Below are 203,063 nucleotides of genomic sequence, written 5' to 3'. Positions count from 1 at the left end.
CATATTAATTTTCAAAACTGAATTAAAGTGAAAAAGTCGGCACATTATTTCAGATTTCTAACTGGATTAAAGTGAAATTAGATGTCTGGGATAATGTGCTAATTTACACCAATTGTAAAGCCATCCAAACCAGGTAGCATTACATCTAAAATAACTAAATGAACATTATGTAGGTGTTGTTGATAGTTGTTCCCTGAACTTAAACATATCAAGTTATACCCCTTTTTATTTAGAGCATTGTGTACAATTTCTTCTATTTCTGGATCATCCTCTATATAAAGTATGTTTATCACACCAAAAAACCTCCGTATTACTTTACTTATAACTAATAAAGCCAACAGTTTTTAAACAAATAAGATACAAAGAAAAATAATTATAATGTACATGTATTAACTTCAATGTGGGTATGGTTAGTATGAAGGATAAAGAGACACTAGAAGCTCTAGAATGTTTAACAGCATTGAAGAGCAATTCCTGAATTATTCTGTAAAAACAAATCATTTGATGCTCTGTAAAATTGTAGTTTCTAATATCGTTAGTCCAGTCAAACTCATTTTCTCTTGGTGAAATCATGAGATGAAAGTTATGTAGGATTGTTACTAATTGACCGTAAAATATAAAATAATTATGATAAATCAAATTTATATTTACCATGTACTTCCTGTCAACTATTTACTTGAAAAGTTTTGTTAAATCATTGTAAAGGTAGAGACTGTAATAATACTCCTTAATGAAGAAGATTCACCTCGTTTTTTCACCAGAAGTAAGAGATGGCAACTGCTCGTGAAAAAAATTAGCTATTTTTAGTTAAGTTGACAGTATTCACAAACAGTTGTATCCTAATTTAATAACTGAATATTCTTATCTAGAGAGGTGGAGGGACTGGCCCTGTGAATCCTCGGCAGCGGACTTTTTATAGTACTGTGCCAATTCCAGTAGCAATTTGCTTAAAGATAAGAAGAGAGAGCGTTACGGATGCCAAATCCTCTTCTTATTAAAGAAGAGGATTTTTTTATAATGGTGCTAATTGTCCGTTAAACCCTTACTGAGGGAAGGCTAACTTTATAGAAAAGAGGGGATATTGATGGAGAAAGCAGTAGCAAAGAAATTATACAAAGCAGATCATGTTGGTAGTTTTTTAAGAACAGAACCGATTAAAGAAGCAAGAAAAGCGTATGAAGAGGGGCAAATTGATAAAGCTGCTCTTAAAGCAACAGAGGATACGGAAATTGAGAAATTGGTTCAAAATCAGATTAAGGTCGGGCTTAAATCGATAACAGACGGTGAATTCAGACGTTCATGGTGGCATTTAGATTTTCTATCTGGATTGGATGGCGTAGAGCAATTCGAGACGGAATACATAAGCAATTTTAAAGGGGCGAAAACGAAGAATAAAGCTATTAAGATTGTTGGCAAGATTGATTTTCGCGGACATGAGATGATTGAACACTTTACGTTTTTACAAGAAACGGTTGAAAAATATGGTGATGGCAGTCAAATTGCTAAATTCTCCATTCCTAGTCCCAATATGCTATTTACTAGAATCCAGGGAGACGAATATTACAACGGTAACAATGAGCAGTTCTTTCAGGATACTGTAATAGCTTATCAAAAGGCGATTCAAGCATTTTATGATGCAGGCTGTCGTTATTTGCAATTGGATGATACATCATGGATTGACTTCGTTTCTGACGAGCGAATCGAAGCGGTTATAGAGAAGAATAATATGAGTGTGGATGACATTATCGAGAAGCGAGTGCAATGCTTGAATGATGCTATTTCTAAGAAGCCAAGCGATATGTTGATAACAATGCACATTTGCCGAGGTAACTTCCGATCTACTTATATTACAAGTGGAGGATACAATCATATTTCAGACGCAATATTTGCTAAATTAAAGGTAGATGGATTATTTTTAGAATATGATGATGATCGTTCAGGTGATTTCGAACCGTTAAAAAGCTTCACACGTGATGATCAAATCGTTGTATTAGGACTGCTTACCTCTAAATTCCCAGAGCTCGAGGATTCAGATAAAATAGAAGCCCGAATCAAAGAAGCAAGCCAGTATATTCCACTGGAAAACTTAGCATTGAGTCCTCAATGTGGCTTTGCAAGTACGGAAGAAGGAAACAAGTTAACAGAAGAAGAGCAATGGAATAAAATACGTCATTTAATTAAAATCGCAGAAAGTGTATGGGGGGATATTTCATAACATTCATTATAGAAAGAAATGCATCAAAGGCTTATCCAGGAGAGAGAAGAGGAGCTTGCATCATTTAGATGGATTACCAGATGGAACGGTTTTGTTTGTGAAAGTAGAAGTATAACATATATCCAAATACATTAAGATACGACCAACAGCACAAAGTACAAATAAAGAGCAGGATAAAACGTTTGAGAAGAATTTAAAAGCCTGTAAGAAACCCGCATGTAATCAGTAGTAGATTTCAAGCGGGTTTTGATCTGTTCTTTACAATTATTTCGTAATCTTTCCTGTCAACTGAATAAATTCCTCTGCATCCTGCGCCATCAATTGAATTCCAGCTGCCCAGAAAGCTTCTTTTGTAATATCCACACCTAGGTGTTTCTCAGCAAGCTCCTCTACCTTCATGGAGCCTGTATCCCGCAATAATGCTATATATTTCTCTTCAAAACCTTCAGGATTGTCTAAATAATTCGCATAGATACCTAAGCTGAAGAGGAAGCCAAAGGTGTATGGGAAGTTATAGAATGGCACACTATCAATAAAGAAGTGTAGTTTGCTACTCCAGAAGTGTGGATGGTAGCTTGCTAAGCTGTCACCATATGCTTCTTTCTGTGCCTCAACCATTAACTCATTTAATCGTTTCTCTGATACAATCCCCTTCGCACGTTCTTCATAAAAGGCATTTTCAAAAAGGAAGCGAGCATGAATGTTCATGAACATTGCTGTAGCATTTTCTAATTTCGTGTTTAATAATGCAATTTTTTCTTCCTCAGATGTTGCATTTGCTACTGTGGCATTGTTAATAATCGTTTCAGCAAACGTACTAGCTGTTTCAGCGACATTCATGGCATAGTCCTGATTTAGAGTTGGTAAATCTCTCATCACATGGCTATGGAATGCATGACCTAATTCATGTGTTAATGTACTTGTGTCAGATGCTGAACCAGTAAACGTCATAAAAATACGTGACTCTTTAAGCTCTGGCAGGCTCGTGCAATATCCGCCAGGTCGTTTGTTTGGACGATCTTCTGCTTCGACCCAACGATTTTCCAAAGCATGTTTGGCGAAGTCTGCAAGCTTTTCACCAAATGAAGCAAAGTTTTCTATCACAAAATCACATGCTTCATCATATGTAAAACGTGTTGGTTCTACATCACCTAATGCTATGGGTGCGTCCACATCTTGCCAGCCGAGCTTCTCCATCCCTAATAGGTTAGCCTTTTGCTTAAGAAAAGCAAGGAATGGCTCTTTATTATTCGCAACAGCAGACCACATCGCATTTAGCGAATCCTCGGTCATCCGGTTATATTCTAAAGGCTCTTCTAAGTGGTGTTGATATTGATGTTTCTTTTGTAAGGTAATTCGATAGCCATCTAAATGATTTAAAATATCGGCAAAGATAGGACCATTTTTAGCCCACGCAGCTTCCCAGTTTTCGAATAGTTGTTTCCGCACTTCAGGATCTGGATCTGTATACATTCTGTTCATTGCTTGACCTACAGATAGCTCGGTCGTTTTGCCTTCTTGATCCGTAAATGGAATCGTCATCACCGAAACAACGGTATCATATAAATCGCTCCATGCAGTAAGTCCATCTTTATTTAATTCGGCGATTAGCTCTTCTTCCTCTTTGGATAGCAGTCTTTTCCCTTCATCACGAATTTCATTTAAAACGAAAGCAACCTCATGTAAATCCTTATCCTCTAGTAGCTTATGCCAATCATCATTTGCCATGTCTACTATTTTTTTCGTAAAGGTATTAGCATACTTTTGCATGTCACTATAGAGCTCTATAATTTGCCCTTTGACAACATTTGCATGCTCATCATTCATATATGCATCATGCCACATTTGCACGAAGGTGGAAGCTTGACCTAATCCTTTTTCGATAGTCTCGCGTTTTTGTAAAAGTGTTTTGAAAGCTTCAACTGGTAGTGTCTGATTCCAATCCTTTAAGAGAGATTGGTATTCGTTCATTTGCTTTGTTATATCTGTTAATTTAGCTTGCAATTCCTTGGATTTGGTACCACCAGGAAAAATAGATTCAAGGTCCCAAGTATCTACATATTTCATTTATCAGCACTCTCCTTTTCTACTATTGTAAACCTAGCATATCTAATTGAAAACTGTTATGTCTTGTTTAGTAGGTTTCCGGTTGACCAATATTAGAGGATATGACAGCATATGTAACCCTACATAAGGATTTCTACAATATCTATCAAATAAATAAAGACAACTAGAAAAATATAAATATATCCTGATAAACCAATTTTAATCTCATTTGGATAAGATTTGATTTATCGATACAATGGAAAAGTCATTTAAAAACAAATTACTTTTCGAGGAGGCTTATTCTTAATGAATACACAAAGGAAGTACATAATGGGAAAGAAAGCGATAACGCTTGTTTTGATTAGTCTTATAGCTGTTGCATTAGTAGGCTGTGGAGCAGGTTCAGAAGACACGGAAGCTTCTAGCGAATCAAAAGAGGAAATTTCTGTTGCAGTGGTACAAGATTACCCACCTTTCGAATATAAAGTAGAGGAAGAATTGACAGGTTTTGATGTTGAACTAGTGGAAGCGATTGCAGAAAAAGTGGATTTAGCAGTTAACTGGGAAATCATGAAATTTGATGGTATCATTCCAGCTCTTCAAGCAAATCAAGTGGATGCAGCTGTATCGGCTATCGGAATAAGAGAAGACCGTTTAGAAGTGGTGGATTTCTCTGATCCCTATTTTGAATCGGGTTTATCCTTAATTACTTTACAAGATAGTGCGATCGAAAGTGAAGAAGACTTGGAAGGGAAAACCATTGTTGCTAAACAAGGAACATCCAGTTTGCAATTAGCCAATGAATTAGCAGAACAATATAATGGGGAAGTTACTAGACTTCAAGATGATGCAACGATGTATATCGAATTGGAGAATGGTAATGCGGATATAGTAATTAACGATTATCCTAGTGTGGCTTACAAAATTAATCAAGATGGCGAAGATTCTCAGCTTAGAATTGTTGGCGATAAGTATCCGAGCGAAGATTATGGAATTGCGATTTCTAGAGGAAGTGAAGGTCTGGTAGAAAAAATTAATACTGGACTTCAAGAGCTAAAGGAAAGTGGCGAATATGATGAAATTTATAGCAAATATTTTTCAGAAGAATAATTCAATCAGTCAGGGTTTCAGATACTTACTGGTAGTTAGCGTTTGATAAAGATCCAATTGTTGATCAAAGAAAAGGTATGGTCTAGTTGACATACCTTTTGAAAAAGAAAGAGGGATACTGGGCATGAAGGAAACGATCAATATTATTTTGGAAAGCTTACCTACTTTATTAAGAGGGATGGGAGTAACGTTAGAAATAACTGTTATATCATTAATTCTTGCACTTTTTATTGGACTGGTGCTTGGTGTATTTAGTATCACAAAGAGCAGAATTTTGCGGACGATTTCCACAGCTTTTGTCGATATTATTCGAGGAACACCATTACTCGTTCAAATTTTATTTATTTACTTTGGATTGCCGAGTGTAATCGATATTAGCTTAACAGCATTTGCTGCTGGTGTGATTGCGATAACTGTTAATGCTTCCGCTTATTTAGTAGAAATATTCCGTGCTGGAATTAATTCGATTGATAAAGGACAAATGGAAGCTGGAAGAACGATAGGTTTTTCCTATAGCCAAACCATGAGATTAATTATTTTACCTCAAGCTATACGGCGAATGATTCCTGCATTTGTCAACCAATTTATTGTCAGTATTAAAGATACGTCACTCCTTTCTGTAATAGGCTTAGCAGAGCTCACCTTATCTGGCCAATCTATTTATGCAGTTAATTTCCGCGCTTTCGAGATACTATTTGTTGTTGGAGTACTCTATTTTGTCATTATTTATTCATTAAGTATATTCTCGCGATGGCTTGAAAGGAGATTAGATGTAGCATGAAAAAAATAGAAGTACATAATTTGAAAAAAACATTTGGGAAATTAGAAGTTCTTAAAGATATTACGATAGACGTTGATCCACAAGAAGTAGTTTGTGTAATTGGCCCTTCTGGTTCAGGGAAAAGTACATTCTTACGCTGTATAAACCTATTAGAAGAACCGACTGATGGTAACATCGTTATCGAGGGTGATAATCTCACTGGGCCCAATACTAATATTAATGTGTTACGCCAGCGAATGGGAATGGTATTCCAACAATTTAATCTTTTCCCCCACATGACGGTAATGGAAAATGTTACGCTTGGACCTAAACGATTAAAAGGAAAGTCATCAACAGAAGCAGAACAATTAGGTACCCAGTTACTTAATAAGGTAGGTCTGATAGACAAGGCTGCTGTTTATCCGGACAATTTATCTGGTGGACAAAAACAAAGAGCAGCCATCGCTCGTGCTTTAGCTATGGAGCCAACCATTATGTTGTTTGATGAACCTACCTCAGCACTAGATCCAGAAATGGTTGGCGATGTACTCCAAGTGATGAAAGAATTAGCGGAAGAAGGAATGACGATGATTATCGTAACACATGAAATGGGCTTTGCTAAGGAAGTTGCTGATCGTGTCATCTTTATGGATGGTGGGTTTATCGTGGAACAAGGGACACCAGAACAAATATTTAACAATCCGCAAAATGAAAGAACCCAAGCATTTTTATCGAAAGTATTATAGTGTGTTTTATCTAGGAAAAGAGAGAATAAAAGGGGGCAGCTGTTGATAGCTTCTCCCACATGTCATTTCTTCGTTTTCTTGTTCTTGTGTGAATAGTATGTTGGTTTTTCTCACGATTTCTTAACGACTGAAATATTTACATTATTTATTGAGAAATGCGGGACTGTTCGTTCATCTTTGCTGTCTCTAATTTATTAAAAAGAAAATGTGAAACAGAAACAGTCATCCATGCCGGTAATGAAATGAAAAAGAAAGGGATAAGCCCAGGTACTGCCATGAATAGCATGTAGCAAAATAAGAGACTACAAACTATTAAAATCGTGAAATGAGGATAGGAGAATGTTAAAACAAAGCCAGTTTTCATATAAGAAATAAATGATAATTGATAATGAATATATAAAAACGGTAAATAGATAGAAATAATGAGTAAGATAAATACACATGCAATGATCAAATAATAAACATAGTGCTGGAAAGAAACAATCAAGTGATGTAATCCAATAACTATAAATGCTGTGATGAATAACCCACACCAGCCATAAAGATTTGACTTTAAGAACTCACGTTTAAAGGAGCAAATAAAGTCAGTCCAGATAGAATTCTCTTTCCCAATATTCCATTTTCTTACCGTACATAAAACAGCTATTGTAGCAGGAAATATTCCGAATAAGCCTAATCCTATTATTGTAAAACTCATCCAAAGTAAGTTTAAGTAAGCAAGTTTCATAATGAAATGACAACCATTTAAAAATCTTGAATAGACGATTGGAGAGCTATTCATATTCATACCTCTTTTCTAGTGGATTCATCTAGTCATTAGCTAATGATAGTTAGAATACCTGTCACAAGCCAAATAGATGAATATGTTTCTTTTTTAAATTTCTGATATTCCTTAATAAAGCTTATATCAGAGTTTTTTGGCGATAGATACTTTTACCTTTTTCTTCTAAATTGAAATTTAAATATATCATTTCTTAAATAATCTTCAGAGTAAAATACAGGTCTATTAAATTCATCATAATGGACTTGTTTCATCAATAACACTGTTGTATCTGGATGAATAAGCAGCCTCTGACAATTTCGATCTGTATGTAATGGTACACTAATTTCGGCATCGGAGCTCACTATGTTTAATTTACATTCCCTTTCAATAAAATGTAATAATGAACCTGAAAAGTGCTTTTCTTCAAACAAGTTTCCTACTATCTTTTTTGGCATTACATTCAGTGAAAACACAACATCTTCTCTATCTGCAGTTCTGACACGTTGATGCAAGATGACAGGGCTACCTTCTTCTATTCCTAAAAGCTCTCCCCACTTTTTTGTACAGGCTACTGTCTTAATTTTTTCGCGTTTTTCTCCCTCTTTTAAGGAAGCAGCCCTAATAATATCTGTAATGCTTGTTAATTTCTCTAAACTACTAGGAATCTTTGGAAGGGGAGTAGCTATATATGTACCTACCCCTCGTTTAATCGTTACTTTTCCTTCTTCTTCTAACAACTTCATCGCAGACCGAAACGTCTCTCTGCTGACTCCATATTTTTTGGCCATTATAACTTCTGATGGCAGTTTTTCTCCTATTTTTAAATCCCCTTGTTTTATTTGCGTTTCTATATGTTCTTTAATATGCAAATAACTAGGCTTTCTTTCCATGATCGTTTGAACACCTCTAGACAAGTTAGTTTTTTTCATTTTATCATAATATTTCGTATTAAGTGATAGTCATATAGAATACTTATTATGCTTCATCTATTAAAACCCTTTTATAACAATGTTTGTAGGGGTTTATAAAAGGAGTGTTAAATTTTCGATTAATTATATTTACAAGGAATTAATACTATATTAACAATTGTTTGGTAATATCGGAGGTGAAATATGTCTAGACATCGAATAGAAATGGAGGTGTATTTTTGCAGAGGATATCACGGTTAAAACAACAAAGCTATGTAAACAAAATAAAAACTATGTCAAAAACCGCAAAACTAAAGAAAAGGTTAAAGCAGGGAATCCCGCTATATCTCATGATGTTACCTGGCATACTGTTCTTCCTTCTTTTTAAGTATGCGCCAATGTTTGGTTTATTTGTAGCATTTATGGACTATGACCCTTTTGCAGGATTCACGGGAAGTGAATGGGTATGGTTTGCCCATTTTGAGAGACTGTTCCAAGAAAGAATATTTATGGATTTGTTATGGAATACGTTTGTACTAAGTATTTATGACTTGCTCTTTTATTTTCCGGCACCAATTATTTTAGCGCTGTTACTAAATGAAATACGAGTCAGGTGGTTTCGAACGTCGATTCAAACGATTTTATATACGCCTCATTTTATTTCATGGGTTGTTATCGTAGGTATTACAGCAATCTTATTTTCTACACAATCTGGAGTGATTAATAATTTATTGCATACTTACGGCTTTTCGCGTATCGAGCTGATGACGGATCCTGTTTTTTTTAGACCACTTTGGGTAATTCATAACATCTGGAATGGAATGGGATGGGATGCAATTGTTTACTTAGCTGCGATGGGATCGATAAACCCACAACTTTATGAGGCAGCGAGAATGGATGGTGCTACCCGTTTACAATTGATGAGGCATATTACAATCCCTTCTATCTCATATCTTATCATTGTGATGTTTATTTTGCGGCTTGGAGGTTTTTTAGATCTAAGCTTTACACACGTGTATTTACTACAAAACCCTTTAAACTTAGGGGTCTCAGACATTTTTGATACATATGTATACCGTGCAGGAGTACTAGGTGGGCAATATAGTTATACAACAGCAGTAGGATTATTTAAATCTGTTGTAGGTCTTGTCCTTGTCATTGTCGCCAATACACTAGCTAAGAAAATGGGCAAAGAAGGTGTGTATTAATGAAATCTTTGAAGCTTTCAGAAGACAAACTATTTGATATAGCCGTTTACACCATCATCAGTGTGATTACCTTAACTGTTTTACTGCCACTTATTTATGTATATATGAGTTCATTTGCACCTAGAAGTGAGTTTATTACAAGAAGTTTTTTTCTCTTCCCGAAGGAATTTACCTTAGATGCCTATAAGTATTTATTAAGCAGCAAGGAGTTTATCAACGCTTTTAGTAACTCTCTGATTATTACAATAGTAGGAACGTTCATTAATATGCTTTTTACTACATTAATGGCATACCCCCTTTCAAAAAAATGGCTGCCGGGTAGGTCTCAAATTAACTTCTTAGTTATGTTTACGATGCTTTTTAGTGGAGGTATGATTCCTCTTTTTCTTATTGTTGGACAACTTGGGTTAATGGATAGTTATGGAGCGTTATGGTTAACATCAGCTATCTCACCATTTTATCTTATTGTAATGAGAAGTCTTTTTTCAAACATACCTTCTGAATTAGAGGAGGCAGCGAAAATAGATGGCTGCGGTGAGTGGAAAATTTTCTTTAAAATCGCATTACCACTCGTGAAACCCGCTATGGCTACCTTTACCATTTTTTATTTAGTCGCACATTGGAATTCTTACTTTGATGCAATCTTATATATACAAGATCAGAGCAAAATGCCTCTCCAAGTTTTTTTGCGGAGACTATTAATTCTAGATGAGGATGTGTTAGCAGGAGAAATCAATGATATATTATTCAGTCCAGCTGTAGGTATGGCTGCAATTGTGATTACCATTACACCTTTAATCATTATTTTTCCTTTTTTTCAAAAGTATTTTAATAAAGGCTTTTTATTAGGCTCAGTAAAGGACTAAAAATTGCAGGAGGTAGATAAAATGAAATGTAAACTAGTGATGATGACGGTTTGTGCTTTTGTTCTTTTCCTTGTTGTAGGGTGTTCTCAAAACGAAGACGCGTTAGCGGAGGATCAGAGCAATAGTAATAGTAATAACAGTGATGTCGATCCTTATGATTTTAGTGAACACTTAACAATCTCGTTTTTAACTACTGGATCTCCTATTCAAGACGAAGATAATGCCATATTTGACTACATTGAGGAAAAATTTAATATTACGATGGAATGGGAGTACTATGATCGTGATAATTTCGGAGAATACTTTAATACATTAGTAGCAAGTGGTAATGTCCCTGATGTTTGGAGGTTTGGGTACAACGAGCCTAATGAATATCATGATTGGGCAGAGCGTGGAGTTTTGTATGATGTAAAACCACTATTGGATGATTATCCTGCGTTAAAATCTGATATTCCTACAGAAGCATGGGAAATGTTAAATCCAAGTGGTCATTATTACGGTGTCCCTGAGTATAGATTGCAAACACGAAATATGTTGGCCATACGCCAAGACTGGTTAGATAATTTAGGATTAGATGTGCCTGACACCATTGATGATTTTTATGAAGTTGCATACGCTTTTGCCCATGATGATCCAAATCAAACTGGACAAGATGATACGGTTGGTTTTTCTGCTATTGGATTATTCGATGATGTTAGTGGTACGGCGTGGAGAGGTGGTGCATTTGGATTAGCTCGAGACTGGATGGAAGTAGATGGCGAGCTGGTTCCATACCAAGCACAGACAGAGGAATTGGAAGAGTATATAGCATTTATGCGGAAAGCGTATGAAGAAGATGTGTTAGATAAAGATTTTATGTTGCACACCGATTGGAGGGACGCAAACGAGCTATTAAGTAACGGAGTAGCTGGAATAGAGTATGTGAACCCAAATAGTGTTGATAGAAAAGAGGCAGCAGATATTAAAGAACATAATCCAGAGGCCTCCTTAACGTATTTCCCACCTCCAGCTGGTCCAGATGGGGAAAGAACGACTCCTACCAGACCGAGTTATTTTAAAAAAGTAATTAATGCAGATATCAGTGAAGAAAAAGTACGACGGATTCTTGCCTTATTCGAATGGAATATAACAGAAGGATATGAAATCACACGCCATGGTTTAGAAGATATTCATTGGCAAGAAGCAGAAGATGGTACTATTGAGGTTTTAGATAAATGGGATGAAGATGAGCCTGCTTCAATAGGAACGAACATCCTTAGAGCTTGGAATCCGCTTCATCGAGCATATTGGTGGTTAGGTGACGAGTTTGCTACGAATCTAGAAAATTACTACGAGATGAATGAAACATACTTATGGGAAAGTGACAATCCGGGACTCGTATCGGAAACAAACTTACAAAGTGGAACTCAGCTTGACGCTGAGTTGGAACAAATCTTAACAGAAATCGTTGTTGGAAGGCGTGAACTCAGTGATGTCAAAACAGCTGTTGATCATTGGTTATCAAACGGTGGACAACAGATTATTGATGAAATGAATGAACAATATAAGGAATATCAACAGAATTAACATGTGAATAAGAGGGACAAGGCTTGGCCTTGTCCCTCAAGAAATACGGGAGAGGATGAATGAGATGAACATCGATTTTCATACGCATGGGAAATTAAGTAAGAAAATACCTTTTTCAATAGATAATTTTATGGAAGCAATGAAGGAAGCAAAAGAAGCTGGCTTAGATGCTGTCGCCCTAACAGAGCATTTTAACGCGATTGGCTTTCTTGATGTTTACAAAAGTTTAGATGCATACTTTTCGTATAAACACCATTTTTATGATGTAAATGGGGTTCGTGTTTTCCCTGGTATCGAGGTTGATGCGAGGGAGGGAGGTCATTTTCTTTTTATTGGAAGTAGAGAAAATATCCGTGACTTTTGGTATCAACTAGAACCATATCAATCAAAAGGGGATTTTTTACCTATAAAAGAAATCTTGGAACTTGCGGAACCTTATGCTTTTCTCAAGATAGGAGCACACCCTTTTCGGTCCTCCAATCCCTTGATCCAGCATGACCACGAGGTTTTTAAGCAACTAGATGCACTTGATCTCAATGGGAAAGATCTTTATAAAATGGGACGCAAAATGAAAGATAAACTATCGTTGTTTTCCTATGAAAAAGGTCTTCCTTTGTTAGCGGGAAGCGACACCCATCATTATTTGCAATATGGAAGTGTTGTTAATCGATTTTTTGAAGAGTGTAAGACGATTGAGGACCTTAAACAGGTTTTACAATTTGATAACTATGATATTCGCCTTTCTCCTCACTTAGAGGTAAAGGTAAAATCAGCAGCAGCAATAAAAAGAGTAATAAAATCACAGTTTGCAGAAAGTAGATTGTCATGAACACGCCAAATATACTAATGATCACGCTAGATCAATGGCGATTCGATTGGATTGGACACATAAATAAAGTTCCAGTCGAAACACCGATAATGGATTCATTGATAAAAAGAGGGACGTATTTTTCGCAAGTTGTTTGCAATGGCTCTACCTGTGTTCCTAGCAGAGCGGCGATTTATAGTGGAGTATACCCACATCGTCTAGGTGTTTTAACAAATGAAGATACGTACCCGTTGACTCAGCCAACATTCTTTCAAGAGCTACGTAAGAATGGTTATTATGTAGGTGGTTTTGGCAAACTAGAATTTCAAAAACCAGCAGCAGATTATGGAGAACATGGTGATTCACCTATAAATTATCACTTAGGATGCACTCATCCGTTTGAAGTGGAAGGTAAAATGACCTCTGCAAAAGAAAATGGTTTACGATGTATCGGCCCTTATCAGTATTACTTAGATAACATTGGAAAATTATCTGATCATATAAAGGAATATGAAGAGAGGAATAATAAACCAGTATGGTACACCAAATGTTCTCCGCATGACCCAGCCAATACATTAGATCAATTTATTTTTAATAAGGCTGAAGCATTTATAAAAAGTCGTTCTAAGGATCGACCTTGGTTTTGCGGTGTGAATTTTGTCAGTCCACATGACCCTTGGGATGCTACCGAAGAGTGGTTCAATGTTTATAAAGATCATTCTTTTCCGTGTTCTATTTCCTCTCCATTAAGTATGAAAAAGAAACCACTTTGGGTACAAAAGCTTCAAGAAACCTATAGTGAGGGACTAACTTCGGAGAATTTAGAACATGTAAAACGTCACTATGCAGGAATGATTAGTCATATGGATCACTTAATAGGAAAACTTGTGGACACGCTCGTTGAGTATCATTTTGACCAAAATACGATTATCATCATAACTTCAGATCATGGCGAAATGCTAGGCGATCATGGACTATTCCGTAAGCAAGTGATGTATGAGGGGTCTGTCCGAGTACCATTGGTCATTGTCGACCCTCGTCATGACCAAGTAGCTAAAGTGGAGGAACTTACAGAACTTGTTGACTTATTTCCAACCATTTTAGCCTTTGCAAATATAACCATTTCGCAAACAATCGATGGAAAGAGTTTAGTACCATTATTGACTAATAAAAATGCAAGTCATAAGGAAGAACAACTGTCTGTGTGGCAAAATACGGAAATGATACGAACGAAACAATATAAATATATACGAAACTTTAACGACCAAGATGAATTATACGATTTGGTCAGAGATCCAGAGGAAATCCATAACATTATAGACGATGAACCTCAGGTTATGAAACAAATGAAGAAAAAGCTGCTAAAGCTAAAAGAAAATAATAGACTACATCAATAAAATGAGACCATAAAAAACACCTTCGAAATGGTATATTCAAACAAATACTATCCGGAGGTGTTTTTGCATAAGCAAAAACGTTTATTACAGTGAAGTAAGATGGGCAGTTGTAAAAGCTGAAATAGCTATTACTACACTTAGTCGAGATAAAGTTACACCGAAATACCGTACAGCGTGTGATGCGAAAATGATATTTACAGTCTCGAATTAAATCGAAAGTAAATATTTAATTTCTAATTGAATATCCCATACAATCATAGAAATAAATCAAGCCCTGAAATTCCCCAATCATATAGGAATTTCAGAGTCTGATATGCCTATTCTGTTTTTGTCCGGGTGTTACGTGAAAATGTTGAAGAAACCCCTAATAATACAAAATTAATCTACATAACCGTCTAGAAATTTACTTGCCTCACTATTAAACTTCCACATTATCCCGAATTTATCGACTAACATTCCAAAACTTGCCGACCATGGCGTAGAAGATAGCGGCATGATCACAGTACCACCTTCTGAAAGCCCTTCAAAATATTGTTTATTCATTTCTGGATCAGCATCAATAATACTGATTAGGATGGTATTCCCATGTGTGATTTCGCCTGTCGTAGCTTGCATAAAAGGTGGAACATCAGAAATCATCAAAATATTCCCTGAAAACTCAATACGAGATTCCATAATCATGCTTTGTTCCTCTTCCTTTAATGGGGCATTTGGATCTTGGCCAAAATCACCAAATCTCACCATTTTTACACTAGTTACTGATAATGCCTTTTCATAAAAGGCCAACGCTTCTTCTGCTCTCCCATCAAATTGTAGATAAGTTATTGCTTTCATATTCTATTCCTCCTTTTTATATTTGTAGTATAATAGGTCATAGGCGACATATGTATGTCGTATATTGGAGGGGAATATGAAAAAAATTGAGCGACTTATCTCGATTGTGATGATTTTGTTACAAAAAGAAGTAGTTTCGGCATCAGAATTCAGCCGACTTTTTCATGTAACGAAACGAACGATTCAACGTGATATGGAAACATTAAATTATGCAAACATCCCCATTTATGCAGAATATGGTGCTGAAGGGGGATATGCGCTAATGGAAGAGTATAAATTCGATAAACGATTACTAAATCACAAGGATATTGAAAATATACTTATAGCTTTAGGTGGATTTGAGGGACTGATTACCAATCAAGAGATTCAAACGACTATTAAAAAAATTAAAGGAATGACCAGCGAAGATATTTCTCCAACACTTGATTTAACTTTCTATGATTGGCCGGGAAGAAGCCAAATCAACGAAGAAGTTTTATTTATCAGGCAAGCAATGGAGAACAATTGGTTATTAAAATTTGATTATGTGGATCAAATAGGAAACAAAACGTACAGACTCGTAGAACCCTATAAGGTACATTTAAGGGAGATGCATTGGTATCTTTTTGGTTATAGTTTAGAACGGAACGACTATCGAACATTTAAGTTGACGAGGATATTAAATATTAAAAAAGACGGTTTTTTTGTTCCAAGGACTGATCAGGAATTTCAACATGAAAAACAATACAAAGAACAAGAAAAATTAGTTAATGTAAATCTATCGATAGATGTTGCTGTAAGGGATCAATTTATTGAGAGATACGGAAAAAATTCCGTTAAAAAAGTGACCCCAAGAAAATACCATGCGACAATTGAATTACCAGAGAATCAATTTTCCTACCAATTTTTAGCTGGTTTCGGTAATAAAGTTAAAATTTTGAAGCCAAAAGGTTTTATCTCAAAATATTTAAACTTTCTAGAGGAAGCAGTGAAGCTCTACAAATAGAATTTTCAGTGTTAAGCAGAGGAGTTTAATATTAACTGTATAAGTAAGAAATGCGTACGGTTGCTTACTCCAGTAGTTTTTTAATTGGTAGAATAATAACTGAGACTGAGCCTCACTTTATATGCAATGAAGGACCACACATTTTAGCCATAGCTAATATGTGTGGTCCTATTATTACCCCGCTGAAGCATTCTTAGCTTAACCTATCTTTTGTTTTGTAAAAGTATCCCAAGCGATATGAAAATCTAACTAGTCTACCGGATAAAGTAATTTTTTCTTTATGATATATGTTTTTTGAGTACTTGCGTTAACTTCTCTTTCATTTCATCAGTTAAAACAAGGCAGCCGACCGACGAAAACTTTGTTTTGATCTTTAGCTCATATTTATCGTTAATTTCTTTGGAGTGACCATAATTTCGATGATTCACATCAATACGAACAAATTCAAATGACTGGATGTTTTTCCATGCAATGAATTTTCCGCCACTAATAATGCCGTCATTTCTTACAGAGAATTGACTGAACATATTATGGCTAGAGAATAATAGAACAAAGAGCAATGGAGCAAAGGCTAAGTTAAGCTGGTTTAAGACTCCTATAATGAATAAGGCAATTACGATTAATAGTGCAAAGGTAGACAAGATGATACCTAGTTTTTGCCCTGCATAAGTAGGGGGTTTTAATTTGGTTAGTTGGCGGCTTCTCATTTCACTCATGTCGTCTTCAGTTTTTGGCAAAATAGGTTGTCGATTCATTTTACTTAACAGATAAATGAATGTATACAAATGATAACCGATAATTACGATGATGAGTATGCTTATTGCTATTTTCATTTTCTATCACCACGCTTTTTTTCTACATACTGTTATACGATTGCAAGAAGGAAAACGTTTCATAAAAAAGCAAGCTAGCTCAATTTGTATAAAAATTCTTAAGAAAAGCTGGAAGAATTTTGTTAGTCATGTTAAAGTATAGAAAAATATCAAAGTAAAACGGTAGGAATTGTTGAGTTATAAAAGAATACTTTTCTGGTGAAAAGGAGTCTTTATCACTTCCTGTCCTTGTAGAAATAAATCAGTGAAATAACACTTCTAATTTATCGAATTTTTCAAAAATTCACAAGACAGTATAATCATATGCACATCCATTTATTTATAAAAAAGAGTAGACTTATTACATTACGGCTAAATGAGATAGAAAGATTGTATTCAAACAAAAATGTATACAATTATACAATTATTTTTAAACAATTTACTCAAGTGAGAATTAGTTTCTTTAAAAGCTTAGATGATGAAGAACATAAGAATTAATTTACTGGGGGAGGAGGACATGAGCATGGTGCAGAGTCGACGATTAACCAAAGATGTTGCTTATTCAGAAATCAAGCACAAAATTGTTTATGGCGAATTAAAACCGGATCAAATAGTGAGAGAAGAACAATTAGCAAGGACTTTGGAGATTAGTCGCACCCCACTCCGACAAGCAATTCAAATGTTAGAAATGGAAGAATTCCTTATTAGGCAACCAAATGGAAGGCTTAAAGTAGCTCCAGTAATGAAAGAGGAAGTAGAAGAAATTTTTATGATTCGTAGTATGTTAGAGGGGAAAATTGCGAAAAACGCTGCTATGAATGCAACAAAACGTGATATCGAAGTACTTACTAAAATACTCGCGAACTTACGGAACTCTTTTCGTTTAGGTCACAGTCAGGTCTTTGTGACCTACGGAAATGAATTCCACGATTATTTAGCAGAGATAAGTGGTCTAAAAACTACTGTCAACCTGTTAAGTATGGTGAAGGACCACGCAAACCGCTACTGTCGATTAATGTCGATGTATGGGAAATGGAATGAAAATGCAGATGAGGAGCATGATTTGATTTTACAATGTGTGAAAAACAAAGATGGTGATGCGGCTGAAAAGGCTATGAATGCACATATAATAAGTAGTCTAAGGGATGTTATTAAACGAATTGATGAAAAAGAGCGTCAGAATGAGCAGTGGAAGTAACTAAATGTAGCGTGTTTTCGCTACAGAAGGAAACAATGAAGGGAGTTTTCATACATGGATTTAACACTTCAAAAGATAGTAGAGGATCTAGAAAATCAATTAATAGCAGTCCGTCGTAATATGCATCAAGAACCAGAACTTTCCTATGAAGAATACCGAACGACAGCCAAGCTTCGTACCTGGCTAACAGAAGTCGGGATAAAGGTGCTAGATCTTCCACTGGAAACAGGATTAGTTGCTGAAATTGGAAGAAAAGAAGGACCAATTGTAGCTATTCGAGCAGATATAGATGCTTTACCGATTGAGGAACAAACAGGCTTACCTTTTGCATCAGAAGTTTCTGGCAAAATGCATGCATGTGGCCATGATTTTCATACTGCTACGATACTGGGTGCAGCCTACTTATTAAAAGCGAAAGAAGAAGAGCTTCCAGGAAAAGTCCGTGTACTTTTTCAACCGGCAGAAGAAACCGGACACGGTGCTGAATCGGTTCTCCAATCAGGAGGACTAGATGGCGTACAAGTCATTTTTGGTTTGCATAATCGGCCGGAGTTGCCTTTAGCTGCTATCGGGTCAAGACCTGGAGCTTTGACAGCCGGGGTAGATCGTTTTGAGATTGAAGTAAAAGGTGTCGGAGCTCATGCAGCTGCACCAGAAACTGGCGTGGATTCCATCGTCACTGCTGCTCAAATTACAATGGCTTTACAAACAATTGTTAGTCGTATGACAGGTGCAAAAGACCAAGTTGTGTTAAGTGTTACAAGGATTGAAGGTGGTAATACGTGGAATGTACTACCAGATACCGTTACCTTAGAAGGAACAGTACGTACTCATGATGAAAAGGTGAGAAAAATAATTCCTGAAAAAATGAAACAAACAATTGAAGGGATAGCTACTGCAATGGGGGCAACAGCAGAATTGAAATGGTACCCTGGTCCACCTGCAACAGTAAATCACACAGAATGGGTAGAGGTTATTAAAGATGTTGCCGAGCAACAAAGCTATACTTACTATCATCTAGAACCTCAATTTGGTGGGGAGGATTTTTCCTTATATTTACAACAAATACCTGGAGCATTTCTCAATATCGGAACAGGGAAGCCTTATGCATTGCACCATCCAAGTTTTGATGTTGACGAGAAAGCACTGCTGCCAGGTGCAAACTATTTTGTTGTTTTAGCAGAAGAAGCATTACGTAAATTAATAGAGAGATAATGATTGGGAGAGGGTGATGGGAAGATGAATATGATCGAGATGAAGAGCGTTTATAAAAGCTATAAGCGAAAAGATGTGATAACCGAAGCACTCAAAGGAATTAATCTACAAGTGCAAGCAGGTGATATCTTCGGTGTTATTGGTTATAGTGGTGCTGGTAAAAGTACACTAGTTCGTCTCGTCAATTATTTAGAGCGTCCTACCGATGGTCAAGTAATAGTTGATGGTCAGGTGCTTGCAGATTTATCTGATCGTCAATTACGCGTGATGAAAAAGCAAATCGGTATGGTTTTTCAACACTTTAATCTATTAGAATCAAAAACTATTTTTGATAATGTAGCCATTCCGCTTATTCTATCAAAAATGTCGAAGAAGGAAATAAAAGAGCGGGTAATAGAACTACTTGAGTTTGTTGGCTTGAGTGATAAAGCGAAAAGTTATCCGAAAGAGCTGTCAGGTGGTCAAAAGCAACGCGTAGGGATTGCCAGAGCTCTTGCATCAAATCCAAAAATTTTGCTTTGTGATGAGGCTACTTCCGCTCTAGACCCGCAAACCACACACTCGATTTTACAACTGCTAAAACGAGTGAATAAGGAGTACAATATCACGATTATGATCATTACCCACGAGATGTCAGTTATCCAGGAGGTATGTAATCGAGTCGCGGTAATGGAAGCTGGAGAAATTATTGAGCAAGGATCCGTATTAGATGTATTTGGTCAACCGAAGCATCCAACAACAAAAAATTTCGTCAAGACTGTCATTCATAATAGTATTCCAGAGAGTGTTAAGCGCACGTTGAAAAAAGCTGAAAATAGTCGAGTATTCAGAATGGAAGTACGAGGTGAATCAGCATCCGATCCGATTGTCTATCACCTCATGAAAGACTTTGATCTAAAAATAAACATTTTATTCGCCAATATGACCGAAATACAGGATACAACACTCGTTATTATGTATATGCAGTTTGAAGGGGAAGTAACGGAAGTGGAAAAGGCATTATCCTTTTTAAGAGAAAAAGGTGCTAGTATTGAGGAGGTCGTAGAATAATGTTTGAGACAGCTATAACTTTAGATCAATTTTTGCAGGCTGGCATTGATACGCTTTATATGGTTGGAATGTCACTATTAGTAGGATCACTCATTGGATTACCATTAGGAATTGCCCTAGTTGTGACCAGGCCGGGAGGCATTATAGAAAGTAAAATCATTTATTCTATTTTAAATCCGATTATTAATATCGTACGGTCGGTACCGTTTATCATTCTTTTAGTTGCAATTATTCCATTTACTCGTTTGATTATTGGAACTTCAATTGGTACTAACGCAGCAATTGTGCCACTGATCATTTATATAGCACCATTTATTGCTAGATTAGTAGAAAACTCTTTGCTTGAAGTAAATCCTGGTATTATTGAAGCTGCAGAATCAATGGGTGCTACCCCATTTCAAATTATTCGATATTTTTTATTACCAGAAGCATTTGGTTCACTTATTTTATCGATTACGACAGCAACAATTGGATTAATCGGTGCGACTGCAATGGCTGGTACGGTAGGAGGTGGCGGTGTTGGTGATTTAGCAATTGTTTATGGCTATCAGCGATTCGATACCTTTGCGATGATTTCAACCGTTATTATCCTTATCATCTTTGTTCAAGTTATCCAATCATCAGGTAATGTACTAGCACGTAAAGCAAGAAAAGAATAGGAAGGGAATGACCTCGTATTATGTCTTCTGTGAAAATGAACCGATTCGAACAGCATTTAAGCGGAAAATTAGCAGATCGGCCAATTGTTAGTGGTTGGCATCATTTTTTGGATAAGGAACAATCAGCAGCTGACTTAGCGGAAGCAACCATTAATTTTGCTCATCAATATGACTGGGATTGGATAAAAATTAACCCACGTGCGACTTATTTAGCAGAAGCTTTCGGTAACACGTATGATTTTCATGATTATCGCTGGGTATTCCCTAGACAACGTCATGCAGTCATTCAGAAGCCTGCAGACGTTTGGAGCATAGAGGAGGTTGATGTAACTGAGTCTGCTCCACTTCAAGAACAGCTTGAGGCGGTTCAGTTAATTAGAGAAGGATTGCCGGAAACACCGATCATCCAGACGGTTTTTTCACCATTAACGATATTGATGTTTTTAACAGGAAACTCCTCTTATATTAATCAAACAATGTATGGGAGTGAAGCCCCAGTTGATTTTAAGCAACTATTGGAAGCAGAACGTAGTGGTGTACATCGTGCACTTCATGTGATTGCTATCACAATAGCTAACTATGTAAAAGAACTGGAAAAAATCGGGATAGATGGCTTATTTTACGCAGTAACTGGTACTGCTCATCCAAAGCTATTTGATGAAGCAACTTTTAATGAATTTTCCCGACCTTATGATTCAATCGTTCTGCATGCTATGAAAAAAGGAAAACGAATTTTGCATACATGTGGTGCTTATGCACAACCCGAACGATTTGATGACTATCCGGTTGAAGGAATTAGTTGGGATACAGAAGCTGCAGGGAATCCAGGGCTAGACATTCCATTGAAAAAGACGAAGGTGGCAGGTGTCGATCATCACCTCTTTGAGGGAAACGATGATACACTCATTGAACAACAAGCCAAAAAAGCAATAGACATCATGGAAAATCAAGCCTTTTTATTAGTTCCAAACTGCGCGGTTTCTGTAAAAGCAACAGAAGCTTCGTTGAATACTTTGCGAAGAAGCGTGTGGTAGTTTTGAAGTTAGATAATATTTTATTAATACAAAAAGTGAGAAATGAGGGGACAGAAATGAAGAAAGTTTTCGTATTAGCAGTATTATTGATGGTTTCACTATTGGCAGCATGTGGAAATGACGAAGCAGACGGTGAAGATAAGAAAGATCTTGTGTTCGGCTTTGGTGTTGGAACATATGAAGAACAATTCCGTAATGGTGTCTTACCAATATTAGAAGAGCAAGGCTATAACGTAGAGATGGAAGTTTTCTCCCAAAACATGCAAGTAAACCCAGCGATGGCAGAGGGCGCAATTGACGCAAGTGTGTTTCAAAGTACTGCATACATGGAAGGAATAAATGAAGAATTAGGAATTGAGATGAGACGACTAACTTTTTCTCCTAGTGCACCACAGAGTTTACGTTCCGTGAGACATGATTCATTAGATGCCGTTCAAGACGGTTCAACAGTTGCACTACCGAATGATCCTGTTAACCAAGAACGTGCGGTAAGAATTTTAGAAGATCTCGGTTGGGTTACAGTAGAAGAGGATGCAGGGACTACGGATTTTAATTTGAATAGTGTATCACCAGCTGATTATGATATTCAATTTGAAGTACTCGACCCAGCGCAAATTCTAGTATCGCTCGAGGATGTTGATTTTGGTGTCGTCAATGGTAACTACATTGCAGATGCCGGTATGAAGATATCTGATGCATTACAAATTGAAGATACACCAGAGGAGCACCGTATTATTGTTTCGATATTAGAAGAAGATCTAGATACACAATGGGCACAGGATGTAAAAGCAGCATTTGAATCTCCAGAATTTGAAGCGTATATTAACTCTGAAGAAAAATATGATGGCTTTATCTTACCAGAAGCTTGGGAAAATAACTAAGATGAATGTAACAAGCGGGGGCTATGGATGCCTCTGCTTATTACATTTCGATAAACGGGTTGATTGCAGGTTAACATTAGTTTAGGAGGTTTATTCATGATACATTTTATTGGTGGCGGTCAAATGGTCGAAGCTATCATACGTGCAGTTTTGGCGAATGGGACGACAACCGCAGAGGAAATGACAGTGGCTGATATTTCTGAGGAACGAAACACATATTTAAGTGAAGCCTATCATGTAGAGGCTAGAAAGACACAGGAGTCCGCTTTAAAAAAGGCAGACATCATCGTAATTGGTGTACGACCACAAGACGATTTGGCATCTGTTGGAAGGTTAATCCGTGAACATAGTAACAAGCATGCTGTCATAGTTTCGATAGTGGCGGGAGTAACCATAGAGAAGCTAACTGGTTTTATCGGGGAGGAGCGGGCAATAGCACGAGTGATTCCCAATACATTAACAAATACAGGATTTGGTTATAGTGGTGTAGCCTTAAATTCGTTGGCTACTATTGAACAAGTGGATGTATTTTTAAAAGGCTTCGGAAAAGTCATGTATGTGGAGGAGAAATTAATTGATATATTTACTGGTTTCGGCGTTGCTGGACCAAATTATGTCTATTACTTTATTGAATCGTTAGCAGATGCAGGCGTTTTAGCAGGCTTGTCACGAGATCAAGCATGGCAAATTACTTTGGAGAATGTCGCAGGTGCGGTTGAAATGCTGAAGCAATCAGGTAAGCACCCTCGGCAACTGCTTGATATTAATAATTCTGCTGGCGGGGTAGGCATTCATGCCTTACATGAGTTAAACAGCTCAGATTTTGCTGCGGGTCTACAGCGTAGTGTAATCAAAGCGGTCAAGCGGACGACAGAGTTGGGTACAGAGTAACTAGTATAGGAGTGATTGGGTGACGGATATGAAATGGGATCATACAGTTCACTATGTGCAAGATCTAAAAGCAGCTATTGAAAAATTCCGTGAGCAAGGTTTGGTTGCGTTTATGGGTGGTTCCCATAAGCAATGGGGGACCTACAATGCGTTAAGCTATTTTGATCTTTGTTACATTGAATTTTTAGGAGTAGAGGATCGTGCAATAGCGGAGAATATCGAAGAGTCAAATGATGTGGTGAAAGATTCGGTGAAACTGTTACCGGAGCACGAAGTGTTGAGTCGTGTTGCGCTAAGGACAGATGATATGGAAGCAGTTGCAGAGCATTTATCAACGTTTGATTTGGAGATGTCACCGATAATGAATGGTAAACGATTAGATGCACAAGGGAATCTAATTGAATGGAAAATGATGACGATTGGCGGTGATTATCAAGGATTACCGTATCCGTTTGTGATCCAGTGGTTAGAAACAGATGAAATAAGAAGGGCAAAGATGATAGATTCTGGTGTCATTAGGAAGCATCCGGCCGGTAATGTAACCATTGAACAAGCTGTATTTCATGTAAGTGATCCGGTAGCAATTTCCAATCATTGGAAGGAATTGTTTGGTTTGGCGATAGTTCGTGAGGGTGTGAAAGTAGATGAAAGGAAGTTGATGGTTGGGAACCAAAATTTTGTTTTTAAGAAAGGTCCGGAAAACCGAATGCAACAACTCATCTTTAACACAGATGCAAAATCCCTAAAAGGAAAAACCATTAGAATAGGCTTAGGTGAATATCAATTTTAATCGAGTGGTAAGACGTGTCACTCGATTTTTTTCAAGTTAAAGGAGGAATGGAGATGGATTTTACGAATAAGGTAGTGTTAATTACCGGATCTGGTGCAGGAATTGGCAGAGAAACGGCTTTACAATTTGCCAGAAATGGTGCAAAAGTTGTCATTAACTCTAGGAGTAATCGAGGTGAAGAAACATTAAAGCTATTAAAGGGGAATGGCGCAGACGCAATATTTATACAAGCAGATGTTTCGAAGGTAGACGAGGTGAAGCGGATGGTGAAATCGGCGACGGATACCTATGGCCAAATCGATATACTCGTCAATAATGCTGCTGTTGTTTTACCAGGTACAATTGAAACGACAACAGAAGAGGATTTGTTGGAGACTCTATTAGTAAATGTACAGGGAACTTTTTTAGTTTCTAAATATGTCATCAAAGAAATGAAGAAACAAGGTGAAGGTGTTATTGTAAATATAGGATCCGTTGCAGCAGAAAAAGGGCATGAGAATCGGAGCGCCTATTCTGCTTCTAAAGGAGCCGTTTTAGCATTAACCAAGTCGATAGCAAAGGACTGTATAAATGATAACATCCGTGTTAATTGTGTTTCCCCTGGAACAACCATGACGGAGGGTGTCCAAGCTAAGATTGACAATGCCGCTGATCCCAAAGCAATGGAGGCGATGTACCTCGCAAGACAGCCTGTAAACCGATTAGCAAAAACCTCGGAGATTGCACATACTATTTTGTTCGCAGCTTGTGAAGAGGCAGCCTTCATGAATGGTAGTAATATTACTATTGATGGGGGACTATCTATTTAAGCCCCCTTTTTGCTGACAGCCTACTAAGGTTGACCTATTATCTTAAATAGACACAATATTTCGAATACCTCTATTTGCATGCATAATATTTTCCATTTGTCAATAATAGGCGTATGATAATATTTAGGGAGTCGAAATAAAATAAAAGAAGAAGGGGTACTATTTTAACTCAAGAGCAACTAGTGAAGCGTAATTTGTCAATCATGTGGTTTGCGAACTTTTTTATTGCCGCAAGTATGACGATGGTTATCCCATTTCTTTCTTTATATATTGGAACATTAGGCAATTATGCGGATAGTGATGTGCAAAAATGGTCAGGTTGGGTATTTGCCATTACCTTTCTAATTGCATTTATAGTATCACCAATATGGGGAAGATTTGGTGATAAACATGGTCGAAAAATATTTTTAGTTATAGCTGGTTTCGGTTTAGGGATCTCTGTATTACTGATGGGATTTGTGACAAATGTCACGCAACTCTTTATTCTGCGAATGTTTATGGGATTTTTCACTGGCTTTATCTCTATGTCCCAAGCATTTATTTCAACACAAACACCTAAACATATAGCTGGAAAAGTATTGGGAACATTACAAACAGGGAATGTAACAGGCAGCTTACTAGGCCCGTTGTTTGGCGGAGTATTAGGAGATACAATAGGCTATGCTGCCACTTTTCAACTAACATCCATTACATTGTTTATCGCAGCTTGCTTTGTGGTATTTGGTGTAAAAGAGGTCAAACTAGAGACACCGAGGACAGAGAGGGAAAGCTATTCCTCAATAGAAGTACTAAAACATATTATGTATAATCCTGTACTAATAGTGGTCATGATTGTATCGATGTTTGTCCAAGTTGCAAACTTCAGTATTCAACCAATTTTATCCTTGTATGTAGACGAAATACATGGGCCAAGCAGTATCGCATTCTTTTCCGGACTTGCTTTTTCTGCAGCAGGACTTGGGAATCTTTTTATGTCAAGAAATTGGGGTAAATTAGCGGATCGTATCGGTTATGAAAAAGTGTTAATTATCCTTCTGTTCTTGTCTGCTGTATTTTTCTTTCCGGGTGCATTAGTAGATAATATTTGGCAATTAATCTTTGTCCGCTTTTTACTAGGAATGGCGATTGGCGGTGTTATTCCGATAAGGACTGCGTATATTCGTCAAGTCACACCAATAAGTATACAAGGTGAAGTGTTAGGCTATAATACAAGCATTCGCTTTTTAGGCAATATAATAGGTCCTGTCATTGGTGGCTGGATTGCTGGATTCTATACGATAGCCACTGTCTTCTATTTTAGTAGTGGACTATTATTAGTTAGTGGATGTGTACTACTTTATACAGTTAGACATGAACCGAAGCATAGTATCAAACACCATCCGTTGCATTCGTGATAACGGCATAGGAAGCCAACAGAATCAGAATATTTTTCTTGGTAATACTATTAGTGGTACTATATTCATCTCAGTTCGAATGAACTCTGAACAATTATAAAGGGGTGAATCATCATGGAAACTAGAGCCGTGATTATTAATCAATATGGAAGTAAAGATGTATTAGAAGAAGGAACAGTTATGTTGCCAGAGCTCGGGGAGCACCAAGTATTAGTACGTGAAAAAGCAACATCCATTAACCCTATTGACTGGAAACTTCGTGAAGGGTACTTAAAGCAAATGTTTGATTGGGAATTTCCGATTATTCTTGGATGGGATGTTGCCGGAGTCATTGAAGCAGTTGGATCAGCCGTAACAGAATGGCAAGAAGGCGATGAAGTATTTGCTCGTCCGGAAACAACGCGCTTTGGCACTTATGCGGAATATACGATCGTTGATGATCATTTATTAGCAAAAAAACCAGCTAATATATCCTTTGAGGAGGCCGCAGCCGTACCATTAGCGGGAATGACAGCATACCAAGGGTTATTTGATCATGGTCATTTAAAAGAAGGCGAGAAAGTGTTAGTCCATGCTGGAGCTGGTGGAGTCGGAACATATGCGATTCAATTAGCCAAAGAGGCAGGGGCATATGTATATACCACTGCAAGCGAAAAGAACCATGAACTTCTTCGATCACTCGGTGCAGATGAGGTAATTGATTATCGTACGACTGATTTTAGAGATGTCGTACAGGATATGGATCTTGTACTAGATACGATGGGTGGAGAAGTGCAACTTAACAGTTTTGATGTACTGAAGGAAAACACGGGACGACTTATTTCCGTTTTAGAAGAGCCAGATCAGGAAAAGGCGAAAGCGAAGAATGTGGTTGCCAAAAGCATATGGCTTGAGCCAGAGGGCAAACAGCTTAGCAAAATAGCTGATCTCTTACAAGCGGACAAAGTCAAGAGCATTGTAGGGAGCACATTTCCGCTAACACAGCAAGGAGTTTATGATGCACATGCCTTAAGTGAAACGCATCATGCAGTAGGGAAGATTGTGATTAAGATAGATGAGTAAAAAGGCTTGCTATACTAGCCTCTTAAGCTTCCATCCCCTTCATAGGATGGAAGCTTTCTTACTTGTACTATATGAACCCAATTTATAGCGCTTTTTGGCTTGTCTAATCGATTGTAGATGTTTGCTTTTTCTTTTTTTCTCGTTTGCCTCTTTTTTCGATTTCCTGATGTGCTGTCTTATAAAAGGAAGCTAACATCAAATACATAATAATCGAGAATGGCAGTGCTGCAATGATTAACATATTTTGCAATCCTTGTGTACCACCAAAATAAACGATTATAGCTGCCATTGCTGACATTGCAAGTCCCCAAGTGATTTTAATAGAACTAGAAGGATTAATGGACCCATTTGCACTCAGCATTCCAAGCACAAAAGTAGCAGAGTCCGCAGAAGTAATGAAAAAGATAGCGATAACCACTATCGTGATAATGGACATTAACTCACCTAAAGGATAATGCTGTAGTACACCAAATGTTGTTGTTTCCAAGGAATAATTGGAGATTAAGTCGATCCCGTTTTGCTCAATGTTTAAAGCTGACACACCAAAAACAGCGAAAAAGATAAAGCACACTAATGCGGGTACGAATAGAACACCTAACATAAACTGTTTAATGGTACGTCCTCTAGAAATTCTCGCGATAAAGATACCAACAAATGGTGCCCATGAAATCCACCAAGCCCAATAGAAGATCGTCCAATTATCAATCCATGTACGACCTGCTTCGTTTAAAGGTGATATGCGGAAGCTCATATCAAAGAAGTTGGTAATATAACTGCCGATCGTAGATGTAAACATGTTTAAAATATATAAAGTTGGCCCTACGGCGAATAACAGAACTAGCAAAGTAAATCCAAGTATCATATTAATGTTACTTAAGTATTTAATACCTTTACCGATACCGGACCATGCCGATATGATAAATAGAACAGTAGCTATAGCTAATATCAGTAATTGCATACTGAATGTATCTGGTGTATGGAATAAATAAGATAACCCGCCATTAATTTGAGCAGACCCGAAGCCAAGTGTAGATGCGACACCTACTACTGTAGCAAAAATAGCTAGTATATCAATTAATTTACCGGCAATGCCTTGCATGCTTTGCTCCCCTAATATAGGTGTGAGTGTGGCACTAATCAAACCCGGTTGATCTTTACGAAACTTAAAGTATGCCAACGATAGTGCTACAACCCCATATACTGCCCAAGCATGAATCCCCCAATGGAAAAAAGAATACTGCAGCGACTCTTTTATAGCTTGGTTAGACGCTACTGCAGCCGATGGAGAACTTTTAAATGCGTGGGAAATTGGCTCTGCGGTAGTCCAGAATACTAATCCCATTCCCATTCCGGCGCTGAATAACATGGCAAACCATGAAGGTAAGCTATAATCAGGCGTATCCTTTTCCTTACCTAATTTAATTTTGCCAAAGCGCGAAAAGATAAGAAAGATACAGAAACCTAAAAATATCATGATAGAAATTAAGTAATACCATCCAAAAGCTTCTGAAATAAAGGTAGTGATACGTAAAGTAATAGCTTGCAGATGATCGGGATTAATCATGCCCCAAACGACAAGTGCTGCGCAAATAGAAATGGAAATCCAAAATACTGATCCTTTTTCTTTCACAATTTCACCTCAATTTCAAATTCTAAAACTATTACATTATCTCTAAAACGACAAAAAATAGCAAATTTCCCTTAGGTAATTAGGTAAAAAAAGCAAGTTGGTTGATTCTGAGAGTATGCTATTCGGTTAATAGATGGCATGTGTTATCATGAAAGTAAAAAATACTATAAATGATTGATTTTTACGATTCGATATTTTAAGATGGAAGAAAGTAAATGTGTGGAGGTATTCTAATCATGATGATGGCAGTGTTCTTGACAGTTATTCGATAATTATTAATTGAATAACAATGATACTTGAAAAAACCCCTTGATAGATGGGGTTAATTTGTCGTGTGATTTTTAAGTATCAGCAGTCAATGAACTTAATCATCATAATGCCGTTAAATATACTGTCAGCACTTATATGTAAAACAGTTTATGAAAAAGGTCTACAAGAAGTCGTGATGAACTTTAAGTTAGTTCATTCACGGCTTTTTTGTGTTCTTTAAACGGCGTTCAATAAATTGGAGGCGTTATGTATGACTCTTTATTTTGCGAGCGTATTGCCTGGATTAGAATCCGTTTTATCAAATGAAATCAACCACAAGGTGTGTGATGCTGAAATAATTCAAATAAATAGAGGGAAGGTTTTCTTTACTACAGCTGAGTCTGTCTCATCTTTAAGCTCTTTAAGGGGTGCAGATAACTTGTTTCAAGTAATGGATCAATTTCAAATTGGTCCACATAAAAAGCATTTATCTCAGGTAAGTGAGCGAATATCCCGGTTGGATTTGGATTTTATTGATCATACAGATTTATTTTGGGTAAATGCAAGCCGTAAAGGAAAACAAACCTATAGTCGTTTTGAAGTAGCTAAAAAAGCAATGGAGGGTATTAATATGCGTTACCCAGGTTGGGATAGGGGAACGTCTCAAAATCATCAGATAGAATTCAGACTCGACATTGAACATCAGTATGTGGTTTTTTCACTTCGGCTTACAGATGCTACGTTTCGTTTTCGCAATCAGACACGGCGGTTCTCCCGTGGCTCATTACTACCAACTGTGGCACATGCAATGGTGTGGTTATCCGATCCTAAATCGACAGATATATTTGTAGATCCATGTTGTGGTTCTGGTACCGTTTTGTTTGAACGAGCCACATACCCTGCAAAACAAATAGTTGGTGGAGATATATCTGACGTAGTCACAATGATTGCTAAAAGTAATCTGGATGATGCGAAGGTGGAAGTGAATGTTTGGGATGCACGTCAATTGCCTTTTTCTGATAGTGGGGTTGATAAAATTGTAACTAATCTTCCTTTTGGGAGACAAATATCACCTGACGAGGACTTAGCATTGTTCAACCACCATATGATGAATGAAATATGTAGAGTTTTGAAGCCAAACGGAAGAGCCGTTATCTTATCAGAAAGTGTCAATCAATTGTTGGGGGAAGCAAAACGATTAGGATTTTCTTGTCTAACATCTTATCCTTTGAGCTTGAAGGGTTTGCATCCTACATTGTTTGTGTTTGAAAAACAAGATGAATGTAGGAGGACGTAACAGAAAGATTCCGTTAAAGTTAAAAACTAGAGAATAAACGCAGAAAGGGAGTGGCTTAATCCCTTTCTGCGTTAATGAAATTTATAGAATAAATTTATAAATGAGATTGGAGTTTTTCAAAAGTCTGTTATTCTTTCCAAAGAATATACAGAAGGAAAAACATAACAATATCTAATCTAGCTTCAAATGCAAAATGGAGTAGTCCTAATTGGAGAGCAGGTACTTTCGTAAGAAAAAGAGCGGCAACCATAATAACTAATAATGGAATCGCTGCCTTTTTAACATAGTAATTAAAAGCAATCAGCACTCCACATACTAATTCCGTAATTCCGACAATTAATACTGCTGCTTCAGGGTATGGTATACCATAATCAGCAAAAGCACTGGTAAAATCTGCGACCACCAATTTCATAAGAGCAGAAGCTATAAAGACATAGCTGACTACATACCTGATGATTTGATAGGTTGAAATATTTCTTGGCATAAAAAGCCTCCTTAGCAGTTGATAGTCTATATATATGCAGTAAAGGAGACAGGCTATGCAAAATTAAGGCAATTTATCAGGATTCATAGTTAGATATATTTCAATAATAGTGCCCTTCCTAATATGAAAACTCATGATACTATGGAGTTCTCCATTCATATAAATCATAATAGATGGCTGACCGTTGACATTTTTAATGTCATGGTAATAAAAATCTTCTGGGACCTTTCTTGATATTCCATATAATAATGCCAATACATTGGAAAGCGATACGACTGGGCGAACAGCAGCATGGACTTTTCCTCCACCATCAGAGTATAGCGTAACATTTTCAGAGATAAGTTCTAATAAGGCATCCATATTTTGTGATTCAAATGCTTGAATAAAACGTGTAATGATAGATTTATTCTCCTCATAGTTTAAGCTTTCACCTTCTATGGTTGAGATCTTTTGCTTGGCACGGCTGCATATTTTTCTGCAGCTTTCTTCTTTCTTTTCAATGATTTTAGCAATCTCCGAGTAGGAGAAATCAAATATTTCTCTTAAAAGAAGGACTGCTCTTTCAGTTGGTGTCAAATGTTCCATCATTCTTAAATAGGCAATACTTAGTCCTTCTTTTTGTAGAACTATTTCAGAGGGATCGAAGTCATTTGTTTCTACTAGCAAAAGAGGCTCCGGATTCCACGGCCCCACATATTGTTCGCGTTTGTATCTAGCAGATTTTAGTAGATCTAGACAGCGGTTCGTCATCATTTTGCAAAGATAAGCTTTCTTATTATCGACGCCCTGTTCATTTATTTCAAACGCTTTTAAAAAAGTTTCTTGCATAACATCTTCTGCTTCTGATATCGAACCTAACAGCCGATACCCTAATGAAAATAACAAAGGTTTAAAATGTTGGTATTCTTCATTACTAATTTGCATCCTATCATCTCTTTTTCTGTTCATTTATTATCTCATTAGCCGCTTGTTGACCACTGGTGATTGCTCCTTCTGCCAAAATGGAATCTGGAGAAGCCCAGTCTCCTGCTATATATAATCCTGGAATCTCTTTTTTAGCATGTTGTAGTTTTTGTTCATCTCCTATTTTAGGTAGGCGTTGGTTTACCGTTATGTTGGGAAGAAAACGTTTTGTGATGACATATTGCTGCCAACCTGGCTGAAGTCTTTCTAGGAATTGCTCAAGTTCGTTTTTTACCTTCTTTCCATCTATATGCGTAGCAGGGGAGTGATATTTAAAAACATGCAGAATAGTACTATTTCCATTAGCAGAAAGTTGGGCGTAGTGAGAATGTACAGCATAATAGTAAGGATCAGTGATACCTAAAGCAAACAACCGTTTTGGATTGGGCAGTTCTGATAAGGCGACATCGAATGTTGCGCCCTTTATAGGCGTTATTTGAGCAAAGAAACTGTTTTGATTTTCACCTAACATTTGATTCAATTCATACGGACTAGTTGTACAAATGACATTTTTAGTGATTATTTCTTCGTTATTCGCTAGCTGCAAGGTAATATCATTTCGATGGGCGAATGATGCTATTTGTTTCACCACTGTCTGTGTTTGAAGCTGTATACCTGAGATGACTGCTTTATTGTGGAGTTGGTCGATGATCGTTTGCCATCCCCCATCTATATAAAGTACACCACTCATGATAGTCTTCAAATGAGACAGCATTATTTTGGCACTTACCACCTCAGGAGCATGACAATAAGTAGCAAGTCTTGCTAATAAATAAAGGAGCGACGCTACTTTTGGCGACAATTCGTTTTGTTTCACCCATTGTTGGAAGGTTTGGTCTGGTAACTTTTCCACATCCATCCTCATTACTTTCATTAAAATCAAGAGCCATTCCAGTCTTTGTTTCCAATTTAAATAGCTTGTTGCAAACAGCCCTGAAGGAGTAAGAGGAGCAGCATGTTTCATCGTGTTTTCCATTAAATCACCTGTTAACTGAGGTGATTTCCCACTTAGCTTTATACCTAATTCTTCGAGAAGAAGCTTCGCTTTTCCTTTTTTATTTAGGGCGTGAGGTCCAAGGTTGAAGTATTGTTGCTTCATCTTATCTGTTTTAGCTCTGCCACCAACATACTTCCCTTTTTCTACTATTAATATTGACAAATCGGTTTTGGCTAGATAATTAGCTGCCACATATCCAGCTAATCCTGCACCAATAATGACTACATCCCATTTTTGAGTCAAAAGAATTCCTCCTTTTTCGTTAATTCATAACTCAAGACGAGGAATGTAGGTTGGTTGTGACAGAGCTTTTCGGATAACGATCAAAAATATTGAGGATGAACAGACAGATCCATTTCTTAATTATAGAAATGGATCTGTCTTTAGTAATACTGTATGGTTTTAAATTGATTTAATCGCTTCTTCCACAGGTGTATCACCTGACACCACTTGAAATCTCTTGCCAATGGTGGAATCATTGTTCAAACTAGCAACAATTACCCTTGCAATGTCTTCTCGTGGCACTTCGCCTCTTTCGACTTTCTCGGCTAGTTGCACTTGGTTTTTGCCTGGATCATTGGTAAGTGCACCAGGGTGAATAATCGTATAATCTAGATCGGTGGAGGTCAGCCATTCATCCGCATAATGCTTGGCCACCACATATGGTGCAAAAGATTCTGGAGCAGATTGGATGGCTTCCCGACTTGTATCGAATGAACTGATCATCACATAACGTTTTACATTAGCTTGTTTAGCTGCCTCAATCGTTTTAACTGCGCCATCAAGGTCAATCATAAGGGTTTTGTCTTTACCAGTGTGTGGGCCAGACCCTGCTGTGAAGACAATTGCATCAACGTCTTCTGCCGCCTTAGCAATTACTTCAATTTCATCCTCCAAATCCACTATTGCAACTTCAGCACCTAGATCTTGGAAGTAACTAGCCTGTTCTTCTTTTCGAATCATCGCTTTTGCCTCTAAGTTATCATCTTCCTGAATGAATTTGATAAGATGTTTTCCTATCTGGCCATTCGCACCTACTACTAGTACTTTCATTTGCTTCACCCTTTCCAATTTTTATATGTTTTCATTTTAAAGGTTAAAGGAAGAAAAGTTAAATAATTGATTTCCAACATGCACCATAATAAGTCACTTCATTATTATTTCGCGTTTTGTTAGAATTAACCATGTTTGTTTTATTAAGTTTTGTGACACTATTCTTACTTTTTTTCCGATCCTAAATAGTTTATAATTATTAGATAATAGAAATACTTTAATAATTAAAATTGACTATAGATGGAAGACATTGTAAAAATCAGGCAGGAGATTTTATCAACGTGCTAATCGGCTGTAAGACCTCTATTATAAGCTTTAAGTATCACAAGGAAAAGTATAGGGATAACAGACGCTAACACTCGGATAAGTTTCACTATTCATCATGTAGATAGGGATCAGGAAAGGAAGGTTTTAATGAGCAACACACAGAAAAAATCAGATGTTATCTTAATTGGTGCCGGAGTAATGAGTGCGACTTTGGGATCAATTCTAAAAGAGCTAGCACCAAAATGGGATATTACAGTGTTTGAAAAACTCGATAAAGCCGGAGAAGAAAGCTCTAACGAATGGAATAACGCGGGTACTGGCCATGCCGCATTATGCGAGCTTAACTATACTTCCGAAAGACCTGATGGCTCAATCGATACGACTAAAGCGGTAAAAGTTAATGAACAGTTTCAGGTATCCAGACAGTTTTGGTCTTATCTAGTAAAAAGCAATTTGATTGAGAATCCACAAGACTTTATTATGCCAATTCCTCATATGAGTTTAGTGCAAGGGGAAAAGAATGTAACCTTTTTGCAAAAACGTTTTGAAGCGTTATCAAGCATTCCTCTGTTTAAGGATATGGAATATTCAGATGATCCAAAAACATTGAAGAAATGGATTCCGCTCGTCATGGAGGATCGTACAGTAAATGAGCCGATAGCAGCTACAAAAATAGACTCTGGAACAGATGTCAACTTCGGTGCTTTAACACGTAAGTTGTTCGACCATTTAGAGGAAAAAAACGTAGAAATCAATTACAAGCACATTGTGAAGGATATAAAACGCAAGAAAGACGGTTTATGGGAATTAAAAGTGCATGATATCAAGAATGGTAAAATAGAATATCACACTGCAAAGTTTGTTTTTATAGGTGGTGGAGGAGGAAGTCTACCTTTATTACAGAAAACGGGCATTCCTGAGTCTAAAAGAATTGGTGGCTTTCCTGTTAGCGGTCTATTTATGGTATGTAACAATCCTGAAATTGTGGAGAAGCATCATGGCAAAGTATACGGTAAAGCTAAAGTGGGGGCACCCCCTATGTCTGTACCACATCTTGATACAAGATTTATTGATAATAAAAAATCATTACTATTTGGACCGTTTGCGGGTTTCTCTCCGAAATTCCTTAAAACCGGTTCCAATTTTGATTTATTTGGTTCAGTCAAACCGAATAATGTGTTAACAATGTTAGCTGCTGGTGCCAAAGAGTTGGCATTAACCAAATATTTAATCCAACAAGTTTTGTCTTCGAAAGAAAAGCGAATGGAAGAATTACGTGAGTTTATTCCAAATGCTAAAAGCGAGGATTGGGATATCGTCGTAGCAGGTCAGCGTGTCCAAGTCATCAAGGATACTGAGGATGGTGGAAGAGGAACACTTCAATTCGGTACAGAAGTGGTTAGTGCTGCTGACGGCTCGATAGCAGCATTGCTTGGTGCTTCACCTGGTGCTTCTACTGCAGTACAAGTAATGCTAGAAGTATTGGAAAGATGTTTCCCACAACATATGAATGAATGGGAACCGAAAATAAAAGAAATGGTACCATCATATGGTGTGTCTCTAGCGGAAAATCCTCAGATGTTCGAGAGAATCCATACTGCAACAGAGCAAGCACTTGGACTAAATGCTAATACGCCTATCAAAAAGAAAAAATCAAAAAGTAGTTAATATTAAGCATGTGTATTTTCTTGTAGATGATAGTTAAGTACTTGAAGTTGATAGTAAATTTCAAAAAGTGGATAGTAAAACATAAAAGTAGAGAATAGAGAAAAGACTGATGATATGTCATCAGTCTTTTTACTTTACACTAGAGAAACTAGACTTGTCTTCTTTTACTAATGAGGAGGACAACTGCTCCAATCAGTAGAATAATAAATCCTGCCACCAAATAATGGAATGTGTTGGTAGCTGTGTCCGGTAATTCGTTTTCTGGCGCTGTTTTATCTGTACTATCATTCTTAGTTACTTCAGGTTCTTCCTCTTGGTTAGTATTTTCGTCTGTTGTATGTTCTACTTCGAACACGGCAAAAGTACTAAAGTGGTCTGTTTCTGCTGTCACAAGCCCATCCTTGTATTCTCCACCAATGGATTCCCATGTTTTAGTGTCCGGATTCCAGTAAAACACGTTGACGTCATCAGGGTTTTCGACTTTGTTTTTGTCGACGTTAAATGAAAGGATAACGGGTGAATCAAACTGATTGATTTCTTGGTCACCTTGAATAATGGTAAAGTCGTATACAACACTTAAAGCATTTTTTATCTCCTTCATTTTATGCATTACAATATCGACCGCTTGATTACCATTAGTAAATATCGATGCAGAGAATTGAATACTTACATTCTTCAGCTTAATGGTAATATTGACATTTTGCTGCTTTAATCTTTGTACTTGGTCGCTAGTAAATGACACAGTTACGGAAGCGTCATGTTCACTTAAGTCAATAATCAAATCGGCATTCTTTTCTATGTTGCTGATGGTTTCATCATCAATTGTTACTTGGTTATCTTTTACTTCTGGTTTTATGACCACTTGTTCTGGCTTTTCAGGTTTCTCTGGTCCTGACTCTTCAGGATCTCTAGGAACTTCTGGTTCCGGCTCTTGTGATTGGACAAGTGTTAGATTTCCCAAAACGGAGGTATCTTGGAACGCTGCCCCAGTAGTATCATTCCATGTTGCAACACTTTGACGTGCGCCGTCTCTAGCGTCATTAATTTGGACATCAAAACCGATCTCTGTGTTGTGTTTAGGAGTAATAGTTTTAAATGGTATCTTCACTTCTACTGTGTAACCATTGTCTGATACACGAGTGGCTGATTCAAATCCTTCGGCAATACTTTCAGGATTGAAGGAAGCCACGTTGTTAAAGTTTACCCGATATTGGCCATCATCATCTTGATAGAATGATGTCTTCTCATTGTTTTCATCTACAAAAACTTCAATAGAATCTTGCTCCCAGGCATTTTCATTTGAATCATCAAGCTCCGAATCACTAACTTGAATTAAAACATATAAGTTTTCTTCATCCCAGAGAGCTTTTGCTGTTCCGGTTGCGCCTTGCCATGCTGTTTGGTAGCGGTTTACCGGTAGCTCAGGTGCATCGCTCCAAACATCGTCTATCATCCCATCGATTGTAGGGGTACCGTACGAAGCGGTAGAATGATTGGCATCTCGTTCCTCAGGCTCGTGTTCTTCAAGGAATGTATCAGGGTCGATCACCGCATAGTATGCCGGCTTTGCTTGTAAATTTCTATCAAATAATAGTGGACTTTGTTCAGCTCTCCAGCTTGTCGCATCATTCAGACCCCAGAATGTTACACGAGAAATATGTTCAGCATGTTCTTTATATAGTTGGAATAATTGTGCATATAAATAGCCTTGAGCTATTGCCTGTTGCTCCGTCAGTTCATTGTTGCTACCAGCTGTGATGTCAAGCTCTGTGACCCCAACTTCAACACCAAGAGAGATGAATTTCTCTAACGATCGTCTCACATTTTCCGGATTGGTGTTCAAATTGTAATGTCCTTGCATACCAATACCGTCAATAAGGAGTTCACCGTTATTTTCTGCTGCATAGTCCTCATTAATTTCCTTAACCATCTGGTAAATGGCTTCTGCTTTAGGTTGATTATCATCATTGTAATCATTGTAATAAAGCTTGATATCCCAGCCATTTTCATCAATGACTTCTTTTGCTGCACGGAAGGATTGTTCTACATAATCCTCGCCAATAGCATGATACCAACCTGATTGACGTAAGGATGCTTTCCAATCAGATGGATTTGGCGGGTTATCTATCATTGCTTCATTGACAACATCCCAGGAAATAACGTTTGGTCCAAAGTGTTCCACAGTTGTTTGAACATGATTTCGCAGATTTTCAAGTGCTTCTTCACGACTTAATGGATCCCCGTTGTCATCTGAATGGAGCCATTCTTCTGACTGTTGGTGCCAAACAAGTACATGGCCATGAATTTGGAACCCGTTCTCCAAGGCTTGTTCGACAAGCTGGTCCTCAGCCGTAAAATCAAATTCTCTATCATCATTATATGCATAGCCCGGCTTCATCGCGTTTTCTGCCGTAACAAGGTTATGGTGCATTTTTAGGAGCTCTAATCTACTACCTTCAAATTCCGCAGTGGATACGGCATTTCCGATCAAGAAATAGTCTTGATAGACATCTTTGATCGGTATAAGGTCCTTCTCAATTTCTACTTCACCAGAATCAGTTGGCTCAAACGTAATATCATCAATATAGTAGGATGCTGTACTGTTATTGCTTTCTATATAAATTGTTAAGTATTCGCCCCCTACGCTACTGTACCGATACGTTCCTTCGAGCTGAACCCATCCGTCTTCCGTACTAACGTTTTTACTTTGCAGGTTGTTGTAATTAGCACTATCACCTTCGCCAACCTGAGTCGAAAGTTGAAGCTGTGAACTCTCAGGCGAGATCAGCTTAACCCATGCCGATATGTTATATTCTTGCCCTTGGTCTACAAACTGTTCTACTCTTAACGATGGTCCATGCCAATTTTGGCTTCGGTTTTCAACCTTTAAGGCATAGGAGCCTCCCTCAGTATGATTCGCTTCATCTGTTACAGTAAGTATTTCCGAATCACCTCTAGGTTCAAATCCTCCTGTTGATTGGTCTTCAAAGGTAATGGTGGTGAATTCTTGAGCTGGGGGTCTTTGTTCATTTGGTTCTTCATTGTCTCCTGTAGAGGACTCATTAGTAGTGATGAGGATTTCTCCGATATAAAAAGGAACTTCTTTTCCATGATCGTTTGATTGAATGCGGAAGGCTGAATCTATTTCTGCATCTACAGTATACTCTCCCGACAAAGTAAATGCTTGTCCTGCAATAAAATCAGTATTACTCAGTAAAGGATAATCTCCGGATGGAATTTGAAGATAAGCTTCTCCACCCTCAGGGATATTTACGGTATCATCAACATAGCCATTGACAGTAATCGTATATGTCTTTCCGTTTTCCATGTTGACGTCGCTAAAATTAATATCAACACCATCGTAATTTTCTGTTCTTGAATGAATGTATATAGCATTTCCATCCTCATTACCCTCAAAAACGACATCTGTAACAGCTTCGACTTGAGAGTTCCCTGCTTTATTAGCAATACCCAAACCAGTTTCAAACGTTTCGTGGTATACAGTTTCTGCCTCGGTCTCCACTTTCTCTTCAGTCGTTGCCGCTTCTGCAACCGTTGTAATCCAACCTGATGGAATAATCAAAATCGTTACGAGAAATAATGAAATAAATCTTTTAAGATTCCTGTTCATATTTTGAATTCCTCCATATTCTAAAATTTTATCAAAATAAAACGCTTACAAAATTGTGGTCAACCTCCTTTCCAACTAACATTGTAGCTCGTTAATGAAAAACCTTTAACCACAAAAGTTAAAGGTAATACTTTAAAAATTAAACATATTCATATATTAGTGACTTTCAAAGTTAGTTGGTGTGATTTTCCGATAAATATAGCGGAAAATTTGGCAATAATTATAATCTTATAGTTGTTCTCCATAAAACCTTTGGTATACTAATAGAAAAGTACCATTTAAAGGTAGTTTGTATCATCCAAAAGTACTAAGTGTGTGTGCAATATTGTGAGCAGAAAAAATAATGACAATTTAAGAAAAGGGGGACAAATGTTGGCTAGCGAAAAGATTTTAATAGTCGATGATGATGCGGATATGCGTAACATACTAGAACTATATTTGAAAGAAAACAGTTACCAAGTGTTGTCTGCTGAAGATGGGGTGGAAGCTTTAAAAATAATAAGACAGAATGCCCCTGATTTAATCATTTTAGACGTAGTGATGCCTAAATTAGACGGATATGAGCTTTGTCAGGAAATAAAGAAAATAATAGATATACCTATTATTTTCCTTAGCTCTAAACAAGATGATATGGATAAAATTTTGGGATTAGGTGTTGGCGGAGATGATTTCATAGAGAAAACGACCAGTTCACCGGTATTAATCGCAAAAATAAAGGCACATATACGCCGGTATCGGAAGCTATCCCATCTTGACAAACAAAATGTAACCATTGAAAAAAAGTCATATATAATCGAATACCCTGGATTAGTGATTAATCTTAACAGTGCGGTTGTCAGGTTAAATAACAAAGTATTGCACTTATCAGCAAAGGAGTTTCAAATTCTATGTTTGTTAGCGCAGAACCCTGAAAGAGTTTTTAGTGTAGAGAAAATATTTGAGTTAATCTGGGATGAAACCAGTTTAGGAGATTATCGAACTGTTATGGTACATATTAGTAATCTACGGAAAAAGTTAGAATCGAATACTAATCAAGTTAAATATATCGAGACGGTCCGCGGAATTGGATATAAATTTAATCTAATCGAAGAACACGATGACGTTAAATTGCCTTAATCGGACATCTGCTTTTCTCTTAAAAATTGTTTCACTTGCTGTAGAGTAAATCCTTTTTGTTTCGCAAAAGCAAGTAAGACCAACCATTCTTTATCTACTTCCTGTTTATGCTGGTGATTTTGTTTCTTTTCGTCTTGCATATGTATTCCCCCTTTTTTTACTCGTCATACAAAGTATAAGGAGTGAGTTTAAAAAAGAGCTAAATTCTGGTTAAAATTAACTTAAAATTTTAAGAATTAGGATGATAGATGATGAAAAAATTATCGAGTTATCAACTGCATGACACAATCGCTACTTCGAACTCATGGGTATTATATAAAACTGTTTCCAGCTTCCATAAGGAACAGGTTTTGATTAAGACTATTCATAATAACGTACATCCTCAATCAAAAGCTGAATTAATTCATGAGTATTATATGCTATCTGATTTAGAGCTTTATGGAGTTTTGAAACCTGTGGCCTTAGAAAAAAGTAAAGAACAACCTTATTTGCTGATGGAGTTTTTTGAAGGCCAATGCCTAACAAATTGGTTAAGAGGTAATCAAGTCTTTGATATCAGCACATTTCTAAAGATCGCAATTAAATTAACAACTATTCTTGGATCCGTGCATCAACACAATATTATTCATAAATCGATTCAACCAAATCATATTTTATATAACCCAAATGGCGAACAATTAAAATTAACTGGCTTTCATCAATCGACCATGCTCTCTAAAGAAATGCAGCAAGCTGACATAACACCATATCAGATCGAAGAAGTTAGTTATGTATCTCCTGAACAAACGGGTAGAATGAATCGACCAATTGATTACCGTTCCGATCTATATTCATTAGGTGTTTTGTTCTATCAAATAGCAACAGGTCGTCTTCCATTTCGAGCAAAGGACCCGGTTGAAGTGATTCATTCACATCTGGCCCAAACGGCAATTCATCCTCACCAAGTAAACCCTACAATACCTGAAATCATCTCTAATATCATTATGAAATTACTTGCTAAAGTGCCGGAACAGAGATATCAAAGTACGTACGGATTAAAAAAAGATTTAGAAAGATATTCTCATGCTTTTTATTCGGATAATCACCTAAAGTTATTTTCATTAGGAGAGCATGATGCAAGCCCCATGCTTGAAAAACCAAATAAACTTTATGGCAGAGACCGTGAACTGGAGGAGCTGATCAGCAAGTTCAAGCATGTACAGCATGGTGAGCCTGCGCTAGTACTTCTCCCAGGTCCGTCTGGAATAGGTAAGACGGCATTGGTTCATAAACTGCATCGACCATTATTAAACAAACAGGGATATTTTATTACTGGTAAGTTTGTTCAATATCAGAAGCATATTCCTTACGCACCGATTATTGAAGCTTTTCGGTCTTTAATAAGGCAAATCTTAACGGAGGATGCGGAAAGCATTCAAAGATGGAAAGATAAGCTGCATCATTCATTGGCTAATAATGCTTGGATAATCGCGAATTTTATTCCCGAAATTGAATGGTTAATCGGGAAGCAGGAAGAAGGAGCAGACCTACCACCACAAGGCGTTCATAACCGTTTTATGCTAGCGATCAGAAAATTTGTTGAGGTGTTCGCTTCTGAGAAAAATCCACTTGTATTGTTTATCGATGATTTACAGTGGTCGGATAGTGCAACGATTGATTTATTGAGGCATCTCCTAACAAATCCAGACAGAAGAAATTTACTGATTATCGGTGCTTATCGTGATAATGAAGTGTCGGTTGGCCATCCGTTTGAAGTATTTATCAATCAAATCAATCAAACAGAAGTACATGTGTCTACTATTCCTGTCCACCCTTTAGCAAAGGCCCATATCGAACAATGGTTAGAGGAAATTCTTTCTCTTGAAGCAATAGATGCGGAACCATTGGTTGAGTTAATTTATCGTATTACAAAAGGAAATCCTTTTTTTATCATTCAATTATTACAATTGTTCAATCAAGAAAAAATGATCCATTTTGATTTAAGGACAGCGACTTGGCAGGTTAACGTTACCACCTTGAAACAGATTCCAATGACAGATTCCATGATTGATTTTATTATGAAGCAGATCAATAAATTATCAGCTGAAACGAAAAAGCTATTACAGTCGGCTGCTTGTATAGGAAGTCAGTTTAATCTTAAATTATTGGCAACTATCGCTGGGGAAAGCTATGTAACAACGGCCAATCAACTATGGGCTGGATTAGAAGAAGGGATTATCCTCCCGATGGATGCTCGTTATAAATGGGTCTATCCAAATGAGAATGAACAGTTCTTAAACGAAAACCCTCCAAACTACCGGTTTTTACACGATAAAATTCAACAAGCATTTTATATGTCGATGTCTACAGAAGAGCGCGAACAAAGTCATTTAACGATCGCAGAAGAGTTAATTAGTCATTTGACAACTGATGAAATCGAGGAACACATTTTTTCCATTGTGAACCATTTAAATCTCTGTCAATCTCGGCTAACGGAAGATCAACAAGGTGATTTAACCAAATGGAACCGAATGGCGGGTGATCGAGCAAAGTCTGCAGCTGCATTTAAATCAGCATTAACTTTTTATCAGAATGCTTTTCGATTATTACCTCAGGATAAGTGGGTGAGCGATTATGAAGAGACGTATTCTGTTATGGTGGGATACGGTGAATCATTATACCTTAACCAATTTTTTGAGGAAGCAGAAGACATCTTTGAAGAAACATTAATAAAAGCCAAAACTCCACAAGAGAAGCTATATATTTACAATTTAAAAATAACATTATACATCCATATACACGAGGTGAAACAAGCGACCAATTCAGGGCTTGATGGTTTGCGCTTATTTGGTATTGAAATAAAAGATAACCCGAATAAAGCGCTAGTAGCAAAGGAATATTTGTTAACAAAGCTTGCTTTAGCAAACAAGCGTGAAGAAGATTTACTCAAGCTCCCTCCTGTAACAGATGAAGATCAAAAAATGATTATGCGAACACTAATCAATTCCAATGCACCGGCTTATCATTTCGATCAAAATTTAGCAACGATTTTGATGTTGCGAGCACTACGTTTAATCTTAAAATACGGGGATATGGATCTAGCTGCACTTGTTTACAACAATTATGCATTGACACTGAGTGCAGGTTTCGGTGATTACCAAGAAAGCTATCAATTTGGAAGGCTTGCGATTCAACATGTAGAAAATTCAGGAAATAATGCATTACAAGCACGTGTCTACTTCGTGTTTGGCTCATTTGTTAATCATTGGATAAAGCCTATACGCTATAGCTTAGAATATTTAGAGAAATCACAGCAGCTTTGTATCGAATCGGGTAATTTGCATTTAGCTGGTGCTACTGGTGCATTCATTGGCCTTACACAGTATCTAAAGGGAGGCAATTTAGAACAGGTTAAGGAAGGAATCGAAAGACAGTTAACATTTGCAAAGAAACATGAATATGCGATTTCCAATGATTATTTAAGTGAATTATCGGATTGGATTACTGTGCTTTCATCACCTGATAAACAGCCTAAATGGGAATTTTCCGATTTTACAGATGATAAGTCAGCGGCAATTATTCATAAAACCACGCGCTTACAAATGGCTTATTTATTCAATCATCGTTCTATTGCCTTGTCATTAATGCAGGAACTGGAGCCACTAGTAAATAACACGATGGTGTTAATCATTGCACCAGAATACTTTTTGTACCATTCATTATGGATTGTTAAATTAATCGAAGAAGGAGAGATAACGAGAAGAAGCGGTTGGAGCAAATTAAAGGCTAACTTAAAGAAACTAAAGAAGTGGGCAAAGCACTCTCCAACTAACTATTTGCACAAGTATTTATTAATTCGTGCGGAATATCAGAAACTTATCGGTGATGATAACCAGGCAACAGCTCACTATCATCAAGCAATAGAAAATGCTGAAGAAAATGGGTTCCTTCAAGACGTTGCAATTGCCAATCACTGTGCGGCAAATTTTTATCTGGCAAAGCAGTCCCCGAAAACCGCCAAATCCTATGTGACAGAAGCGTATAACGGTTTTATTAATTGGGGAGCTGTGCATATCGCAGAACAAATCAAGCAAACATATCCAGATTTGTTTCTTCAAATCAACACAAGCCCCGCAAATAACTATGATACGAAGGATAGTGTAGATACAAAGGCGATTTTTGATGCGGCTCGGGTCATTTCAAGTGAAGTAGTATTGAGTCAGCTAATTAGCCGATTAATGGATATTGTTTTAACTTACGCTGGAGCAGAGCATGTATCTTTCCTGCTACCTGAAGAGAACAAACTCGAATTAATGGCTTTTAACCATATGAATGGTGAGGTTGAAATATATCAGCAGCCACAGCCAATAGAGTGTCATGCTCGTGTATCGTCAGCGATTGTTCATTATGTATTAAGTAGCAGGGAAGCGGGTTGTATTAGATCATGCAGCAGAACAGGGGCCATTTATTGAGAATCATTATATTCAAGAAACCCAAGCAAAATCAGTTTTATGTCTCCCGATCGTCAATCAAGATAGGCTGGTGGCTGTTTTGTATATGGAAAACAATCACTCTACGCATGTTTTTACCCATGAACGATTAAATTTCTTAACATTTATTACATCACAAGCAGCAGTATCGATTGTGAATGCGTATCTTTATGCTGATTTGGAAGCAAAGGTGGATAAACGAACTGCATTATTAAATGAAACGAATCAACAATTAACGGAGGTCAATCAGCAGTTGAACAATTCTAAAGAGAAAATGAAGCATTTGCTATCAAATGTATCACATGATCTACAGTCACCAATTGCGGTAGTCCAAGGTTATGTCCGCGCAATATTAGATGGATTAGTCGATGACCCTGTAAAACAAACGGAATATTTACAAATTATCAATAATAGAATAGGCGGGTTGGATAAGCTTATAAAGGATCTATTTGACTTATCAAAACTGGAATCAGGAAACATGCATTTTTCAATGGAAGCTATTCCTGTCGATCAATTATATGAGCATTTCTGTAATATGTTTACATTAGAAATCCGACAGGCTGGTCTTGAGTTTAACGGGCGGATTGAGGCTGATGTTAGCGATCAGTATCCATTAGTAGAAGTTGATGTGATGAGATTGGAACAAGTCATGACGAATCTCGTATCCAATGCGATTAAACATACCGATATAGGTACAATTGAAATAGCTTTAACTATTTTGGATGCAAATGAAGTCATTTTTACTGTGAAAGATCAAGGAACTGGTATTTCCAAATCAGATATTCACTATGTATTTGACCGATATTATACCAAGAGTAGGGGTCAAGGGAATGGACTAGGCCTAGCTATTAGCGAAGAAATTATTCTTTGTCATAATGGTCGCTTATGGGTGGAAAGTAAGGAGCAGAAAGGGACGACTTTTTATTTTTCTTTACCAATTTTTTCTGATCAGATCTCCCCATCACTAGAGAAAGAAGAGACAAGATCCTCAGGTAATGTATAAATTCCTCCAACTGATGAGTATTTCTCAGCTTTTTGCAAAAAGTAATAGAGCTACTAGGGAGGAATGGAATATGTCGATACAAAACGGACATGAAATAGAACAACTATCTAACATTTCTTATGACTTAGAGGAAGCCACTCGTGACGCGAGAAATACAGCTGCTATCAACGTAGTGAAAGAACTGCAAAAACCGTTACGAGAAGTACAAGAACAAATCAAAGATGCTCGCGGAAAAGCAATCAATAGTACTAGGATCCCCCTTTCATTTTTGAAAACACCTGTTAAATTGAGTTGGTAAAGATCACTTTAATTTAAAATGTGGTCTTTTCCACTTGAAATTTCTTTACATAAACATTTCCGTTTACAAGTATACAATTTGTAAACATAAGGTGTACAATATCGTTTTCTTGTAAACAAAATTGTATACAAGTTGATATAAAGGTATGTATACGTAATCTGTAAACACAGTAAACGTTTTTGTTTACATGTTACGACTTATTTCACGGAGATTACAGTTATATATCTTTTCACTTCAACTCATTGATGCCAGCAATCATCTGCAATATCCTTTTTAGAAGAAGACATTTTTTAAAAAAAAGGATGATTTAAATGAGTCAATCAAGAATAGCAGCAGTTGATGTAGGGAATGATTCAGTGAAGGCAATATTTGGTGAGTTGGATCGTGAATTCAATATTCCCAATATTATTGCTAGAGATATCGAGGATCGCCCGGTCATTGGCATTGAAGAATTAGATCAAAAAGATCCTTTAGAAGGCATACATATACGCGTACACTCCCCTGCCCTACAAGAAAATAATGCGATTTATCGCGTGGGTCACTTAGCCTCAAAATCAAGTAACTCAACAGAGCTTGATCCAGGAAGCAGTAAAGCGCAGGAGGACCAAACGTTAATTATGCTTTTTGCTTCTATCGCATTAGATGCGGCTACCGGAAATAAAGGTTCCAGTAAAGTGCTGGATGCGAATTATATATTAGGAACGGGATTGCCTCTTCGTGAAGTAAAGGAAGGAAAAGATGCAGGTTACCGTTCAAAGCTACTCGGCTCCGTTCATCAGGTAGAGTTCTTGGTGACACCGAAATACCAAGGGATGAAAGTTAATATTAAATTTGATGAAGTAAAGGTATATCCTGAAGGCTTTGCAGCTTATATTAATCTAGTGATGGATCATGATCTGAAAATCATTAATAAAGATTTAATTGATAAACGAATTCTTATCCAAGATATTGGTGGTTTATCTACTGATATCGCTGTGATTAAGAATCGTACGGTTGATGATGACAAGGCACAAGGCTTTAATCTTGGCGTCTCAGAATCACTTGAAAATATTCGCGAGGAAATCTTTAGTAATCATGGAGTCGAGTTGGACAGCCGTCGTGATGTCGTAGAAATTATTACACGGAATAATGACCGTAATCACATCATGGTTAAAGGAAGTCGGACAAGCGTTCACGACATAACAGACCGAATTTTGTTGGAATTAGCGAAAAAGCAATATCGTTTATTAAGAAATGTTTGGCAGAAAAATTCCCAAACAGAAATCTGTTACTTCGTTGGCGGTGGTTCTAATGTGTTGAAAGAGTATATTAAAACACTAAACAATAACTTAGATGGCTACAATATCGAATTCTTCGAGGATGAGAAGGAAAGTATTTGGATGATGGCTAATGCTTATTATAAGCTTATTTCTGAATTCATAAAAAAAACGGAGAAGACAAAGGAAGAGAAAAAGCAGCCTGCGAAAAAGTCTTAAGGTGATGACATGAAGAAACCAACAAACCAAATTAAAAGAGGCCAAACGATTTCGTTTCGAATTCCTTCAGATACACCTGATTATCTCTTAAAGGAAATACAGCGGCTCAAGGAAACGGAACGACGGAATTTCTCGAGTAAAATGGCTGAATTGGTGTTAAAAGGGATAAATGAAACAAGCTCTAAAGAAAGAGAAACGATTACGATTCCTCTTCCAGGTAATCTAAATAAGGCTCAACGAAATTGGCTAAAGCATGAACATTCAGAAGCATTGTTAGGCAGTATTGTTTATCATCTATTAAATGATCCGGTTAGGGCTACCGCTTTATTAGCTTCACTTAACAGCAGTTCTACCGATATTGATGAAGCCCTTTATTTACAAGAAGAGGTACCAGAAGAAGTTAACAATGAAAAAGCTGAATTAGAGAAAGAAAATGAAATAGAACAGCGTCAGGAAACATTAGAGGATGATTTAGATTCCTTTAATTGGGAGGAAGCTGTAAAAGAGAATCGTCAAGAAGAAGAGCAAGAAAAAACAGAAGAAGCGGATCTTGATGATTTGCTTGGAGACTTTTTAAGTAAAATGAATAAATAATTGCATCCTATACAAATAAGAGCCCTCTTTAGTCAATATCTAAAGGGGCTCTTTTAAATAGATTATCAGCCTGGATCAACTGCTTTTTGTTAAGATGTTCGTTCGTCTAAGGTAATTTTAACTTCAGAAAGTTTCTTGTCATTAAGATTGTAGAAATTAATATTAACCATGGCTAGTATCAAGACTACTGCAGGTATTACAGCGGTTCCAATTAAAATACCAGTTAAAGACTGTGAGGATTGAGCCTGGTTCGCAACATAACCGAATTGTGACAATACAAGGCCGGGAATCGCTCCACCTTAAGGCCATTCCACATTTGAAAAAGAAACCGATAACAGAATAAATTAAACCGCTTAATCGTTTGCCAGTCAAATACTCTCCATACTCAATTACTTCTGGCACTAAAGCCCACATAAATGCCCCAGCTGTTAATAATCCAATAGCTGTGAAGACACGAGAAACAAGAATTAACCAAATCATACTAGCCGGAATTACTAAAAGCGATAGTGTTCCTACAATAGAAAGTATCAGAGAGATATTAAGCAATGCTTTCTTTCCGATTTTTTTATTAACATATGGGATAAATGGAATACAGAAGAAAGCAGGTAAAGACCCTAATAATGTGTAAAGACCTACTAAATCTTCTCTTCCTAAATTATAGGTTACGAAATATACACCAATTGAGTTACTGATAGAGTTCACACCAAATATGAGCACGAAGAAAATTGCTAGTACAACAAGCGGACGGTTTTGTTTAAATTGCTCAAATAAATCACTTACTTTAATCTTTGACTTATTATTAACAGGTGTAACACGTTCTTTCGTCATAAAAAAGCAAAATAGTAATAAAGCGGCTCCAACAATGCCAATAATACCCATTGTAAGTTGCCAGCTTCTTGAAGGGCTTGCAAATTCACCAAAATAAGTGGATAGGAAAGGTATGAAATAAGAAACGATCATACCACCTAAATTAGCAAAGATCATTCGTATTGATGTTAAGCTAACGATTTCAGAATTGTTATTAGTTAAAGCAGGTGTTAAAGCCGCGTAAGGGATATTAACAAATGTATATACGATTGATAACCCAATATATGTTACATAGGCATAGATCAATTTTCCACCTTCCGAAAAGTCAGGTGTTGTAAAACAGAGAATCGCTAAACCAGCAAACGGAATTGCCCAAAACAAGAGATATGGTCTAAAACGTCCAAATTTGGTATTTGTCTTATCAACTAATGTTCCGACTAATGGATCACTAACCGCATCAATTAATCGGACTACCAGAAACATGGTGGCAGCAGCTCCTGGCGAAATGCCGTAAATATTCGTGTAGAAAAACAGCAAGTAGATCGAAGTAGTTTGATAGATCAAATTACTTGCTAAGTCGCCAGAGGCATATCCAATTTTCTCACCCCAGCCAAGCTTGTTAGATGTCTGTGAATTTTTCATGTATGTCAACTCCTAAGGTAGTTTTATGCATTTTTGGCGCAGCTATAAAAAAGGGCTTTCAACATAATCGCTAATTTTATTACAACAGCCTCATAAGCTGTTTTATGGAAAAAGTGTAAAACGCATACAACTTAGTTTATTCAACGAACTAACTAAATTGACTATTTAAAAATAACATAGATACCTAAAACATGCAATCTAGTTGATGAGCGTTAAATTGTCTAAGCTATCATATTATTTCAAGGTTTGGCGCTTGTTAGTAAGGTGAAGTGAAAATTTTGTGAACAGATTGGTGGTAGTAATTTTATAATCAAGAGAAAAGATGGAAGATATGGACTTGCCATGATCATTGCTAAGACAGTGGTCATCTTTTCCTCATAAAAAGTTTATATGCTAGACGAAGGGCAAATCTAGGGAGTCTTTTTATTGCAATTAGGATAAAAAGAAGATGAAAAACCAAAAGACTATCCAGTTAGGATAGTCTTTCATAACTGATTAATATTCATTTGATAGTTGATATCTTTTCCTAGTACCTAGTCCTTTTCTTAAAATATATTGATGGAAGAAGTATTCACCTAGTGCCAAGATGGCAGCTGAGATGATAGCTGCTACTGCGAGAGTTCCAATTGAAAGATCTGACAGCCCCATTCCGAGTAGCCAGATTACCACAAAAGCCATGCCAAGATCCGCCATTGTGGCAGTAGCATTTGATGTTCTAGGCAGGATAGTAAGGTCTCCGAGCCAATAGGAAAGAACACCAAGAATGACCGTAATTAACAACACATTTCCAAATGAGAATCCATATCCCAAACCTAATATGAAGTAAAGGACTAGGATTGTCATCAAACCTTTAATTGCCAATGCTTTGCCATGTTCCATGATGTATCTCCTCCTTTGATGTTTTTAGATTTTGCCAATTCATTCTTCCAAGGCAATAGCAATTGGTGCTTAGTAAGCCTATTCCCATCATTTTCAAAATAAAACGTCTATCTGTGAAAAGACATCATCATAGAGTTAGCTTTTACTATTCATATGCTTGATAAGCAGACAACATCCAAACATATTTTTCATAGTTCTTTTGTAAAGAAATTAACATATCTGCTGTCGGTTCATCGTTATATTCATTTGCTAGCGCTAATCCGTCATGACGGATTTCATTAATAATTTGTTTGTAATCCTCCATTAATTGACGGATTATTTCTGTTTCTTTATCGTCCGCACTTGCTTCTACTAAAGTTGTTTCTTCCAAATATTTAGACATTACTGCCAACGGTTTTCCATCAATAGCTAAAATGCGTTCCGCTACTTCATCCAAGTCCTCTGCAATCTGGTTGTACATCTCTTCAAACGTTTGATGTAGCTGAAAAAAGTGTCTACCTTGAACAAACCAGTGATAGCGATGTAGTTTGACATACAACACAAAATGATTAGAAAGTAACTGATTTAAAAAATTAATGAGCTTTTGATGATCCATTTACACACCCCACCTTTAATTATTGTGCGATTACTTCTCTTATTTTCTACGAGGTGCACTAGATTTATACCTTTGTTACATATTCTTTTAGGGATAGCCGAAATTGGTAAATCATTACATTGCAGGTAATAAGAAATATGTTGTTAGAACTATTGCATATTTATACACAGAAATGATATATTATAACTTACCTTAAAAAATAGTAATAACGAAGAAAATTGGAGAGAACATCATGAACGCTGAACAAAATAAATTTACAGCAAGTCAATATATGAAATTTTGGTTACCATCTTTAGTTGGGGTATTATTATTCCTTGTCCCAGTTTCAGTAGGTGACAAAGTTACAATTGGATTAGGTGTATTAGCGGATGGCTTACAAGCTCTCTTAGCTGACTATATCCCACTGATTGTAACATTAATATTATGTATTTCCGTAATTGGTAGTTTACTAGCGAAATGGACCAACCTGCAGATAGTGAAAGACAATTCTTTTCTAGATAGTTTATTTAATATTCCTACCTTGTGGGTTGTTTTACGGTTTATCGGTGCACTATTTGCGCTTATGACATTATTAGAAATAGGTCCAGAATTTATCTGGTCAATGGCAACAGGTGGAACGATGTTGCATGACTTAATCCCGGTATTAATGGTATGGTTCTTCTTTGCCTCTCTTTTTATGCCGCTTTTGTTACAATTTGGTTTAATGGATTTTATCGGTACCGTTGTTCGTAAAATCATGTACCCGCTATTTAAGCTTCCGGGTCGTTCATCGATTGATGCCTTAGCATCATGGATGGGGAGTGGAACGGTAGGAGTACTATTAACGACACAACAATATGAATCTGGCTATTATACGAAAAGAGAGGCGGCAGTTGTTGCAACAAACTTTTCGATAGCATCGATTGCGTTTAGTCTGGTCATTGCTAGATTTTTAAGTATTGATCACATGTTTGTCCCATTTTATTTGACGGTGATCGTTGCAGGAATCGTTGCCGCTATTATTGTACCGCGAATTCCGCCATTATCATTAAAGAAAGATACCTATTATGAAGCAACAGGTAAACAAATAAATGAAGTAGTACCTGAAGGTGTTTCTAGCTTTAAATGGGGTGTACAAAAAGCGGTAGAAAAAGCAGAGCAAGTGAAAAGCTATCGTGGTGTTGTGAAGAGTGGTGTACTCAATGTACTTGATATTTGGTTTGCGTTAATTCCATTAGTAATGGCGCTCGGAACCATTGCCCTTATAATTGCCGAAAAGACACCTATTTTTAATTATTTATCTTATCCATTTATTCCGTTCCTGCAATTATTACAAATACCAGAGGCAGAGGCAGCAGCTCCAGCAATGATTGTTGGTTTTGCCGATATGTTCTTGCCTGCTGTAATCGGCAGTGGTATTGAGTCTGAGCTTACTCGTTTTGTGATTGGGGTTATGTCACTGGCACAGTTAATTTACATGTCGGAAATTGGGGTTCTGTTATTGAAATCCAAAATTCCTATCTCGTTTTTCCAGTTATTTATTATCTTTTTACAAAGAACGATTATTACATTGCCAGTTGCAGCATTAATCGCACACCTTTTATTCTAATAAATAATCGGTCATAATATAATGAAGAAGCATTGGTGCTTACCAATGCTTCTTCTACTTACAAGCTAGGAAAACTCGGTCACTCATAAGCTCGATGAAAGCCCGAAAAAGAAAAGGTTATTTTTTGCTCAGGAAGGAGATTGGTCACCATGAATATCAAAGATTTCTATTCAGAAAACATAAAGAATGCATTAAAAAACGACCCGCCAGGTGAATGGATGCCCAATATACCGGATAATTGTATTCGACTTAGTTCAGGGTTTCCGGCACCTGATCTAGTACCTGTTGAACAGATAAAAAAAGCGGTTGTTCAATCACTTAACGAGGAACAGGACCTGCCATTGCATTATCTTGGTACATCAAAAATGGATACATTAAGGCAGCAAATTCAAGCAAGAATGTCCGTGCGAGGCATGCCTGTTAAGGATGAAGAGCTTCTGATTACAGCTGGTGCATGTCAGGCGATTGATTTGATTGCGCGCATTTTTGTAGATGAACAAACAGTCGTGGCAGTAGAATCGCCAACATATATGGAAGCACTGGAGATATTCCAAAATTATACGAATCAATTTATTAGTATCCCAATGGATCAAGAGGGATTACAGACAGAAGAACTAGAGAAAATATTGGTCGATAGAGAAAAGCAGGGCCTTTCATTACCAAAGCTATTATATACGATCCCGACTTTTCATAATCCCACAGGTACTACTTTAACGAAAGAGCGCCGAAAACATATGATAGAGTTAGCAACCAAGTATAATTTTCTCATATTAGAGGATGATGCTTATGGTGAATTATATTTTGAAGAGCCACCGTTAACACTAAAAGCAATGGATAGGGAAGACCGTGTTCTCTATGTTGGTTCTTTATCCAAGGTGGTAGCCCCTGGCTTACGTATTGGCTGGGTAGCTGCGACAAAGGAAATGATTACGTCATTATATTGGTTTAAGAAGGATTTGGATCATCCTTTTGCTCAAGCGATTATGGCTACATATTTAGAAAATAATCATCTTGACAGCAGACTTAACATGCTAAGAAACGCCTATCAAGAGAGGTGTACGGCATTACTTTCTGCTTTAGAAAACTACATGCCGAAGACAGTCTCTTGGTATGTGCCTAATGGTGGTTATTTTGTATGGGTAAAGGTGGCTGGATTGGATACCTCGACATTATTACAGCAAGCTCTTGATCAAGGGGTGTCCTTTTTGCCAGGCAAATACTTTTTCCTTCATCAAGAGAAGGGGAAGGAATGGTTTCGGCTTTCTTTTAGTTTTCATGACAAGCGTGAAATGGAGAAAGGTGTAGAGATGTTAGGTCGAGTTATTACAGCGAATAACAATGAAAAAAGGTGATCAAATGAAAGAAGTATATATTAAAGACACTCTAGCTGTGAGTGTCAGTCATGTATTACCGGCCGATACCAATAATCATGGTACACTTTTTGGTGGGAAATTAATGAGTTACATTGATGGGATTGCAGCGATCTCTGCGATGAGACATGCAAGGGGCCTTGTTGTTACTGCTTCCACAGATTCTGTTGATTTTTTAGCGCCGATCCGTACAGGTGAATCGGTTTGTTTAGAGTCTTTCGTTACTTGGACAGGTACGAGTTCAATGGAGATATTTGTTAAAGTATTGGCTGAAAACCTTATTACAGGGGAGCGTACAATCGCTGCAACTGCTTTTCTGACGTTTGTTGCAGTGAATGAACAAGGTAAGCCAGTTCCTGTTCCAAAAGTAATTCCGGAGACAGAGGAAGAGAAATATCTACACAAAACGGCAAAAGAACGAGTTGAAGCAAGAAAAAAACGGAGAAAAGCTAGCAAAGAGTTAGCAAATGTGATCAATTGGGAATAGGAATAGCTTAAAAAACCGAGATGTAAATGTGCATCTCGGTTTTTATATTAATCGTCCGTAAATTCCCCTAAGAGAAGTCTCACCTTTATCACGGTGCTAAACGTCTGTATACCCCAACATTATAAGCTCCAACAGCCACCAACACCCTGAAATATTCACTTTGATAAAATGATACTGTGATATAATATGCGTAAAAGGAGGGATTAGATGAAAGAGATATTGCTGAAATATATCAATCAATTTACTTCTTTGAGTGAGGAAGAACAAAAAAGAATTATTGATGACCTCTTGACGCAGAAATACACAAAAGGAACGATTCTTCTTAGGCAAGGTGAGGTTCCAACAAGGTGTTATTTTGTATTGAAAGGTTGTGTTAGGCAATATGCCCTCGATGAAGAGGGAAATGAAGTAACCACCAACTTTTTTACAGAAGAACAAGCCATTGTACCAAGGGTAAATAGAGCATCAGTATTTACATATACTTGTATGGAGGATACTGAATTAGTCATTGGAGATTACGAGCAAGAGACGAATATGTATGATCGGTATACACAATTGGAATCGATGACACGTAAGATGACAGAAGACAATTTAAATCAGCTTCAAAATGACTTTGCCGGATTTATTTCTTCTACTCCAGAAGAGCGATTTAAATCCCTATTGCAAGAAAGACCAGACTTAATCCACCGAGTTCCTCAACATCAATTAGCCAGTTATTTAGGTATTACCCCAGAATCCTTAAGTAGAATTAAAAAGAGAATAGTAGCTAAATAAAGTATATTCCACTTCCATCATGTTAGTTATCGATCATTGACTTAAGTCAATGAAATAAAACAAAAACAATAGTATAAAAGGATTAACACATTTTTTGCTAAACTAAATAACTGAATGATGGAGGTTAGATATGAAGATAATCACTTACAAAAAATACGGTTCTCCAGATGTTCTGACATTACAAGAGGTGAACAAACCGACACCAAAAGAAAATCAAGTTTTAGTAAGGATACATGCGGTATCTGTCAACTATGGTAATTTAGTAATTCTAACAGGAAAGCCATATTTATCTCGATTGGCATTCGGGTTATTCCGGCCAAAATATACGATACCTGGTGGCGATATTGCGGGTGAAGTAGAAGCAATTGGTAAGAATGTTAAGCAGTTTCAGCCTGGTGATCAAGTATTTGGCGATTTGTCTAGTGCCGGTTGGGGTGGGTTTGCAGAATATGTGGCTACTTCCGAGAATGCTTTAGCGCCAATGCCAGAGAATCTATTATTTACAGAAGCAGCTGCAGTACCGATGGCGGCAGTTACTGCCTTACAAGGGCTCAGAGATAAAGGCAACATACAGCCTGGCCAGAGGGTCTTAGTGTATGGTGCGTCTGGTGGTGTAGGAACGTTCGCAGTACAAATAGCAAAATACTTTGAGACTGAGGTGACGGCCGTATGTAGTACAAGAAATGTCGATATGGTAAGGGCGATTGGCGCAGATCATGTAATCGACTATAAAAAGGAAGATTTCATGAAGAAAGCGGATAGGTATGATTTAATAGTAGCAATTAACGGTTATCAGACTATTTTTGATTATAAGCGAGCATTGAATCGAAATGGAACCTATGTAATGATAGGAGGCAGCAGCGCACAACTGATACAAGTCATGCTGCTTGGACCATGGCTGTCTATAGGGAACAAGAAAATGACCTCTCTCCTACAAAAACCAAGTCAAAAAGATTTAATTTTTTTGAAGAAATTGCTAGTGCAAGGGAAAATAAAGCCTATTATAGATCGTCAGTATCCGCTTCAGCAAGCTGCTGAAGCATTCAGGAATTTGGGACATACCCAAGGAAAAATAGTTATACAGGTTGTAGGAGATTGATGGAAACGTATTACTGTTCTTTTTTATGATGAGAAGTTTTCGTTTCATAAGCGAACTTCGAAGTGTTTAAAGCATGCTTAACAGGAAATATAATATACATGAAGTGTGAGTAATATTTCATTAAGAAATTTGAAATGTATATAGGAGGCTAGTTTGATGCGTATTATTATTCGCCTAGAAATCGAAAAAGCTAAGACAAATATCGGTGAAATTGCTACACTTATTCATGAAAATAATGCAGACCTTGTTGCCATTGATGTACAAAAAGAAACACCTGAGGAAACAGTTAGAGATATTACAGTAAATGTGAAGGATGAAGCAACACAATTTAACGTGATTAAGGCTTTGAAAGAAAGTGATGGCGTACTTGTAAAGCATATTTCTGATCGAACATTCCTCGTGCACTTAGGCGGGAAAATTGATATTAAACCGAAATTAGATTTAAAAAACAGAGAGCAGCTATCTCATGTATATACGCCCGAGGTAGCAAGGGTGTGTCACGCAATCAATGATAACCCCCTTTTAGCTTATAACCTAACAATTAAAAGCAATTCAGTGGCAATTGTATCAGATGCAACTGCCGTACTAGGATTAGGGCAAATTAGTCCAGAAGCAGCTATGCCTGTAATGGAAGGAAAGGCAATGCTTTTTAAACGATTTGCTGATATTAATGCCTATCCAATTTGCCTGGACACGACCGATCCGGACGAGATTATTCGAACTATTAAAGTGATCAGCCCGGGTTTTGGCGGAATTCACCTCGAAGATATCGGATCTCCTCAATGCTTTAAAATCGAAGAGACACTAAAACGAGAGTTAGATATCCCTGTTTTTCATGATGATCAGCACGGAACAGCTATTGTTGTGCTAGCTGGTATTTTGAATGCATTAAAGCTTACAAACAAAAGACTGAAGGATTGCAAAATTGTTGTCTGTGGTGTCGGTGCAGCAGGGATTGCCATCACAAAAATGCTATTGGCTGCCGGTGCTGAAAATATTATTGGCGTGGATAAAGACGGCAGTATTACCCGAGACCAAAACTATGAGAATAAGATGTGGGAGTGGTACGCAGACCATACCAATCCGAATAAAGTAACTGGTTCGCTTTCAGAGGTAATGAATGATGCAGATATTTTTATTGGCGTTTCCAGAGCAAATGTTTTAAAGGAAGAGGATTTAATGAAAATGGCTAAGGATTCGATTGTTTTTGCTTTAGCAAATCCTACTCCAGAAATTTCACCGGACATTGCCCGCAGACATGTCCGAGTAATGGCAACTGGAAGGTCCGATTATCCAAACCAAGTTAACAATCTTCTCTGTTTTCCTGGTATTTTTAGAGGTGCATTGGATGCAAGAGCATCTACTATAAACAACCAGATGAAAGTAGCTGCAGCAGAGGCGATTGCAGAAACGATCGAAACGGATGAATTAAGTGAGGATTACATCATTCCTGGTGTGTTTAATGAAAAGGTCGTAGAACGTGTAAGGGAAGCAGTTGTTCAAGCAGCTGTTGGTAGCGGTGTATCAAGGAAAATATAATTTTAGCGGGAGAAACTACTTATCAGCTTGAAGCGATAAGTAGTTTTTTTATATTTATTAATTCGTATAAATTTGTCGACGATATATTTCATTCAATTTAGAAGATAAATAGTATTATCGGCGAACACCTCCACTACTACAAGGTTTCACTAAACTTTTTGACATCATGAAATCTTTTCTTTACAAAACTTAAACTGTTATTAATATTTACTTCATGTTACCAAGTTATCTTGTCAGTGTATGATAAAAATCACCCAAGGAGGAATGGAAAATGAACAAAAAGTGGACAAAGGTCACGACAAGTTTATGGGTATTGGTACTAATCGGTATGATCTCTGTATTAGCTGCTTGTGGGAATGATGCAAATGCTTCTGGTGACGTTGACGAAAACGGTTGGCCGAAAAAGATTAGCTATGGCGTGCTGCCAGGAGAAGAAGAAGAAATGACACGTGCACATGATATTTTTGTGGAAGATATGTCAGAAGCATTAGGAATAGAAGTGGAATTGTTTCAAGGCGAAGATTATAACGCTGTGATCGAGGCAATGCGTTCGGAGAAATTAGACTTAGCGAGCTTTGGACCATTTTCTTATATTATCGCCCAGGAAAGAAGTGATGCGATTCCTTTTGCGGTACGTGCTACAAGTGAAGAAGAAGCTACTTATAACAGTTGGATTGTCGTACCAGACGAATCAGAAGTACAAAGTCTGGAAGAGTTAGAAGGAAAAAGCATACTGTTCGCTGATCCTGCGTCTACTTCTGGCCACTTATTTCCGAGAGGGATTTTTATTGAAGAATTAGGGATAAACAATGATGAGGTGGAAAGCTATTTCTCTAGTGTATCTTTCTCAGGAAGTCATGATAATTCCATCCTTGCGATTGCTGCAGGGGATGCGGATGCTGCCGGAGTTTGCTCGAATTGTGTAGAGCGTGCTGTTGAAGGTGGAATGGTTTCTGAATCAGATTTTCGAATTATTGCTGAATCTGAACCGATTCCTTCAAGCCCACTTAGCTACAGAGCGGATTTACCTGAAAGTTTAGTAGAAGCCATACTAGAATTTGTTTACAACTATGACAATGAGGAATTTTTTGATAAGGCTGGAGATCCAGATTCACGCTATATCCCTGTTGATGAAAGTGATTATGATATTATTCGCAATACAGCAGAAGCGTTAAATATGAGCCCGGAAGAATTGCTAAATCAATAGAAGGAAGGAGAACCACAATGGAACCAATTTTAAAAATTGAACATGTAACAAAGGTATATCCTGATGGCACGGTTGCACTAAGTAATGTCAGTTTTGATGTATATCCTGGTGAATTCGTTGTAGTAATTGGATCAAGTGGTGCAGGAAAGAGTACATTGCTTCGTTGTATCAATCGTCTGGTTGAACTTTCTGAAGGAGATATCATTTTTAAAGGAAATAAAGTCAACAAGTCAAAGTCGAAGCAAGTAAAGCAGATTCGAAGAGAGATTGGCATGGTGTTTCAAAACTTTAATTTGATTGATCGATTAAGCGTACTTAATAATGTCTTACATGGACGTCTGGGATATACCGGCACACTTAAAGGATCACTCGGCATCTTTCATAAGAAAGATATCGCAGAGGCAGAGGCGATTTTAGAAAGGGTGGGGCTAAAACAACAAAAATATAAGCGAGCTGACGAGTTAAGTGGTGGACAGATGCAACGTGTTGGTATTTCGCGCGCGTTGGCCCAAAAACCTCGACTTATTCTGGCAGATGAACCAATTGCAAGTCTTGATCCTGCTTCTTCTGAAAATGTAATGAATCATTTCTATAATATTTGCCAGGAAGATCAGCTAACAGCAATTGTTAATTTACATCAAGTCGATGTAGCTCTAAAATATGCCACCAGAATTATCGGCATGCAGCACGGTCAGATTATTTTTGACGGACCACCTTCACAACTGTCGGACAAAGTGATTGATGAGATTTATAATACGAAAAAGCCATCATTGGTAAATGCCCAATAAGGAAAGGTGATCGTGAGTGGAGGAAATAAAAGATGTAAGAAGAACGAAGCGTCTTCAAACAATACTAATTCTCATTTTTGTTTGTGGATTAACAGTATGGTCAGCGTTTGGTACGAACTTTTCCTTTTATGAAGTTTTTTCTGGAATCGGGTTAATTAGTAACTTTGTGTTTCTCGATTTGTTACCGCCTGATATAACAGCTTCTAATAGTTTACTAGCAGCTATTTTGGAAACTTTGTATATGGGATTTGTTGGAATGGTGGTAGGAGCGGCTATTTCACTTGTCTTGTCATTTCTTGCTGCAAGTACGACCACCCCTCATCTTGTTATCCAGGTAGGAGTAAGAGCGTTTACTTCGATTATCCGTAATATTCCCGGTTTAATTTGGGCGTTAATTTTAGTGGCATCTTATGGTATTGGTGTGACGGTAGGGACTTTATCATTAATTCTTGGTTCCGTCGGATTTTTAACAAGAGTGTTTGCCGATACTTTAGAGGAAATTGATACAGGGAAAATTGAAGCACTTCATGCAACGGGTTCTAATTACTTTCAAATACTAGCCCAAGGGGTCTTCCCACAATTTTTCCCGGGTTTTGTAGCGTGGTCACTCTATAACTTAGAGTTAAATATCCGTGCTTCGACCATTATTGGTATGGTTGGTGGCGGTGGTATCGGCTTCGCTATTCAGAAAGGAATCAAGCTTTTTCAATATAAAGAAGTTAGCATGGCGATTATCTTAGTGCTGATTCTTATTCTTTCTACAGAATTTTTAACAAGCAAGATAAGGGAGCGGATTATATGAGCCAACAAATGGAAAAGGAGAAGTACAATATTTATCCGCTTGTGTCGGATGAGAAAGAAGATCCTACAAAGCCCAAAGGTGACAGATTTTTAAAAGCCATTGTCTTGTGTGGCGTATTACTATTTGCGATCAGCCTTTATCAGCTGGATATCGATTATAGCAATTTGTGGGCTGGTACCCTGGAGTTTTTTACAATGATTGGTGAAATGTTCCCGCCTGATTTTAGTGAATGGCGATATGTTATACCAGCTGCAATTGAATCATTACAAGTCGCTATTTTGGGAACGATAATTGCCGTTGTTATTTCTTTAGTGCTAGCTTTTCTAGCTGCTGAAAATCTAACTACCAATAAATTTCTTCCAAGGGCAGTAAAAGGTTTTGCAACATTGATGCGAGTCATTCCAACTATTATTTGGGCGCTAATTTTTATTGTGGCAGTAGGACTTGGACCATTGCCAGGTGTTCTGGCTATTGCAGTTCATAGTCTGGGCATGTTAATTAAAGTTTTTGCTCAATCAGTTGAGGAAATGGATGATGGTAAAATTGAAGCCTTAAAGGCATCGGGGGCCAACTGGTTTCAAATCGTCGCCCAAGGGGTCATTCCTACTGTATTTACTGCACTGTTATCATGGACAATTTTACGTTTAGAGATTGACATTGGCGAATCTACTATTCTTGGTTTAGTAGGTGCTGGAGGTATCGGTTGGGAATTAACACGTGCGATGCGAACCTATGATTTTAACAGTGCTTTGTTTATTACCATTCTGATATTTGTCATGATTTTTTCCGTTGAGATGATTAGCAACCGGCTGAAGCTTAAAGTATAAAAGGACTAAGGAGAGAAGAGGGTGTCTAAGTCTATAAGCCCCGATCAAAGAAGGTTAACAAAGAGTCCTGCTATTCACGACACTGCAAGAGTATATTTGGGGATTGGACAGATATTAGCCCTAATTCCATCATAATAGAATCACAGATAGGTGATTATAGTTATACGGCTGGCAATGTTCAAATTATTTATGCAACGATTGGAAAATTTTGTTCGATCGCTTCACACGTTTGGATAAACCTTGGTAATCACCCTATTTGGTGGGTGACGCAACACCATGCTACCTATCGAAAGCTACGTTACGGGTTCTCTAACAGGGATGATCATGAATTTTTTGATTGGCGTCGCAGCCATCCAGTTCAGATCGGACATGATGTTTGGATTGGTCATAATGCTGTTATCATGCCTGGTGTAACAATCGGTAATGGTGCAGTTATTGGAGCAGGAGCTATTGTTACGAAGGATGTAGCCCCTTATACGATAATTTGCTGGAGTACCGGCAAAGCGGATAAAGGACCGATTCTCAGTTGAAGAAGCTACCCAATTACAAGAAATCGCATGGTGGGATTGGCCGAGAGAAGTATTAGAAGAAAGGTTTCAAGATTTAAATAACATGAAACTTTTCTTATCTAAATACGGAGTGAGGGGACAGGCGGGAGGTAATGATAAATGTCGATAGATATCGAATACCGAATACTGGATGATCTGATGCAGAAAATTATTGCTAAAAAGCTTAAGGTTGGGGAAAAGCTTCCTTCAGAAAATGAGTTAGCTGATCAATACCGTGTTCCAAGGACTACTGTTCGTCGGACATTGGCCCAGTTGGAGGAACGAGGTTTTATTTATGCCCAGCGAGGTGTTGGCAGGTATGTGAAAAATGAGTCATTTCAAGTGGAGTTAAACCTAAATGGAAGAACCAGTTTTACGGATAAAATGAAACAGTCAGGTCACCAGCTTATTACAAAAAACCTAGGCTGTGAACGAATTGCGTTTGAAGAACAAATTTATAAACGTTTAGCAGCATACCCTGAAGATAGCGTCTATAAAATTAGCAGATTACGCTTTATTCAGGAGGAACCGATCGCAATACATACGTCTTATGTCAATCAAAGGGTGTGCCCAGATATTCAACAGGATGGTTCGACTATTCAATCGATGTTTTCCTATTACAGACAACTTGGGTACATCGATCTTATAAATCGCAATAGCTTGCTGAGTGTTACTTTTCCAACTCTTTCGGAGCAACAATTACTCTCATGTAAAAGTATGGAGCCGTTGATTATGATCGAGAGTAATTGTATAGATGCCTCTTCTAACAAGATATTAGAGCATACAAAGGTTCTATATAGTAGTAATAAATTTAAATACAATATTAGCAGAGATTCTTGATCATTTAGCTGTTTACAAAATCTTAATAATTATAGTAAAGACAGTAACTTGGCAACAAGATATGCTGAAGGTGTAAGGAGGTTTTAGGTAAATGAAGAGAAAACAGCGAACGGAAATATTGATCCAAGAAGGCGGGACACTTGCAAGGAAATTGGCAGAGATAGTTATACAAAACTATGAATACCGCGAAATTGAGGCACCTCACTATGGTTTAACTATGATTAAAATGAGGGAAACGGCAAAAAAATCTTTATTCTATCTTGGTGAAGCCTTAGTAACCGAAGCAAAGGCAGAGGTAAATCAATCAATTGGAATAGGAATTGTTATCGGAATGAAAGAGGAGCTTGCCAAGCATTTGGCGATTATTGATGCAGCCTATCGAGCGGAGTTACCTGAGACGGCTGCGTGGCAAGAGAAATTGGAAGCGGCAGCTGAAAAAATCTATCAACAAAAAGTGAAAGAACAAGCCGAATTTTTAAAAACACAAGTTAATTTTGAAACGATGGAAGTTTAATATACGTTGCCTGAGGTGATAGGAATGGTTATTGATCAAATTCATGATCTGCAGCAAGTTTATCGTAAGGTTCTGCACAGTATGTCCAGGCCGGGAAACATTTCACAGTTGAATAGTATTACAGAACAAATGGAAGAAGAGTTTCCGTGTAATGATGCCTTCTTATTATGTGCATTAACCTTATTAGATGCAGAAGTGACATTTCATGTGGTAGCAAGTAAAAAGAAAAAAACAAGGTTAACAGAAATTATTTCGTCTTATACGATGTCAAGAACAGCACCGATTGAAAAGGCAGATTTTATTTTATTGCTGCAGGATGCGTCAGATTACCAAATGGAGCAAGCTTTAATAGAATGTAAGACTGGTAATCTTCTTGATCCACAGCAATCAGCAACATGGATTATTGAAAGTGCCCTTTTGTCTAATAGTGCTGGTCTTTCATTAAGCGGTCCAGGAATAAATGGTTTCCTGCAATTACAACCAGGTCTCAATCGGGAGTTTTGGCAAAGAAGGAATGAAAAGGTAAAGGAATATCCGTTAGGCATTGATTTAATATTGACTGATTTCTCAAGCCAGATTGCATGTATACCAAGAACAACAACTGTAACGATAACGGAGGTGGTCTAATGGGATATATTGCAGTAAAAGGCGGGACAGAAGCAATTCAAGCATCTCTGGATAGATTGAAATATGATCGTTTAAAAGGAGAAGAAGTGGTTGAAATCAAAACCATTTTAGCAACGATGCGTCCATTAGTGGATCAGATTATGTCTGAAGCAAGCTTGTATGCCCCTTTTTTTGCAGCTCTTGCTATTAAGCAAGCTGGAGGAAGCATGGAAGAAGCAGTTTTTTTATTGCGTGCCCACCGCTCCACTCTGCCGCGTCATTACTACAGTGAAACGGTTGATACTGAGGATATGTTTGTCGAAAGAAGGGTTTCTGCCAGCTTTAAGGATATTCCGGGAGGACAACTGCTAGGTTCTACGAACGATTATACACACCGGCTGCTGGATTTTAATTTAGTAAAAGAAAGCAAAGAAGAGAATCAAGACTGGCTGCTAAAATTTCGTGAGCAAATGAACCATGATTATTCGGATAAGGAGCTTCAATTTTTTCCGAAGGTTGTTGATTATCTTCGGGCGGAAGGGTTATTTGAGACATATCCGTTGGATGATACTCCCCCTAAGGATATTACGAAGGAAAGCATTCAATTTCCGACTGGAAGAAGTGAAAGGCTGCAAGTTTTAACAAGGGGGCAGACTGGTGCTGTTACCTCCTTAGGTTATGCATCTTTACGCGGTTATGGACAGGTGCACCCAACAATCGGCGAAGTAAGAGTTGGTACGGTTCCGATTCACGTCAAACATCCATATGAGGAAGAGAGTGAGCAGGATGAATTATTTTATATCGGAGACGTGAAATTAACAGAAGTGGAGTCTTTTGTACCGGTTACCGTAAAGAAACATAATCAAAAAGAAGTATTGGAATTTGAGATCGGCTATGGTATCAGCTTCGGTCAAAATGAAACAAAAGCAATCGCAATGAGTATACTGGATCAATGCTTAGAAAGTCCGCATGGTGAATTTCCGACTCATGATGAAGAGTTTGTGTTGTTACATATCGATTCGGTTGAGTCAACTGGCTTTATTTCTCACTTGAAGCTGCCGCATTACGTTACGTTCCAGTCAAAATTAGATAGTGCACGACAAGTGAAGAAAGGAGAAACAACGAATGATAACTAAAACGCATTTTGCCTTTTTTGATGAAGGATCTAAGAAGGAAATAAGAAGAGCAACATTAAAAGCAGTGGCAATTCCAGGTTACCAGGTTCCCTTCGCATCAAGAGAAATGCCGATAGCAAGAGGATGGGGGACGGGTGGTTTACAACTGACTCTTTCTCTGATCGGCCAAAGTGATGTGTTAAAAGTGATAGACCAAGGTGCAGATGAATCTGTCAATGCTGTAAGTATCAAAAAGTTGGTACGGCATACGACAGGTGTTTCAGTAACAGAAGATGCAGCAGAAGCAAATATTATTCAATCTCGGCACCGAATTCCTGAAAAGGAATTAAGAGAAGATCAAATTCTCGTATTACAAGTACCGAATCCAGAGCCTCTTCGGAAAGTGGAAGCAAGGGAATACATGACGAAAAGAATGCACGCGGAGGATGATTATAGTGGTGCATGGTTGATTCTATTTGAACAAATTATGAAATATGGCAGAATATCTACCGGAGCAGCCTACCCAGTTTATGTAAATGATCGATATGTGATGACTCCTAGTCCGATTCCGAGATTTGATAATCCGAAAATGCATCAATCCAAAGCATTAATTTTACTAGGTGCTGGCAGGGAAAAGAAAATTTTTGCTGTTCCTCCTTATACAAACGTTGAATCACTAGCATTTGATGACTATCCTTTTGCTGTTGAATCGTTTGAAGGAAAGGCATGTAAGCTATGTGGATCAACAGATGTATTTCTTGATGAAATTATTGATCCAGATACAGGAGAGAGAAGCTATCAATGTAATGATACTAGCTATTGTATTGAACAATTGAATAGCAAAGAGAAGGTAGGGGTGGAGAACAGTTATGTATGAAAAGCCTATATTACAAGTGAAAAATTTACAAAAAAAATTTGGTGAAGGTTGTCCTCACTGCCTTGATAAGGAAAGCACTTATCTTGAAAAAAATTACTGTACTGTTTGTGGTACCGTACATGCAGTGAGGGATGTTTCCTTTGACTTGTATCCTGGTGAAGTACTTGGAATCGTGGGAGAGAGTGGAAGTGGTAAGTCAACCATGCTCCAAGGGCTTTATTTTGACAGTGATATGACCTCCGGAGAAGTGTATATTAATCAACCAGAATTAGCAGGTCAAAATGTTTTAAATCTTTCCTCCCAGCAGAAAAGATATATTCGTAATTATATTTATGGCATGGTATATCAAAATCCGGTGCATGGACTGAAAATGAAATTCTCTTCCGTTGGTAATATTGCTGAAAAAATGATTGCAGCCGGCGATCGCAATGTCAATAATATCGAAAAACGCAGTAAGGAGTTACTGGAAAATGTTCATATTCCACTAAGAAGAATGAAAGAAGAACCACAAAAATTTTCTGGCGGAATGCAACAGCGCGTTCAGATTGCCAAGGCCCTTTCAAACAACCCTCCTGTTTTGTTTTTAGATGAAGTCACAACAGGTTTGGATTTATCTGTTCAAGCGAGTGTATTGGATTTAATTAAGCAAATCCAGCGTGAACTGCATATAAGTATGGTTGTTGTTTCTCACGACCTTGCAGTGATACGTATGCTAGCCGATCGTTCTATTGTGATGTTAAATGGGGAAATTATTGAAAATGGTCTAACCGATCAAATATTGGAAGATCCACAACATGAGTATACGCAGCAGCTTGTTTATTCGTTATTATAGGAGGCCGATAACATTGTACATTATTCATAATGGAAAGGTAATAACGGAGAATGCCGTAGTAGAAAATCATGCCGTAGTGGTAAAAGGTGATGTCATTCATTCGATCATTCCTGAAGCTGAAGTAAGCAATTATCAAGATGCTAAATTTATTGATGCTAATGGGGGTTATATATCGCCTGGCTTTATTGATATCCATTCAGATTATATTGAGACGATAGTATCTCCCAGGCCTTCAAGTGTAATGGATTTTCACCTCAGTTTAAGGGAAGCAGAGAAGATTTTAATCAGTCATGGCATCACCACGATGTTTCATTCACTTTCATTTTATCGTAAAGAAAAAATTACCCATAAACATATTCGGCATCCTGACAACATGCAGCAAATGATCGATACTATCCACCAGGCACAAAATCAATTGCATATGATTCGTCATAGATTACATGCCCGTTTTGAGTTAGATAATATAAAAGGCATTGATCAACTGGTGGATAATATTCATGATGGTAAAGTTCACTTGCTATCCTTTATGGATCATACACCTGGCCAAGGGCAATATCGTAATTTAGAAATTTACCGAGAGAATATCAAGGTCCATCGCAATCTTTCTGATGAAGAGGTAAGTGTATTAATTGCTGAAAGAACAAGTACCGAACTGGTCACGATGGAAAAAATAACAGAGGTAGCAGCGTTAGCCCAGGCTAAAGGAATTGCGATTGCCTCCCATGATGATGACAATGTCAAAAAGCTGGAGCTAGTAAAATCGTACGGAACGACGATAAGTGAATTCCCAATCACACTTGAAGTAGCTCGAGAAGCGAAGCAACACGACCTTCAAACCATTGTAGGTGCACCAAATGTTTTATTAGGTGGTTCTCATTCCGGTAATCTATCTGCCACAGAAGCGATTGAGTATGGCTATGCAGATATTTTGTGCAGTGATTATTATCCTGCTGCATTACTACATGCCATTTTCCAATTACATGATAAAGGTGCGGATTTACACAAGATGTTTATGATGGTGACATTGAATCCGGCCAAGGCTGTCACCATGGACGACGAGATTGGCTCTATTAAGCCAGGAAAAAAAGCAGACTTGCTCGTTATCAAACGTATGGAGGATGGCTATCCAATGCTTACTAGCACAATGGTAAATGGAGAATTAATGACAACGATGAATTATCGTATGAGTTAGAAGGAGGTTTTAGCATGACAATATTAGAAGTTAATGGATTTGGCAAAGCGTTTACCATTCATCATTTAAATAAAACCATTCCTGCCGTCGACCATATCCAATTTTCGATTAATACTGGCGAATTTATTGGGGTCATCGGAAAGAGCGGCAGTGGCAAGTCTACCATTTTAAAAAGTATTTTCAGAACTTACCTGCCGGATGAAGGGAAGATTATATACCATTCAAAACAGTTTGGAAAAATTGATCTAGCTCAGGCAACAGAGCGAGAAATGATTTTCTTACGTAAGAATGAGATTGGTTATGTATCGCAGTTTTTAAATGTTATGCCAAGAACGACCTGTCGGGAGCTTGTGCAAAACGCGCTGTTGGAAATGGGTGAAACAAGAGGAACTGCTCGTAAAGAAGCTGAAAAAGCATTAACCCATTTCGAAATGGACCCAACATTATGGGATAGCTATCCGAGTACGTTTTCCGGTGGTGAAAAATTACGATTGAATATTGCGATGGCTACTGTTAAAAAACCACGGTTGTTACTGCTTGATGAGCCGACGGCAAGCTTGGATCATCAATCCAAAATTAAGGTGCGCGAAATGATTGAAAAGCTAAAGCAACAAGGTACAACATTAGTAGGTATCTTTCATGATATTGAATTTATGGAAGGTCTGTGTGATAAGGTCTTTGATATGGAAATCAATAAAATGTCGGTAGCGTCAGAAGGTGTACTGCATGAAGGCTGATTTACATGTACATAGTCATTATTCAGATGGCTCAGATTCTGTGGAAGAATTGATGAAAGAAGCTTTAAAAGCTAATGTCACGCATTTGAGTATTGTAGATCATGATACTATTGCAGGGTGGCCGGAAATAGAAAAGCTATCTATGTTATATGGGATTAACGTTATTCCGGGGATTGAGATCTCTGCTTATGACTTTAAACGTGATAGAAAAGTTCACGTTTTAGGCTATCATTATCGTGTGGATGCACCGCATATTAAGGAACTATGTGATCCGTTATTAAAACGAAGACATGAGAATTCACTATGGCAAATCGAACAAATTCGTTCATTAGGTTATCGTTTAGATCATGATGAAATTGCTAAGACGGCTAAACCGTCCCACACGATCTATAAGCAGCATATTATGCGCCATATCACAAATGAGCCGTACACGTCAGAGGATTACCGGCTAGTCTATCGCTCATTATTTAAAGGGGAAGGTATAGCAAGTAAAGATATAGAGTACGTCGATGTCTTTGATGCAGTTGAAGCAATTGTTTTAGATGGCGGCGTTGCAGTGGTGGCACACCCAGGACAGCTAAATTCGTATGATCTCATCCCTGAGTTATTCGAAATAGGTCTAGGAGGGATTGAATTAGAGCACCCTGATCACAAGAAAACAGATCATCAAAGGGTAAAAGAACTTGCTGATCGATATAAGCTGCTAAAAACAGGAGGAACAGATTATCACGGATACTTTGGAATAAAAATAGGAATAGGCGATTTAGCAAGTCCGGACATACCCATTGGGGGACGTTTTGCTAGATTATCATAGTTAGGCTTCTGCGTGTTACGAATAGAAGAAGTAGATAATCAACAAATCTTCCAGGAACAAGCAAGGATTTGTCAGTAAAAACAAAGATAAACAACAAATCTAAGCATTCTTGCTAAAGATTTGTTGTTTATAGCATATTATTTAAAAGCTTCCGGAATCATGGTAAATCCATCAATCACTGTTTCTTCTTCTACTTCAATCATTAAATAACGTCTGCCGTCTAACGTCACCTGTCTAACATGACGTAAATCTTCAGGACTGACGGCAATGTTAGCTACTTTCGTATTAATCTTAATGGATTTAGAGGTATATTTCGGGACAATATTACGTGCCTTTAATTCATAGCTCGTATCATCGATGACATTTTTAAATGCTGCTTCCATTTTTTCTGTATCGACATCTTCTACTCCACTAGACTTTAAAACTTGCTCTACATCTTTATAATCCAATGTTGGTGTTTCCTCTTCCTCATTATCTTCTGTCATCCGGTGAATTTCTTCGTAGACGTTTGCGAGTGTGGAGGAACTGATTTGGTGCCCGACTGCATCACGAACGACTTCTTCAAAGACGATTTTATCTTCTTTTGCTGTCATGGTTTCTTCTGCATTTAAGACATTTTCGACAAAGTATTCATCTGGTTCATTTGCTTTGCCTGCTGCATAAAGCACATGATTCACATCTGCAGCGTTATCGGTAAAGCATGGGAATAAAAAGCCTCCAATCGGTGCGTTTAAGTTAATCACCGGATCTACCACTACATTGTATTTAAATTGCTTTTCCACATAATCAAAATGTAATTCTTTCTTCGGATCTTGGGTTTTATTAATACTGCAAAGAATAAAAGAGTGGGAATAAACCGAATCTCGATCACTTTCCTCTGTTTCCTCATTATTCCGTTTCATTGGCTTTAAATATTCACCACGAATAAAGGTGACGACGATATCCATTTCGTACTGCCTGTCTATAAGCATCTTTTCGACTAATTGTAACATCTGGTTTTTCCAGTCTTCACTTTCCGCTGTTAATAGTCCTTTATGTAAAATCAACTGAGTTGGATTATCCACATCGGATTGAAATTTCAATTCAAAAAGCTTTTCATCGAGTTGACCGGTTAATACTTTTTTGAAATTGGTCATAAATAGCTCTTTTTCATCTTCGTCAAGCATATCAAAAACCTGACTTTGTTGATGGTAGATGTCACTTGATTCTTTCATAATATAAACATTAAAAATTTCGTGAATTTTCATTAAGTCATTATCTATTTTGAACTGTTTACGAATATTGGCGATGTCTTTTTTGTTCATTTCGTATCTCCCTTTTGCAACATTTCTTCTCCATAGATCACTATATCACGTTTTGATAAGACTATCTAATTGAATTACTAGAATTTCATTTTTTGAAAGTTTTGCAGAATTATTTAATATATTATTCGTTGTGAAACCGTTTTATAATTTGGAGTGCAGAGTTAATTAATATAATTTACAAAGGAGGAAGTTAATTGTTGAAAAAAGTGGGAATATGGTGGATCGCTTTGTTGCTCGTTATCAGTTCATTTCCGTTTGGCGGAATGGAGAGATTAGCAGCATCAGAGGAAAATTTAATAACAAATGGCGGTTTTGAAAGCGATTTATTTGAAGATGATTCTTGGTGGATCGACGAAATTGATTGGGATGTAGTTACACTCAATTCTAGCCATCCAGACGCATATTATGAAGGAAATTATTCATTTAATTATTGGATAGATGAGTCAGGAAGTGAGGAGCAATCGTTTACCATAACCCAATCTATTTCAAAGCTTCCGGCAGGCGATTATGTATTATCTGTTCAATCGATGGGAGGAGCGAATACGGAGGCGGGAAACGTAGCTATATTTGCTGGTGAACTTAGTTCAGAAGCTGCTGCAACTAGTGGCTGGGATAACTGGGAGCAGCTCACTTTAGAGTTTGAGCTCGAAGAAGATGTCACAGACTTTCAAATAGGCGCTACTATAGCAGGTGAACCATCAGCTTGGGGCTACTTGGATGACTTCCGATTAGTATCTATAGGAGAGAATGATCAAGAAGTTCCCGAACCTATAGAAGCAGAGATATTTGTGGAGAGAGTCGATGGTTTAGATGAAAATTTTATCAAAGGTGTTGATATATCAAGTATTATCGCTTTAGAGGATAGCGGGGTGACATTCTATAATGAAGCGGGAGAGGTACAGGATATTTTTACTACGTTGGCAGACGCAGGTGTTAATTATGTTCGCGTTCGTGTCTGGAATGACCCCTATGATGCGGAAGGAAATGGCTATGGTGGAGGAAATAATGATGTAGACAAAGCGGTGGAGATTGGTAAAAGGGCTACAGAAAATGGTATGAAACTGTTAGTAAACTTCCATTATTCTGATTTCTGGGCAGACCCAGCTAAACAGCAAGCGCCAAAAGCGTGGGAAGGCTTTGGCATAGAAGAGAAAAAAACAGCACTCTATAATTATACAAAAGATAGTCTGCAAGAAATGATCGATGCTGGTGTAGATATAGGCATGGTCCAAATCGGGAATGAAACAAATAGTGCCATGGCTGGAGAAGCGAATTGGACAAATATCTCTCAATTATTTAATGAAGGAAGTAAGGCAGTACGTGAGATTGATCCTGAAATTTTAGTAGCGTTGCATTTCACTAATCCAGAAACAGCTGGAAGGTATGACAATCTTGCATCCACCCTCGAGGATAATAAAGTAGATTATGATGTTTTTGCTAGCTCATATTATCCATTTTGGCACGGAACATTAGAAAATCTAACAGCTGAGTTAACAAATATTGCTGAAAACTATGGTAAGCAGGTTATGGTCGCAGAAACTTCCTATACCTATACATGGGAAGACGGCGATGGTCACGGTAATACTGCTCCACAAGATAGCGGACAAACCCTTAACTATCCGATATCTGTACAAGGACAAGCTACGGCAGTACGAGATGTTTTTGAAGCGGTAGCAAATGTCGGCGAAGCAGGAATTGGTGTATTTTATTGGGAGCCGGCATGGATTCCGGTAGGTGATCCCGATAATATTGATTGGGAGCACAATATGGAGCTGTGGGAAACATATGGTTCAGGCTGGGCAACAAGCTATGCAGCCGAATATGATCCGGAAGATGCTGGTGAATGGTATGGGGGAAGTGCAGTAGATAATCAAGCTTTGTTTGACTTCTATGGACATCCATTGCCGTCGTTAAATATATTTAACTATGTAGACACTGGTGCAGTAGCGCCACTACAGATTGATCAAGTAAAGGATGTATCGATAACAGTAGCTCTAGGGGGAGAAATGAGCCTGCCTGACACTGTAACAGCTATTTATAATGATGGAAGGGAAGAATCTGTACCTGTTACGTGGAATCAGGAACAAATCGATCAAGCTGTTGCAAGCGGTGAAGGTTCTTATATCATCGAGGGTGAAACAGATGGTGGATATACGGTAAGAGCTAATCTTACCATTGAAACGGAAAACTTTGTCTCCAATCCGAGCTTTGAGGAAAGTGACATTAGTATGTGGGAGATCCGTTTTCCAGAAGGCGTAGAGCCACACGCATCTATTAAGGAAAATCGCTCCAACTCACGAACAGGTGATTACTCTCTCGACTTCTATTCAGATAATTCCGTAGATTTTGAAGTAACACAAACAATTACTGAGCTAGAGCCTGGTTATTATCATTTATCGGCGTTTATCCAAGGAGGAGATGCTGATGAATCTGAGATGCAGCTATTTGCGAGAACATCCGATGAACAATATCAAGCTGAAATGTATGTAGAGGGTTGGGCAAACTGGGTTCAATCAGAAATTGATCAAATTCTAGTCAAAGACGGTTCGATCACCATCGGAGCTAGTATTAAAGCGAATGCGGGTGCATGGGGGACATTGGATGATTTTTATCTGAAACGAGTTGGTGATTATCAGGAGCTACAACCAACACCAGAGCCAAATCCGGAACCACAACCAACACCAGAATCAAGTCCGACACCGGTACCGGAAGACCCAGTTCCTGAGCCGATCCCTGATGAGCAATTAGATCCAGCTCAGGAGTTGGTTAATGGAGATAGTCAGAGTGAAGATCATAATACCGATACGATTGGTGGAGAATTACCAAACACAGCAACAAATATGGCAAATTGGATGTTAGCTGGTATTGCTTTTATTTTGATCGGCATTTGTACCATTATCTTCATACGAAAAAGAAGTTCATCTTAATAAAGCTACCCTTTGGTCAAGATTGGCTAAAGGGTTTTTTGTGTTACAAGAAAGAAGCTATTTTAACTTTACGAGCTATTTTGTGTACCGACTAAAGGCTATCTTTTAGAAGATAGCTTGTTTTATTGTAAGAAAATATAACAAAATAAACATAAGATTATTGCTTATATGAAAAGGATTATTGCAATGAATACGATTCTTTTTGTAGTAAACGCCTAAATAACAAGGATGATTTATATATATTAACCAATGACACCGATCATTATTTAACTTAAGATAATCGTAATAAACTAACTTCATGTGTTAGTTTTTATAACGTGAAAAGCAATGTGAAAGAAATCTGAATTAGGTTTCTTGTCAAAAGATATGACAAATCAAATTTAGGTTTATTCATCTTAAAAAACAGGAGTTGTTAATATGCAGACGGATCGCTATCACGGAGAAGTTTTTGAAAATAGATTTTTTGCGAGACTTACAACAGAGGAAGTGAAACAACTGCCAAAAGAGGATGCTTTAATCGTTTTGCCTATCGGAGCAGTGGAACAGCACGGCCCGCACATGCCAATCTATACTGATACATTAATCGCGGAAGGGGTTTTAGCAGAGGCGTTTCAGCATTTTACAGAATCGGATAATATTTGGGTGCTTCCACCACTTCCCTATGGAAAAAGTACCGAACATTTAGGAATGGCGGGAACAATTACTCTTTCTGCAACAACATTACAATCAGTTGTGATGGATATTGCCAAAAGTGTAGAAAGTAGTGGCTTTAAGAGATTGGTGTTATTTAACTCTCATGGTGGTAATCATGATTTGCTAAATATGATTTCCAGGGAAATAAGGATTGAAACAGGTATGATGGTATTCAGATTAAATTCCTCTGATGGCAATCTGTTAACGGATTTAATCCCGGAAAAAGAACGGGTTTTCGGTATCCATGGAGGTGATGTGGAGACGTCCATGGTGTTAGATATGAAAGAAAATTGGGTTAAAACAGAGCTAAGTCCGATTGATTTTGTTTCTTTGCCAGATGATAACCAATATTTGTATTTGAAAGGGAGCTGCTATTTTGCGTGGGTGATGAGCGATATCTCGGCTTCAGGAATGGCAGGAGATGCAACAAAAGCCAGTGTGGAGAAGGGAAAGATAATCAATCAGAAGGCTGGAAAATTTATTGCCGAAGCATTGAAGGAAATGAGCAGATTTAATATAGATGAATTACAAAAAGGAGGATAAAAATGTCAACAACAGTATTGAAGGAAATAGTAGAGCAGGATACACGCCAACTTGTTGTAAGAATGAAAGGTGTAAGTAAGGTTTTTCCAAATGGAAATGTGGCGGTAGACAATGTGAACATGGATATCGTAGACGGAGAATTTATTTCTTTTGTAGGACCGTCCGGATGCGGTAAATCGACGATCTTCAAAATGATTTCTGGATTAATAGAAAATACAACTGGCGAGATTGAGATCTTAGGCTCTCAGGTGCAATCTTCGCAACAAAAACGTACGGATGTTGGCTTTGTCTTTCAGGATGCTACTCTCTTACCTTGGAGGTCTGTTTTGGAGAATGTAATGTTGCCTTTAGAATTCCAAAAAATGTCAAAAGCAGAAAAGCGAGAAGAAGCAGCAAGGGCATTAGAATTAGTTGGACTGAAGGATTATGCTAAATCTTTGCCACGTCAATTATCAGGTGGTATGAAAATGCGTGTATCCATTGCACGAGCCTTAGTAGCCAAACCGAAACTGCTGCTAATGGACGAACCGTTTGGTGCTTTGGATGAAATCACACGTCAAAGCCTCCAGTCGGAATTACTGAGAATATGGGAATCACAAAAAATGACCGTCTTATTTATTACCCACAATGTATTTGAAGCAGTATACCTATCGACAAGAGTTGCGGTGATGACTCCTAGTCCGGGTAAAATTGCTTCAACTGTAGATGTTCCATTACCGTTTCCTCGGGATGATGAGATCAGAACGACACACCAGTTTAGTGATATTGTTGCCAATGTTTCACGCGATCTAAAATTTTAATGAGGTGATCAATGTGTGGAAAAAACGACTAATGGAATTAATAGGTGAAGAGAATGTGATCATAAAAGATACAACAATCGATCGATTATCCAAGGATTTTTACTGGTATTCTCCGATATTGTATGAAGAATTAAAAGATAAAGTTGCAGATTGTGCAGTGGCGCCGACCACAATCGAAGAATTAACCAAGATAATTCAATTTGCAGTGGACAATCGTGTGCCGTTAACGCCACGAGGTGCGGGAACGGGAAATTACGGTCAAGGGATCCCTCTAAACGGGGGAATTGTTATAGATTTAACCAAGCTGACCCAAATTGTACAAATAAATGAAAAAGATGTTCGTGTTCAGGCAGGGGTTAAGCTGGGATTATTAGAAAAGACACTGAGAAAGGAAGGGAAAGAACTTCGCATTTTCCCTAGTACCTTTATGAAATCGACAGTTGGTGGTTTTTTATGTGGTGGATCTGGTGGAATTGGTTCGATTCGGTGGGGGAATTTGTGGGATGGTAATGTACTTGAGGTGACGATTCTAACAATCGAGGATGAACCACAAATGTTAACCATTAAGGGTGAGGAAGTACTAGATTATATTCATAATTACGGTACTACAGGTATTTTAGTAGAAGCTGTCCTACCGATAGAATCGAAGACTGAATGGGCCCAATATATTATGTCATTTGAAGCCTTTAATGAGGCGGTTATGTTTAGTGATGAACTCTCACATGATGAATCCATTATTAAACGACTTGTTTCTGTTTGTGAATGGCCAATTCCTTCGCATTTTCAGCAGCTTAAATTTTTAGAACAAGACAAATCCATTGTGATGCTTGAAATAGCAGAGAATGCCGAGCGAGAAATGAACGTACTGGCTGAGAAATACGGTGGAAAGCAGTCATTTTTTATCCCGGCATCTAAATACCACAAAGGATTGAAAGTATCTGACTTTACATGGAACCATGCAACATTATGGGCACATAAACATGGTGAGAATATGACTTATTTACAAGCAAGGTTTCATACGAAAAGGGTTTTTGAGCAAATGAGGAAAATAAGAGAGAAATTCGGGTATGAAGTTCAATTTCATTTCGAATATATCAAAATCGAAGGTAAGGTCACCCCGACTTCATTACCAGTTATCATCTATCAATCAAAGGAAAGACTTTATGAAATAATAGATTTTTTTGAAGAGATTGGCGTAATGGTAAATAACCCTCATACGTATCTGCTTGGATTTGGAGGCTATAACTTGCGGATGGAAAAGATCAAATCCTTGAAAGAACAGAATGATCCATATGATCTGCTGAACAAAGGGAAAATTCCTACAAAAGAAACGATCAAACTAGCAAAGTGAGGAGGCGGAAAATGGAAAATATACAGACAGAAAAGCTGAAGGTTAAAAAGGAAGTGTCTAATCGTAAGAGCGTCAACATTAATTTTCTTCAAAATTGGGTTCCTCCAATCATAGCATTTGTCATTTTTATATTGGTTTGGCAATTCGGAACATTATTATTACAAATACCACCGTATATTTTGCCTAAGCCTACTGATGTTTTAACGGCAACCGTAGAAAATTGGGGGCGTCTATGGGACTCTGCTTCCACTACTATATTGGAGTCTGTTATTGGTTTTTTCTTTAGCGTTGTAATAGGTGTATCCGCTGCAATCATTATGGCAAGTTCGAAAATCCTGGAAAGGAGCTTATATCCATATGCCATCCTATTGCAGACGATCCCGATCGTTGCCATTGCGCCAATTATTGTTATCTGGTTTGGTTCTGGTATGAATGCCATTGTGATCATTGCCTTTACGATTGGATTTTTCCCGATGTTATCCAATACATTGATCGGCCTGAATGCGACAGACAGAGGGATGCTGGATTTGCTTAGTCTGTACCAAGCATCTAAATGGCAGATTATGTGGAAAATCAGAATCCCTGCTGCGTTACCATATATCATTGCCGGTTTAAAAATATCTTGTACCCTAGCGATTATTGGAGCGATAGTCGGTGAATATATAGCCGGAATTGGAGGGGGAGATGGGGGATTAGGCTATGCGATCACTGTGGCATCAACAACGATGGAAATTCCTTATTTATTTGCATGTGGTATAGCTGCCTCATTACTAGGGATTGTGTTTTTCTTATTAGTAAGTTTGTTGTCCAAGATGTTATTAGGGTCTTGGCATGAATCAGAAATGAAAAAAGACTAAAGATTATAAGGGGGAGTAAGGATGAGAAAGTCTATTTGGAATACGGGGATGTTACCACTAATTGCTGCGTTGATTCTGCTATTGCTTGCCGCTTGTAGAGGAGATAATAGTTCGGAGGCGGAAGCAGATACAGGTCCTGTTGACGAAGAAACTGACACGGAAGCAGCGGAAGGCGATGTTGACTTAGGGGAGGCTACCTTGGTAACCAACTGGTTTGCCCAGCCTGAGCATGGTGGGAATTATGCGGCATTAGCGGAAGGTTTTTATGAAGAAGCGGGAATAGATATGACGATTGAGCCAGGTGGCCCGCAGGTTTCTGCTACTCAGTTAGTAGCTTCGGGGAAAATGGATTTTGGTTATACCTCAGGTGAGGATATTCTAAACTCGCGTGATAAAGGGATTCCATTAGTAGCAATTGCTGCCATCTTCCAAGTAAGTCCTTATGTACTTATTTCCCATGCAGAGGCAGGAGTCGAGGATTTTGAAGATCTTAATGGTATGACAAGTATTACAGCACCTGGAGTTGGTTATTGGGAGTATATAAAGGAAGCCTTTGAGTTAAATGAAGTAAATGAGCTTTCCTATACTGGGCAATTAAGTACATTTATCGACAATCCAGAGGCTGTTACGCAAGGCTACATCACATCAGAACCGTATGTACTAGACGAGCAAGGTGTGGAAAATAGTTATTTGCGTATTCATGATTCGGGTTTCCAGCCGTATTCTAACGTTATTTTCACTACGGAAGAAATGATTGAAGAAAAACCAGAGCTAGTTGAAGCTTTTATGGAAGCAACGGTAAAGGGTTGGGAAGTATATCGTGAAGATCCGGCGAAATATCAGGATATCTTATTGGAATACAATCCTGATTTAACAGAAGGATTGATGGAGTTTGGTGCGACAGAACAAGAAGAATTAATCTTTAGTGGCGATGCCGAAGAGCATGGATTCGGCTATATGACAGAAGAACGGTGGACAACATTACAGGAACAAATGCTTGACCTTGGTATCATTTCTAATGATGAAGATCCGAATAATTACTTTACAACAGAATTTCTGCCATCGGAGGAATAAATATGGAGCAATCACTATCCTTATATAATGTGTACCTGCCGCTAAGATCTAAAGATCAACTGTACACAATAACGATACAAGATGGTAAATATCAATCAATTGAAGTGCAAGCTGCCAAGGTGGAACGAGATGTGATACCTTTTGAACAAGCAGAACAGGACTTGTCGAATTGTTCTCATATAGATCTTGAGGGAAGAATTGTTCTTCCCTCTTTTGTTGATATTCATACTCACCTTGATAAAGCTTATTCGTTGAAGGTAGTATCGAATCAATCTGGAACATTGTTGGAAGCGATCCGGAATTACAGTGAACGGGCGCGGATGTTTACAAAGGAGGAAATTAAGCAAAGAGCCCGGCGAGAGGCGCTCCAGTCCCTCTCCTTTGGTACAACACATATTCGTTCACATGTTAATTTTGAAATGGATACGAGTGTACAGTTAGCGATGGATAATCTCCAGGCAGTGATGGAAGTGAAAGAAGAGTTAAAAGATTTTATCGATATTCAAGTTGTGCCAATGTTTTCTAGGCTGGATGAGCGTACTGATCAGGAGCTTGCAATCATAAAAGAAGCGATCCAGTCGGGAGTTGACGGAATTGGCGGTGCCCCGCATTTAATGTCGAATCCTTCAGAAAACATGGACCTGGTGATGCGCTTGGCGATAGAACATGGGAAATTCGTCGATTTACATGTTGATGAAAATGATGATCCTGCTGTTTGTACGATAAAAGAACTTGTGAAGAAAACGGCACAATATAATCTTGGTGGGCAAGTCACTGCGGGTCACTTATGTTCATTAGCTGCCGTGGAACAAGATAAGGTGAATCACATTATAGAAGGAATGGCTAAAAATCAAATCAATGCTGTAACACTACCGGGCGCTAATATGTATTTGCAAGGAAGGCAAGATCGTGGGGTTGTTCGTAGAGGGGTTACTAGAATAAAAGAGTTAATAAATGGTGGTGTCTCCATTGCCACTGCTTCGGATAATGTCAATGATCCGTTTCATCCCTTTGGAAGAGGAGACATGGTACAGATTGGGTTATTGACTGCGTACACAGCGCACTTGGCCAGTGAGGAAGAATTATTACATGTTTTAAAAATGATGACAACAACCCCTGGATCGATCTATGGAATAGATAAGCACGATATCGAAGAAAGTGCTAGGGCTAATTTCGTTGTGATAGATTCGAAAGATATTTATGAATTATTTGCATCTATTGCACCGACAAGATACGTATACACAAAAAAGCGCTGGTTGAATGGTATAAAATCCCAAATGCTGATATCGGATAAGAAGCTTGCCGCTCTTTGGAAGGCGAACATAGAAGAAGTTCCACTCCGTGTTTGATGAGAGGTGAAATAGATGTATGAGATAGCGGTAAAAAATGTAAAATTGCTCGGTCAGAAAGAGTGCTACAATATAGGGATTGACAATGGCAAGTTCGCAATCGTTACCGATAAGGGGATAAAAGGGGAGACAGAATGGGATGGGAGAGGCAATTTCTTATTGCCACCGTTTGTAGAAACACATACTCATATGGATACGGTATTGACTGCTGGTTCCCCTCGTTATAATGAGTCTGGCACTCTCTTTGAAGCAATCGAGATTTGGCAATTAAGAAAAGAAGAATTAACCATTGATGATGTTGTGGAGCGTGCTTCAAAAGCGATAATGCAATTGATTTCGTATGGTGTCCTTTTTGTTAGAGCGGCAGTGGATGTTTCTGACCCAGAGCTTACCGCCTTACATGGTTTACTGAAAGTTAGAGAGAAATTTAAGAAAGAAATGGAACTGCAAATTATTGCCTTCCCGCAAAATGGATTAGTATCCTGTATAGAAAACCAAGAGAGGATGCGCGAGGCGGTCAAGTTAGGAGTGGATGCTATTAGTGCTGTCCCACATTTGGAGAATACAAGAGAGAAAGGGATTGCATCCTTGGCGTTTTGTTTTAGGCTAGCGAAAGAATATGATACGTTGATTCATATTTTTTGTGATGAAGTAGATGATGAGCATTCCAGATTCCTTGAGGTGGTAGCAGATTTTGCTATGGAGTATAGTTATCAAGGTAAGGTTGCTGTTAGCCATGCGAATGCGTTGAGCTATTACTCCGATGTGTACGCCAATAAGGTGATACAACATGTAAAACAGGCAGGTTTGACAGTGGTTGCTTGTCCATTAGTAAACAGTGTGATGCAAGGTAGATCTGACCCATATCCAAAGGGGAGAGGAATTACCAGAGTGAAGCAATTGTATGAAGCGGGAGTGAATGTTTGTATCGCTCACGATGATATTCGCACCCCTTTTTACCCTTTAGGAGTCGGGAATATACTTCAGGCTGCGCACTTTGGGCTCCATCTTGCTCATATGACAGGGCGCGGTGATTTTGAATCGGCTATTAGGATGATTACCGAGAATGGTGCTACCTGTTTGCGATTACGTGATCAGTATGGAATTGAAGTTGGCAAACCTGCGAATTTTATTGTGTTGCCGGTAGATAATGTGGGAGAAATGCTAAGTAAGCAGCCGAAACCTATTTACGTTGTGAAAAATGGCAATAAGGTAGCGACCACAGCACCTGTTCAAACACGTTATTTTTTTACAGGGTATGAAGAAAACGCCTGAAATTATATTTCAGGCGTTTAATAGTTGTCCATCTTAGTTACTCATTAGGCATGGCTACTAATCTTTGGTACATCTCCGACAAACTCCACTTCGTTATATTGGAAGAATGCATCCAATAACACTTCCTGATTATCCTGAAAGAGCTGATCAGCTACTGCTGCAGCCAGTTTTGGTATAGCGAAGCGTAAACCGGAAATAGCCGATGCTGAAAGACCGCAGCTGATTAGCGCGGCATAGTTAAAGGCGTATAAGCCGTGTAATAGTTTTTTCCCTTTTTGGGCTTTGCTCTGAAATGCAAAGCCGGGACTTAAATATGGATGTGCATCTAATACAGGATTAGCGATATGCTTAGGTGCTTGATAATAATCTCTCCATCTGAATATATAAGGCTCTACCATTTGGAGCTCTGGCCGTAATGCTGGATCGGTTTTAAGACCTGTGCTAACGATAATAAAATCAACTACGTATTCTCCCTTTTCTGTAATAATTTTCACTTTGTCTTCGAAAGGTTGAACTTCTCTCCAAGGCTCTCCAACGTGTAAATGGAATCCGGGCCAGGAACTTGCTCTGCTGAAAGTATCATTTGTCGGAGGTTGGTTATGGTGAAAGAAGTGTGCCATTACCTTATATTTATTTGCATCCGAAAAAGTATGGTAACGATCGATCATCCCGGAATACTCCATATGGCGGATGGGATTAATCCGAGGAATCTCCTTTCGCCTTATAAAGACGCTCACTTTTGCGCCCCCTTGGGCTAGTGCGTGATTCGCATTATCGAATGCAGATGCTCCGCCACCGAGGATGGCGATCTGTTTATTCTTTAATAGGGAGAAATCAATTTCTTCGGATGTGTGCGCATACTTGTTTGTTGGCAACTTATCTTTAATGAAAGACGGTACATGCCACTCTCCTCCTCCTTGAATTCCGGTTGCCAATATTACTTTGCGCGTAAGTAAGGGGTTTTCTGTCTTGGTGTCATTCTCCAGATGTAAACGGTAGATTTTCTCGTTCTCGATAGGCTCAATCAACTTTAATCGAGTATTGTTGTGGATGGGGAGTGAAAGTACTTCCCGAAACCAACGAAGATAATTCATCCAGTCTCCCTTTGGGATTTTATCTAATTCCTCCCAGCCTTTGTCGCCGAACTGCGCTTCCCACCAAGCACGAAAGGTCAACGATGGAATCCCGGTATCAATAGCAGTTAAATGTTTTGGTGTTCGTAGTGTCGACATTCGTGCATACGTATCCCAGGGTCCTTCCAGTCCTTCTGGATTTTCATCAATAATTAGGATATTGGTGATTTTTTCTCGAATTAGCCCTAAAGCAGCTCCTAACCCACTTTGTCCACCCCCGACAATAATAACGTCGTATACGTTCTTGCCGTCATAGCGTAGGGGTGGTACCCAACTTTTTTCCGGTATATTGAGATAAGTGAGTTCCTTTTTTACTCGTTTATTAAGATCTTCGATAGTCATTTTCTTCCCCCTTCAGAATAACTGTTAACTTATATGACATTTAATGTAATTTATTTCATCTTATCATGTATGATTAGGATAGAATATGTTTTGAATAACCAAAAAAGAGGGTGGTTATTAGTGAAGATATATAAGTGCATTACAAAAAAAGAAATCTGTTTGGTGAAAATAGATAATTGGAAAAGGGTTTTTAATAAATAATAACCAATGACATTCCTTTCATCATTTAATAGAATAACAATAAACATTACCTCATATGTTAGAAAAATTAACAAATAACTTCCGCGTACATGGAAGGAGGGGGAGTATGGATGATATTCATGAGATATTAACCTCCATTTCTAATCATTCAGTAGAAGGCTCTGTGCTTGCCACGATTGTAGATGTAAAAGGCTCAGCTTATAAAAAAGAAGGCGCGATGATGTTATTTAAACCGGATGGTTCACAAACGGGCATGTTAAGCGCCGGATGTCTAGAAGTGGATTTAGCAGAACGAATTGAACGTATGGGGATAGGCAAAAAACCAGAATTGCTTACGTATGATATGCGTGCAGATAATGATTTGTTGTGGGGACAGGGTTCTGGTTGTAACGGTGTCATTAAAGTGTTGGTGGAACCAGTGGATCGGATGCTGTTGCAACATTTACAAAGAGTCAAGGAAGCGTTGAATAGCGATCAAAAAGTGTTGGTATACAAGGAACTCCCCGTTGAAAATGGAACAATGAACTATTTATTTCAGACAGATAATGCGCAATTTGGAGAAGTGAATGAGCCTTCCACTATTAATCAAGTGATACGAAAGGCCATATCTTTTTCCTATATAAGAGGGACACAATATATGACCTCAACACAGCAATTTCTCTACCTCGATTGCTATCAGCCAAAACCACGATTAATCATCATTGGAGCGGGCGACGATGCCAAACCAATAGTCAGGCTAGCCTCACAAACAGGCTTCCGAGTTGAAGTTGCGGATTGGCGTGAAGAATTGTGCAACCAATTCAATTTCCCAGAAGCAGTAAAACATTATCTAGGTTTTCCTAATGAATTACAACATCAAATTCATTTTAAAGCATCGGACTATGTTATTTTACTGACACACAATTTCCAGCGTGATAAAGAACTATTAGCCTTCTTAAAAGAACAACCTTTAAGGTATTTAGGCGTATTAGGCTCTGCAAAGAGAACAAAAAGATTACTAGGTGGGCAAGAGCCTCCTAACCATTTATTTTCCCCGATTGGAATAAATATTGATGCTGAGGGAGCAAAGGAGATTGCGATCAGTGTAATAGCTGAACTAATTCAAGTAAAGAAAAAGTCCGTGACAAGTGGGGAGCCTGTCAGTGAAATCAGCTAAGGTAGCAGGGATAATCCTTGCTGCCGGAAACAGTCAAAGAATGGGGGAAAACAAATTACAGTTACCAATTGGTAATACCACGATAGGAAGTGCTTCATTAGCAACAGCATTGAATTCCAGGCTGGATAAAGTATTTGTCGTTGTACAAGAGCATGCGTCACTTCATTGGATCACGGAGGATGTAGAGCGACAAAAGACGAGATACCAGATCGTTCGAAGTAAGCAAGCGTGTAAAGGACAGTCTTATTCGATAAAGGCCGGAATACAGGAAGTTCAAAAATATTCATTCGATGGTGCAATGATGTTGCTAGCTGATCAACCATTCTTAAAACCAGCTATTATCGATAAAATCATTCATCTATTTAACAGTTCAAGTTTAGATAAATCATTTATTGCGGCTCGAAATGCAGATATTTTACATCCACCCATTTTATTCCGTTCCAGCCTATATCAACGACTGTTAACGATTCGAGGAGATAGAGGAGCTAAGTCGATCTTAAAGGATATTCAAAACGAGGGATATGTTATTGATTTTGATGATGGGAAAAGTTTTTATGATATTGATACGAAGGATGATTATCAATGGGCAAAGAGATGGCAGAAACAATTATAGGAAAGGAGCACATGCAGAAAGTATGGAAAGCAGAGAGTATACAAGAAGCGATCGATTTGAAAAAAAGGTTTCAGGATCAATCTACTTATATCGCGGGTGGGACGTTATTGCAATTACAAAGAGAGCAAGGTGCACAGCTTCCACCTAATCTTATCCGACTAGACCGGATACCAAAGCTGAGAGAAATAGAACAGGATGAAGATAGGTTGTATGTGGGTGCTTATGTTTCATTAACGGAATGCCAAACGAATCCAGCTATTCTTAGCATAGCACCTTTGCTTGCGGAATCAGTGAAGGAAGTCGCTTCTCCTGCAGTCAGAAACAGAGGTACTATTGGAGGAAATATTGCTTATGGGGTCGGTGATACGATACCGGCATTATTGGCACTGGATGCTGATATCTCTTGGATAAGTGGAAACCAGATGTATACAGCAAAGCTATGGGATTATTTACAGCATCAACCAGATCGAAATGCTATTATTACTACCATTCATCTTAAAAAGCAAATGAATAGTCAAAAGCAAATACAATATTACCGAAAAGTAGGTCGCAGGGAGTCATTTATTCCCTCCCTTGTTACGGTTGCTATTTGCTGCAGCTGGAATGAACAAAACAGGATTGATTTTATTCGACTTGCAGCAGCAGGGGGTACAAGTGCCCCTGTGAGATTGGAATCATGTGAAGCGTATCTATACAGTAACGAATTGTTGGAGGAAAACCTTGGTGAACTATTTGACATGATGATGACGGAATATCGACCAATCTCTGATCCTTTTGTAACGAGCCAGTATAAACAACAAGTTGCTGCGAATTTAATTGCATCTGTGTTAAGGAGATATATATGAACAAATAGGAGAGTGAGAGGTCATGTATCAAAATCGAAACCGAATCAGACCAGATGGTAAGGGGAAAGTTACAGGAGCTTTGAAATACTTGACCGATTTATCGTTTCCAGACATGTTGTATGGAAAGGTGTTAAGAAGTGAGTACCCACATGCAAGAGTAGTATCGATATCAACAGAAAGAGCAGAGCAATTGCCAGGTGTAAAAGCGGTTATTACTCACCGGGATGTCCCTGGTTTAAACCGATTCGGAATTGTTACGCCTGATCAACCAGTACTGTGTGAGGATGTTGTTCGTTATGTTGGAGATGCAGTAGCTGCCGTGGCTGCAGAATCAATGGAGATAGCTGACCAGGCACTTGATTTGATAGAGGTCGAGTATGAGCCTTTACCTGTTTTAGATTCCCCACAAAAATCCCTTGAGCAACATGCACCAAAGCTTCATCCAAGTGGTAATATCCTGCATAGAGCAAGCTTTCACTCTGGTAATATCGAGGAAGGGTTTGCTCAATGCCATACAATAATCAAAGAGACCTATCAATTGCCAAGACAAATGCATACCTATATGGAAACAGAGGGTGGCGTTATGGTACCTGAAGATCATGGTGGTGTTACCGTTTATGTAGGAACACAGCACGGTTACAAGGATCGTTTTCAATTGTCGCGGATTCTTGGTATTGCTGAGGAGAGGATTCGTATTATTTCAAGTCCGATGGGTGGTTCATTTGGTGGTAAAGACGAATTAAACATTCAGCCTTATGGTGTTTTATTAGCATTAAAATCAGGGTTACCGGTAAAAATTCATCAGTCGAGAAAAGAATCCGTCATATCTGGGTTAAAACGCCATCCGATGAAAATCACCATGAAAACAGGAACAGATCAGAAGGGGAAAATTATTGCACATAAGGTGGATATAGTAGCCGATACCGGTGCTTACGCTACGTTAGGACCAGCTATTCTCGATTTTGCAGTCGAGCATTCCGTAGGACCATATATGATCGAACATGTTGCAATTGATGGTATTTCGGTTTTTACCAATAACGGTGTTGCTGGCGAGTTTAGAGGATTTGGTGGTAACCAGGTAACCTTTGCATTAGAAGGACAGTTAGATCGGTTAGCAGCAAAGCTAAAGCTAGATCCAATCGAGCTAAGAAGAAGAAATATTCGAAAAACTAATGATCTCGGCCCTATGAAGCATAGAATAGCAGCTACGAATGGAGCATCACAGGTATTGAAGCACATTGAGCAGCATTATATAACGAAAAAGCAGAACGCTTCCTCTTGTAACGATATAGAAGATACAAAAATAAAAGGAATGGGTGTTGCTATATCTATGCATGGCGGTGGCTTAGGATATGGGCGATTAGATCCTGCCGGAGGCCAACTATCATTAACAGAGGATGGAAAAATCGAAATTGCTTTTGGTTTTGAAGAAGCGGGTCAGGGTATTTTGAATGTTATTGAAACAATAGTTACCGAGGAGTTAGGCATTTCGGACAGTGATGTAAAAGTCGTGATCGGTGATACAGAGAAGGTGCCCTCTTCTGGTTCCACTACTGCATCAAGAGGAACGAGCATGGTATGGCATGCCGTTAATCGTATGAAACACCATTTTAAACAGCAAATATTAACGTCTGCTTCTGCTATTCTGGGTCTTCCTGTAAAAGTCCTCCGTTTAGGTCCAGGCGGTGTTTATCAAATCAGCCAGGCTAGTAAAAAAGTAATCGATTTTCGTGAAATTGCTAGTAAATCATTAGACACACCGATTATAACTTCCACTCAATTCGATTTTCCGACTACTCCCGATCAGGTTGACGGCGGGCATTTTTTATATACGTTTTCAGCAGTGTTTGCCCAAGTAGAAATTGACCTTTTAACAGGAAAAGTGACCGTAATTGACTTGGATCAAACAATTGCAGCCGGACCTATTGTCAGTCTGAAAGGGTATATTGGCCAAATTGAAGGTGGCGGAGTAATGTCATTGGGCTACACCTTAATGGAGGAAGCACTGATGAAAGATGGCAGATATGTCACTGAAAACCTCGATGGTTATTTAATTCCGGGTATTCAGGATGTACCAACGATGCAGATTACACCAATTGAAGAACTGGCTAAAGGTGATAAATACGGTCCTCGTGGTGTCGGTGAAATCGGTACTGTAGCGGTTGCGCCTGCTATTACCAAAGCAATCCACGACGCAATCGGCTATATGCCTGCAAAGCTACCAATTTCTTCAGAAGAAATTCTTACAGCAATAATGGAGAGGAGGAAGAATCCATGGATGAAAGCAAAGCAACCACTGTGATAATAGAGGGCGAGGTAAAAGAGGAAATTAGCTTTACTATGAATGGTTCTTCCATTACTTTACAAGTAAGACCAACGGAGAGATTAGTAGATATTATCAGAAATAAATTGGATTACACAGGTACCAAAATTTCTTGTGGTATCGGAAGGTGTGGGGCGTGCTCAGTGATGATTGATGGAGCCTTAGCGAATTCCTGTTTAGTAATGGCTTATCAGGTGGATGGTTCCCTAATCACGACGATAGAAGGAGTGTTGGATAAAGGTGCACTTCATCCAATTCAACAGGCATTTTTAGAGGAAGGCGGTTTTCAATGTGGATACTGCACACCAGGAATGATCATCGCCACAAAAGCATTGCTAGATAACGAGCCAAACCCATCTGATGATCAAATCAAAACAGCATTGTCTGGTAATCTCTGTCGCTGTACAGGATATGGAGGGATTATCAGAGCAGTAAGAAAAGCAGCAGAAAGGATGCTATAAGTGCATCCTTTTTTTCATGAGGATCATGATAAATTATATCGACGGTATTATTACTACTCTGGCTACAAAAGTTTATGCCCCTGGGAAAGCGAAACGGTCAGCTACAGCGGTGGACTGGCACTAGCGACCTTTCAACATGACCACTCCAGCAAATAACATGCTTTGAATTAACCTTCTCCTATCTTACTTGTTTATGGAGTATCCGAAAATCCTGATGCTTCCCCTTTTTTTGGTGATTTTATGGTAAGATGAGTGTAAATTTATCCAGATAAATCATCATGCGTTATTTTTTCGTTTCCATTTATTAATTACAGCTAGGAGATTGTCATAAGAAAATATATTGGGGGGGGTTTTATGAAAAGGCCAAACAACAAATATATCATGTGGAGTTTATTGTTTTGTATCGTGCTTCCATTGTTTATTCCGAGTCAATTTGTGATGGACGATGGTTGGCGAGGAAACTATACGTTCGGCTTCCCATTTGAATATATAACTATTTACCAACATCAACCAAATAGTAGCTGGCTCTTCGATAATCTGTTTAATGGAAATAGCGGGATGCATATACATATTGGAGCATTACTGGTGAATATCGTGATATTCTATATGCTATTGTGGTTAGTACAATATATGATTGTCCGTGGCACGATGAGTAATGAAGAGAGGAGTTAGATATTAGATGAAAATAACGAAAAAAACATTTGCTAAATCGAGTTCATGGATTAAACGAAATGCCAGACCATTGGAGGCTGCAAGGTGGGAATACCTTTTCGAAGGTGCTTCATATGATCAGGTTATTCATTACTTATCCGCTTTTCAAAATGATGATGGTGGATTTGGTCATGGCATTGAACCAGATTTCTGGGCGCCAGCTTCTTCACCAATGGCAACATGGACGGCAGGTCAGATTTTAATAGAAATTGGAGCAGATGCCGAAGAAAAAATAGTGCAGTCGATGCTTACATATCTAACAGAAACCTGCAACGAAAGTACGGGAATGTGGGCTTCTGTTCTGCCCGAAAACAATCAATTTCCACACGCACCATGGTGGCATTGGAAAGAAGGGGTTCAGGATAACTGGATGTTCAATCCAAGTGCTGAATTAGCAGCCTTCCTCATTCATTGGTCACCTAAAAACAGTGAAGCTGCACTGTTAGGGTGGGCTGTGATCGAAAAAGCAATTGCTCATCTAATGGAAAGTGAGGAAATGGACAGTCACGAGCTTAATAATTTCCAACAATTATTAAAGATCCTTGCAAAACATGCTGATGCTGATTTACTAATTAATGTCTCCAGAAAAATCAATACACTAATCGAAAAGACTGTAGACAAGGATGTATTAGAATGGTCAACTGGATACAAGCCACTTCCGTTAGATTTGATTGATAGCCCACAGCATCCCCTTTATGAGAAAATGAGTGATTTAGTGGAGCTGAACCTGTACTTCTATCTAGAACAGCTGTCAGAGGAAGGTACTTGGGATATTTCATGGGAATGGGGGAGCTACCCGGAAGAATTTGCTGTTGCCAAAAGGTATTGGACAGGAATACTGTTAATTGATAGATATAAAATATTGAGGACATTTAGAATGTTATAGAATGCCGGTTTAAGAGATTCCAGGAACCTCATTAATCTGACTTGGAGAGGAGGATAATACAAATGAATATCACCATAGAACAACCAAAGGAGGAACATGCAGAAGCGATTGCTCACATCTGTTCTACCGGTTGGAAACAGACAGTAGAAGGAGAGCTAAGCAAGGAATATCAGACGAAGAATGTTGCATTTTGGTACAACCTTGAACGTGTGAAAAATGACATTAAACAAGGAAGTTATTCTTATGTAGCAATCTATCAGTCGAAAGTCATCGGGGTTATTGGTGGTGCCATAACCAAGCCTGGTACAGGAGAGGTATTCGTGCTTTATATTGATGAGAAATATCGATATAAAGGGGTTGGTAGACAACTGCTTGAGGCATTGACGCAACAACAAATCGAAAAAGGGGCAACAGAACAATGGGTCTCCGTACAAGAAGATAACGAACTAGGCATCCCTTTCTATGAAGCGAGGGGATTTACATATAGGGAGAAAAAAATTACAACTACGGAAACCGGCGAGAAGCAAGTGTCCATGAGGTACTTCAGAAAAGTAGATTAAAGGGGATAAAATACATGGAAATACGAAAGTTAGATGTAACAGATGCCGAAAATTATTATTTTTTAAGGTTAGAAGCATTACAAGAAAGTCCACAATCATTTGCGGCAAGTTATGAAGAAGAAAAAACAAATACGGTTGAAATATATAAGAGTAGATTGGCATCATCTCACAAAGCAGTAACACTAGGAGCGTTCATAGATTCTCAGCTTGTTGGAGTGGTCACGTTAGTTAAAGAGCAATTAGTAAAATTAAGCCATCGAGCAAATATTGTAGCAATGTATGTAAAGTCTGCATTTCGAGGCAATGCCATCGGAAAGAAACTAATTTCTACTTTAATCGAAGAAGCAAGAAAGATCGAAGGGATTGAGCAACTGTATTTGTCCGTTGTGACGAGTAATGAATCGGCTAAAAGACTATATGAATCAGTTGGGTTTGAAGTGTTTGGTACGGGGAAGAGAGCACTGAAAATAGACAATACTTATTATGATGAAGATCATATGATTCTTTTCTTATCTCGGTTTTAGTCGCCTATCTTGAGTAAAGTCTACTTTATCATCTGGAGTAAGACCTATGCTTTGATTAGAAATGACATGAATAGTCGTAAGAGTATTGGTGCTCGTGGCTCGCTTACTTATAGGATACGAAATAAAAATATTATTGGGAGTTAAATAACGTTGGTTAAATTAAAAAATATCAATATTGATTTTGATTGCAAAAAGGAAACTCCTTATTTTCAAGTTACGTCAGAACAAAGAATTAGATTTGGTATGGAAGACTTAAATATTACTTTACTCAGAAAAATTGTAGAAGACATATTTAGAGAGAATGAATGTCTCAGTGTTATATTTTTATCAGAGTATATTATGCATCATAAACGTTATTCTTCCAAATCAAAAATAGGTAAAATAATTAAAATTAAAAATTGGCACGAAATTGTTGTTATGAATGAAGCTATTGGCGAAGGTGAAGTGTACGCTATTATAAAGAATTTAAACTGTCATGATGTAATGAAGTACTGCTCAGCAATTTATAAAGGTCATCCGGAAGCGTATCTTTCTTTTTTTAATGATAAACTCTTGTTTTATATAAATGGGGATGTTATTGATATTATTTCACATGATGCTAAAAGGATAGCATATTTAAAACAATATTACGCTAAATTATACGATAAATATTATGAAGATGGTTCTTTTCGAAATTATTTTGATGCCTAAATCCACCAGTATCTGTTAGTCACAGACTGTTGGTGGATTTATTCATTATCAATTAATGATGTTCTCTCTATAGCTTTTAGTTAGCAGGGTTTAAATTTTCCGCTTCATTAAATACAAGATTGCCTCGATTATATGTTTTCGATACACTGCAAGGAAAACGATGCCCGATATAAAGACTTTGCTTATGTTTGGCATAATAATTATCTGCAGAAACCACTGTATCTTTGTCAAAAGAAATGATGGTGAAATCAGCATCATAACCAGTGGCAATTTTCCCTTTTCCCTCTAAGGAAAAACGCTTTGCTGGGTTTAACGCGGTCCAATCAGCTATCCTTTCCAATGAAATATGATTGCTCTTAGCAAGCTCAAGCATCGAAAGTAAGGTGAATTGGCCACCGCTAATCCCGCCCCAGGCACTAAAGAGATTATGAGTGCCAGGGTCCTTCAGTGAATAAGGTGCTGGTGAATGATCGGAGGCGATGATGTCGAACTGGTTATCCCGTAACAGTTGAATTAACTGTTGTCGTTCTTCTTCTAAACGTAATGGCGGTGCACATTTAGCAATAGCACCTTTCGTTTGTAAAGCTTGATGGGAATATAATAAATAATGTGGACAGGTTTCAACGCTAACATCGAGCCCTTTTTGTTTTGCTTCCATAATCTTTGCGACAGCCTCGGAACTGCTGATATGAACAAAATGTAAAGCACAGCCAGTAACTTCTGCATAAGAAAGTGCTTTTTGGACAGCCTCTACTTCGGCAACAATCGGTCGAGATGCTAAGTAATCATCAGCAGAAAGTTTTTGCTTGGCTATTCTATCACTCGTCAGAAAATCCGTTATCGTTTTACTTTCTGCATGTAATGCCAAAACTTTTCCTAAACGGGCTATTTCTTTCATTCCTTGAATAAGTGTTTCATCATCTGCTGCTTGGAACTCTTCATTTCCAGCATCAGAAATGAACGCTTTAAAGCCTATTACCCCTGCCGAAGCAAGGTCAGCCAGATTGTTTATATTACCGGGTACTAGCCCTCCCCATAGATAGTAGTCAATAATGGATTTCTCAGTAGCTATCTCATTTTTTTGCTGAAAGGCATGAAGGTCAATGGTGGAAGGTATCCCGTTTAATGGCATATCGAAATAGGACGTATAGCCACCAGCAGCTAACATATAAGAACCTGAGGTGAAGCCTTCCCACTCTGTGCGTCCCGGTTCATTGAAATGGACATGGATATCTATTGCTCCAGGAAATATATACTGACCTTGTGCATCTTCTACTTGTGTAGTTGGTAGCGTAATTTGATCATCTATCATAACAATTTTTCCAGATTTTACACCAATATCCTTTTGGCTCACGCCATCAGGGAATACAACTTTTCCATTTTTAACCACTAAATCTAAATGATGAATCATATCTATTCCTCGCTTTTTAACTAAATTAATCCTGTAGCTGATGATGGTTCATTTTTTGTGTAGGTCAAGATAGTAGATCCAGAGACTAGTATGGTCGCTCTCATCTCAACATCGATTTACATCCAGTGTTCAGTTGACTCTTGCTTTTTGGATGCTCTGTGTATTTTTTGTGTAAAATTCTAGTGCGGCAGTTGTTGCTTTCCCAACTTGGATATTTGCATGGTGATGCAGGAGAACCGCTTCTAATGCTCCGAGTACAAATAATATATTTTCTTTACGACAACTATAGCCCATCGTACCAATACGCCATATTTTTCCTTCCAATGGCCCAAATGATTTGGCTATCTCTATTCCGAATTGCTCTAATAGCATCGTCCTTACCGATTCAGGCTCAATCCCTGCAGGTACTTCAATACACGTAACAGTTGGCAGTTTGGCTGAGCGATCTCCATATAGTTGAAGCCCCATTGCTTCAATACCAGCTATTAATGCCTGTTCATGAAAAAGGTGCCGGTTAAATCGTTGCTCTAATCCTTCTTCAAGGATAATTCTTAACCCTTCACGTAGGGCGTATAACATCGAGGTTGCTTCGGTGTGGTGGTTTAAGCGACGTGGACTCCAATAATCCTGTAGCATACTGATATCAAAGTAGTTGCTTTTAATAAAAGAATGACTTCTGGCTAGCTCCTGTTCTTTATCTTCCTTGGTAGAAATCCCTAGCTCTACTTTTTTCCTTTGCTGAATAATTTCTTCCACTCTGTGGTTATAGGTAATTGGTGCCATTCCGGCTGGTATCGATAAACATTTTTGTGTCCCGCCGATGACCGCATCAATCATCCATTCATCCACCTTGATATTTACCCCTCCGATTGAAGCAACCGCATCTACAATCAACAGGGCATCGGCATCTCTTGCTGCTGGACCAATTTTGTCGAGAGGTTGCATGCAGCCCGTTGAGGTTTCGCCATGCACAACTGCGACGACTTTCGGTTTTACTTTATTTATTTCATCGATAATTTCCTGTTGATGAAATACCTCTCCCCAGTGACATTCGATCGTGTGCACATCTGCCCCATACCGTTCACAGATTTCTGTAAGTAAGTAGCCGAATCTTCCGAAAATCGGGACTAATACCTTGTCACCTTTTTCAATCACACTGCACAATAATGCTTCAATTCCAGATCTTGAAGTTCCATCAACAGGGAAAGCCCATTTATTGTTTGTTTGGAAAATATCACGCAGCATTTCCATCACTTCATTCATAATATGAGTAAAGGCTGGATCGAATTGCCCAACAATCGGATTACTCATGGCACGTAATACTCTTGGATCTACTTCAACAGGACCCGGAGTCATAATGGTCCGCATTGGTGTGTTTAAATCGGTATATTGCATCGTACTATCATCCTTTCTTAGGTATAGGCTAATTCATATAAGTAATCTACTAATACGCTGACGCCATTCTCTAAATCTTCTTTTTTGGTATATTCCTTGGGTGAATGGCTGATTCCTTTCTCACTTGGCACAAAAAGTAGAGCAGTTGGACAATGGTTACCAAATACTTGCGCATCATGGCCTGCTCCACTTACAAGTGAACGAAAGGAAATATGCTTATTGATTGCTGTTTTTTTGGATAGTAGTGTTAGTTTAGGATCCATTGCTACTGGTTTTACATGCATCCATGGATGGATGTCAACAGACATACCCAGCTCCTCTGAAACAGTGGAAAAGTATTGGCTGATATCTTCCCAATAATGATCTAACAATTCGTCGTCAAAGTGACGTATGTCCAGTGTGAAATCAACCTGGCCAGCAATAACATTTGGCACGTTTGGTTGGACATTTAATTTTCCTACTGTTACAACGAGATCTTTATCAAGACGTTTCGCTTTCTCTGTAAGATAATGAATGAATTGTGATGACAGACTTAATGCGTCTTTACGATAAGGCATTGGTGTTGTTCCTGCATGATTACTTTCTCCTGTAACTCGTACAGTGAATCTCCTCTGACCAACAATATAGTCAACGATCCCTATCGATGTATTACTGTAATCCAATACCACACCTTGCTCCACATGCATTTCAATAAAAGCGTTAATATCCTTTCTATATGGGGAACGATACTTAGCAGGATCAAAGCCTGTTTTTTTCATGGCCTCTGTTAAACGAATTCCATCTGAATCTTTTATCCCAGCAGCATCCTCAAGTGTGTATTTGCCAGTTATATTACCTGACCCCCAAAAAGTAAGCGGGAAACGACTGCCTTCCTCTTCACATAAAGATACTACCTCTATTGTTTTTTTGGGTCGACCATATAGTTGATACAAGATCTTTGTTGCTAAAAAACTGGCAATAATACCAAATACACCGTCATACTTCCCTCCGTCGATTACCGTATCGATATGAGAACCAGTAAGTATGGTTCGATCTTTATGTTTCGTTCCTTCTAATCTGCCAAATAAATTACCAACACTATCAAAATAAGCGGTGAACCCGTGTGCATTCATCATTTCTTTTAATGCCAATTGTGCTTCTAACCAGGCATTTGAATATAGTAAACGAGTAATTCCTCCAGTGTCGGATTGACCAAATGAAGCTAACCAGTTTACTAATGCTTCAACATCTTGTATTTGAAATGGCTCCGATTTTGTTTTAGTAATCAATCTCCCTACACCTCAATCCCTACGTAACTTTTTCTTGTTTAAGTTATACCTAAGTTTACCAACTGAATTCCAAGTGTTCATTAGCAATATTGTCATATTTGCTGACATCTGTTGTGCAAATCCACTAAATATTTGTAATAATGATTCCAAACTTAACAAATATAATCAGTCAAAATTAGAAGGGAAGGTCTTTACATGAGAGTATCTGAGTTAATAAATGTTCCGTCCTTAGAAGGATGTAAAATAATTGCCGGAGATGAAGGATTGGATCGTGAAGTGCAGTATGTTAACATGATGGATGCCCCAGATATTGCAAAGTTTCTGAAACCAAATGAGCTACTCGTGACAACTGCTTATCATATGAAGGATCAACCTGAATTATTAGGTCAATTAGTAAAGGAAATGCATGAACAGGGTTGTGCTGCATTAGGGATTAAGACAAAAAGATTTTTATCGGAAATTCCTCAACAAGTGCTCCAACTAGCCAAATCTTTTTCTTTTCCAATCATAGAAATTCCTGTTCACAGCTCTCTTGGCGATATCGTCAATCAAACCTTGAGTAAAATTTTGGATAAAAGGACAAGTGAACTAATATCAGCTATTGATATCCATCGGAAATTTTCCGATCACATGATGAGTGGTAAAGGGATGGAAAGTTTACTGAAAAATTTATCCCAAATGGTTCAGCATCCTGTTATTCTATTAGACCAATACTCAAAACCTGTAGCTTCTTCTATATATAACAGGCAAGCTGCGACGATTGTAGAAAACCTCTATGTAAGAGATATTGTGTCGTATTTTCCAGATACGAGTTTTTTTAGCTTCTCTACTATTCAGGATCGACAGACGTATTCTGTTTTTTCCGTTTATACTCATACCAAAAAAGCTGGATATCTTCTGATTCTTGGGGAAATTATACCAAGTGACCATGCGGCAACATTAACGATTGAACAGGCTACAAATGTTATTTCCTTTGAATTGGTTAAAGAGAATGCATTAACACAGTATTCCAGAAGAGTAAAAAATGAGTTTTTCTATAATTTTACGGAGGGATTATTTACCTCTGATGAGGAAGTGATAAATCGGGCAAAAGAGTTTTCCATTGACAATCATAAAAATTACATTTGTGCCACTGGTAAAGTGGAGCAGAAAAATAAATTGGTCGGTAGCTATACACAGAGTCAGCGGGAAATAGATGAAATTTATGAATATATGGAAGATGAATTAGTCAGCTTTTCTTTATCAACCCATTTATTTACGAGAGGTGATACTTGTATATTCTTATTTGAGAAAGTCCATTATGATGATGAAGTTCACACCTCTATCCTTTCGGCTTTAGAAATAATTCAAGAAAAAGTTCAATCACGATTTGACCGGGTGTTGTCATTTGGGATAGGAAACCTTGCTCGAAATTTCCTTCATGTTAGAAACAGTTTTAAAGAAGCAATGGACGCTTTAGAGTCTGGTCGGATGGCTGGTAAAGTAGGATTTATTCAAAACTATAAAACAAAAGATATTTTTGAGCTACTACGCATTATTCCAGTGGATGACTTAATGGAGTATTATCAAAATATATTAGAGCCATTACTCGCTATACAAGAAGGGGAAGATGATACACTGCTTCATACGATATTTGTTTATTTAGAAAGCCATTGTCAGATTTCAGAGACTGCTAAACGGCTGTTTGTACATCGAAATACAGTCGTCTACCGTTTAGAAAAATGCGAAGAAATTATGGGCTGGAGTCTGAATGATCCGGAAGTGACCATGCAAATAAGACTTGCGCTTCGAATCAAAAAAGTGTTAGGTCTTTAATTCTTCTCTTATTGCTCGATTATCAAAAACTGCTAAAATCAATGAATTATTTTGTCTATCTTGCATCATGACATGTTCAAGATTTCACTTTACAATAAACATATTGAATGTAGGAAGGGGACATGTAATGAAATTAGAAGAATTGAATGACGTTAGTAAGGAAGCATTTGTGGAGATTTTAGGATCGATTTTCGAACAATCCCCTTGGATAGCTAAGAAAGCAGTAGAGGACAGACCATATACTTCGATCCACGATTTGCATCAACGAATGGTTGAAATTGTACGTGATTCAACTAGAGAAGAAAAATTGGAATTAATTCGTTCACATCCTAACTTAGGAGAGCGTTTGAAAATGAGTGAGGATTCAATCAAAGAACAACAAGGAGCAGGTCTGCAAACTTTAAATGAAGAAGAATACCATAAGTTTCAAACACTTAATTATCAGTATAGTAAAAAATTCGCATTTCCTTTTATTATAGCGGTCAAAGGAAGAACAAAAGAAGAAATATTTGATTATATGCGTGATCGTATCTTAGAAGATCCGTCCACTGAATTTGAACAGGCACTGACGGAAATCTACCAAATTGCACGGCTTCGTTTGGAGGAAAAAATAATAATGTAGGGAGAGTATAGTGATGACAGGGTTGACCACACATGTTTTAGATTTAACACATGGTAAACCGGGCGGTAATATTAACATCGATCTATATCGAATCGTTAATGAAAGGAAGGAACATTTGAAATCAGTGGTGACCAATCAAGATGGGAGAGTCAATGAAGCAATACTCACCAGTGAGGAGTTAACAGCAGGTGAATATGAATTTCTTTTTCATATTGGCGAGTATTTTCGTGAGCAGGGTGTAGAACAACAAGAGCCTTCCTTTCTTGAAATGGTTCCTGTACGATTCGGCATACCAAATCCAAGTGCCCATTATCATGTACCATTACTTATTTCTCCATGGGGTTACCAAGTATATAGAGGAAGTTAAGAAGACTAAAGCAAACAAGTGCTTTAGTCTTTTGTTTTAGGATATATACTTCTCCTGTTTGTCATTTTGAAGGATAGTTAGTGCAAGCCAACCGCTGCGGCTGACCGTTTCGCTTTCCTAGGGGCATGCTCTTCAGCTAACTTTAGCAGGAGGAGTTCGCTCCTGCTAAAGTGGATCTTCAGATCATGCCTAATCCCTTAGGAGTCGAAACGGTCGGCCTCCGCTATCCCTTTTCTACAATGAATATCAGCAAAATAATAGATTGGTCTTATCACGATGCTGAACGATGCGCTTTAAGCTTCAAAAATTAACACAAGGAGGACTTTATCACCATTAGTGATTGCCAATGCCATATCTTTGCACTTTCATAAGGACCCAAGAAGCAAGGCCTGAACATAAATCAGCATGGGCAGCTGGAGCTGTTGTAATACTGTCTATTTATGTCCAAGTAGTGGCACATGTAGTGATAAGGACTGGGTGGGTTTTTGGCCAGTTTTTTATAAGGCCCTCTGTGTTTCTATGACGCAGTAACCGGGTAAAAAACTAGAAACAGTATTAGGAGGTATACTTCATGAAGGATACATTTAAAAAAGGGCTAATATTAGGTCTTGGATTAGCTTCTTCTAGTAAAGAACAAGCGGAAAAGATAATGGAGGAATTAATGACAAAGGGTAAGTTAACTCGTGAAGAATCAGACAGTTTGTTACAGGAATTAAAGAAAAAGGGAGAAGAAAGTCAACAACAAATAGATCAGCAATTCCAAGAAAGATTGAAAGAATGGTTGAAAGAAATGGATGTTGTAACAAAAGAGGATCTACGAGTTTTAGAACAAAGATTACTACTAGTAGAGAATCAATTACAGGATAAACAGGAATAATCGACTCCAATTATATAAAGGGGAGTTTATGATGTTTCGTAAACAAATGAGACACATTCGACGATATCGCCAGATTGCCGTCGCATTCTCAAGAAATGGGTTCGGTTATATAGTGAAAGAATTAGGACTTGATCAGCTTTTCTCCTTGCCACGAAGGTTTTTGGTAAAAAGAGTGGATCGAAAACAAAGCAAAACGACCGGCGAAAGAATTCGTAACTTTTTAGAAGAATTGGGACCTACTTTCATTAAAATGGGCCAACTTGCGAGTACACGGCCAGATCTCATTCCGGACGGCATTATAAAAGAATTAGAAAATCTCCAGGATCGTTTATCTCCAGTTCCATTTGCAGAAATAAAAAGGCTTATCGAGGGAGAATTAGGCGCCTCCATCACCGATTTATTTAAAGAGTTTAATGAACAACCAATCGGCGTTGCTTCTATTGGCCAGGTGCATCTTGCTGTGTTGCAATCAGGGGAGAAAGCAGCAGTAAAAGTGAAGCGTCCAAATATTGAGAAGACGATTCATACCGATTTGGAAATTCTTTATGAACTAGCAAAAAGAGCAGAGAATCGTACCAAATGGGGCGCTCATTACCAGGTAACTAATATTATCGATGAATTTTCTAAAGCAATTAAAGATGAATTGGATTTTATTAGTGAGGGAAGAAATGCTGAGTTAATAAGGCAGCAATTCCGAGATGATGCCAATATAGTTATACCGAAAATCTATTGGGAATATAGTACGGATAAAGTATTGGTGATGGAATATTTAGATGGTTGGAAGATTAATAATATTCAAGCATTAGAAGAGAATGGTTATGACCCTAAAAAGCTCGCAGATAGAATGGTACAGGCGGTATTTTTGCAAATATTTAAGGAGGGTTTCTTTCATGCGGATCCTCACAGTGGCAATATAGTAGTGTTATCTGGAGGTCGAATAGCCTTTCTGGATTTTGGGATGACAGGTCGCCTATCCCCTGAAATGAAAAAGCATCTCGCTTCACTGATTATGGCACTAGCTAAACAAAATACGGATGATATCGTTCAAGCGATTAAAAAGATGGGTGTTGTTCCTGAACAGGTTAATCTGCATGAATTAAAGGGTGACATTGATCAATTCACGATCAAATATTATGGTGTTCCCTTAAGTGAAATAAGTTTAGGAGAAGCGATTACCGATTTATTTTTGGTTGCTAATAAGCATAGTATTGAAATTCCTACCGATTTAACGATCATAGGGAAAACATTACTTACATTAGAAGGAGTAGTAGAACGTCTTGATCCGAAATTAAGCATAATGAATGCCGCAGAACCATTTGGAAGGGAATTGATGAAGGAGCGTTATCATCCTAAAAAAATAGCAGAGAGTCTCATTGATCAAATAAATGAATATCATGAGGTACTTCATGATATGCCGGAAATAGTCCAAGAATTGACGACAATGATAAAAAAACGCAAGCTGCCGATCCAGGTTTCAGTACCCGAAGCAAAGTCATTTTTCGTCAAATTGGATCGTGTTTCTAACCGATTAGCATTTAGTATTGTTCTATTAGCATTTAGCATCATTATGGTTGGTCTTATTATCGGTTCAGCTTTAGGAAGACAGACCTCAATGTTATGGAACATACCAGCAATTGAAATAGGCTTTGTGATCGCTGTGGCGATGTTTGCGTGGCTGATTTATTCAATATTTCGCTCTGGTCGGTTTTGATAGCAATGTGAAATCTTCTTGATAACCGTTTTTATTAAAATAGCGTTTTATCTTTTGTTTTCGCGGGAAGAGGTTTTGTGAAATGAATTCTCATCATTTCACAAGGAGGAATGAAAGTGAAGCATCCTAACAAAAAGAAAGAACAGTTAGAACAATTTACAAGAGACGACCGTGGGAAGAAGATGACGACAAATCAAGGTGTAAAGATTCATGAAGATGAGTTTTCACTAAAAGCAGGTGAGCGCGGCCCGACCCTAATGGAAGACTTTCACTTTAGGGAAAAGATGACGCATTTTGACCATGAACGAATACCTGAAAGAATCGTACATGCACGGGGTTTCGCTGCTCATGGAGAATTTCAAGTATATGAATCAATGAAGGAATTCACGAAGGCAGATTTTTTACAGGATCCGTCGAAGAAGACGCCCGTTTTTGTAAGGTTTTCCACTGTGGCTGGGAGTAAAGGCTCAGGGGAATTAGCACGCGATGCCCGTGGATTTGCTACGAAATTTTATACAGAAGAAGGAAACTATGATCTGGTAGGAAATAATATTCCTGTCTTTTTCATTCAGGATGCCATGAAATTTCCAGATTTAGTACATGCAGTGAAGCCTGAGCCACATAATGAAATGCCTCAGGCAGCTTCTGCTCATGATACTTTCTGGGATTTTGTTGCGAACAATCAGGAGTCTGCTCATATGATCATGTGGAAAATGTCAGATCGTGCGATTCCGAGAAGCTTTCGGATGATGGAGGGCTTCGGTGTTCACACGTTCCGTTTTGTCAATGCGGAAGGAAAATCCCATTTTGTTAAGTTTCACTGGAAACCAGTGTTAGGGACACATTCAGTAGTATGGGATGAAGCACAAAAAATAAATGGTAAAGATCCTGATTTTCATCGGCGAGACCTTTGGGAATCAATTGAAAATGGTGACTATCCTGAATATGAGTTAGGGGTGCAATTGATTCCGGAAGAAGATGAATTTAATTTTGACTTTGATATTTTAGATCCAACTAAGTTGTGGCCAGAAGAAGACGTACCTGTGAAAATCATTGGTAAAATGACATTGAATCAGAATGTTGATAATGTATTCGCTGAAACAGAGCAAGCAGCATTTCATCCTGGTCATGTTGTACCAGGAATAGATTTTACGAATGATCCCTTGTTACAGGGGCGCCTGTTTTCTTATACAGATACACAGCTAATTCGTTTAGGAGGCCCAAATTTTCATGAATTGCCTATCAACCGTCCAGTATGCCCATTCCATAATAACCAACGAGATGGTTATGGAAGACAAACAATTAATCGGGGACCAGTAAGCTACCATAAAAATTCACTGGCTCAGAATACTCCTGAGACTTCAACGGAAGCAGAAGGCGGCTATAAGCATTACCAAGAAAAAATAGATGGCAATAAAATCCGAGCTCGAAGTGAAAGCTTTAAGGATCATTTTTCACAAGCTACGTTATTTTGGAATAGTATGAGTGACGTGGAAAAGCAGCATATCATGAATGCGTTTAGCTTTGAATTGGGAAAAGTAGAAAGTGAATCTGTACGAAAACAGGTTGTTGAGATGTTTTCTAATGTAAGCACAGAATTGGCACAGAACGTTGCTGAAGCGATAGGTGTTGAATCTCCTAAGCCAAAAGAGATTAATGTAAAGAAATCTTCACCAGCACTTAGCCAGGAAAATACCGTTAAATCAGTGATGACAAGAAAAGTAGCGGTGATCGTTGGGAATGGTTTTGAAGAAACGGAACTGAAGGAAACCCTTGATAAACTGAGAAAACAGGGGATTAAAATAGAGTTTATTAGTGATCGGTTAGGCGTTGTAGAGGGGAAAAATGGCGAAACAATCGAAGCAGATCATAACTTTTTAACAACAGATTCCGTATTATTTGATGCTGTCTTAGCAGTTGGAGGTAACGAAGAAAACAAAGATTTCTATAAGAAAGCAATCTTATTTGTCCATGAAGCCTATTCCCACTTCAAGCCAATAGGAGCTCTCCAGTTCGGAGAAGATCTTCTAAATGTCGATGATATGAAAGACAGCCCAGGAGTTGTATTAAGTCAACATTCCTCTGACTTTACGAAGGAGTTTATCAATGCCTTAGCAGCACATAGACATTGGAATCGAGATGTTGTGTGAAAAATGAAAATGTACCCATTAAAAAATCCAAGGTAGAAAATCCTATCTTGGATTTTTTGCGGTAGTTTCACTGTCTAAAATGTTTCACTTAATGTATAATTTTTGTAAATGATTAGAAAGGATGCTGCGCCGGATGAAGATCAGTGAATTAGCACGACTGACTAACGTAAGCAGTAGGTCTATTCGACATTATGAAAAGAAAGGACTGCTCCGGGCATACCGACTGGAAAACAACTATCGAGAATTTGAAGAATCTGCCGTTTCACGAATCAAAGCAATCAAGCTATATCTGAAGCTCGGTTTAACGACCGATGAGATAGAAACGTTATTTAGGGAAGAAGTGGCAGTGCCAGATGAATACGAGTATTGTGAAGAAATGCTTTCGATATATAAAGAGAAACTGAATATGGTAAAGCACCAGGTCGAAGCATTGCGAGAGCTGGAGAGAAGACTCGAGAGGCAAATTGCCTTAACTATTGCCAATAAATAGTGTGGAGTTATTTTATCTCAGCCCAAAATAAAAGAGTGGCATCCATCAGCACTTTGGAGGATGGGTACCACTCTAACTACCAGGTTTATTTTAGCTATCCATTTGTTAGTGTCTATACTTTTGATGTAATTTTTTTGAAGAAGCTTATTTTTCCACTTCCATCACACGTTGAGCAAGCCATTTCCCCTTCACCAGCACAATGTTCACATTTGTGGATACCATAATCAATTCCTTCACCTGAACATGCTGAACAACGAATTAACCCTGCACCATTACAACTTTTACACCTCATACAGAATTCCTCCTTAAAATTATTTGGAGCAATAACTATTTAGGTAGTATTGTTACTGGCAGTGAAACGCTTTTCTTGTTAAGCTCCACTTTTAACATAAAAACTATCCATAAGCGCCGTTTGTAAGATTATAGCAATCTTACAAATTAATCTATATGAATATCTTAATTATTAAATACCACCGAATTTGCGTTTTAATCATAAAATAGAGCTATTTAGGCCTTTGTAATGAAATTGTAATATAAGAGAATAAAAAAACTGAAACACCGAATTTCAGTGTTTCAGCTCACTCTTTAGGAAGACGTCCAGGAACCGCCATTAATATGAATGGCTTGACCTGTCATATAAGACGCTTCATCGGAAGCAAGTATTACATATGGCCATGCATGTTCGGAAGGCTGGCCAGGTCTACCCATTAACCCGTCTTGTCCAAAGTTCTCTACTTGATCCTCATCGAAAGAAGCAGGAATAAGCGGTGTCCATACAGGTCCTGGTGCAACAGAGTTAGCTCTTATTCCTTTTTTAGCAAGGCTTTGGGCAATACTTCTTGTAAAGGCTGTAATAGCTCCTTTGGTAGCAGTGTAATCCATTAGTATCCCATTTCCTTTATAAGCATTAATAGAGGATGTATTAATGATACTATCCCCCTGGCTCATATGACGAACCGCTGCTTTTGTTAAATAGAATTGAGAAAAGAAGTTAACTCTGAATACTTCTTCAAATTGTTCATTAGAAATGTCTTCCACATTTTCTTGCACATATTGAATCGCTGCATTATTGACCAAAATATTCAGCTGACCGAAGGCTTGTACCGTTTCTTCTACTAATCTTTCACAATGCTTGGGTTCTTTGATGTCACCTGGTAAAAGGATACACTCTACACCCTCTTGTTCTACTAGCTTTTTTGTCTCTTGTGCATCCTCATGTTCATCTAAATAAGAAATAGCAACATTCGCACCTTCTTTTGCATAGGTAATCGATACTGCTCTGCCAATTCCACTGTCACCACCTGTAATTAAGGCAGCTTTACCTGTTAATTTGCCAGATCCTCTATAAGCTAAAGGTTGGTGCGGAAGAGGATCCATTTTATATTCCAAACCAGGCTGCTTTGTTTGTTTTTGTCTCGGTGTTGATCCTTTTTGCATATTAGTTAGTTCCATGTTTTACCTCCATCTCTATTTATATTTCTTTTAGTTCAGAAACATCGACTTCAAAGTGTCCTTCTGAATCCTTGGTATAGGTTACTAAAGCTTTTTGTGATTCGTCGTCTACTTCTTCGATATAGACATATTTACCGTTATAGACAACATCTTTCATCACAGGATCGTCTTTGATTTCTTTTGCTCTCATTATATTCATTTGATAATACCTCCTTTAAGATTCCATCACCTTTATTATCCGATAGCCTTTTGAATGGTAACCTAAACATATCATGCGAATTTGAAAAGAAATTGTAAAAGTTACTTCATTGTAACCTCAAAAAATAAACTATTTGAAAATAATGGGTGAATAGTCCTAATAAACTGTGTATAATAGAAATATCTGGGAGATGAAAAAGGTGGGTGAAGAATGGCGAGCACTAGACGGACAAGCTTAAATAATAGGCTATGGACAAAGAGAATCCTTTATATCTATTGGTTAATGGTGATAATTGCCTTTCTCGGTCAAATAGTGGGCTTGTTCATAACCATTTATTATTATCCTGATGACACCGGTGAATTTACTGTAAAGAAATTAATAATTCCTTCCTCTATTCAAACTGTCCTTTTATTGATTACACATTACTTCATTGATAAGAAAGAAATATACAGTTCCAAACTATTATCTATTAGTGGCACGATGGTAGCTGTCGTAACCGTTGTTTTCCATCCCCAGATACCTGGAGTGGAAATTCTCTTTTTATTAGCGATGGCTGTTATCTTAATATACTTTGATAAAAAGAAACTGCGTTTTAGTTTAATCATTAATGTAATCGCATTAACCTCGTTATATGCACTACCATCCATTAGAGAAGCAAGCACATTTTATGAATATTTTATCTATCATTTTATCCTTTTTGGAGGCTATATCGTATATCTTCTTATTATGGAAAGAGGAAATGAGGTATTTCAAATTCTGCAACGAGCAGCAGAGAAAGAAAAAGAACTAATCGTTAAAAGTGCTATTATGGAACGATTAACAAAAGTGGATGCATTAACAGAACTATATAATCATAAAACATTTCATGAATATTTGGATTTTTTGTATGAGCAAAGCATTTCACAGGGGATGCCTTTACAACTTGCATTAATCGATATCGACAATTTTAAAATGATTAATGATCTTTACGGTCATAGTAATGGTGATTTAGTTTTAAAAAGAGTTGCAAGGGCAATAGCAAGTCAGATGACGGAAGATGACATTGCTGCCCGTTATGGTGGAGAGGAGTTTGCCATCCTTCTTACTAATAAAAGTCTTAAAGAAGCATATCATATCATCGATAATCTCCGGTTGTATATAGCAAATCAATATCATGAAGAATTAGATAAGAATATAACAGTTAGCATTGGTTTAAAAGCATTAACAGAGGATATATCGAAGGAGAGCTTCTTTCAAAGAGCGGATGAATTATTATATAAGGCAAAACACAATGGTAAAAATCAAGTGTATGAAAAAGAAGAACCTGAATTAGTTATATGAACCTTGACGGAGGTAGCCAATAGTATTACCTAAACCATAAATGTGACCGAAGGAGACAAGGATCGAATCTGATACACCGTTTATCTTTTTTCATTTACAATAATAAAACACCCCAACGTGAGCCTCTTTCCATTGGGAGTGCTAATGTTGAATCGGGGGTGTCATTATATATTGGTCATCATAAAGGGAAAGGTGAATTTCGTTCAACATGTTGATGGAAGCAAAAAATACTTCTTTCGGGTTTGTAATACCCTTTTTTCTAAGCTCTTGTAACAGCCATTCTTCACTTAGGTTTCTGGCTTCCAAGGCTTTTGTATATACGCTACCTTCCATAATCACCGGGATGGAAAAGCTAGAGATAGGTTGTTTGATTTCTAAATCTTCTGGAGTAACAGTTCTTTTTTCAGGCTTTTTTAACACGGTTAACGTACCATTTGCTTCAATAATAGCTATTTCCACTTCACTGATATCAAAAACATCTTTATCCCTTAGCATTTGTAAAATATTGTCTATTGAGAAGCCAGTATCCTTGAGATTACTTTGAAGAATAGTACCATCATAGATGACAATAGTTGGCTCAAAGGTTATTAATCTGCCTACTCTTCTGTTTGCGATTTTAAGATAGGATACGCATTTTTGCAATAGGCCAATCATAATAACTGCGATAATAGTAGGAAAATGATTAATATTTGGATCTGCAATATCTGCCCCGACGACAGAAGCTAAAGTAATAATCACTAAGAAATCAAATACAGGTAGCTCTCCAATTGCTCTTTTTCCCATGAAGATAGTAACTAGCAGAAGCAAAGGAAGAATGGTAAGTACTCTACCGACAACAATCAGCAATTCGGACATATGCACACCTCAATATGCAAGATTTTATGTTAGGTTTTCCTCGATTGCCCGAAGCATACATGAAAGAAGGTTAGTTGTTATATAAAAATGATCAAAGGAATTTTATCCAATGATCATTTTTATATTATGCTTTTTTATTGGCGAATTCATTCATTGCTTCACTCATAAATTTGGCTAAGCCTTCTCCAAACTGATCAATGTTCTTGGTAAAGCGTCTATCTTCTACATACATCCTTCCTAACCCTTGAAATGCTTCAGGGGTATAGGTAGTGAAATGGTCGTTTAGAAAATCATACCATTTTTTTATCGCTTGTTGTGCTTTCTCTGAAGCAGGATCCATATCACGTATGGCTGCTAATTCCTTGTATATCAGATTCATTTGATCTTGCAGTGCCTGATTCATGTTCATTGCCTTTTGATTCGCTTCGTCTACTTTTGTATCCCCCCATCGCTTTCTTGCTTCTTCTTCATAAGGGTTGTTACTAAAGTCAAAGCCTTGAAATTTCTCCTTTTGACTCATGTGGTAAACTCCTTTCTCATTTTGAATCGTTTTTTCAATCGTTTCGAGCATCATACTTATTTTCCTTTGTTTAGAAAGCAGCATTTTTTGTTGCATCTCAAGTGCTTCCAATCGGTTATAATAAGTACTGGACATTATTTCTTTTATTTTCTTTAAAGGAAAATCTAATGCTCGGAAGAATAAAATCTGCTGAAGGGTTGTCAGGTCATCGTCCGTGTAGATACGGTAACCATTCTCCGCTGATTTTTTAGGTGACAAAAGCCCGATTTCATCATAATGATGTAACGTACGTACGCTAACACCAGTTAATCTAGCTACTTCTCTTACTTTCATGTAGTTCACCCTTTCGAATCAAGTTTAAGCTATCACGTAACGTGAGGGTCAAGGTGTTTTTGAAACCTTTTCTGTAAAATGTTCGTATAAAATGACTAAGAATAGAAATGAGGAGATAGGATATGAATCAATATGAACAACAAGCATATCAGGAAATGCTGGATTGGGAATTAAAAATTTTAAAGAAAAAGAGTACGTTCCAACAATTATCGAAAAAAGCACAAAACAAGATAAACAGTTATATACCGGAAAAGGCACATCAAATTATGACGGAAGCAATTAAGCATATGGTGCAAACAACATTAGTTGGCTCTGATTTTACCACAAAGAAGAACCAAGATATCGGAGAAATGCTAGAGGAGAAGGAACAATTACTTCAGAAAAAATTGGAAACTTATCGCAAGACCGCTACGATTGAAGGGGCAGGTACCGGAGCAGGCGGTATTTTTTTAGGGATGGCTGATTTTCCCTTGTTATTATCGATTAAAATGAAGTTTTTGTTTGAAGCTGCGACTATTTATGGATTTGATACTTCAAAATATGAAGAAAGATTATTTATTTTACATGTTTTTCAACTTGCCTTTTCTAATGATGATAAAAGAAGGGAAGTATATCATTTAATTAAGCATTGGGAAGAAGAGAAAGATCGATTGACAGATATGGATTGGCGTGTCTTCCAACAGGAATACCGTGATTATATTGATCTTATCAAACTGCTGCAAATGGTACCCGGTTTTGGAGCAATCGTCGGTGCTTACGCCAACTACAATCTGCTCGATCAGCTTGGGCAAACAGCCAAAAACTGCTACCGACTGCGTGTATTCGAACAGTAAATATAGTATTTTTTACCACTTTGACTCTATACAAGGAACCAATTCGAGGGACGGATTGGTTCATAACTGCTTCGTCTTTTTTGAAAGAAGTTTTTCCTCCTATTTATCACGGTGTTAACCTTCTGTAATATCCTCACTGATCATCGTCTCATTTTATTCGTTATATGACAGATTAAGCGTTTTACAATTTTTTTACGTGCATGTGTTTTTTGCTTATGGTATATTTTAAAAAATTATACTAATTTGCGAGGTAACGATATATGTCTTTTCCTATTACAGACCCTGTGATCATATTTGCCATTGCGATGGTGATTTTCTTTTTGTCACCTTTAATAATGGAAAAAATGCGTATCCCAGGAATTATAGGTCCAATATTGGCCGGTGTTCTTATTGGACCTAATGGATTAAACCTTTTAGCAAGAGATCAAACCATTGAATTGCTCGGTACAGTTGGTTTGTTGTTTATTATATTTATTGCTGGTTTAGAATTGGATATTGATGGTTTTAAAAAATACCGCAATCGTAGCTTAATATTTGGTTCCATGAGCTTTGGTATGCCACTTATTTTAGGTACTGTTATCAGTATAATGTTAGGTTATTCGGTAACCGCCGCTATTCTGATTGGTTCCATTATTGGCTCACACACGTTACTTGCATATCCAATCGCCAGTCGATTAGGTATTTCAAAAAATAAAGCCCTGACAACCGCTGTAGGTGGTACGTTACTGACAGATACTTTTGCCTTGTTAATATTAGCAATCGTTACAGGTGTTACAGCAGGTCAGCTAACGATTCAATTTTGGCTTCAATTACTCATATCCTTAGTTATCTTTGTTATATTGATGCTTAAAGTAGTGCCGGTTGTTTCACGGTGGTTTTTCCGTAACTATGGAACAGAAGGGATTACTAACTTTACATTTGTGATGGTTGTCTTGTTTGTAGCAGGTCTTTTAGCAATTGTTGCTGGTGTAGAACCAATTATCGGTGCTTTCCTTGCAGGACTTGCTTTAAATCGGTATGTACTGGAACACGGTACATTAATGAATCGGATTCGATTTTTGGGTAATGGCCTCTTTATTCCATTTTTCTTATTATCGGTAGGCATGTTAATGGATTTAAGTGTCCTGTTTAGTAATCCACAAGCATGGGTGGTAACAGCAGCAATCCTGGCTGCTGTTATTATCGGTAAAGCTGTACCGCCGCTTATTGTAAGCAAGATTTATAATTATTCTCGAACTGAACAGAGGCTGATGATTGGTTTAACTATCCCTCAGGCTGCTGCTACTCTCGCATCTACATTAGTTGGTTATGAGGTAGGCTTACTTGATCAGATTACAGTAAATGCTGTCATTATTATGATCTTAGTTACATGTATTGCCGGACCGTATTTAGTAGAGAAATATGCAAGAAGACAAGCGTTAAAAGAGGAGAAGATACCGGAAGCAAATACGAATACACCGGAGAGAATCCTGATTCCAATTGCAAATCCGAATACAATGGAAGCATTGATTGATCTTGCTAACTCGATTAAACACGCTAATACAAACGATCAGCCAATTTATCCATTAAGTGTTGTACAACAGGATATTAAAGGGGCGAAGGAGCAGGTAGCTCAAGCAGAACGAATGTTAGGGCATGCCCAATTGTATGCTGCTGGAGCAGAAATTCCAGTACGTATTTTGACCAAGGTGGATAAAGATATTATATATGGCATTTCGAGAGCTATTATCGAGGAGCGTATTAATACGGTTGTTATTGGTTGGAATGCTAATTTAAGCAGTCATCATTTTAAATTAGGTTCGGTGTTAGACAGGTTAATTGATGAGACCAATCAGGCAGTACTAGTCACCAAATTGGGGCATCCTTTAGAAACGACGAAGCGATTAGTTTTCATTGTGCCTTTTGGAGCTGATCATAAACCAGGCTTTCAAGATGCTGTAGAACGAATCAAAATATTAACGAGTCGTCTTAATGCTCATTTACACGTTGTTATTATTAAAGGTATGCAGGAGCATTATGAGAATTACTTTAAGAAAATTCGTCCCAATCCACCTACCAATTTCTATAGAGTAGAAGATTGGCAGGAATTAAGGGTTAATTATGTGAATAAACATGTGAAGAAAGATGATCTAGTTGTACTATTAAGTGCCAGAAAAGGTACAATTGGTTGGCATCCTGAGCTAGAAGAAGCACCAAAATACTTGGTAGAAATTGTGCCGGATAGCTTTATTATTTATTATCCGACGGAGGAAAAAGAGATCGACCTGAGAGGCTCAAAAGGATTGGACATTCCAAAGGAAGTACTTAGATCAGTCGATTATGATAGAGAGTAAGGCTAAATCTGGTATTTAATGAATTATATCAGTAATATGTAGATTAAGGGTCAGTTTGAAATGCTAGAGCTGACCCTTTCATTAATTCGTAATTTAATTAGAATCGTTACGATTTTGGTCTTGATAAAGTTGTTGTTGCCCAATTTTGACTAATTCTTGAACCATATTCCCGCCTATATGACCACCTATTTTTCCAGCATCTTTCGCTTTAATATTCCCGTTATACCCTTGCTGGAGTGATACTTGTTGTTCTGCTGCTACTTTGTATTTTGCTTTTTGAGGGTCATTTGTATGGGTGACTTTCGCTTTTAATTGATCCAATCCTTTTCTAGCTTCTGGTACAAGTATCTTATTTTTGTTTGCCATTTTATTTAAACCCTTCTCTTGGAATGTCTTCCCCATCATGACTCGTTAATTCATCTTTTTTATTAATACGATCGATTTTTCCATCAATCGTACCTTCCATATAATCATCGGAAACTTGTTCATGTGTGATCGCTAAACCTTTTTCTGTCTGATCTTGACTGTCATAACCCTGTACATCATGCATTTTCTCAGCTACTTTTTTACTGTCTTTAATTGATTGTTGATTCTTCTTTTTCATTTTTAGTACCTCCTTTTTTATTATGTTTTACCTTCCATTAAAATTTATGAGTATCGATTAGCAATGCTCAGAAATTGTTCAAAAGAAATTTAACCATAACACTTGCATTGGTTTTCAAAGTTGGTTATTATGTTATTGATTGATCACTAATAAAATGGATGGGGGTTCTCACCTGTACAATGGTCAGGTCGACATCAAAGCTTTGTAAGGAGTAGTTTCTTGAAGCCAGGTTAGAAGTATTCGCGGTCCTACGAAAGAAACATTAGAATTTATGATGTTTTTAGCTATGGGTATGTTAGGTAATATCGCTTATCTTATAGGCCTTTCTGAACTTTTTGGTAAGTAAACAAAATAATATAACTGAGTCAAATCAGTTATATTACTTTTAACAACAAATTGTTATTGATTTATCAATAACAATTAAAACAATCTGACTTGTGGTGTCCATCTGATGAGGTATTGTCGTTTTAGTTCATTTTTATTGTTAACGATTTACGTTTAACTCACGCGTATGTTTTTTATAACATGTAACAAGCTTAAACGAAATGGAGAGCAAAAATTATCGCTCTACTTTCCTCATTTTTAAGTAATTTTATTAGTGATCAATCAATAATAAAATTTTAGGAGAGTGAATGTGGTGGATAATATTGTTACAAATAAAGAGACCAGTCAACGCAGTTTACACCGCTGGTGGGCTTTGGTCATCCTTGCTTTGGCCCAATTTTTAATCATTTTGAATTCCTCGGTTGTGAATATTGCTTTACCTTCCATAGGGGATGAATTGCTGCTTAGTACCGATACATTAAGCTGGGTGTTAACGGCTTACGTTGTACCTTTTGGAGGCTTGCTTTTGCTAGGTGGACGTTTAGCTGATCGATTTGGGCATAGGCGCATATTCATGGTGGGGGTGATCGGTTTTATCCTAGCCTCAGCAGTAGCGGGCTTGTCGAATTCCATTGAATGGTTATTAATTTCACGCACAATACAAGGTGTGTCTGCTGCCTTTTTAGCTCCTTCTGCTCTAGCATTGGTTACGCTGCTTTTTACAGAATCAGAGGAGCGTGCCAAGGCGTTAGGTATTTGGGGAATCGTTGCAGGACTTGGAAGTGGAGTCGGTGTTTTTCTTGGTGGAGTCTTAATATCTTTATTCGGTTGGTCGGCTGTGTTTTTTATCAATGTTCCAGTGGGTATTCTTGTGATTGTTGCTATTCCTCTACTAGTCACCAAAGATTCGAAAGCTCAGAACATGAAAACAGACGTGGCAGGGGCTGTGACCGTGACAGCAGGTTTAGTAGCGATTGTTGCTGCGCTTCAAATAGCGAATCAAGTTGACTGGGTGATTACGTTCATCCTTATCCTTATAGGTATCACGTTACTTATCACTTTTATCTTTATTGAAAAACGGACGAAAGCGCCACTAGTGCCACTAAGTCTTTTTCGTAATGCTTCGGTAACAAAAGGAAACTTAGCTGTGCTACTGCTAGGAGGTGCATCCATCGGACTATTTTATGGGCTTTCTGTGTATATGCAAAGTGTGCTTGAATATGACGCGTTTACAACAGGACTTGCACAGCTCCCACTCGTTGTAGCCTTGATTGTTGGTGCTGGATTAGTTCCAGCTGTCATGAATCGAATGGGTACAGAAAAGACGTTGGTCCTATCACTTGTGGTGTTTGCGGTTGGTTTAATATGGCTTTCTTATGCTCCAAGCAACGCTTCATTTATCATCCATTTACTTGGTCCAACTATTGTCTTGGGAGCAGGTGCTGGAGGGGCGCAAGTATCCAGTATTGCGCTTGCTGTTAGTGGAGTACCTAAAAGGGAGGAAGGTCTTGCAGGTGGCCTAGTTAATTCAAGTCAGCAAATCGGTGGTGCCGTAGGTATTACTATTCTTGTCATACTCTCTGCCATTAGAACGGATTCACTTACTTCCACAGGGCACAGCATGGAGGATGCACTCACTGGGGGTTTCAGTTGGATATTCATTGGATCCGCCATTTTTGCAATAGCTAGTGCTCTATTGATTATTTTTGTTCAACGTAAAGACATAAATCACCAATAAACTCAAAACGGTTTGAAGCATAAATCATCGTGATTTTTTGGCAAATATAGTTATTGATTAATCACTAATGGAGGGATTTAACAATGAATACGGCAATTGTGTTGGGAGCTACTGGGGGGACAGGGCAGGTCATTGTATCAGAATTACTGTCAAGAGGGGTCAGGGTTATTGCTTTTGGACGTTCTGAGACGAGGTTAGAGGCCCTAATGGAAAAACACGACTATCATCAACGATTATCCTACAAATTGGGAGATGTATTTGATTACCAAACAATTGTAGACGCAGCAGAGGATGCAGAAGTAATATTCAAATGTGTTGGTGTTGCTTATCAAGAGATGGAAGATAAACTTCTTTTGCTTGGCGAAAGTGTGATGAAAGCCGCAAATATTCTAGGTAAAAAGATTGCTATTGTAGATGGAATCTATGTCTATGGACATCAAGTTACGAAGGGTGATGAAAGGCATCCAAAAAAACCGCATACGAAGAAGGGAAGGTTAAGAGTAGAATACGAGAATTTGATATTCAGTAACAAGTGGGAAAATACCAAAGCAATAATTTATAGACTTCCGGATTACTACGGTGCAACGTCTCAAAGTTCATACTTGCAGCCAACTTTAGAAGGAATGGCTGCACATAATGTATCCCTTTTTATTGGAAACTTGAAAACACCACGGGAATATGTCTATCTACCAGATGCAGCCAAAATGATCGTAAATATTGCTGAAAAAGATGATGCTTATGGAGAGAACTGGAATATACCTGGAGCGGGTTTGATTTCAGGTAAAGAAATTATACAGATAGCTCGTGAAGTAACTGGAAATAAAAAAATGGTCCTTCCTTTAACGAAAAATGTCATTCGCTTTATTGGGCTGTTTGATTCGTTTATGAGAGAACTAGTTGAGATTATGTACCTCACGAAGGAAGGGTTTGTGCTAAGTGGTGAAAAATATGAGAAACGCATTGGTCCCATACCAGCAACTCCTTTCAGGAAAGGCCTTGAAGAAACGTTACAACTGTTAATGTCAAAAGGAGATTGAAAAGTACCTAGAATGAGACATTGCCACATAAAAATACACTCTCACAAATATAAAATTGTGTATGAGTGTATTTTATGTGTATAGAGATGGTTGGTCTATCATCACTCTGTTTATCGCTTTAATTAATTAAAATAGGTATTTCTCCAAGCAGTTTCTTTAAGTTAATGGAATCCCACGGCATATGCTCGGTAATACCTAATCCAACTACATTTGTTTCTTCGGAAAGTTCTTTCATCAGATCAAGTAGTTGAGGCATTTGCATGGTTCCAGCTGCAGAAAAATCATAAGGTGCTTCAGGATTGGCAAATAATAATGAACGAAATGCCTTAGGATCAAGCACATCTAGGTCAAGGTGAATAGCTAGATGTTTCACTTCACTTTCCTTAATCCATTCTTTAATAGTTTCCGTACTGTGCATTAATTCTTTCGTTCCAGCAGTTTTAATACCTAGTCTCTTAATGATTTCTGTATCTTGTTGTGTGGGAGTATCTAATCCTGCGATAAAGACTTGTTCAGGTTTTAGAGGAATGTCTACATGTTTAGCGAACTCTTCATCTCCCTCTCCTAAGAGATTTCCAAGCGGTAATGTATGACCGTAATCATATCCAACAATTCTACCCAAATCACTGTGAGCATCAATCCAGATTAAACCTAGCTCCCCACCGTAGCGTTTGTTTAAATAAGCAAAAGGGGCCTGTTCGACTAAGCAGTCCCCACCAAACATGACGATGCGATCTGGCTTATGAGCGTCAATGATATGTTGAGCAGCCTCTAATTGTTCAAGTAATTGTTTTCTCCCATTCGTACCGTTCTCGTTTTCCAGCGGAGTGCCATCATAAGCTTTAACTGGTACGTGAATAAGGGGTTGATTATTTTCTGGGGCTAGCCAAGCAAGTAATTCGGCTCCAAAAGAGTAGTTAGGGTTGTTTCCCCCTTGCCATTGTGGCATTAACATACGGATTGTTTTTTTAGCCATTTTGATTCTCCTTTACTTTAAAGTAAGATTATTATAAACTGAGCACAAATAAAAAAGTAGTACGCACTTTATTGATAGGTACTACCTGAAAGGATAGTGTGAAAATGAGTATGGCTGAATATAAAGGGAAAGTTAAAAATATTACAGATACCCCTTTTGGTTATACTGTTTCAGTTATCGGTGGAAAATGGAAAATGGTTATTATTTTCCTTCTTGCAGAGAATCAACCCGTTCGCTTTAATGACTTAAAAAGACAAATAGGAGCTATTACTTATAAAACATTAAGTTCACAATTAAAAGAACTGGAAGCAGATGGTTTAGTGAAACGAAAAGAGTATCCCCAAATTCCTCCTAAAGTCGAGTACAGTCTCACGGCTAAGGCGGAAACATTATTACCCATTTTGGAAGAGATGTGTGAGTGGGGTGTAATAAACCAAAATAATTAGCTTGAAAGAGCGTAAATGGGGTCTTGAATCGAGTTAAAGTAAAAACAAAAAAAGCATGCTATCTTTGCAGATAACATGCTTTACTAATTATATGTTCCCTTCGAGAGCATCGGTCCGATTCCTATACAGATAATAAATGCCTAGAGCAAGGACGGATAAAATGATTCCTGATAGATACGGCATAAAAATCGCAACGCCATACAATATCCCACCAAGTGGAGGCCCGATAATTCGACCCAAAGAATCGAAGGATGATAACAGTCCGGTAACCTGTCCATAGCCGGAAGTTGCTTTTTTTGTTAATAAGGAAGATACACTAGGGCGAATCAAGCCATTTCCTAAACCGAAAACCGTTAGGAATATTGCTGCAGTAAGAAAATCCTGTACAAACAAAATAAGCGTAAAACCGATAGCAGAGCCTATAATACCAATTTGAATAACCTTTCCTTCTCCTAATTTTTTCGTCATTTGGCCAACTAATCCTCCCTGGACAATTGCTCCTGCCAAACCCATGATCATAAAGATATAGCCGAGTTCAACTGTTCCAAGCCCAGCCCGATCATAAGCAAAATAGGCAAACGTCGCTTCGAGTCCTGCCAAAGATACAGATACAAACCCCTGTAGAATAAAAAGATTGGCATTCGGTGATTTAATGGCTTCTAATAAGGAAGGCCGTTTTTTATCATGTACAGTCCCTTTTTCCGTTAACGATTCCTTTAAAACAAAGGTAACTAGCAAAAAGGTAACTAAGGAAGATATCCCTGATAAATAAAACGGAATCGCTAAATTACTAGAGGAAAAAACACCTCCGATAGCAGGTCCGAAAATAAAGCCAAGACCTACAGCTGCACCAATAATTCCCATTCCCTTTCCACGGTCTTCTTCACTAGTAATATCTGCTACATATGCAGTTACTGTCGGCATGTTGGCGGCAGATAGGAAACCACCAATAATTCGTGCAACGAATAACATCCATAATTGAGTGGCTAAGGCAAGCAGGAAAAAGGATAATGCTAAACCGGCAATTCCAATCATTAAGACTGGTTTCCGTCCGATTTTATCTGACATTTTTCCCCACATCGGAGCAAATAAAAATTGCATTACCGAGTAGGTTGCCATTAATAAGCCTAACTCAAATGGTGATGCGCCAAGCTCTTCTGCATAAAAAGGTAGAACTGGTATAATAATTCCGAACCCAACCATCACAAAGAACATGACGGCAAATAATATCCCTAATACTTTTTTTGAATTCAACAATCTCACTCCAAAAATGAAAGCCACCAATTCATGATGTGATGTATTAGTTACTCTTTCATGGTATATTTTTCATTCGTCATCAATAGCCTGGAAAATATAAATCTCCCTAACTACTCCATTGACTAGCTATCGTTAAAATGTCATCTGGCTTCTCTACGGTATAATCAGGCATTATATCCTGTTGAGATGCTTTTCGCTTTCGATGGTTCATCCAAACAGCTTTCCAGCCAGCTCTTTTGGCACCGATGACGTCATTTTCAAATGAATCACCAATATATATAGTGTCCTGTTTTTTTAATGGAAGATTACTCTCTATATGTTCAAAGACTTTGAGACTTGGTTTCGAGTGTCCAACATCTCCTGAGACAAAAATATGCTCAGCAGGAATCCAGTTGGTTAGCTGCAGTTGTTTCACTTTCATCATTTGGTGATCAAGCTTGCCATTGGTTAAAACTGCTAACTGCTTACCTTGCTCGGATAATTGGTTTAACAGACGCTTCATCGGCTCGAACAATTGAATTTTTTGCAGCTCTTGTAAATAGCTTTCCTGAAATTGCACGGCATCTTCGTAGCTCAGTGTAAATCCATATTCTTCACAAGCTTTTGTGATCCGATAGGTTTGTAATTCCAATGCTGTTATTTCACCGCTCATCTGCTTTTCAAACACTTCATCACTATATTTTCTACTTGCTTTATATAACGCTCCAATCTCAGACTCGGAGAAGGAGGCATCTAATTGTTGATAAACTGCATTACGAAAAGGCAGTAATTGATCATATAATGTGTCATCAACATCAAAAATAATTGTCTGCATGTTATCATTCCTCGTTTTTTCTCACTTAGCCATTTTATCACATTTTTCGCATGCAAACTGTTACGAAATTCTTACTTATTTTGAGACGGCAAATATTCGAAAGTAGAATAGGATAATAATCGTATCATTATTGGAAATTTACTAAAAATTTAATTGAAATATCATGCGAATATTGTTATAATTTTCACAAAATAAAAGGCTGCGTGTAACTGGCGAGGGTGCGGATTAACCGCAAGGGAGCACGTAGTTTCGATAGCCGCTCGCCTGGGCAAAGGTAAGGATTTATTCCTTACCTCTTTCTATTTAATTTTAATTAGGAGTGTGGTTAAAGATGAAACGAGTACACAATTTCTCAGCAGGACCATCTATGTTACCGTTAGAAGTTTTAGAAAAAGCACAAAGAGAATTGCCAAATTATAAAGACTCCGGCATGTCGGTGATGGAATTAAGTCACCGCTCAGGGCTTTTCACGGATATTATTACAGAAGCAGAAAGTCTTTTACGTGAATTGATGAATATCCCAGCTAATTACAAAGTACTTTTTGTCCAAGGTGGTGCTTCCCAACAGTTTGCAGCTGTTCCATTGAATTTAAAGAAAAACGGCAAAGCTGATTATATCAATACCGGTTCTTGGTCTAAAAAAGCAATGAAAGAAGCGAAGAAGTTTATAGAAGTTAACGAGATTGCCTCTTCTGAAGATAAGAACTTTACTTATATACCGAAAGTTGATACAAGCACCATGGATCCAGAAGCAGACTATGTCCATATTACTACTAATAATACAATTGAAGGTACGGCATTCCACGAGATTCCTGATACTGGTAATGTACCACTTGTTGCAGATATGTCTTCCAATATTTTATCTGAAGAAATAGATGTTTCAAAATTTGGGGTAATCTATGCCGGTGCCCAAAAAAATATCGGTCCTGCTGGTTTGACTGTTGTAATCGTTCGGGATGATTTAATCGGTAATGCTTCGGAACAGTGCCCGACAATGCTGGATTACCAAACACATAGTGAGAGTGGCTCTCTTTATAATACACCACCTACATTCGGGGTATATATAGCAAAGCTAGTTTTTGAATGGTTAAAAGATTTAGGTGGATTAAAAGAAATGCAAGCTCGTAATGAGAAGAAGGCAGCATTGCTGTATGATTATATTGCTCAATCTGATTTCTACCGTTCTCCAGTAAAAGAAGACAGTCGTTCTCTTATGAACATTCCTTTTGTCATTCCAGACCGTGACTTGGATGCTGAATTCGTGAAAGCAGCACAAGCAGAAGGATTGGAAACATTGAAAGGCCACCGTTCTGTTGGTGGAATGCGCGCTAGTATTTATAATGCAATGCCTGTGGAAGGTGTAGAAGATTTAGTTGCATTTATGGAGAAATTTGAACAAAACTATCAGTAAAATAAAGGAAGCAGTTCTTGTGACTGCTTCCTTTATATCTAGGTAAGCTCGAGCTCGGGGATCTTCCAGTATGAAAGTTCCTCTATACAACATCTTTTCACGATATCTTTCTATGTAAAAGCATGAAGATAAGTTGGCAATTGTGATAAGTTCTGCTATAATTCCTTTTTAGACTAATTAAGCAGTTCGTGACCATCCTGCTTTATCAAAACTAGGAGGGATTAACATGTCAGAGAATTATTATTTACCTAGGTCTGGCCCGATGCCACGACCAAATAGTGTAGAAGAGGCAAGAGAAGTATTAAAGCAAGAAGCATTTGACGCACCAAATGTGCAAAATATAACGTTTCGTGCATTAGAATTTACTGCCGTTTGTCCGAAAACAGGTCAACCAGATTTCGGGAAAGTAGAAATTTCCTATACACCACGTCATAAATGTATTGAATCAAAATCAATGAAATTTTATTTATGGTCTTTCCGTGATCACGGTGCTTTTTGTGAATCATTAGCTGCTCAAATAGCGGATGATATAATGTGGGCGATCGAACCTGCATCTGTTAATGTTACGGTATATCAGACAGCTCGTGGTGGAATTGAATTAACGACAGAAGCACATAGAGAATATACAGAATAAATATAAAGCATACTAAGATTAGTGGGTCAGATCATCGACAAATGATTTTGCCCACTATTTTTCTATTTAGAGTTATAATGAGAAGTGAAAGAAAGCTCGATCAAAGCCTCAAGGGTCATAGAATCCGTATGTAAAACCGAGCTTCTTCACTTTCATTTTGAATCAAGTTTAAGGCTGGGATGATAGAGTTTTTATCCAGCAAATTCCGAACCATAAATGGTGCAAATACCTGCGTAGGAAATATACTTCGCTTTACGAATCACCCTACGATAAATAACTGGTGACTAGAGCTTAGTCATTCGTTTCAATAGTAATTTTGTTATAGGGGCGTTAGCACTTTCGTTTTTTTATTTGCTTTCTTCCTTCGTCGGTCCCATTACACCTGGTACCTTTAATCCTGCTTGACGAAGCAGTACGGTCATTTGACCACGGTGGTGAGTTTGATGATCAATTAACGCACGTAACATAGCACCACGTGTCGATTTTTTACCGAAGCTTTCGATTTCTTCCGTTAACTGCTCATCTGTTAGCAACTTTGCTTCCTTTTCTACATCTTCTGCCAGTTGTTTATATGCTTGGACAATTGATTCTGTTTGATTAGGTACTTCACTTGGATTACCAGCTGCTTTCACATTTAAACCGATCATCCCACCAAAAAAAGCAGGAGACGTTGCTAAATGCCAACCAAGCCAACCAAGTGTGCTATGTCCTTCCACAATAGCTTGATCAAGCTTTTCATCTGTTAATGATTCAAGTACTTGGATAGTTCCTTGTGCGCTACTATTCCAATCTGCTATAAAGTCATCTACTTTACGATACACCGTTCATCAACTCCTATTTTATAGTACTTACCATTATAAAAATAACAAATTATCTCTCATATTTCATTCAATGACAATTAAGATTTCATTAAAAGATAAATAAAATAACTACCACCAATTAACGAAACGATTAAACCTACAGGTATTTCGGATGGTGCAAGGATATTTCGCCCTAACGTATCTGCTACAAGTAATAACAAAGCCCCTAATAATGCAGAAGTAATGAGCATATGCTGATGTCGTGCACCAACTAATTTCCTTGCAAGGTGAGGAATCACTAAACCGAGAAAAGCAATAGCTCCACCTACCGCTACACTTGCGCCTGCAAGTGCTACTGCAATAAATAGTAACAGCATCCTTTCTCTTTCTACATGCGTTCCAAGACCTTGTGCGGTATCATCACCAAGATGTAAAGCATCTAATGTTCCTGCCTTATAAAAGGTAATCGGCAGAAGAATGACTATCCATGGCAATAATGCTAACGTATAGCTCCAATCTGTACCGGCAATGTTACCTGAAAGCCAAATGGTTGCCTGGGTAAAATTATCAGGATCCATTTTTAACTGATAAACGATAATTAAAGCTGAAAAGGCAGCATTAATACCAATACCGACTAATATTAAGCGAATGGGAGAGACCCCATTTTTCCAAGAAATTAAATAGATTAATACAGCAGCAATCGTTGCTCCCGCAAGTGCAGCTAACGGGAGGATGAAAACCTGAGCAGTGGGGCTTCCTTGCGTTAAGTAGATATATAAAACTACCGCAAAACCAGCTCCACTATTAATTCCTAAAATACCAGGATCGGCTAAGTCATTATGGGTAACCCCTTGTAAAATCGCACCAGATATCGCCATGCCAGCTCCAATCAAGAGTGCAATCACCATCCGGGGCAAGCGGAAGTCAAATAAGATAAGCTGGCTTTGTTCACTTCCTTGTCCCATGATTGTTTTCCATACATCCAATGGAGCAATACGCATCGTCCCAGTGTTAAGTGAGATGAAAAGTGTCACAATAATCGCAAGAATAAGCCCAATCAATAGCAACCCTGTTTTTCTTTTTTGAGCTACCATTACAATCCTCTCCCTTCACGTCTGGCAAGATAGAGGAAAAAAGGAACCCCTACTAATGCAGTCATCGTACCTACTGGTGTCTCAAAGGGTGGATTCACCATCCGTGAAGCTGTATCAGCCAGTACAAGCAATAATGCACCTAAAACAGCACTTGCAGGAATGATCCATCGATAATTAACCCCTACAAGAAAACGAGTGATATGGGGGATTACCAGCCCGATAAATCCAATCGTTCCGCCCACTGCGACAGCCGCTCCTGTCAATAAGAGCACCACTAATGTTGCGCTAATTTTAATGAGAGCAGTTTGTTGCCCAAGCCCTTTTGCAACATCTTCGCCTAAGTTTAAAACGGTAATTGATTTCGATAGCAGAAGGGCGATGATAAGCCCGATAAGCACAATGGGTGCCAGTAATTGGACATGTACCCATTGGACACTAGCAACTCCGCCTGCATACCAGAAGCTCATATCCTTGGCGATATTAAAGTGAATCGCAATACCTGAAGAAAGTGCACTTAACATCGCTGTTACAGCGGTACCAGCTAATGCTAACTTGACTGGAGTAAGGCCACTTTTAGAAATAGACCCTACACCAAAAACAATACCAGCACCTAATCCGGCACCGGCAAAAGCCCAAATCATCATAGTAAAAGAGGAAACCTGAGGCGTGATCGCCATTGCCACGGCTATCATAAAGCTAGCACCAGCAGTCACTCCCATAATCGAGGGAGAAGCCAAGGCATTTCTGGTCATCCCTTGCATAATCGCACCGGAGACAGCAAGTGCAGCTCCGATCAGTGCCGCTGCTAAACCACGGGGAATACGTAAATTTCGGATAATTTGATGGGCAGTTTCATTCGGATCAAATTGGGTAAAACTATTCCAAACAGTTGGCAAATCGATTTCTGCCGCACCATATATAACGGACAATACTAAGGATAGCAGAAGGATAATAACACCGCCGATAATGATAAAAGAAGCAACAAGCGGCCTAGATTTTTGTTTGTTATTTCTAGATACTGACATTCTTTATATACTCCTTCATAAATTGAGGACTATTATCATTCTAGTATAAGGGAAAAGGGGGAATATTGGTAGTATAGTCGTATTGATTATTGAAAGAAAATACTTGTAATTGAAAATGAAAATTGTTATCATTTACTTTGATAAATAGTATTACATAGCCTAAAGGGGGAACTTATAAAGGTGAAAGCGTATAGAAAAGGTTGGTTAATATGCGTAACTGCCGCTTTTTTACTACTAGTAGCAGCTTGCGGTAATAATGAAGATACAGAATCTGTAGATGAAAACGAAGCAACCGAAAGTCAAAATGCTGATGATTCAACTACAGTAGATGAAGATACAAGAACTATAACAGATGCAATGGGGCATGAAGTAGAAGTTCCAGCAAATCCGGAACGAGTGATTGGTTCTTACCTAGAGGATTATTTAGTTGCATTAGGCATTACACCAGTTGCACAATGGTCGGTGCGCGATGGTGAGGATATCCAGGAATATTTGCAGGATGATTTAGACGGTATCCCAACCATTCCAAGTGATTTACCGTATGAAGCAGTGACGTCATTTGATCCAGACTTGTTACTAATAGATTCAGCAAGTATGGTAGAAGATAATAAATATGACCAGTATAACAAAATTGCACCAACCTTTGTTGTTGGAGCAGAAGATAATAATGATTGGCGAACAAAATTACAATTGATCGCTGAAGTCTTTGGTATGGAAGAGAAGGCAGAAGAAGTGTTAGCAGAGTATGAAACAAAAGCGGAAGATGCAAAAGAGCAAATTCAAGGAGCTATAGGTGACGAATCCGTTGCTGCTTTATGGCTATTTGCTGATACCTTTTACATTGTAAGTGAGAACTTGTCCAGTGGAGAGTTATTATATAACGAATTAGGCTTGACAGCTCCAAGCGTAGTATCTGAGATTTCAGAAACGACAACGGCGAACTGGTCAGAAATCTCTTTAGAAAAACTAGCAGAATTAGAAGCAGATCACATTATCTTAGTGAATAGTGATAATGGATCAAGTGTATTAGACGACCCTATCTGGCAAAACATTCCGGCCGTACAAAAAGATAATATTTATGAGTTTGATCAGGATTCTAGCTGGCTGTATGCAGGTCCAATCGCTAATAGTCAGATGATTGACGATGCACTGGAAAGTTTAGTTGAATAAGGAAAAAAGACGCTGACCATTAGGTTCCAGCGTCTTTTTAAAGTATGAAGAGGAAATTTGCTTGCGCCAGTTACTGTTTTCTGGATGATCAATTTCTCCAGTAATGCTCTAGTAAATGCTTCATAGAAAGTATTACTAGGGCTCTGCTCTCATTTCCAGAGAAGTAATTGTAACGGTAAAACAAAAAAGAAAGTGAGAATTCCCATAACTTTCATAAATAAGTCATTAATAGGTGGTGGTTGTTGATTGTTGTAGATTCGTAGATTGTAAATGTATGAGACCAATTGCAGCTCTTCTTACTTTTTCCCTTGCTTGTAATATGGAGGTGCTTTCTAAGTGTTGACCTGATGGATAAATATTAGTGGCATTTCGTAAACCGAACTTTAACATGATAGGGGATGCAACTCTGACAATCTCAGGTATTTCATAATAGCGAATAAAACCTCCCAAATTATCAGGAGATTCGACATACATGTCCAGCGTTAAATCAATAGATTGTCGGAATGCGGAAATTTTTGCTAAAGAAAGATCACCAGGTATGTTTAACGTAGTGGCTCCCATGTCTTGGAACACCTTCCCTGTTACAGGATTGGTCGGACTCATTAGAGCGGAAACTTTTACAACAAAATCCTCTGGTATTTCTCCAGATTTTTTGGCTTCGCCTATAAGGTGAAGCAATCCTTCATCCGCTACTAAAATACTGTTAATTCCAAGATCGATAGCACGAAAAATGTCCTCTAGTGCATAGCTTAGCTGATCGATACCAGCATGACGCCAGCCTAAGGTCGGACTGATATGCGCGCTAGCTCCCGTATCAAAGGCCATTCTAGGTCCAATAAACAGACATACCTCGATGTTTTGCTCCCGCCCCAAAGTCACCATTTCTATTATTTCTTGATTACTAAGTAACATAATGCCGCTACCTTGAGATACACGGTTAACATGGACGCCTTGTTTTTTTGCCTCGTCAATCACAGCCTTCATCGTTGCCACACCTTCAACCGAAGGGATTTCAATACGGAAGTTCCCCCCATCCTTAAATGTTTGGGAGGAATCTGGGAGCTCGTGGCAATCTGTTACAGGAAATTTTAACCTTTTTAAAAGTGTTTGTGATTTTTTCAGCATTCGCTCAACTCCTATTTATCGAGTTCTTTTTTTTAGATCATCCAATAAGTCTAGTATATGGGATTTCATCAAGTTTCTTGCTTGAGAAGGGTTTCTTTCTTTAATTGCCTGTGCAATGAGAATATGATAGTTTGCAGCCTTCTCATTTTGTGATTTAATCTTCATCGAATGGCGACGGCTATCATATAATAAATCGCTAATAAGGGTCATCATTTTCAGCAACACGTCATTTTTGGCAGCTTGTGCGATCAAATAATGGAATTCTATGTCCTCAGCTAGAAAATCTTCCCCAGCAAGCATCTTCTTTTGCATCACTCTGGCACATTGCAAAATTCTCTTTACTTCATCTTCACTGCCTCGATCTGCGACGATTGCTGCTAATTCTGGTTCTATAACAAGTCGAGCTTCTGTGAGTTGTTCGATGGAGGAATTCTCCAGTAAATCAAATGTTAGATTCGGATTTTCACTTAACTGAGTTGCTACAAAAGTCCCCCTTCCTTGCTCCACCCGTAAAATTCTTTGCTGGCTCAAAATCTTTATTGCTTCTCTGACAGAAGAAATACTGACATTTAATTGCTCTGATAATGCTTGCACCGTTGGGATTTTATCGCCTGCCTTCCATTTTCCCTCCCGGATATTTTTCTTAATTTCTTCATAAACGATTTCATAGATTAATTTTTTCTTTTTCATTATGTTAGTCGTCCTTTTAGTGATTGATTTTTTGTAAATATTTAGAATTTTCCTATTTACATTTTATAGCATTTATCATATGATTTCAATATATAATAAAATTCATCATATGAATTAAGAGGGGTGTTGCTTTTGTGAAAATTACAGACGTAAAAACGTACATTGCGGGTAATGGATGGAAAAATTGGGTGTTTGTTCAGGTTGAAACGGATGAAGGGATTCATGGTATTGGGGAAGCAACCTTGAACGCATTCGGAAAAACTGTCGAAGCAGCAGTACATGAATTAAAGCCATATGTGATGGGAAAAGATCCATTCGATGTGGAAAAGCACTCACTTAGCATGTTCCGAGATGTATTCTCAGATGGTGGCCAGATTCAAGGAGCTGCCTTATCTGGAATTGAGTTTGCTTGCTGGGATATCATCGGGAAAGCGTTAGGTCAACCTGTTTATAAATTGTTAGGTGGAAAATGTCATGAACAATTACGTGTTTATGCCAATGGCTGGTATACGAGTGGTGAAAGAACCCCAGAAAACTTTTATCAAATGGCTAAAAGAGTTGTAGAAAAAGGTTATACAGCACTAAAATTTGATCCTTTTGGTTCTGCCTGGAAGGTGGTAGATCGTCCGGATTTCTCCTTAGCGATTGAATTAATCGCTGCAGTAAGAGATGCTGTGGGAAAGGATGTAGATGTATTGATCGAGGGTCATAACCGTTTTAGTGTGCATACGGCAATTCGATTTGCAGAGGAAATGGCCCGATATGAACCCACATGGTTTGAAGCACCGGTACCACCACAAAGCGTCTCTTCGATGATTGAAGTTGCTAAGCGAAGTCCGGTTCCTATTGCCTGTGGTGAAGATTACTATTGTAAGGAGCAGTTTGCTGAATTGTTATCCTATAACCAGGTCCATATTATTCAATTAGAGCCACAATTTATGGGGTTAACTGCGGCTAAACAGGTGGCTGGAATGGTGAACGCTTTTAATGGAGTAATTGCTCCGCATAGTGCCCAAGGACCATTATGTTCCATCGTTTGTACTCATTTAAATACAGCAACACCGAATTTCTTTATTCATGAAATATTTGATGATTTTAATGAGCCTTGGACGAAGCAGGTACTTACAGATACATTAGAAATCAAAGACGGCTATATTGCGGTAAGTGAACGACCTGGCTGGGGAACAGACTTGAATCTAGAAGAAATTAAGAAGCATCCGTACCGAGGAGAAAATTTTTTGCCTTTATTTAGGGATGGATGGGAAAAGCGAGAGCCGGTTAAAAACTTTATGTAAAATTGGTTAGATAGTAATACATGACATTCAGGTATGTTGAATAGTGTGTATTCTATATAATGTAAGCGCAAACACAAAAGGGGTGATAATGTAATGGTAAAGAAAATTATGTTGTTAGTACTGTTGGGATTGATGTTTGCCTTTGTGGTAGCTTGTAATAATGATGATGTAGCTGATTCTGGAAGTGATGCAGAAGAGACAGAAATGAATGCAGATGCAGAGGCTTCAGAGATAATGGGAGGCGATGCAGAAAATGCTACTGAATTAACTTTTTGGACATTTCAGGAATTGCACTTAGACTTTTTCCGAGTTGCAGTAGAACGTTGGAATGAAGAGTTCCCTGATCGGGCTATATCATTAAAAGCAGAAGCATATCCATATGATAATATGCACAATAATTTGTTACTGGCATTACAATCAGGTACGGGTGCACCAGACATAGCAGATATTGAGCTGAATCGATTCCCTAATTTCATGCAAGGAGAACCACAATTATTACCAATGAACGATTATGTAGAGTCCGTGTTAGATCAATTTATAGAATCACGGTTTGATATTTATGCTAAAGATGAGAACTATTACGGAATCCCATTTCATGTAGGAGCAACAGTTGCTTATTATAACCAGGAAATTATGGATGAAGCAGGGGTAGATATCGACACGATTGAAACTTGGGATGATTACATGGAAGCTGGTCAACAGGTGGTAGAAAATACAGATGCAAAAATGATTACTTTTGAGACAGGTGATATTTGGTCATTTTGGCCACTAATTCGTCAACAAGGCTCTGACTATTTTGATGAAGATGGCAATATTATTATTAACAATGAGACAAATGTTAACACGCTACAGCTTATGTATGACATGATTTATGAGCAAGAAATTGCTGATATTACCCCAGGTGGAGAAGTACATGTGGAGGAATTCTATGGCTTTATGAATGATGGTGGTCAAGCATCATTGATAATGCCAATGTGGTATATGGGTCGCTTTACGGATTATATGCCTGATTTAGAAGGGAAAATGGTAATCCGTCCAATGCCAAAATGGTCTGAAGATGGTAACCGATCTGCGGGTGCAGGTGGAACGGGAACTGTAGTCACGAATCAAACAGAACATGCTGAATTGGCGCAAGATTTTTTAGCATATGCAAAATTATCTGAAGAAGGAAATATTGCCATTTGGGAAGTTTTAGGATTTGATCCGCCAATGTGGACGGTATGGGATAGTGAAGAAATACGAAAAGATAACAAATTCTATCAATATTTTGGAGAAGATATCTTTGATACGTTATTAGAGCTTCGAGATGAAATTGAATCAATAAACATTACCGAAAAGAATCCCGATATGCAGCAGGAGCTAACGACCAACACTTTTAACAGTGTATTACGTCAGCAATCGCAAACAGCACAAGAAGCACTCGATCAAGCTGCGGCTACATTAGGGGAATAGTTGAAACAGATGTAAGTTTTTATAGAAGACTTTGAGAGGCTGGGACAAAAGAATTGTGAAGAAGGAAAAATCCGGAGATTAATATCTATTCGCACTCCGCTCTTCGGTTAAATACTTCGCTTTCAGTGGGCACAGCTTCAGCTTGTGCTGATCCTACAGGAGTATTCGTATTTTACCTACGTTGAATCAGATTGTTCGGATTCTCATTCTTCCTATTTCGTTTTGTCTCAGTCTTTTATATGAGTAGATAGGCAAGCATAATCCCAATCGCACCAAACACAAAAGAATAGCTTAGATTGTAATAAGTAATATAATATGGACTTTGCTTCAGGCTCATCGATGTAATCGTAACAACAAGGCCATAGGTTCCGATTGGTACGGTGGACACCCCGCCAATTATTAAGCTTACAGCTAGACTTAACGGGCTTAAAATGTCGATCAACACAGGACTAATCCCACTTAAAATCCCCATTGTCGCAACCGGATGAACACCAAACATACTCAATACGACAAAAAGTAATTGGATAATAATTAGTATTAATATTGGATAATCAGATACAAATAAAAGCGGATCCTGCAACATCAACAGGACAGAAGATTCATTTAACATACTTGTAAAAAGAGCTAACGTTACAAACAACACGACGAAATTATCCATATTATTCATGCTGTTCTTCCAACGATACCAACCAATTGTCCAAAAACTTTTCCATCTACCAATAGCAAGTGCCCATAAACAAGCAAAAGGAAATACTAATAACGTAACAGTTAAGATAAATTCTAGGTCAAACAAATTACCGATACCGATTACTAATAAGAGAAATGAGCATAAGGCAACTACCAATTGAATGACCTTTGATCGATTTTGATTGTTTTGTTGGTGAGAATTGGAAAATTGAACGTCTGGATAAGGATATTTTTTAAAATATAATCGCCCCCACAAACTATCCAGTCCATACATGAGAGCGGTGATGAGTATCATCCATGGTAGTAATTCTGCATAGTTAACTCCGGTAATAAAAATCCCCATTGCCAGTAATACCTCTAAAGGACTCCAAGGTAGTGCTAGTGAATATCCTCTTAACGTTGCCATCATAATAATCTTATTAGCAACTTTCTTCTGAACCGGCTTTAAATTATCCACTAGAATATCTTGTGCAATCGTTGCAGAAGATACATTTAAAAATGCTGTTAGCGACATCATTGCTGTTGTGCTTCGTTGATATAACTGACCTAAATTCCGGACATTCCCTCTTAACAAATGCTGCATTAATTTATCAAATCGTCCCGCTTGAACGGCACTATTCATCCAAGGTAGGACGGCTAGCAATGTTAATAACGATAAGTTCCCAGCAAGTAAGGGGATCACTTCCCACACTGTTAGGGTAGTAGAGGAAAATAATAATACCCCTATAACAGAAAATCCTAAACCTAAGGTTTGAAACAATCGAGAAGCTCTACTAAAACTAATGGCAAGCATGATGATAGAAAACGCTCCTAATATATAGGATAGATAGGGGTTTGGGAAAAATACCGAAATAATATGTAAAAGAAAAATCAATGCGAAAAAGATGTACAGATTCTTCATGAGATGAACCTTCTTTCTTATCTACTGTCCTTATCATAACATATGATACAATAGATAAGCTGACTGCAATTGATTGTTTATGATCGTATATGATTGACAATGATTACTTGTGGTTGTAAAATAGATGTAAGCGATTAACATGCTAATGGGGAGAAGTGACTTATGCTGACGATTGAACGGCACCAAATTATTTTATCGTTATTAAGAGAAAAAGATGTCGTAACAGTGAAAGAAATGTGTGAAATTACCAATGCTTCAGAATCAACCATTCGTAGAGATTTAACAGAGTTAGAGAAACAGCAATATATTAAACGAGTTCATGGTGGCGCATCTTTATTAAAAAAGAAACGAGAGGAACCAACCCTTCTTGAGAAGTCGACGATCCATCAACAGGAAAAAAGCGTGATTGCGCAAAAAGCCGCTTCTTTTATTGAAGAGGGTGATTCGCTATATTTGGATGCTGGTTCATCAACAATCGAGTTAATTCCTTTTTTAACGAATAAATCAGTCATGGTTGTTACCAATGGGATCCCTCATGTGCAATTACTGATTGAATATGGGATCGAAGCCTATTGTATTTCTGGGAAGGCTAAGAAGGGGACTGCTGCTCTCGTAGGAACGAAAGCAGTCGAAGCAATCAAAGAATATCGTTTTGACAAATGCTTTCTTGGTATTAACGGTATCCATCCTGAACAAGGATTAACCACTCCGGATCCGGAAGAGGCAAGTGTAAAACAAACAGCATTGGCACAATCACAATCGAGATATGTATTAGCAGATCCATCGAAGTTTGGAGAAGTGTCATTCGCTAATGTAGCCGATTTAGCGAGTGTGCATATTATTACGACCGACGGTTTATCAGACGAACAACAAGAAGCTATTAGCAAGCAAACAACTTTGGAGGTGGTACCGTTATGATTTATACCATAACGTTAAATCCGGCAATTGATTATGTCGTTAGGCTAAAAGCTTTTCAACCCGGTAAAGTAAATCGAAGCGATTCCGATTATAAAGAAGCTGGAGGTAAAGGAATCAATGTCTCCCGTGTATTGAACCGGTTGGGGGTGCGATCAACAGCATTAGGCTTTGTAGGAGGCTTTACTGGGACCTTTATTACCGATTATTTGACGAAGATAAAGATTGACCATGATTTTGTTTCCTTAAAAGAGGATACGAGAATAAATATCAAGCTAAAAATAGATGGAGAAGAATCGGAAGTAAACGGCGCTTCGCCGACTATTGAGGAAGAAGCATATCAAGAATTTCTTCGAAAGCTTGAGCAATTAAAACAAGGTGACATCGTTATTTTGGCAGGAAGCTTGCCAAACTCATTGTCAACAAGTGTATACAAGGAAATTGTTGTGATGCTGAAACAAAAAGGTGTGATGACGATTTTAGACACGAGTGGGACACCTTTCGCAGAAGCGATTCATGCGAGTCCGGCGTTTATAAAACCAAATCATCATGAATTAGCGGAGCTGTTTCATACATCAGTAAAGGATGCTGAGGATGTTATACCATTAGCGACAAGACTTCATCAAGAACAGCAAATTGATCATGTACTAGTATCGATGGCAAAAGAAGGAGCTATTTATGTGGGTAAAGGTGGTGTGATGAAATTAACTGCACCACAAGGAACAGCAGTCCACTCAGTAGGGGCCGGAGATTCTGCTGTAGCTGGTTTTATCTACGGCTGGCAGTCATTCGAAAATGCCGAAGCAGCTGCGAAATATGCAGTTGCGGCAGGGAGCGCTACGGCATTTTCTAAAACATTATGTACGAAGGAAGAAGTGGCAGCATTACTACCACAAGTTAGCGTAACGTATATATAAACAGTACTTTAAGAAAGGATAGGAGCTATGAAAATAACAGAGCTATTAAAACGTGACATTATTGTGATAGATGCTAGTGCACAATCTAAAGAAGAAATAATAGAAGAAATGGCTACTAGATTAGCTGAGGGCAATTATCTTCATGATAAGGAGCAGTTTGTCCAAGCGATCTGGGATCGAGAAAAACAAAGCAGTACAGGTATCGGGGAGAATGTAGCCATTCCTCATGCTAAAACAAGTGCCGTATCTAAACCTGCTATTGCCTTTGCCAGATCTATAAGTGGACTAAATTATGATTCATTGGATGGTCAACCGGCACATTTATTCTTTATGATAGCTGCCAGTGAAGGGGCTAACAATGATCATTTACAAACACTATCAAGATTATCCACTTTACTAATAGATCAAGATTTCCGTGAACAATTAATGGAAGCAAAGGACGAAGCAGATATTTTACGAATAATTGATGCAAAAGAGCAAGAAAAAATAGGAAAGGCAGAGGAAGAAGCAGCAAATAACGAAACTTCTGGTCCGGAATTATTAGCTGTAACAGGATGTCCGACAGGTATCGCCCACACCTATATGGCAGCAGATGCTTTAAAGGATAAAGCAAAAGAATTAGGTGTCTCCATTAAAGTAGAAACAAACGGTTCTGATGGAGTAAAAAACCGTCTAACAGAGGAAGAAATTAAAAATGCTAAAGCCATTATTGTTGCAGCAGATACAAAGATAGAGTTGGATCGTTTTGCTGGTAAGCAAGTGCTACGTCGTGGGGTAACAGACGGTATTCGCAAGCCTGAAGAATTATTGAATACAGCATTGAGTGGCAATGCACCGGTTTATCAAAGTGATGGTAGCGGTGAGGGAGCCAGTTCAAGTGGTGAACGTACAGGGTTCTATAAACATTTAATGAACGGTGTATCCAATATGCTACCTTTCGTTGTCGGTGGTGGGGTATTGATTGCCATTTCTTTCTTCTTTGGTATTCATTCGGCTGATCCGGATCATGCAGATTATAATGCTTTTGCAGCAGCGATTAACACAATTGGTGGAGAGTATGCCTTTGGTTTAATGGTTGCGGTATTAGCAGGTTTTATTGGTATGAGTATTGCCGATAGACCAGGGTTTGCTCCAGCTATGATCGGTGGTTTGATGGCATATGCAGGTGACGCTGGTTTCCTTGGTGGTTTGATCGCAGGTTTCTTAGGTGGTTATGTCGCATTAGGTGTAAAGAAGCTCTTAGCAAATTTACCAAAAGCATTTGATGGGATTAAAACGATTTTATTTTATCCGGTTATTAACATTTTTGTTACCGGGATGATTATGTACGTGATCATTGAACCAATTGCAGCCATTATGTCTGGTTTACAATCATGGCTAGGTGGTTTAACAGGTACAAATGCATTACTATTAGGTTTGATTTTAGGTGGAATGATGGCTCTTGATATGGGTGGTCCAATTAACAAAACAGCTTTCACATTTGGTATCGCAATGATCGAAGCAGGAAACTTAGGACCACATGCGGCTGTTATGGCAGGTGGTATGGTGCCACCATTAGCATTGGCACTTGCAACAACCATCTTCCGTAATAAGTTCACACAAGCAGAGCGTGATGCAGGTAAGACAAACTATGCTTTAGGAGCATTCTTTATTACAGAAGGCGCAATTCCGTTTGCGGCATCAGATCCAGGAAGAGTAATTCCTTCTATGACTGTGGGAGCAGCAATTGCCGGTGGATTGGCACTATTCTTTGGAATTGGTTTACCAGCGCCACACGGTGGAATATTTGTTGTTCCGACGGTTGAAGGAAGCTGGCTAATGTATGTCGTCTCCATTCTTATTGGTACTATCGTTTCGGCATTAATGATTGGCTTGTGGAAGAAACCATTGGAGAAAAAAGAATAAAGAGGGTCAAAAGGCTATTTCGCTTGTTTGCGAAATAGCTTTTTCATATTTGTTTTCAGATTAGTTATGTCCCAGCGACTTTTACTAATCAATTATTCTGATAGAATCCATTTTATAAAAAGTATAAAATGGGAATTATATATTCATAGAAAACAGGCTTCTAGGCTTCTTAGCAAACGTAAGATTATCCCAGCAGTATTGGAATGATATCATCTAACCGATTGTCAATAGATTTTACACGCTTCTTTCTAATATATTACAAAAATATTAAAATATATGAAAACTAGTATTTTTTTCTATCTTATTTCATATATTATATTAATTCTATTTTTAGGAGGGAAGTATATGGCACAAAAAGAGGTTAAATTGATACCTTATACCATTCAGTCGATTGAGGATAGCAAAAATGAAACACCAGAGGGAGTTCAATTGATACAGGCCCCCTCTCTATGGGAGAGAAGTGATCAAGGTGAAGGCATTGTCGTTGCAGTAATAGACACTGGGATTGCAAGCGATCATTCAGACCTTAAGGATCGTATTATCGGTGGTAGAAATTTTACAACAGATTATAACGGAGACGTCGATAATTTTGAAGACAATAACGGTCATGGAACACATGTAGCTGGGACTATTGCAGCAAGCCTTGACGGCTACGGTGTTGTAGGAGTTGCCCCCAAAGCAAAGCTTTTAAGTGTAAAAGCATTAACGGGAACTGGATCAGGCAATTATGAATGGATCATCGATGCCATAAATTATGCTGTCGAATGGCGTGGTTCTCAAAATGAACGAGCTCGAGTGATTTGCATGTCACTAGGCGGCCCGAATGATGTACCTGAATTGCATAAAGCGATCCAATATGCAGTTAGTCAAGATGTATCTGTAGTAGTTGCTGCGGGTAATGATGGCGATGGTCAAGAGGATACGTTTGAGTATGCCTATCCTGGGGCGTATAATGAAGTCATATGTGTTGGTGCCGTTAATATGGACTTAGAGATTGCCCCATTTTCGAATTCCAATAATGAAGTAGATCTTGTCGCTCCAGGTGTAGATGTCATTTCGACGTATTTAGATAATAAATTCGCAAAACTGTCCGGAACCTCTATGGCTACCCCACATGTAGCTGGTGCCTTAGCCTTACTCATTAATTTAAGCGAAAAAGAGTTTGGTCGATCTCTAATTGAATCGGAGATTTATGCCCAGCTTATTAGAAGAACACTACCCCTTGATTACCGGAAAAGCACTGAAGGTAATGGCTTTCTCCTACTTAACTTAGTGGATCAATTAGATAGAAGATCATTACTCGAATATGAAAAGAAATGATCAACATTCATGATTACTAGAATTTAACTAAACATACTATTCTATTAACGAACAGGTAGGGTATTTCCCTCTTTCCTGTTCGTTTTCTTATATCAACCATCTTCATTAATCGTCCATGATCTGATCTGTATTTTTTTTAGGAGAATAGCCAAGATCATCTATAGTATTAGATAGATCCCACGGTTTATTAATATTATTAGACACGCCATAATACGTACCAAATTTAACTTTCGCTTCAATGGCAGCTGAAAAAAGCTTGACGAGATCATCTCTTGAAAGTAAGGTTCTCCATAATCGATCATGTTTCCTTAATGCATCAGTTTCATCTTCATCAGGTACAGAACCAATTCTAATATTAATGACAGATAAGTCAGTATGCAAAGTAAAAATAAAGCCAGCCTGTTCAGATGCAAGTTTCAATACACCATATAATCCTTTAGAATAAGGGTAATCTTTGGTTGTGATTTCACGGCCCAGTTTAGAATGCCCGTTGTCCTCATAGTAATCTGTAACATGATTACTACTGGCAAAGATGATCCTAGGTATTCTGTTTTTATTAGCAATTAACATTAAATAATAAGTTGCTTTGAAAAAGACATCTGTCATTTGGTCAAACATTTCTGCTTGTTCAATTGCATGAGTAGTACTTATTCGGAGTAAGTTTATGATTACATCTGTGTCTGCAGGAATTTTAGAAGCTAACTGTTGGAAATCCGTAGCATCTACATAGCGATGCGTCGCTGTATTATTTTGGATGTTTTTATCGAGAATGAGTACATCATAGTTATGCTGTAATCTTTTAAACAAGATGTCACCAACGGTTCCTGATCCCCCGATGATCGTGATTTTTTTCAACATAATCACGTCCTTCCATTTTACTTATTATTAGTCTAGCTCATTTATTTCGGAACATACATGAGCAAGTAAGCTATTTTGGATAAATTCTTTGGAATGGTAACTGCAATTGCTGGACGCTAATGCCGAGAAGCAACCCCATCTTGATTTACTAAAAAATCATAAAAAGCAATTACAGACAAAAAGCAATCAATCAGATTATAGATCGATGGAAAAGGAAGTGTTATGATGAATATACTTTAGCAAATACTATTTCTACAATAAATGTTAAGGGTGATGAATGATGAAGCTATCTGTTTTTTCTGTCATGACACCGGATCTCAATCCAGAAGAGTTGATCGATGAATTAAAACAATTAGGTTTTGACGGTGTAGAGTGGCGTTATAAGGAAATTCCCACAGAATTAACGAAGGACCCAATTAGTTTTTGGGGGAATAACAAATGTACCCTTACTCCAGATATTTCTGAAAAAGCAATCAAACAGTTAAAAACCAAAAGTGATGTGGATAATATCGAGGTAGTGAGTATCACGCCTTATTTAACATCGGGTGATTTAACAGAAACGGAACAAGTATTAAAGGTCGCCAAAGCTTTTGGTGCAAGCTTTATTCGACTTGGTGTTCCCCGATATAATCGATCAGAGAATTTCCATACCCTATTCGAAGATTGTAAGCGTTACCTTGTCGAGTGTGAAAAGCTGTGTAAGAACTATGGGATAAAGGGCCTTGTTGAAACACATCATCAAACAATAGCTGCAAGTGCAAGTGCAGCTTATCGGTTAGTGGAAGGATTGGACCCGGAAGCTATTGGTGTTCTATTTGACCCTGGTAATATGGTACATGAGGGTTATGAGAATCATCGAATGGGTATGGAGATGCTTGGTCCCTATTTAGCACATGTTCATGTAAAGAATGCAAAATGGATAAAAGATAATGCAAGTAATAGCAATCAGTGGAAGGTAGCTTGGGAACTGATAGACGAAGGTATTGTAGATTGGGACCAGGTGATCGACGATTTAAAGGCTGTTAATTATGAAGGATACATTGGCCTGGAAGATTTTAGTGCAAGAAAGGAAACAAAAGCAATTCTAAAATATAATATTGACTGGCTTAAAAACAGGTTATAGGAGGAAATGATGAAAATAGGATGTTGTGCCAGTATCGAACATATGAATTTGGTGGCTGCAGCAGGCTTTGATTTTCTTGAGTGTACAGTTGTATCTCTCGTCCCAGAAAATGATGCAGACTATGAAGTCATTCGTAAAAAGTATCAGGCTAGTGATTTACCAATAGAAGTGTGTAATGTTTTCTTGCCAGGGCATTTAAAAGTTACAGGTAACAATGTAAATGAAACAGCAATGGAAACGTATCTGTCAAAGGCTATCCCAAGAGTGAGAGAAGTTGGAGCAGATACAATTGTTTTTGGAAGTGGTGGTGCAAGATCATATCCAGCACATTTCTCCAAAATAAAAGCAGAAAAACAACTAGTACAATTTTTACATATAGCAGCCAAATATGCAGAAGAACAGGATATTACGATTGTCATTGAGCCATTAAACAGAAAAGAAAGTAACATTATCAATAATGTTCCGGAGGCAGTGGAGCTAGCAAAAAAAGTCAATCACCCGTCGATTCGCGTATTAGCAGATTTTTATCATATGGAAGAGGAACAAGAGCCTCTACAGCATATAGCGGATGCAGGTTCTTTATTAGGGCATATCCATGTAGCCGATTCCGATCGCCTAGCACCTGGAACAGGAAGATATCCTTATGAAGCGTTTGTGAATTATTTAAAGGAAGTAAATTATCGTAAACGGATATCGGTTGAATGTGATTGGATGAATTTTGAAGAAGAAGCGGTCAGAAGTTATCGATTTTTTAAAAAATATTTTAGGAGTGACAACGATGAATAAATCAATTGAAAATCTATATTTCTACTACAGAAATATAGATGTGGATTTTCGAAAAAGTGATTTTTTTGTTCACTCACATGATTATTTTGAAATTTATATGTTTCATAAAGGAGACTGTAAATATTTGATTAATGACCATGTCATTCAGTTGCATGAGAACGACATTATTGTAATGAATGGATCAGCATTACATGGCCCAACACCTAATGAGGGTAAGCCCTATGAAAGAACAGTCATTGAATTTTCACCAGAATGGATGCGGTCTATTATTCATCAGCTAAATGTCCCTGAAATATTAACGCCATTTGATCAACTGGGCAATATGTTATTGCGAGATATTGATGCGCAGAAATTTGAAGAAATTCAATCTTTATTACAAAAAATTTATATAAAACAATTAAATATGAAAAATTTAACCAATCGGTCGATTGAGAAAAGGATGCTGAATGGCGAAATTACGACATTATTAATTGAACTATTATTTATTATTTATAAGCTAAGCAAATCTAAACTAACGAGTATGCCGATAGGAAACTCGAACAAAATGAAACATGTCAACAAAATTATTAAATGGATCGACTATCATTATCAACAAAATTTAACACTAGACGAAATTTCGGAGCAATTGCATATTAGCAAGTATTATATGTCTCGGATATTTAAGGATGTTACCGGAATTACGGTGATGCAATATATGATGCAACGGAGGTTATTGCGTTCAAAGTATTTACTGGAGATGCATCCGGAAAAGTCGATCCTAGATATTGCATTAGAATCAGGATTCGAAAGTGCTTCTCATTTTAGTAGAAAGTTCCGTAAGCATTATCAAATTACACCATCTGAATATCGAAATCGAGAAGAAAAAGATAATCATACCTTCATCAATCATTTTTTCTAATAAGAGTAGAGGAACTTCCATTATGTGTTGCTATAGAGGATGCAGGTAATAAATAATCTACAAAATGAAAACGTTAACACGCAAACTCTTGTTTTAGAAGGAGGGGAAAGATGGTTAAAGGAAAGCTGCAAGTTAATGAGAATGTTGGAGAAAGTACGGTCACTATCAAGGACGATGTAGAAACGATTAAAAGTAAAAAAAGAAAAGCAGCCTTTACATGGTATCTATTTCTGTTACCAAGTTTTATCGGTATTTTACTATTTATGGTTTATCCGATTGTGGAATCATTCCGGTTAAGCTTTTTCAAATCCAACGGAACGATTGAAACATTTATTGGATTACAAAATTTTCAGTTGGTACTAACATCCAAAACCTTCTGGAATACCGTATGGAACACATTTTTTATCGGGTTCTTCCAAATTTTAATTACCATACCTCTAGGATTTATTTTTGCTTCATTAATCAATTCAGTCAAACGTGGACAAAATTTCTTCAAAGTCATTTATTTTTTACCAAATGTAACCTCAATCGTTGCAGCAGCTATGATCTTCCAATTTGTTTTACACCCGGAGATGGGAGTTACCAATTACGTGTTAAATGCGATTGGCTTACCTACTTCTACATGGTTTTCTGACCCGTCTACTGCCAAATGGGGTGTAATATTACTGGCAGTTTGGCATTGGATAGGTTTTGTCATTATTATTTGTTTAGCTAATTTACAAGCCATTTCCCCTGAAATGTATGAAGCAGCAAAAATTGATGGCGCAAGCAATTTTCAGCAATGGTTATTTATTACAATACCCAACATGTCTGGGACTTTTGCTTTTCTATTAATTACTGGTTGGATTGGAAGCTTGCAACGTTTCAATGAAGTATATGTGTTAGGCGGTCCTAACGGTAGTCCGGCCAGGTCGATTCAAACGATGGGTGCCTTTATTTATGAAAGAGGTTTTACAGGATTCGAATTTGGCATAGCCTCAGCAGCAACCTACATTATGTTTGTAATTATTTTAATATTCACTTTCATCAATCTGAAAGTTTCGAGAATGCAATTATAGGCTAAGAAAAAGGGGGGTTGGATATGAACCATACAACTAGTGAAAAGCTATTGAATATAGTAAAGTTTATCATCTTGCTTGTATGTGGTTTATTGCTGATGATGCCATTTATTTGGATGGTAAGTGTTGGTTTTGATCGAACGGCTAATATTACGATGCCTTTTCCACCTCGATTAATACCAGAAACGATATCGGGCTTTAACTATGGCATAGTTTTTGAGAATGGCAGACTGATTCAATCTTACATTAACTCTGGGATTGTAACGACTTGTTCCGTTTTTCTACAAGTATCTGCATCATTACTAGCAGGTTATGCCTTTTCAAAAGGTACCTTCAAATATAAACGGCTTCTGTTCCTTTTCGTTTTGTGTACGTTAATGATCCCGATGGAACCAAGGCTAATCCCATTATATACATTGTTTAATAGCTTTGGCTTATTGAATACATTCTGGCCATTGATTTTACCAACAGTTATAAATGGTATGCTTATTTTTCTCTGTAAGCAATTTTTTGATCAGCTACCCTCGACGCTACGAGAAGCAGCGCAAATCGATGGGGCTGGAGAGTTTCGAATATTCTTTACCGTTTATTTACCACTAGCAGGTCCTATTGCAGCTACAATGGTTATTCTTTCCTTTATTTGGAGCTGGAATGATTTCATGTGGCCGTTAGTTGTGTTAAACAATCAGGATCTCCACACTGTTCCATTATATCTCGCGAGCTTTTCTTTAGAGAATGGAACAAGTTTAGGTGGATTAACGATGGCTTTAGCTACTGTAAGCATATTACCTATTGTAGTCTTGTATCTTTTTTTACAAAGATACATTATACAAAGTATTGCCTTAAGTGGAGTGAAGGGAGAATGATAGTTGGTTTTCGGTAATTTAACACTATAAGGGGGTAAAAACATGAAGAGAGTCAAGGGCTTTTGGATGATGTTGTTGGTTTTGGTAGTGGCCGTTTTTACAGTAGGTTGTAGTTCGGATGATACAACAAGTGATGAAGAGGGTAGTGAGAATAGCTCGACAACAAATGATGATGTTGTTGAAGGTGACTGGGAAGGTCAGACAGTAAAAGTGCAGCTGATTGGAGATTTTGATATGGAGGACTCCACCGATCCTATTACAGGAGAACGTACGCAAGGGCTTCACGTTATTAAAGATGAATTTGAAAGTCTATACCCAGGTGCGACAGTCGAGTTTATCATCATGCCTTGGGAAGGTTATACAGAAAAGACGCAAGCAATGATTACTTCAGGGGAAGCAGATGTGTACCAAATGCCAGGTGTTGCAGACTTTGCAGCTCAAGGAGTATTGGAGCCATTAGAGCCATATATTGAAAATGATCCAGATTTTGATTTGGATACCTTTATTGATAACCAAGTAAATGGCTGGAAAGCATTAGGTCCTGATAGTAATGAGTTAGGGATTTTTGGTTTACCATTCTTGGGTGATGCACGTTTTATTGCTTATGATAAACAACTATTTGATGAGTGGGGAGTTGAATATTTATCTGATTACCCTACGATGGAAGAAATAGCAGAAAAAGCGCAACAAATGACAGGTGAAAATCCAGTTACAGGTGAACAAAACTATGGTATTTGGTTCCGTGGTGATTGGTCTTCTGCGTTTACGTTAATCAATCTTGCAGAAGGTCAAAATGGAAGCTGGGGCTCTGGATTTGCTTGGGATGAAATTGCGTTTACCTTTGATAGTGACGAAATGGTAGCTGGATTAGAGTGGTTATTGGAAATGCAAGAATATGCACCTGACGGCTTGGTAAGTAATCAGGGCAACGAAAAATGGCTGACACCAGCGAATGATATCGCAATTATGCTTAATCAAGGTCCTGGCGATACTGTCATGCCAGCATATGCGCAAGGACTGGGAGATCGGATTGGGATAGTTCAAGAGTTTAAAAATGATGAGGGGATCGGCGGAATGTTTGCAGGAAGTCCGATAACCATGGCAAAGGATAGTGAGAATAAAGACTTAGCTTGGGAATGGATGAAATTCGCAACAAGTGAAACAGTGCAGCAATATGTATTTGAAGAGGCAAATGGGATGCCAGCTATACAGGCTGCAGAAACCTGGGATAGTTATGCAGAGGTAGAAAACTTAATGGCTCCGACTATGGAAGCAATGAGTACACCATGGACGCCTAGATATCCTTGGGCTTCATCACAACCACGCTTTATATTAACATCGGAAGTAGAAGCAGCGCTAACAGGTGAAAGATCGGCCACAGAGGCAGTTGAAAAGGCACAAATGGAAAGTGAAGAATGGTTGGAAAACAGAAATTAATGGTATCTTGACGGAAAAGGAGGCCCCCCTCCTTTTTCGCATTTCTTTGAACAGTCTTGGAGAGAGCAACAGAAAGAAAAAATCATAAGAATTATCTACGAAAAGTTACTCTATGAGATTATCAATAACAATAAAATAAAGGATAAGGGAGGTAAAACATGTACCATGAGGGGATGTTATACAAAACAATGGTATGGTTGACGCGTCTTGCTTATTTAAATTTACTATGGTTATTTTTTAGTATCGTAGGTTTACTATTGTTTGGTTTTTTTCCGTCTGTAGTTGCTGCAATGGCTATTGAAAGAAAATGGATTCGTGGAAATCGAGATTTTCCTTTGTTCAGACAATTTTGGTCAGAGTTCAAAAATAATTTCATGCAGGCAAACGTAATTGGCTATTTTTTTATTTTGCTAATAATGTTAATATATGTAAATATAACACTCGTACAGTCGATGGATCATTGGCTTCAGTTAATACTTTTGTATTTGTTATTTGGTTTGGCTTTTTTAGTATCTATTATTTTCGTATATATTTTCCCAACAGTTGTCCATTACGACGCTACGTTCTTTGAATATATAACGTATGCATTTGTGGTAGCACTTGTATCTCCTTTACATACGATATTGATTTTGATAAATATAGGCGCTTTTTTCTTTATAGGTTATTACTTTCCAGGTGTTGTATTTGTGTTTACAGGAAGTGGATTAACATTTATAACGATGTGGTTTTCCTATCAATCTCTGAAAAAAGTCGAAAATAAAACTTCTCTATACATGGATGGTGAGTAATTAATGACTGATGAACGATTATATTGGTTAAAAACAATGACAAAGATTGCAGACCCTTTGCTTTTAGCATTAGATAAAGAACAACTCAAGCTGCAAATGCCTGTTGAACAACAAACAAATGGTAGCCGCGAAGCATATTCACATTTAGAAGCTTTTGCACGGTTAGTAAATGGAATGGCTCCATGGTTAGAATCGCATGCTGAAAATGAGTCAGAGGAGAAACTTAGAAAAGAATATGTACGACGAGTAAGAAAATGTATGGATCATGCAACAAACCCTGAATCAAGAGATTATATGAATTTTTCAAGTGGTGATCAACCTATTGTGGATACAGCTTTCTTAGCTCAAGCGATATTAAGGGCTCCTCATACTTTATGGTATGGCTTGGAAGCCAATGTGAAGCAGAATGTCATTCGTGCATTGAAGGCTACTAGAAGCAGAAAACCTTATTTCTCTAATTGGTTACTATTCTCCGCTATTATTGAGACAGCTCTATACAAGCTAGGCGAAGAAGACTGGGATCCAATGCGTATTGATTATGCTGTTAACCAGTTTGAACAATGGTATGTCGGAGATGGCTTATACAGCGATGGCAAGTCTTTTCATGCTGACTATTATAATAGTTATGTCATTCACCCAATGTTGTTGGACATTGTAGAAACAATCAGTCATAAATACAGTGACTGGTCGGATAAATTAGAGAATATCCGCAAAAGAGCTATTCAATATGCACGAATTCAAGAGCGGCTGATTTCTCCTGAGGGTACATTTCCACCGATTGGTCGATCTTTGGCATATCGATTCGGAGCTTTACATCATTTAGCTAATCAAGTATTACGACAAGAGCTACCCCCAGAGTTAACAAAAGGTCAAGTGAGAGCAGCATTAACAGCTGTTATAAAGAGGACTTTATCAGCTAAGAACGTTTTTGATAAAAGTGGCTGGTTAAAAATTGGCTTTACAGGACACCAGCGAGATATAGGGGAAGGCTATATTTCTACAGGGAGTCTATATTTATGTGCATTTATTTTTCTACCACTGGGATTGAAGGAAAGTGACCCTTTTTGGCAAGAAAATGAGCAGACATGGACTAGTAAAAAAGCTTGGTCTTCGGATAATTTCCCTTTATTTAAGTCATTAAATTAAATAATTAACTGTTTCATTTCCAAGTTTTTTCGACAAGGATTTTAGAGATCAGTGTTTCTCTATCCTGTTGAAAAAGCTTTATTTTTTGTAAGGGCTTTCTTTTGCAGGCTTTTTTCTGTATCATGAATTTATACATATAAATTCATGGGGGGATGTTGGTATGCCTAATCTAAATGGTTTTTTAAGATTATTTTACAATTTTGGTAATTGGTTAGCTAAAATGATGTATCTTCACGTACTGTGGCTTAGTTTTACTCTTCTTGGCCTTGGCATTTTTGGGGTAGTGCCAGCAACAATGGCAACGGTCTATATTATTCATAAATGGTTTGCAGAAGGTTATGACATACCTATAATGAAACATTTTTGGACCTTTTATAAAGCGAATTTTTTAAAAGCAAATGGCCTGGGCTTGCTTTGGGCCATTATAGGATTATTTCTCTACGCAGATTACTACATTTCTAAGCAATTTATTCAGTCCTTTTATTTCCACAGTTTTCTTATCATTTTAATTGTATTATTTATTGTCAGTTTATTTCATTTTCATACGATCTACACTCGATACGACTTGAAGTTTTTTCAATACTTTAAACAATCATTATTTATAGGTCTAGCTCGACCAGTTGAGTCGATAGCAATGTTGATAACACTAGTGCCAATGTATTACTTATATAATATACTTCCGATATTGCTAGTATTTATGGGGGCTTCTTTAAGTTTATACCCGATTGTATGGTTTTCTTATCGTGCTTGTCTTTTAGTAGAGGTGAAAAGAGAACGGATACAGAATGAAGCGTCTGTACATTATAATTAAGGTTTTTGCTTGTCTAGTACTTAGTGGAGGGGCTGTGTCATGCTTAAGTCTAAATTATTAATAAAATATATTATTTCTTATTTAGTTGTATTTTTGGTCCCTTTTATTGTCATGAGTTCAATTATATACTTAAACTCAGTTTCTAATTTAAAGGAAGAAATAGAACAATCAAATATCAGTAAATTAGAGCAGGTCGCAGCACTTACTAACGAAAGGGTGAGTGAGTTAGAAACAATTGCTAATCGCATATCGTATGATCCTAGATTAACGCCATATATGCTCAATCATGAATATTATGGATCAGAAGCTATCGATGAGTTGAAGAAATACAAGGCAAATAGTTCAATCATTGAAGAATTATTAATATATTACCATGGAAATAACCTTATTTATTCTTCAGAAGGTTCCTATACTGTCCCTGCTTTAATCAGAAAATATCAATTTTATAATTGGGATAATAATAACTTATTGAATAGTTTAGAAACAAATATCCCGATTAATACAGTTGTTGACCAATTATCGAATCATGATAGAAACAACCATTATATTACATATTTCTTTCCTCTAACATTAGGCAATAACAATAGCTATGGATCAGTTGTTTTTCTTATCAAAGATCGTACCATTAATGAATTAATAGCAAATACGATGAGTGACTTTAAAGGTAACGCCTATATACTATCTGATCAAAACCAAATTATTGCTTCCACGATAAAAGATAATAATATTAATAGTAGTTTTATAAAAAAAATTGAAAATAAAAGCTATGGAGAAGTAAATACTATTGAGTTAAACGGAAATAAGTATTCTCTTGCAATTGTAGAGTCTGAAATAACAGGCTGGAAATATATTATTATGATGGAAACACACCAGTTCTTTGAGCGATTGTCTAATACAATCATGATTATGGTCATATTATGTTTAAGTGTATTTATAGTGGGAAGTATTCTAGCCATTTTTCTAGCAAAAAAACAATATCAACCGATTAGATCTTTATTTGATTCCGTAAGCAATAACAGAAAATTAGAACTCAAAGGGATTAATGAACTGGACACGATAAAGAGAACCGTCACCTCTGTGTTTGAAGACCATGAAATGCTAAGTGAAACAATATTTAAACATCAAACATTTGCGAAGGATCAATTTTTAACGAAGATAATAAAAGGTGATTTTAATACGGAAGAAGAGATTAATAGTTATAATGAAACATTGTACCTTGACATCCACGGTGACTATTACTGTTCCATGATCATTTCATTGGAGAAGCAGCAGCTGTCTAAGGAAAAGATAACAGAACGTGAAACTATTTATGAATTATTTACTAATATTACATTGGAAGATGTTACAGCATATGGTATCGATTTGTTATATATGGATGGCATTGCTTTGGTGGTAAAGATTAATGGCGACCGATCAGTTGCCCAACGCAAACGTAATGAGTTTGTCAAACAATTAAAGCAAGACATCAAACAATTAACTGGTATTAAACCAATGATCGGAATAGGGACAGTTTATGACAAGACCACAATGATTAACCGGTCTTATATTGAAGCTTTAGTAGCATTAGAGCATAAATATTTTTATAGTCAGGGAAGCTGCATATATTTTGAAAATATTAAAGAAGAAAAAGAATTTTATGTAGGATATCCTAAAGAAGATCTATTAAAAATTGTTCAGAGTATAAAGCAAGGAGATAGTAAAGTTGCCAATGAGGCATTATTAGCTGTTTTTGAACATTTACAACAAGATGAATTATCTTTATCCTTTTTAAAAGCAATATGCTTTGATATTATCAATACGGTTATAAAGACAATTACAGAAATGGGCGTTAAACCATCTAAAAAAACATGTGAACAAATTTTTGATTTCCAGACTATAGAGCAATTGTTTGTGCATTTGAATGATCTTATTTCTCAAGCCTGTAAGGAAGTAAATGATAATAAGAAGAGCCATAATGAACAACTTAAGCATGATATTATTCAATATCTGCATAAGCATTTTGCCCTTTACGACCTGTCATTGGAAAAAATAGCTATAGAGTTTCGATTGTCTGCATCATATGTCAGTCGATTTATTAAAGAACAAACGGGCTATACATTTAAACAATATGTACAGTCTTTGCGTTTGGAAGAGGTAAAGAATCAATTATTAGAAACGGATAAACCCATTAAAGCAATTGTGCTGGATGTAGGTTATAAAGATGTAGCTAATTTTACTCGTAAATTTAAGAATGAAGTAGGCATGACGCCAGGCAAATATCGGCAAATTCATGCGGAAACCGCGAATGATAATTAAGTAAGGAATTGATCAAAAATAGCTAGTCAGATATGAATAATCTAAGGGTACAGCCTTAAAGAGAGGTTAATTGTTTATCATCTCCATTACAAACAATTAACCCTCTATGTCATTCATATCTATTAATTTAACCGACAAATCCTAATAATCGATTTTTCCTCCTTTCTTTCATGAGCATTTCTATGTAGAGGTATTAACTTAGGATAAGAAGAAAAAAATATACTTACTCATTCATCCAACAACAACAAGCCTTCGGTTTTTATATTTCGTTTACTACTTCTGCCTGTTGGTCGGAGTGTCAATTTTTACATATTGAACAAGTACTACATATTCATTAGGAAGAAAACCCTTTATTACCAAGGGTTTCTTTTTGTATATCTCCATAATGACAATTAAAAGCAAAAACTACATATTGATAACGCTTTCTTGTAACGCTTATTATGTAAGCAGTTACATATCGCCAAAATATAAAAGGGGGAAAGCGTACATGAGTTTAGGAACCACTATTACTGATAAATCAAAAGATGAAACTAACGTGACAAAAATAAAAAAAACGAAACTAAAAAAAATACTGCAAAATTGGCAACTATATCTTTTCATATTACCAGCATTGTTATACTTTATTATCTTTCATTACGTACCGATGTATGGTATTCAAATTGCTTTTAAAGATTATGTACCATCTTTGGGATTTTTAGGAAGCGAATGGGTAGGGTTAAAGCATTTCGAAAGGTTTTTTAATTCTTATTATTTTTGGGATCTTTTAAAAAATACATTAGGCATTAGTTTATATGAATTAGCTGTTGGTTTTCCTTTACCAATTATATTGGCGTTGTTATTAAACGAAGCTAAAGACGGGTTATATAAAAGAACCGTCCAAACAGTTACATATGCACCACACTTTATTTCCGTAGTGGTTATCTCAGGTATGATAATTGCTTTTCTTTCACCTACAACAGGTATTATTAACCATATTATTCAATTCTTTGGTTTCGAACCTATTAGTTTTATGTCCGATCCAAAATGGTTTAAAACCGTATATGTACTTTCAGGTGTATGGCAAAGTACTGGATGGGGGACCATTATTTATCTTGCTGCCTTATCAGGGGTAGACCCACAACAACATGAAGCAGCAATAGTGGATGGAGCATCGAGATTTCAAAGAATTCTCTATATAAATATTCCAACTTTAGTGCCAACTATGGTTATTCTATTAATTATGAATTTAGGAAATATCATGGCATTAGGCTTTGAGAAAATTTTGCTGTTACAAAACCCGTTAAATTTAGAATCATCTAATGTTATAGCAACTTTTGTGTATCAAGCTGGTTTATTAGATGCACAATATAGCTTTGCAGCAGCAGTAGGTTTGTTTAATGCTGTAATAAATGCCATCTTGTTAGTTACGGTTAACCAGATTGCTCGTAAAACAAGTGAAACAAGCTTATGGTAAAGGAGGTCTTGCACGATGATGGATTCTGCATTATATGAAACGAAAGCTGATAAAGTGTTTAAAATCTTTGTTTATTTTTGTTTAACCATTGCTCTAGTAGTGGTGCTTTACCCATTAATTTATATTGTGAGTGCCTCTATAAGTAATCCGACTTATGTGAATTCAGGAAAAATGTGGTTGCTCCCAAAAGACATTACATTAGAGGGGTATAGATTAATCTTAGGAAATAACTCGATTTGGCGGGGATACTTAATGACCATTGTGTATACAGGTTTGGGGACATTAATCAATCTCTTGGTTACAATTCCTGCCGCATATGCATTATCAAGGAAGGACTTCTATGGAAGGGGATTCTTTACAGCATTATTTGTATTAACTATGTTTTTTTCAGGAGGATTAATCCCTACATATCTACTAGTAAGAGATTTAGGATTAATCGATACGATTTGGGCGATGGTCTTACCTAACGCTGCAGCTGTTTGGAATATTGTTATTGCTAGGGTATATTTTCAATCTACTATACCGAAGGGACTAGAAGAGGCTGCCACGATTGACGGCGCATCTAATTTTAAATTGTTCTTTAAAATTATTCTACCTTTATCTGCTCCTATCATTGCTGTAATGGCACTGTTTTATGGAGTTGGACATTGGAACGGCTATTTTAACGCGTTGATTTATATTTCGGACCGGGATTTATTCCCGCTCCAATTAGTTCTAAGAGAAATCCTGGTTTTACAAGATATGTCTAGTAATAACACACCGATGACGGGAGATGCTGCCCAATTGATTCATAGTAATCAACAATTGGCTGCCATCATTAAGTATGGGGTAATGATAGTTTCATCACTTCCAGTAATTATTGTTTATCCATTTCTTCAAAAATATTTTGTTAAAGGAGTTATGATTGGATCACTTAAGGGCTAAAAGCAAATCCAGTGAACAGGATGATGAAGGAGGTGGTGTTGTAATTAACGTTATCCACTGGATTCTATTGATAATAAAAGAGAGGGGTTAAATAATGAAGAAAAAGTTATGGTATTTATTAATAAGTTTTATATGCTGTCTAGTTATTGTCGGCTGTAATAATGATGAAACTACTGGTGATAAAGGTGAGCAAGAAGATGATGAATCAGCTACTTCTGATGTAGAAGTAAATAAAGAAGGTTACCCAATAGTGGATGAAGAGATTACGTTGACATTAATGGCACCAGGTACAGGATTGGCAGAATGGGAGGATATGCCAACATTACAACAATACTCAGAAAAAACAAATATACATTTTAAATATGATACACCTCCATTAAGTGATTTTCAGACTAAGTTAAACTTAGCATTTGCAAGCGGTGACATCGCAGATATTATCTTCGGGGCTGGAACAGGAGACCTAACACCAGGGATGGAAGTGGATTATGGACAGCAAGGTGTTCTACTACCATTGGAAGATTTAATTGATGAATATGCACCAAACTTTAAAGCTTTAATGGAAGAAAATCCTGAGATCAAAAGGTCGATTACAACAACTGATGGGCATATTTATGCACTGCCTGCAATCAATCAGCACCCTACATCTGCCTGGCCAGCGGGGCCAATGTGGTTTAACGGAAAATGGTTGGATGCATTAGGTGTAGAAGAATTACCAAAAACGACAGAGGAACTATATGAGTTATTAGTACGTTTTAAAACAGAAGATCCTAATGGAAATGGTGAAGCAGATGAGATTCCGTTAACAGATGTACAAATGAATAGTACAAGAAGGTGGTTTTTGGCTGCATTTGGTATGAAAGAATGGGGTATTGAAGAGGTAAATGGCGAAGCGCGTTATGCACCTATGACAGAAAACTATAAAGAATACTTAACTTATATGAATAGACTATATGATGAAGAATTATTAGATCCAGAAACATTTTCACAAGCAGATGAGCAAAAGAAAGCAAAGGGTCAAGAAAACCGCTTAGGATTATTCCCGGATTGGTTCTCCTTCTTTACAACAGGTGAGACGGAGGAGGAAGCCATTAATAATCCGATGTTTCAGCCTTTAACAAGTGACATATCTCCGGAAATTGTTTTACCAGGTAATCCTGGTATTAGTAGAGGGGCATTTGCTATTTCGAAAAATAATGAACATCCTGAAGCTTCCATAAGATGGGTTGACTACTTATATTCACAAGAAGGTAGAGACTTCTTTGATCAAGGTCCTGAAGGTTACTTATGGGAAGAGGGAGAAGATGGTCAGAGAGTATTTTTAGATGTTCCGGAAGAGTTTGATAGTAGTGAAGATTATCGCGGCACCCTGACTCCAGCATACGGGATTACCACACCGATGCTAGTAGATTTAGTAGAAACTGCACCAAGATCAGATTTTGATTTGTTTATTGAAAGTGAAACACAAGAAAAAGTCGATCCATATGCTGAAACACCATATCCTCTAGTTTACTTAACAGAAGAAGAACAAGAGGCAATTAACACCATCGAGGTAGACTTAAAATCATATGTGGAGCAAATGGAAGCTAAGTTTATTACAGGGGTAGAGCCGCTTTCTAAATGGGATGATTATATTCAAACAATTGAAAATATGAATATCGACCAATATATTCAAATTCACCAAGATGCATATGATCGTTGGGCAGCGAATTAATAGAAATGAATAATCAGATATGGCTCGTTGAAAACACACGAGCCATTCTTACATATGGAATGGGCTTGAGGTGAAACTTGTATGCTTTTAACAATGGATAAACTAAAAGCGAGGATAAATGAAGTAGATAAATATCGATACCGAGAGGTTATCGAGCTTAAAGTAAAGTTTTATATTAAATCATATGAAATGAAAACCTTTTTAATGGAATTTGAGCGTTAATTTGGAGGTATAGCTGTGAGACAATCGGACAATAAGAAAACCGTTCATATTATTTCTCATACACATTGGGATCGTGAGTGGTATCTACCATACGAAAAACACCATTTCTTATTAGTAGAATTTATGGATCAATTAATAGATACATTAGATAATGAACCAAACTTTAAAAGCTTTCACTTGGATGGGCAAACTATTATGTTAGATGACTATTTGGCAGTGCGCCCGGAACAACGAGATAAACTTAAACAACTTATAGAGCAAAAGCGCATTTACGTCGGGCCCTGGTATATTTTACAGGATGAATTTCTAACAAGTAGTGAAGCTAATATTCGCAACTTGCAATACGGTATGAAGGATGCAAGAAAGTGGGGGAATGTATCGAAGATTGGATACTTCCCTGATTCATTCGGAAATATCGGGCAAGCACCGCAAATATTGGCACAGGCCGGGATAAAACATGCCGCTTTTGGTCGAGGAGTTAAACCCACTGGCTTTAACAATTCTGTCAGTGAAGCAGATGTGTATGAGTCTCCGTATTCCGAGATGAAATGGAAGTCTCCTGATGGTTCAGAGGTAGTCGGCATCCTGTTTGCTAATTGGTATTGTAATGGAAATGAAATTCCTACTGAAAGAAAGGCAGCAAAAAAATATTGGGATGGCCATTTAGAAGCGATGGAGAAATATGCATCCTCTAACCATTTATTAATGTTAAATGGATGTGATCATCAGCCAGTACAAACAGATCTATCTAAGGCTATTGAATTAGCAAAGGAGTTATATCCGGATGTAACATTTATTCATTCTAATTTTAATGAGTATCTGGAACAGCTGAACCCTCAGCAAAGTGAAGGTCATTTAAAAACTGTTGAAGGAGAATTACGAAGTCAACATACGGATGGATGGGGGACACTAGTCAATACAGCTTCCTCCAGGGTTTACTTAAAACAAATGAATCAAGAGGTGCAAACTTTATTAGAGAGTGAAGTAGAACCATTAGCCGCTTTTGCTTATGTAATGGGTGATAAGTATGAGCATGATGTATTGGAGTATGCTTGGAAAATGCTTATGAAAAACCATCCTCATGATAGTATTTGTGGTTGTAGTGTAGATGAAGTGCACAGGGAGATGGTTACTAGATTTGAGAAGAGTAAACATATGGCAGAAAGCTTGAAAAGAAAGCTATTAGCAAAACTGGCAAGACATATTAATACCACAGTATTTGAGAAGTATGGGGAAGACCCTATTCCATTTGCTATTTTTAATACAACAGGGCAAAGTCGAACAGGTGTGGTAACAGTAGAGTTGGATTTAAAGCGGGAATATTTCGCAGATGGTGTTCATCGTAAAAAATTAGAAGATTACCTGATAGATAATAGAGTTTTAATGGATGAGAAAGGTAATATCCTTGATTATCAAATAGAAGATTTAGGGGTTGTTTTTGATTATGATTTGCCAAAAAATCAATTCCGGCAACCTTATTTAGCAAGAAGAGTAAAAATAACGTTTGAAGCACACGACGTAGCACCTTTAAGTCATCAAGCCTTTGCTTTCGTAATAGGAGAGAAAGAAAGTAACGCTATAAATCGAATTGCTTCAGCGGAAAATGTACTCGAAAATGAGTATATGTATATCAAAATCAATATGGATGGTTCACTCCATATACGTAATAAAGCAACTGGTCAAGTTTTTGAGAATCTATTAGTTTACGAAGACACTGGAGATATCGGTAATGAGTATATGTATAAGCAACCCAATCAAGATCTCCCTATTACGACAACGGGATTACAGGCATCTATCAAGCTTGTAGAGAATACCTCTATCCGTGCTACCTATGAAATTATTCATGAATTAGAAATCCCTGAAAGTGCGGAGGATAAACTAGCGAAGGAACAGCAAGAGCTTGTATGGTTTTCCGGTCGTAAAGCAAAGCGAAGTAAAAAAATGATTCCATTTACAATCAAAACACATGTTACTTTAGAGCGATATGGTAAGGGAGTCGATGTTCATGTTTCCTTCCATAATGTAGCGAAAGATCACCGTTTCCGTGCTCTGTTTCCAACAGATATAGATAGTAAAGTACATTATGCGGATTCTATATTTGAAGTAGCTAAAAGAAATAACAAGCCATCAGATCAGTGGACGAATCCGGATCATTCCCAGCATCAGCAGGCGTTCGTTAGTATGCATGACTCAGCGAAAGGTATTACCATTGCTAATAAGGGATTAAATGAATATGAAGTACTAAGAGATGACAGAAATACCATTGCGATTACATTAGTTCGAGCAGTAGGTGAATTAGGAGACTGGGGTTATTTTCCGACTCCGGAGGCACAATGTTTAGGTGATCAATACGCTGCTTTTAAAATTTTTCCGCATGTTAACAAGGAGGGGCCTGCTGAAGTGTATCAGCAAGCTTATCAATACCGAATACCATGGTCGGATGTTCAGTTACCAAATCAGGATGGTTCCATCTCGACTAGTCATCCATATATTTCGGTAGATACCTCAAAGGAGACAGTTTTAACATCGCTCAAGGCTTCTTCCGTAACGGATGATCTGCATATGCGTTTTTTTAATATGATGAATCAAGATGGAACCGTTCAGGTTAAGAATAACAGCAAGGTAGAGCAGTTTTATCTAAGTAACATTCTAGAGGAACAAGAACAAGGTGAAATATTAGCGGATTCCAACGAATCTATCACCTTATCAGTAGCACCTTTTGAGATAGTAACAGTGGGATTAAAGGTAAAGGAGTGAATAGAAGTGACACAACAGCTAACACCATCTATCCAAGGGTTAATTAAAAAAGTGCAAGAATATTACCAAGTAGATCAAAAACTACAGACTATGTTTGAGGAATGTTTCGTTAATACGTATCAAACAACGATACGGCCTCAATCAGATGGGTCTACTTTCGTGATTACTGGAGATATACCAGCAATGTGGTTAAGAGACTCTGCAGCACAGGTTCGTCCCTACTTATTATTAGCAGATCAAGATCCAACGATAGCACAAATGATTCAAGGAGTTATTGAAAAGCAGGTGTCCTTTATCAATCATGATCCTTATGCCAATGCATTCAATGAGCACCCTAATGGTAACCGTTATCATCAAGACCGAACGAAGATGACAGATTGGATATGGGAACGGAAATATGAAATTGATTCACTTTGCTATCCTATCCAGCTCGCTTATTTGTATTGGAAAGGAACGGGTATTACTACACATTTTAATCAGCAATTTAAAGAAGCGATGGAGAAAATAATAGATGTTTGGACGACAGAACAGCATCATTCAGATCAATCAGCGTATCACTTCGTGCGTGATAACTGTCCACCACAAGATACATTATCTCACGATGGATATGGGGCACCAGTGGGATACACAGGAATGACATGGAGTGGCTTTCGTCCCAGTGATGATGCTTGCAAATATGGTTATTTAATACCCTCCAATATGTTTGCAGTTGTTTCCTTACAACAATTAGCCGAAATAGCTGTTGCTATTTTAGAGGATGAGTCATTAGCTAACAAAGCAAACAAATTAGCATTAGAAATCGAGCAAGGTATTCAACAATTTGGTATTGTGGAACACCCTGAATTTGGTTCTATTTATGCTTATGAAACAGATGGCTTGGGTAACTATGTATTAATGGACGATGCGAATGTTCCAAGTTTATTATCGATACCTTATATCGGGTACCGACCGTTTGATGATGAGATTTACCAAAATACAAGAAGGTTTATCTTAAGTGAGGAAAACCCCTATTATTTTAAAGGAAAAATAGCAAGTGGTATCGGTAGTCCACATACGCCAGATCGATACATTTGGCATATTGCACTAGCCATTCAAGGCTTAACCTCTATAGAAAGAGAGGAAAAAGAACGCTTAATCAAGGTATTCAAAGAAACAGATGCTGGACAAAATTTAATGCACGAGGGCTTTCATGTTGATGACCCGAAGCAATTTACTCGACCTTGGTTTTCTTGGGCTAATTCCATGTTTAGTGAATTTTTATTAAGTGAGGTCGGGCTTGTGGTAAAAGGTAGTCCATTATATGACTGGAAGAGTAAAGGAGGCTGAATAGAGTGGCAAACGATCAGCTAGTAGAAAATGGTGTTCACAATTACAGTTCAGAACAGAAATGGGTTAAACCAAATGATCCGATCTTATTGGAAAGATTAGAGTGGTTTAAAGACCAAAAGCTGGCCTTAATGATGCATTGGGGGCCATATTCTCAATTGGGACTAGTAGAATCATGGGCTTTAAGTGATGAAGATGGTGAATGGTCTAGAGATGATATCGATTGGGAAGAAGATATGGAAGAATTTAAAAGACAATATTTTAATTTAAATAAAACCTTTCATCCAATTAGGTTTCAGCCAGATAAATGGGCTAATCTTGCTCATAAAGCAGGATTTAAATATTTGATTTTTACGACCAAACATCATGATGGCTTCTCGATGTGGGATACCAAGGAAACAGATTACCGTATTACAGGAAAAGACTGTCCTTTTCACACGCATAAATATGCGGATATTTGCCGGAATGTATTTGATGCTTTCCGTGAGAAGGGAATCGCAATAGCAGCGTATTTTTCTAAAGCAGATTGGCATACACCATATTATTGGGCGCCAGGGATGGAAAGAAAAAATCATATGTGGAGAGGTCCATCTTATGATCCGGAGCAATATCCTTGGATGTGGGAGAAGTTTATATCATTTACTCACAATCAAATAATGGAATTAATGACGAAATACGGAAGAATAGATATCCTGTGGCTAGATGCAGGTTGGGTAGGAAAGCGGAATCAGGATATCAAGCTTGGTGAAGTCGTAGAAAAAGCCCGGCAACATCAGCCATGGCTGTTAACAGTAGATAGAACAGTAGGAGGGTTATATGAGAACTATATTACCCCAGAGCAAACAATTCCGGATCAACCGATCGATGTACCCTGGGAAAGTTGTATAACAATTGGAACTTCCTTTTCCTTTAAATATCAAGATGAATATAAAAGCTTAAGAGAAATCATTCATACACTTATTGAAATAGTAGCAAAGGGAGGGAATCTAGCTCTTAATGTTCCCCCTCAACCAGATGGTCGACTTCCAAGAAAAGCGTGCGAATTAATGGAAGGTATAGGTGAATGGATGGAATTGTACGGTGAATCAATCTATGGAACAAGGATGGTTGCTCCGTATTATAAAAACAATTTCGCTTTTACCACTAAGGATGATAACGTTTATTGCTTCCGTTTATATCAAAATAATGATCGTTCCTATCAAGATAAAGAAATAGTTATCCCTTATGTTGACAAAGTAGAACGAATTGACTTGCTCCATGTAAGTGATTCACTCGAATTCTATCAAGATAATGATGGATTAACGGTCAAAATGCCACCTATGGAAGAAAGAAACACACCAATTGCACATGTATTCAAGCTTTCATAAAAAATCTACTTCTCATAGGGCTAGGCATATAGAAGAGAGGAGGTTAACAGTTGATAGAGAGACGAGTCGATGATTTGCTAAAGCAAATGACTTTAAAGGAAAAAGTAGGACAGTTGAACCAAAAACTATATGGGTGGCAAGTATATCGAAAAAATGGAAACCAATATGAACTAACGGAGATCTTTAAAGAACATGTACAAAAGTTTCAAGGGATTGGTGCTTTATATGGTTTGTTTAGGGCTGATCCTTGGTCTGGTATAAACTTTGAAAATGGCATCCCTGTTGAGGACTCTTTGCATGTTGTAAAAATGGTACAGGACTATTTAAAAGAACATACTAGACTTGGGATCCCAGCTCTTTTTTCAGAAGAATGTCCCCATGGTCATCAAGCGTTAGATAGCACCGTCTTCCCTACTCATCTAGGGTCTGGTGCTACATGGAATCCTGATTTACAATCAAACGTCTCGGAATATATAGCATCAGAATTAAAGGAAAGAGGTGTCCATTTAGGATTAGTTTCTACACTGGATATTGCCAGAGATCCCAGGTGGGGAAGAACAGAGGAATGTTTCAGTGAAGATCCTTATTTAGCTGCCCGTATGACGGAAGCTGTCGTGAAAGGTATGCAAGGAGATAATAAAGAGTCTCCCAATATTATTGCTGTTTTAAAACATTTTGCTGCACAAGGTGCTGCTGTTGGTGGACATAATGCAGGTCCAGCACTAATAGGCGAAAGGGAGTTAAGAGAAATTTATTTGCCGCCAATGAAGGCAGGGGTAAAATCGGGGGCTTTAGCGTGTATGGCAGCCTATAATGAGATTGATGGAATTCCATGTCATGCTAACCGAAAATTACTAACCGATATACTTCGTAAAGAATGGGGTTTTAAGGGAATTGTGATGGCAGATGGAACAGCATTGGACCGATTACTCTTACTTAGTGGTGATAAAGAGCTGGCTGCAGCCTATGCTTTAAATGCAGGTGTCGATTTAAGCTTGTGGGACGATGTTTATACACAAATTGAAGCGGCTGTTATGAATGGAAAAATAAAGGAGTCACTTATAGATCAAGCAGTTAAACGGGTGCTATATGTAAAATTTTTATTAGGTCTCTTTTCAGAAGCCGATGACAAATCAAGAAGTGTTTTAGTGAATAGGTCGCAAGGCCAAAGATTAAATCTAGAAATGGCTAGACAATCTATTACACTATTGAAAAACAAAGATAATCTATTACCTTTAAATAAAAGAACGAAAACGATAGCTGTTATCGGACCGAATGCAGATAGTGTTTATAATTTATTAGGAGATTATACAGCTCCTCAACGAAGAGATTCAGTTGTAACAGTAAAACAAGGTATTACAAATGTTGTGGAGGAAGCGTGTGAAATCCTTTATAGCAAGGGATGCGGCATTCGTTCTACAGATATGTCCGATTTTGATCGTGCAAAATCGATTGCAAGTAAAGCAGATATTGTTATTTTAGCGTTAGGTGGATCAAGTGCAAGAGAATTTGGTATGGAATTTGAGGATAACGGAGCAGTAACGGATTATGATCAAGCTGAAATGGATTGTGGGGAAAATATCGATGTAGCAAATTTGGACTTAGGTGGTGTCCAGAAAAAATTAGTACAAGAATTAGCGTCTATCGATACTCCTATGGTCGGCGTGTTTATCCAAGGAAGGCCATATAGCTTAAAAGATATTGAACCCTATTTAGACGCGATATTAATAGGTTGGTATCCCGGTCAACTAGGTGGCCAGGCGATAGCCGAAGTACTATTCGGGGATGTTAATCCAAGTGGGAAATTACCGGTATCTATCCCATATTCCGCAGATCAATTACCGATATATTATAATGTCAAAAATAGTGGTGCAAAACAAGATTACTATGATGAAGTAGGCCACGCGATGTATAGCTTTGGTTTTGGTTTGTCGTATAGTACGTTTAAATGTGAATTTACTTCAAAAGAACAAGAAACAGTTAGTGTCCATTCATTAACAAAAGGTGAACGTCTACCGATATCCGTTAATATTTCCAACACAGGGGAATATGATGGCTTTGCTGTTGTACAGCTATATATAAAAGACGTAGAAGCATCTGTAACAACAAGAATAAAAGAATTAAAAGCATTTAAGAAAATATGGATACCTGCTGGAGAAAAGAAAAATGTGGAATTACAATTAGGCTTTGAAGAACTATCCATATGGAATGTAGAGATGAGGCAGGTAGTTGAGCCTGGTACGGTCATATTGCTAGCAGGTGAATCATCTGATCAATTGGATGAAAAGAAATTAGTGATTCAAGAAGAGTAATGGGGGATAGTCATGCAAAGAATTCATCGTTTGATACGATTACTTAGAAACAATCAATATCTCGCAACAAAAGACATTAATAATTGGGAAATGAATAGTTTTAAATATGAAGGCCCGAAGAATTATCAGTCACTGGAGAGAAAGAATTCATCCAAAACAGTTAATATTGGGGAATTACTCATTGAATCTGGGGTAACTGTTTTTTTGAAAAATAGTATAGAAATTCCGAATGAGTGGCCTTCAAGTGATGTTGGAATCCTGTTCAAAGCAGGTGGACCAGGAGGTATACCATCTCATTATGAAGCATTAATGCATATCAATGGAGAGCCTGTTCAAGGTTTTGACCGCAATCGCTCTTTTTGCTTTGTAGCAAATCATGCACAAGACAGCCATGTATTAAAGATAGAATTGGAACTATTTAACCCTGTCGGAATTCCGGAAGATTCTTTACGAGGCTTTAATCAAGTAGCAAGTGCGGAAACTGCACCACCTCCTATTTTATTAGAGAACAGTGCATTGGTATTCGTTAATCGAGCTGTACAAAGCTTTGTTTTTACATTAGAAACCGCTTGTGACACGTTAGCTCTCTTAGATGATGCGGATGCTCGAAAATCAGTCCTTTTCAAGGCATTAGAAGATGTAGCGAATGAGTGGAAGATACCTAATCAGAAAGATCTAGCTGATCAAAAGAAGCTATATGAACAAGAACAAAGCATTCAATCACTATTAAAAGGCATGGCGGGCTATCGTGAGGGAACAATTTGGGCAATCGGTCAATCACATATAGATGTTGCTTGGTTATGGCCGATAAAAGAAACTGTCCGAAAAGTTTCTAGAACATTATCGACAGCTTGTACATTATTGGACGAATACGAAGAATTTCAGTATGCACAAAGTCAACCGCAATTATTTGAATATCTAAAACATTATTATCCTCAAATTTTTGACCGAGTTAAACAAAAAATAAAAGCAGGTCGATTGGAAATTATCGGAGGTATGTGGGTTGAACCCGATTTAAATATACCCTCTGGTGAGTCATTAGTAAGACAGCTATTGTATGGTAAACAATATTTTAAAGAGGAATTTGGAGTGGAGCCAAAAGTGGAATGGCTACCGGACACGTTTGGTTATTGTGCCTCACTACCTCAAATTCTAAAGAAGGCAGATACCGAATACTTTATGACGACTAAGTTAAATTGGAATGATACGAATCGTTTTCCATATGATTTATTTCATTGGGAAGGTATCGATGGAACGACAATTCTATCTTATTTACATACTGTTTTAGGCCAGCAAACGAAGCCGAAGGATATAAAAGAGACCTGGGATGATTTTAATCAGAAAAGTGCTCATAATGAAAGAATGCTGGTATATGGATTCGGTGATGGGGGAGGTGGGGTTACTAGAGAAATGATCGAAACAGTGAAACGATCTGAATCATTACCTGGACTACCCGATGTGAAATTTAGCAAGGTACATGATTTCTTTGAACGTATTAGTCAACAAGGACCAGTATTACCAAAATGGTATGGTGATTTGTATCTGGAATTGCACCGTGGAACCTATACAACACATGCTAAAACAAAGAAATATAACCGGCAAGTTGAATCATTGTTTCGAAGCTTGGAAATATGGCATTCCTTTGCATATCTATTAACAGAGAAAAATTATCCTGCCAAAAGGATAAAAGAGCTTTGGAAATTAATCCTGTTGAATCAGTTCCATGATATAGTTCCTGGTACATCTATTGAACCGGTCTATGAGTTATCAGACCAGCAATATAAAGAAGTGTTGACTGAAGGTCAATTCTTGCAGATGGAAGCAATGAAGCAAATCGCAAGTAAGGTTAATACACAAGGGCCTGGTGAGCCCGTAATAGTATTCAATAGTTTGGGTTGGGATAGAGATCGTCTAATTCAAATAAATGGTGGTCTAGAGTTATTATCTAAAATAATTGTGGATGAAGAAGGAAATCCTTATCCAATGGAACATGTAAAGGTGGATGATGCAACGCTTGTATTACAAGCTTTCATTCCGAATGTACCACAGTTTGGCTTCACAACGGTATGGTTACAAGAAGCGGAAGGAAAATGCCTGGCACCTTCTAAACCATTTAACGGTAAATGGGAAACGGTTAACTATAGGCTTGAATTTAATGAACAAGGCTTTATAACCAGATTATATGATAAGCAAAGTGATAGAGAGGTTATCCAAGAAGGTGCTGTAGCAAACGAACTACAGTTATTCGATGACCTACCCACAGACTGGGATGCCTGGGACATAGACCCAAATTTCGCTTCTCAAAAAGTCGAAAATGTAAATCTAATAGAGGCAACAATTCATCACACAGGAAAATTAACAGATGAGTTGCATTTTAAATGGAAGTTAAATGAATCTACTATTACGCAAAAGATTATATTCCACCATTATTCTAAGTTGATTGATTTCGATACAGAAGTCGATTGGAATGAAACGAATAAATTGTTAAAAGTTGCATTTCCGGTTAATGTTTATTCATCACATGCTACCTATGAGATACCGTTTGGTACGATCAACCGTCCGACACATAATAATACGACATGGGAGCAGGCACAATTTGAAGTATGTGGTCAGCGATGGGCAGATGTATCTGAAGGCAACTTTGGTGTCAGCCTTTTAAATGACAGTAAATATGGATATGACATCAAAGGCCAGAATATCAGACTATCTTTATTGAGATCGCCCAAGTGGCCAGATCAAAGCGCAGACATTCACCGTCATCAGTTTGTATATTCTTTATATCCTCACCAGGGTGATTGGAGAGCGGCGGAAACAGTAAAAAAAGGCCACGAGCTTAATACAAGAGATACAATCATGCAAACAACCATATCGTCAGGTGAATTAAGGAATTCGTTATCATTTATTAAAATTGACAGTGAAAGCGCTATACTAGATACCGTTAAATTAGCTGAAAACGAAGAAGGTATTGTTATTCGATTATATGAGTCTGAAGGGAGCGAGGTATCAGCATCATTAAGTCTACCCGAAAAAGCTGTGATCCAAGAAACCAACCTTCTTGAAAAACCAATCAATCATTCAATAGTAAGGACGGATTACTATAAAACAAAATTAAAGCCTTACGAAATTAGCACATACCAAATTAGCAAAGAGAAAGGGTGAAGAATAATGAAAAAAGTTACGTTAATAGGTAATGAAGCCGAGGTAAACAAACATTTACCTTTTTGGGAGTCGATTCCCGAAGTGCAGGTGGAGCAAGCAATAATATCAAATGATAACCTAGATTCACTACCTGCTTTTCGTTCTTCTCACGATCAGTCAGAATTGTTCGATGTATGTGTATCGGCAGAATTAAAGCCTTCTATCTTAAAAAGACTTAGAATGGACGTCCCTATTATTCTAGTATCACCTATAGCCTCTAGTCTAATGGAAACAAAAGACTTATTAAACTATCTAAAAAGAGAGCAAATGCTGGTTCGAATCGTCAATCCGATGATGACGTCGCCCGAATTGATGAATTTACATCAGACATTCAGTGGAGATCAATTAGGTCATAGTGGTGTTAATCGTATATCTTTTCAATCAGAAAGATTACCTTCTAATGGAAGGTTCCTTCAACAGGAATTCGAATTAATTGGGTGGATTTATCAAACATTTGGCGATTTTAAAACTATTTTTGCAAAAGAGATAAATAATCGTTTTATATCGATTCATATCAGACACGAAGATAACAGTTTCACTCATCTGGAGTTCGCTCGTGGTTTTGGTAAAGAGGAATTAAACATCGAAATGACTGGTTCTGAAGGAATGCTTACCTATAAAAGTAGCGAAGCTAATCCTATAAGTATTGTAAAAACAAATCAAAGCACACGGAAGGTTCATCCGATTGGAATACCGTTGATTCAACGTCAATTGGAAGATGGATATGAAGTGTTAACGAAAAATCGTGATTCATTTAATAACATAACCGAGATAATGAAAGCAATTGAATGGGTGGAAGCAATTGAATCTTCATTAAATCAAGCTGCACCTGTTACAAAAGGAGGGGTGTGAGATGTTAAAAATTGGGATCATTAGTTTTGCTCATATGCATGCATATAGTTATGCCAATGCTTTAAAGAAAAGTAAAAATGCCTCCCTTGCATGTATTTGGGATGATGACAAACAAAGAGGAGCAGATATAGCAAAAAAATGGAACACCTCCTATTATGCCGATTTAGATGCCATGCTGCAAACCGATTTAGACGCTGTTATTGTTTGCTCTGAGAATGCAAATCATAAAGCACACGTGGTGAAGGCTGCACATTACAAAAAGCACATATTATGCGAAAAACCGATTGCAACAGAAATAAAGGATGCACTAGAAATGATAGAAGCATGTAAGCAAAATAATGTTATTTTACAAATAGCTTTTCCAGTTCGTTTTACCCCAGCTATTCAAGAAGTACAAAAATTAATAAATGAGCGAGAAATTGGCAACATTTTGGCAGTTAATACAACGAATCATGGACAAATGCCAGGTGGTTGGTTTGTGGATCCAAACCTGTCAGGGGGAGGCTGTGCCACCGATCATATCGTTCATATTGTAGATACACTTCGCTGGATTTTAAACGATGAAGTAAAAAGCGTGTATGCAGAATTTGATACAAGATTTTACGAGATAGAGGTGGAAGATTGTGGCCATGTGATTTTGGAGTTTGAATCAGGGACTGTGGTTACGGTTGATCCGAGTTGGTCACGTCCGAAAACTTTTCCAATATGGGGTGATGTAACCCTAGAATTCTTTGGTGAACAAGGAACATTGGCTGTTGATGCCTTTAAACAGCATACATTACTATTTAACGATCGTGATAATAAGTTGGAGCATCTCGTTTGGGCAGATGATATGGATGAAATATTAATTCAGGACTTCTTACAATGTGTAAACCAATCGCGGGCACCTTTTATTACAGGAGAAGATGGTTTGAGAACATTAGAAGTTGTAAAAGCAGCATATCAATCTAATCAGCAAAAAAAGGAGATAACGTTAAGTCATAACTAGAGGAGGCCTAAACAATGAAATTAGGGATGAGCTCATATAGCTTGGCAAATGCCATCCATGAAGGGGAAATGACGATATTAGATGTGATGCAATGGGCAAAAGAGCAAGGTGCAGAACATATTGAAATGGTCCCGATTGGTTATACGCTGACTAACGATCCGCAATTGGTGGCAGACATAGTTAAAAAAGCTAAGGAAGTAGGAATAGATATTTCAAACTACGCAATTGGAGCCGACTTTTTGAGTGGTGATGCGAATGCGTTTCAAGCAGAAATAGAACGAGTAAAACAAGAAGTCGATATCGCGAATCAACTTGGTGTACGGAGAATGAGACATGATATTTCATTTAAGCCACCAGCAGATGCTGGCATGAAACAGTTTCATCAGGATCTGCCTAAGATTGTGGAGGCGTGCCAGGAAATTGCTGATTATGCTAAGCAATATGACATTGTGACAAGTATCGAAAATCATGGTTTCTATATTCAAGCAAGTGATCGTATCAATCTAATTGTATCTCAAGTCAATCGTTCTAACTTTGGACATACGTTAGATACCGGTAATTTCCTGTGTGCGGATGAAGATCCAATCACCGCTGTCAAGAAATGTATGGACAGCGCGACAATGGTGCATATCAAAGACTTTTACATTCGTCCCCAATCATGGCCAAACCCTGGAGAAGGCTGGTTTACTTCAGCAGGTGGACAATATTTGCGTGGTGCTATTACAGGGCATGGTGATATTGAATTAGAAGCTATTTTAAAAGTGATAAAAGATAGTGGATATGATGGATATATTTCGATTGAATTTGAAGGAATGGAAGAGTGTAAGCAAGCAAGTGAAATTTCGATGCGGAATGTTCGTAATATGTGGAATCAACTTTAAGGGGGTTAAAAAATGAGTAAAGTAAAAGTTGGGATTGTTGGTTTAGGATCCATTTCTGACATGCATATTCAAGGATACCTAAAAAATCAAGATGCTGCGTTGTTTGCTGTATGTGATATAAATGAAGTTCGTGCAAAACAAAAGGCTGAAGAATTAGGTGTAGCGCATTATTATACCGATTATCAAGAGATGTTACGTAATCGTGAGATAGAGGCAATAAGTATTTGTACATGGAATAATACGCACGCTGAAATCGCAATTGCAGCACTAAATGCAGGGAAAAATGTCTTAATCGAAAAGCCATTGTGTAAAACTGTGGAAGAAGCCCTAGCGATAGAAGAAGCTGTTCACAATAATCCTAATCAATTCTTGCAAATTGGGTATGTAAGAAGATTTGGAACAAACACACAGGTACTAAAGCGGTTTATTGACAATGGTGAACTAGGAGATATCTATTTCTCTAAAGCCACCTGTTTACGAGTCCTAGGAAATCCTGGTGGTTGGTTTGCAGATCAGGAACGGTCTGGAGGTGGACCATTAATAGATATTGGTGTTCATGTTATCGACCTTTGCTGGTATTTAATGGGTAAGCCGAAAGTGAAATCAGTAAGTGGTAACACGTATCACAAATTAGGCAACCGTTCAAATATAGAATATAAATCTTTTTATAAAGCAGCTGATTACGATGCCAAGCAAAATAGTGTGGAAGATTTAGCAAATGCAATTATTCGATTTGAAAACGGGGCCTCTTTAATAGTCGATGTTAGCTTTTCGCTACATGCTAAAAAAGAAGAAATACGTGTCAGTTTACATGGTGATAAAGGTGGTGCTGAAATAGAACCGGCATTAGAAATATTCACAGAGAAAAATAATATTATGTTAAACAGTACCCCGCAAATTGATCACCTAACATTTGACTTTGCACAAGGTTTTCAAAAGGAAATCGATCATTTTATTAACTGTGTCAAAGGAGAAGAGGAAACGATAGCACCAGTGGAAGACGGAGTGGAAATGATGAAGATGTTAACGGGTGTATATAAGTCAAGTGAAGATAAAGCAGAGATCCATTTTGACTGATAATAGACGGAGGTATATAGATGAGTAACGTTAGAAAAAGCGTAATACAAAATTGGTATTTCAAAACAGCAGGCGCAAATGATTGGAAATCGGCTGCGGTTCCTGGGTGTGTACATACCGATTTGTTAAAGCATGGCATGATACCAGATCCTTTTGTAGGGGAAAATGAGCTGGATTTGCAATGGATTGATAAGCAGGATTGGGAATATAAGTCCACTATTTCCGTTTCAAAAGAATGGTTACAAGAAGACAGAGTAGAGCTTGTATTTGAAGGTTTAGATACCTATGCGGAAGTATATGTAAATGGTGAGAAGGTTCTGCAAGCAGACAATATGTTTAGAATCTGGAAAGTGGATGTCAAATCCTACTTGAAGGCGGGCGAGAATCAATTACTCGTATATTTCCATTCACCGATAAATCACGATATAGATAAGCCAGACCATTTAGGTTATAACTTCCCAGCTGATAATGATCATTCGGAAGATGGGGGAGTCGGAGAAAAAAAGCTCAGTGTGTTTGCGCGAAAGGCCCCTTACCATTATGGTTGGGACTGGGGTCCACGCTTTGTAACCAGTGGTATTTGGAAGGACGTATATTTGGAAGCATGGTCTGATGCAAGGTTAACAGATTTTTATATCCAACAACAATCGGTATCATCCGAAAAGGCAGAAATAAATGCTATTTTAGAGATAGAAGCAACAAAGGAAATGGAAGTAGAAATAATGATTTCCGATCAGCATGGATTGGATGTAAACAAGGCTTGTAAACTAGTAAAAGGATCACAAGTATTAGAGGTTCCGATTTTGATTGAAAATCCTCAATTATGGTGGAGTAATGGTTTAGGGAACTCTTATTTGTATCGGTTTCAAGCAGATGTACAGTTAAATGAAAGAGTGCAAGATACAAGTGTTGTAAAAACAGGCCTTCGATCCATTCGTTTAGTTAGAGAAGATGACCAACATGGTCAAAGTTTCTATTTTGAATTAAATGGTGTTCCTGTTTTTGCTAAAGGGGCGAACCATATTCCGAATGATAGCTTCCAAACGAGGACAACAAGAGCCGAATATGAGCATGAAATCGCCACAGCGGCAGCTTCCAATATGAATATGCTTCGTGTATGGGGTGGAGGTATTTATGAAGATGATATGTTTTATGAATTGTGTGATGAATACGGCATCTTAGTTTGGCAAGACTTTATGTTTGCATGTAGTATGTATCCGGGTGATCCTGATTTTATGAATAGCGTAAAACACGAAGCCATTGATAATGTGAGACGATTACGAAATTACGCATGTATGGCATTATGGTGTGGCAATAATGAAATGGATGCTGCTTGGTCCGAATATGAAGAGGATGCTGGTTGGGGCTGGAAGCAACGGTATAATGCTTCACAACGCGAAGAAATCTGGAAAGCATACGATGACATTTTTCATCATTTATTACCATCTATTGTAGAAGAATATGACTCGAATACGGATTATTGGCCAAGCTCTCCAATGAGAGAACTATCGTATGATCAAAATCAACATGCAACATTTGTAACGGTTGAGAAAGGGGATATTCACTATTGGGATGTTTGGCATGGGCTAAAGCCAATCGAAACCTATAAAGAAAAAGTTGGGCGTTTTATGAGTGAATATGGATTTCAGTCTTTTCCTGAGAAAAAGACAGTTCTAACTTATGCGAAAGAAGAGGAATTAGCATTAGAATCAGATGTTATGTTACATCATCAGAAAAATGGTGCAGGAAATCGCCTGATTAAGAATTATATGGAAATGTACTATAAAGAACCAAAGGATTTTTCAGCTTTTCTACATCTTAGTCATATATTGCAAGCAGATGCGATCAAATCAGCGGTGGAAGCACACAGGCTGAATATGCCATATTGTATGGGAACATTATATTGGCAAATGAATGATTGTTGGCCAGTTGCTTCTTGGTCGAGTATGGATTATTACGGGAGATGGAAGGCATTACAATATGTTATCAAGGATCGTTTTAAAGAAACTGTATTAATAGTAGATCAAAAGGAAGATAGGTTATCCGTGTATGCGGTATCTGATCAATTAGATGATAAAAAAGCACAGCTTACGCTTCATCTCTATGATTTGAACGGGCAACCACTGTATCAAGAAAACAAGGCTGTTAAGGTAAGAAAGAATACTTCTACCCTTATACATGAAACCGATATCCATTCGTTACGACTTATGGAAGATAGCAATGTCATATTAGCTGCTCAATTAACGGTGAATGGAGATGTAATCGACAGTGTAGAGCATGTAATGGTGAAACCGAAGGAACTTGTGCTGCAAGACCCTAAAATTCAACTTTCTTATGTGGAGGGCGGTGTTGAATTAGAAAGTCAATCTTTTGCAATGAATGTCTGGCTCGAAGCAGATAGAGAGGGAATTTTTGAAGATAATAACTTCTCCTTGATTCCAGGGGTGAAAAAATTTATCGCCTACACAGATTCAATTCGCGACAATATACACTTTAACAAGAAACAAGACATTACCAATGTCAACGTTTCGTCAATGTATGATTATATAACGCAGTCCATTTAGATAATAACTGCGAACTAAAGAAACTTGTTTTTTAGTTTAGCTTTCTTCATCTTGATTGAGGATGAGTGCATGTATTCACTCCGGCAGAATACTACGTTTTCCGTGGGCTCGGCTTCAGCTAGCTTGTAAAGAGACCCACTTTACCAAGTGGATCTTCAGCTTTTGCTATCCCACGGGAGTCTCCGTATTCTGCCTACGCTAAGTGAAATGGATCTATCTTTTGTAAGTGGAAGACTAAAAAAATTACTAAGAATCTATGTTTTCTATAATCAGAACACTACACTATACTACGCGAAGTGTTTTCCCGTAGCGTATGCATGCACTCATCAAAAGTAGAATGAAAGAGAGCAAATTTCTAACAGTTTACACGGTATATAGATAATTTGCAACAAAATTCACCAGGATTTCCGGAAAGGTTGATCCGAACTACTCCGTTTGATAATGGAATCTTCGTTCGGATTTAGCTTTGTTAAAATACTTTTGTCTCAGGCGCTTTGCGGGTAGTGACTTAAAAGGAAAAGAGAGGATAAAAGGATGGACTTTCCTGTTATTGCAAAAGAATTTAGAAATGGAAATGTAGAGAATATCCATCAAGGTGTTATTTGTGTCATAGATCAGAACAAAAAAGTAGTTTTTCAGAAAGGGGATATAACCCAAGCCTTCTATTATCGTTCAGCTATGAAACCAATCCAAGCTATACCTGTATTCTCTAGTAACATAATAAATACTTATCAACTGACAGGAGAAGAAGCGGCACTGTTTACTGCATCACAACGAGGAGAAGAATATCACGAAAAAGCATTATTCAGTTTAGCAATAAAGCTAGGCGTTGAAGAAAAACAATTAGTGTGTAACAAGAGTTATCCATTAAATACAGCACCAAAGGAAAAATTTCTGGCATCTCATAAACCGAGAAGAAAATTACTGCATAATTGTGCAGGTAAGCATTTAGGGTTTCTTGCCTATGCAAGGGAAAGAGGATTTGCCATGGATGGTTATCATCAAATGTCTCATCCCCTTCAGCAGGAAGTACTGGACTATGTATCTATGTTATCAGAAACACCAAGAGATCAAATCATTACAGGTTTAGATGGGTGTGGAGTACCTGTACACGCTGTTCCACTGCGAAATATGGCGCTCTCTTATTTAAAGTTTGCAGATACTTCCTTGATTAATAGTGAGTCATTACGTGAGCCTGTTGATCAAATAACACAGGTGATGAATGATTATCCAAATATTGTTGCATCCCATCAATTTATTTGTTCTGCTCTTTTAGAAGATCGAAATATTATCGCAAAAGGTGGTGCTCAAGGTGTGTATTGTCTAGCTTTAAAGAAAGAAAAAATCAGTATTGCTATTAAAGTATTAAGCGGGACAGAACATCTTTGGCCGCTTCTTGTCGCCAAAATATTGGAGAAGCTTCCATACCATAATAAAGAAACGATTGATCGTTTATATGCTATAAAAGATTCGAAAATAACCAATGACAGTGGGGAAATAGCAGGTCATACAGAGATATACTTGTAAATAAAAGTAAATCGTTTGAGGATAAGATAGGAAAATGTGAGATATCGAATGAGAAAGGAGGTTTCTGCATGCAAGCTAAAGTTAAATTCCTTTGTAGTAAGAAAGATATCACCTCCTATCCTTTTTTACAACATAGAGAACAGTTTGGTGCAAGTTATTTCATATACGAGAACGGTCAAGCAATCTTTTTAATTAGTCTTAACGAAGAAGTACCTTCACTTGAAACGATTAAAGTAATGGCCGGAAATCTTCGGAAAAAAGTAGAAGAATATTTAATCAGTAAATTAGAGGTCTCTTTTAAACCACTCATTGACTTTATCCGTTCTATGCCAGCAAAAGATACGGTTAAGGCTTTTTTAGAAGGTTGGCATTTAGCTGGTTATCGTTTTAACCTTTACAAGTCAAATTCACAACACTTAGAGATTACTTTGTTGTATGAGGAAGAATACAGAGGCGTAGAAGAAGAGGCTTTAAGAGTAGTACAAGCAGTTGATTTGGCAAGGGATTTATGTAATGAACCTGCAAATAATTTAACACCTACTAAATATGCACAACGATTAATCGAAATATTTAAGGATACGGAAGTAAACGTAAACATTCTTCATGGAGAAGAATTACGTAAAAAAGGCTTTCATGCTACCTATTTTGTCGGAAAAGGTAGCAATGATTTCCCCAAAGTAGCCCTTCTAACCTATCAAAATCAAGGGAAGAAAAAGATGGCACTAGTGGGTAAAGGGGTAACGTTTGATACAGGTGGAATCAATTTAAAGCATGCGAATGATATTACCGATATGAAGATGGATATGGGTGGGTCTGCATCTGTTGTAGGAGCGATGAAATTAATAGAAAGTGTGGGAATGCAAGTTGATTTGACTGGTATTATTCCACTAGTTGAAAATGTACCTAGTGGCACGTCTTATTTACCATCAGATATTATTACTTACCAAAATGGTAAGACTGTAGAAGTTGTTAATACAGATGCTGAAGGTCGATTAATTTTAGCTGATGGGTTATTGTATGCTCAAGTTCAAGGTGCGGAATGGATCGCTGATATAGCTACATTAACCGGCTCAATAGGCAATGCTTTAGGATTGAAAGTAGCAGGATTATTTAGTAATAGGTTAGAAAGTTTAGTGGAATATACACGTATTAGTCAGGAAACTGGAGATCATATATGGCCAATGCCAGTGACCAAAGAATATGAGGGTCTTCTTAAAAGTGAAACCGCCGATATGAAAAATAGTACAACTACACCCTTTGGTGGAGCGATAACTGCCGCTATTTTTCTACATTCCTTTATAGAAAAAGATGTTAAGTGGTACCATATTGACATGGCTAATACAGTAAAGTCAGTTGATGCCAGTGGGTATTATGTGGAGGGTGCTAGTGGCTTTGGTGTCCGATTATTAACAGAACTTATAAGGAAAGAAGTTAGGTGAAATGATAATAGAAGTAATAGTACAAAACGTAATAGATGCCATGGAAGCAGAAAAAGCAGGAGTAGATAGACTTGAGCTAGTGTCTGCAATAGAACAAGGTGGGCTGACACCGAATGTTCAAATAGTGAAAGAAATACTTGAACAGATATCCTTACCGGTTCAAGTGATGATTCGACCACATGCCAGAAGCTTCTGTTATTCTGAAGAAGACGTCTATATCATTAAGCAATCGATTGAAGAAATGATAGAAGTTGGTGCAACTAATTTTGTTTTTGGTGCTTTAAAAAAGGATGGTACTATAGATGAGGAATTATTGGATGAACTAATAGCAATCTATCCACACGCGCGCTTTACATTTCACCGTGCTTTTGATGCGTCACGTGATGTAATGGAAGCTTTCCATAGTTTAGTACCATATTCGGGAAACATTGAACGTATATTGACGTCAGGTGGTAAAGAAGATTGTATGAAAGGAAAAGGTGTTCTGAAAGTACTTGTCGAACAATCAAGATCTATCAAAGGTCCATCTATAATGCCAGGTTCAGGATTACAAGTAGAAAACTTTTCGTCCTTACACTCTTTTATTCAAGCAGATGAATATCATTTTGGAAGAGGTGTCCGATTGAATGGATCATTTCAAAAGACATTTGACCATGAAAGCATTCTTACAATTAAGTCTACCATTAAGGGTGGTTGAGATAGAACACGATTGATCACACTGACGAGTTGAAGAGATTTTGCTCTATAAAAAAGTTCGCTGTATACAAAAACATTGTCAGAAAAACTCATACAACTAGTCTGTAATTGTAAAAAAGTCCCCTGTATTTACTTGATAATATAGGGGGTATTTTCGTAGTGAAAAATAGATAAATGAAAAACTGAAAAGCTATTCTCGAATAATCCTATAAAAAATTTTAGGGAATCTACATTTCTCATTTCCAAATAAAAATAGAAACGGAGACAAGTGAGTAGTGAAGAAGGGGAAAAATCCGAACGTTATTATCTGTATGCTCTCACCGTTACGGCAAGATACTTTGCTTTCCAAAGGCACGGGCTTTTAACTGATGCTATTTAGAAGAGCAGGACGTTCAAGTGTCGGCGTTGGTCACAGGACGTGACCGAACTTAGCCGACCTGTAGGAGTCCGTATTTTACCTGCGCTAGGCGGATTGTTCGGATTCTCATTCTCTCTATTGAGCTATGTCCGCCCCTATTTTTTTAGTTGGTAGATAAAAATGGAGGAAAATCATTTAGATATAACGTCTATCTTTTAAATATACTAATATCTTTTTTACCGCCTCCTCCACTGTGCTATTTTCCGTATCAATCACTAATTCAGGAGAAACAGGCTCTTCATATGGTGCATCAATGCCGGTAAAACCTTTGATTTCTCCTGCGCGTGCTTTTTGATAAAGTCCTTTTGGATCGCGTGCTTCACACTTTTCAAGACTGCATTTCACATATACCTCGATAAAATCGCCATCAACTAGAAGGTTTCTAACATTATCACGATCCTCACGATAAGGCGAGATAAAAGCGGTAAGGGTGATTAAACCAGCATCATTTAATAATTTTGCTACTTCACCAATCCGTCTAATATTTTCTTTGCGATCCTCCGGACTAAATCCTAAGTTATTGTTTAGTCCGTGACGAATGTTATCACCATCTAAGCGATAGGCTCGAATGCCTTTTTCGAAAAGTGCTTTCTCCAGCTCCACTGTGATCGTAGATTTACCTGAACCTGAAAGTCCAGTGAACCAAAGTACTGGGCTTTGATGGTTATTTTGTTTGATGCGATCCTGTTTGGTTACAGCTGAGTCATGCCATACGATGTTGTTCGTTTTTGTCATCCGTTTGTACCCCTTTGTAAACCTTTGATTAATACTTCCGCAACTTCTGGTCTTGAAAATTGCCGTGGTAAGGCTTCACCATTGCGAAGCTTTTCTCTTACTTTTGTTCCGCTTAAATGTACATGTTCGGATTTATCATGTGGACATGTTTTCTGTGTAGCCATGTTCTCGCATTTTTGGCAATAGAAAGCATGCTCGAATTTAAAGATTTGAATACCAAGCTCTGCTTCAAATTGGGAGATTAATTCCTGTGCTTCATACGTTCCGTAATAATCACCGACACCGGCATGATCACGCCCCACAATAAAATGTGTACAGCCGTAATTTTTACGGACAATTGCATGTAAAATTGCTTCACGCGGACCTGCATAACGCATGGCAGCAGGATAAATGACAAGACGAGTGCGGTCTTTTGGATAATAATGCTTGAGAATTACTTGGTAGCTTTCCATCCGGATATCTGCTGGTATATCATCCGATTTTGTTTCGCCAACTAATGGATTTAATAACAGACCGTCGACGGATTCCAGGGCACATTTTTGAATGTATTCGTGCGCACGATGAACTGGGTTTCTCGTCTGGAAGCCGACAACTGTTTTCCAGCCTAAATCTTGAAAAAGCTGTCTTGTTTCTGAAGGATCCAGATGAAAATCTTTGAATTGATCGTGTGATGGACGATTTAGTAAGGTGATTGGGCCAGCTAAATAGACATTACCTTTCTCATAAAGCTTTTTAACACCGGGATGCGCCTCGTCTGTGGTTCCATAAACAGCTTGTGCCTCTTTTGCCTTGTCATAGGTATATTTTTCTACTAAATCCAATGTTCCATAAAGAATTCCATCCTCACCATAAAGTGCGATCTTTTCTCCGATGTCTAAGTTGTCTGCTTCCTCTTCCGTTACTGCTAAATTGATTGGAATACTCCAAACCGTACCATCTGCCAAATGTAGATTGTCAACTACTTCAAGATAATCTTTTTTCGTGAGGAAGCCTGTAAGGGGACTAAACCCACCGATACCAATTAGTTCAAGGTCTGAAATACTCCAAGCATTGATCGTTAATGTTTTGCATGTTTCCGCTTCTTTTAATAACTTCTCACGTTCTGAACCTTTTGCTTCACAATTGATTAAAGTGCCACCATGTGCTTCGATTGTTTCTTTTGTTTGTTCTTTAATAGCTACCATTATAAAACTCCTTTCGTGTCACGGTGGAAGTTTTGGCCGTCGTACACTTCGTCCACATAGCCTTTGCGGACAACAAAGTCACCAAAATGTTCTTTTGCTTCACGGTTATTCGCAAAATCTTTAAAAATATCTTTTAAGGTTGCTAGAATCTCTTCTTCGCCAATGTTTTCGCGGTAAAGTTGATTTAGACGATCACCGATAAAGCTTCCGCCAAGGTACAGATTATATTTCCCTGGTGCCTTACCGATAAAGGCAATCTCAGCTAAAGCTGGTCGTGAGCAGCCATTTGGACATCCTGACATCCGGATTACGATCTCTTCATCCTTCAAGCCTTCTGCTGCTAAAAGATCTTCTATTTTATCAATAAGGGAAGGTAAGTAACGCTCTGATTCTGCCATTGCTAATCCACACGTAGGTAAAGCAACACAAGCGATTGAATTCTTTCGTAAACCGGAGTATTGTTTTCCTTCTCTGATTCCATACATGTCAAGAATCTCATTAATTTTTTTCTTTTTCTGTACAGTGACATTAGCGATAACTAAATTCTGGTTCGGTGTTAAGCGGAAATCCCCGGTATGAATGTTGGCAATCTCTCGGAGAGCTGTCATCAGTTTATAGTCATCTGTATCTTTTACTCTGCCATTCTCTACAAAAAGTGTTAGATGCCATCTGTTACTTCCTTTTATCCAGCCATATCTGTCACCATTATGGTCGAAATGAAAGTCTTTTGCCTCTTCCAACTCCCATCCAAGTCGTTCTGCAAGCTCTTGTTTAAACCAATCAAGTCCATTACGGTCGATTGTATATTTAAATCTAGCATTCTTACGGTCGGAGCGATTACCAAAATCTCGTTGAATGGTGACGATTTTCTCCGCAACATTTACGACATCTTCTTTTGAGCAGTATCCGGCAAGTTTCCCTAGTTGTGGATAGGTATTGGTGTTGCCGTGTGTGGATCCCATTCCGCCGCCGACTACGACATTAAAGCCCTGTACTTGATTATCTTCTATAATGGCAATCAGCCCGATATCTTGTGAAAATACATCAACATCATTAGAAGGTGGTGCGGCAATACCGATTTTAAATTTTCTTGGTAAATAAGTTTTCCCATAAATCGGCTCTTCTTCCTCTTTAGAATCAATAATTTTCTTCTGATCTAGCCATATTTCATGATAGGCACCTGTTTTGGGAGAAAGATGATCACTGATTTTTTGTGCCCAATCCTGAATTTCTTGGTGGACTTCAGATTGGTAAGGATTCGGGTTACACATGACGTTTCGGTTAACATCTCCACATGCGGCGATTGTTGTCATCAATGCTTCATTAATCGTTTTAATTGTCTCTTTTAGATTCCATTTTAATATTCCGTGCAGTTGAAAAGCTTGACGAGTTGTCAGTTTAATCGTATGATCGCCATATTTTTGAGCTAGCTCATCTGTTGTTAGCCATTGCTTAGGAGTTGCGACACCACCTGGAATTGCGATACGAAGCATGAACTGGTAGGCAGGTTCCAGCTTTTGTTTCCGTCGTTCATCTCTAATATCGCGATCATCCTGCTGATAGCTTCCATGAAACTTTAATAGTTTTGTATCATCGTCGGAAATCGAAGCGGTAATTGGGTCTTGTAACCCTTCTTTAATGGTGCCTCTTAGAAAACGGCTTTCTTCTTTTAGCTTTTCGATCGGGTCCAGTTTATTTGGATCGTTTACCATTTTTGTTCCCCCTTAATACACATCACGTTGATATCTCTTTTCTTGTTTTAATTTATTAACATATTCTTTTGCGTCTTCTTCACTAAGGTTTCCTTCTTGGCTAATAATCGAGAGTATAGTTTCGTGCACATCTTTTGCCATTCTTTTTTCATCACCACAAACATAAAGATGTGCACCAGCCTCGATCCATTCAAATAATTCTTTTGCTTTCTCTTGCATGCGATGTTGCACATATATTTTTTGTTCCGTATCCCTTGAGAAGGCAACGTCCATTTTCGTTAGGTAACCTTGCTTTAACCAATTTTGCCAATCAACTTGGTACAAAAAGTCAGTGCGGAAATGTTGATCACCAAAGAAAAGCCATGTTTTTCCTTTTAATTCCAACTCTTCCCGTTCTTCGATATAACCTCTAAATGGTGCTACTCCCGTACCAGGCCCAATCATAATCACCGGTGTTTCCTCATCCATTGGGAATTTGAAATTCGGATTTTTGTGTACATAGACATTCAACTGGTCACCTGGTTTAATGCGGTCCGCAATTTCTCCTGAGCATACACCACTTCGCTCACGACCATGTGTGTTGTATCTTACTGTTGCCACTGTCAGATGAACTTCATCAGGATTTGCTTGATAACTGCTGGAAATAGAATATTGTCTAGCAGGAATTTTTCTTAAAAAATGCATAATAGATGTTGGATCTAGTTGCTTTGGTGGGAAGTCGATAATTAAATCTAATAAATCACGTCCATCCATATAAGCTTTGCTTTTTTCTGCATCCTTAACTAATTCATGTAGTTTTTCGTTATCGAAATAATTGCTTGCTTTTTCTAACATGCCTTTCGTAATTCTCGTAATCTCAAAAATCGAGGTGAGGGCTTCTTGCACCGAACGAATTTCTCCTTGTTTATTAATCGGTATTGTCTGTTCAGCATTCCATTTCAGTTCGTCAATAACTGCCCTGACTAAAACAGGGTCATTCTTTGGAAAAATTGCTAAGCAATCTCCTGGTTCATAACTGAGATGAGAACCTTCCAAAGAAATTTCGATATGTCGAGTTTCTTTGTTGGATCCTTTGCCGCTAAGAACGATATTGTCTAATACTTCAGCAGTATAAGGATTGTTCTTAGAATAAATTGGCTGTTCAGCTGGTGTGGGACTGGTTGCAGCTGTATTCACCGAATTTCCGGCATCTTTTTTTAGCACAGTCAGTACATCTGAGATCCATTCTTCAGCGGGTTCATCATAATCGACATCACAGTCAACCCGAGGATGTATTCTGGTAGCGCCTAATTCTTCTAATCGTTTATCAAATTCCTTGCCTGTTTGACAGAAATACTCATAGGACTCATCGCCAAGTGACAAAACGGAAAAGTTTACCTTTTCAAGCTTTGGTGCCTTACGGCTGTGCAAATATTCATGGAATTGAATCGCATTATCAGGAGGATCTCCTTCACCGTGTGTTGCTGTGATAATGAGTAAATCTTCTACCTCTTTTAGTTTCTTTGGCTTAAAGTCATCCATGCTAGAAACTGTAACATCCCTCTGGATATCTTTTAGCTGGTTAGCTAGCTGTTCTGCTAGTGCTTGACTATTACCTGTTTCTGATCCGTATAAAATGGTGACGGTACGGGTTTCCACTTGAGCAGGTGCTGGCTGTTCAGCCGTTGTCACGGTTTGTGATGATTGGGAAGCGGCTAAATATCCAGCGAGCCAATTTTTTTGTGCATCTGTCAGTGTTGGTAGAATCTGATTCAATATTTCCGTCTGTTTTTCATCAAACGGACTGTTTACCACTTGTAATGTCAACATTTTCACCTCTTTTAATTAATCCGATAGACTTACTTGCATTTGGTGATAAAAAAATAGTTACTTTGATGATGGTGGAGTAGCATGTAAACCACATTCCGTTTTTTGAAAGTTAGCCCATCTCCCTGAACGCTCATCGTTAGCATCTGTAACTGGTGATGTACACGGGATACAGCCGATACTTGGGTAGTTTTGGTCATGCAGCTTGTTGTATGGTAATTGATGCTTTTCGATATATTCCCAAACATCCTCCCAAGTCCAATAAATTAAGGGACATACCTTAATGGAGTGGAAACGCTCATCCTTGTTAAGGAAATCTGTGTTTGCTCTTGTGGGTGATTGTGCTCTTCTTAACCCCGAAATCCATGCGGTAGCTCCGCTAAGTGCTTCTTCTAAAGGCTTTACTTTTCTGATATAACAGCATTGGTCTGGATTTCGGCTCCATAATGCTGAACCATATTGCTCTCGTTGTTCGTCTACCGTGAGGGAAGGTTTCTTCATTTCGATATCTAATAAAGGATATCGTTGTTTGACTTTCTCAATCAGGTCATAGGTTTCTTGAAAATGTAGGCCAGTGTCTAAAAATACTAAACTAGCATCTGGTTTCACCTTAGCGATCATGTCAATTAAAACCATGCTTTCCGCTCCAAAACTACAAGCATAGACCAAAGACTTTCCATACGTTTGATATGCCCATTCTAAAATTTTCTGTGCTCCTTTTGTCGGATCTTGAGGGTCAGGTGTCTCTCCGTTTAATGGACTTTCATAATAATTTTCATAAGTCAGCATGTATAGCTTCCTCCTCATTAAAAAAACCTTCTTATCAAAAGATAAGAAGGTAAGCAATGTGTATTTCTCCCTTCTTATCTTTCGGTTCAGCATATGCTGTTCCGCAGGATTTGGCACAGTGTTACGCTAGCGAACCTGTTGCCGAGGATTCACAGGGCCTGCCCCTCCACCTCTCTGGATAAGAATTCCATTTATGTTCGTTACTACCATAGTATACACAAATAATGGAAAAGTCAATGTCTTTTTGAAAAAACTGTAAAAAATAATACCAAGTTACTAGGTTTTTATTGATTACCGTTGTAATATATTTTCTATCTGTTCAATTGTATCTGGAGAAAGTTTTACACCAGCTGCTTTTGCGTTTTCTTCAATCTGAGCAGGTTTACTTGCACCGATAAGGGCACTTGATACATTATCTTGGCGTAAAATCCAGGCAATCGCTAATTGTGCTAATGAAAGGTTTTCGGTAGCTGCGATTTCCTGCAATGCCTCGACCTTTTCCAAGTTTTTCTCTGTTAATACTCGTGATAGATCTAAATTATCTTGAGCAGCTCGACTATCTTTTGGAATAGCCTCTCCTTTTTTATATTTTCCTGTTAGAACACCTTGAGCAAGGGGAGAGAAAACCACTTGGCCAATTCCATGCTTTTTACTTACAGGGATGACTTCTTTCTCGATATACCGATGAAGCATGCTATAGTTTGGCTGATTGACAACAATGCGATCTAACAGCTTTTGGTCAGCAAGGTGAATAGCTTCTGTCATTTGTTCGGCAGTCCATTCGCTGACTCCGATGTATAATACTTTCCCTTGGCGAACAAGATCATCTAATGCACGTAATGTTTCTTCTAATGGTGTATCAGGGTGGTAACGGTGGCAGTAGTAAATATCGACATAATCGAGGCCTAACCGCTGTAGGCTGGCGTCGCATTGCTCCATAATATGTTTACGTGAAAGACCTTGATCATTTGGTCCATCTCCCATTTTTCCAAATACCTTTGTAGCAAGGACATAGGAGCTGCGGGGATATTTTCTTAATGCTTTTCCAACAATTTTTTCTGCTTCGCCACGCATATAGACATTGGCTGTATCAAAAAAATTAATCCCGAGATCATAGGCTTTATCAATGGAAGCTTCTGCATTCTTTTCCTCGACATAGCCACCATATGTAAGCCAGCTACCTAAACTAATTTCGCTTACTTTCAGACCTGTTTTTCCTAAATGACGATATTCCATGTTTTACAACCTCCTGTTATTAAGCGTTTTCATCATTATAATAAATGGAGAGAGGAGAAGCGAATAATTTGTTTGGTGTTTGTTATGGAGATCACGAAGAAAAGAAGGTAGTGGTCTAGCTTGGAGCAAAATACGTAAGCATAGTGTTATTATTGTAGGGTGAATGAACCCAATGGAAGGAGAATTTAGTTGCTTGTTCGAACGCTTTTGACATGTGTCCTACCCTTAAGCTATACAAGTAATATAGGAACCAGGGAAGGGGGGATGCGCTCCAGGCTTTGACCAACATGTATAAAATAGGATAATAACAAATACATGAAAGCAAAAAAGGCAACAGCTCAGTACTTTACTGAACTATTGCCTAACAAGCTGTATAACAAAATAGCTTGGCTAACTTTTAAAATTTAATGAACCAAAGATGTTTAGATAACACCTTGTGCTACCATGGCATCCGCTACTTTGATAAAGCCAGCAATGTTTGCACCAACAACAAGGTTACCTGGTTGTCCATACTCCTCTGCTGCTTCTATACTGTTTTTATAGATATTTGCCATAATATCCTGTAGCTTTTCATCCACTTCTTCAAATTTCCAAGAAAGACGAGCACTATTTTGAGCCATTTCTAACGCAGATACGGCTACACCCCCAGCATTTGCTGCTTTTGCAGGGCCAAACAATACATTATTCTCTAAGAAAACATCTATAGCCTCTAGTGTTGAAGGCATGTTAGCACCTTCACCTACTGCTTTTACGCCATTTGATACAAGTGTTTTTGCAGCATTTTCATTTAATTCATTTTGTGTTGCGCAAGGAAGAGCGATGTCACAAGGAATGTTCCAAATACCTTCAAAGCCAGCAGTGTACTCTGCTTCAGGATGTTCGTTTACGTATTCTTTAATACGTTTTCTTTCTACTTCTTTTAGACGTTTCACTGTCTCTAGATTAATCCCGTTCTTGTCATACACATATCCACTTGAATCGCTACACGCCACAACTTTGGCACCAAGCTCTGTTGCTTTTTCAATAGCATATGTAGAAACATTACCAGAACCAGAGACAACCACTGTTTTACCTTTGAAGCTATCCCCTTTATCTTTTAACATTTCCTGTACAAAGTAAACCGTACCATATCCAGTTGCTTCCGTACGTGCTAGACTTCCGCCGTAGTTAATCCCTTTACCAGTTAACACACCAGCTTCATAACCACCACGCATTTTCTTGTACTGACCGAATAAATAACCAACTTCACGTGCACCTACACCGATATCTCCTGCTGGAACATCTATGTCAGGTCCAATATGTTTTGACAATTCACTCATGAAGCTTTGGCAAAAACGCATAATTTCTCCATCTGATTTACCCTTCGGATCAAAGTCAGAACCACCTTTGCCGCCACCAATTGGTTGACCAGTTAAGGAGTTTTTGAAAATTTGTTCAAAGCCTAGGAATTTAATAATACTAGCGTTTACCGATGGATGGAAACGAAGCCCTCCTTTATAAGGGCCAATTGCACTATTGAACTGTACACGGAAACCACGGTTAACTTGTACCTTTCCTTCGTCGTCGACCCATGGTACGCGAAAAGATACAATTCTTTCAGGCTCTACTATTCTTTCGAGAATATTGTGTTCCATATAGACGGGTTGTTTTTCGAATACCGGAATTAAGGAATCGAATATTTCTTTTACTGCTTGTTGGAATTCCGTTTCATTTGGGTTACGTTTTTTGACTGTTTCGAATACATCATTCACATAATTTTGCGCAACTTGGTTAGCATTTGTCATATCCTTTTTGTTCTCTCCTTACTGTTTATTTTATCATGGTAAACAACGGTCCCCACTCTCTTCACTGACTATGTGTAAAGAAGTTAAGTGAAGTAGAGTTGGGAGCGATGATAATACTTAAATAAAGTTGATTATCAGGGGTGAATAGAAGAACAATTTTTGTTCCATCTAGATTAATTTTGTCTAATATTTGTAAATTATCTCGTTAACATAAAGTTTATTATACCAAATAGGCATAAACAATGCTCAAGCGAGATATAATTAATGCTGATTTGAGATAGGTTTTGCTGGTGTCTCAAACATTTTGTCGGAAGGAACAAAAGAAAGAACAATCATACCAATGACAAATAACACAATAAGACTTACAATACCTGCATTTGACCGGCCAGTAATTTGTGCCGTAACACCTAAAAGCAGTGGACCTGTAATTGATGCAAACTTACCAAATATGAGGAAACCGTCATAAAAAACATTTGCACCAGTAGAACCAAGTGAAGCTAGTGTGAAGAAAATCAAGAGGAGTAACCATTGACCTTCAGGTACGAAAATAAGAGCGAAAGTCGAAAAAAATCCCCATTGCCATAAAGCTTATAAAGAATTTCTTTTTAAGTCCCTTGTAGTCTGCTATCGTTCCTAAGATTGGACCAAGCATTGCTAGGATAAAGGTAAAGATCGCAATGGTATACCCGGGATATGCGGTAGAATCAGCTCCTGCGATCCCTGCATCGGTTTATAGTAAATGGGAAAAATAGCCGTGGTAATAATAACAGAAAATGCAGAACTTCCCCAATCGTAAAACATCCAACTATTCCCTTGTTTTGTAAACCTTTTCATAACTTCACCTGCCTTTTTCTTTACTTTACTTGATTTGGAAAAGGAAAACATATAAGAATTAATCGAAATTTCCAGAAGTTTAATATTGATGGAAACGGGTACATTAAAAACAGCTATATATAAATTAAAGTGAAAAGGAGGATAATGATGTATAAGTCAATACAAGCGTTTTTCAAGACGGAAGATGATGCGGAAACTGTAAGAGCTGAACTGAATAAACTGAAAACGAATGATATTCGTGTTGATCGATTACAAGACACAGATAGAACTATATTACTTGCGCCAATAACGTTCTCAGGTAATTATTCTACAGGTATGGGTGCTGGTGGTGGGGGCAGTATCGTACCAGGCTTTATAACGCAAGATGTAGAAGGAAATGATGATCCTAGAGAATATACAGTTGAATGTGAAGTAGCAGAAGATGATTACCCAGATGCATTAAAAATCATTATGGACAATGATGGCCACGTGGATAAAAATGCATTTGAAGGATAAGCTATAAAAAGCAAAGGCTATGATGGTCTTTGCTTCTATTTATTTTTGAAATTAGCTTTTAACGTATATTTTTTTGTTGACAAACTTGTATATACAAGATAAGATGAAAACGTAATCACTTGTATATACAAGAATCTTTTCATCGAGGAGGAAAAATAGTGAGTAAGTTTACAGATCCTGCAAAAGAGTTGTTGGATAAAGTTGGCGGTAGTGAAAATATTTCCGTCGTTACACATTGTGCGACGAGAATGCGATTTGTATTAAATGATCCTGAAAAAGCGGATGTTGAGGCTATTGAAGATATTGATATAGTTAAAGGAACTTTTACACAGGCAGGACAATTTCAAGTTATTATTGGAAATGAAGTAGCTTCTTTTTATAATGAGTTCACGAAAATAGCGGGAGTAGGAGATACTTCCAAAGAAGATGCAAAAGAAGCAGCAAAACAAAATATGAATATGGTGCAACGATTGGTATCACACTTGGCTGATATCTTTACACCAATTATCCCTGCATTAGTTGTTGGTGGTCTTATCTTAGGTTTTAGAAATGTTATCGGGGATATTGAAATGGTGAATAACGGCACACAGACGTTAGCAGAGTCTTCTCAGTTTTGGACCGGTTTATATGACTTCTTATGGTTAATTGGTGAAGCAATATTCCACTTCTTACCGGTAGCTATCACATGGTCCATTTCAAGAAAAATGGGCACAACACAGGTACTCGGGATTGTATTAGGTATTACGTTAGTATCTCCACAACTGCTGAACGCGTATGGAGTTGCAGAGGCGCAAGAAATTCCGGTATGGGACTTTGGTTTTGCGCAGTTTGAGATGATTGGTTATCAAGCACAGGTTATTCCAGCAATTTTAGCTGGTTTCGTATTAGCCTATTTAGAAATATGGTTACGCAAAGTCATTCCGCAAGTAGTATCGATGATTTTTGTACCGTTCTTTGCTTTAATTCCAGCTGTTATTGTAGCACATGTCGTTTTAGGTCCAATCGGATGGGAAATTGGCTCTTGGATCTCCAATGTTGTATATAGTGGTTTAACTTCAGCATTTGGTTGGTTATTTGCTGCTGTGTTTGGTTTTGCATACGCACCTTTAGTAATCACTGGTTTACACCATATGACGAATGCGATTGACCTGCAACTAATGAGTGAGTTTAATGGAACAAATCTGTGGCCGATGATTGCATTATCGAATATTGCGCAAGGATCAGCTGTAGTTGCCATGATTTATCTAAATCGTAAAGATAAGAAGGAGCAACAAGTTTCTGTGCCGGCGGCTATTTCCTGTTATCTAGGTGTAACCGAACCAGCATTGTTTGGTATTAACTTGCGTTATTTATTCCCGTTCATTGCAGGTATGACCGGTTCTGCAGTTGCGGCAGTGATATCTGTCGGATCTGGTGTTATGGCGAATTCCATTGGTGTTGGTGGTATACCGGGGATTTTATCTATTCAAGTACCACATATGCTCATGTTCGCGGTGGCGATGCTAGTAGCGATTATCGTGCCATTTGTTTTAACGGTAATCCTAGCCAGAACAAAAATGGGCAAAGATGCTTACAATCGCCTAGGAAAAACTACACCATAATATACAAAAAGATCAACTAGGCGCTATTTCAGACAAAGACTAGCTCTCACATTCTTCGGGAATGGAGAGTGAATTTCGTATTCTATCAACAGAAAATGATAACGCGTAGGCAAGATACGCCGACTCCTGTGGTTCGGCTAGTTACGGTCATATCCTGTGACTATGGCTGACACTTGATTGTCCTACTCTTTGAAAGAGCATGAGCCGAAGATCCACTGGTAAAGTGATCTTCTTGACCAAGTTAGCTGAAGTCATATCCATGGAGAGCGAAGTATCTTGCTGAAGCATATCCGAGCAAATTTTTACAATGCTTTGGAAAATGACCGTTATTTCACGGTTTCTCTTTAACAATGGAATAAAGAAAGTATTATTCATCACAGAGCAGCAGGAGGGTTTAATAAATGGACGAGAAATGGTGGCAAAAATCTGTTGTTTATCAGATTTATCCGAAAAGTTTCAATGACACAACGGGAAATGGTGTAGGTGATATTCAAGGCATTATTGAAAAATTAGATTACTTAAAGAAGTTAGGTGTCGATGTTATTTGGCTGACACCTATTTATGCTTCACCGCAAAAAGACAATGGATACGATATATCTGACTACTATTCCATTCATCCAGAATATGGAACAATGCAGGACTTTGAAAAGCTATTAGATGAAGCACACCACCGTGAATTGAAAATTATTATGGATATTGTCGTGAATCATACATCGACAGAGCATCAATGGTTTAAAGAAGCGAGACGTTCTAAAGATAATCGATTTCGAGATTATTACATTTGGAAAGAAGGCAAAGTAGGTACTCCACCCACTAATTGGCAATCGAAATTTGGTGGTTCTGCATGGGAGTTTGATGAAGGAACGGAAGAGTACTATTTGCACTTGTTTGATGTTACCCAGGCAGACTTAAACTGGGAAAATGAAGAAGTGCGAGACGATGTTTATCAAATGATGAACTTTTGGCTGGATAAAGGGGTAGACGGATTTCGCTTAGATGTCATTAATTTAATTTCAAAGGATCAACGTTTCCCGGATGATGATGGCAGCGTACCGCCAGGAGACGGAAGAAAGTTTTATACAGATGGGCCAAGAGTACATGAATATTTACATGAAATGAATAAGCAGGTTTTTCAAAAACGTGAAACAATGACGGTTGGTGAAATGTCCTCTACAACGATCAATGATTGTATTCAATATAGTAACCCAAAAAATGAAGAATTGGATATGACATTCAATTTCCATCACTTAAAAGTAGATTATCCAAATGGCGAAAAATGGACCAAAGCGCCGTTTGATTTTTTAGAGTTAAAGCAAATCCTTTCCAAATGGCAGATAGACATGCAACAAGGTGGAGGCTGGAATGCATTGTTCTGGTGTAACCATGATCAGCCAAGAATTGTGTCAAGATTCGGTGATGATCAACATTATCATAATGAATCTGCCAAAATGCTAGCTACTACCATTCATTTAATGCAGGGGACTCCTTATATTTACCAAGGCGAAGAGTTCGGTATGACAAACCCCGGTTTTGACAGTATCGATCAATATCGAGATGTAGAGTCGATTAATATGTATAAGATGAAAAAAGAAGAAGGAATGTCGGAGAAAGAGATTCTGGACATTCTGAAGGAAAAATCACGTGATAATTCCCGGACGCCGGTACAATGGAATGCTAAGGAAAATGCCGGGTTTACAGAAGGGACACCCTGGATAGATTTACCGGATAATTTTAAAGAAATTAATGCTGAACAAGCCGTAGGCGATAAAAAATCCATTTTCTACCATTATCAAACGTTGATTCAAATGAGAAAAAAATATCAGGTAATCACAGACGGTAGGTATCGACTAATTTTACCTGATGACCTTGCTATTTTCGCATATCTAAGAGAAAATGATCAAGAGAGCATGCTAGTTGTAAATAATTTTTACGCTGATGAAGTGAAGTTAGACTTACCAGCTGAAGTAAAGGAAAAATTTCAAGGTGGAGAGGTTATTTTGTCTAATTATGCAGAGCCGCCAAATCAGTTGGAGAAAATAACCCTTCGTCCTTATGAATCATTTGTTTATTATATTACGTAATAGATGAGGGAATTTAGAATGCGAAATAAATATTTAGTTATATATCAAGAAATGGTTCAACAGATTGAACAAGGGAAATTTAAAGCAAATCATTTTTTGCCCTCTGAAAATGAACTGACAGATACGTACAAAACGTCTAGGGAAACGATAAGAAAAGCATTGAATCTGTTAGCACAAAATGGCTATATCCAAAAAATAAGAGGAAAAGGTTCGATGGTAATTGATCGCAATAAATTCGATTTCCCTGTTTCAGGGCTTGTCAGCTTTAAAGAGTTAGCGAACAAAATGGGAGAGAAACCAAATACAACGGTACATCAATGTCAACTGATTAAAGCCACTCCGTATCTTAAAGATCAACTAAAACTAAAGGGAAATAAGCATCAGTTGTGGGAAGTCATTCGTTCCCGTGAATTCTCTGGTCAGAGTATTATATTAGATAAAGATTATTTGGTGGAAAAATATATTCCGTATATGACGGAAGAGATTGCCAAACAGTCGATTTACGCCTATATAGAAGACGTGTTAGGACTTGTCATTAGTTTTGCTAAAAAAGAAATTGTCGTGGAAGAACCAACAGAAGAAGATAAGCAGTTATTAGATCTCGAGGGCTTTCACAATATTGTGGTTATTAAAAACTATGTCTATTTAGATGATGCTAGTCTATTTCAATATACCGAATCAAGGCACAGACCGGATAAATTTCGTTTTGTAGACTTTGCTAGACGTAATCATTAAATAAATTAGTAAAATATCCAATGATGGAGGCAACTGGAATAGAAAGGACTCTTTGTGGAGAATATATTCCAGTTGCTGCATACTATTTATTTAAAAGTGGTAATGAATATAGCATATCAATAATATCGCCCTCTACCAAAAGAAAAATGGTAAAAATGCAATTGTTGCGATAGCGCCAAGAGCAATACCAAGGCCTAGCCCCCTGCCATACCCAAAGTAGCCATACCCATATCCGCCAATTCCTCGCCTTGCATCAAGTGGATCTATAAATACCTTAGAATGATTGACTCCTTTAATTATTCCTCTGTGTATGATCCCGTCATGGGTAACAATTTTCACGGGACGTCCTACGTTTTGTCGGCAAAAATCATAATGTGACATTATTAACCTCCTTCCTCGATACATAGCAGTTCGGATAACTACTAATAGAGTATGCTGGAAGGAAATAATATTGTGGTCACTTGTTCGTCGGCATTCGCCTTAATTATTATCCGTCAAAATGTCAACTTTTTTTACTATTTCCTCGTTTGGAGTAGTTAATAATGTAGTTATCGAGCCATTTTGTTTCATCATATAACGGTAAATAATATTGTAGCCAATAATATAGCCAATATTTTTAGGAGCACCATTCAGTCCATACATAATCATGTCGTGCTTAGGATGATTTCTTTTCAATTGTTGATTAGGGACAAGCCACTTTTTCCATAATTTTAGCAAATAACTATCTGATACTTTTTTTATTCTTTTATTTCCATATGGATCTCCTACCTTTTTTCGCACAATCCATTCAGCAATACCTTCTAACATAATAGCGTCTAACAACGTGTACTCCATTTCTTGCTTCTGAAAATGATGTAATCTGCAAATATGACTGTATTCATGTAGAAATAAAGCCACTATTTCTTGATTTGTTGCCTTTTTATTTAAGAATAAGAAAAGCTTGTCTGGATAACTTAAACCTGCATTACTGTTATACCAATCCTTAAGCTCTCTACTTTCTTCGTTAGAAGGAAAAATAAAAATATCTGGCTCAGGTCCGTTCCATGAAGTTTTACATTTTTTATAAATAAAGCTTACTTTAGCAAAAAAGTTTTGTTCTAACCATTCCTCTCCCTCATCTTCATTTAAAAATGGTGAGAAAAGCCCATGCCGTAATAAGTGATCTTGAATTATTTCCGCTGGGACCTCTTCAAAAAAAGTGGTCAACGGTTCACAAATAATTGATTGATGTAAGAGGTGCTGCTTTCTTCGACTTTTATCCTTTTTTTCAGCAATGAAGCTTTTTAGCCACTTATCAGTAGAGTGTATCGTCATGTTTTTCCCCTCGCTTCTTTGCTATAAACAGATAAGTATGAAGATCTTCAGCGTAGACAATATTTAAATAGTGATGTTCACTTAACGTTTGAAGCATATCATTCGTCATATTTTGAGATAATGTAATGGGTGTTTTCGCCGTTTTTTCGACTTTTTCCACATATACGGTTTCATATTGATGGTCTAACAACTGCTTTAACCATTCCTCTTTTGTTAATAATTGAGGTAACTGATAAAATGCTTTAATTTTTTCGACATCCCTATCTGGTAAATTAGTTGATTTTACCATCTCTAAGAGTATTAATTGTCCGTTTGGTTTGAGCAAGTTTGTCAGTGTTGGCAGGCTGTCTTCGATAGTGGTAAAAGCTAAAACAGATTCGGAAATAATCACATCAAAGAAATGACGAGTAAATAGCAGATCTTCTATTTTTTGTTCCATGATCTCTAGCTTGTCAAGGTTCTTCGTTTTTTCCTTAGTAATTGTTACCATGTTGGCAGATCTGTCGATTCCATATAAAAATGCATTTGTTTGTTGACGTAATTGTCGGAGTGTTTCGCCTGTTCCGCATCCAACCTCGAGGATATGATGGACCTCTTTTGGTATTTGTTTTAACCATATGTCTGTTGCTTCTTTTCCACCAGGATGTGTATAAGCTAGACCGAGTTTTGCTATCAGCTCTTGGTAACTCATCATATGAATGAACATTCCTTCCAGAGATTTGAAGTTTTCATTTTGTGAAGGTTTATATTTAAGGCTAATTGTAGTATGATTAAATATTAGTTAGAATATATAACAGTTGTATATAGTGTATACACATCAGGTAAAGAAGGTGAATGGGTTGGAACAAAAAGAGATTGAATTATTGAAATTGTTAGAAAAAAACGGACGTATGGATATTGATACTATTAGTAAAATGCTAGATGTACCTCCTGTTGAAGTGGAGGAAATGATTCAAAAATTAGAAAAAGAGCACGCTATTCTAGGATATTCTACTCTAGTAGATTGGTCTAGTGTCTATGAATATGAAGGAGTGGCGGCTTTAATAGATGTAAAGGTTACACCAGTTAGAGGTGTTGGGTTCGATAAAATTGCATCGAGAATTTATCGATTTCCAGAGGTGAAGGCTGTTTATTTAATGTCAGGGTCATATGATTTAAGTGTTTCTGTCGAAGGGAAAACAATGATGGAAGTAAGCCGTTTTGTATCGGATAAATTATCTACGTTGGATACGGTGCTCTCTACTACTACTCATTTTATTCTGAAAAAATATAAGCATGATGGCATTATATTTGATGAAGGTGACGATGATGACAAACGAATCATGGTGACGCCATGAGTAGATCATATTTAGCTAAACATGTAAAAGAGTTACAGCCATCTGGTATTCGTAAATTTTTTGATCTTGCGTCTCAAATGGATAATGTTATCTCTCTAGGGGTTGGTGAGCCTGACTTTGTGACACCATGGAATGTAATAGAAGCAAGTTATCATTCGCTGGAGCAAGGATATACCGCATATACAGCCAATGCGGGTTTGCTTGAGTTAAGAGAAGAGATCAGTAAATATCTACAGGAAACATTTTCTATCTGCTATAATCCAGAGGATCAAATTTTAGTAACAGTAGGTGCAAGTCAAGCGATTGATGTAGCTTTACGAGCAATTGTTGATCCTGGAGATGAAGTAATTGTGGTGGAGCCTTGCTTTGTATCATATAGCCCAGCTATCTCGTTAGCTGGTGGTGTCCCTGTTTCCGTAAGTGCTACGGCTGATAATGAATTTAAGGTTACTCCAGCACAACTCGAAGCGTCCGTAACTCCACGAACAAAGGCAATTGTATTATGCAGTCCCAACAATCCCACTGGAGCGGTACTAAGTAAAGAAGAATTATCTGGGATCGCAGAGGTGATAAGAAAACATGATTTAATGGTGCTATCCGATGAGATTTATGCGGAACTAGCATATGATGAACCGGCGTCGAGTATTGCATCGATTGATGGAATGAAAGAGCGTACCATTGTGCTATCTGGGTTCTCGAAATCTTTTGCCATGACAGGGTGGCGACTCGGTTATGCAGCAGGTCCATCAGCTGTTTTACAAGCGATGACCAAAATACACCAATATACCATAATGTGTGCTCCTACAATGGCTCAGCATGGGGCATTAGAAGCATTACGTCATGGAAATGAAAGTGTAAAAGAAATGAAAACCAGCTATCGCCAGCGTCGGAATTTTGTTGTGAAGGCTTTAAATGAGATGGGCTTGTCATGTCATTTACCTGGTGGTGCCTTTTATGTATTTCCATCAATAAAAGCAACAGGTTATAGTTCGGAAGAGTTTGCACAAAAGTTATTAGAAGAAGAGAGAGTAGCGGTTGTACCAGGTCATGTTTTTGGTGAAAGTGGAGAAGGATATATTCGCTGTTCCTATGCCACCTCTATTAAACAATTAGATGAATCTATGAAACGAATAAAAAGATTTGTTAAACATAATAGTAAAATATAAAAACCAACAGCACTATATGCTGTTGGTTTTTATTAGTTATAAGATAATTTATTCAATATAATTAACTATATAGTTGTAAGTACAAGTTGACTCGTTTATAATAGAGAGTAATGAAACTGGAAAGGATGTCATAAATGGAAGTTAAGCGTATTCATAATGTGGAAATCGAGGTTGCTAAAGGTGAAGACATTCGATTACCAGAACGAGTGCTTGTAGATCTACATGAAAACATCACTGCAGAATTTAATGTGAAATGGGATTCTGTTGATAGAAATGAACTTTCTGATAAAGGAAGTCTTGTAGTGGAAGGTGAAATAGAACATAAAGATTATCCTAAACCTTTTATTGAGCAACGAGCAGATCCATATTTATACAAACACACAGATGGTTACTACTATTTTACCGGTTCATACCCGTTATATGACCGTATTGTCTTAAGAAGAGCTAAAACAATTGATGAGTTACCACAAGCCGAGGAGAAAGTAATCTGGTGGAAGCATGAAAGAGGGATCATGTCTGAACATATTTGGGCACCAGAGATTCATTTTGTGGATGGTAAATGGTATTTTCATTTTGCGGCAGGAGATAAAGATGATGTGTGGGCTATTCGTCCATATGTATTAGAATGTGAGGCAGACAACCCGTTGGAAGGCGAATGGATAGAGAAAGGACAAATTAATACAGCATTCCAAAGTTTTTCATTGGATGCGACGACTTTTGAGCACAATGGAAAGCGTTATTATGTATGGGCGCAAAAAGTCAAAAATGATACCATATCTAATTTGTTTATAGCCGAAATGGTAAATCCATGGACAATTAAACAACAAGTACAATTATCTACTCCCCAATATGATTGGGAAACAATTGGATTTGATGTTAATGAAGGACCTGCTGTGATTAAGAATGATAAGAAAATATTCATTGCTTTTTCAGCAAGTGCTACCGATGAAAATTATGCAATGGGATTATTACATGCCGATATAGATAGTGAATTATTGGAGCCGACCTCATGGACGAAAGAGAAGGATCCGGTAATGGTTTCTAGTGAAAAAACGAGCGAGTATGGACCAGGGCATAACAGCTTTTGTGTGGATGAAGATGGTTATGACCTGCTAATTTATCATGCTCGCCCATATAAAGGGTTTAATACAGATAACCCATTGTATGATCACAACCGGCATGCTCGAATTCAACGTTTGTTTTGGACAAATGACGGTTTCCCTTATTTTGGAGAACCAGGTTATCGGTTAAATTTTTCCAATCATAAAGCAAAAGCAATAATCACGATAAAATAATTACTTTTGTTGGAATCGTCGAAAAAAGTAGGATAAATGAAAACCAAGACCCGTTCCTATAAAACTAGTACGTTTCTCAGCTAAGCCGAGAAACGTACTAGTTAAGCAATGACATATTCGATTTCATCATATTTTCTCGAGTATTTAATATGAAAGTCTTTTTGGTCAAAATACCAAATGTCAGATTCTTCGACAAAGAAGCAAATACCTTCTTCTGTTACTTCTGCTCCAGGATTGTTTGGTTCAGCTTTTTCCAACGCCAAGGAAAAGCCTTTATGTACTCCACCGAACCCGCCATATCTAGCTAAGAACCGGATGCTATCTCCTTCTTTTAAATCTAATTCTCTTATAAACCATTTTGCTGCAGGTTTTGTAATGGATATTTCCATTTGCTCATCCTCCTTACTTATAATACTATCGAAAATATAGATATCACGCTAGTAGTAGCTTTTGTCAGATAATTTACTGTTAGATTATCTGACAAAAGTTTAGGCAACGTAAAGGTATCAATGTATACTCTTATTAAGGTCAAGGTTACAACCGTATACGAAATTAGGTGGTGTATTGCATGGTAGAGAATCCTTCCTATAAAGAGCGAAAAGTTATCACAATAGGTGTTGTCAGTGAATTAACCGGTTTATCAGAACGACAAATTCGTTATTATGAAGAAAGAAAATTAGTATTCCCAGAACGTTCACCTAAGGGAAATCGAAAGTATTCATTCGCTGATGTAGAATTATTAATTGACATTGCAAATAAGCGAGAAGAGGGCGTTCAAACGTATGAAATCAGGCAAGATATGATCAGAGAAGAGAAAAAGAAGGAAAAAAGAATGCGCAAACAATTACTACGAGGTGAAATCAACGCCCGATTTGGTATCCAAAAAGAAAGATAAAGAAAAACTTGGTCTAGCGCCAAGCAATAGAGACTTCTATTATCAACCTAATTTCTTTCTGATAATATAAAAAGAAAGAGAAGCCTAATGAAGATCAGGCTTCTCTTCTTTTTTTTTCGGATTATAACGAGTGAATTTTAAGGCATTTTGCTTTTCGAATTCGCGACAAAAACTCTCATAATCATTGACAATTTCGCTAATAGGTTTATTGTAGAGTTCTTGATTATCCTTATCTACAATTCCATTGGCCATTAGCTGTTGAATGAGATAAACTTTTTGTTTTTCAACTGCTTCCCGTAAAAAAGCCATTTGACTAGCCTCCTATTTTATTTTGGTCGTAAGCCTTTGCATTTTAAGAAAAGTATTGCCAACTTTGTTATATGATATGCAAAAAAGTTTCATGTCAATTTATTCGAACTGTGTCAGAATTGTAACAACTTTGAAATGTATAATAGGAAATGGATAATTTCGTTGTGATAAAAAAATGAGATATAATTAAGGAAGTAGTAAAGGAAATAAACGTGTTAAAGTAGGATATGTCTTTACTATATGCTATTATTTTATCTTTGTCATGGCTAATGTCAATAAAGTTTACACACTTTTCATCTATTTTAAAAAGGAGTTTACAAATGACTAAACCAAATGTGTCAATCATTGTTACAACCTATAATCGCAAAGTGGCACTTGCGGAATTACTAGCTGCCCTCGTAGATCAAACCTATCAGGATTTTGAAGTGATTATTATTAACGATGCTGGAGAAAAAATAAACGATGTAGTGGCATTATATACTGATTTAACTATTACGCTAATTGATTTACCTGAAAATTGTTATCACGTATATGCTAGAAACAAAGGAGTCGAGCAGGCAAATGGAGAGCTAATTATGTTAATGGATGATGACGATTTACCATTGCCGATACATTTAGAAACGATGGTCGCTAATATAGCGGATGCTGATCTGGTATATTCTGATGTAGAGATTGTTAATTACCAGGAAACAGATGAGAAAAGAATTCCGATCCAACATCAGTTATTTGCCTATCATTTTGACGTCAATGCAATGCGAAAATTTTCCACTTATGTACCATCCGGTAGTATTTATCGAAAAACGATACATAAAGAAATTGGCTTCTTTGATGAAAGTGTACGTAATTATTGGGATTGGGATTTCTTTTTACGTGTTGCGGAAAAACACCGTATTAAAAGAGTTCCGATTGCTAGTGTTTTATACGAGTTTTCCGATTCGGGAGACAATCAATCAAAGAAACTTGATAAAATGCGTTATTACTTGGATCGCTTAAGCGAAAAACATCAATTAGGCCACTTGCCTACCAAAAATTTTTATTTATTATTAGAGGAGCCTGAGATCAAGGATAGAGAGGCGCCGAGTAATCGAATTTGGGATGGCGTAACGATGCCTCAATCACGACTTACGCAGAAGGGGTAGCAAGTTGTTTTGTCAGCATACAGGGAAAGCTGAACCGATTTCTTTCCCAACATAGTAGAGGGCATACGGACAAGCAAACGCCTGGTGTTATCTACTGTGCTCCAAAAGAACTGGATAGATTTTCAACCCAACTAACTTTCAACAAGTGCTTTAAAGAGATTTGATCGGGTTTATCCCGATTTCTTAAGAATATAGGAGGAGTTTTCTTGAAAAGACAACACGATTTTACCAAAGGGAATATATGGTCTGATTTGTTTTATTTTTCTACTCCAATTATGTTTGCCCAACTCTTGCAGGTCTCTTATCAGTTTATTGATAGCCTATGGGTCGGAAATCTAATTGGAGCGAATGCCTTAGGAGCAGTAAATATATCAGGTACGGTTATTTTTACTGTGTTATCTTTTATTATTGGAGTAAATAATACTACGTTAACCGTACTATCCCAGCAAAAAGGAAAAGGGAATGAAGAAGGGCTTCAAACGTATGTCAATGCCTTTGTTGTTACCTTATCAGCTTTAGCGATCATAATGGGGGTATTGGGATTTGTTTTCGCTCAACCTGTTTTGTTATTGTTGGGGACACCTGAATCCATGCTACCAGAAGCAATGATATATTTACGTATTAATGCGATTGGGATTTTCTTTTTAGTAGGTTATAACTTTATTAGTACTGCATTACGTGCAGTTGGTGACAGTAAAACCCCTTTATTATTTGTAGCGGTTGCTGTTGTGTTAAATATTGTACTTGATCCATTATTTATATCGGTGTTTGGTCTTGGTGTACAAGGTGCAGCCCTTGCGACAATCTTGTCACAAGGCTTCTCCTTTCTTTATGGGATATTTTATATAATAAACAGAAAGATAATACCGTTAAAATGGCCGAAGCTCCCGTTATGGTCAGATGTGAAGCTGATTTTAAACCTTGGAATTCCATCTGGTTTACAAATGGCAGTTATTTCTGCCGGTGCTGCAGCAATAATGAGTGTAGTTACGTCCCATGGAGAAGCTGTAGTTGCAGGGTATAGTGCAGCACAACGTTTAGATAGTCTGTTTTTATTGCCTGCACATGCGCTGAGTGCAACAGTTAATAGCATGGCTGGTCAGAATATTGGGGTAGGTAAATGGGAGCGCGTAAAAAAAATCGCTACCTATAGTGTCCTCTACAATACGATGATCATGCTTTTATTTGCGGGGTTCATTGTCTTATTTGCCGAGTTTGGGATCCGTTTATTTATTCAAGAAGAAGCAGCGGCTCAATTTGGAGCTAAGTATTTAATGATAATTGCCTTCTTTTATCCATTTCTAGGAATTAATTTTGTCCTTAATGGGATTGTGAGGGCGTCTGGTGCGATGTATCAAGTGTTAGTTTTGAATCTGCTTTCCTTTTGGGCGCTTCGCTATCCTTTAGCCTATCTTTTCTCCGACATATTTGGGGAAGATGGTATTGGTTATGGAATTGGTGTAAGCTTTATGATAAGTAGTATTATCGCCTTTTTATATTACCGCTTTGGGAAATGGCGTGACAAACGTATCTTTTCTGAGTAAGTTGTTCTCCGTGAAAGGAGAACGGACTTCTATGTAATCGCTTAATTATAGAAGGAGGAGTGATGGCGAATGATTAGAGTTGGCTTTATTGGTACTGGTGGGTTTACGAGGCATCATGTAGAAATACTGCAGGAAATGGAGGATGTAAAAGTGGTAGGCTTTGTTGGATCTAGTCAAGAAAAAGCAGAGCAGTTTGCTGCAAGGTATAATGAAACAAAAGGTTATCGGAACTTGGAAACGATGATTGCCCATGAACAATTGGATGCAGTCTATATTTGTGTTCCTCCTATGGCTCATGAAAATTATGAGGATAAACTAATCGAACATAACATTCCCTTTTTCGTGGAAAAACCGCTAGGAGTCGATCAAGAAAAAGTTCGTCAAGTAAGAGAAAAGGTAATGAAAACTAATCATCTTACAGCAGTAGGCTATCATTTTCGCTATGCAGATACAGTGAAGAGGTTTCGAGAAATGCTTGAAGGTTCTGCCACCGGTACCGTATTAGGGAAATGGATGGGTTCTATGCCTGGTGTTTATTGGTGGAAACGTCAAGATCAATCAGGTGGGCAATTCAATGAACAGACCACCCATATTGTTAACTTAGTTCGCTTTTTATTTGGTGAGATTCAGTCTGTATATGCACAAGAGAGTAATGCAATTACTGCAAATAAAGACGCATCGATAACGGTAGCAGATGTTGGGTTATTCACCCTAACTCTAGAAAACGGTTTGTTAGTCCAAATTACCAATACATCGGTTTTACCAGACGGGTTAGGTGATATCGGTATTTCCGCCTATACAGATCAGGGGATGATTGAATGGCAGATGGGACATATTGAAAAGCAAACAGTGGCAAAAACAGAAAAATATATCGCTAGGCAAAATCCTTATAAGAGGGAGAATGAAGCTTTTCTTCATGCAGTAAAAACTGGTGATCGTTCGCAAATTCTTTCCGATTATGAAGATGGGTGGCGTTCCTTTCAAGTTGCTCTTGCCGCTCAAAAATCGATTCGTGAAAAAAGAGTGGTAAATCTCGGTGAATGGGACGAATAATATAAATATGTTTCGTGCATAGTAAAACCTACAGGGCAAAAATATTCCTTGAGGTGATAACTATGTATAAAAAAATTGTTTATTTATTCATGTTTATGATAATTGGGTTAATGGTTGGTTGTAATCAGTCTTCATTAGAGCCGGAAGATCAAAATATTCAACCTGAGAATGTCGGCTATAACGTTCAAAATGACGGAGGAAATCGGGGGGAAGTTCCCGTTAACCCTGGGCGAGAGCAAAATATATTTGAAGATGCTAATCCAAATGAATGGTTTCGTCAGGAAGACCGTAATTATGGAGCAGATCATGAGCAACAGCAAACTACACAACAGAGAATGCGGAACACTGAAGATAATCAGCAAACAGAAATCCAGGATGATGATTATATAGATCAAAATCAAGAGCCGCAGTCCTTTGACAGAGAATCTGTAGATGGATTTGTACAGAAAGTTGTCGAGTTAACCAATGAAGCTCGTAGCGAAAATGGTGCAGAGGCTTTACAGTTTGATCACGATGTAGCGAATGTAGCACAGAATAAGTCAGAAGATATGGCAGATAATAATTATTTTTCTCATACTTCGCCGACGTATGGTTCACCTTTTGATATGCTGGAAGAGTTTGGTGTTGATTATACAAAAGCTTCAGAGAATATAGCAGCTGGTCAAGAAACACCAGAAGAAGTCGTACAAGCATGGCTTGATAGTGAAGGTCATCGTCAGAATTTATTAGATCCTGAAGTTACGCATATCGGTGTCGGCTTCACAGCTGACGGGAACTGTTGGACCCAACTTTTTATCCGAAAATAAATGAGTAAGACGCTCGGACAAAAGAATTTATCATTACAAAATTCCAAACGATTATTCAAATAGACCTTGAAATCGTTTGGATTTTCCTATTTATGAGAAACATACTACGTACTCACATATCTTGCTTCGTAGTGATTTTGAGAGGTTATAGGGGCGAAAGCATCGCTCCGGCTGTCCACTTTCCTCTCCACGGGTTTTTCTCTGGTAAGTAAAGTGATCTTCTTTGCAAAAGTTAGCTGAAGAGCATGCCCCAATCTTTTTTTGTTAGTAGCTATAAAAGCAGAGCTGTACTATAATAGGAAGTTATTAGTACATCTATTGAAGGGAGTCATACCATTGGGGCGAGGAGAATCAACGATACCTTTAAAGATGCTCTTATTTTGTTTTCATGGGGCAAACACGATAATCGTTAGTTTTTTACCATTATACTTGCAATTTAAAGGTTTGAGCGGAACGGAAATTGGATGGGTAATGGCGATTGGCCCTTTAGTTGCCATTTTTTCGCAACCATTTTGGGGTTATATGAGTGATAAGTATCAAACAGTAAAAAAGATATTGATGCTATGCTTAATTGGTTTACTAATTAGTAGTGCATTTTTCTTACAAATGGAGACGTTACCGTTACTATTAACAGTAGGAGCAAGCTATTATTTCTTTGCTGCTCCAGTTGGTGCATTAGGAGATAGTTTATCTCAACGAAGAGCCGATCAATTAGGGATATCTTTTGGTACGATTCGAACATGGGGATCAATAGGTTTTGCCTTCTCTTCTTTGATAGTAGGTGAAATGTTGTCTCGTATTGGTATTCAATTCATGGTATGGCCATACCTAGTGTTAGCTGGTGCTGCATTTATTGTAAGTATTCGATTAGTTGATGTAAAAGTGGAAGCGCCCCCAATTCAGTTGAAAGATATTGGCTTGTTATTAAAAATGAAACCATATCTCATTTTTCTTACGCTAATTGTATTTATTACGATTTCACATCGTGCCAATGATAGCTTTATAGGGATTTATATTGCCTCTCTTGGAGGCTCAGAAGATCTGATAGGCTTTGCTTGGTTTGCTGGAGTGGCGAGTGAAGCGGTCGTTTTTGCTACTGCGGGTTTATGGTTTCGCAAGTTTCATCCGCTTATTTTTATCATTGCTGCAGGTATTCTCTATTCTATTCGTTGGTTTTTTTATGCCACTTTTAGCGATCCAATGTTAATTGTTGCCTTACAGTTTTTACACGGTTTAACGTTCGGTGTATTTTATTTAACAGCATTTCAATACGTGACAAGACTTATACCAAAAATGTTACAATCAACAGGTCACTTAGTGTTTGTCTCGGTTTTTTTTGGTTTGTCTGGCATTATTGGATCACTCGTTGGAGGGGTGATTATTGACAATTTTGGCGGTTCTATCTTATATATAATAATGGGAATTTTAACAATGGTGGGAAGTGTCATGATGCTGTTGTATCATTGGCTATCCTTTGGAAAACCGGTCTTAAAAATTTGATGAGTTATCTCAACTGTGATTATTGTATAATAAGTAAGTCTATCTATTAATAATCTCAATATTCTGAATTATTTTAACATTAGAATTTCTGACAAAATGATTGAATTTGCCTAATGAATACTATATGATAATGGTTATAAATTGTATAA

General features: G+C 37.7%; 177 protein-coding genes, 3 pseudogenes and 3 riboswitches. Of the genes and pseudogenes, 129 read left to right on the top strand and 51 right to left on the bottom strand.

Annotation, left to right across the window (positions count from 1 at the left end):
- Window positions 1–98: 98 nt before the first annotated feature.
- The gene (locus tag ACTNEP_RS08790) at window positions 99–293 is read right to left on the bottom strand and encodes a response regulator (protein ID WP_441161491.1); all 195 of its coding nucleotides are present in this window, start codon (window positions 291–293) and stop codon (window positions 99–101) included.
- A 565-nt stretch (window positions 294–858) separates the two neighbouring features.
- Window positions 859–960, top strand: a riboswitch (SAM riboswitch).
- Between the two features lie 124 nt (window positions 961–1,084).
- Between ACTNEP_RS08790 and ACTNEP_RS08785 the strand changes: the two genes are divergently transcribed.
- Window positions 1,085–2,215, top strand: coding sequence for a 5-methyltetrahydropteroyltriglutamate--homocysteine S-methyltransferase (locus ACTNEP_RS08785; protein WP_441161490.1), 1,131 nt, complete (start codon window positions 1,085–1,087; stop codon window positions 2,213–2,215).
- A 264-nt stretch (window positions 2,216–2,479) separates the two neighbouring features.
- Here ACTNEP_RS08785 and ACTNEP_RS08780 read toward each other — a convergent pair whose 3' ends face one another.
- Window positions 2,480–4,282 (bottom strand): M3 family oligoendopeptidase, encoded by a 1,803-nt coding sequence (locus ACTNEP_RS08780; RefSeq protein ID WP_441161488.1) that lies wholly within the window; start codon window positions 4,280–4,282, stop codon window positions 2,480–2,482.
- Window positions 4,283–4,567: 285 nt separating this feature from the next.
- Here ACTNEP_RS08780 and ACTNEP_RS08775 point away from each other — a divergent pair, with 285 nt between their 5' ends.
- The 3 genes from ACTNEP_RS08775 to ACTNEP_RS08765 all read left to right on the top strand — a co-directional run bounded on the left by ACTNEP_RS08775 (window position 4,568) and on the right by ACTNEP_RS08765 (window position 6,877).
- Window positions 4,568–5,371, top strand: a complete 804-nt coding sequence (locus tag ACTNEP_RS08775; protein ID WP_441161486.1) for a transporter substrate-binding domain-containing protein — start codon at window positions 4,568–4,570, stop codon at window positions 5,369–5,371.
- A 124-nt stretch (window positions 5,372–5,495) separates the two neighbouring features.
- Entirely contained in the window at window positions 5,496–6,152 is a 657-nt protein-coding gene (locus tag ACTNEP_RS08770; protein WP_441161485.1) for an amino acid ABC transporter permease, read from the top strand.
- Window positions 6,149–6,877 carry an amino acid ABC transporter ATP-binding protein gene (locus tag ACTNEP_RS08765; RefSeq protein WP_441161484.1) on the top strand — a complete coding sequence of 243 codons (729 nt, stop codon included), beginning with the start codon at window positions 6,149–6,151 and terminating at the stop codon, window positions 6,875–6,877. The genes ACTNEP_RS08770 and ACTNEP_RS08765 overlap by 4 nt, the downstream gene beginning before the upstream one ends.
- 145 nt (window positions 6,878–7,022) lie before the next feature.
- Here the strand turns inward: ACTNEP_RS08765 and ACTNEP_RS08760 are convergent, their stop codons facing one another.
- Complete coding sequence (locus tag ACTNEP_RS08760) at window positions 7,023–7,658, bottom strand: YesL family protein (RefSeq protein WP_441161483.1); 636 nt, start codon at window positions 7,656–7,658, stop codon at window positions 7,023–7,025.
- Window positions 7,659–7,810: 152 nt separating this feature from the next.
- Complete coding sequence (locus ACTNEP_RS08755) at window positions 7,811–8,530, bottom strand: GntR family transcriptional regulator (protein ID WP_441161482.1); 720 nt, start codon at window positions 8,528–8,530, stop codon at window positions 7,811–7,813.
- Window positions 8,531–8,787: 257 nt separating this feature from the next.
- Here ACTNEP_RS08755 and ACTNEP_RS08750 point away from each other — a divergent pair, with 257 nt between their 5' ends.
- The 5 genes from ACTNEP_RS08750 to ACTNEP_RS08730 all read left to right on the top strand — a co-directional run bounded on the left by ACTNEP_RS08750 (window position 8,788) and on the right by ACTNEP_RS08730 (window position 14,393).
- The gene (locus ACTNEP_RS08750; protein ID WP_441161481.1) at window positions 8,788–9,756 is read left to right on the top strand and encodes an ABC transporter permease; all 969 of its coding nucleotides are present in this window, start codon (window positions 8,788–8,790) and stop codon (window positions 9,754–9,756) included.
- Window positions 9,756–10,622, top strand: a complete 867-nt coding sequence (locus ACTNEP_RS08745; RefSeq protein WP_441161480.1) for a carbohydrate ABC transporter permease — start codon at window positions 9,756–9,758, stop codon at window positions 10,620–10,622. Before ACTNEP_RS08750 ends, ACTNEP_RS08745 begins: the two co-directional genes overlap by 1 nt.
- Window positions 10,623–10,643: 21 nt before the next feature.
- Window positions 10,644–12,188, top strand: coding sequence for an extracellular solute-binding protein (locus ACTNEP_RS08740; RefSeq protein ID WP_441161479.1), 1,545 nt, complete (start codon window positions 10,644–10,646; stop codon window positions 12,186–12,188).
- Between the two features lie 64 nt (window positions 12,189–12,252).
- Window positions 12,253–13,017, top strand: coding sequence for a PHP domain-containing protein (locus tag ACTNEP_RS08735; protein ID WP_441161478.1), 765 nt, complete (start codon window positions 12,253–12,255; stop codon window positions 13,015–13,017).
- Entirely contained in the window at window positions 13,014–14,393 is a 1,380-nt protein-coding gene (locus ACTNEP_RS08730) for a sulfatase family protein (RefSeq protein ID WP_441161477.1), read from the top strand. Before ACTNEP_RS08735 ends, ACTNEP_RS08730 begins: the two co-directional genes overlap by 4 nt.
- Before the next feature lie 378 nt (window positions 14,394–14,771).
- Here ACTNEP_RS08730 and ACTNEP_RS08725 read toward each other — a convergent pair whose 3' ends face one another.
- Window positions 14,772–15,227, bottom strand: a complete 456-nt coding sequence (locus ACTNEP_RS08725; RefSeq protein ID WP_441161476.1) for a VOC family protein — start codon at window positions 15,225–15,227, stop codon at window positions 14,772–14,774.
- 76 nt (window positions 15,228–15,303) lie between these two features.
- Here ACTNEP_RS08725 and ACTNEP_RS08720 point away from each other — a divergent pair, with 76 nt between their 5' ends.
- Window positions 15,304–16,212, top strand: coding sequence for a helix-turn-helix transcriptional regulator (locus ACTNEP_RS08720; RefSeq protein WP_441161475.1), 909 nt, complete (start codon window positions 15,304–15,306; stop codon window positions 16,210–16,212).
- 278 nt (window positions 16,213–16,490) lie between these two features.
- Here the strand turns inward: ACTNEP_RS08720 and ACTNEP_RS08715 are convergent, their stop codons facing one another.
- A complete protein-coding gene (locus tag ACTNEP_RS08715; protein ID WP_441161474.1) occupies window positions 16,491–17,045 on the bottom strand; it encodes a hypothetical protein in 555 nt (184 codons plus the stop codon).
- A gap of 502 nt (window positions 17,046–17,547) precedes the next feature.
- Here ACTNEP_RS08715 and ACTNEP_RS08710 point away from each other — a divergent pair.
- The 11 genes from ACTNEP_RS08710 (at window position 17,548) to ACTNEP_RS08660 (ending at window position 28,007) form a co-directional block, all read left to right on the top strand.
- The gene (locus ACTNEP_RS08710) at window positions 17,548–18,222 is read left to right on the top strand and encodes a GntR family transcriptional regulator (protein ID WP_441161473.1); all 675 of its coding nucleotides are present in this window, start codon (window positions 17,548–17,550) and stop codon (window positions 18,220–18,222) included.
- Between the two features lie 54 nt (window positions 18,223–18,276).
- Window positions 18,277–19,437 carry an amidohydrolase gene (locus ACTNEP_RS08705; protein WP_441161471.1) on the top strand — a complete coding sequence of 387 codons (1,161 nt, stop codon included), beginning with the start codon at window positions 18,277–18,279 and terminating at the stop codon, window positions 19,435–19,437.
- A 30-nt stretch (window positions 19,438–19,467) separates the two neighbouring features.
- Complete coding sequence (locus tag ACTNEP_RS08700; protein WP_441161503.1) at window positions 19,468–20,487, top strand: methionine ABC transporter ATP-binding protein; 1,020 nt, start codon at window positions 19,468–19,470, stop codon at window positions 20,485–20,487.
- Entirely contained in the window at window positions 20,487–21,146 is a 660-nt protein-coding gene (locus ACTNEP_RS08695) for a methionine ABC transporter permease (RefSeq protein ID WP_441161470.1), read from the top strand. The genes ACTNEP_RS08700 and ACTNEP_RS08695 overlap by 1 nt, the downstream gene beginning before the upstream one ends.
- Before the next feature lie 20 nt (window positions 21,147–21,166).
- On the top strand, window positions 21,167–22,180 hold the full coding sequence (locus ACTNEP_RS08690) for a uroporphyrinogen decarboxylase family protein (protein WP_441161469.1): 1,014 nt from the start codon (window positions 21,167–21,169) through the stop codon (window positions 22,178–22,180).
- Window positions 22,181–22,236: 56 nt separating this feature from the next.
- Window positions 22,237–23,061: a MetQ/NlpA family ABC transporter substrate-binding protein gene (locus tag ACTNEP_RS08685; RefSeq protein WP_441161468.1), complete on the top strand. Its 825-nt coding sequence runs from the start codon at window positions 22,237–22,239 to the stop codon at window positions 23,059–23,061.
- A 96-nt stretch (window positions 23,062–23,157) separates the two neighbouring features.
- Window positions 23,158–23,952, top strand: coding sequence for a pyrroline-5-carboxylate reductase (proC, locus tag ACTNEP_RS08680; protein WP_441161467.1), 795 nt, complete (start codon window positions 23,158–23,160; stop codon window positions 23,950–23,952).
- Window positions 23,953–23,980: 28 nt separating this feature from the next.
- Complete coding sequence (locus ACTNEP_RS08675; protein WP_441161502.1) at window positions 23,981–24,742, top strand: VOC family protein; 762 nt, start codon at window positions 23,981–23,983, stop codon at window positions 24,740–24,742.
- A 53-nt stretch (window positions 24,743–24,795) separates the two neighbouring features.
- Entirely contained in the window at window positions 24,796–25,551 is a 756-nt protein-coding gene (locus ACTNEP_RS08670) for an SDR family NAD(P)-dependent oxidoreductase (RefSeq protein ID WP_441161466.1), read from the top strand.
- Window positions 25,552–25,754: 203 nt separating this feature from the next.
- The gene (locus tag ACTNEP_RS08665) at window positions 25,755–26,945 is read left to right on the top strand and encodes an MFS transporter (protein WP_441161501.1); all 1,191 of its coding nucleotides are present in this window, start codon (window positions 25,755–25,757) and stop codon (window positions 26,943–26,945) included.
- Window positions 26,946–27,059: 114 nt separating this feature from the next.
- On the top strand, window positions 27,060–28,007 hold the full coding sequence (locus ACTNEP_RS08660) for an NADP-dependent oxidoreductase (RefSeq protein ID WP_441161465.1): 948 nt from the start codon (window positions 27,060–27,062) through the stop codon (window positions 28,005–28,007).
- A gap of 103 nt (window positions 28,008–28,110) precedes the next feature.
- Here the strand turns inward: ACTNEP_RS08660 and ACTNEP_RS08655 are convergent, their stop codons facing one another.
- Window positions 28,111–29,637 carry a glycine betaine uptake BCCT transporter gene (locus tag ACTNEP_RS08655; RefSeq protein WP_441161464.1) on the bottom strand — a complete coding sequence of 509 codons (1,527 nt, stop codon included), beginning with the start codon at window positions 29,635–29,637 and terminating at the stop codon, window positions 28,111–28,113.
- Between the two features lie 520 nt (window positions 29,638–30,157).
- Here ACTNEP_RS08655 and ACTNEP_RS08650 point away from each other — a divergent pair.
- Window positions 30,158–31,183: an EmtA family 23S rRNA (guanine(2470)) methyltransferase gene (locus ACTNEP_RS08650; RefSeq protein ID WP_441161462.1), complete on the top strand. Its 1,026-nt coding sequence runs from the start codon at window positions 30,158–30,160 to the stop codon at window positions 31,181–31,183.
- A 127-nt stretch (window positions 31,184–31,310) separates the two neighbouring features.
- On the opposite strand, the gene ACTNEP_RS08645 is transcribed toward ACTNEP_RS08650, so the two are convergent.
- From ACTNEP_RS08645 to ACTNEP_RS08630, 4 genes are all read right to left on the bottom strand, one after another.
- Window positions 31,311–31,667, bottom strand: a complete 357-nt coding sequence (locus ACTNEP_RS08645; protein ID WP_441161461.1) for a DoxX family protein — start codon at window positions 31,665–31,667, stop codon at window positions 31,311–31,313.
- 63 nt (window positions 31,668–31,730) lie between these two features.
- Window positions 31,731–32,615 (bottom strand): RNA polymerase sigma-70 factor, encoded by an 885-nt coding sequence (locus ACTNEP_RS08640; protein WP_441161460.1) that lies wholly within the window; start codon window positions 32,613–32,615, stop codon window positions 31,731–31,733.
- A complete protein-coding gene (locus ACTNEP_RS08635) occupies window positions 32,596–33,870 on the bottom strand; it encodes a phytoene desaturase family protein (RefSeq protein WP_441161458.1) in 1,275 nt (424 codons plus the stop codon). The genes ACTNEP_RS08640 and ACTNEP_RS08635 overlap by 20 nt, the downstream gene beginning before the upstream one ends.
- 159 nt (window positions 33,871–34,029) lie before the next feature.
- Entirely contained in the window at window positions 34,030–34,680 is a 651-nt protein-coding gene (locus ACTNEP_RS08630; protein ID WP_441161457.1) for an SDR family oxidoreductase, read from the bottom strand.
- 375 nt (window positions 34,681–35,055) lie between these two features.
- On the opposite strand from ACTNEP_RS08630, the gene ACTNEP_RS08625 reads away from it, so the two are divergent.
- The gene (locus ACTNEP_RS08625; RefSeq protein ID WP_441161499.1) at window positions 35,056–36,615 is read left to right on the top strand and encodes a malate:quinone oxidoreductase; all 1,560 of its coding nucleotides are present in this window, start codon (window positions 35,056–35,058) and stop codon (window positions 36,613–36,615) included.
- A 148-nt stretch (window positions 36,616–36,763) separates the two neighbouring features.
- Here the strand turns inward: ACTNEP_RS08625 and ACTNEP_RS08620 are convergent, their stop codons facing one another.
- A complete protein-coding gene (locus ACTNEP_RS08620; protein ID WP_441161455.1) occupies window positions 36,764–40,246 on the bottom strand; it encodes an endo-1,4-beta-xylanase in 3,483 nt (1,160 codons plus the stop codon).
- Between the two features lie 369 nt (window positions 40,247–40,615).
- Here ACTNEP_RS08620 and ACTNEP_RS08615 point away from each other — a divergent pair, with 369 nt between their 5' ends.
- Window positions 40,616–41,362, top strand: coding sequence for a response regulator transcription factor (locus ACTNEP_RS08615; RefSeq protein WP_441161453.1), 747 nt, complete (start codon window positions 40,616–40,618; stop codon window positions 41,360–41,362).
- Here ACTNEP_RS08615 and ACTNEP_RS08610 read toward each other — a convergent pair.
- Complete coding sequence (locus ACTNEP_RS08610; protein ID WP_441161452.1) at window positions 41,359–41,502, bottom strand: hypothetical protein; 144 nt, start codon at window positions 41,500–41,502, stop codon at window positions 41,359–41,361. The two genes, ACTNEP_RS08615 and ACTNEP_RS08610, sit on opposite strands and share 4 nt — an antisense overlap.
- A gap of 111 nt (window positions 41,503–41,613) precedes the next feature.
- On the opposite strand from ACTNEP_RS08610, the gene ACTNEP_RS08605 reads away from it, so the two are divergent.
- The 5 genes from ACTNEP_RS08605 (at window position 41,614) to ACTNEP_RS08585 (ending at window position 49,201) form a co-directional block, all read left to right on the top strand.
- Entirely contained in the window at window positions 41,614–45,813 is a 4,200-nt protein-coding gene (locus tag ACTNEP_RS08605; protein ID WP_441161450.1) for an AAA family ATPase, read from the top strand.
- On the top strand, window positions 45,809–46,834 hold the full coding sequence (locus ACTNEP_RS08600; RefSeq protein WP_441161498.1) for an ATP-binding protein: 1,026 nt from the start codon (window positions 45,809–45,811) through the stop codon (window positions 46,832–46,834). Before ACTNEP_RS08605 ends, ACTNEP_RS08600 begins: the two co-directional genes overlap by 5 nt.
- A gap of 70 nt (window positions 46,835–46,904) precedes the next feature.
- Window positions 46,905–47,132: a hypothetical protein gene (locus ACTNEP_RS08595; RefSeq protein WP_441161448.1), complete on the top strand. Its 228-nt coding sequence runs from the start codon at window positions 46,905–46,907 to the stop codon at window positions 47,130–47,132.
- Window positions 47,133–47,443: 311 nt separating this feature from the next.
- Window positions 47,444–48,607: an Alp7A family actin-like protein gene (locus tag ACTNEP_RS08590; protein WP_441161447.1), complete on the top strand. Its 1,164-nt coding sequence runs from the start codon at window positions 47,444–47,446 to the stop codon at window positions 48,605–48,607.
- Window positions 48,608–48,616: 9 nt separating this feature from the next.
- Window positions 48,617–49,201, top strand: coding sequence for a hypothetical protein (locus tag ACTNEP_RS08585; RefSeq protein WP_441161446.1), 585 nt, complete (start codon window positions 48,617–48,619; stop codon window positions 49,199–49,201).
- Between the two features lie 89 nt (window positions 49,202–49,290).
- On the opposite strand, the pseudogene ACTNEP_RS08580 reads toward ACTNEP_RS08585, so the two are convergent.
- The 3 genes and pseudogenes from ACTNEP_RS08580 to ACTNEP_RS08570 all read right to left on the bottom strand — a co-directional run bounded on the left by ACTNEP_RS08580 (window position 49,291) and on the right by ACTNEP_RS08570 (window position 52,124).
- Window positions 49,291–50,650 (bottom strand): annotated as a pseudogene (locus ACTNEP_RS08580) (glycoside-pentoside-hexuronide (GPH):cation symporter).
- Between the two features lie 495 nt (window positions 50,651–51,145).
- Window positions 51,146–51,529: a DUF2512 family protein gene (locus ACTNEP_RS08575; protein WP_441161445.1), complete on the bottom strand. Its 384-nt coding sequence runs from the start codon at window positions 51,527–51,529 to the stop codon at window positions 51,146–51,148.
- Window positions 51,530–51,674: 145 nt separating this feature from the next.
- Window positions 51,675–52,124 (bottom strand): Dps family protein, encoded by a 450-nt coding sequence (locus tag ACTNEP_RS08570; RefSeq protein WP_441161444.1) that lies wholly within the window; start codon window positions 52,122–52,124, stop codon window positions 51,675–51,677.
- Between the two features lie 232 nt (window positions 52,125–52,356).
- On the opposite strand from ACTNEP_RS08570, the gene ACTNEP_RS08565 reads away from it, so the two are divergent.
- The 20 genes and pseudogenes from ACTNEP_RS08565 to ACTNEP_RS08470 all read left to right on the top strand — a co-directional run bounded on the left by ACTNEP_RS08565 (window position 52,357) and on the right by ACTNEP_RS08470 (window position 70,680).
- Window positions 52,357–53,712: a YjiH family protein gene (locus ACTNEP_RS08565; RefSeq protein ID WP_441161443.1), complete on the top strand. Its 1,356-nt coding sequence runs from the start codon at window positions 52,357–52,359 to the stop codon at window positions 53,710–53,712.
- Window positions 53,713–53,861: 149 nt separating this feature from the next.
- Window positions 53,862–55,064, top strand: coding sequence for a PLP-dependent aminotransferase family protein (locus ACTNEP_RS08560; protein ID WP_441161442.1), 1,203 nt, complete (start codon window positions 53,862–53,864; stop codon window positions 55,062–55,064).
- A 4-nt stretch (window positions 55,065–55,068) separates the two neighbouring features.
- Entirely contained in the window at window positions 55,069–55,569 is a 501-nt protein-coding gene (locus ACTNEP_RS08555) for an acyl-CoA thioesterase (RefSeq protein WP_441161441.1), read from the top strand.
- Between the two features lie 207 nt (window positions 55,570–55,776).
- The gene (locus ACTNEP_RS08550) at window positions 55,777–56,343 is read left to right on the top strand and encodes a Crp/Fnr family transcriptional regulator (RefSeq protein WP_441161440.1); all 567 of its coding nucleotides are present in this window, start codon (window positions 55,777–55,779) and stop codon (window positions 56,341–56,343) included.
- A 130-nt stretch (window positions 56,344–56,473) separates the two neighbouring features.
- Window positions 56,474–57,442, top strand: a complete 969-nt coding sequence (locus ACTNEP_RS08545; RefSeq protein WP_441161439.1) for an NAD(P)-dependent alcohol dehydrogenase — start codon at window positions 56,474–56,476, stop codon at window positions 57,440–57,442.
- Between the two features lie 156 nt (window positions 57,443–57,598).
- Entirely contained in the window at window positions 57,599–58,981 is a 1,383-nt protein-coding gene (locus ACTNEP_RS08540) for an NAD-dependent malic enzyme (protein ID WP_441161438.1), read from the top strand.
- A gap of 271 nt (window positions 58,982–59,252) precedes the next feature.
- The gene (locus ACTNEP_RS08535) at window positions 59,253–60,188 is read left to right on the top strand and encodes a phosphate/phosphite/phosphonate ABC transporter substrate-binding protein (RefSeq protein ID WP_441161436.1); all 936 of its coding nucleotides are present in this window, start codon (window positions 59,253–59,255) and stop codon (window positions 60,186–60,188) included.
- 17 nt (window positions 60,189–60,205) lie between these two features.
- Complete coding sequence (phnC, locus tag ACTNEP_RS08530) at window positions 60,206–60,976, top strand: phosphonate ABC transporter ATP-binding protein (RefSeq protein WP_441161435.1); 771 nt, start codon at window positions 60,206–60,208, stop codon at window positions 60,974–60,976.
- A 16-nt stretch (window positions 60,977–60,992) separates the two neighbouring features.
- Complete coding sequence (phnE, locus tag ACTNEP_RS08525; RefSeq protein ID WP_441161433.1) at window positions 60,993–61,778, top strand: phosphonate ABC transporter, permease protein PhnE; 786 nt, start codon at window positions 60,993–60,995, stop codon at window positions 61,776–61,778.
- Window positions 61,775–62,605 carry a phosphonate ABC transporter, permease protein PhnE gene (phnE, locus tag ACTNEP_RS08520; protein WP_441161432.1) on the top strand — a complete coding sequence of 277 codons (831 nt, stop codon included), beginning with the start codon at window positions 61,775–61,777 and terminating at the stop codon, window positions 62,603–62,605. Before phnE (ACTNEP_RS08525) ends, phnE (ACTNEP_RS08520) begins: the two co-directional genes overlap by 4 nt.
- Window positions 62,606–62,967: 362 nt before the next feature.
- Window positions 62,968–63,196: pseudogene (locus ACTNEP_RS08515) on the top strand (CatB-related O-acetyltransferase); the annotation flags it as partial.
- 77 nt (window positions 63,197–63,273) lie between these two features.
- The gene (locus ACTNEP_RS08510; RefSeq protein WP_441161431.1) at window positions 63,274–63,993 is read left to right on the top strand and encodes a GntR family transcriptional regulator; all 720 of its coding nucleotides are present in this window, start codon (window positions 63,274–63,276) and stop codon (window positions 63,991–63,993) included.
- A 91-nt stretch (window positions 63,994–64,084) separates the two neighbouring features.
- Window positions 64,085–64,507, top strand: a complete 423-nt coding sequence (gene phnG / locus ACTNEP_RS08505) for a phosphonate C-P lyase system protein PhnG (RefSeq protein ID WP_441161430.1) — start codon at window positions 64,085–64,087, stop codon at window positions 64,505–64,507.
- Between the two features lie 24 nt (window positions 64,508–64,531).
- The gene (gene phnH, locus ACTNEP_RS08500) at window positions 64,532–65,134 is read left to right on the top strand and encodes a phosphonate C-P lyase system protein PhnH (protein ID WP_441161429.1); all 603 of its coding nucleotides are present in this window, start codon (window positions 64,532–64,534) and stop codon (window positions 65,132–65,134) included.
- Entirely contained in the window at window positions 65,134–66,249 is a 1,116-nt protein-coding gene (locus tag ACTNEP_RS08495; RefSeq protein ID WP_441161428.1) for a carbon-phosphorus lyase complex subunit PhnI, read from the top strand. Before phnH ends, ACTNEP_RS08495 begins: the two co-directional genes overlap by 1 nt.
- Window positions 66,239–67,105 (top strand): alpha-D-ribose 1-methylphosphonate 5-phosphate C-P-lyase PhnJ, encoded by an 867-nt coding sequence (locus ACTNEP_RS08490; protein ID WP_441161427.1) that lies wholly within the window; start codon window positions 66,239–66,241, stop codon window positions 67,103–67,105. Before ACTNEP_RS08495 ends, ACTNEP_RS08490 begins: the two co-directional genes overlap by 11 nt.
- Complete coding sequence (locus ACTNEP_RS08485; protein ID WP_441161426.1) at window positions 67,098–67,937, top strand: ATP-binding cassette domain-containing protein; 840 nt, start codon at window positions 67,098–67,100, stop codon at window positions 67,935–67,937. Before ACTNEP_RS08490 ends, ACTNEP_RS08485 begins: the two co-directional genes overlap by 8 nt.
- Before the next feature lie 13 nt (window positions 67,938–67,950).
- Window positions 67,951–69,129, top strand: coding sequence for a phosphonate metabolism protein PhnM (gene phnM / locus ACTNEP_RS08480; protein ID WP_441161424.1), 1,179 nt, complete (start codon window positions 67,951–67,953; stop codon window positions 69,127–69,129).
- 14 nt (window positions 69,130–69,143) lie between these two features.
- Window positions 69,144–69,866: a phosphonate C-P lyase system protein PhnL gene (gene phnL, locus ACTNEP_RS08475; RefSeq protein ID WP_441161423.1), complete on the top strand. Its 723-nt coding sequence runs from the start codon at window positions 69,144–69,146 to the stop codon at window positions 69,864–69,866.
- Window positions 69,856–70,680, top strand: coding sequence for a PHP domain-containing protein (locus tag ACTNEP_RS08470; RefSeq protein ID WP_441161421.1), 825 nt, complete (start codon window positions 69,856–69,858; stop codon window positions 70,678–70,680). Before phnL ends, ACTNEP_RS08470 begins: the two co-directional genes overlap by 11 nt.
- A 137-nt stretch (window positions 70,681–70,817) precedes the next feature.
- Here ACTNEP_RS08470 and ACTNEP_RS08465 read toward each other — a convergent pair whose 3' ends face one another.
- On the bottom strand, window positions 70,818–71,984 hold the full coding sequence (locus tag ACTNEP_RS08465; RefSeq protein ID WP_441161419.1) for a DUF4317 domain-containing protein: 1,167 nt from the start codon (window positions 71,982–71,984) through the stop codon (window positions 70,818–70,820).
- 194 nt (window positions 71,985–72,178) lie between these two features.
- Between ACTNEP_RS08465 and ACTNEP_RS08460 the strand changes: the two genes are divergently transcribed.
- The 8 genes from ACTNEP_RS08460 (at window position 72,179) to ACTNEP_RS08425 (ending at window position 82,853) form a co-directional block, all read left to right on the top strand.
- Window positions 72,179–74,911: a glycosyl hydrolase 53 family protein gene (locus ACTNEP_RS08460; protein ID WP_441161418.1), complete on the top strand. Its 2,733-nt coding sequence runs from the start codon at window positions 72,179–72,181 to the stop codon at window positions 74,909–74,911.
- A 417-nt stretch (window positions 74,912–75,328) separates the two neighbouring features.
- Complete coding sequence (locus ACTNEP_RS08455; protein ID WP_441161417.1) at window positions 75,329–76,147, top strand: creatininase family protein; 819 nt, start codon at window positions 75,329–75,331, stop codon at window positions 76,145–76,147.
- A 2-nt stretch (window positions 76,148–76,149) separates the two neighbouring features.
- Window positions 76,150–76,947 (top strand): ABC transporter ATP-binding protein, encoded by a 798-nt coding sequence (locus ACTNEP_RS08450; protein ID WP_441161416.1) that lies wholly within the window; start codon window positions 76,150–76,152, stop codon window positions 76,945–76,947.
- A gap of 13 nt (window positions 76,948–76,960) precedes the next feature.
- On the top strand, window positions 76,961–78,298 hold the full coding sequence (locus tag ACTNEP_RS08445; RefSeq protein ID WP_441161415.1) for an FAD-binding oxidoreductase: 1,338 nt from the start codon (window positions 76,961–76,963) through the stop codon (window positions 78,296–78,298).
- 11 nt (window positions 78,299–78,309) lie between these two features.
- Entirely contained in the window at window positions 78,310–79,155 is an 846-nt protein-coding gene (locus tag ACTNEP_RS08440; RefSeq protein ID WP_441161413.1) for an ABC transporter permease, read from the top strand.
- Window positions 79,156–79,176: 21 nt separating this feature from the next.
- Entirely contained in the window at window positions 79,177–80,229 is a 1,053-nt protein-coding gene (locus ACTNEP_RS08435) for an ABC transporter substrate-binding protein (protein ID WP_441161411.1), read from the top strand.
- A 2-nt stretch (window positions 80,230–80,231) separates the two neighbouring features.
- Complete coding sequence (locus tag ACTNEP_RS08430; protein ID WP_441161410.1) at window positions 80,232–81,578, top strand: amidohydrolase family protein; 1,347 nt, start codon at window positions 80,232–80,234, stop codon at window positions 81,576–81,578.
- 15 nt (window positions 81,579–81,593) lie between these two features.
- The gene (locus ACTNEP_RS08425; RefSeq protein ID WP_441161409.1) at window positions 81,594–82,853 is read left to right on the top strand and encodes an amidohydrolase family protein; all 1,260 of its coding nucleotides are present in this window, start codon (window positions 81,594–81,596) and stop codon (window positions 82,851–82,853) included.
- Between the two features lie 44 nt (window positions 82,854–82,897).
- On the opposite strand, the gene ACTNEP_RS08420 is transcribed toward ACTNEP_RS08425, so the two are convergent.
- A complete protein-coding gene (locus ACTNEP_RS08420; RefSeq protein ID WP_441161407.1) occupies window positions 82,898–84,328 on the bottom strand; it encodes an NAD(P)-binding domain-containing protein in 1,431 nt (476 codons plus the stop codon).
- A 307-nt stretch (window positions 84,329–84,635) separates the two neighbouring features.
- On the opposite strand from ACTNEP_RS08420, the gene ACTNEP_RS08415 reads away from it, so the two are divergent.
- From ACTNEP_RS08415 to ACTNEP_RS08370, 10 genes are all read left to right on the top strand, one after another.
- A complete protein-coding gene (locus ACTNEP_RS08415; protein WP_441161406.1) occupies window positions 84,636–85,685 on the top strand; it encodes an XdhC family protein in 1,050 nt (349 codons plus the stop codon).
- Window positions 85,672–86,298: an NTP transferase domain-containing protein gene (locus tag ACTNEP_RS08410; RefSeq protein WP_441161405.1), complete on the top strand. Its 627-nt coding sequence runs from the start codon at window positions 85,672–85,674 to the stop codon at window positions 86,296–86,298. Before ACTNEP_RS08415 ends, ACTNEP_RS08410 begins: the two co-directional genes overlap by 14 nt.
- Window positions 86,268–87,143 carry an FAD binding domain-containing protein gene (locus ACTNEP_RS08405; RefSeq protein WP_441161403.1) on the top strand — a complete coding sequence of 292 codons (876 nt, stop codon included), beginning with the start codon at window positions 86,268–86,270 and terminating at the stop codon, window positions 87,141–87,143. The genes ACTNEP_RS08410 and ACTNEP_RS08405 overlap by 31 nt, the downstream gene beginning before the upstream one ends.
- A 22-nt stretch (window positions 87,144–87,165) precedes the next feature.
- On the top strand, window positions 87,166–89,445 hold the full coding sequence (gene pucD, locus ACTNEP_RS08400; RefSeq protein WP_441161402.1) for a xanthine dehydrogenase subunit D: 2,280 nt from the start codon (window positions 87,166–87,168) through the stop codon (window positions 89,443–89,445).
- Window positions 89,418–89,927 carry a (2Fe-2S)-binding protein gene (locus ACTNEP_RS08395; protein WP_441161400.1) on the top strand — a complete coding sequence of 170 codons (510 nt, stop codon included), beginning with the start codon at window positions 89,418–89,420 and terminating at the stop codon, window positions 89,925–89,927. Before pucD ends, ACTNEP_RS08395 begins: the two co-directional genes overlap by 28 nt.
- Before the next feature lie 354 nt (window positions 89,928–90,281).
- Window positions 90,282–90,599, top strand: a complete 318-nt coding sequence (locus tag ACTNEP_RS08390) for a hypothetical protein (protein ID WP_441161399.1) — start codon at window positions 90,282–90,284, stop codon at window positions 90,597–90,599.
- Window positions 90,600–90,606: 7 nt separating this feature from the next.
- On the top strand, window positions 90,607–91,524 hold the full coding sequence (locus ACTNEP_RS08385; RefSeq protein ID WP_441161398.1) for a hypothetical protein: 918 nt from the start codon (window positions 90,607–90,609) through the stop codon (window positions 91,522–91,524).
- A gap of 62 nt (window positions 91,525–91,586) precedes the next feature.
- The gene (locus ACTNEP_RS08380; RefSeq protein ID WP_441161396.1) at window positions 91,587–92,084 is read left to right on the top strand and encodes a GNAT family N-acetyltransferase; all 498 of its coding nucleotides are present in this window, start codon (window positions 91,587–91,589) and stop codon (window positions 92,082–92,084) included.
- 14 nt (window positions 92,085–92,098) lie between these two features.
- Entirely contained in the window at window positions 92,099–92,608 is a 510-nt protein-coding gene (locus tag ACTNEP_RS08375; protein ID WP_441161395.1) for an N-acetyltransferase family protein, read from the top strand.
- 150 nt (window positions 92,609–92,758) lie between these two features.
- Window positions 92,759–93,298, top strand: coding sequence for a hypothetical protein (locus ACTNEP_RS08370; RefSeq protein ID WP_441161393.1), 540 nt, complete (start codon window positions 92,759–92,761; stop codon window positions 93,296–93,298).
- Between the two features lie 76 nt (window positions 93,299–93,374).
- Here ACTNEP_RS08370 and ACTNEP_RS08365 read toward each other — a convergent pair whose 3' ends face one another.
- The 3 genes from ACTNEP_RS08365 to allC all read right to left on the bottom strand — a co-directional run bounded on the left by ACTNEP_RS08365 (window position 93,375) and on the right by allC (window position 97,372).
- Window positions 93,375–94,709, bottom strand: a complete 1,335-nt coding sequence (locus tag ACTNEP_RS08365; protein WP_441161392.1) for an allantoinase — start codon at window positions 94,707–94,709, stop codon at window positions 93,375–93,377.
- Window positions 94,710–94,838: 129 nt separating this feature from the next.
- Window positions 94,839–96,104 (bottom strand): pyridoxal-phosphate-dependent aminotransferase family protein, encoded by a 1,266-nt coding sequence (locus tag ACTNEP_RS08360; RefSeq protein ID WP_441161391.1) that lies wholly within the window; start codon window positions 96,102–96,104, stop codon window positions 94,839–94,841.
- 17 nt (window positions 96,105–96,121) lie between these two features.
- Entirely contained in the window at window positions 96,122–97,372 is a 1,251-nt protein-coding gene (gene allC / locus ACTNEP_RS08355; protein WP_441161390.1) for an allantoate deiminase, read from the bottom strand.
- Between the two features lie 195 nt (window positions 97,373–97,567).
- Here allC and ACTNEP_RS08350 point away from each other — a divergent pair, with 195 nt between their 5' ends.
- The 7 genes from ACTNEP_RS08350 to ACTNEP_RS08320 all read left to right on the top strand — a co-directional run bounded on the left by ACTNEP_RS08350 (window position 97,568) and on the right by ACTNEP_RS08320 (window position 105,404).
- Window positions 97,568–99,187, top strand: coding sequence for a PucR family transcriptional regulator (locus ACTNEP_RS08350; protein WP_441161389.1), 1,620 nt, complete (start codon window positions 97,568–97,570; stop codon window positions 99,185–99,187).
- Window positions 99,188–99,314: 127 nt separating this feature from the next.
- Entirely contained in the window at window positions 99,315–99,809 is a 495-nt protein-coding gene (gene uraD, locus ACTNEP_RS08345; protein WP_441161387.1) for a 2-oxo-4-hydroxy-4-carboxy-5-ureidoimidazoline decarboxylase, read from the top strand.
- Between the two features lie 13 nt (window positions 99,810–99,822).
- Window positions 99,823–100,176, top strand: coding sequence for a hydroxyisourate hydrolase (gene uraH, locus ACTNEP_RS08340; protein ID WP_441161385.1), 354 nt, complete (start codon window positions 99,823–99,825; stop codon window positions 100,174–100,176).
- 571 nt (window positions 100,177–100,747) lie between these two features.
- On the top strand, window positions 100,748–101,053 hold the full coding sequence (locus ACTNEP_RS08335; RefSeq protein WP_441161384.1) for a phasin family protein: 306 nt from the start codon (window positions 100,748–100,750) through the stop codon (window positions 101,051–101,053).
- Window positions 101,054–101,084: 31 nt separating this feature from the next.
- A complete protein-coding gene (locus tag ACTNEP_RS08330; RefSeq protein WP_441161383.1) occupies window positions 101,085–102,764 on the top strand; it encodes an ABC1 kinase family protein in 1,680 nt (559 codons plus the stop codon).
- A gap of 110 nt (window positions 102,765–102,874) precedes the next feature.
- Window positions 102,875–104,914 carry a catalase gene (locus ACTNEP_RS08325; protein ID WP_441161382.1) on the top strand — a complete coding sequence of 680 codons (2,040 nt, stop codon included), beginning with the start codon at window positions 102,875–102,877 and terminating at the stop codon, window positions 104,912–104,914.
- Between the two features lie 133 nt (window positions 104,915–105,047).
- Window positions 105,048–105,404 (top strand): MerR family transcriptional regulator, encoded by a 357-nt coding sequence (locus ACTNEP_RS08320; protein ID WP_441161381.1) that lies wholly within the window; start codon window positions 105,048–105,050, stop codon window positions 105,402–105,404.
- 112 nt (window positions 105,405–105,516) lie between these two features.
- On the opposite strand, the gene ACTNEP_RS08315 is transcribed toward ACTNEP_RS08320, so the two are convergent.
- From ACTNEP_RS08315 to ACTNEP_RS08305, 3 genes are all read right to left on the bottom strand, one after another.
- Window positions 105,517–105,696 (bottom strand): hypothetical protein, encoded by a 180-nt coding sequence (locus ACTNEP_RS08315; protein WP_441161380.1) that lies wholly within the window; start codon window positions 105,694–105,696, stop codon window positions 105,517–105,519.
- Between the two features lie 293 nt (window positions 105,697–105,989).
- Complete coding sequence (locus ACTNEP_RS08310) at window positions 105,990–106,856, bottom strand: SDR family oxidoreductase (protein WP_441161379.1); 867 nt, start codon at window positions 106,854–106,856, stop codon at window positions 105,990–105,992.
- 19 nt (window positions 106,857–106,875) lie between these two features.
- Entirely contained in the window at window positions 106,876–107,055 is a 180-nt protein-coding gene (locus ACTNEP_RS08305) for an H-type small acid-soluble spore protein (protein ID WP_441161378.1), read from the bottom strand.
- 210 nt (window positions 107,056–107,265) lie between these two features.
- Between ACTNEP_RS08305 and ACTNEP_RS08300 the strand changes: the two genes are divergently transcribed.
- Window positions 107,266–108,375 carry a GGDEF domain-containing protein gene (locus ACTNEP_RS08300; RefSeq protein ID WP_441161377.1) on the top strand — a complete coding sequence of 370 codons (1,110 nt, stop codon included), beginning with the start codon at window positions 107,266–107,268 and terminating at the stop codon, window positions 108,373–108,375.
- Window positions 108,376–108,516: 141 nt separating this feature from the next.
- Here the strand turns inward: ACTNEP_RS08300 and ACTNEP_RS08295 are convergent, their stop codons facing one another.
- Together ACTNEP_RS08295 and ACTNEP_RS08290 are read right to left on the bottom strand one after the other, a co-directional pair.
- On the bottom strand, window positions 108,517–109,230 hold the full coding sequence (locus tag ACTNEP_RS08295) for a DUF421 domain-containing protein (protein ID WP_441161376.1): 714 nt from the start codon (window positions 109,228–109,230) through the stop codon (window positions 108,517–108,519).
- A gap of 124 nt (window positions 109,231–109,354) precedes the next feature.
- Complete coding sequence (locus ACTNEP_RS08290) at window positions 109,355–110,083, bottom strand: MerR family transcriptional regulator (RefSeq protein WP_441161374.1); 729 nt, start codon at window positions 110,081–110,083, stop codon at window positions 109,355–109,357.
- A 122-nt stretch (window positions 110,084–110,205) separates the two neighbouring features.
- Here ACTNEP_RS08290 and ACTNEP_RS08285 point away from each other — a divergent pair, with 122 nt between their 5' ends.
- Window positions 110,206–110,916, top strand: a complete 711-nt coding sequence (locus ACTNEP_RS08285) for an EcsC family protein (protein ID WP_441161372.1) — start codon at window positions 110,206–110,208, stop codon at window positions 110,914–110,916.
- Window positions 110,917–111,176: 260 nt separating this feature from the next.
- A complete protein-coding gene (locus ACTNEP_RS08280; RefSeq protein WP_441161371.1) occupies window positions 111,177–113,249 on the top strand; it encodes a cation:proton antiporter domain-containing protein in 2,073 nt (690 codons plus the stop codon).
- A 93-nt stretch (window positions 113,250–113,342) separates the two neighbouring features.
- On the opposite strand, the gene ACTNEP_RS08275 is transcribed toward ACTNEP_RS08280, so the two are convergent.
- Together ACTNEP_RS08275 and ACTNEP_RS08270 are read right to left on the bottom strand one after the other, a co-directional pair.
- Window positions 113,343–113,615, bottom strand: coding sequence for a small, acid-soluble spore protein, alpha/beta type (locus ACTNEP_RS08275; protein ID WP_441161370.1), 273 nt, complete (start codon window positions 113,613–113,615; stop codon window positions 113,343–113,345).
- 1 nt (window position 113,616) lies between these two features.
- Window positions 113,617–113,853 (bottom strand): YozQ family protein, encoded by a 237-nt coding sequence (locus ACTNEP_RS08270; protein ID WP_441161369.1) that lies wholly within the window; start codon window positions 113,851–113,853, stop codon window positions 113,617–113,619.
- A gap of 637 nt (window positions 113,854–114,490) precedes the next feature.
- On the opposite strand from ACTNEP_RS08270, the gene ACTNEP_RS08265 reads away from it, so the two are divergent.
- Together ACTNEP_RS08265 and ACTNEP_RS08260 are read left to right on the top strand one after the other, a co-directional pair.
- Window positions 114,491–115,915 carry an MFS transporter gene (locus tag ACTNEP_RS08265; protein WP_441161368.1) on the top strand — a complete coding sequence of 475 codons (1,425 nt, stop codon included), beginning with the start codon at window positions 114,491–114,493 and terminating at the stop codon, window positions 115,913–115,915.
- A gap of 83 nt (window positions 115,916–115,998) precedes the next feature.
- A complete protein-coding gene (locus ACTNEP_RS08260; protein WP_441161366.1) occupies window positions 115,999–116,952 on the top strand; it encodes an SDR family NAD(P)-dependent oxidoreductase in 954 nt (317 codons plus the stop codon).
- Between the two features lie 118 nt (window positions 116,953–117,070).
- Here the strand turns inward: ACTNEP_RS08260 and ACTNEP_RS08255 are convergent, their stop codons facing one another.
- The gene (locus ACTNEP_RS08255; RefSeq protein WP_441161365.1) at window positions 117,071–117,928 is read right to left on the bottom strand and encodes an arginase family protein; all 858 of its coding nucleotides are present in this window, start codon (window positions 117,926–117,928) and stop codon (window positions 117,071–117,073) included.
- A 104-nt stretch (window positions 117,929–118,032) separates the two neighbouring features.
- Here ACTNEP_RS08255 and ACTNEP_RS08250 point away from each other — a divergent pair, with 104 nt between their 5' ends.
- Complete coding sequence (locus ACTNEP_RS08250) at window positions 118,033–118,374, top strand: winged helix-turn-helix transcriptional regulator (RefSeq protein ID WP_441161364.1); 342 nt, start codon at window positions 118,033–118,035, stop codon at window positions 118,372–118,374.
- An 87-nt stretch (window positions 118,375–118,461) separates the two neighbouring features.
- On the opposite strand, the gene ACTNEP_RS08245 is transcribed toward ACTNEP_RS08250, so the two are convergent.
- Window positions 118,462–119,628 (bottom strand): MFS transporter, encoded by a 1,167-nt coding sequence (locus ACTNEP_RS08245; RefSeq protein WP_441161363.1) that lies wholly within the window; start codon window positions 119,626–119,628, stop codon window positions 118,462–118,464.
- 109 nt (window positions 119,629–119,737) lie between these two features.
- Window positions 119,738–120,445, bottom strand: a complete 708-nt coding sequence (locus tag ACTNEP_RS08240) for an HAD family hydrolase (protein ID WP_441161361.1) — start codon at window positions 120,443–120,445, stop codon at window positions 119,738–119,740.
- A 195-nt stretch (window positions 120,446–120,640) separates the two neighbouring features.
- Window positions 120,641–120,722: riboswitch (ZMP/ZTP riboswitch) on the top strand.
- Window positions 120,723–120,776: 54 nt separating this feature from the next.
- On the opposite strand from ACTNEP_RS08240, the gene serC reads away from it, so the two are divergent.
- Together serC and queF are read left to right on the top strand one after the other, a co-directional pair.
- Window positions 120,777–121,856, top strand: a complete 1,080-nt coding sequence (serC, locus tag ACTNEP_RS08235; protein WP_441161359.1) for a 3-phosphoserine/phosphohydroxythreonine transaminase — start codon at window positions 120,777–120,779, stop codon at window positions 121,854–121,856.
- Window positions 121,857–122,082: 226 nt separating this feature from the next.
- Window positions 122,083–122,490: a preQ(1) synthase gene (gene queF, locus ACTNEP_RS08230; RefSeq protein WP_441161358.1), complete on the top strand. Its 408-nt coding sequence runs from the start codon at window positions 122,083–122,085 to the stop codon at window positions 122,488–122,490.
- 347 nt (window positions 122,491–122,837) lie between these two features.
- On the opposite strand, the gene ACTNEP_RS08225 is transcribed toward queF, so the two are convergent.
- The 3 genes from ACTNEP_RS08225 to ACTNEP_RS08215 all read right to left on the bottom strand — a co-directional run bounded on the left by ACTNEP_RS08225 (window position 122,838) and on the right by ACTNEP_RS08215 (window position 125,409).
- The gene (locus tag ACTNEP_RS08225) at window positions 122,838–123,311 is read right to left on the bottom strand and encodes a DinB family protein (protein ID WP_441161357.1); all 474 of its coding nucleotides are present in this window, start codon (window positions 123,309–123,311) and stop codon (window positions 122,838–122,840) included.
- 77 nt (window positions 123,312–123,388) lie between these two features.
- Window positions 123,389–124,384 carry a FecCD family ABC transporter permease gene (locus ACTNEP_RS08220; RefSeq protein WP_441161356.1) on the bottom strand — a complete coding sequence of 332 codons (996 nt, stop codon included), beginning with the start codon at window positions 124,382–124,384 and terminating at the stop codon, window positions 123,389–123,391.
- Window positions 124,384–125,409, bottom strand: a complete 1,026-nt coding sequence (locus tag ACTNEP_RS08215) for a FecCD family ABC transporter permease (RefSeq protein WP_441161354.1) — start codon at window positions 125,407–125,409, stop codon at window positions 124,384–124,386. Before ACTNEP_RS08215 ends, ACTNEP_RS08220 begins: the two co-directional genes overlap by 1 nt.
- 180 nt (window positions 125,410–125,589) lie before the next feature.
- On the opposite strand from ACTNEP_RS08215, the gene ACTNEP_RS08210 reads away from it, so the two are divergent.
- Entirely contained in the window at window positions 125,590–126,579 is a 990-nt protein-coding gene (locus ACTNEP_RS08210) for an ABC transporter substrate-binding protein (RefSeq protein ID WP_441161353.1), read from the top strand.
- 225 nt (window positions 126,580–126,804) lie between these two features.
- Here ACTNEP_RS08210 and ACTNEP_RS08205 read toward each other — a convergent pair whose 3' ends face one another.
- The gene (locus tag ACTNEP_RS08205) at window positions 126,805–127,704 is read right to left on the bottom strand and encodes a U32 family peptidase (protein WP_441161352.1); all 900 of its coding nucleotides are present in this window, start codon (window positions 127,702–127,704) and stop codon (window positions 126,805–126,807) included.
- 15 nt (window positions 127,705–127,719) lie between these two features.
- Entirely contained in the window at window positions 127,720–128,394 is a 675-nt protein-coding gene (locus tag ACTNEP_RS08200; RefSeq protein ID WP_441161351.1) for a FadR/GntR family transcriptional regulator, read from the bottom strand.
- Window positions 128,395–128,528: 134 nt separating this feature from the next.
- On the opposite strand from ACTNEP_RS08200, the gene ACTNEP_RS08195 reads away from it, so the two are divergent.
- Both ACTNEP_RS08195 and ACTNEP_RS08190 read left to right on the top strand, forming a co-directional pair.
- Complete coding sequence (locus ACTNEP_RS08195) at window positions 128,529–129,689, top strand: mandelate racemase/muconate lactonizing enzyme family protein (protein WP_441161350.1); 1,161 nt, start codon at window positions 128,529–128,531, stop codon at window positions 129,687–129,689.
- 93 nt (window positions 129,690–129,782) lie between these two features.
- A complete protein-coding gene (locus tag ACTNEP_RS08190) occupies window positions 129,783–131,141 on the top strand; it encodes an ABC transporter substrate-binding protein (RefSeq protein ID WP_441161349.1) in 1,359 nt (452 codons plus the stop codon).
- Window positions 131,142–131,376: 235 nt separating this feature from the next.
- Here ACTNEP_RS08190 and ACTNEP_RS08185 read toward each other — a convergent pair whose 3' ends face one another.
- Window positions 131,377–132,729, bottom strand: coding sequence for a hypothetical protein (locus ACTNEP_RS08185; RefSeq protein ID WP_441161348.1), 1,353 nt, complete (start codon window positions 132,727–132,729; stop codon window positions 131,377–131,379).
- Between the two features lie 162 nt (window positions 132,730–132,891).
- Here ACTNEP_RS08185 and ACTNEP_RS08180 point away from each other — a divergent pair, with 162 nt between their 5' ends.
- The 4 genes from ACTNEP_RS08180 (at window position 132,892) to ACTNEP_RS08165 (ending at window position 137,786) form a co-directional block, all read left to right on the top strand.
- Complete coding sequence (locus ACTNEP_RS08180) at window positions 132,892–133,647, top strand: DeoR/GlpR family DNA-binding transcription regulator (protein ID WP_441161347.1); 756 nt, start codon at window positions 132,892–132,894, stop codon at window positions 133,645–133,647.
- Entirely contained in the window at window positions 133,644–134,561 is a 918-nt protein-coding gene (gene pfkB, locus ACTNEP_RS08175; RefSeq protein ID WP_441161346.1) for a 1-phosphofructokinase, read from the top strand. Before ACTNEP_RS08180 ends, pfkB begins: the two co-directional genes overlap by 4 nt.
- Window positions 134,562–134,588: 27 nt before the next feature.
- Complete coding sequence (locus ACTNEP_RS08170; protein ID WP_441161345.1) at window positions 134,589–136,466, top strand: PTS fructose transporter subunit IIABC; 1,878 nt, start codon at window positions 134,589–134,591, stop codon at window positions 136,464–136,466.
- A 345-nt stretch (window positions 136,467–136,811) separates the two neighbouring features.
- On the top strand, window positions 136,812–137,786 hold the full coding sequence (locus tag ACTNEP_RS08165) for a S8 family peptidase (protein WP_441161344.1): 975 nt from the start codon (window positions 136,812–136,814) through the stop codon (window positions 137,784–137,786).
- A 105-nt stretch (window positions 137,787–137,891) separates the two neighbouring features.
- Here the strand turns inward: ACTNEP_RS08165 and ACTNEP_RS08160 are convergent, their stop codons facing one another.
- Entirely contained in the window at window positions 137,892–138,644 is a 753-nt protein-coding gene (locus tag ACTNEP_RS08160; protein WP_441161343.1) for an NAD-dependent epimerase/dehydratase family protein, read from the bottom strand.
- 280 nt (window positions 138,645–138,924) lie between these two features.
- Between ACTNEP_RS08160 and ACTNEP_RS08155 the strand changes: the two genes are divergently transcribed.
- From ACTNEP_RS08155 to ACTNEP_RS08025, 27 genes are all read left to right on the top strand, one after another.
- Window positions 138,925–139,767 (top strand): sugar phosphate isomerase/epimerase family protein, encoded by an 843-nt coding sequence (locus ACTNEP_RS08155; RefSeq protein ID WP_441161341.1) that lies wholly within the window; start codon window positions 138,925–138,927, stop codon window positions 139,765–139,767.
- A gap of 9 nt (window positions 139,768–139,776) precedes the next feature.
- Window positions 139,777–140,553 carry a sugar phosphate isomerase/epimerase family protein gene (locus ACTNEP_RS08150; protein ID WP_441161340.1) on the top strand — a complete coding sequence of 259 codons (777 nt, stop codon included), beginning with the start codon at window positions 139,777–139,779 and terminating at the stop codon, window positions 140,551–140,553.
- Window positions 140,546–141,451 carry an AraC family transcriptional regulator gene (locus ACTNEP_RS08145; RefSeq protein ID WP_441161339.1) on the top strand — a complete coding sequence of 302 codons (906 nt, stop codon included), beginning with the start codon at window positions 140,546–140,548 and terminating at the stop codon, window positions 141,449–141,451. Before ACTNEP_RS08150 ends, ACTNEP_RS08145 begins: the two co-directional genes overlap by 8 nt.
- Before the next feature lie 110 nt (window positions 141,452–141,561).
- On the top strand, window positions 141,562–142,509 hold the full coding sequence (locus ACTNEP_RS08140) for a carbohydrate ABC transporter permease (RefSeq protein WP_441161337.1): 948 nt from the start codon (window positions 141,562–141,564) through the stop codon (window positions 142,507–142,509).
- Between the two features lie 23 nt (window positions 142,510–142,532).
- Complete coding sequence (locus tag ACTNEP_RS08135) at window positions 142,533–143,375, top strand: carbohydrate ABC transporter permease (RefSeq protein ID WP_441161336.1); 843 nt, start codon at window positions 142,533–142,535, stop codon at window positions 143,373–143,375.
- A gap of 42 nt (window positions 143,376–143,417) precedes the next feature.
- Window positions 143,418–144,812, top strand: a complete 1,395-nt coding sequence (locus ACTNEP_RS08130) for an extracellular solute-binding protein (protein ID WP_441161335.1) — start codon at window positions 143,418–143,420, stop codon at window positions 144,810–144,812.
- Window positions 144,813–144,970: 158 nt separating this feature from the next.
- Entirely contained in the window at window positions 144,971–145,600 is a 630-nt protein-coding gene (locus ACTNEP_RS08125; protein ID WP_441161334.1) for a YesL family protein, read from the top strand.
- Between the two features lie 3 nt (window positions 145,601–145,603).
- Window positions 145,604–146,746: a DUF2264 domain-containing protein gene (locus tag ACTNEP_RS08120; RefSeq protein ID WP_441161333.1), complete on the top strand. Its 1,143-nt coding sequence runs from the start codon at window positions 145,604–145,606 to the stop codon at window positions 146,744–146,746.
- A 160-nt stretch (window positions 146,747–146,906) separates the two neighbouring features.
- On the top strand, window positions 146,907–147,557 hold the full coding sequence (locus ACTNEP_RS08115) for a YesL family protein (RefSeq protein WP_441161332.1): 651 nt from the start codon (window positions 146,907–146,909) through the stop codon (window positions 147,555–147,557).
- A 39-nt stretch (window positions 147,558–147,596) separates the two neighbouring features.
- Complete coding sequence (locus ACTNEP_RS08110) at window positions 147,597–149,852, top strand: helix-turn-helix domain-containing protein (protein WP_441161331.1); 2,256 nt, start codon at window positions 147,597–147,599, stop codon at window positions 149,850–149,852.
- Between the two features lie 487 nt (window positions 149,853–150,339).
- A complete protein-coding gene (locus tag ACTNEP_RS08105) occupies window positions 150,340–151,305 on the top strand; it encodes an ABC transporter permease (protein ID WP_441161330.1) in 966 nt (321 codons plus the stop codon).
- 18 nt (window positions 151,306–151,323) lie between these two features.
- On the top strand, window positions 151,324–152,229 hold the full coding sequence (locus ACTNEP_RS08100; RefSeq protein WP_441161497.1) for a carbohydrate ABC transporter permease: 906 nt from the start codon (window positions 151,324–151,326) through the stop codon (window positions 152,227–152,229).
- Between the two features lie 94 nt (window positions 152,230–152,323).
- The gene (locus tag ACTNEP_RS08095) at window positions 152,324–153,940 is read left to right on the top strand and encodes an extracellular solute-binding protein (protein ID WP_441161328.1); all 1,617 of its coding nucleotides are present in this window, start codon (window positions 152,324–152,326) and stop codon (window positions 153,938–153,940) included.
- 81 nt (window positions 153,941–154,021) lie between these two features.
- On the top strand, window positions 154,022–154,162 hold the full coding sequence (locus ACTNEP_RS08090) for a hypothetical protein (protein ID WP_441161327.1): 141 nt from the start codon (window positions 154,022–154,024) through the stop codon (window positions 154,160–154,162).
- A gap of 15 nt (window positions 154,163–154,177) precedes the next feature.
- Entirely contained in the window at window positions 154,178–156,919 is a 2,742-nt protein-coding gene (locus ACTNEP_RS08085) for an alpha-mannosidase (RefSeq protein WP_441161325.1), read from the top strand.
- A 6-nt stretch (window positions 156,920–156,925) separates the two neighbouring features.
- Entirely contained in the window at window positions 156,926–158,245 is a 1,320-nt protein-coding gene (locus tag ACTNEP_RS08080) for a glycoside hydrolase family 125 protein (protein ID WP_441161324.1), read from the top strand.
- 5 nt (window positions 158,246–158,250) lie between these two features.
- Window positions 158,251–159,612, top strand: coding sequence for an alpha-L-fucosidase (locus tag ACTNEP_RS08075; protein ID WP_441161322.1), 1,362 nt, complete (start codon window positions 158,251–158,253; stop codon window positions 159,610–159,612).
- Between the two features lie 86 nt (window positions 159,613–159,698).
- The gene (locus ACTNEP_RS08070; RefSeq protein WP_441161496.1) at window positions 159,699–161,924 is read left to right on the top strand and encodes a glycoside hydrolase family 3 N-terminal domain-containing protein; all 2,226 of its coding nucleotides are present in this window, start codon (window positions 159,699–159,701) and stop codon (window positions 161,922–161,924) included.
- A gap of 12 nt (window positions 161,925–161,936) precedes the next feature.
- Complete coding sequence (locus ACTNEP_RS08065; protein ID WP_441161321.1) at window positions 161,937–165,083, top strand: alpha-mannosidase; 3,147 nt, start codon at window positions 161,937–161,939, stop codon at window positions 165,081–165,083.
- A 6-nt stretch (window positions 165,084–165,089) separates the two neighbouring features.
- The gene (locus ACTNEP_RS08060) at window positions 165,090–165,974 is read left to right on the top strand and encodes a hypothetical protein (RefSeq protein ID WP_441161320.1); all 885 of its coding nucleotides are present in this window, start codon (window positions 165,090–165,092) and stop codon (window positions 165,972–165,974) included.
- 1 nt (window position 165,975) lies between these two features.
- On the top strand, window positions 165,976–166,962 hold the full coding sequence (locus ACTNEP_RS08055) for a Gfo/Idh/MocA family protein (RefSeq protein ID WP_441161319.1): 987 nt from the start codon (window positions 165,976–165,978) through the stop codon (window positions 166,960–166,962).
- Between the two features lie 14 nt (window positions 166,963–166,976).
- Window positions 166,977–167,843 carry a sugar phosphate isomerase/epimerase family protein gene (locus ACTNEP_RS08050; RefSeq protein WP_441161318.1) on the top strand — a complete coding sequence of 289 codons (867 nt, stop codon included), beginning with the start codon at window positions 166,977–166,979 and terminating at the stop codon, window positions 167,841–167,843.
- Between the two features lie 12 nt (window positions 167,844–167,855).
- On the top strand, window positions 167,856–168,920 hold the full coding sequence (locus ACTNEP_RS08045) for a Gfo/Idh/MocA family protein (protein ID WP_441161317.1): 1,065 nt from the start codon (window positions 167,856–167,858) through the stop codon (window positions 168,918–168,920).
- Window positions 168,921–168,940: 20 nt separating this feature from the next.
- The gene (locus ACTNEP_RS08040; protein WP_441161316.1) at window positions 168,941–171,484 is read left to right on the top strand and encodes a beta-mannosidase; all 2,544 of its coding nucleotides are present in this window, start codon (window positions 168,941–168,943) and stop codon (window positions 171,482–171,484) included.
- A 534-nt stretch (window positions 171,485–172,018) separates the two neighbouring features.
- Window positions 172,019–173,011, top strand: coding sequence for an asparaginase (locus tag ACTNEP_RS08035; RefSeq protein WP_441161315.1), 993 nt, complete (start codon window positions 172,019–172,021; stop codon window positions 173,009–173,011).
- 68 nt (window positions 173,012–173,079) lie between these two features.
- Window positions 173,080–174,450 carry a M17 family metallopeptidase gene (locus ACTNEP_RS08030; RefSeq protein ID WP_441161314.1) on the top strand — a complete coding sequence of 457 codons (1,371 nt, stop codon included), beginning with the start codon at window positions 173,080–173,082 and terminating at the stop codon, window positions 174,448–174,450.
- Window position 174,451: 1 nt separating this feature from the next.
- Window positions 174,452–175,147, top strand: a complete 696-nt coding sequence (locus tag ACTNEP_RS08025; protein WP_441161313.1) for a copper homeostasis protein CutC — start codon at window positions 174,452–174,454, stop codon at window positions 175,145–175,147.
- Window positions 175,148–175,699: 552 nt separating this feature from the next.
- Here ACTNEP_RS08025 and cysC read toward each other — a convergent pair.
- From cysC to ACTNEP_RS07985, 8 genes and pseudogenes are all read right to left on the bottom strand, one after another.
- On the bottom strand, window positions 175,700–176,299 hold the full coding sequence (cysC, locus tag ACTNEP_RS08020) for an adenylyl-sulfate kinase (protein WP_441161312.1): 600 nt from the start codon (window positions 176,297–176,299) through the stop codon (window positions 175,700–175,702).
- Window positions 176,296–177,483, bottom strand: a complete 1,188-nt coding sequence (sat, locus tag ACTNEP_RS08015) for a sulfate adenylyltransferase (RefSeq protein ID WP_441161311.1) — start codon at window positions 177,481–177,483, stop codon at window positions 176,296–176,298. Before sat ends, cysC begins: the two co-directional genes overlap by 4 nt.
- On the bottom strand, window positions 177,483–179,195 hold the full coding sequence (gene cysI, locus ACTNEP_RS08010) for an assimilatory sulfite reductase (NADPH) hemoprotein subunit (RefSeq protein WP_441161310.1): 1,713 nt from the start codon (window positions 179,193–179,195) through the stop codon (window positions 177,483–177,485). The genes sat and cysI overlap by 1 nt, the downstream gene beginning before the upstream one ends.
- Window positions 179,196–179,207: 12 nt before the next feature.
- A complete protein-coding gene (locus ACTNEP_RS08005; protein ID WP_441161309.1) occupies window positions 179,208–181,004 on the bottom strand; it encodes an assimilatory sulfite reductase (NADPH) flavoprotein subunit in 1,797 nt (598 codons plus the stop codon).
- A gap of 57 nt (window positions 181,005–181,061) precedes the next feature.
- Complete coding sequence (locus ACTNEP_RS08000) at window positions 181,062–181,790, bottom strand: phosphoadenylyl-sulfate reductase (RefSeq protein WP_441161307.1); 729 nt, start codon at window positions 181,788–181,790, stop codon at window positions 181,062–181,064.
- 71 nt (window positions 181,791–181,861) lie between these two features.
- A riboswitch (SAM riboswitch) is annotated at window positions 181,862–181,975 on the bottom strand.
- A gap of 106 nt (window positions 181,976–182,081) precedes the next feature.
- Window positions 182,082–183,026, bottom strand: coding sequence for an aldo/keto reductase family protein (locus ACTNEP_RS07995; protein ID WP_441161306.1), 945 nt, complete (start codon window positions 183,024–183,026; stop codon window positions 182,082–182,084).
- A 422-nt stretch (window positions 183,027–183,448) separates the two neighbouring features.
- A complete protein-coding gene (gdhA, locus tag ACTNEP_RS07990) occupies window positions 183,449–184,810 on the bottom strand; it encodes an NADP-specific glutamate dehydrogenase (RefSeq protein ID WP_441161304.1) in 1,362 nt (453 codons plus the stop codon).
- 261 nt (window positions 184,811–185,071) lie between these two features.
- Window positions 185,072–185,644, bottom strand: a pseudogene (locus ACTNEP_RS07985) (MFS transporter).
- A 147-nt stretch (window positions 185,645–185,791) separates the two neighbouring features.
- On the opposite strand from ACTNEP_RS07985, the gene ACTNEP_RS07980 reads away from it, so the two are divergent.
- The 4 genes from ACTNEP_RS07980 (at window position 185,792) to treR (ending at window position 190,556) form a co-directional block, all read left to right on the top strand.
- On the top strand, window positions 185,792–186,139 hold the full coding sequence (locus tag ACTNEP_RS07980; RefSeq protein WP_441161303.1) for a hypothetical protein: 348 nt from the start codon (window positions 185,792–185,794) through the stop codon (window positions 186,137–186,139).
- A gap of 158 nt (window positions 186,140–186,297) precedes the next feature.
- Window positions 186,298–187,740, top strand: coding sequence for a PTS system trehalose-specific EIIBC component (gene treP / locus ACTNEP_RS07975; protein ID WP_441161302.1), 1,443 nt, complete (start codon window positions 186,298–186,300; stop codon window positions 187,738–187,740).
- A gap of 401 nt (window positions 187,741–188,141) precedes the next feature.
- Window positions 188,142–189,821, top strand: a complete 1,680-nt coding sequence (treC, locus tag ACTNEP_RS07970) for an alpha,alpha-phosphotrehalase (protein ID WP_441161301.1) — start codon at window positions 188,142–188,144, stop codon at window positions 189,819–189,821.
- An 18-nt stretch (window positions 189,822–189,839) separates the two neighbouring features.
- Window positions 189,840–190,556 carry a trehalose operon repressor gene (gene treR / locus ACTNEP_RS07965; RefSeq protein WP_441161300.1) on the top strand — a complete coding sequence of 239 codons (717 nt, stop codon included), beginning with the start codon at window positions 189,840–189,842 and terminating at the stop codon, window positions 190,554–190,556.
- Window positions 190,557–190,688: 132 nt separating this feature from the next.
- Here treR and ACTNEP_RS07960 read toward each other — a convergent pair whose 3' ends face one another.
- The 3 genes from ACTNEP_RS07960 to ACTNEP_RS07950 all read right to left on the bottom strand — a co-directional run bounded on the left by ACTNEP_RS07960 (window position 190,689) and on the right by ACTNEP_RS07950 (window position 192,564).
- Complete coding sequence (locus ACTNEP_RS07960; protein WP_441161299.1) at window positions 190,689–190,937, bottom strand: hypothetical protein; 249 nt, start codon at window positions 190,935–190,937, stop codon at window positions 190,689–190,691.
- 99 nt (window positions 190,938–191,036) lie between these two features.
- Complete coding sequence (locus ACTNEP_RS07955) at window positions 191,037–191,870, bottom strand: DUF2268 domain-containing putative Zn-dependent protease (protein WP_441161298.1); 834 nt, start codon at window positions 191,868–191,870, stop codon at window positions 191,037–191,039.
- The gene (locus ACTNEP_RS07950) at window positions 191,851–192,564 is read right to left on the bottom strand and encodes a class I SAM-dependent methyltransferase (protein WP_441161297.1); all 714 of its coding nucleotides are present in this window, start codon (window positions 192,562–192,564) and stop codon (window positions 191,851–191,853) included. The genes ACTNEP_RS07955 and ACTNEP_RS07950 overlap by 20 nt, the downstream gene beginning before the upstream one ends.
- A gap of 145 nt (window positions 192,565–192,709) precedes the next feature.
- On the opposite strand from ACTNEP_RS07950, the gene ACTNEP_RS07945 reads away from it, so the two are divergent.
- The 3 genes from ACTNEP_RS07945 to ACTNEP_RS07935 all read left to right on the top strand — a co-directional run bounded on the left by ACTNEP_RS07945 (window position 192,710) and on the right by ACTNEP_RS07935 (window position 195,668).
- Entirely contained in the window at window positions 192,710–193,207 is a 498-nt protein-coding gene (locus ACTNEP_RS07945; protein WP_441161295.1) for an Lrp/AsnC family transcriptional regulator, read from the top strand.
- Complete coding sequence (locus tag ACTNEP_RS07940) at window positions 193,204–194,373, top strand: aminotransferase (RefSeq protein WP_441161294.1); 1,170 nt, start codon at window positions 193,204–193,206, stop codon at window positions 194,371–194,373. Before ACTNEP_RS07945 ends, ACTNEP_RS07940 begins: the two co-directional genes overlap by 4 nt.
- A 134-nt stretch (window positions 194,374–194,507) precedes the next feature.
- A complete protein-coding gene (locus ACTNEP_RS07935) occupies window positions 194,508–195,668 on the top strand; it encodes a family 43 glycosylhydrolase (RefSeq protein WP_441161292.1) in 1,161 nt (386 codons plus the stop codon).
- Between the two features lie 101 nt (window positions 195,669–195,769).
- On the opposite strand, the gene ACTNEP_RS07930 is transcribed toward ACTNEP_RS07935, so the two are convergent.
- Complete coding sequence (locus ACTNEP_RS07930; protein ID WP_441161291.1) at window positions 195,770–196,057, bottom strand: HesB/YadR/YfhF family protein; 288 nt, start codon at window positions 196,055–196,057, stop codon at window positions 195,770–195,772.
- Between the two features lie 179 nt (window positions 196,058–196,236).
- Between ACTNEP_RS07930 and ACTNEP_RS07925 the strand changes: the two genes are divergently transcribed.
- A complete protein-coding gene (locus ACTNEP_RS07925) occupies window positions 196,237–196,563 on the top strand; it encodes a MerR family transcriptional regulator (protein ID WP_441161290.1) in 327 nt (108 codons plus the stop codon).
- 84 nt (window positions 196,564–196,647) lie between these two features.
- Here ACTNEP_RS07925 and ACTNEP_RS07920 read toward each other — a convergent pair whose 3' ends face one another.
- On the bottom strand, window positions 196,648–196,872 hold the full coding sequence (locus tag ACTNEP_RS07920; RefSeq protein ID WP_441161288.1) for a Fur-regulated basic protein FbpA: 225 nt from the start codon (window positions 196,870–196,872) through the stop codon (window positions 196,648–196,650).
- A 320-nt stretch (window positions 196,873–197,192) separates the two neighbouring features.
- Between ACTNEP_RS07920 and ACTNEP_RS07915 the strand changes: the two genes are divergently transcribed.
- The 5 genes from ACTNEP_RS07915 (at window position 197,193) to ACTNEP_RS07895 (ending at window position 202,914) form a co-directional block, all read left to right on the top strand.
- Window positions 197,193–198,011 (top strand): glycosyltransferase family 2 protein, encoded by an 819-nt coding sequence (locus ACTNEP_RS07915; protein WP_441161287.1) that lies wholly within the window; start codon window positions 197,193–197,195, stop codon window positions 198,009–198,011.
- Window positions 198,012–198,217: 206 nt separating this feature from the next.
- Window positions 198,218–199,555, top strand: coding sequence for an MATE family efflux transporter (locus ACTNEP_RS07910; protein WP_441161285.1), 1,338 nt, complete (start codon window positions 198,218–198,220; stop codon window positions 199,553–199,555).
- 69 nt (window positions 199,556–199,624) lie between these two features.
- Window positions 199,625–200,608: a Gfo/Idh/MocA family protein gene (locus tag ACTNEP_RS07905; RefSeq protein WP_441161284.1), complete on the top strand. Its 984-nt coding sequence runs from the start codon at window positions 199,625–199,627 to the stop codon at window positions 200,606–200,608.
- Window positions 200,609–200,670: 62 nt separating this feature from the next.
- Window positions 200,671–201,414 carry a CAP domain-containing protein gene (locus ACTNEP_RS07900; RefSeq protein ID WP_441161283.1) on the top strand — a complete coding sequence of 248 codons (744 nt, stop codon included), beginning with the start codon at window positions 200,671–200,673 and terminating at the stop codon, window positions 201,412–201,414.
- Window positions 201,415–201,750: 336 nt separating this feature from the next.
- Complete coding sequence (locus ACTNEP_RS07895; RefSeq protein WP_441161282.1) at window positions 201,751–202,914, top strand: MFS transporter; 1,164 nt, start codon at window positions 201,751–201,753, stop codon at window positions 202,912–202,914.
- Window positions 202,915–203,063 lie beyond the last annotated feature (149 nt).

This window comes from Gracilibacillus sp. HCP3S3_G5_2 (assembly GCF_052063305.1).
GTDB lineage: Bacteria > Bacillota > Bacilli > Bacillales > Amphibacillaceae > Gracilibacillus.
This window is presented reverse-complemented; position numbering and strand designations above follow the sequence as displayed.

Coding starts and splice junctions, on each gene's coding strand:
- ACTNEP_RS08650 (WP_441161462.1), top strand. CDS start 30,158: ATGACTCTTTATTTTGCGAGCGTATTGCCTGGATTAGAATCCGTTTTA.
- ACTNEP_RS08110 (WP_441161331.1), top strand. CDS start 147,597: ATGCTTAAGTCTAAATTATTAATAAAATATATTATTTCTTATTTAGTT.
- ACTNEP_RS08765 (WP_441161484.1), top strand. CDS start 6,149: ATGAAAAAAATAGAAGTACATAATTTGAAAAAAACATTTGGGAAATTA.
- ACTNEP_RS07925 (WP_441161290.1), top strand. CDS start 196,237: ATGGTAGAGAATCCTTCCTATAAAGAGCGAAAAGTTATCACAATAGGT.
- ACTNEP_RS08360 (WP_441161391.1), bottom strand. CDS start 96,104: ATGCAATATACCGATTTAAACACACCAATGCGGACCATTATGACTCCG.
- ACTNEP_RS08585 (WP_441161446.1), top strand. CDS start 48,617: ATGAAGAAACCAACAAACCAAATTAAAAGAGGCCAAACGATTTCGTTT.
- ACTNEP_RS08690 (WP_441161469.1), top strand. CDS start 21,167: ATGTCTTCTGTGAAAATGAACCGATTCGAACAGCATTTAAGCGGAAAA.
- ACTNEP_RS08510 (WP_441161431.1), top strand. CDS start 63,274: ATGTCGATAGATATCGAATACCGAATACTGGATGATCTGATGCAGAAA.
- sat (WP_441161311.1), bottom strand. CDS start 177,483: ATGGTAGCTATTAAAGAACAAACAAAAGAAACAATCGAAGCACATGGT.
- ACTNEP_RS07930 (WP_441161291.1), bottom strand. CDS start 196,057: ATGGAAATATCCATTACAAAACCTGCAGCAAAATGGTTTATAAGAGAA.
- ACTNEP_RS08695 (WP_441161470.1), top strand. CDS start 20,487: ATGTTTGAGACAGCTATAACTTTAGATCAATTTTTGCAGGCTGGCATT.
- ACTNEP_RS08670 (WP_441161466.1), top strand. CDS start 24,796: ATGGATTTTACGAATAAGGTAGTGTTAATTACCGGATCTGGTGCAGGA.
- cysI (WP_441161310.1), bottom strand. CDS start 179,195: ATGGTAAACGATCCAAATAAACTGGACCCGATCGAAAAGCTAAAAGAA.
- ACTNEP_RS08035 (WP_441161315.1), top strand. CDS start 172,019: ATGGACTTTCCTGTTATTGCAAAAGAATTTAGAAATGGAAATGTAGAG.
- ACTNEP_RS08645 (WP_441161461.1), bottom strand. CDS start 31,667: ATGCCAAGAAATATTTCAACCTATCAAATCATCAGGTATGTAGTCAGC.
- ACTNEP_RS08205 (WP_441161352.1), bottom strand. CDS start 127,704: ATGCTGAAAAAATCACAAACACTTTTAAAAAGGTTAAAATTTCCTGTA.
- ACTNEP_RS08760 (WP_441161483.1), bottom strand. CDS start 7,658: ATGAATAGCTCTCCAATCGTCTATTCAAGATTTTTAAATGGTTGTCAT.
- ACTNEP_RS08135 (WP_441161336.1), top strand. CDS start 142,533: ATGAACCATACAACTAGTGAAAAGCTATTGAATATAGTAAAGTTTATC.
- ACTNEP_RS08660 (WP_441161465.1), top strand. CDS start 27,060: ATGGAAACTAGAGCCGTGATTATTAATCAATATGGAAGTAAAGATGTA.
- phnE (WP_441161432.1), top strand. CDS start 61,775: ATGAGCCAACAAATGGAAAAGGAGAAGTACAATATTTATCCGCTTGTG.
- ACTNEP_RS08170 (WP_441161345.1), top strand. CDS start 134,589: ATGAAAATAACAGAGCTATTAAAACGTGACATTATTGTGATAGATGCT.
- ACTNEP_RS08550 (WP_441161440.1), top strand. CDS start 55,777: ATGAAAGAGATATTGCTGAAATATATCAATCAATTTACTTCTTTGAGT.
- ACTNEP_RS08025 (WP_441161313.1), top strand. CDS start 174,452: ATGATAATAGAAGTAATAGTACAAAACGTAATAGATGCCATGGAAGCA.
- ACTNEP_RS08605 (WP_441161450.1), top strand. CDS start 41,614: ATGAAAAAATTATCGAGTTATCAACTGCATGACACAATCGCTACTTCG.
- ACTNEP_RS08705 (WP_441161471.1), top strand. CDS start 18,277: ATGGATTTAACACTTCAAAAGATAGTAGAGGATCTAGAAAATCAATTA.
- ACTNEP_RS08290 (WP_441161374.1), bottom strand. CDS start 110,083: ATGAAAGTAAGAGAAGTAGCTAGATTAACTGGTGTTAGCGTACGTACG.
- ACTNEP_RS07905 (WP_441161284.1), top strand. CDS start 199,625: ATGATTAGAGTTGGCTTTATTGGTACTGGTGGGTTTACGAGGCATCAT.
- ACTNEP_RS08130 (WP_441161335.1), top strand. CDS start 143,418: ATGAAGAGAGTCAAGGGCTTTTGGATGATGTTGTTGGTTTTGGTAGTG.
- ACTNEP_RS08565 (WP_441161443.1), top strand. CDS start 52,357: ATGAACGCTGAACAAAATAAATTTACAGCAAGTCAATATATGAAATTT.
- ACTNEP_RS08100 (WP_441161497.1), top strand. CDS start 151,324: ATGGATTCTGCATTATATGAAACGAAAGCTGATAAAGTGTTTAAAATC.
- ACTNEP_RS08390 (WP_441161399.1), top strand. CDS start 90,282: ATGAAAAGGCCAAACAACAAATATATCATGTGGAGTTTATTGTTTTGT.
- ACTNEP_RS08310 (WP_441161379.1), bottom strand. CDS start 106,856: ATGGAACTAACTAATATGCAAAAAGGATCAACACCGAGACAAAAACAA.
- ACTNEP_RS08620 (WP_441161455.1), bottom strand. CDS start 40,246: ATGAACAGGAATCTTAAAAGATTTATTTCATTATTTCTCGTAACGATT.
- serC (WP_441161359.1), top strand. CDS start 120,777: ATGAAACGAGTACACAATTTCTCAGCAGGACCATCTATGTTACCGTTA.
- ACTNEP_RS08215 (WP_441161354.1), bottom strand. CDS start 125,409: ATGTCAGTATCTAGAAATAACAAACAAAAATCTAGGCCGCTTGTTGCT.
- ACTNEP_RS08385 (WP_441161398.1), top strand. CDS start 90,607: ATGAAAATAACGAAAAAAACATTTGCTAAATCGAGTTCATGGATTAAA.
- ACTNEP_RS08090 (WP_441161327.1), top strand. CDS start 154,022: ATGCTTTTAACAATGGATAAACTAAAAGCGAGGATAAATGAAGTAGAT.
- ACTNEP_RS08430 (WP_441161410.1), top strand. CDS start 80,232: ATGGAGCAATCACTATCCTTATATAATGTGTACCTGCCGCTAAGATCT.
- ACTNEP_RS08590 (WP_441161447.1), top strand. CDS start 47,444: ATGAGTCAATCAAGAATAGCAGCAGTTGATGTAGGGAATGATTCAGTG.
- ACTNEP_RS08575 (WP_441161445.1), bottom strand. CDS start 51,529: ATGGAACATGGCAAAGCATTGGCAATTAAAGGTTTGATGACAATCCTA.
- ACTNEP_RS08755 (WP_441161482.1), bottom strand. CDS start 8,530: ATGGAAAGAAAGCCTAGTTATTTGCATATTAAAGAACATATAGAAACG.
- ACTNEP_RS08275 (WP_441161370.1), bottom strand. CDS start 113,615: ATGGCAAACAAAAATAAGATACTTGTACCAGAAGCTAGAAAAGGATTG.
- ACTNEP_RS08470 (WP_441161421.1), top strand. CDS start 69,856: ATGAAGGCTGATTTACATGTACATAGTCATTATTCAGATGGCTCAGAT.
- ACTNEP_RS08040 (WP_441161316.1), top strand. CDS start 168,941: ATGAGTAACGTTAGAAAAAGCGTAATACAAAATTGGTATTTCAAAACA.
- ACTNEP_RS08485 (WP_441161426.1), top strand. CDS start 67,098: ATGTATGAAAAGCCTATATTACAAGTGAAAAATTTACAAAAAAAATTT.
- ACTNEP_RS08185 (WP_441161348.1), bottom strand. CDS start 132,729: ATGAAGAATCTGTACATCTTTTTCGCATTGATTTTTCTTTTACATATT.
- queF (WP_441161358.1), top strand. CDS start 122,083: ATGTCAGAGAATTATTATTTACCTAGGTCTGGCCCGATGCCACGACCA.
- ACTNEP_RS08770 (WP_441161485.1), top strand. CDS start 5,496: ATGAAGGAAACGATCAATATTATTTTGGAAAGCTTACCTACTTTATTA.
- ACTNEP_RS07995 (WP_441161306.1), bottom strand. CDS start 183,026: ATGGAATATCGTCATTTAGGAAAAACAGGTCTGAAAGTAAGCGAAATT.
- ACTNEP_RS08465 (WP_441161419.1), bottom strand. CDS start 71,984: ATGAACAAAAAAGACATCGCCAATATTCGTAAACAGTTCAAAATAGAT.
- ACTNEP_RS08165 (WP_441161344.1), top strand. CDS start 136,812: ATGGCACAAAAAGAGGTTAAATTGATACCTTATACCATTCAGTCGATT.
- pfkB (WP_441161346.1), top strand. CDS start 133,644: ATGATTTATACCATAACGTTAAATCCGGCAATTGATTATGTCGTTAGG.
- ACTNEP_RS08395 (WP_441161400.1), top strand. CDS start 89,418: ATGGATGAAAGCAAAGCAACCACTGTGATAATAGAGGGCGAGGTAAAA.
- ACTNEP_RS08540 (WP_441161438.1), top strand. CDS start 57,599: ATGCGTATTATTATTCGCCTAGAAATCGAAAAAGCTAAGACAAATATC.
- ACTNEP_RS08405 (WP_441161403.1), top strand. CDS start 86,268: ATGGGCAAAGAGATGGCAGAAACAATTATAGGAAAGGAGCACATGCAG.
- ACTNEP_RS08160 (WP_441161343.1), bottom strand. CDS start 138,644: ATGTTGAAAAAAATCACGATCATCGGGGGATCAGGAACCGTTGGTGAC.
- ACTNEP_RS08240 (WP_441161361.1), bottom strand. CDS start 120,445: ATGCAGACAATTATTTTTGATGTTGATGACACATTATATGATCAATTA.
- ACTNEP_RS08325 (WP_441161382.1), top strand. CDS start 102,875: ATGAAAGTGAAGCATCCTAACAAAAAGAAAGAACAGTTAGAACAATTT.
- cysC (WP_441161312.1), bottom strand. CDS start 176,299: ATGACAAAAACGAACAACATCGTATGGCATGACTCAGCTGTAACCAAA.
- ACTNEP_RS08735 (WP_441161478.1), top strand. CDS start 12,253: ATGAACATCGATTTTCATACGCATGGGAAATTAAGTAAGAAAATACCT.
- treR (WP_441161300.1), top strand. CDS start 189,840: ATGCGAAATAAATATTTAGTTATATATCAAGAAATGGTTCAACAGATT.
- phnH (WP_441161429.1), top strand. CDS start 64,532: ATGGTTATTGATCAAATTCATGATCTGCAGCAAGTTTATCGTAAGGTT.
- gdhA (WP_441161304.1), bottom strand. CDS start 184,810: ATGACAAATGCTAACCAAGTTGCGCAAAATTATGTGAATGATGTATTC.
- ACTNEP_RS07950 (WP_441161297.1), bottom strand. CDS start 192,564: ATGATGAGTTACCAAGAGCTGATAGCAAAACTCGGTCTAGCTTATACA.
- ACTNEP_RS08535 (WP_441161436.1), top strand. CDS start 59,253: ATGAACAAAAAGTGGACAAAGGTCACGACAAGTTTATGGGTATTGGTA.
- ACTNEP_RS08780 (WP_441161488.1), bottom strand. CDS start 4,282: ATGAAATATGTAGATACTTGGGACCTTGAATCTATTTTTCCTGGTGGT.
- ACTNEP_RS08250 (WP_441161364.1), top strand. CDS start 118,033: ATGAGTATGGCTGAATATAAAGGGAAAGTTAAAAATATTACAGATACC.
- ACTNEP_RS08545 (WP_441161439.1), top strand. CDS start 56,474: ATGAAGATAATCACTTACAAAAAATACGGTTCTCCAGATGTTCTGACA.
- ACTNEP_RS08145 (WP_441161339.1), top strand. CDS start 140,546: ATGAATAAATCAATTGAAAATCTATATTTCTACTACAGAAATATAGAT.
- ACTNEP_RS08005 (WP_441161309.1), bottom strand. CDS start 181,004: ATGTTGACATTACAAGTGGTAAACAGTCCGTTTGATGAAAAACAGACG.
- phnC (WP_441161435.1), top strand. CDS start 60,206: ATGGAACCAATTTTAAAAATTGAACATGTAACAAAGGTATATCCTGAT.
- ACTNEP_RS08335 (WP_441161384.1), top strand. CDS start 100,748: ATGAAGGATACATTTAAAAAAGGGCTAATATTAGGTCTTGGATTAGCT.
- ACTNEP_RS08115 (WP_441161332.1), top strand. CDS start 146,907: ATGCCTAATCTAAATGGTTTTTTAAGATTATTTTACAATTTTGGTAAT.
- ACTNEP_RS07915 (WP_441161287.1), top strand. CDS start 197,193: ATGACTAAACCAAATGTGTCAATCATTGTTACAACCTATAATCGCAAA.
- ACTNEP_RS08490 (WP_441161427.1), top strand. CDS start 66,239: ATGATAACTAAAACGCATTTTGCCTTTTTTGATGAAGGATCTAAGAAG.
- ACTNEP_RS08380 (WP_441161396.1), top strand. CDS start 91,587: ATGAATATCACCATAGAACAACCAAAGGAGGAACATGCAGAAGCGATT.
- ACTNEP_RS08425 (WP_441161409.1), top strand. CDS start 81,594: ATGTATGAGATAGCGGTAAAAAATGTAAAATTGCTCGGTCAGAAAGAG.
- ACTNEP_RS08280 (WP_441161371.1), top strand. CDS start 111,177: ATGTCTTTTCCTATTACAGACCCTGTGATCATATTTGCCATTGCGATG.
- ACTNEP_RS08715 (WP_441161474.1), bottom strand. CDS start 17,045: ATGAAAATAGCAATAAGCATACTCATCATCGTAATTATCGGTTATCAT.
- ACTNEP_RS08495 (WP_441161428.1), top strand. CDS start 65,134: ATGGGATATATTGCAGTAAAAGGCGGGACAGAAGCAATTCAAGCATCT.
- ACTNEP_RS08775 (WP_441161486.1), top strand. CDS start 4,568: ATGAATACACAAAGGAAGTACATAATGGGAAAGAAAGCGATAACGCTT.
- ACTNEP_RS08180 (WP_441161347.1), top strand. CDS start 132,892: ATGCTGACGATTGAACGGCACCAAATTATTTTATCGTTATTAAGAGAA.
- ACTNEP_RS08610 (WP_441161452.1), bottom strand. CDS start 41,502: ATGCAAGACGAAAAGAAACAAAATCACCAGCATAAACAGGAAGTAGAT.
- ACTNEP_RS07920 (WP_441161288.1), bottom strand. CDS start 196,872: ATGGCTTTTTTACGGGAAGCAGTTGAAAAACAAAAAGTTTATCTCATT.
- ACTNEP_RS08630 (WP_441161457.1), bottom strand. CDS start 34,680: ATGAAAGTACTAGTAGTAGGTGCGAATGGCCAGATAGGAAAACATCTT.
- ACTNEP_RS08725 (WP_441161476.1), bottom strand. CDS start 15,227: ATGAAAGCAATAACTTATCTACAATTTGATGGGAGAGCAGAAGAAGCG.
- ACTNEP_RS08220 (WP_441161356.1), bottom strand. CDS start 124,384: ATGGTAGCTCAAAAAAGAAAAACAGGGTTGCTATTGATTGGGCTTATT.
- ACTNEP_RS08300 (WP_441161377.1), top strand. CDS start 107,266: ATGGCGAGCACTAGACGGACAAGCTTAAATAATAGGCTATGGACAAAG.
- ACTNEP_RS08060 (WP_441161320.1), top strand. CDS start 165,090: ATGAAAAAAGTTACGTTAATAGGTAATGAAGCCGAGGTAAACAAACAT.
- ACTNEP_RS08045 (WP_441161317.1), top strand. CDS start 167,856: ATGAGTAAAGTAAAAGTTGGGATTGTTGGTTTAGGATCCATTTCTGAC.
- ACTNEP_RS08295 (WP_441161376.1), bottom strand. CDS start 109,230: ATGTCCGAATTGCTGATTGTTGTCGGTAGAGTACTTACCATTCTTCCT.
- ACTNEP_RS08105 (WP_441161330.1), top strand. CDS start 150,340: ATGAGTTTAGGAACCACTATTACTGATAAATCAAAAGATGAAACTAAC.
- ACTNEP_RS08150 (WP_441161340.1), top strand. CDS start 139,777: ATGAAAATAGGATGTTGTGCCAGTATCGAACATATGAATTTGGTGGCT.
- ACTNEP_RS08685 (WP_441161468.1), top strand. CDS start 22,237: ATGAAGAAAGTTTTCGTATTAGCAGTATTATTGATGGTTTCACTATTG.
- ACTNEP_RS08270 (WP_441161369.1), bottom strand. CDS start 113,853: ATGAAAAAGAAGAATCAACAATCAATTAAAGACAGTAAAAAAGTAGCT.
- ACTNEP_RS08305 (WP_441161378.1), bottom strand. CDS start 107,055: ATGAATATAATGAGAGCAAAAGAAATCAAAGACGATCCTGTGATGAAA.
- ACTNEP_RS08055 (WP_441161319.1), top strand. CDS start 165,976: ATGTTAAAAATTGGGATCATTAGTTTTGCTCATATGCATGCATATAGT.
- ACTNEP_RS08330 (WP_441161383.1), top strand. CDS start 101,085: ATGTTTCGTAAACAAATGAGACACATTCGACGATATCGCCAGATTGCC.
- ACTNEP_RS08030 (WP_441161314.1), top strand. CDS start 173,080: ATGCAAGCTAAAGTTAAATTCCTTTGTAGTAAGAAAGATATCACCTCC.
- ACTNEP_RS08560 (WP_441161442.1), top strand. CDS start 53,862: ATGAATATCAAAGATTTCTATTCAGAAAACATAAAGAATGCATTAAAA.
- ACTNEP_RS08785 (WP_441161490.1), top strand. CDS start 1,085: ATGGAGAAAGCAGTAGCAAAGAAATTATACAAAGCAGATCATGTTGGT.
- ACTNEP_RS07960 (WP_441161299.1), bottom strand. CDS start 190,937: ATGTCACATTATGATTTTTGCCGACAAAACGTAGGACGTCCCGTGAAA.
- treC (WP_441161301.1), top strand. CDS start 188,142: ATGGACGAGAAATGGTGGCAAAAATCTGTTGTTTATCAGATTTATCCG.
- ACTNEP_RS08350 (WP_441161389.1), top strand. CDS start 97,568: ATGAGAGTATCTGAGTTAATAAATGTTCCGTCCTTAGAAGGATGTAAA.
- phnG (WP_441161430.1), top strand. CDS start 64,085: ATGAAGAGAAAACAGCGAACGGAAATATTGATCCAAGAAGGCGGGACA.
- phnL (WP_441161423.1), top strand. CDS start 69,144: ATGACAATATTAGAAGTTAATGGATTTGGCAAAGCGTTTACCATTCAT.
- ACTNEP_RS08260 (WP_441161366.1), top strand. CDS start 115,999: ATGAATACGGCAATTGTGTTGGGAGCTACTGGGGGGACAGGGCAGGTC.
- ACTNEP_RS08455 (WP_441161417.1), top strand. CDS start 75,329: ATGCAGACGGATCGCTATCACGGAGAAGTTTTTGAAAATAGATTTTTT.
- ACTNEP_RS08190 (WP_441161349.1), top strand. CDS start 129,783: ATGGTAAAGAAAATTATGTTGTTAGTACTGTTGGGATTGATGTTTGCC.
- ACTNEP_RS08700 (WP_441161503.1), top strand. CDS start 19,468: ATGATCGAGATGAAGAGCGTTTATAAAAGCTATAAGCGAAAAGATGTG.
- ACTNEP_RS08320 (WP_441161381.1), top strand. CDS start 105,048: ATGAAGATCAGTGAATTAGCACGACTGACTAACGTAAGCAGTAGGTCT.
- ACTNEP_RS08710 (WP_441161473.1), top strand. CDS start 17,548: ATGGTGCAGAGTCGACGATTAACCAAAGATGTTGCTTATTCAGAAATC.
- ACTNEP_RS08730 (WP_441161477.1), top strand. CDS start 13,014: ATGAACACGCCAAATATACTAATGATCACGCTAGATCAATGGCGATTC.
- pucD (WP_441161402.1), top strand. CDS start 87,166: ATGTATCAAAATCGAAACCGAATCAGACCAGATGGTAAGGGGAAAGTT.
- ACTNEP_RS08315 (WP_441161380.1), bottom strand. CDS start 105,696: ATGAGGTGTAAAAGTTGTAATGGTGCAGGGTTAATTCGTTGTTCAGCA.
- ACTNEP_RS08120 (WP_441161333.1), top strand. CDS start 145,604: ATGACTGATGAACGATTATATTGGTTAAAAACAATGACAAAGATTGCA.
- uraH (WP_441161385.1), top strand. CDS start 99,823: ATGACAGGGTTGACCACACATGTTTTAGATTTAACACATGGTAAACCG.
- ACTNEP_RS08365 (WP_441161392.1), bottom strand. CDS start 94,709: ATGATTCATCATTTAGATTTAGTGGTTAAAAATGGAAAAGTTGTATTC.
- ACTNEP_RS07935 (WP_441161292.1), top strand. CDS start 194,508: ATGGAAGTTAAGCGTATTCATAATGTGGAAATCGAGGTTGCTAAAGGT.
- ACTNEP_RS07900 (WP_441161283.1), top strand. CDS start 200,671: ATGTATAAAAAAATTGTTTATTTATTCATGTTTATGATAATTGGGTTA.
- ACTNEP_RS08615 (WP_441161453.1), top strand. CDS start 40,616: ATGTTGGCTAGCGAAAAGATTTTAATAGTCGATGATGATGCGGATATG.
- ACTNEP_RS08065 (WP_441161321.1), top strand. CDS start 161,937: ATGCAAAGAATTCATCGTTTGATACGATTACTTAGAAACAATCAATAT.
- ACTNEP_RS08095 (WP_441161328.1), top strand. CDS start 152,324: ATGAAGAAAAAGTTATGGTATTTATTAATAAGTTTTATATGCTGTCTA.
- ACTNEP_RS07980 (WP_441161303.1), top strand. CDS start 185,792: ATGTATAAGTCAATACAAGCGTTTTTCAAGACGGAAGATGATGCGGAA.
- proC (WP_441161467.1), top strand. CDS start 23,158: ATGATACATTTTATTGGTGGCGGTCAAATGGTCGAAGCTATCATACGT.
- ACTNEP_RS08450 (WP_441161416.1), top strand. CDS start 76,150: ATGTCAACAACAGTATTGAAGGAAATAGTAGAGCAGGATACACGCCAA.
- ACTNEP_RS08720 (WP_441161475.1), top strand. CDS start 15,304: ATGAAAAAAATTGAGCGACTTATCTCGATTGTGATGATTTTGTTACAA.
- ACTNEP_RS08050 (WP_441161318.1), top strand. CDS start 166,977: ATGAAATTAGGGATGAGCTCATATAGCTTGGCAAATGCCATCCATGAA.
- ACTNEP_RS08285 (WP_441161372.1), top strand. CDS start 110,206: ATGAATCAATATGAACAACAAGCATATCAGGAAATGCTGGATTGGGAA.
- uraD (WP_441161387.1), top strand. CDS start 99,315: ATGAAATTAGAAGAATTGAATGACGTTAGTAAGGAAGCATTTGTGGAG.
- ACTNEP_RS08665 (WP_441161501.1), top strand. CDS start 25,755: ATGTGGTTTGCGAACTTTTTTATTGCCGCAAGTATGACGATGGTTATC.
- ACTNEP_RS08200 (WP_441161351.1), bottom strand. CDS start 128,394: ATGAAAAAGAAAAAATTAATCTATGAAATCGTTTATGAAGAAATTAAG.
- ACTNEP_RS08255 (WP_441161365.1), bottom strand. CDS start 117,928: ATGGCTAAAAAAACAATCCGTATGTTAATGCCACAATGGCAAGGGGGA.
- ACTNEP_RS08420 (WP_441161407.1), bottom strand. CDS start 84,328: ATGACTATCGAAGATCTTAATAAACGAGTAAAAAAGGAACTCACTTAT.
- ACTNEP_RS08125 (WP_441161334.1), top strand. CDS start 144,971: ATGTACCATGAGGGGATGTTATACAAAACAATGGTATGGTTGACGCGT.
- ACTNEP_RS08595 (WP_441161448.1), top strand. CDS start 46,905: ATGTCGATACAAAACGGACATGAAATAGAACAACTATCTAACATTTCT.
- ACTNEP_RS07955 (WP_441161298.1), bottom strand. CDS start 191,870: ATGACGATACACTCTACTGATAAGTGGCTAAAAAGCTTCATTGCTGAA.
- ACTNEP_RS07940 (WP_441161294.1), top strand. CDS start 193,204: ATGAGTAGATCATATTTAGCTAAACATGTAAAAGAGTTACAGCCATCT.
- ACTNEP_RS08375 (WP_441161395.1), top strand. CDS start 92,099: ATGGAAATACGAAAGTTAGATGTAACAGATGCCGAAAATTATTATTTT.
- ACTNEP_RS08745 (WP_441161480.1), top strand. CDS start 9,756: ATGAAATCTTTGAAGCTTTCAGAAGACAAACTATTTGATATAGCCGTT.
- ACTNEP_RS08435 (WP_441161411.1), top strand. CDS start 79,177: ATGAGAAAGTCTATTTGGAATACGGGGATGTTACCACTAATTGCTGCG.
- ACTNEP_RS08070 (WP_441161496.1), top strand. CDS start 159,699: ATGACTTTAAAGGAAAAAGTAGGACAGTTGAACCAAAAACTATATGGG.
- ACTNEP_RS08675 (WP_441161502.1), top strand. CDS start 23,981: ATGAAATGGGATCATACAGTTCACTATGTGCAAGATCTAAAAGCAGCT.
- ACTNEP_RS08415 (WP_441161406.1), top strand. CDS start 84,636: ATGGATGATATTCATGAGATATTAACCTCCATTTCTAATCATTCAGTA.
- ACTNEP_RS08555 (WP_441161441.1), top strand. CDS start 55,069: ATGAAAGAAGTATATATTAAAGACACTCTAGCTGTGAGTGTCAGTCAT.
- ACTNEP_RS08740 (WP_441161479.1), top strand. CDS start 10,644: ATGAAATGTAAACTAGTGATGATGACGGTTTGTGCTTTTGTTCTTTTC.
- ACTNEP_RS08140 (WP_441161337.1), top strand. CDS start 141,562: ATGGTTAAAGGAAAGCTGCAAGTTAATGAGAATGTTGGAGAAAGTACG.
- ACTNEP_RS08000 (WP_441161307.1), bottom strand. CDS start 181,790: ATGCTGACTTATGAAAATTATTATGAAAGTCCATTAAACGGAGAGACA.
- ACTNEP_RS08570 (WP_441161444.1), bottom strand. CDS start 52,124: ATGGATCATCAAAAGCTCATTAATTTTTTAAATCAGTTACTTTCTAAT.
- ACTNEP_RS08640 (WP_441161460.1), bottom strand. CDS start 32,615: ATGAACAGAAAAAGAGATGATAGGATGCAAATTAGTAATGAAGAATAC.
- ACTNEP_RS08155 (WP_441161341.1), top strand. CDS start 138,925: ATGAAGCTATCTGTTTTTTCTGTCATGACACCGGATCTCAATCCAGAA.
- ACTNEP_RS08440 (WP_441161413.1), top strand. CDS start 78,310: ATGGAAAATATACAGACAGAAAAGCTGAAGGTTAAAAAGGAAGTGTCT.